The organism is Anatilimnocola aggregata (genome assembly GCF_007747655.1).
GTDB lineage: Bacteria > Planctomycetota > Planctomycetia > Pirellulales > Pirellulaceae > Anatilimnocola > Anatilimnocola aggregata.
Window position 1 is genome coordinate 1,902,384 of the sequence record NZ_CP036274.1, and the last position, 230,686, is coordinate 2,133,069.

The 230,686-nt window shown below is 59.7% G+C and carries 161 protein-coding genes, 1 tRNA gene and 1 riboswitch (1 of these 163 running past the window's edge); of the genes, 40 read left to right on the plus strand and 122 right to left on the minus strand.

Features of this window, described 5'->3' with window-relative positions; genetic code table 11:
• The first annotated feature begins 4 nt into the window (after positions 1-4).
• From ETAA8_RS07420 to ETAA8_RS07435, 4 genes are read left to right on the plus strand one after another with little or no spacing between them, the layout of a single operon-like run.
• Positions 5-1,498 carry a sulfatase family protein gene (locus ETAA8_RS07420; RefSeq protein ID WP_145087056.1) on the plus strand — a complete coding sequence of 498 codons (1,494 nt, stop codon included), beginning with the start codon at positions 5-7 and terminating at the stop codon, positions 1,496-1,498.
• A 9-nt stretch (positions 1,499-1,507) separates the two neighbouring features.
• Complete coding sequence (locus tag ETAA8_RS07425; RefSeq protein ID WP_145087059.1) at positions 1,508-3,340, plus strand: sulfatase family protein; 1,833 nt, start codon at positions 1,508-1,510, stop codon at positions 3,338-3,340.
• A 26-nt stretch (positions 3,341-3,366) separates the two neighbouring features.
• On the plus strand, positions 3,367-5,004 hold the full coding sequence (locus tag ETAA8_RS07430) for an arylsulfatase (RefSeq protein ID WP_238397701.1): 1,638 nt from the start codon (positions 3,367-3,369) through the stop codon (positions 5,002-5,004).
• Positions 5,005-5,009: 5 nt separating this feature from the next.
• A complete protein-coding gene (locus ETAA8_RS07435) occupies positions 5,010-6,572 on the plus strand; it encodes a sulfatase family protein (protein ID WP_145087062.1) in 1,563 nt (520 codons plus the stop codon).
• A 115-nt stretch (positions 6,573-6,687) separates the two neighbouring features.
• Here ETAA8_RS07435 and acpS read toward each other — a convergent pair whose 3' ends face one another.
• Both acpS and ETAA8_RS07445 read right to left on the minus strand, forming a co-directional pair.
• Positions 6,688-7,101, minus strand: coding sequence for a holo-ACP synthase (gene acpS, locus ETAA8_RS07440; protein ID WP_145087065.1), 414 nt, complete (start codon positions 7,099-7,101; stop codon positions 6,688-6,690).
• A gap of 127 nt (positions 7,102-7,228) precedes the next feature.
• Positions 7,229-7,579: a co-chaperone GroES gene (locus ETAA8_RS07445; protein WP_145087068.1), complete on the minus strand. Its 351-nt coding sequence runs from the start codon at positions 7,577-7,579 to the stop codon at positions 7,229-7,231.
• Positions 7,580-7,730: 151 nt separating this feature from the next.
• Here ETAA8_RS07445 and ETAA8_RS07450 point away from each other — a divergent pair, with 151 nt between their 5' ends.
• The 8 genes from ETAA8_RS07450 to ETAA8_RS07485 all read left to right on the plus strand — a co-directional run bounded on the left by ETAA8_RS07450 (position 7,731) and on the right by ETAA8_RS07485 (position 13,978).
• Positions 7,731-8,273, plus strand: coding sequence for a DUF4416 family protein (locus ETAA8_RS07450; protein WP_145087071.1), 543 nt, complete (start codon positions 7,731-7,733; stop codon positions 8,271-8,273).
• 184 nt (positions 8,274-8,457) lie between these two features.
• A complete protein-coding gene (locus tag ETAA8_RS07455; protein WP_145100281.1) occupies positions 8,458-9,399 on the plus strand; it encodes a DUF1559 domain-containing protein in 942 nt (313 codons plus the stop codon).
• Between the two features lie 34 nt (positions 9,400-9,433).
• Positions 9,434-9,919, plus strand: a complete 486-nt coding sequence (locus tag ETAA8_RS07460) for a DUF4198 domain-containing protein (protein WP_145087074.1) — start codon at positions 9,434-9,436, stop codon at positions 9,917-9,919.
• Positions 9,920-9,982: 63 nt separating this feature from the next.
• A complete protein-coding gene (locus ETAA8_RS07465) occupies positions 9,983-11,020 on the plus strand; it encodes an ABC transporter ATP-binding protein (RefSeq protein WP_145087076.1) in 1,038 nt (345 codons plus the stop codon).
• Entirely contained in the window at positions 11,017-12,042 is a 1,026-nt protein-coding gene (locus ETAA8_RS07470) for an ABC transporter ATP-binding protein (RefSeq protein WP_145087079.1), read from the plus strand. The genes ETAA8_RS07465 and ETAA8_RS07470 overlap by 4 nt, the downstream gene beginning before the upstream one ends.
• 166 nt (positions 12,043-12,208) lie before the next feature.
• Entirely contained in the window at positions 12,209-13,198 is a 990-nt protein-coding gene (locus ETAA8_RS07475) for a DUF1559 domain-containing protein (RefSeq protein WP_238397702.1), read from the plus strand.
• A 6-nt stretch (positions 13,199-13,204) separates the two neighbouring features.
• Positions 13,205-13,561, plus strand: coding sequence for a hypothetical protein (locus tag ETAA8_RS07480; RefSeq protein ID WP_145087082.1), 357 nt, complete (start codon positions 13,205-13,207; stop codon positions 13,559-13,561).
• A 63-nt stretch (positions 13,562-13,624) separates the two neighbouring features.
• Positions 13,625-13,978 carry a hypothetical protein gene (locus ETAA8_RS07485; protein WP_145087085.1) on the plus strand — a complete coding sequence of 118 codons (354 nt, stop codon included), beginning with the start codon at positions 13,625-13,627 and terminating at the stop codon, positions 13,976-13,978.
• A 1-nt stretch (position 13,979) separates the two neighbouring features.
• On the opposite strand, the gene ETAA8_RS07490 is transcribed toward ETAA8_RS07485, so the two are convergent.
• The 9 genes from ETAA8_RS07490 to ETAA8_RS07530 all read right to left on the minus strand — a co-directional run bounded on the left by ETAA8_RS07490 (position 13,980) and on the right by ETAA8_RS07530 (position 22,530).
• Positions 13,980-15,086, minus strand: a complete 1,107-nt coding sequence (locus ETAA8_RS07490) for a Gfo/Idh/MocA family oxidoreductase (RefSeq protein ID WP_145087088.1) — start codon at positions 15,084-15,086, stop codon at positions 13,980-13,982.
• Positions 15,083-15,889 (minus strand): acyl-ACP--UDP-N-acetylglucosamine O-acyltransferase, encoded by an 807-nt coding sequence (gene lpxA / locus ETAA8_RS07495; RefSeq protein WP_145087091.1) that lies wholly within the window; start codon positions 15,887-15,889, stop codon positions 15,083-15,085. Before lpxA ends, ETAA8_RS07490 begins: the two co-directional genes overlap by 4 nt.
• 179 nt (positions 15,890-16,068) lie before the next feature.
• On the minus strand, positions 16,069-16,944 hold the full coding sequence (gene lpxC / locus ETAA8_RS07500) for a UDP-3-O-acyl-N-acetylglucosamine deacetylase (RefSeq protein WP_145087094.1): 876 nt from the start codon (positions 16,942-16,944) through the stop codon (positions 16,069-16,071).
• Positions 16,945-17,059: 115 nt separating this feature from the next.
• Positions 17,060-17,773 (minus strand): OmpH family outer membrane protein, encoded by a 714-nt coding sequence (locus ETAA8_RS07505; RefSeq protein WP_145087097.1) that lies wholly within the window; start codon positions 17,771-17,773, stop codon positions 17,060-17,062.
• A gap of 386 nt (positions 17,774-18,159) precedes the next feature.
• Positions 18,160-19,251, minus strand: a complete 1,092-nt coding sequence (locus ETAA8_RS07510; protein WP_238397703.1) for a Gfo/Idh/MocA family protein — start codon at positions 19,249-19,251, stop codon at positions 18,160-18,162.
• An 87-nt stretch (positions 19,252-19,338) separates the two neighbouring features.
• Positions 19,339-19,794, minus strand: coding sequence for a peptidase associated/transthyretin-like domain-containing protein (locus ETAA8_RS07515; protein WP_145087100.1), 456 nt, complete (start codon positions 19,792-19,794; stop codon positions 19,339-19,341).
• Positions 19,791-20,828 carry a DUF1559 domain-containing protein gene (locus tag ETAA8_RS07520; protein ID WP_145087103.1) on the minus strand — a complete coding sequence of 346 codons (1,038 nt, stop codon included), beginning with the start codon at positions 20,826-20,828 and terminating at the stop codon, positions 19,791-19,793. Before ETAA8_RS07520 ends, ETAA8_RS07515 begins: the two co-directional genes overlap by 4 nt.
• A 185-nt stretch (positions 20,829-21,013) precedes the next feature.
• Positions 21,014-21,469, minus strand: a complete 456-nt coding sequence (locus tag ETAA8_RS07525; RefSeq protein ID WP_145087106.1) for a DUF4198 domain-containing protein — start codon at positions 21,467-21,469, stop codon at positions 21,014-21,016.
• Positions 21,466-22,530 carry a DUF1559 domain-containing protein gene (locus ETAA8_RS07530; RefSeq protein WP_145087109.1) on the minus strand — a complete coding sequence of 355 codons (1,065 nt, stop codon included), beginning with the start codon at positions 22,528-22,530 and terminating at the stop codon, positions 21,466-21,468. Before ETAA8_RS07530 ends, ETAA8_RS07525 begins: the two co-directional genes overlap by 4 nt.
• Before the next feature lie 283 nt (positions 22,531-22,813).
• Between ETAA8_RS07530 and fae the strand changes: the two genes are divergently transcribed.
• Positions 22,814-23,311 (plus strand): formaldehyde-activating enzyme, encoded by a 498-nt coding sequence (fae, locus tag ETAA8_RS07535; protein WP_145087112.1) that lies wholly within the window; start codon positions 22,814-22,816, stop codon positions 23,309-23,311.
• A 109-nt stretch (positions 23,312-23,420) separates the two neighbouring features.
• The gene (locus tag ETAA8_RS07540; protein WP_145087115.1) at positions 23,421-24,293 is read left to right on the plus strand and encodes an NAD(P)-dependent methylenetetrahydromethanopterin dehydrogenase; all 873 of its coding nucleotides are present in this window, start codon (positions 23,421-23,423) and stop codon (positions 24,291-24,293) included.
• A gap of 38 nt (positions 24,294-24,331) precedes the next feature.
• On the opposite strand, the gene ETAA8_RS07545 is transcribed toward ETAA8_RS07540, so the two are convergent.
• A complete protein-coding gene (locus ETAA8_RS07545) occupies positions 24,332-25,873 on the minus strand; it encodes an MmgE/PrpD family protein (protein ID WP_145087118.1) in 1,542 nt (513 codons plus the stop codon).
• Between the two features lie 112 nt (positions 25,874-25,985).
• Positions 25,986-26,324: a winged helix-turn-helix transcriptional regulator gene (locus ETAA8_RS07550; RefSeq protein ID WP_145087121.1), complete on the minus strand. Its 339-nt coding sequence runs from the start codon at positions 26,322-26,324 to the stop codon at positions 25,986-25,988.
• 131 nt (positions 26,325-26,455) lie between these two features.
• Between ETAA8_RS07550 and ETAA8_RS07555 the strand changes: the two genes are divergently transcribed.
• From ETAA8_RS07555 to ETAA8_RS07570, 4 genes are all read left to right on the plus strand, one after another.
• Complete coding sequence (locus ETAA8_RS07555) at positions 26,456-26,806, plus strand: nuclear transport factor 2 family protein (protein ID WP_145087124.1); 351 nt, start codon at positions 26,456-26,458, stop codon at positions 26,804-26,806.
• Positions 26,807-26,929: 123 nt separating this feature from the next.
• Positions 26,930-28,309: an efflux RND transporter periplasmic adaptor subunit gene (locus ETAA8_RS07560; protein ID WP_145087126.1), complete on the plus strand. Its 1,380-nt coding sequence runs from the start codon at positions 26,930-26,932 to the stop codon at positions 28,307-28,309.
• Between the two features lie 255 nt (positions 28,310-28,564).
• The gene (locus ETAA8_RS07565) at positions 28,565-29,173 is read left to right on the plus strand and encodes an RNA polymerase sigma factor (RefSeq protein ID WP_145087129.1); all 609 of its coding nucleotides are present in this window, start codon (positions 28,565-28,567) and stop codon (positions 29,171-29,173) included.
• On the plus strand, positions 29,163-31,406 hold the full coding sequence (locus tag ETAA8_RS07570) for a WD40 repeat domain-containing serine/threonine protein kinase (RefSeq protein ID WP_145087132.1): 2,244 nt from the start codon (positions 29,163-29,165) through the stop codon (positions 31,404-31,406). The genes ETAA8_RS07565 and ETAA8_RS07570 overlap by 11 nt, the downstream gene beginning before the upstream one ends.
• A gap of 26 nt (positions 31,407-31,432) precedes the next feature.
• Here ETAA8_RS07570 and ETAA8_RS07575 read toward each other — a convergent pair whose 3' ends face one another.
• The 8 genes from ETAA8_RS07575 to ETAA8_RS07610 form a co-directional block, all read right to left on the minus strand.
• A complete protein-coding gene (locus ETAA8_RS07575) occupies positions 31,433-32,386 on the minus strand; it encodes a glycoside hydrolase family 18 protein (RefSeq protein WP_145087135.1) in 954 nt (317 codons plus the stop codon).
• Between the two features lie 42 nt (positions 32,387-32,428).
• Positions 32,429-33,160: a ThuA domain-containing protein gene (locus ETAA8_RS07580; RefSeq protein ID WP_145087138.1), complete on the minus strand. Its 732-nt coding sequence runs from the start codon at positions 33,158-33,160 to the stop codon at positions 32,429-32,431.
• Positions 33,161-33,200: 40 nt separating this feature from the next.
• Positions 33,201-33,539: a transporter gene (locus ETAA8_RS07585; protein ID WP_145087141.1), complete on the minus strand. Its 339-nt coding sequence runs from the start codon at positions 33,537-33,539 to the stop codon at positions 33,201-33,203.
• Between the two features lie 817 nt (positions 33,540-34,356).
• Positions 34,357-34,896: a hypothetical protein gene (locus tag ETAA8_RS07590; RefSeq protein WP_145087144.1), complete on the minus strand. Its 540-nt coding sequence runs from the start codon at positions 34,894-34,896 to the stop codon at positions 34,357-34,359.
• 163 nt (positions 34,897-35,059) lie between these two features.
• Entirely contained in the window at positions 35,060-36,526 is a 1,467-nt protein-coding gene (locus tag ETAA8_RS07595; protein WP_145087147.1) for a DUF1501 domain-containing protein, read from the minus strand.
• Between the two features lie 37 nt (positions 36,527-36,563).
• Positions 36,564-36,830 carry a hypothetical protein gene (locus ETAA8_RS07600; RefSeq protein ID WP_145087150.1) on the minus strand — a complete coding sequence of 89 codons (267 nt, stop codon included), beginning with the start codon at positions 36,828-36,830 and terminating at the stop codon, positions 36,564-36,566.
• The gene (locus ETAA8_RS07605) at positions 36,827-37,063 is read right to left on the minus strand and encodes a hypothetical protein (protein ID WP_145087153.1); all 237 of its coding nucleotides are present in this window, start codon (positions 37,061-37,063) and stop codon (positions 36,827-36,829) included. Before ETAA8_RS07605 ends, ETAA8_RS07600 begins: the two co-directional genes overlap by 4 nt.
• A gap of 40 nt (positions 37,064-37,103) precedes the next feature.
• Complete coding sequence (locus tag ETAA8_RS07610; protein ID WP_145087155.1) at positions 37,104-40,232, minus strand: PSD1 and planctomycete cytochrome C domain-containing protein; 3,129 nt, start codon at positions 40,230-40,232, stop codon at positions 37,104-37,106.
• Between the two features lie 72 nt (positions 40,233-40,304).
• On the opposite strand from ETAA8_RS07610, the gene ETAA8_RS07615 reads away from it, so the two are divergent.
• The 4 genes from ETAA8_RS07615 to ETAA8_RS07630 are packed head-to-tail and all read left to right on the plus strand — an operon-like array spanning position 40,305 to position 43,927.
• Positions 40,305-41,291 carry an alpha/beta hydrolase gene (locus ETAA8_RS07615; RefSeq protein ID WP_202921643.1) on the plus strand — a complete coding sequence of 329 codons (987 nt, stop codon included), beginning with the start codon at positions 40,305-40,307 and terminating at the stop codon, positions 41,289-41,291.
• A gap of 21 nt (positions 41,292-41,312) precedes the next feature.
• Entirely contained in the window at positions 41,313-42,698 is a 1,386-nt protein-coding gene (locus ETAA8_RS07620) for an acyclic terpene utilization AtuA family protein (protein ID WP_145087157.1), read from the plus strand.
• A complete protein-coding gene (locus tag ETAA8_RS07625; protein WP_145087159.1) occupies positions 42,695-43,033 on the plus strand; it encodes an AtuA-related protein in 339 nt (112 codons plus the stop codon). The genes ETAA8_RS07620 and ETAA8_RS07625 overlap by 4 nt, the downstream gene beginning before the upstream one ends.
• Positions 43,034-43,054: 21 nt before the next feature.
• The gene (locus tag ETAA8_RS07630; protein ID WP_145087161.1) at positions 43,055-43,927 is read left to right on the plus strand and encodes a metallophosphoesterase family protein; all 873 of its coding nucleotides are present in this window, start codon (positions 43,055-43,057) and stop codon (positions 43,925-43,927) included.
• Positions 43,928-43,931: 4 nt separating this feature from the next.
• Here the strand turns inward: ETAA8_RS07630 and ETAA8_RS07635 are convergent, their stop codons facing one another.
• The 4 genes from ETAA8_RS07635 to ETAA8_RS07650 all read right to left on the minus strand — a co-directional run bounded on the left by ETAA8_RS07635 (position 43,932) and on the right by ETAA8_RS07650 (position 48,390).
• The gene (locus tag ETAA8_RS07635; protein WP_145087163.1) at positions 43,932-44,915 is read right to left on the minus strand and encodes a WD40/YVTN/BNR-like repeat-containing protein; all 984 of its coding nucleotides are present in this window, start codon (positions 44,913-44,915) and stop codon (positions 43,932-43,934) included.
• Between the two features lie 26 nt (positions 44,916-44,941).
• Positions 44,942-46,213, minus strand: a complete 1,272-nt coding sequence (locus ETAA8_RS07640) for a PQQ-binding-like beta-propeller repeat protein (protein ID WP_145087164.1) — start codon at positions 46,211-46,213, stop codon at positions 44,942-44,944.
• A 92-nt stretch (positions 46,214-46,305) separates the two neighbouring features.
• Positions 46,306-47,001, minus strand: coding sequence for an HAD family hydrolase (locus ETAA8_RS07645; RefSeq protein WP_145087166.1), 696 nt, complete (start codon positions 46,999-47,001; stop codon positions 46,306-46,308).
• 6 nt (positions 47,002-47,007) lie between these two features.
• A complete protein-coding gene (locus tag ETAA8_RS07650) occupies positions 47,008-48,390 on the minus strand; it encodes a hemolysin family protein (RefSeq protein ID WP_145087168.1) in 1,383 nt (460 codons plus the stop codon).
• A 290-nt stretch (positions 48,391-48,680) separates the two neighbouring features.
• Between ETAA8_RS07650 and ETAA8_RS07655 the strand changes: the two genes are divergently transcribed.
• Positions 48,681-50,330 carry a C25 family cysteine peptidase gene (locus ETAA8_RS07655; RefSeq protein WP_202921644.1) on the plus strand — a complete coding sequence of 550 codons (1,650 nt, stop codon included), beginning with the start codon at positions 48,681-48,683 and terminating at the stop codon, positions 50,328-50,330.
• Positions 50,331-50,712: 382 nt separating this feature from the next.
• Here ETAA8_RS07655 and ETAA8_RS07660 read toward each other — a convergent pair whose 3' ends face one another.
• Positions 50,713-51,264: an SUKH-4 family immunity protein gene (locus tag ETAA8_RS07660; protein WP_145087172.1), complete on the minus strand. Its 552-nt coding sequence runs from the start codon at positions 51,262-51,264 to the stop codon at positions 50,713-50,715.
• An 875-nt stretch (positions 51,265-52,139) separates the two neighbouring features.
• Positions 52,140-52,952 (minus strand): ThuA domain-containing protein, encoded by an 813-nt coding sequence (locus ETAA8_RS07665; protein ID WP_202921645.1) that lies wholly within the window; start codon positions 52,950-52,952, stop codon positions 52,140-52,142.
• 292 nt (positions 52,953-53,244) lie between these two features.
• Here ETAA8_RS07665 and ETAA8_RS07670 point away from each other — a divergent pair, with 292 nt between their 5' ends.
• Positions 53,245-54,930, plus strand: coding sequence for a SpoIIE family protein phosphatase (locus ETAA8_RS07670; protein WP_145087176.1), 1,686 nt, complete (start codon positions 53,245-53,247; stop codon positions 54,928-54,930).
• Between the two features lie 127 nt (positions 54,931-55,057).
• Here ETAA8_RS07670 and ETAA8_RS07675 read toward each other — a convergent pair whose 3' ends face one another.
• Positions 55,058-55,912 (minus strand): DMT family transporter, encoded by an 855-nt coding sequence (locus ETAA8_RS07675; protein ID WP_145087178.1) that lies wholly within the window; start codon positions 55,910-55,912, stop codon positions 55,058-55,060.
• Positions 55,913-56,014: 102 nt separating this feature from the next.
• On the opposite strand from ETAA8_RS07675, the gene ETAA8_RS07680 reads away from it, so the two are divergent.
• The 3 genes from ETAA8_RS07680 to ETAA8_RS07690 are packed head-to-tail and all read left to right on the plus strand — an operon-like array spanning position 56,015 to position 58,922.
• Positions 56,015-57,244 (plus strand): mechanosensitive ion channel family protein, encoded by a 1,230-nt coding sequence (locus ETAA8_RS07680; protein ID WP_202921646.1) that lies wholly within the window; start codon positions 56,015-56,017, stop codon positions 57,242-57,244.
• Positions 57,241-58,428, plus strand: a complete 1,188-nt coding sequence (corA, locus tag ETAA8_RS07685) for a magnesium/cobalt transporter CorA (protein ID WP_145087183.1) — start codon at positions 57,241-57,243, stop codon at positions 58,426-58,428. Before ETAA8_RS07680 ends, corA begins: the two co-directional genes overlap by 4 nt.
• Positions 58,425-58,922, plus strand: coding sequence for a 6-pyruvoyl trahydropterin synthase family protein (locus ETAA8_RS07690; RefSeq protein WP_145087185.1), 498 nt, complete (start codon positions 58,425-58,427; stop codon positions 58,920-58,922). Before corA ends, ETAA8_RS07690 begins: the two co-directional genes overlap by 4 nt.
• A 16-nt stretch (positions 58,923-58,938) precedes the next feature.
• On the opposite strand, the gene ETAA8_RS07695 is transcribed toward ETAA8_RS07690, so the two are convergent.
• Positions 58,939-60,750 carry an ABC-F family ATP-binding cassette domain-containing protein gene (locus ETAA8_RS07695; protein WP_145087186.1) on the minus strand — a complete coding sequence of 604 codons (1,812 nt, stop codon included), beginning with the start codon at positions 60,748-60,750 and terminating at the stop codon, positions 58,939-58,941.
• A gap of 251 nt (positions 60,751-61,001) precedes the next feature.
• Here ETAA8_RS07695 and ETAA8_RS07700 point away from each other — a divergent pair, with 251 nt between their 5' ends.
• Positions 61,002-61,469 carry a thiol-disulfide oxidoreductase DCC family protein gene (locus ETAA8_RS07700; protein ID WP_145087187.1) on the plus strand — a complete coding sequence of 156 codons (468 nt, stop codon included), beginning with the start codon at positions 61,002-61,004 and terminating at the stop codon, positions 61,467-61,469.
• Positions 61,470-61,866: 397 nt separating this feature from the next.
• On the plus strand, positions 61,867-65,487 hold the full coding sequence (locus tag ETAA8_RS07705) for a protein kinase domain-containing protein (protein WP_145087188.1): 3,621 nt from the start codon (positions 61,867-61,869) through the stop codon (positions 65,485-65,487).
• A gap of 201 nt (positions 65,488-65,688) precedes the next feature.
• Here the strand turns inward: ETAA8_RS07705 and ETAA8_RS07710 are convergent, their stop codons facing one another.
• Positions 65,689-66,957 carry a serine/threonine-protein kinase gene (locus tag ETAA8_RS07710; protein ID WP_145087189.1) on the minus strand — a complete coding sequence of 423 codons (1,269 nt, stop codon included), beginning with the start codon at positions 66,955-66,957 and terminating at the stop codon, positions 65,689-65,691.
• A gap of 160 nt (positions 66,958-67,117) precedes the next feature.
• Positions 67,118-68,113 carry a hypothetical protein gene (locus ETAA8_RS07715; RefSeq protein ID WP_145087190.1) on the minus strand — a complete coding sequence of 332 codons (996 nt, stop codon included), beginning with the start codon at positions 68,111-68,113 and terminating at the stop codon, positions 67,118-67,120.
• 145 nt (positions 68,114-68,258) lie between these two features.
• Positions 68,259-68,445: riboswitch (cobalamin riboswitch) on the plus strand.
• Positions 68,446-68,477: 32 nt separating this feature from the next.
• Between ETAA8_RS07715 and ETAA8_RS07720 the strand changes: the two genes are divergently transcribed.
• The 3 genes from ETAA8_RS07720 to ETAA8_RS07730 all read left to right on the plus strand — a co-directional run bounded on the left by ETAA8_RS07720 (position 68,478) and on the right by ETAA8_RS07730 (position 72,755).
• On the plus strand, positions 68,478-70,496 hold the full coding sequence (locus ETAA8_RS07720) for a TonB-dependent receptor plug domain-containing protein (RefSeq protein WP_145087191.1): 2,019 nt from the start codon (positions 68,478-68,480) through the stop codon (positions 70,494-70,496).
• Positions 70,497-70,811: 315 nt separating this feature from the next.
• On the plus strand, positions 70,812-71,219 hold the full coding sequence (locus ETAA8_RS07725) for a hypothetical protein (protein ID WP_145087192.1): 408 nt from the start codon (positions 70,812-70,814) through the stop codon (positions 71,217-71,219).
• An 876-nt stretch (positions 71,220-72,095) separates the two neighbouring features.
• Positions 72,096-72,755 carry a 3-keto-disaccharide hydrolase gene (locus ETAA8_RS07730; RefSeq protein ID WP_145087193.1) on the plus strand — a complete coding sequence of 220 codons (660 nt, stop codon included), beginning with the start codon at positions 72,096-72,098 and terminating at the stop codon, positions 72,753-72,755.
• Positions 72,756-73,594: 839 nt separating this feature from the next.
• Here the strand turns inward: ETAA8_RS07730 and ETAA8_RS07735 are convergent.
• Positions 73,595-75,187 carry a M20/M25/M40 family metallo-hydrolase gene (locus tag ETAA8_RS07735; protein WP_145087194.1) on the minus strand — a complete coding sequence of 531 codons (1,593 nt, stop codon included), beginning with the start codon at positions 75,185-75,187 and terminating at the stop codon, positions 73,595-73,597.
• 317 nt (positions 75,188-75,504) lie between these two features.
• On the opposite strand from ETAA8_RS07735, the gene ETAA8_RS07740 reads away from it, so the two are divergent.
• A tRNA-Ser gene (locus ETAA8_RS07740) sits at positions 75,505-75,593 on the plus strand.
• A 209-nt stretch (positions 75,594-75,802) separates the two neighbouring features.
• On the opposite strand, the gene ETAA8_RS07745 is transcribed toward ETAA8_RS07740, so the two are convergent.
• From ETAA8_RS07745 to ETAA8_RS07755, 3 genes are all read right to left on the minus strand, one after another.
• The gene (locus ETAA8_RS07745) at positions 75,803-77,017 is read right to left on the minus strand and encodes a tyrosine-type recombinase/integrase (RefSeq protein WP_145087195.1); all 1,215 of its coding nucleotides are present in this window, start codon (positions 77,015-77,017) and stop codon (positions 75,803-75,805) included.
• Between the two features lie 6 nt (positions 77,018-77,023).
• Entirely contained in the window at positions 77,024-77,314 is a 291-nt protein-coding gene (locus ETAA8_RS07750) for a helix-turn-helix domain-containing protein (protein ID WP_145087196.1), read from the minus strand.
• A gap of 118 nt (positions 77,315-77,432) precedes the next feature.
• On the minus strand, positions 77,433-78,599 hold the full coding sequence (locus tag ETAA8_RS07755) for a hypothetical protein (protein WP_145087197.1): 1,167 nt from the start codon (positions 78,597-78,599) through the stop codon (positions 77,433-77,435).
• 278 nt (positions 78,600-78,877) lie between these two features.
• Between ETAA8_RS07755 and ETAA8_RS07760 the strand changes: the two genes are divergently transcribed.
• The 4 genes from ETAA8_RS07760 to ETAA8_RS07775 all read left to right on the plus strand — a co-directional run bounded on the left by ETAA8_RS07760 (position 78,878) and on the right by ETAA8_RS07775 (position 86,829).
• Positions 78,878-79,900 carry an IS110 family RNA-guided transposase gene (locus tag ETAA8_RS07760; RefSeq protein ID WP_145087198.1) on the plus strand — a complete coding sequence of 341 codons (1,023 nt, stop codon included), beginning with the start codon at positions 78,878-78,880 and terminating at the stop codon, positions 79,898-79,900.
• Between the two features lie 715 nt (positions 79,901-80,615).
• Positions 80,616-82,154 carry a type I restriction-modification system subunit M gene (locus ETAA8_RS07765; RefSeq protein WP_145087199.1) on the plus strand — a complete coding sequence of 513 codons (1,539 nt, stop codon included), beginning with the start codon at positions 80,616-80,618 and terminating at the stop codon, positions 82,152-82,154.
• Complete coding sequence (locus tag ETAA8_RS07770; RefSeq protein ID WP_145087201.1) at positions 82,151-83,359, plus strand: restriction endonuclease subunit S; 1,209 nt, start codon at positions 82,151-82,153, stop codon at positions 83,357-83,359. Before ETAA8_RS07765 ends, ETAA8_RS07770 begins: the two co-directional genes overlap by 4 nt.
• A gap of 50 nt (positions 83,360-83,409) precedes the next feature.
• Positions 83,410-86,829, plus strand: a complete 3,420-nt coding sequence (locus ETAA8_RS07775; RefSeq protein ID WP_145087203.1) for a DEAD/DEAH box helicase family protein — start codon at positions 83,410-83,412, stop codon at positions 86,827-86,829.
• Positions 86,830-87,158: 329 nt separating this feature from the next.
• Here the strand turns inward: ETAA8_RS07775 and ETAA8_RS07780 are convergent, their stop codons facing one another.
• The 54 genes from ETAA8_RS07780 to ETAA8_RS08030 form a co-directional block, all read right to left on the minus strand.
• Positions 87,159-89,444: a nucleoside hydrolase gene (locus ETAA8_RS07780; protein WP_202921648.1), complete on the minus strand. Its 2,286-nt coding sequence runs from the start codon at positions 89,442-89,444 to the stop codon at positions 87,159-87,161.
• Positions 89,445-89,569: 125 nt separating this feature from the next.
• Complete coding sequence (locus ETAA8_RS07785) at positions 89,570-94,543, minus strand: outer membrane protein assembly factor BamB family protein (RefSeq protein WP_202921649.1); 4,974 nt, start codon at positions 94,541-94,543, stop codon at positions 89,570-89,572.
• Between the two features lie 56 nt (positions 94,544-94,599).
• Positions 94,600-96,705 carry an MGH1-like glycoside hydrolase domain-containing protein gene (locus tag ETAA8_RS07790; protein ID WP_202921650.1) on the minus strand — a complete coding sequence of 702 codons (2,106 nt, stop codon included), beginning with the start codon at positions 96,703-96,705 and terminating at the stop codon, positions 94,600-94,602.
• Entirely contained in the window at positions 96,660-97,172 is a 513-nt protein-coding gene (locus ETAA8_RS34450; protein WP_202921651.1) for a hypothetical protein, read from the minus strand. The genes ETAA8_RS07790 and ETAA8_RS34450 overlap by 46 nt, the downstream gene beginning before the upstream one ends.
• Positions 97,173-97,440: 268 nt before the next feature.
• A complete protein-coding gene (locus tag ETAA8_RS34455) occupies positions 97,441-97,581 on the minus strand; it encodes a hypothetical protein (RefSeq protein WP_202921652.1) in 141 nt (46 codons plus the stop codon).
• Positions 97,582-98,260: 679 nt separating this feature from the next.
• The gene (locus ETAA8_RS07795) at positions 98,261-99,703 is read right to left on the minus strand and encodes a DUF1501 domain-containing protein (RefSeq protein WP_145087211.1); all 1,443 of its coding nucleotides are present in this window, start codon (positions 99,701-99,703) and stop codon (positions 98,261-98,263) included.
• Positions 99,704-99,752: 49 nt separating this feature from the next.
• Positions 99,753-100,946 (minus strand): hypothetical protein, encoded by a 1,194-nt coding sequence (locus tag ETAA8_RS07800; protein WP_145087213.1) that lies wholly within the window; start codon positions 100,944-100,946, stop codon positions 99,753-99,755.
• Between the two features lie 18 nt (positions 100,947-100,964).
• A complete protein-coding gene (locus ETAA8_RS07805) occupies positions 100,965-102,557 on the minus strand; it encodes an outer membrane protein assembly factor BamB family protein (protein ID WP_202921653.1) in 1,593 nt (530 codons plus the stop codon).
• A 91-nt stretch (positions 102,558-102,648) separates the two neighbouring features.
• Positions 102,649-102,783 (minus strand): hypothetical protein, encoded by a 135-nt coding sequence (locus ETAA8_RS35560; RefSeq protein ID WP_261343623.1) that lies wholly within the window; start codon positions 102,781-102,783, stop codon positions 102,649-102,651.
• A gap of 72 nt (positions 102,784-102,855) precedes the next feature.
• Entirely contained in the window at positions 102,856-104,157 is a 1,302-nt protein-coding gene (locus ETAA8_RS07810) for a DUF1501 domain-containing protein (RefSeq protein ID WP_145087217.1), read from the minus strand.
• Between the two features lie 242 nt (positions 104,158-104,399).
• Complete coding sequence (locus ETAA8_RS07815) at positions 104,400-106,310, minus strand: PSD1 and planctomycete cytochrome C domain-containing protein (RefSeq protein ID WP_202921654.1); 1,911 nt, start codon at positions 106,308-106,310, stop codon at positions 104,400-104,402.
• A gap of 103 nt (positions 106,311-106,413) precedes the next feature.
• Positions 106,414-107,805, minus strand: a complete 1,392-nt coding sequence (locus ETAA8_RS07820; protein WP_145087221.1) for a DUF1552 domain-containing protein — start codon at positions 107,803-107,805, stop codon at positions 106,414-106,416.
• Between the two features lie 70 nt (positions 107,806-107,875).
• Positions 107,876-110,338, minus strand: a complete 2,463-nt coding sequence (locus ETAA8_RS07825) for a DUF1592 domain-containing protein (protein ID WP_202921655.1) — start codon at positions 110,336-110,338, stop codon at positions 107,876-107,878.
• Positions 110,339-110,397: 59 nt separating this feature from the next.
• On the minus strand, positions 110,398-111,348 hold the full coding sequence (locus ETAA8_RS07830) for a hypothetical protein (protein ID WP_145087225.1): 951 nt from the start codon (positions 111,346-111,348) through the stop codon (positions 110,398-110,400).
• Between the two features lie 106 nt (positions 111,349-111,454).
• Complete coding sequence (locus ETAA8_RS07835; protein WP_145087227.1) at positions 111,455-113,191, minus strand: hypothetical protein; 1,737 nt, start codon at positions 113,189-113,191, stop codon at positions 111,455-111,457.
• Positions 113,192-113,315: 124 nt separating this feature from the next.
• Complete coding sequence (locus ETAA8_RS07840) at positions 113,316-116,132, minus strand: hypothetical protein (protein WP_145087229.1); 2,817 nt, start codon at positions 116,130-116,132, stop codon at positions 113,316-113,318.
• Between the two features lie 61 nt (positions 116,133-116,193).
• Complete coding sequence (locus tag ETAA8_RS07845; protein WP_145087231.1) at positions 116,194-118,338, minus strand: DUF5060 domain-containing protein; 2,145 nt, start codon at positions 118,336-118,338, stop codon at positions 116,194-116,196.
• 15 nt (positions 118,339-118,353) lie between these two features.
• Entirely contained in the window at positions 118,354-119,700 is a 1,347-nt protein-coding gene (locus tag ETAA8_RS07850; protein WP_145087233.1) for a DUF1552 domain-containing protein, read from the minus strand.
• A 128-nt stretch (positions 119,701-119,828) separates the two neighbouring features.
• Positions 119,829-121,178 (minus strand): DUF1552 domain-containing protein, encoded by a 1,350-nt coding sequence (locus ETAA8_RS07855; protein WP_145087235.1) that lies wholly within the window; start codon positions 121,176-121,178, stop codon positions 119,829-119,831.
• 68 nt (positions 121,179-121,246) lie between these two features.
• Positions 121,247-122,584: a DUF1552 domain-containing protein gene (locus tag ETAA8_RS07860; protein WP_145087237.1), complete on the minus strand. Its 1,338-nt coding sequence runs from the start codon at positions 122,582-122,584 to the stop codon at positions 121,247-121,249.
• Between the two features lie 40 nt (positions 122,585-122,624).
• Positions 122,625-124,946: a DUF1592 domain-containing protein gene (locus ETAA8_RS07865; protein ID WP_145087238.1), complete on the minus strand. Its 2,322-nt coding sequence runs from the start codon at positions 124,944-124,946 to the stop codon at positions 122,625-122,627.
• A 51-nt stretch (positions 124,947-124,997) separates the two neighbouring features.
• On the minus strand, positions 124,998-125,918 hold the full coding sequence (locus ETAA8_RS07870; protein ID WP_145087240.1) for a hypothetical protein: 921 nt from the start codon (positions 125,916-125,918) through the stop codon (positions 124,998-125,000).
• 74 nt (positions 125,919-125,992) lie between these two features.
• Complete coding sequence (locus tag ETAA8_RS07875; RefSeq protein WP_202921656.1) at positions 125,993-128,569, minus strand: DUF1592 domain-containing protein; 2,577 nt, start codon at positions 128,567-128,569, stop codon at positions 125,993-125,995.
• A gap of 192 nt (positions 128,570-128,761) precedes the next feature.
• Positions 128,762-130,030, minus strand: a complete 1,269-nt coding sequence (locus tag ETAA8_RS07880) for a hypothetical protein (protein WP_145087244.1) — start codon at positions 130,028-130,030, stop codon at positions 128,762-128,764.
• A 1-nt stretch (position 130,031) separates the two neighbouring features.
• Positions 130,032-131,054 carry an amidohydrolase family protein gene (locus tag ETAA8_RS07885; protein WP_145087246.1) on the minus strand — a complete coding sequence of 341 codons (1,023 nt, stop codon included), beginning with the start codon at positions 131,052-131,054 and terminating at the stop codon, positions 130,032-130,034.
• 114 nt (positions 131,055-131,168) lie between these two features.
• Positions 131,169-132,104, minus strand: a complete 936-nt coding sequence (locus ETAA8_RS07890; protein ID WP_145055170.1) for a hypothetical protein — start codon at positions 132,102-132,104, stop codon at positions 131,169-131,171.
• 71 nt (positions 132,105-132,175) lie between these two features.
• Positions 132,176-132,622 carry a c-type cytochrome domain-containing protein gene (locus ETAA8_RS07895; RefSeq protein ID WP_145087248.1) on the minus strand — a complete coding sequence of 149 codons (447 nt, stop codon included), beginning with the start codon at positions 132,620-132,622 and terminating at the stop codon, positions 132,176-132,178.
• A 2-nt stretch (positions 132,623-132,624) separates the two neighbouring features.
• Positions 132,625-133,347, minus strand: coding sequence for a DUF1349 domain-containing protein (locus ETAA8_RS07900; RefSeq protein WP_202921657.1), 723 nt, complete (start codon positions 133,345-133,347; stop codon positions 132,625-132,627).
• A gap of 77 nt (positions 133,348-133,424) precedes the next feature.
• On the minus strand, positions 133,425-134,750 hold the full coding sequence (locus ETAA8_RS07905; RefSeq protein WP_145055173.1) for a DUF1552 domain-containing protein: 1,326 nt from the start codon (positions 134,748-134,750) through the stop codon (positions 133,425-133,427).
• Positions 134,751-134,762: 12 nt separating this feature from the next.
• A complete protein-coding gene (locus ETAA8_RS07910) occupies positions 134,763-137,387 on the minus strand; it encodes a DUF1592 domain-containing protein (RefSeq protein ID WP_145087252.1) in 2,625 nt (874 codons plus the stop codon).
• A 292-nt stretch (positions 137,388-137,679) separates the two neighbouring features.
• Positions 137,680-138,891 (minus strand): DUF1552 domain-containing protein, encoded by a 1,212-nt coding sequence (locus ETAA8_RS07915; protein WP_202921658.1) that lies wholly within the window; start codon positions 138,889-138,891, stop codon positions 137,680-137,682.
• A gap of 117 nt (positions 138,892-139,008) precedes the next feature.
• Complete coding sequence (locus ETAA8_RS07920; protein WP_145087256.1) at positions 139,009-140,142, minus strand: lactonase family protein; 1,134 nt, start codon at positions 140,140-140,142, stop codon at positions 139,009-139,011.
• 21 nt (positions 140,143-140,163) lie between these two features.
• A complete protein-coding gene (locus tag ETAA8_RS07925; protein WP_202921659.1) occupies positions 140,164-142,971 on the minus strand; it encodes a DUF1592 domain-containing protein in 2,808 nt (935 codons plus the stop codon).
• 205 nt (positions 142,972-143,176) lie between these two features.
• Positions 143,177-144,151 (minus strand): WD40 repeat domain-containing protein, encoded by a 975-nt coding sequence (locus tag ETAA8_RS07930; protein ID WP_145087260.1) that lies wholly within the window; start codon positions 144,149-144,151, stop codon positions 143,177-143,179.
• A gap of 34 nt (positions 144,152-144,185) precedes the next feature.
• Complete coding sequence (locus tag ETAA8_RS07935; RefSeq protein WP_145087262.1) at positions 144,186-145,520, minus strand: DUF1552 domain-containing protein; 1,335 nt, start codon at positions 145,518-145,520, stop codon at positions 144,186-144,188.
• A gap of 83 nt (positions 145,521-145,603) precedes the next feature.
• Complete coding sequence (locus ETAA8_RS07940) at positions 145,604-148,072, minus strand: DUF1592 domain-containing protein (protein ID WP_145087264.1); 2,469 nt, start codon at positions 148,070-148,072, stop codon at positions 145,604-145,606.
• Between the two features lie 16 nt (positions 148,073-148,088).
• Positions 148,089-149,759, minus strand: a complete 1,671-nt coding sequence (locus tag ETAA8_RS07945) for a DUF1549 domain-containing protein (RefSeq protein ID WP_202921660.1) — start codon at positions 149,757-149,759, stop codon at positions 148,089-148,091.
• On the minus strand, positions 149,749-150,804 hold the full coding sequence (locus ETAA8_RS07950) for a WD40 repeat domain-containing protein (RefSeq protein ID WP_145087268.1): 1,056 nt from the start codon (positions 150,802-150,804) through the stop codon (positions 149,749-149,751). The genes ETAA8_RS07945 and ETAA8_RS07950 overlap by 11 nt, the downstream gene beginning before the upstream one ends.
• A complete protein-coding gene (locus tag ETAA8_RS07955) occupies positions 150,804-152,117 on the minus strand; it encodes a DUF1501 domain-containing protein (RefSeq protein ID WP_145087270.1) in 1,314 nt (437 codons plus the stop codon). The genes ETAA8_RS07950 and ETAA8_RS07955 overlap by 1 nt, the downstream gene beginning before the upstream one ends.
• Before the next feature lie 34 nt (positions 152,118-152,151).
• Positions 152,152-153,537 (minus strand): DUF1552 domain-containing protein, encoded by a 1,386-nt coding sequence (locus ETAA8_RS07960; RefSeq protein WP_145087272.1) that lies wholly within the window; start codon positions 153,535-153,537, stop codon positions 152,152-152,154.
• A gap of 57 nt (positions 153,538-153,594) precedes the next feature.
• On the minus strand, positions 153,595-155,832 hold the full coding sequence (locus ETAA8_RS07965; RefSeq protein ID WP_238397790.1) for a DUF1588 domain-containing protein: 2,238 nt from the start codon (positions 155,830-155,832) through the stop codon (positions 153,595-153,597).
• Positions 155,833-156,224: 392 nt separating this feature from the next.
• Positions 156,225-157,643: a DUF1501 domain-containing protein gene (locus tag ETAA8_RS07970; RefSeq protein ID WP_145087276.1), complete on the minus strand. Its 1,419-nt coding sequence runs from the start codon at positions 157,641-157,643 to the stop codon at positions 156,225-156,227.
• 37 nt (positions 157,644-157,680) lie between these two features.
• On the minus strand, positions 157,681-160,002 hold the full coding sequence (locus tag ETAA8_RS07975) for a PSD1 and planctomycete cytochrome C domain-containing protein (protein WP_202921662.1): 2,322 nt from the start codon (positions 160,000-160,002) through the stop codon (positions 157,681-157,683).
• Positions 160,003-160,266: 264 nt separating this feature from the next.
• Positions 160,267-161,715, minus strand: a complete 1,449-nt coding sequence (locus ETAA8_RS07980; RefSeq protein ID WP_145087280.1) for a DUF1501 domain-containing protein — start codon at positions 161,713-161,715, stop codon at positions 160,267-160,269.
• 16 nt (positions 161,716-161,731) lie between these two features.
• Positions 161,732-164,434: a DUF1553 domain-containing protein gene (locus tag ETAA8_RS07985; protein WP_202921663.1), complete on the minus strand. Its 2,703-nt coding sequence runs from the start codon at positions 164,432-164,434 to the stop codon at positions 161,732-161,734.
• 131 nt (positions 164,435-164,565) lie between these two features.
• Positions 164,566-166,335 (minus strand): WD40 repeat domain-containing protein, encoded by a 1,770-nt coding sequence (locus ETAA8_RS07990; protein WP_145087284.1) that lies wholly within the window; start codon positions 166,333-166,335, stop codon positions 164,566-164,568.
• Positions 166,332-166,865: a sigma-70 family RNA polymerase sigma factor gene (locus ETAA8_RS07995; protein ID WP_145087286.1), complete on the minus strand. Its 534-nt coding sequence runs from the start codon at positions 166,863-166,865 to the stop codon at positions 166,332-166,334. Before ETAA8_RS07995 ends, ETAA8_RS07990 begins: the two co-directional genes overlap by 4 nt.
• Positions 166,866-167,130: 265 nt before the next feature.
• The gene (locus ETAA8_RS08000) at positions 167,131-168,468 is read right to left on the minus strand and encodes a DUF1501 domain-containing protein (protein ID WP_145087288.1); all 1,338 of its coding nucleotides are present in this window, start codon (positions 168,466-168,468) and stop codon (positions 167,131-167,133) included.
• A gap of 606 nt (positions 168,469-169,074) precedes the next feature.
• Entirely contained in the window at positions 169,075-170,016 is a 942-nt protein-coding gene (locus ETAA8_RS08005; protein ID WP_145087290.1) for an ATP-grasp domain-containing protein, read from the minus strand.
• 188 nt (positions 170,017-170,204) lie between these two features.
• The gene (locus ETAA8_RS08010; RefSeq protein WP_145087292.1) at positions 170,205-172,643 is read right to left on the minus strand and encodes an SUMF1/EgtB/PvdO family nonheme iron enzyme; all 2,439 of its coding nucleotides are present in this window, start codon (positions 172,641-172,643) and stop codon (positions 170,205-170,207) included.
• Between the two features lie 90 nt (positions 172,644-172,733).
• Positions 172,734-175,634 carry a sialate O-acetylesterase gene (locus ETAA8_RS08015; RefSeq protein ID WP_202921664.1) on the minus strand — a complete coding sequence of 967 codons (2,901 nt, stop codon included), beginning with the start codon at positions 175,632-175,634 and terminating at the stop codon, positions 172,734-172,736.
• 11 nt (positions 175,635-175,645) lie between these two features.
• Positions 175,646-176,398 carry a M90 metallopeptidase family protein gene (locus tag ETAA8_RS08020; protein WP_145087296.1) on the minus strand — a complete coding sequence of 251 codons (753 nt, stop codon included), beginning with the start codon at positions 176,396-176,398 and terminating at the stop codon, positions 175,646-175,648.
• A gap of 49 nt (positions 176,399-176,447) precedes the next feature.
• Positions 176,448-176,708 carry a hypothetical protein gene (locus ETAA8_RS08025; protein WP_145087298.1) on the minus strand — a complete coding sequence of 87 codons (261 nt, stop codon included), beginning with the start codon at positions 176,706-176,708 and terminating at the stop codon, positions 176,448-176,450.
• A 14-nt stretch (positions 176,709-176,722) separates the two neighbouring features.
• Positions 176,723-177,838 (minus strand): sialate O-acetylesterase, encoded by a 1,116-nt coding sequence (locus ETAA8_RS08030; RefSeq protein ID WP_202921665.1) that lies wholly within the window; start codon positions 177,836-177,838, stop codon positions 176,723-176,725.
• A 255-nt stretch (positions 177,839-178,093) separates the two neighbouring features.
• Between ETAA8_RS08030 and ETAA8_RS08035 the strand changes: the two genes are divergently transcribed.
• Positions 178,094-179,284, plus strand: coding sequence for a substrate-binding domain-containing protein (locus ETAA8_RS08035; RefSeq protein ID WP_202921666.1), 1,191 nt, complete (start codon positions 178,094-178,096; stop codon positions 179,282-179,284).
• Here ETAA8_RS08035 and ETAA8_RS08040 read toward each other — a convergent pair.
• From ETAA8_RS08040 to ETAA8_RS08105, 15 genes are all read right to left on the minus strand, one after another.
• Positions 179,273-180,283, minus strand: coding sequence for a hypothetical protein (locus ETAA8_RS08040; protein WP_145087302.1), 1,011 nt, complete (start codon positions 180,281-180,283; stop codon positions 179,273-179,275). The two genes, ETAA8_RS08035 and ETAA8_RS08040, sit on opposite strands and share 12 nt — an antisense overlap.
• A 99-nt stretch (positions 180,284-180,382) precedes the next feature.
• Positions 180,383-183,208 carry a formylglycine-generating enzyme family protein gene (locus tag ETAA8_RS08045; RefSeq protein WP_145087304.1) on the minus strand — a complete coding sequence of 942 codons (2,826 nt, stop codon included), beginning with the start codon at positions 183,206-183,208 and terminating at the stop codon, positions 180,383-180,385.
• A gap of 228 nt (positions 183,209-183,436) precedes the next feature.
• Positions 183,437-187,252 carry a DUF1588 domain-containing protein gene (locus ETAA8_RS08050; protein ID WP_145087306.1) on the minus strand — a complete coding sequence of 1,272 codons (3,816 nt, stop codon included), beginning with the start codon at positions 187,250-187,252 and terminating at the stop codon, positions 183,437-183,439.
• A gap of 68 nt (positions 187,253-187,320) precedes the next feature.
• Positions 187,321-188,424, minus strand: a complete 1,104-nt coding sequence (locus ETAA8_RS08055; RefSeq protein ID WP_145087308.1) for a WD40 repeat domain-containing protein — start codon at positions 188,422-188,424, stop codon at positions 187,321-187,323.
• 59 nt (positions 188,425-188,483) lie between these two features.
• Positions 188,484-189,773 (minus strand): DUF1501 domain-containing protein, encoded by a 1,290-nt coding sequence (locus tag ETAA8_RS08060; protein ID WP_202921667.1) that lies wholly within the window; start codon positions 189,771-189,773, stop codon positions 188,484-188,486.
• Positions 189,774-189,790: 17 nt separating this feature from the next.
• The gene (locus ETAA8_RS08065; RefSeq protein WP_202921668.1) at positions 189,791-191,449 is read right to left on the minus strand and encodes a DUF1549 and DUF1553 domain-containing protein; all 1,659 of its coding nucleotides are present in this window, start codon (positions 191,447-191,449) and stop codon (positions 189,791-189,793) included.
• Positions 191,446-192,837, minus strand: coding sequence for a DUF1552 domain-containing protein (locus ETAA8_RS08070; RefSeq protein WP_202921669.1), 1,392 nt, complete (start codon positions 192,835-192,837; stop codon positions 191,446-191,448). Before ETAA8_RS08070 ends, ETAA8_RS08065 begins: the two co-directional genes overlap by 4 nt.
• Positions 192,838-192,994: 157 nt before the next feature.
• Positions 192,995-194,335 (minus strand): DUF1501 domain-containing protein, encoded by a 1,341-nt coding sequence (locus ETAA8_RS08075; protein ID WP_145087314.1) that lies wholly within the window; start codon positions 194,333-194,335, stop codon positions 192,995-192,997.
• A 56-nt stretch (positions 194,336-194,391) separates the two neighbouring features.
• Positions 194,392-195,471: a DUF2961 domain-containing protein gene (locus ETAA8_RS08080; protein WP_145087316.1), complete on the minus strand. Its 1,080-nt coding sequence runs from the start codon at positions 195,469-195,471 to the stop codon at positions 194,392-194,394.
• Between the two features lie 75 nt (positions 195,472-195,546).
• Entirely contained in the window at positions 195,547-196,959 is a 1,413-nt protein-coding gene (locus tag ETAA8_RS08085; protein WP_145087319.1) for a DUF1501 domain-containing protein, read from the minus strand.
• Between the two features lie 111 nt (positions 196,960-197,070).
• Positions 197,071-198,372 carry a DUF1501 domain-containing protein gene (locus ETAA8_RS08090; protein WP_238397704.1) on the minus strand — a complete coding sequence of 434 codons (1,302 nt, stop codon included), beginning with the start codon at positions 198,370-198,372 and terminating at the stop codon, positions 197,071-197,073.
• Positions 198,373-198,505: 133 nt separating this feature from the next.
• The gene (locus ETAA8_RS08095) at positions 198,506-200,101 is read right to left on the minus strand and encodes a LamG-like jellyroll fold domain-containing protein (RefSeq protein ID WP_145087323.1); all 1,596 of its coding nucleotides are present in this window, start codon (positions 200,099-200,101) and stop codon (positions 198,506-198,508) included.
• Complete coding sequence (locus ETAA8_RS08100) at positions 200,098-200,652, minus strand: sigma-70 family RNA polymerase sigma factor (RefSeq protein WP_145087325.1); 555 nt, start codon at positions 200,650-200,652, stop codon at positions 200,098-200,100. The genes ETAA8_RS08095 and ETAA8_RS08100 overlap by 4 nt, the downstream gene beginning before the upstream one ends.
• Before the next feature lie 527 nt (positions 200,653-201,179).
• A complete protein-coding gene (locus ETAA8_RS34460) occupies positions 201,180-201,350 on the minus strand; it encodes a hypothetical protein (RefSeq protein WP_202921670.1) in 171 nt (56 codons plus the stop codon).
• A gap of 188 nt (positions 201,351-201,538) precedes the next feature.
• Positions 201,539-201,997 carry a hypothetical protein gene (locus ETAA8_RS08105; protein ID WP_145087327.1) on the minus strand — a complete coding sequence of 153 codons (459 nt, stop codon included), beginning with the start codon at positions 201,995-201,997 and terminating at the stop codon, positions 201,539-201,541.
• A 129-nt stretch (positions 201,998-202,126) separates the two neighbouring features.
• Here ETAA8_RS08105 and ETAA8_RS08110 point away from each other — a divergent pair, with 129 nt between their 5' ends.
• Positions 202,127-202,435: a helix-turn-helix domain-containing protein gene (locus ETAA8_RS08110; protein WP_145087329.1), complete on the plus strand. Its 309-nt coding sequence runs from the start codon at positions 202,127-202,129 to the stop codon at positions 202,433-202,435.
• Between the two features lie 603 nt (positions 202,436-203,038).
• On the opposite strand, the gene ETAA8_RS08115 is transcribed toward ETAA8_RS08110, so the two are convergent.
• The 18 genes from ETAA8_RS08115 to ETAA8_RS08200 all read right to left on the minus strand — a co-directional run bounded on the left by ETAA8_RS08115 (position 203,039) and on the right by ETAA8_RS08200 (position 229,779).
• Positions 203,039-203,683, minus strand: a complete 645-nt coding sequence (locus ETAA8_RS08115; protein ID WP_145087331.1) for a hypothetical protein — start codon at positions 203,681-203,683, stop codon at positions 203,039-203,041.
• Positions 203,684-203,952: 269 nt separating this feature from the next.
• Positions 203,953-204,774, minus strand: coding sequence for an IS21-like element helper ATPase IstB (istB, locus tag ETAA8_RS08120; protein WP_145086466.1), 822 nt, complete (start codon positions 204,772-204,774; stop codon positions 203,953-203,955).
• The gene (istA, locus tag ETAA8_RS08125; RefSeq protein WP_145086469.1) at positions 204,771-206,285 is read right to left on the minus strand and encodes an IS21 family transposase; all 1,515 of its coding nucleotides are present in this window, start codon (positions 206,283-206,285) and stop codon (positions 204,771-204,773) included. Before istA ends, istB begins: the two co-directional genes overlap by 4 nt.
• Before the next feature lie 562 nt (positions 206,286-206,847).
• A complete protein-coding gene (locus ETAA8_RS35860) occupies positions 206,848-207,321 on the minus strand; it encodes a thioredoxin family protein (RefSeq protein ID WP_145087333.1) in 474 nt (157 codons plus the stop codon).
• Complete coding sequence (locus tag ETAA8_RS08135; protein ID WP_145087335.1) at positions 207,322-208,788, minus strand: protein adenylyltransferase SelO; 1,467 nt, start codon at positions 208,786-208,788, stop codon at positions 207,322-207,324.
• A gap of 232 nt (positions 208,789-209,020) precedes the next feature.
• The gene (locus tag ETAA8_RS08140) at positions 209,021-211,090 is read right to left on the minus strand and encodes an FAD-dependent oxidoreductase (RefSeq protein ID WP_145087337.1); all 2,070 of its coding nucleotides are present in this window, start codon (positions 211,088-211,090) and stop codon (positions 209,021-209,023) included.
• Between the two features lie 320 nt (positions 211,091-211,410).
• Entirely contained in the window at positions 211,411-212,589 is a 1,179-nt protein-coding gene (locus ETAA8_RS08145; protein ID WP_202921671.1) for a sialidase family protein, read from the minus strand.
• A 167-nt stretch (positions 212,590-212,756) separates the two neighbouring features.
• Positions 212,757-215,723, minus strand: a complete 2,967-nt coding sequence (locus ETAA8_RS08150) for a hypothetical protein (RefSeq protein ID WP_145087339.1) — start codon at positions 215,721-215,723, stop codon at positions 212,757-212,759.
• 269 nt (positions 215,724-215,992) lie between these two features.
• Positions 215,993-217,333: a DUF1501 domain-containing protein gene (locus ETAA8_RS08155; RefSeq protein ID WP_145087341.1), complete on the minus strand. Its 1,341-nt coding sequence runs from the start codon at positions 217,331-217,333 to the stop codon at positions 215,993-215,995.
• Between the two features lie 89 nt (positions 217,334-217,422).
• Complete coding sequence (locus ETAA8_RS08160; RefSeq protein ID WP_145087343.1) at positions 217,423-218,745, minus strand: DUF1501 domain-containing protein; 1,323 nt, start codon at positions 218,743-218,745, stop codon at positions 217,423-217,425.
• Positions 218,746-219,019: 274 nt separating this feature from the next.
• The gene (locus tag ETAA8_RS08165; RefSeq protein ID WP_145087345.1) at positions 219,020-220,012 is read right to left on the minus strand and encodes a WD40 repeat domain-containing protein; all 993 of its coding nucleotides are present in this window, start codon (positions 220,010-220,012) and stop codon (positions 219,020-219,022) included.
• A gap of 24 nt (positions 220,013-220,036) precedes the next feature.
• Positions 220,037-221,305: a DUF1501 domain-containing protein gene (locus tag ETAA8_RS08170; protein ID WP_145087347.1), complete on the minus strand. Its 1,269-nt coding sequence runs from the start codon at positions 221,303-221,305 to the stop codon at positions 220,037-220,039.
• Between the two features lie 15 nt (positions 221,306-221,320).
• Complete coding sequence (locus ETAA8_RS08175) at positions 221,321-222,973, minus strand: DUF1549 domain-containing protein (protein WP_202921672.1); 1,653 nt, start codon at positions 222,971-222,973, stop codon at positions 221,321-221,323.
• Between the two features lie 148 nt (positions 222,974-223,121).
• Positions 223,122-224,492, minus strand: a complete 1,371-nt coding sequence (locus ETAA8_RS08180) for a DUF1501 domain-containing protein (RefSeq protein WP_202921673.1) — start codon at positions 224,490-224,492, stop codon at positions 223,122-223,124.
• A 315-nt stretch (positions 224,493-224,807) separates the two neighbouring features.
• The gene (locus tag ETAA8_RS08185) at positions 224,808-225,716 is read right to left on the minus strand and encodes an alpha/beta hydrolase (RefSeq protein ID WP_145087353.1); all 909 of its coding nucleotides are present in this window, start codon (positions 225,714-225,716) and stop codon (positions 224,808-224,810) included.
• Between the two features lie 88 nt (positions 225,717-225,804).
• The gene (locus ETAA8_RS08190) at positions 225,805-226,980 is read right to left on the minus strand and encodes a hypothetical protein (RefSeq protein WP_145087355.1); all 1,176 of its coding nucleotides are present in this window, start codon (positions 226,978-226,980) and stop codon (positions 225,805-225,807) included.
• A 1,282-nt stretch (positions 226,981-228,262) separates the two neighbouring features.
• Entirely contained in the window at positions 228,263-229,471 is a 1,209-nt protein-coding gene (locus ETAA8_RS08195) for an outer membrane protein assembly factor BamB family protein (RefSeq protein ID WP_202921674.1), read from the minus strand.
• A 119-nt stretch (positions 229,472-229,590) separates the two neighbouring features.
• Positions 229,591-229,779, minus strand: a complete 189-nt coding sequence (locus ETAA8_RS08200; protein ID WP_145087359.1) for a hypothetical protein — start codon at positions 229,777-229,779, stop codon at positions 229,591-229,593.
• 363 nt (positions 229,780-230,142) lie between these two features.
• Between ETAA8_RS08200 and ETAA8_RS08205 the strand changes: the two genes are divergently transcribed.
• Positions 230,143-230,686, plus strand: partial view of a DUF1592 domain-containing protein gene (locus ETAA8_RS08205; RefSeq protein ID WP_202921675.1) — the 5' portion only. 2,066 nt of this gene lie beyond the right edge of the window; 544 of the gene's 2,610 nt are visible here — the first part of the coding sequence; its start codon is at positions 230,143-230,145; the stop codon falls past the right edge of the window.

Consider the following 230,686-nt stretch of genomic DNA (forward strand, 5'->3'; position numbering starts at 1 on the left):
CACCATGAAAACCGTCCTCGCAGCATGTGTACTCTGTGTGTTGTCGAGTAGCGAAGCCTTCGCCGCTGAGCGCCCGAATATTGTGGTCTGCATTGCAGATGACATCAGTTGGGATGACTTCGGTTGCTACGGCAGCCGGACGGCTCGTACGCCGCGCATTGATGCGCTCGCAGCCAACGGGTTGCGATTCACCGAGGCGTACCTGACGGCCAGCAGTTGCAGCCCCAGCCGGTCGAGCATCATCACCGGACGCTATCCCCACAACTTGGGTCCGGCGGCCGAACTGCATCAGCCGATCGCCGCGAACATTCCGTGGCTCCCTACCGTGCTCCGCGAGCACGGCTATTACACAGCAGTTATCGGCAAGAACCACATGACTCGCGAGAATGCGAAGGTGGGCGCGGAGACGTGGGACCTGATCGACCCGGGCGTCACGCCGGACAATCACGGCGCGGAAGCAAAATGGGTTCAGACCATCGAACAGCGGCCCAAGGACAAACCGTTTTTCTTCTGGTTCGCAGCGGTCGATGCACATCGGGGCTGGGATGCGAATAAGGAATGGGTCGAATCGAAGTACGGTCCCCAGCATCGCCCGCAAGACATCACCGTACCATCCTTTCTCGCCGATGATGCTGCCACGCGCGAGGATCTCGCGTCGTATCACAACGAGGTCACGCGGTTCGATTACTTCGTCGGCCAGGTCGCCGATGCGCTCGCCGCGCAGGGAGTGCTCGACAACACGCTGCTGCTCGTGCTGGCCGACAACGGCCGTCCATTCCCGCGCGCGAAAACGCGCCTGCATGACTCCGGCATGAAGACCGCGCTCGTCGCCCATTGGCCCGCGGGCATTGCAAAACGGGGTAGCACCAGCGCGAGCCTCGTCAGCGTCATTGACATCGCGCCGACATTACTCGAACTGGCCGGAGTCAAATCGCCGCCGCCAAGCTTCCAGGGCTTGAGCTTCGCCCCAGTTCTGCGCGACCCGCAAAACATCACTCGTCGGCACGCCTTCTCGGAGCACAACTGGCACGACTATGAGGCTCACGGTCGCGCGGTGCGCAGCGACGGTTGGCTTTACATCCGCAACGCCCGTCCCGCGCTGGCCTGGCAAGGTCCCGCCGACTCCGTGCGCTCGCCAGCGCACGCAGCGCTTAAGGCACTCCGCGACGCGAACAAGCTCACGCCCGCGCAGGCCGACGTGTTCCTCGCGCCCCGACCGAACGAAGAGCTGTACCTCACCGCGAAGGACCCAGAGCAACTTCGCAACCTGGCGACTGACCCCGCCCATGCCGCAATCAAAACGCGACTCGCCGCGCTGTTGGATCAATGGATCGACGAAACTGGCGACGCCGTTCCCGACAAACTCACTGCCGACACCTTCGACCGCGAATCTGGAGACCCGCTAGATCGTAGCAAGACCAACGCGAAGGCCGAACGCGGCGAGTTCCCCGGCAAGCCGAAGAACGCCGCGCGCATCAATGCCCCCGGACCTCAATAGGAATTCACCATGAATCGACATCAAGCAATCTGGTCCAGGCCAATCGCCTTGTTCGTCACGATGTTCGTCTCCGGCTCCCTCGTCGCCGCAGAACGGCCGAACATCCTGTGGATCACCAGCGAGGACAACAGCCCGTATCTTGGCTGTTACGGCGATTCGCTTGCTCAGACCCCGCACCTCGACCGTCTCGCGAAAGACGGCGTTCGCTATCGCCACGCGTTCGCTAACGCCCCAGTCTGCTCGACCGCGCGCACGACGCTCATTACCGGCATGTATGCGTCGTCACTCGGTGCTCACCATCACCGCAGCAGCGTGGCCATCCCGGAGCAGTTCAAGCTCTATCCCGAACCTCTGCGCGCGGCGGGTTATTACTGCACCAACAACTCTAAAACTGATTACAACGTCGCGGTCAAACGCAAGATCTGGGACGACAGCAGCCCTAAATCGCATTACAAAAACCGCGCCGCTGGCCAGCCCTTCTTCGCGGTCTTCAATATCGGCACTAGCCACGAAAGCCAGGTCGCGCCGAAACAGAATAAGTCGAGCTTTCGAGTGCCGCCCGAGAAAGTCCCACTGCCGCCGTATCATCCCGACACGCCGGTCATCCGCCGCGACTGGGCGAATTATTACGATCAAATAACGCTGATGGACAAGCAGGTTGGGGCGCTGCTCGGGGAACTTGAGCAGGCTGGCCTCGCGGACAACACGATCATCTTCTACTACGGCGACCACGGAGGCGCGCTGCCGCGCGGCAAACGAAACATCCACGACACCGGCACCCGCGTGCCGTTGATCATCCGCTTCCCAACCAAGTGGGCGCAACTGGCACCAGTTGAACCGGGCCAATGGGTTGAGGAACTTGTAAGCTTTGTCGATTTTCCGGCGACGGTCTTCAGCCTGTGTGGCGTGCCGGTTCCCGCAAACTATGAGGGCCGTCCATTTCTAGGCGATAAGCGGGTCGCGCCGCGCGAGCAGGTTTTCCTCTTTCGTGGCCGTATGGACGAGCGCTACGACACCATCCGTAGCGTGCGCGAAGCGGAGTTCCGTTATGTGCGCAACTATTCACCGCACCGGCCCTGGGGCCAGCACTATTCGTATCCGTTTCGGGTGCTGCCCAGTATGAAATCATGGTTCGACGAGTTCACCGCAGGCCGCTGCAACGACGTACAAGCCGCCTACTGGCAACCCAAGCCTGGCGAGGAGTTTTATCAACTCGCGGGCGATCCGTTTGAAGTTCACAACCGCATCGCCGAACCGCAGCACGCCGCACGCATCGCGAAACTCAAGGCCGCGCTGCGTGCCGAAATCCTCAAGACTCGCGACACCGGCTTCATTCCGGAAGGTATGTTTGCCAAGCTTGCGGGAGACAGAACCATTTACGATTACGCGCAGAGCCAGGCCTATCCGCTGCAGCGCATTCTCGACCTCGCAGACAAAGCCAGCGACCGCGATGCCGCGAACTTGCCCGACTTCCTCAGCGCGCTGGGCGACAAGCATCCCGTCATCCGTTATTGGGCCGCAACGGGATGCCTGGTCCTTGGCGATAAGTCAATCGCTGCGAAGGAGAAGCTTCGCGATCTTCTCGACGACGAGTGGCTCGACGTGCGTGTGGTCGCTGCCGAAGCTATCGGTATGCTTGGCGAACGAGAGGTCGCTAGGCAAACCATCGCAGACGTGCTCAAGAACGGCAACAAGCAGGAGGCTCTTGCAGCGCAGAATGCGCTCGACTTCATGTGGAAAGCCGGTACCGTCACGCTTCCTCAGGCTCAATCACTCGTTCGCGATTTGCAGTTCTCCGAACCTGCCGACCGCATCCCTCGTTACCTCCTCTCTCAACCCTAGGCCTGTCGTCAGCGAAAAGCCAATTTATGATTCGACCCTTATTGTGCATCGTACTGATGTCAGCGCTCGCTGCTCTGACCGGTTTACTGCGTGACGCATCTGGTGCCGGTCGACCCAACATTGTCGTGATTCTGGTGGACGACATGGGCTGGTCGGATATTGGCTGCTACGGCAGCGAGATTCCCACACCAAACCTTGACGCGCTCGCGAAGAATGGGGTGCGGTTCACGCAGTTCTATAACACGGGGCGGTGCTCGCCGACGCGGGCGGCGCTTTTGACTGGCCATTATCCGCACCAGGCAGGAATGGGGCATCTCGACAATGTCGTCAAGCCGGGCCATCCAGGGTTTCAAGGAAAGATTGCAGACACCAGCGTGACGATGGCCGAAGTGCTGCGCGACTCGGGATACTTCACCGCCATGACTGGCAAGTGGCATCTGGGCCAGCAGCACGGCACACCGCCTTGGAAGCGAGGCTTCGACCGCAGTCTGAATCTGCAAGCCGGGGGCGTCTATTTTTACAATCAAACGGGCAGCAAGGGAGGCGCCAAGCTGTATCTCAACAGCGAGGAGAGGCCGCTGAACGATCCGCAGTTCGGCGAGTGGTACGGCTCCTTCCTGTGGTCGCAATGGGGACTTAAGTTCGTCGATGAAGCCATCTCAGCGAAGCAACCATTCTTTTTGTATCTGGCTCATTGCTCGCCTCACTTTCCGTTGATGGCACCCGAGGAAGATATTGCCCGGTATCGCGGCAAGTATCTAGCGGGTTGGGACACACTGCGCGAGGCGCGGCATCGCAAGCAGATTGAGTTGGGACTCGTCGATGCGAAATGGCCGCTCACGCCGCGGGCCCCCAATTCGCCCGCCTGGAAAGATGTCCCCGCCGATGAGCAGAAGCGGTTCGATCACATGATGGCGATTTACGCGGCGATGATCGACACGATGGACCGTAGCGTCGGGACACTCGTCGATGGACTGCGTGAACGGGGGCAACTCGACGACACGCTAATCCTGTTCGTCAGCGACAACGGCGGCAATGCCGAGTCGGGGCCGAACGGCCGCTATGAGGGGAAAAACCCCGGCGACGCGCACTCAAACGTTTTCCTTGGACAGAACTGGGCAACGCTCAACAACACGCCGTTCCGCAAGTGGAAACACTTTGTCCACGAAGGTGGCAACTCGACGCCGCTGATCGCCCACTGGCCAAGCGGGATCGACGCCTCCGTTCGTAACAAGCTGGTGCATCAGCCCGGGCATGTAATCGACCTGATGCCAACTGTCGTGGATGTGGCGGGTACCAAGTATCCCGCAAAGTTTCAGAGCCAAGCCATCGAGCCAATCGAAGGCGTGAGCCTGATCCCGTCACTATCCGGCAAAGTGCTCGCCCGGTCGCAGCCAATCTTCTTTAACCACGAAGACAACCGCGCGGTGCGCGAGGGCAAATGGAAGTTGGTTGCACTGGCCGGTCAACGCTGGGAGTTGTACGACATCGAGGCCGACCGCACAGAACTGCACAACCTGGCCGACGAGCATCCAGATCGAGTCAAAACGATGGCAGCCCAATACGACGCCTGGGCCAGGCGGACGCACGTCGTCACCGGCAACAACGATGCTTGGAACTCTGCCACGAAACAGAACAAGGGCACCAAAGGAAAGAAGAAATAAATTCTATGAAGACCGCCTCTCTCGGCCTGGTTCTGCTGGCCCTGTATCTGCTGACCCTATGTCCGTCGCTCGCCGTGGCGAAGAGCCCGAACATTCTGTTCATTTACACGGACGACCACTCGTACCGCACACTCTCATGCTACGAACATGCGGAGTCCTGGGCGCGGACGCCGAACATCGATCGACTGGCAAAACGGGGGGTGCGATTCACACATGCCTACATCGGCACCTGGTGCATGCCTTCGCGGGTCACCATGCTCACCGGCCGGCATCAGTACGGCGCTCTGACAATGCGGATGGAGGGGGAGTATCCGGGCAGCGAATACGATCCCGCACAGTGCCCCTTCTGGCCAGCTGTTTTTCGGCGGAATGGCTACCACACCGCGCACATCGGCAAGTGGCACTCGGGGCGCGATGCAGGTTTTGGCCGCGATTGGGATCATCAGATCGTCTGGAACCGACCGAAGCATCCCGCCAATGCGCCCAATTATTACCACGACCAACTCCTCTCGATCGACGGTGGAGAACCGAAGGTCGTCCCAGGGTATTCCACCGACAACTACACGCGCTGGGCAATCGATTACATTCAGGGTGAGCACCGCGACAAGTCAAAGCCCTGGTACCTGTGGCTCTGCTATGGCGGCGTTCATGCGCCTTATGCGCCGGCCGAGCGGCATTTGCAGGACTATCCCGGAGTCACCGTCGAGACCCCGGCCGACATCTATCCGCCGCGCGCGGGCAAGCCCAGCTACATGCAAATGATCGCCGCTTGGGAGAAGGGGCCCAAAGGTGAACCGGTCCTCAGCGACAAGGCGATCGGCAGTGAAGTCGGCGATGATTTCGCGCGCGATCGGGGCCGCAATCTCTCTGAGTGGTCGCGGCAATATCATCAGGCCGTCCGTGCGCTCGATGAAGGCATCGGCAATGTACTCGCCGCGCTGGAAGAATCGGGTCAACTAGAAAATACGCTTGTCGTGATGACCTCCGATCAAGGTTACGCCTGGGGGCAGCACGGCTTCCGCGCGAAACTTGCTCCTTATGATGCGAACATCCGCTCACCGCTGATCATCTCCATGCCCGGCACCATTCCCGAAGGCAAAGTCTGCCGCACGCCGGTCGGCGGCGCGGACCTGCCGCCAACGTTCTTTCGCTTCGCCGGTTTCGAATTGCCGTGGACCATGCACGGCCATGACCTCACTCCGCTGCTGAAGAATCCCGACGCCGCCTGGCCGCATACGACGATGATGCCCTTCACCGCGGATAAGTTTGGAGCCAACTGCGACACCGTCCCCACGCCGCCAGGCAACCGGCACAAGAGCGGCGTTCCCTGGTATGTGATGATTGTCCAGGGCCGCTACAAATACATCCGCACGCTGGAAGCCAATGAGCCAGAAGAACTTTACGATCTGCTGACTGATCCCAACGAACTGAAGAACCTTGCAGGTGAACCACAGCACGTCGCAACCATAGAAAAACTACGCGCAGCCGCCATTGCCGAGCTCCGCCGCACGGATGCAAAGATGCTCGATTCGCTGCCGCCGGTCGCCAATCTTTCCGCAGAACAGTGACTGTTTCGTCGCGATCAAGATTTTCGTATTTGCGCAAAGATGCGCATCTAACGAGGAGGAGTGAACTTGAACGTGATCTTAACGCCAGCTCGCAAGCCACATGATTCGCAACCGTCTAGTCGCGCAGGCCCATCACACCACTATCGCCGCTGCCGAGGGCGAGTGCATAGGCAGTGGCATGCGTCCGGCAATGGCTGATGCTGATCAGAATTTGGGCAATTCCTTGCTGCGCGCAAACCTCGCGGGCACCGCCGCCAAGCAATACACGGGGCTTGCCACCGAAGTCGTTGCGGATTTCCATATCCCCCCAGGCAATGCCGCGGGTCCAGCCCGTGCCCAGCGCTTTAAGAATCGCCTCTTTCGCGGCGAAGCGTCCGGCATAATGCTGCGTCGACGCTTTGCGGGCCGAGCAATACTCAATCTCGTGAGGCGTATAAACGCGATTCAAGAAGAGTTCGCCGTGGCGCTCGATCATCTGCGCAATCCGCAGGCACTCGATGATATCCGTACCTATGCCAACGACGTTCATGGCGAGAGTTTGAGGTTCAAAGTTCAATGTTTAAAGTTCGGGGAGTCGGAAGCCTCTGCATTTCCTCCCTCGCCTCGGTACTCCGGGAAGAGGGTCGGGGTGAGGGGCTGAAGCTCGAACGGCAGGTCTATTCGTCGTCGCCATTGTCCTTGGCAGAATTTTCTTTTGGCTCGCGTCGAAAGACTGCGACAACATCTTCGACCGGAATCACGAACAGTTGATTGTCCGATTCGAAGTCGACAGGAATAGCGTTCTTCGGGTGGAAGAGAATTTTGTCGTACTGCCGCAGGGGTACGTTCTCGTCGTTCTCGATCTGCGCTGAGATCGCCACGATGCGGCCGGTAATTGTTGGGATTTCGGAAGCATCGGGAAGTGCGATGCCTCCCTTGGTTTGCCGCTTGGGTTCGTCCTTGCGCACGAGCACGCGGGCCCCAATCGGTTCGACGTATTCCAATCCGCGAGACTTGGCTTTGACCATTGCAGCCGCTAATAGTAAGACAGCAGGAGGTTGTATGCCGCGGCAGAACTGCCGCGATCTCTCAACCTTACCCAGCGCACGATGCTGAGGGAAGGGGCAGCACCGGTGCTAGGAACGAGCGACTGGTCACCACGCAAAACCAGGAGTAGGAATGGGCGACACCGTCAAGCAAAGACCCGTGCTGTTGATTGCGGCCGTCTTCAGTCGGCATGCCGCCGCGCTGGAGTGGGCTCGCGCGCGATTTGCGGCAGCTTGGGGCGCCATCAAGTCGGAAAGTCCGTTGTTTGAACATCGCGAAACAACTTACTACGAAGCCTCGATGGGAGCTGACCTACAGAAGATGTTTCTCGTAAGCGAGCAGTTGATCGATCCTGGTCAGTTACCGGAATTAAAACTGACGGCCAATCGCTGGGAGGAAGAGTATCGCGCGCTTGGAAATCATGGCGAAGCGCGACCGCTGAACATCGATCCAGGTTACCTCACCGAAGCGAAACTGGTGCTGGCCTCAACGAAAGACCGCGATCATCGGATCTATCTCTCCCAAGGAATCTTTGCCGAAGTGACGCTACACTACGCGCGCGGTACCTGGCAAACTCGCCCCTGGACGTATCCCGACTATCAACGGGCCGACTATCACGCGTACTTCACAACCTGCCGCGAGTATCTCCGCCAACGGTACCGAGAGGGAGTTTAAATCGCTTCAGCACCCCGCACACCACCTAGTTGAGCGGCGTCAGTTTTGCAATCGCTCAAATTTGCCGCCATTTCCATTGCGTCAACCAAAAGTCGACAAATAATGGCAACGTGCCGGACGTCTTAACCGGCTCCAACCCCGCCCCTACCAGTCTCATCTGATTTTGCCGAGCGACCTCTCCCTCATGCACCGCTCATTCCGATCGGGCTTTACGCTCGTTGAACTCCTCGTTGTCATTGCCATTATCGGCGTGCTCATTGCCCTGCTGCTCCCCGCGGTGCAGGCCGCGCGCGAAGCTGCCCGCCGCATGCAGTGCTCGAACAATTTGAAGCAACTCGTGCTGGCGATCGCCAACTATGAAGATTCGCTGCGAATCTTGCCAACTGGCCGAATGGGTTGCGATTGTAATACCAACTTGCCCGCTCATGGCTGCGGTACCCGTCCTTCGTCGACTCGCCCGGGCACCAGTGGCTTCGTGATGCTCCTCCCACAACTCGAACAGCAGCCTTTGTACGACCAACTCGGCTTCGAAAAAGGTGCGGTCGCGCCAGCGACGGGTTGTGCCAGCGTCACCAACGATACCGCCGGTTGGAACACGGGAATCTCTCACCTTTTCTCGTTGCAGCCCAAGTTTATCGTCTGCCCGAGCAACTTTACGAAGAAGACATCCGCCGGCAACTGGGGCATCGGAAGCTATGCCCTCAATCACGGCACACTGGGGCCGACGAAAGGGACCGATCAAAACGCCAAGCACTTGAACACGGGTGTGTTCATGTACCGCAGCGAAATCAAGCTGAAAGATGTGACCGATGGCTTGAGCAACACGATGTTTGTCGGTGAAGTGGCTCAAGGGGATCATCCGCACAACCAGAATCAATGGATGGTCGCCCTGCGTCACGTCGACAGCTTGCGTTCAACCGAAAATGCGCTCAATACCCGGCCGCAAAAGGGACTCGTGCTGAACCTGTACGGTCTGCAAGTGAATGGCGCGTTCAGTAGCAGGCACCCCGGCGGAGCCTTGTTTGCCTATGGCGATGGTCACGTGCAATTCATTGGCGATAACATCAACATGACGGCCTACCAGGCGATGTCGACGCGCGCCGGCGGCGAAACCGATCAACCCTAGTTCCACTGTCCGAGCAACGCTCGGCATTTCGATCATGCTGCGACTTGCTGTTATTCCTGTCATCGCTCTAACGCTACTTTCCACCGGATGCGATAGTCGTTCTCGCCGAGTGCCGATCGCCGGAACGGTGCTCATTGATGGTAAACCTCTGGCGGGAGGCACGATTGCCGTGGTTCCCAGCAATGACCGTCCCGCCATTTCGATGATTGACCAGCAAGGTCGCTTTCAACTCACGACCTACGACGATTTCGATGGCGCAATTCTGGGCGAACATCCGGTAGAAATCTTTTCGCGGGTAGATGTTGGCGGTGATCGGCAACGCTGGCTGATTCCACCAAAGTACGCCAGCATTAAAACTTCCGGCCTGGTGCTGCAGGTGGACAAACCCAATCCGAACGTCGTCTTCGAGTTGACCTGGGGCAATCAAGAACCGGCAATCGAAGTGATTGAGGGAGGCGGCGACGTGGGCGCTGTGCCAGGTGCTACCGAGGAAGCTCTGCCGGTTCCCGGTTCTCCGTGAACAAGCGGTGCAGCCATCACTTTGGCAGTTGCGACCGCTGCGCGCGGGCCGTATAGTTCCTGCATGTCTTCCACATCTGGAACTAAGCCGCTTCTGACCGTTGATGATTTGCACGTGTCGTTTCGAACCGACGATGGTTCGATTCGCGCGGTGAATGGTGTGTCGTTCGAATTGCATCCGGGTGAAACGCTGGGCATTGTCGGCGAATCGGGTTCCGGCAAGAGCGTGACGAATCTCGCCCTCTTAGGACTGATTCCGCGGCCTCCCGGCGTGATTGAGCGCGGGCGGGCGATGTTCGCCGGGCAAGACCTGCTGAAGCTCGGCACGCGCGAGTTGTCATCGATTCGCGGCAAGCGGATTGCGATGATCTTTCAGGATCCGATGACGGCGCTCAATCCGTTTCTCTCGGTTGCCGAGCAATTGACCGAAGTCACCCAGTTGCATTTGAAGCATTCGTCGTCCCAGGCACGTAAGCATGCGATCGACATGCTCGAGCGGGTCGGCATACCGGCTGCTGCCGAGCGGATCGACGACTTTCCGCATCAGTTTTCGGGAGGAATGCGGCAGCGGGTGATGATTGCCATGGCGCTGGCCTGCCAGCCCGAGATTTTAATCGCCGACGAGCCGACAACGGCCCTCGATGTGACCATTCAAGCGCAGATGCTGGAACTGATTGCCGAGTTGCAGAAGACGCACGGCACCGCGGTGATTCTCATTACCCACGCCCTGGGGGTGATTGCCAGTGTGTGCCATCGCGTGCTGGTGATGTACGCGGGGAAAATCGTCGAGCAAGCGGGCGTTTACGAATTGTTTGCCCAGCCGCAGCATCCCTATACGCTGGGCCTGTTGAAATCGATCCCCCGCTGGGATGCCACGCGGCAAGATCAACTCGCTGCCATCGACGGCCAACCGCCCGATATGTTGCATCCGCCGACGGGTTGTGCGTTTCATCCCCGTTGCACATTTCGCTTAGAGCGCTGTTCGCAAGAGGAGCCGCCGCTAGAGCCAGCCATTCACGGTGGGCTGAAGGCTTGCTTCGCCGACTTGACAAAGATCCCATCACCGACTGAACAGGCTCGCGCCGCAGGAACTCATTCATGACGGCCGCTGCTGCTCCGGAAGTTGGTCGTCGCTTGCAAAAACAGAGCGACAAACCGCTACTCGTCGTGAAAGACCTGAAGGTTCACTTTCCGAAGCGAAAAGGTGGTTGGCTGTTCGGCCAACCGGGAGTGCTGCGGGCGGTTGACGGAGTCAGCTTTACGATTCGCGAAGGAGAAACGCTCGGGCTCGTGGGCGAATCGGGCTGCGGTAAGACAACTACCGCTCGCGCGGTGATTCACCTGCAGAAGCCGACGAGCGGCGAGATCTGGCTCGCTGGGGACCGGGTCGACCAACTGACGCCACGGCAAATGTTGCCTTACCGCCGCAACATTCAAATGATCTTTCAAGATCCATTTGCCTCGCTCAATCCACGCATGACCGTCGGGGCAATCATCCAAGAGCCGATGGAAATCTTCGGGCTCTACGGCAACAACCGCAAGCTCGAAGCGATGCGGCTAATGGACCTGGTCGGGCTCAATCCGCGGTTCCTGAATCGCTATCCCCACGAGTTCTCCGGTGGACAACGGCAGCGAATCGGCATTGCTCGCGCGCTCGCCGTACAACCGAAATTGATTGTCTGCGATGAGCCAGTTTCCGCGCTCGATGTTTCCATTCAAGCGCAGGTCATCAACCTGCTGATGGACTTGCAGCGGCAACTGGGTCTCGCGTATCTGTTCATCTCGCATGACCTGTCGGTGGTCCGGCATATTTCGCATCGCATCGGCGTGATGTACCTAGGGCGCATCGTCGAGATGGCGTCTGCGGACGCGATTCACGCAAACCCGCGGCATCCCTATACGCAGGCGCTGCTGTCGGCCGCGCCCATTCCCGATCCGGTGCTGCAGCGTGAGCGGCAGCGGATCATTCTTAAAGGTGAAGTCCCCTCGGCAGACCGGGTCTATCCGGGCTGTCCCTTTGCCGATCGCTGCCCGATTGCCGAGCAGTTCTGCCGAGAGAAAGTCCCGCTGCTCGAAGGTCGCGACCACCTCGTGGCCTGCCATAAAGCGTCGCCGGAAGTTTAGTCGCTTTCAGATTGCGTCTCAGACGCGCCACCAAGTTGTTTGGTGGAAACTACTTGCGACATATTCAAAGCAGCCCATTGACAACTTGCAGACCATTATTTCGAATAGCAAAACTTACAGATTTTGGATAATCAAAATTTCTTTGCTGCTGCTGGAAATGTACTATATGGCTGCTCCAATAAGCTGGCGGGCTCAACGGCCTGCCTTCACACTGGTTGAGTTGCTCGTGGTGATTGCCATGATCGGCATGCTCATGGCCCTGTTGTTGCCAGCCGTGCAGCAGGCGCGCGAAGCGGGACGCCGGTCGCAGTGCAGCAACAATCTCCGTCAGCTGGCGCTGGGACTGCAGAATTATCATTCCGCCTATAACTGCTTTCCGCCGTCGTACATCGCCAACACCAAACACGCCTCGCGCGACCCGCAGACTTTCGATGGCCCTTCGGGCTTTGCCTGGGGCGCGCTATTGCTGCCGTTCGTCGAGCAACAGGCGGTACACGATAAGTTCGATTTCAACCAGCCTTGCTGGAGTACCGCGAACGCCGCGACAGCCCAGACCAAGCTCAAAGTCTTTTACTGCCCCTCGGCCACCGGCAATCCGGATGCGTTTAACGTGAAGAGTTCTTCGGGAACGACGTTGGCGAAGTTTGGCCGCTCCGATTTTGTCGCGAGCGTCGGCATGGAAGAGCCCTGGGGGTTTACTCTGGAAGATTGGACGTCGGTCGCCGATGGCCCGCTCTATCGCAACTCGCCTACGCGGGCCGCGGATGTGACCGACGGGCTTTCGAACACCGTCTTTTTGGGTGAGCACAGCAGCCTGCTCAGCAGCAAGACCTGGGTCGGCGTGGTGCCGGGCGCGGCGGTGTGCGCCAATCGACCCGATAAATTTCCCATCACTGAATGCGATCTGGCGACAACACTCGTCAACGTGCATAGCGGCCCAGCCTCGGGCGAGATCGATCCCGTGACGGGCTTTGCTCCCATTCATCCGCCGAATAGCCCGCTCTGTCACGTCTGTCAGATGTATGCCGAGCATCCCACGGGGTGCAACGTGGCACTTGGCGATGGGAGTGTGCGGTTCATTTCTCAGTTCGTTCATCAACCCACTTGGGCGGGGCTATCGAGCCGTGCCGGTGGCGAAGTTTTGCAAGATTTTTAAGCGCCCATGAAGTACCTGCCTGGTTTTGTAGTGCTCTGCTGCATTCTGTCGCTGGTTGCCGGTTGTGCTCGTCCGCCAGCTGTCCAGTACGATCATTTGCCACTGATTTCCTCGCTGCGAACTGCCTGTTCGGCGCGCAATCCCGAATGGCTGGCGGGGGTGAAGCGGGCCGTCGACCAGCGACATACGGAGGGGAAAATGACCGCGGTCGAGCGAGACCATTTCGAGGTGCTCATCGCGCAGGCGGAGGGGGGCGAATGGGAAGCAGCGGAACGGGCCTGCCTGAAGTTCGAACAGGCCCAGCTAGGTCGCACCCGCGAACCGGCAGAAGGTGCCGGGCATTCGCATTCGCACGACCATTAATCACTCCGCTAGAATGAAGGCACGAGCACGAGTTGGTGCAGATGACCTTCAGGAGCTAGTCGCGTGGAAGATCGGGAAGCGTGTTTGATTTATTTTCGGCAGGCGATTGCCGAGCCACTGAGCGTGCAGCCTTGGTCGGAGTGGTGGGCCGAAAACGATGAACTGGTCGCACAGTCGTTTCCCCTGGTCGACTATGTGCGATTGAAGCACCGCAAATTGTGGGGTGCCCAGCAGATTCTGCAAATCAGCGGCGAGTTGCCCCCGGATTTTGCCCCCCGTAGCCCGCTCATCTCGGGCTCTTGTTGCCGCTGCGGCGAACGCTTTGTTAATCAACCGGAGGCTGAAGCCAGCGGCGACGTGCGCTGCAGCGCGTGCGGCATTAAGTATCTTTTCGTGTACGGGCCGGAGCAGGAATAGCTTAGCCAGCCTTGCGGCGGGCAGCAGCTAGTTTTGCCGCGTGTGACCAGTGAGGTCCGCGCAGGGCATGCTGGCTGGAACTGCGCGAACGTTCGCGCTGGCTCGCGGCAATGGCGGCGACAATCCGTTCGGCCGTCTCGAGTGCTCGCCAGCCGTCGATGCCGGTCACTTGCGGCTGTGAATGTTGCTTCACCGCCTGCACGAAGTCTTTTTGCTCTTCGAGAATTGCATTGTGGTCGGTGACGGCCAGATCTTCTTTGTGCAGATGTTTGTCGAAGAACTGATCTTTCAATTCGACTCGTTCGGTTGGGCTCAGCCGCGCGATATCGATCTGCCCCTGTCGAATTGTCAGGGAAGGTTCGAGAGTGCGGGCAGTCTTGCTACCGAAATCGATCGCCGCGAAACTTTGGCCATTACTGATCTCAAGCGAACGAACGACGACGGGACTCACGCGCGAGGCACTCAATTGCGCTACGCAGCCATTCGAGAAGGAAAGTCGAGCTTCGGCCCAATCTTCGTGTGGGCCAATGACCGCCGCGCCGCAGGCTTGAACCTGCGTCACTTCTTCGGGCACCAGGCTCAGGACGAGATCGAGGTCGTGAATCATCAGGTCGAGCACAACGCCAACGTCGGTCGAACGACAGGTATACGGAGCCAGTCGGCGCGCGGCGATGAAGGTGGCATCGGTCAAATGAGGCCGGATGCGAACCCAAGCCGGATTGAAGCGCTCGACGTGACCGACTTGCAGCACCAGATCACGCTCATCAGCGGCTGATACCATTTCTTCTGCTTCGGCCGAAGTGCTGGCGATCGGCTTTTCGACCAGGACATGTTTCCCGCGTTCGAGCAGTTCCATCACCACGGCATGGTGAAATTGAGTCGGCGTGGCAACGATTGCCGCATCAAACTGCGCGAGGAGCGGATGATAGTCGGCGTGCGTGGGAACTTGCAACTCGGTGGCAACGGCTGTTCGCGAGGCTTCGACCGGATCGACAACTGCCACGAGTTGAGTGTGTGGAAGCTGCTTGGCCAGCCGGGCATGAATTCGCCCCAAATGACCAGCTCCGATCACAGCAAGGCGAAGCGGTTCGGGCGAATTCTTGTTCATGCTGCTCGCCGGCGATCGCGTCCGCGACCGTGCCGGCCCTCGTATTGATTTTGCAGAAAGCTGAGCAAGTGATTGACGGCTGGCATCAATAGTTCACTGGAACGCAGAATTTCGCGGGCGTGATCGATGCCCACGCGGGCCCGAAAGATCAGGCGATGGGCTTCAGCCAGGGCGCGAATCGAATCGGCCGAGAAATTGTTTCGTTTGAGCGCCACCAGGTTGATGCAGCGCGGCCGCGAAGGATTTCCTTCGGCCAGCATGTAGGGAGGCACATCGTGCAGCACGCGGCTGAGTCCGCCAGTGAAGCTGAAGCTGCCAATCGTGGAAAAATGATGAACGGCGACGCCGCCGGAGATTGTGGCATCGTCGTGGACGTGAACGTGACCGCCGAGCAGCGTGGCGTTGGCCATGATGACGCGATTGCCGACTTTGCAATCGTGCGCGATGTGGCTACCGGCCATGATGAAGCAGCCGCTGCCGAGCGAAGTGGTGCCATCTTCTTTTTCGCTGCCGCGATTGATGGTGGCCCCTTCGCGAATGATGTTATCGTCGCCGATGATTACCTGCGTATCGGTGCCGCGATAACTCACGTCTTGAGGATCGCCACCCAACACAGCCGCAGGGAAAACGCGATTCCGCTGACCGAGCGTAACGCGTCCCATGACGGTGACGTTCGCGATGAGCTGCGTGCCGCTGCCAATGGTCACTAGCGGACCAACAATGCAATGAGGGCCCACCTCCACGTCATCGTGGATTTCAGCCCGCGGATCGATGACCGCGGTCGGATGGATGTTGGTGGGCATGGCAGTGTTGCGAGCTGGGAACTAGGAGCTCAAGACTCGGAAAAAGGTTTTGTGGGGAGAGGAGATGAAGTTGTCCTAAGTAGCCCGACGCGTAAGCGAGGGAGCTATTCTGATTTCGGGTTCGTGTGCAGTGAACGGTGGTTTTCGATTTCCCCTCGCTGACGCTTCGGGCTACCTAATTAGCCAGTGCGACGCAAGCCTCCTTCGACACGACCTTCCTGGAGGATGGTGCGGACGAGTTCGGCGTTCAGGCGATGGCCACTGCGGTGAGCGATGACGTGGCCGACCAGTTCGCAACCGGCCAGGGCGAGATCGCCGACCAGGTCGAGCGCTTTGTGACGGACGCATTCATTTTCGAAGCGGAGGGTGTTGTCGATCAGCCCCGTCTTGCCAAAGACGAGCAGGTCTTGATTCGTGACTCGCGTGCCCAGGCCGCGCGAGCGAAGCCAATCGGCCTCTTCTTCGAGCAGGAAGGTGCGGGCTGAAGCGAGCTCATTGCGGAATGATTTGGGTGTGACCTTAAGGTCGATCGTCTCGCGACCGATGGGGCACTCGGGACCGTAGTCGAGTCGATAGCGAACCGACAGTCCGCCATGCTTGTGAGGCCGGGCTTCGACCCAACTTTCATCGTCGCCGACGCGGACCACTTCCGAGATCACTAGGCGTTTCGCCGGAGCCTCTTGCTGGGCGATTCCCGCAGCTTCGATCGCCTCTACGATTGCCAGGCTAGAGCCGTCGCCGCCAGGCATTTCGGCCTGATCGACCCAGACCTCGCAGTTGTCGATCTGCAGGCCATAGAGCGCGGCCAGGATATGTTCGACCATCTCGACCTGGGCAGTGCCCGTGGCGAGGGTGGTGCGGCGTGGTGCTTCGAGGCGGTTGCGGGCATCGGCAGCAATGCGCACGTGCGGTGCGATATCGCTGCGGACGAACTGCAGGCCGCTATCGACCGGAGCAGGGCGGAGTTCGACGCGAACGTCCTTACCGCTCCAGTAACCAAAACCGGAGAATTCGGCCACTTGGGCCAACGTCTGTTGTTTACGCAGCTGGGCCATCAAAGAAGCATCGGCTCAAGGTGAGGAGGCGAAGTGAGCGGGTGCTCACAATCAGGCCGACCGCGAGAGAACGAATCTCGGGCCGGCAGATATCACGTTACGATCGGCAACTGGCTTAGCGGCGAGGGCCAACCGGAGGGATCTGCGGCCGATTCGCCGACGGAATCTGCCCGTTCGGGTTCGGCGTAGGAGCCGGTGGCGAGAAGCGATTCAGGTCCGCCAGGATGTGCGCGGTGACATCGAGCGTGGGATTGTAATACACCACAGCACGATTCACACCTTGCAGCACCGAGTTGCGGTCATCTTCCTTCATCTCGTCGCTGTTGAAGCGTAAGACCATGTGGATGCCGTTGACGTTTGAGAAGTTGGCAACGCTCTGCTCCAGTTCTCGGTAGACCTGGAAGTAGACGCGAGCTTCCTGTTCGAGGAGCTCCTTCTTCTTCAGGCCGACCTTGACTTGCAGATCGGAAGTGGCCCGAGCGGCCTCTTCTTCGCGCTGCTTGTATTCCAGCGAGCCAGCTTTGTATTGCTGGAGGGCTTCGCCCATCGCTTTGAGTTTGGTGGTTTCACCCTTCACGAAGGTATCGAAGTCTTCGATGTCCTTCTTGATGTCGCCCATCGATTGATTAAAGCGATTGTGGCCTTTGAAGACCTTCGCAATATCGATGACGACGATGGTGGGTGTGGTTCGCGGCCCAGCTGGAGCAGCCGCGGGGGCTACTGGTGGACGTGCAGCCGGAGCGGCTCCGGGAGCACCCACTTGGGCCATAGCAACTTGGGCACACAATACGACGCCTGCCACAATGGTGGCGGGAAGGCAGACTTTCACGCTCAGCACTCCTTGCTTGTTTGGTCATCCTGACCGGTGATGTTCGCTGGCGACCCTCTTGGTTCACCGCACGATCCATCACGCCTGGGTTCGGGCTTGAGGGGGACCAGCCCCGAATCGCTGGGTCCGGCAGATTGGCGGATTGTGCCGCATTCTGACGAACGGGTAAAGGTCAGAAGTTTACGCCTTCTGACCTACGCTCACAAAAGCCCCGTGGTTCACCATCTTTCCCGCCGATTTCGCAGCATGGTGAGGGTTTTCACCATCCGCTAGCGTACCACGACTTTCGCAGGCACCCCCTTTATCGTCAAACTTTGCGGGCTGGGTTGAGTTTTCTGGCAGAGAATTCAGTTCTTTGACGCGTGGGCTAAGGCCCACACTACGAATTAGACCAGCGACAGCGGATTCACGCGGGTGGCAAGGGGCATTTTCACCGGGCCACCGGTGCGATGCGATTCGAAGACGGCGCAGATCATTTCGATCGTGGTTCGCCCTTCGTACATGCTGCACTCGGGCTGGCGATCGTTCTCGATGGCTTCAATCAAATCCTGAACAGCGAGGACATTGCCGGCATCGAGTCCGCCGTCTTTCATCGTTTCAGGCTCGAGACCCGTCGACGAAATGGGTTGCCAGACAGCCTTGCTACGGCCGGGCGACCAGGCTGGATCGGGCAGAAATTGCGCGCTGGGCAAATGACCGGTGAGGATTTCGATGATCCCCTTGCTGCCGAAAATCTGCAGGCCAAACCGATTGCCCATAGTTTCACGCTTGCTGCCGAAGTAGGCAGTCGCGCCCCCATCGAGCCCATACATGGCAGAGATGGTGTCGCCAGCCAACGGGCCAATGCCTTCGTTGCCGGGCTTGATGTGTTCCTTGCCAATCGGTTGGCCACCTTCTTCGACACGAGCGAAGCACCAGTTGGGCTCGCCGCCGAAGTGGTGAATCAAATTCATGATGTGGCTGCCAAGCACCCACAGGTCTTCACCACCGCCCCGTTTGTCTTCTTTGCCTCGGCCGCGGAACTCGAGGATGGTGCCGATCTTGCCATCGTCGATCAATTCGCGAATGCCCTGCAACTTGGGGCTGTAACGCGTTTGATGAGCGAGCGCGAGTTTGATATCAGCCTTTTCGCAAGCCTTGATGATTTCGTCAGCTTCGGCGGGCGAACGGCAGAAGGGCTTCTCCATGTAGATGTGCGCGCCGTGGGCAGCAGCGGCGAGGCACATCTCGCGATGTTGATCGAGCCAGCGGGGACCGATGGCCACGATATCGGCCTTGGCTTCGTCGAGCATCTGGCGATAGTCGGCGTATCCCTTGGGAGCCTTCAACCGATTGACTACAGCTGCCCGGCCAGCTTCGTCGGCGTCGGCGACTGCGACGATTTCGCACGAAGGAATCTTGAGCCACACGGTATCGACACCGTGACCATAGTTCCCCTTGCCTGTGTGCCCAATGACCGCGACGCGATACTTCTTCATAATGCTCACCTGTAAGTTTCGAGCAGAGTTTGCCTGTCAGCGAGCAGCATAGGCTGCGTGCGGGGGAGAAGCAATTCGGCAACGATCTCAACGTCGAGCCGATTTGAGTTCGAAGACCAATTCTGACTTGGGAGCGACGACGTCGGCAGTGAGTGTCGTTTGTTGAAAGTCGCTATAGATCGGCGGCAACAGTTCTTTGGCATTGGAGTCGATCGGGGCAACATCTTCGGTGGGAATAAAGGGCTGGCCGTCGGGAGTGACCAGTTTGCTGATGAGGACTTTGTACTGTCCGGCCGGCAATCCAGGCGGGCCTTGTTCCGAACGGCCATCGTTCAGGTGAATCACAAACTTCCCCTGTTCGTCCGTCCTTCCCCAGCCGCCGTTGCCTGTTGTTTCTCCATGAGCAACCAAGTTGACGACCGCGCTTGCACAAGGCTGGCCGTCTAAAGTCACGACCCCTGTAACCGGAATTGCGGCAGGGCCCGTGGGCGCACAGCCGGCAACGAACGACAGAGCAAGGGTCACGATCGACGTGCGAATCATGGCAGGCTCACCGGATTTCCATCGGCAATCATCGCGATGCGATCACGAACCGTTTGGTCGGTTGTTTCAGCGATGAAGATCACTGCCCCGTCGGCCAGTCCAATCATGCAACCGCCGGGATGCAAACTTCCCGGCGAACCCCAACTGCCCAAGCGCCCGGTCTTGGGAATGATCGGTGGCGTAGCGCCGACATAAGTCCAATTGTTGATGCCACGGGTGCTGCCGATGTCGTTGCCCGTCATGACCCAGCCGCGAAAGCCCCAGGCGCTGCAGCGACCGTTGTAGACATCAAAAGTGGATTCCACGATGGCTGCGGTCGAACTGGTTCCGTCGGTGATGTCGGCAATGCGCGAATTGCTATTCTCGCCGAACAAGCGCCGCGTCGATGTATTCGCACTTCGATTCCATTGATCGCAGTCGTAGTTATTAATCGCGCTAAAGTCGTAGTTGGTCTTGGCTCCTTTGTAGAGCGGGTCGGTCGAAATGCCGTAATAGCTGCTGGGCGGCAGCCAAGGATCGCCGCTATCGCTGGGGCAGTTGAAAATCTTCAGCCGCTGCGAAACGATTTTCGCATTGCCGCTGGCGACCGCATCGCCGGCGAGCGTGCCGACGGTGGCTGTCGGTGAGCAACAGCCATCGTTCCCTACGGTGATGTTCGCCGCGCTGGCCTTCATGTCGTACTTGTTGTAATGAGCAATCTGTTCGAGAAAGGGCAACAGCAGAACCAGGCCGTTGAGATTGTGCACACTCTTAGGGCCCCAGTTGTTGGGTGCTCCCGGGTAGCGGCACCAACCATACGCGATGCCCCCCGAGGGAAACCGCTGGTGCGCATCGTGATAGTTGTGCAGGCCGATCAGCGTCTGCTTGATGTTGTTGGTGCAACTGGCCCGGCGAGCCGATTCGCGCGCGGCTTGAACTGCCGGCAAGAGCAACGCCACGAGGACGCCGATAATGGCGATCACAACCAGCAGTTCGACGAGCGTGAAGCCGCGGCGGTAAGCTCGAAACGCAGCAGCAGAACGAATTCCCGGCATAACGCATCACTCCTGGGCAGGTCTTGTTCGAAGGAGAGGCGAGAAAGGAAAGCTGAGCATGGAGAATAAAATCGCCGCTGGCAATCGAAATCGCCAAAATCAGTCCTCAAACGTGCTTGAACGGAGATGAGTTCAGCTACGTTTGAGAACTGGTTGGTCGTTCTTGGCCACCGAATGTCGGTTGCCTACGAACGTCTCGATCGAAGTTCGAACGTGAGAGGCTGAACCGCTTCGTTCACCTCCGCCGTCAACGTTGTCCGTTCGAAATCGCTGTAAGGAAGCGGGATCACTTCTCGGGCGTTCGCATCGATGGGCGCTTGCTCCTCCGTCGGCACAAACAGAGTACCGTCGGGTTTGACCAGCTTGTTGACGAGCACTTTGTATTGGCCCGGCACGAGGCCCGCGATGCCTTCAATGGTCTTGCCGTCTTGCGTGCGGGCAACGAACTTCCCCTCGTCGTCGGTCTGCGCCAGGCCACCTCGGCCGCTGGTATCGCCTTGCGGCACGAAAGTGATCATGGCACCTGAGAGCGGTTTACCATCGAACGTGACAACTCCCGAAACGGGAATGGTCGCGGGCCCCTGCGCACCGCAGCCCGCGAACGTCACACACAGCACCAAAGGAATGAGTAGGTTTCTCATGGCAGCGACACCACCTCTCCATCGCCCATGGCGGCCAGTGCGACGCGCACGGTCGAACTGGTGTTTTCAGCAACGAAAATGACGGCACCGTCGGCCAGGCCAACCATCACACCACCGGGATGCAGGCTCCCCGGTTCGCCCCAACTGCCATTGCGACCGATTTTCGGTGGAATCGTAGAGTAGTTCCAGTTGTTGATGCCGCGCGGGGCACCGATGTCGACACCGGTCATGACCCAGCCGCGATAGCCCCACGCTGGGCACCGACCGTTGTAAACGTTGAGGGTCGTTTCGACGATGGCGGCGGTATTGCTCGTGCCATCAATGACATCGGCAATGCGCGAGTTGCTATTTTCGCCGAATAATCTCCGCGCACTGTTGCTCGCATTGTTGAGCCAGTAATTGCAGTCGTAGCTTTGGCCGGAGGAAAAGTCATAGTTAGTCTTAGCCCCTTTCAGCGTCGTGCCGGTCGAGGCGATACCGTAATAGGCACCCACGGCCAGCCAGGGATCGCCGCTGTCGCTGGGACAATTGAAGATTTTCACTCGCTGCGAGACAACTGCGGCGTTTCCGCTGGCGATGGCATCGCCGGCCAGCATGGCATTCGTCGACGGAGTCGTATTGCCATAGGTAATGTTGGCAGCGCTGGCACTCATATCGAACTTGTTGTGCAGCGCTGTCTGCTCGACGAACGGCAGCAGCAACAACAGGCCATTGAGGTTGTGGACGGTGGGCGAGACCGGATTGCGACACCAACCGTACGAGATTCCGCCGGGCGCGAAACGCTCGAAGGTATCGTGATAATTGTGCAAGGCCAGCACGGTTTGCTTGAGGTTGTTCGTGCACGACGACCGGCGAGCCGCTTCTCGGGCAGCTTGAACTGCGGGCAGCAGCAAGGCAACTAGCACGCCGATGATCGCGATTACGACCAGCAGTTCGACGAGGGTAAACCCGCCTCGCCTGCGATCAGGTCGCAGGGGGAACAACCCGTAGAGATCGGGTCCAGAATGTCGAAATCGCCCAGGCCGGCGACGCGATCCAAGAGACCGAGACTTCTCCAACATGCATTACTCCTTGGAAGGATTGCGTTTGGAGAGGTCAGTGGTAAAGAACACCGTTGAATGTTCTTCCTTCAATCCTTACGAAATCCGAACGAACTGTCGAGTCTTAGGTTTTCGACTCTTTAAGGGGGCTCGGCGCGAGCTTGCGGGGACTGCGGGTGGTTGCAAATGGCCGCTGGTTTGGTAATTTCTGCGGTTCTGCGGGCACACGCATCATTCAAAGACGCAATTGCGAACCTCGCATTTTGCGCCTCACCGCATTTCGCACCAAACGGGAGAAGTATTCATGTCGATGTTCATTGGCGAAGGTCTGTCGGGAGATGGTAACGAGATCGCTCACATTGATTTGCTCATCGGCAGCAAGGATGGCCCGGTTGGCAACGCCTTCGCCAATGCCTTGGCTACCCAAAGCGCCGGCCACAACAACCTGCTCGCCGTGCTCACACCCAACCTGGCCGTTAAGCCGGCCACTGTGATGATCACCAAGGTGACCATCAAGGGCATGAAGCAAGCCGTGCAGATGTTCGGCCCCGCGCAAGCCGCTGTTGCCAAGGCCGTGGCCGACTCGGTGGGTAGTGGCGTCATTCCCAAGGGTAAAGCTGAAGACCTCGTGATCGTGTGCGGCGTGTTCATTCACCCCGCTGCCAACGACGACAAGAAGATCTATCAGTACAACTACGACGCCACCATGCTCGCCATTGCCAACGCGATGGGCAGCAAGCCCAGCGTCGACGAAATGCTCGCCGGCAAGGAACAGGCCGCTCACCCCTTCCGCGGCTTCTAAGTCGGACTTGGCCAGCTTTCATTGAATTTTCGGGAGGGCGAGGCTCCTGCCGAGCCGTTAGCGCGACGACAACCGCCGGCTCGGCAGGAGCCTCGCCCTCCCATTTTTTATGTCCAAGCCCAAGATTCTCATTCAGTTCGATAGCGACGCGCACGCGAGCGTATTCGACGCGGTCGTAGCCGTCGATTCTGGCATCGATCACTTGCTGCAATATGGTTCGATCGAGCCGGCGCAAGTACGCGATTTGGTCCACGGAGCAATGTTCACGCGCGGGCCGCAAGACCTGCACCAAACGGCCATCTTCATTGGCGGCAGCAATGTGTCGCAAGGTGAAGAACTGCTGCGGCACGTGAAGAAGTGCTTTTTCGGACCGATGCGAGTCTCGGTGTTGCTGGATGCCAACGGCGCGAACACCACCGCTGCTGCCGCCGTGATCGCAGCCAGTCGGCATTTGAAATTGAGTGAAACAACGGCGACGGTCCTGGCCGCCACTGGGCCTGTGGGGCAACGCGTGGCGCGCCTGTTGGCGGGACTAGGAGCCACGGTTAAGCTCGGCTCTCGCTCGCTCGAACGAGCTGAAGAGGCTGTCAAGACTTTGCAGGAGCGCTTACCAACAGCCAAGTTAGCGGCACTGCAAACCGCCAATGCGACCGAAATAGCCGAGGCGCTGGAAGGTTCGCAGTTGGTCATTGCCGCCGGCGCGGCAGGAATCGAACTCCTTCCCGCGGAGGTTCGCGCCACCGCTGGTGCTTTGCAGGTCGCCATCGATCTGAACGCCGTTCCTCCGGTGGGCATCGCGGGTATCGAAGCGGGCGATAAAGCTAAGGAACGAGGCGGGCAGATTTGTTACGGCGCACTGGGCGTTGGCGGCACCAAAATGAAGATCCACCGCGCTGCGCTGCAAAAGCTGTTCACTGCCAACAATTTCGCTCTCGATGCCGAAGAAGTGCTGCAAATCGGGCAGGAGCTCGAAACGGCCTAGTCAGCCAATCAGCGGTTTTTCGCGCAGTATCGACCTGCTTACGGCACTGTTGCCAACTGGAAATCGTAGAGCATCCGAATCTGCTCGGGGGTCTTCTCGAGGAGATTACTCAAGCGCGAGTAGAGCCCCTTCCCATCGGCAACGGCATTCTCAGTGAGGCGTTCGAACTTGTTGGCTAGGAGCGCGGCCAGGTGCGTCCGCTCGCAACGAGCGTGCCCCTGTGGATACATCACCAATCCGCTGCCGAGTGAACCTTGCTGCGCGTGAACAAGTTCAATCGTGGTGGGAATGCCGTCGGGATAGCGCTGGTCGTATTCGCTGCCGCCATGCACGAACTCGATCCGCTGCATCAGTTCGCGGGTAATCGGATGAACGAGCGCCGCGTCGTCATAATCTGCGGGCAGGAGCATCAGGTCTTGCCAGAGGGTGATTTCATCGTGCGGCCGCGCGGGCGAGGCGACGTGAGTTGCTCGTTCAATCGCCTTGCGCAGCAGCGTCGCGACGATGTAGACCATCGAGTGGTCGGCGCTTTGCCGCGTGCGCGGATCGCGCTTGTGCGGATCGCCAATAATGCTGAAGGCCGGTTCGTAAATGGTGATTCGAATTCGCTCGAGTCGCTGCCACTCCGTACAAAGCTGCGGATGTTGCGCGAGGAGTGCGATCAGTCCCCCGATCGCCCCAGCCGATTGATGCTCGTACAAGCCGAGCTTGAAGTGCATGCCCATGATCGCGAAGTCACTACCGGCGGTTCCCAGTTCCAAGTCGAAGGGACTTTCGTCCTTCTTGGTCGGCTCGAACAGGCAGAAAACAGCTTGCGGGTTGCGAAGGATATCGGCTGGTCCGACGAAGCCGCGCATGGCACGTCGCATCGAGGTGACAGCCACTTCGGCCGTGATTGCGGCGGATGCGCCTTTGCTATCGGACAGTTGATGGCCGTGGCGAATCGCGCGGAAGGGAACATAGTGCGCCACGACCATGCCGATGGCCGATTCAATCTGCTCGGACGTCGCGCCGAGGACCGCACCATAAACGGCTGCCGAGGCGATGCCGCCGTGCAACACGTGGTCGATCTTGTGATCCTTGAGTCCATAGCATTCGGCCAACCGGCCGCGGATTTCGTCCAGGCAGAGCATGGCCCACAATGTTTGCCGACCGTCAAGTCCTGCCAATTGGGCGGCAGCAATCGCCACGGGATAGAAGTCGTTGTGGCCGAACTCGCCGCGCGTGTAACCGGTGCGCGGGTTGTAGCCGAAGTTCGTGCCGTTGGAGTCGAGTTCGCGCACGGCGGCACTGTTGGCGAGGACTGCCTTCTCAGGCTGGACGAGCGCTGTGGAGCCGATCAAGGGGACACCTTGGGGCGTTAGATAGCTGAGAGCTTCATCGCGCAGGATTCGCGGTGCCGGTGCGCCACAGGCCAAGGCAGCCACTCCGCAGGCGATGCTATCGGTGTGGAACTGCTCGACGCGAGTCAGCACTTCGTCGGTCGGTTCGCCCCACCGGCTGGCCAAAAAGTCGATGGCGTACTGACCGATGCCCCGCGCCTGATTGGTGCTGCGCGGCAGAAGAAGGAAAGAATCCATGCTTGATTCGATCTTGATAGCGGAAGGAGAGAAGTCGCGAAAACGTGGGCATTCTAACGGATTCGGCACCCGATCGGGGCGCGGGGAGTCTGAGCGATTGCAGGCCGATTTTTTAGCCGCGGCCGTACCAGCGCTCGGCGATGCGATCGAGTTCGACCATCAGCGGATCGAGTTCCAGCACGCGCTCGGCCAAAGTGTAGGTGACTTGTGGCGGCACGGTCGGCTCGTAGTGTCGATGGACCCAACCCTCGGCTTCCAACATGCGCAGTCGCTCGGTCAGGGTCTTGGTCGAGATCGCGCCGAGTCGGCGTTTCAGTTCGCCAAATCGCTTGGGGCCCTCCATGTGCAATCGGTGCAGCAGCAGCATCGTCCACGGGCTGGAGAGGATCTTGAGGAGTTTAGCCAGGGGCTCGTGCGTGTTATCGGCGGGTTGGCTCTTGCTCTTGGCCATTGCTTTACTCCGGTGAAGTGGCTTTGCATTAGGACCCTACTTTACTTTGTAAACCATGCTTCGTAAAGTTTGCAGCAAGGGAATCAGCAGGTTCCTTAACGTCACTTCATCCTCAATACAAAGGTATTTCCATGACCATTCAACTTCCCCCACTGGCCGCTGCTTATGTTCAGGCCACGAACCAGCAAGATGCGGCAGCGTTCCTTCGCCTATTCGACGACAACGCTGTGGTGAATGATGCCGGGAGAGAATTTCGGGGGCGCGAGGCGATCAAAGAATGGAGCGAAAGCGATATCTTCGCCGCGAATGTGACGCTGGAAGTCACTGCCGCTAAGGAGGAGCCACAAGAAACAGTAGTCACTACAAAAGTCGATGGCACGTTCGACAAAACCGGGCTCCCCGATCCGCTGTTTATCGACCAACACCTGCAATTTCGGGATGGAAAAATTGCCGCACTGGCCTGCCGATTAGTCACCGCGTAGCCCGCTGTTTAGCAGGAATTTGCGGATCCAAAGATTCCTTTCCAGGGTTCGCGTGTAAGGCTTCGCACGCGGGCCGGTAATTCAGGGTAAGTCCGCAAGATAACCGCAGTCAGGAGCCCAGCCATGTCCCCCCAAACTTTGCCAGCCGCCAGCCCGACTCGTTCGCAACTTATTCGGCTCAGCCGCGAAGAATCGGCCCCGCGGTGGTCGTGGACGCGTCTCACCTGGCCTGCTGCGGCGGTGGCTGCCGGGGGAGCAGTGCTTGGCTTCTTGCAGCCCTGGGACTCGGTTCATTCCGAGCCGGCTCATTCGGTTCACGAACGAACCAATGCGGCCCGTGCGGTGAATGTCGAGCTGCCCTCGCCAGCCGAGACGTCGAACATCACGCTGCCGGCTACCATTCGCCCGTGGCAAACCACGACGTTGCACTCGCGGGTTACTGGTTATCTGACCGCCTGGCACGTCGATCTGGGTGCGAAGGTGAAGGCCGGCGATGTGCTGGCCGAACTCGAAACGCCGGAACTCGATCAGGAAGTTGCCGAAGGAGTGGCCCAAGCTGCGGAGGCCACGGCTGCCGCCGTTCAAGCCCAGGCAGAGCGAGCCGAAGCCGAAGCGGAATTGAGCGTGGCGCTGGCTCAACTGGCCCGCGTGCAATCCGAAGTGGAACTGGCTCGCACCCAACTGGCCCGCCGCGAGAAGCTGGTCTATCGCCACGCGATCGCCCAGGAAGAATTCGATACGTTTGAGAAGCAGTTCGAAGCTCGCACGGCGGATGTGGCCGCGGCTGAAGCGGATGTCGCTCGCCGGCGCACCAGTTTGCAAACTCGCGCGGCCGTAATTGCTGCTCGTCAGGCAACGGCTCAAAGCCGGCAGGCCAATGTCGAGCGGCTGAAGGAACTGCAAGGCTTCAAACGAATCGTCGCGCCATTCTCGGGTGTCGTGACGCGCCGCTCGGCCGAGGTGGGCATGCTCGTGACTGCTGGAACCGAGCCACTTTATGTGGTTGAAGATATGAGCCGCGTGCGTGTGCAAGTCAGTGTGCCGCAATCGAATGCCACGCGAATTCGCGTCGGTGTGCCAGCCACGGTCAGCTTGCCGGAGTCGACAGGCAAAGCCACGCCAGCGTCGGTCACGCGCATTTCGTCATCCATCGATTCGACGAACCGCACCATGTTGGCCGAGATTGAACTCGAAAACAGCAGCGTGGGTTTGCAGCCCGGCAGCTATGTCCAAGTGACCCTCAGCGCACCACAGCAAAACACGGGCTGGACTATTCCAGCCAATACGTTGCAGATGCGAATCGACGGCCCTCATGTCGCCGTTGTCGGTAGCAACGGACAGCTCGAACTTCGCAGCGTGAAACTGGGGCGCGATCTTGGTGGTCGCGTCCAAGTGCTTGACGGCATCCAAGGAGACGAGCAGTTGGTGGTGAATCCCACCGACGACCTCGTCAGTGGCTCGCAGGTGGAAGTAAAGAGTAAGCCAGAAGTTGCCCAACGTTGATGCTGGTGTAGTGTGGGCTTTAGCCCACATTGCCGGCAAGACGTGTGGGATTGAAGCCCACACTAAAAGTGGTATCAACCCAAAAATCTACTTCCGACGAAAAGAAAGGCCTGGCCATGAACGTCTACCGCAAACCGGCTGGCCTTGCCAGTGGCCATCGTCGACTGACGTCAAACCGCGTATCATATGCAAAGGTAGGGTATTTCATCGCGGCAAATGAACGAGTGAAGGCCTGCGGTCCCTACAGGTGCGACTATGCCCGTGGACGATTCCCCAGTAACCCGAGCCAGCCTGCTAGTGCAACTTCGCGACGGCGACAATCAAGTCGCGTGGCAGGAGTTCGCCCGGTTGTATGGCCCCGTGATCTACGGCTTTGCCCGCAAACGCGGGTTGCAAGACGCCGACGCAGCCGACCTGATGCAGGACGTCATGCGGTCCGTTTCGTCGGCCATCGGCCGGCTCGACTACGACCGCAAACAGGGGACGTTTCGCGGCTGGCTGTTCACCATCACGCGCAACAAGATCTTCAACTTTCTGTCCGCGCGCCGCATTCGCCCGCAAGGTTCGGGCGATACCACGACGAACAAAATGTTGGACTCCACACCGGCCGAAACCGACGGGCAGGATGCGTGGGAACTCGAGTATCAGCGCCGCATCGCCGCGCTGGCAATGGACAAAATCAAGAGCGAATTTCAAGAGAGCAGCTGGCAGGCATTTTGGCTGACCGCCGTCGAAGGGAAGTCAGCTGGCGAAGTGTCCAAGCAGATTGGCTTGTCGACCGGAGCCATTTACGTCGCCAAGAGTCGCGTCCTCGCCCGACTGAAAGAAGAAGTCGAAACGCTGCGGAGGCAAGATGATGAATAACAATAAAACCACCACCGCCTGCCCACCCACCGAAGAGCTGCGGCAACTGCTCGGGACCGGCCTCTCTAGCGATCAGCAGCAGGGGATGACTTCGCACCTCGACAACTGCGAATGCTGCCAGGCCAAGCTCGAAGAGCTGGCGACCGAAGGGACCAACCTATCGAGCGTTGTGCAGCATGTTACCGATAGCGAACCGATGGTTACGTCGGCCTATTGGCCCGCGTTGCGCGCGGTCGATGCCGCGGTTAAACAGGCGGTGCTCGCCAAGGCTCCCCCCGCAGCGCCGCCGAAACCGCGCTCGCGCGAGGCCAAGCTCGATTTTTTAGAACCGGCCAGCGATCCCTCGTATCTCGGCCGGCTCGCGCACTTCGATGTGATGCGCGTCCTCGGTCGCGGGGGCATGGGCGTCGTGCTCGAAGCGTTCGATTCGAAATTGCAGCGCAACGTCGCCATCAAAGTCCTCGATCAGGAATATGCCGAAGATGAAATCGGCAAGCAGCGGTTTTGCCGCGAAGCGCGCGCTGCGGCGTCAGTCACGCACGAGAACGTGGTCGCTGTTCATCAGGTGGAACGTTCGGGCGAGCATGGCATCGCGTTTCTCGTCATGCAGTTGATTTCGGGCGAGACGCTCGAACAAAAACTGGCTCGTGAGAAGAAACTGCCACCGAAAGAGATCGTCCGCATCGGCATGGAAGCAGCGCGGGGCTTAGCGGCCGCGCATGCACTGGGACTCATTCACCGCGATATCAAGCCGGGCAATATTCTGCTCGAACCGCCGCACGATCGCGTCAAACTCACCGACTTCGGTCTCGCCCGCATTGCCGAAGATGTGAAGCTCACCCGCACCGGCTTCGTCAGCGGCACTCCGTTGTACATGGCTCCCGAGCAAGCGCTCGGCGGCGAACCTGACCCGCGCAGCGACTTGTTCAGCTTGGGCGCGATCATGTACGAAATGGCGACCGGCCAGACGCCATTCACCGGCAGTTCGGCCCTTGCTATTTTGAAACAAATCACCGAAGTAAAACACAAGCCGGCGCGGGAAGTGAATCCTGAAGTTCCGCAGTGGTTGTCCGAAACCATCGACGAACTGCTCGCGAAGAAGCCGAGCGACCGCTTTCAAACTGCCAGCGATCTGGCCGAAGTGCTGGAATATCACTGGGCTCACCTCAAGACATCGTCCGACGAATTACCTGGCGTTTGCCAGATTGAATTGCGTCAGCGGCAGTTTCGCACCCGGCTGACGATTGCGACGGTCGGCATCACGCTCCTGGTCCTAGGTTTGTTCTCCGGTTCGTTCATCCGCGGCCTGTTCAGCGGCGCATCCGTTCCGGCAGTGGTCGCCCCCGTTTCGACCGCGGAACCAATTGCCGTCCTCAGTGCCAATGCGGGCTCGGTCTGGTCGGTCTCGTTCGATCCGACGAGTAAGACCGTGGCGATGTCCACGGAAGACGGCAGTGTGCGGTTGTGGGACTTGCCGACCAAGAGTGTGAATGCCACGCTCGAAGCGCATAGCGGGCTCGTGTGGAACGCTCAGTTCGCGCACGACGGTCAATACCTGGCGACAGCCGGCGACGACAGCCTGCTGAAGATCTGGAAAATCGGGCAGTCCGAACCGCTGCAAACGTTTAAGAATGCCAACGCGATTCGCGGTCTCGCGATCTCGCGCGATGGCAAGTCCCTCTACGCTGGTGGCCGCGATGGGAGCTTGAACAAATACTCGCCGGATGCGGCCGAACCATTGGGCACGACCCAGCAACAAAAGGCGATCTTCGCGGTCGCGCTCACTCCCGATGGTCACACCCTCGCTACCGCGGGGAGCGATAAAGCCATTCGCCTGTGGGATGCCGACACGCTCAAGCAAAAGCTGCCGCTCGAAGGTCACTCCGGGCCCGTTTATGGCCTGTCGTTCAATAGCGACGGTCACAAGCTGGCCTCGGCAGGCTGGGATAAGACCGTGCGCATTTGGGATGTGGGCACTGGCCTGCTCATCAAGTCGTGGGACGGCAACAGCGGTGACCTGTGGGGAATCGCTTACACACCCGATGGCACCAAGCTGGCGACCGCCGGACAAGACGGCTCCGTGAAACTGTGGAACGCTGAAGATGGCAAATTGCTCGCCACTTATCTGGGTCACAAGACCACGGTTCATACGGTGGCCTTCAATGGCGATGGCACACTCCTCGCCTCCGGCGGTCGCGATGGCTCTGCCCGTGTGTGGCCGGTGAAAAAGTAGGCGGCATTGGTGGGCCGGTCGTTGGCCTACTGAAGACGCGCTTGCTGAACCGCGGCATCGATCGCGCGGAGCAGCGAGCGGTCGGTGGGCACATCCTGACCGAGTTCCCAGGCCATCACTCCGCCGAGACGCGACTCGAGTGCATACTCGGTCTTGCGGCGAATCATACTCAGGCCGTTGAAGTAGACGCCGTCGATTTCGTCGACGTCCGGTTTTGGATCATGCCGGGCGACAATCTCGCGATACGCCAGCGATCGATTGCGACGGAGAATATCTCGGCCATAAAAGGGCATGCCAAGCACAATCTTCTCAGCCGGCACGCCGGCCTCCTTCAGCGTTTTGACATCGGCGACTGCACCCTCGAACGTCGAATGCTTGTCGTCGTGATCGTAGGCCATCACTTGCACCCAGTGCGCAGCCGTAAAAGCCTCTGGTGGCATCTTTTGCCAGGCGGCAATTGTCACCGACAGCAGCAACCCGTGGGGCTGAAAGCCGGCGCGAAGTTCGGTGAGCAACCGGCCGTAACCCTCCTGCTCGGCTTCGTCGCGCGGATGCTCCCAGTCGAGATCGATGCCGTCGAGGCGTTCTTCCAAGCAGAGTCGCACGGCCTCCTTCACGAACACTTGCCGCTTCTCGGGCGACGTAGCGACGGTGGCAAAGTGCTTCGACCGTTCCCAGCCACCAATGCACAAGATCAACCGCACGCGCTCCTTGGTCTTCCACTGGCGCAGTTCGTCCCACGGCACTTTTGCTAAGCGCGAACGGTTAATACCACCGAACTCCGTCGGCTCTGCCGAGAAGACGATGAGGTCGGTCAGGTAGCGCGCCAACCGCGGCTCGAACTCGGCCAGCCGGTATTCCGGCAAATAGGCAGCCACGCGAAAACCCGCAGGTTGAACGCGCGGAACATCCTGGGCCTGCAACGCAGGCAACACCAGCAACAAGCAGGCGGTGAACGAGAGAACCAAGCCAGGTTTCATAACGATCCGTGTGACGCGTTTGGCAAAAGAAAAAGGGATCGGTCATTTCTGCATTTGTGCGGGGTCGCGCTCGGCGGTCCAGAAGATGGCGTTGCTTAGCAGACGGCGAAAATTCTCATCCTGAAAATCTTCCGGCACGCCCAGCGAGGTATAGATCGTGCGGCCACCTTGGTAAGTATGAGCCCAGGTCACCGGCAGCGGCGTTTTTTTGTCCGACTCGACCACTTGCAGCACTTCGGCATCGTCGGCCAGCTTGTCGTTGCCGTAGTAACCTTTCGAAGTGATCGCCCCGACCCCTTTCAGCACCGGGTGCTCCGACTTGGCCGGCAGGGCAATTGCTTTGAACGGTGTGGTATAGCTGCCGGAGCCGCGATAGTTGCCCCCCAGTACCTGGCGGTCGAAGATCGCATTGTCGTCGGGTTGAAAGGCATGGCTGGCGGTTCGCATCGCGACGATCGGCTTTCCTTGCTCCCAGTGGTTGCGAATGATCGCCATTTGTTCTGCAGGCAAATTCATGCGGCGGAGAAACACCACCATCACATCGGCGGTCTTCAACTGCTCGAGATTGGGGAGCGATTTGCCGTCGTTGCCAAACGATGTTGTACACCGCACGCGAAACTTCTCTTCGAGATACTTCTGATATCCGGTCAACGATTCCACCGGTTTGTATTCACCCGCGCCGAGCAGGTGAATCTTTAAAACCGCGGGCTCTGCACCACGGGCAGGCAAAGTGAGATAGCCAAGGACGAGCAGACAGAGCAGGGAGGGTTTCATCGTCGACTCTGCACGATTGGGTTCAGGGGGCAAAAACTGTCTACGCAAATCGCATAAGCAATACGAGCGACGCCACGGCCAGCACGATGCCAGCCATTTCGGAATAATTGAGCGATTCCTTGAAGACCACCACGCCGATCGTCGTCAGCATGAGGACCATCGAGACCGAATAGAGCACGCTGATCGTCCCCAGCTTGAGGTGCCGCATGACGAACACCCAGCCGAACGCGGTCGAGGCATAAAAGGCAAACCCCAGATAAAACCAGCCACTCCGCAGCGGATACTCCCGCCCGCTGGCCAGCTTCAAAAAGTAATCTCCCACCACCCCCAGCAAGCTGAAGGCAACGGTAACCAGCACCGCCACGGCAGTCTTATCCATAATCGATCCGCATTCTTTGCTCGACTTGCAGCGAAAGGCCGGCGGGCATTTTAGCAAGTCGTTCGGCTGGCCGCGGCTTTCGCCTGCCAGCGGTCGTCGGCTAACTCCGCTCGCGGTGCCGCGCGATTTGGGTCAGGACGATATTCCGGGCCAACGCTGTGCGGCTGAAGGCTGGGGTGTGAGCTACCCGGAAATCGCCCCGACCCGGGTGAGGCCGACGGCGGCCGAAACTCTTTTGCGGAATACCTGCCAGCTCGTGACCAGAGGTGTCAAAGGGGTGCGTCTAATTGGTTGGCAATCGCTCTTTTTCAGCCTGGTCGATTTTTAAACTGCAAGCTGCCTGCTGCCAGAATTGGCTGAAGGTCGGCCTGTGGCGCGGGACCTTCGTTTCTTGGCGTCACCGACGGGCTCGCGTGAATTGGTTTGACGCGGGGCGTAAGTGAAGAAGGAATTGGAAATTGAGGAAAATGGAAATGCGGACTGCATTTCAGCAAGGGAGCATGGTTTTCCCTTGAGGCAGATGAGCCACGAATGAAGATGGAGATGCTGAGTAGTTAGCGATGTCTTGTCAGAGAGTTATTCAGTCACTTTTATCTGGAAATTGAATCCGGCAATTTCAGGGGAAGTTTCCTGGTTGAAAACAACGAAGCAGCTTGCAGTGTTTCGACTTACGCAGTTTTGCCGGAGTTCGTTTTATTTGCGAATAACGGAAATTTTTTAGCCGTGGCCAGAAGCCGTAAGACGATCGCTGGTGAAGCCTACGGAGAACTGCACTCCACGCTCAAGGGAGCCGGTTGCTCCCTTGCACGAGGTGTACTCAATTCGCCCGTTGAGGAAACTCAACTGTTTCGAGGTACTTCTTGATCATTGGAGGCAGTTCTTTCAATTCATCGGTAGTGCCAAACTTCAAATGCCACCACTGGCCTTCACGCTCCAAGTAAAGTTCGTAGGTCGACCACGCTGGATCATCGAACGTGTCGTGCCGGACAATTTCGGTCCGATCGAAGGCCGGCTGCCCTTGAAAATGCGTTTTGGCAAATCGATCAAGCGTTGGCTCGTCGCAGCCTTCAATCAAGAGGAGTGATTTCAATCGCCGGCCGGGTATGCCACGCGGTCCAATCGAGAGGAAGGGAGTATCCGGGCCGAAATCGGGCGCCAGGTCCCAATTCTTGGGAGCAACGATCGACAGCCCCGATGGATGTCTGACGCGGTTGGCTTCCACCGGCAGGTCGGACGGAATCCGCTGGCCGCCTGGGCCTTTTGGATTTCGGGTGAGTTGCACCGCCGGATAGAGAATCGCGAATAGACCTATGGGGATTGCGATCACGATCAGCCATTCCAACCAGCGCGGTAACATGGTGCGACCTCCAAAAGTGAAACCCCCTTCGTGTCAACATTAGGGTCCAACGGCATGAAGACATCTCAGCATCTATCGTCCTTAAGGCTTGCAAGCCGCTCGACCATATAGCCGGCACCGACCCTCAAATCGCTCGCGAGGAAATTCAACTTCAGTTCCGTTATTAGGCCAGCACTTCCTTCACTACGTGGCCGGCCACATCAGTCAGGCGGAAGTCACGGCCGCTCATGCGGAAGGTCAGTTTTTGGTGGTCGAGCCCGAGGAGGTGGAGGATGGTGGCATGCAGGTCGTTCACGTGAACGCGGTCTTCGACCGCTTTGTGGCCCAACTCGTCGGTGGCTCCGTGCTTCACGCCACCTTTCACGCCGCCGCCCGCCAGCCAATAGGTGAAGGCGTGCGGATTGTGGTCGCGGCCGGTCCCACCGGTTTGCACGATGGGGAGACGGCCGAATTCCCCGCCCCAGACGACAAGGGTATTCTCGAGCAGGCCCCGCTGCTTGAGGTCGGCGAGGAGCCCGGCGATGGGAGTGTCGGTCTCGCCGGCGAACTGTTCGTGGTTCCCTTTGATGTCTTTGTGCCCGTCCCAGCTGCGTTCGTTCTCCATGCCACCGCTGTAGATCTGGACGAAGCGGACACCGCGCTCGACCAGGCGGCGGGCCATGAGGCACTGCTTGGCGAAATGGTCGCAACGTTTTTCGCCGACGCCGTACAACTTGTGAATGTGCTCGGGCTCTTGCTGAATGTCGATCGCCTCGGGGGCGGCAAGTTGCATGCGATAGGCGAGTTCGAAGCTTTCGATGCGGGCGGCAAGTTCCGCTTCGTGCGGTCGCTCGGCCAGTTGCTTGCGATTGAGCCTGGCCAGCAGATCGAGGGCGGCCCGCTGTTGTTTATCGCCTTGGTCGGCGGGCCGATAAAGATTGTCGATGGCGTCGCCGCTGGGCTTGAGCCAGGTTCCTTGATACACGCTGGGGAGAAAGCCGGCTCCCCAGTTCTGCGAATATCCCTTGGGCAATCCGCGGCCCAGTGGATCGGTCATGGCGACGAAGGCAGGCAAGCTTTGGCTTTCACTGCCGAGGCCATAAGTGACCCAAGAGCCCACGCAAGGGTGCCCCATCTTGGCCATGCCGGTGTTGATCATGAAGAGCGCGGGACTGTGGTTGTTCGAGCCGGTGTAGCAAGAGTGGACGAAGGCCATATCGTCGACGTGCTGGGCCATGCCGGGAAAGATGTCGCTGACCCAGGCTCCACTTTTGCCATGCTGAGCGAACTTGAAGGGCGACTTCATTACCGGCCCCACCTGCCCCGTGAAAAAGCCAGTGTTCTTATCGAAGCCTTTCAGCTCTTGCCCGTCACGCTTCTCCAGTTCCGGCTTATAGTCCCAGGTATCAACCTGGCTCGGCCCACCATTCATGAACAGCCAGATGACGTTCTTCGCCTTTGCCGGAAAATGTCCCGCATGCGGAGCCAGTGGATTCAGCGGCGCTGTTCCCTTGCTGGTTGCGGACTCAGCTGCGAGCGAATTGCTAAGCAGGCCTTCGTCGGCGAGCAAGGCAGCCAACGCGAGCATGCCGGCCCCGCCACCAGCTTGGGTGAGGAGATGACGACGGGAGAGTTGGGTGGAAGTTTGCATCGTGGAGCCAATCGGTAATGTCGCTAACTTTGGAAATTTATCGCCGACGCTTTAGCGCTACCCTAACGTGGATCACCATTGCGGCTCGCGATTTCGGGAAGACTACAAGCCATACAATCAAAGGTAAGCAACACAGAACCCGCACGTCTTCCATGCGCGACTCGCCAGCTTCCGCGGCATTGATCTGCAACTGTTTTTCGATTTTTGCCGATGCCACGGTAATCGCCTCGCGCTCCGCAGCATTCAGCCAGATCGCGGCGAGTTCCGACTCAGCACGTGTTGACCAGTGGACCTGCCACTTCACTTTCGCGACTCCAAGTCCGCGATGATTTCGGACAGTTGTCTGCCGTGAAGTGGCTGGGCTGCCCGCCATCTCATCTCTTCTTCTGAAATCGCAGGCTCCAGGCTGATTTCATCGAGGGAATGCACCGCCTGAAACACTCCCCGGACGTTTCCCTGAGCATCACAGATCTCAATCACTTTGTCGGATTGGGGCAATAACGCCAAGACCGTATCGTCTAGCACAATGCGCGTCATCGATTACCTCCGCAAACTACTGGTGAACAAACTCACATCCTCATTCTACATACACAAACTCATTCAACCCAAAGAGGACCTGGCAGAAGTCAGCGAGCGCGAGTTCTTTGGCGTTTGGTTTCTTGTCAGCCTGGTAGAGCAACTCTTGTTCGGCAAGGAAGGCAGTTGCCTCGCGCAGTTCGGCCGCATCGGGCTCGCGCGCTATGGCTTGCAGATAGGCTTGGCGAGTGGCGGTGGCCATGTCTTTCTCGGCAGCCGGTAGGAGTTGCTTCGCGAACGAGTGAGCGTACAAGCGGACCTGCGGATTGTTAAGGAGCATGAGAGCTTGAGGGGCGATGGTGGTACTCGGCCGACCACCGACGCTGACGAGCGGTTCGGGCTGATCGAACAGTTGCATCATGGGGACGAGTTTGCTGCGTTTGATGGTGAAGTAGATGCTGCGGCGACGATGCGTTTCCTCCAGCGAACCCGCGCCGAACTGCGTGCGGTCGAGAGCGCCGCTGACGGCGAGCAGGTTATCCCGCACAATCTCAGCTTCGAGGCGGCGCGGCGAAAATCGCCAGAGGAGCTTGTTCTCGGGATCAAGCTTGGCGTCCGCAGGATCGAAGGTGCTGGCCTGCTGATAGGCGGCACTGGTCATGATCAGCTTGTGCATGGTCTTGAGTTTCCAACCTCGAGCCATCAGTTCGCTGGCCAGCCAATCGAGTAGTTCGGGGTGTGTTGGTCGCTCGCCCTGCACGCCAAAGTCGTTGGGCGTGGCGACCAAGCCGCGGCCGAAATGATGATGCCACAAGCGATTGGCCATGACACGCGCGAGCAAGTGGCCGGCACCATATTCGGTGTCGGTGATCCAAGCTGCGAGCGCAGTGCGACGGTGCGATGTCTTCGCACCTGCGGGGGGCGTCACTTGCCAGTGCTTCTCACCTTGCGGAGCACTAGTGAGGACTTGCAAGAAGCCGGGCGTGGCCTGCCCCATTTTTTGCTCGTTGTCGCCACGCTTGAGAAAGTAGGTCTCGGTGAAGAAGTCGGCACCTTGCGTGTGATGCCGAATCGGGGTCACGCCTTCGCTGCAGACCATGACTTTGACGGTTGTGGGTTGAGGAGCCTTGGCGAGATGATCTTGCTCCGCTTGATTAAGTCGTTTCCATTCGTCATCGTGTGCGCGATACCAAGCCAGAAGTTGTTCCTGCTGTTTCGCAGTTCGCTTGTCAGCGGGGATCGCCAGCGCAGCTGCAATGCCGGCGGCCAGTCCGCCAGTCTCGACGGCGAGTGGCGCGGGGCTGGAAGTGATGCTGATACGCGGGCGGCCGATGTTGTGCTGCTTGTTGTTGTTGAACTCGAGCGTGAACGTCAGCGTCGCCGGCTTGTCGATTGTCAGAGGCTCAGCCAGTTCGTAGACAGCCGCGTGATCTTTGCCAAACTGCGGATCGACGGCCCAGGCCGATTTCTGATCGCTGTCGATGGTGTGCTTTACGAGCAGGCTGGGTTTTTGTTCGAACGTGGCTTGGGGATTCTGCAGCGACAAGGTTTGGTCGGGCTTACCTGCTTGCTTTAGTACCACACGCAAATCGGTCAGGGCGAAATTGCCATTTGCCGCGCGACCGGGGCCGTTCTTCTTTAGCGATGGATCGGCCAAGGCTTCGAGCCGAATGCCGTGATAAGTGCCGGCGGGCAACTCGGCGGTAAGCGTATAAACATCGAAGTCTGGATTGGTTCCCGTCGCGAGCGCTGAACCATCGGACTGGAGTGTGAGCGTGGCTTTCCCCTTCGACTGCAGTTGCTTGAGCGAGAGAACTCGCCAGGCTGCGTTCTGCAGTTCCTGGGCGCCGGAGCTCTTTTCCCAACTCGCAAAACGGCCGGGAAGCTGTTCTTTCTCAAACTTCTCTCGCGCTGTAACAAAGGGAGCGTGCGCTTGATCGAAAGTGGCTTTCGCGGCGCGATATTCGGCAGGCTTGAGATTCAGGTCGACGTTGCTGCGCACCGTGGTGGCGAACGTGGCGATGAAGCGGTAATAGTCGGCAGCAGGAATCGGGTCGAACTTGTGGTCGTGGCAACGGGCACAGCCGATGGATAAACCGAGCAGTGCGCTGCCGGTGGTGGCCGCCATATCATCGAGCGCGTCGTAGCGCGACTTCTCGACCTCGTTCGCAGTGATCTGCGTGGGAAAGACTCCCGCGCCGAGAAAGCCGGTCGCCATGAGCGCCAGCGGCTCGTCAGGGGCCAATTCATCGCCAGCCAATTGCCAGCGGACAAACTGGTCGTAGGGCATGTCTTGATTGAGAGCCTTAATCACGAAGTCGCGAAAGTGAAAGGCGAACGGACGGTCGTAGTCCTGCTCAAAGCCGTGACTCTCGGCAAAGCGAGCGGTGTCGAGCCAATGCCGGCCCCAGCGCTCGCCGTAGTGCGGACTCTCCAGCAGTTGGTCGATCACTTTCTCGAAGGCTTGCGGGCTATCGTCGGCCAGGAACATGGCAATCTCGTCCGGCGTTGGCGGCAGGCCGATCAAATCGAAATAAGCCCTGCGCAGCAGGGTTTGCTTCGTCGCGACAGCATTCGGCGTTATACCCTTGGCTTCAGCAGCGACGAGTACAAAACGATCGATGGGAGTGCGAACCCAGGCTTCGTTTTTTACTGACGGGGGCTCTGTTCGGTGCAGTTGTTTCAGCGACCAGAAGTCGCGAGCTTTGTCGCCGACAACGGTCTTTGTCCAAAGATCGGGATCGCGCGGATTATCGACTAGCGGCTGATCGTAAGGAGCACCGAGATCGATCCACTTGGCGATCGCTGCGATGGCATCGTCGGGCAACTTGTCGCTGCCTTCGGGCATGAAGGGCTTTTCTCGCCGGCTGATAAAGCGCAGCAGGTTGCTGTCCAGCGATTTACCAATGCTGACCGCAGGCCCCTTCGAGCCGCCGCGGAGCAAGCCTTTGCGGGTGGCCAGGTCGAAGCCCGACTGCACTTCATCGCCGCCGTGGCAATCGGTGCACTGTTTAATGAGAACCGTGCGGACGGTCTGCTTGAAGAGGGTCAGCCCTTCTTGCATCTTCTCGGCATGGGCCGGATCAAACTCCGGCTGCGGTTGCTTATCGGCAGCAGTCACTGGGGGGAACGAGGTGCCCAGACAGCAGCTCGCGCCAATAAAAAGTGCGAACAGAAACGAACGATTCATCAGCAAGCCTCGGGCAGGAAGATCGAGAGAGGGGCCGGCGGGAATTGGATGCTGAAGCAACGGGAGCGGAAAATGAAGTACGATGCAGATAACGCCAGTTTACCTCTCCCGAGAACCGAGCAGCAACTTGCAATGGCTGGTACACCCGCGGTTTCATCTTCCAGCGACGCCAATGTCCTGGCGGTCGACACCAATCGCCCGTTGGTGAAAAAGCCGCCCCAACGAAAGATCTGGCACGGGCTGTGGCGGCTGGTGCGGTTGGCAGCTGTGACCTATCTGGCAGTGATTCTTATGCTCATGTGGATGGAAACCTCGCTCATCTATCCCGCGCCACAGTACCCGCGCGGCGATTGGCAGGCGGCCGAGACATATGGGTGGGAAGATGTCAACTTCGTTTCGGCCGATGGCACCAAGTTGCACGGTTGGTATCGCGACCTGACGCAGCACGGCCAGGAGCCGCAGGCCTATCTGCTGTATTGCCACGGCAACGGCGAGAATGTGGCTTACTTGGGTGAATATCTGGCAGACATGGCCGATAGGCAGCGATTGAGCATTTTCGCCTTCGACTATCGAGGTTATGGCCGCAGCGAAGGAAGTCCGCACGAAGCGGGAATTCTCGCCGATGGAGAAGCGGCCCAACAATGGCTGGCTAAACGGGCGAACATTCCAGCCAATCAGATTGTCTTGATGGGGCGATCACTGGGCGGAGGCGTAGCCGTCGATTTGGCCGCCCGCAATGGTGCCCGCGGCCTGATTGTGCAAAGCACGTTCACTTCGCTCCCCGATGCGGCAGCTCGCATGTATCCTTGGGCTCCGGTGCGATGGCTGATGCGGAACCGCTACAACTCGCTCGACAAGATCAAGGCGTACCACGGCCCGCTGCTGCAGAGTCACGGCAATCAAGATACGCTGGTGCCCATCGATCTGGGCCAGCAGTTGCACGCTGCAGCACCGGGAACAAAAGAGTTCTTCGTTTGCCCAGGTGGCGGGCACAACGATTTGGAGCCCCCAGCCTATCAGGCAGTGCTGGCCCGGTTTTTGGCGTCCCTGCCCAAGTAGTAATCAGCGAGAGTATCTGCGGTGAACAAAGTTGTGCGAATCGCCAATGGAGCGGGCTTTCTGGGTGACAGCATCACTGCGCCCAGGCGACTGGTCGAAGCCGCTGCCGTTGACTATCTCACCATCGAGCATCTGGCCGAATTGACGATGTCGATACTTGCTCGTCAACGAGAAAAGGACCCGCAGGCCGGCTACGCCGAAGACTTTATCGAGATTGTCGGCAGCCTGGCCGGTGCACTGCACACGCAGCCACAGTTGAAGATCATTGCAAATTCGGGTGGCATGAATCCCCTCGCATGCGCGGCAGCAGTGGCAAATGTGTTGGTGGCGGAACAGTTGGCTAGTGTGCCCATCGGTGTCGTCACCGGTGACGATCTGCTGCCAGAGCTTGAGGCAATTCAAGCCGCCGGCTGTGAACTGCGCAACATGGAGACCGACGATCCTCTCACGGTGCTTGGCCCAAGCTCGCGGATTGTCAGTGCGAACGCTTATCTTGGCGCGCAACCGATTGTCGCCGCGCTGGCCGAAGGTGCGCGAATCGTGATTACGGGACGAGTTGCCGATGCTTCGCTCACCGTTGCTCCTCTGGTGCATGAATTTGGTTGGGAGTGGAACGACCTCGACCGGATTGCCGCAGCCACCGTGGCAGGGCACTTGATCGAATGCGGCGCGCAGGTCACTGGGGGCTATTCAACCGAGTGGCAGCAGTATCAGTTGACGGATGTTGGCTACCCGATTGCTGAAGTGAATGCCACAGGCGAAACCGTCATCACCAAGCCACCGGGCACTGGAGGCAAGGTCACATTTCGCACGGTCGCCGAGCAATTGGTTTATGAAATTGGCGACCCGCAGCATTACCTCACTCCCGATATCGATTGCGACTTCACAACCGTCCGCTTGCAAGATCTTGGTAACGACCGCGTGCAAGTGACCGGCGCAAGTGGCCGAGCAGCAACGGAGACCTACAAAGTGTCACTTGCCTATCGCGATGGCTTTATGGCCAGCGGACAGTTGCTGGTTTATGGCCTCGATTGTCGGGAAAAAGCGCAGGCCTGCGGTGAGATGATTCTGCAGCGCGTGCAAGCTGCAGGATTCTCGTTGGCGAGGACGAACATTGAACTGATCGGTCAGGGAGCAGGCGTTCCTGGCACTTGGTTCTGGCGGAAGTATCAGCCTCCAGGCGAATTGATGCTGCGTGTCACAGTGCATGACGCCAATCGGGCTGCGGTCGAGCATTTCACTCGTGAGCTTGCACCGTTAATTACCAGCGGTCCCGCTGGGCTGGCCGGCTATGCGAGCGGCAGGCCGCAGGTGCGCCCAGTATTTGCTTACTGGCCCACACTGGTGCCAAAGTCGCTCGTTCGTGGTCAATCCACGGTTCGCACAGCGCAGGAGTGGCTCGCATGATTGCCGGACAACAACTCATCTCGATTCGCGATCTGGCCACTGCTCGCAGCGGCGACAAAGGGAATCATGCCAACATCGGCGTCGTAGCCAACAACGCCGCGAGTTATGAAATCCTTCGCAGTCGACTCACGGCCGTGCGGGTGCAGTCGCACTTTGCCGGGCTGGGCGTTTCGCGCGTCGAGCGATTCGAGTTGCCGCTGATCGGGGCCTTCAACTTTTTGCTGTATGACGCACTCGGCGGTGGAGCCAGTCGCAGCCTGCGGATCGACACGCAGGGTAAACTGCTGGCGACTTCTCTATTGGATTTGCAACTGCGACTGGAATCGGACGCTTGACGCGGCCGGGATAATTCTTACATGTTCAACATCATGCACATTTCCGACTTGCACTTCGGGCCCTTTTTCGTGCCCAAAGTGGCTGAGTCCGTATTGAAAAGTGCAGCGGCCCTCAAGCCCGATATCATTGTGGCCAGTGGCGACTTTTCTCAGCGTGCCAAGGCCGCGGAGTTCGCTGCCGCGCGAAAGTTTTTGGATAAACTTCCTCCCGTCCCACTGATTGTTTGCCCCGGCAATCACGATGTGCCGCTGTATCGCGTTTGGGAGCGAATCTTTACTCCGCACGCGCTCTACCAAGAGCACATCACCGCGAAGCTGAACGAGGTCTATCAGTTGCCGCACGCCACGATCGTATCTCTCGATTCGACTTCGCCGCTAAGAGCCATTACCAACGGCCGAATCGACCAGGCTCAACTCGACTTCGCGCGTGAGGCATTCGCGGCAGCTCCTGCGGATGCCGTGCGGATTGTCGTCGCCCACCATCATTTTGCCCCGGCACCCGACTATGAACGAAGCAGTGTGATGCCACGGGCTAAACGGGCCATCGATGTTTTTAACGACCTGAATGTGGAGTTAATTCTGGGCGGCCACTTGCACCGGGCGTACGTCGGGAACTCGCTTGATCTCTATCCCGGCAAGGACCGCAAGCACGGCATTGTGATCGTGCAAAGCGGGACGACAACGTCTCGTCGCGGCCGAGCGCGCGAGCGAGAAAAGAACTCGTTCAATTGGATTCGTGTGACCGAAGATTCCATTCGCATTACGCACTACATGTACTTTGACGATGCCGGGGGCTTTGCTCCCTTCAGCCGGCACATCTATCCGCGGGCAGATCGGCAGTATTTTTCGGAGCCCGTCGAAGCCGATATTAAGACCGATTTATTCTCGCGCTGAGAGACTACCGAACAAGTCTCAGGGTATCTTTGCCCATCGACGAAGCGTAGAGAATGTTGCCGACGGGATCCCAAGCGTAATTCGGTCCAACCAATCCCACGTCAAAGCTTGCGGGGAGTGGTGCTGCGGTTTTCCACGATTTACCGGCGTCGGTCGTTTCTTGAAAGCCCTCCTTGTTCACGACCATCAAGTGGTCTGCTGACTTGCCAAAGTAAGGCCCGAGCACGCACGAGACCGGCGTGCCCAGCACTTCCCAAGTGGCCCCTTCGTCCTTGCTTACCAGCACTCCGTCCGCACTTGGCCAATAGCAGGTCTTGTCACGGACGATCATCACGCGGGAAGCGGGCGTGCTCTTCGATACCTCTGTCCAAGTTTGGCCACCATCCACGCTGCGCAAAATGCCTTTCCCCTTGCTGGCCAGCAGGATCTTGTCGCTCACAACCCCCACATGCGAGAAGCCCTTTTGCAAATCCTGCCACGATTGACCAGCATCGGTCGAGAGCGCGAGCAGGCCGCCTGCTTCGTGCCGCAAGGCGAGCAGGCATTTGCCGGTGGCGTGCCAATCGACGGCTCCAAAATCGAGATGGCTGGTCTTCGAAACAGTCCAGGTTTCGCCGCCGTCGGTGGTTATCCCGCTGGAGCCGTAAATCATGAAGCACATCAGCCTCTTGCCAGCTGGATCGAAATTAAGCGCGAAGCCCGTTTCACAGCGGCCGCCGATCTTTTTGCCATCAACGCGGGCAAAATTCTTCCCTTGATCCGTGCTTCTCCAAAGTCCCTGATCGGGAATCACCATGAAGACATGGCCGTTCGTTGGATCGACGGTCACGCCCGCGGTCTTGCCCGGATAGCCGGGCATTACTTGCGCGAGAACCTCATTCGAGATCACTGTCCACTTGCCGGGTTCGGATTCTTGTCCGCTCACAAACGCCGTAGAGGTGAGCAATAACGTGCAAGCGATCTGGCAGCCGAAGGAGCAGCGTAACATGGGAGAGTTCCTGGCAGGATTGATTGTTATTTCTGGCCAACGCAGAACAAGTATTTCTTACCTTTAAAGATCAAACGTCCGTTGCTCGCTGCGGCAGACGACGAGGAAGCGTCACCCAGATCGTTGGTGGCCAGCAGTTCATACTTCGGTCCACTTTGCACGACGAAAGTCTTCCCCGCGCTGGCAAAGTAGAGTCGCCCATCAGGCGTGACGATGGGGCTCGATGAAACTGATACGCCATTCAGTCGCGTGGCGTACTGCTCGGTGCCCGTTGCCAGATTGACGCACTTAAGCACACCTGGATTGTGCAGCCGATAGAGATGGCCAGCCGCAATTGCTGGCGACGAGAGTCCTTCGGGAATCTGATCGAGCTTCCACTTCACGTGCGTGGCCGCGACATCTCCTTGACCATCGGCTGCGACGAGAATGCCTGGCCCGCCACGGCCACTATCGGTATAGATGAGGCCATCGGCGAACACGGGAGACGTGACATCGCCGGGCGTCTTGCACCACCAGAGCTTTTCGCCGTTGGCCGGATCGAGTCCTTGCAACTCGCTGGAAGCAGTAACCAGCAACTGTGCGCGGCCTGCTACTTCGACGATGACCGGCGTCGTGTGAGTGAAGCCGGTGGTGCGTTTCTGCTCCCACAGTTGTTTGCCGGTCGCCGGGTCGTAGGCAGTCAAACTCGACTTCTTTTGATTCCGATCGGCCAGCACTAGCAGCTGACCGCGGTGCAAGATGGGGCTGGAGGCGATGGCCACATCAAAGGCCTGCCAATCGGCCAGTTCTTGTTGCCAAACAATCTTGCCGGCGAAATCAACTGCCGCCAGCAACGACGAACCAAACAGCACATAGACTCGCTCCCCATCGGTCACGGGTGTCGGGGCTGCATAGCCGCCGCGCCGATCGGAAAGCGTCCAAGGCCCCGTGGGAATCGCGGTATCCCACAACTGCTCACCATCGATGAGTCGGTAACAGGTCAGTCGCTGTTCGGGTTGCTCTTCTTGCTTGCGATCGGCGGGCCAGTAAGCGGTCGTGACAAAGACTCGATCTTGCCAGACGATCGGGCTCGATTGATTGTGGTCGGGCTTACCATCCACCAGCGTGGCGGGGAGCGGCGATTTCCAGAGCACATTGCTGCCGTCAGCAGCGTTCCAGGTAAGCGGCAGTCCCTTTTCCTGACTGAGCCCCATTCCTGTGGGTCCGCGAAAGCTGGGCCAGTTTTCAGCATGCACGTGCGATGGCATCCATAAGAGGCCAACGACCAAGGCGAGCGCAAGACGACCGTGAAACGCCATAGCAGGAACTCGGGCACTAAGCGGGAAAGAATGAAGTGCCCGCAGTATGGCGGCGTGATTTGCGGGAAGCAAGAATTCACTTCCGCCTGTCTTCAGTCCACTTCGCTCAGCAGGTCTAGCAATGAGGTCAGCTGGCCCGGTTGCGAAGCAGCATCCCCGCGCACCAGCCAGCGAGCTCTCCAACCAAGTGATAGCGGCGCACGGACGTCGTTTTGCTCGTCATCTCCAATCATCAAGATTCGCGATGGAGAAACATTAAGTGTCTGCTCTATCGCGCGATAGTACTCGGGCGCAGGCTTCGACCAGCCAACTTGCGAGCTGATGAAGAAAGAATCAAATTGCCGGAGGATTGGCGAGCTTTGGCAGATGTTTAAGAGCCGCTCATCAAAATTGGAAGCAATGCCCACACGATAGCCACGCTGCCAGAGCACCTCGATGGTGGGCTGCACGTCGTCGAACACTCGCCAGTTTGTCGGTTCCGCAAAGTGTTGCCACAGCGCGGAGAAGAGTTCATTCCCATTTTCCACGGGTGCATCGAAGAAGACCGCACCGACAATCGCCTTCCAGCGGGCGAGTTCATTGGCTTCACTCGTTCGCGTTACCTGGCCGGAATTGCGCTGATCGTAGGCTAAGCGAAACGCAGCCCGAAATCGCTCGCCCACTTGTTCGACTGAAACCTCGGAGCCAAATCGCCGGCCGATCATTTCGTAAGCGACAGCCACGGGCGGATCGGGGAAGATCAGCGTGCCCACCGCATCGAACAGCACGACCTCGATCGTGGCTTTCATCGCCGATTATGCCGTCTTCTCGGTCAGGGGAATGGCCGCAGCCGAGCGCCGGGGGTCGAACGGGCTACCGAGCGGATCGATCAACGCTTCGGTAATACGCCGGCGGCGCACCTTGCGCACTTGAAACCAAAGCCCGTCGATTTCGACGACATCGCCGCCGCGAAGGTGGTCCTCGCGTCCCAGGTTCAACCAATCGTTGATTGCCGTCGCATCGGGCAGTTCACCGCCCAGTTCCACGCGTTTGAGCAAATTGCGAAGTTGCCCCAGCGTCACGCCGCCTCCCACCACCAGTTGTTGTCCTGCTGGACTGATGTGACGCGGCAAGCGATCGAACTCGTCCTGAATATCGCCGACGAGTTCTTCAAAGATATCTTCCTGCGTGATCATGCCGACCACGGTTCCACCCTCGCCGCGTACGAGCGCCAAGTGCTGATGCTCGGTTGTCATTCGCCGCAGGGATTCGCTCAGGGAGAGATCGACCGACACGCTGCTGATCTGGCGCACAATCTCACGAATCACCGGATTGCCCGGGTGTGTCTTCGCCAGCAGCACCATGTCTTTGAACGTTACATAGCCGATGATCGCCTGGGGATCGCCGCGCCGCACCGTGACGGGAAACCGGGTGTGCAAGTCCATGTGGGCGATGATCAGGTTCTCGCTCAGCGGGGCATCGGCCACTACCATCACAATGTCGTCTTCCGGCAGCATGATGTCGCTGACCTTCATCGACGACAAACGACTCGCTTGCAAGATGATGCGTTCTTCTTGCATCCCAATCGCCTGACTGGCCCGCAGCAAGTTGACCTGGGCCCGCAATTCGTGCAGTCCCACGGCGCGGTGATCGTCGGTCTGCTTCATGAAGGGCAAACGTTCGACCAGAGCCACAAACTGCATGGTGATGTTTTCGAATAACCACACAGCAGGAAACGCCACAATCGAAAAGACCCACATCAGCGGGCTGAGCAGCAGGCAGACGAGCTCGGCATTCTTGAGGGCAAAGACTTTGGGGATCAGCTCGCCCACAACAATCGTAAATGCCGAGATCGGCAGCACGACGCAGGCGATGGCGAAAAAGTTGGCCCAATTCTCCGAATGAATGCCAATCGTCTCGAGCCACGGTCTGATCAGCGGAGTCAGGCCCTCTTCGGCCGAGGCACCACCGACAGCGGCCGCAATGGCACCGACCAGAGTAATTCCCAACTGCACGACGGCCAGACTGGCCTCCATGCGCCCCTTCATCTTCAGGGCGGTCGCAGCTCCCCGCCGTTTTTGCTCCGTTAGCAATCGCAAGCGATCTACGCGCACTGACGCCAGGGCCAACTCATACGCTGCAAACAATCCGTTGAGCAGCAGCATGACGATAATGACCGCAATGACCGATAAACTCATTCCTCAAGTATTCCTGCGCGGGACGAAAACAGCGATTAGCGGCCTAGCACCCAGGTCGCATCGCTCTGGCAGCAGAATACTCTACTTCCGCCTTCCCGATAAGTCCGCGGTAGCTACCACGAAGCTTGCCAGCTGGTCGTGATCCGCATTTTTCTCGTGAAAATGAGTGGAAATGCCCCGTTTCGGGCGTAATGCCAGCTGGCACCTCGGCAGATTCATCTTTCCTGAAAATTACCCAGCGCGGTACATTCGAGCTTGCTAACCGCCTTGCCCCAGTTGAGGGATCGCCGATGACTGCTTGGATGTTGCTCTGTTTAACGCTGGCCGCCGAGACTGCGCCCACGCCACCTGCGCCCACCGACGATGCTCCCGATGCCGTCGTTGTTGCTCCCAAGTCGTTCATCCCGGCGCTCGATCCCCTCCTGGCTCATCGCTATGCCCAGGGGCATCGCTTCGTTTACATTCCCAACACCTGGACCCCAACCGAAATCCGCAATGGCATTCGCCAGGCGGCGAAAAAAGGGAACCTCAAATACATCCTCCTGGTCGGCGATGCGGAGCCGACGCTCGGCACCAGCGATCTCATTCGCCAGCGCTGCGTTCCCACGCACTATGCCACAGCTAAGGTCAATGTGAAGTTCGGCAGCGAACCCGAAATCGCCACCGACAACTGGTATGCCGACCTCGATGACGACGAACTCCCCGATGTTGCCATCGGCCGCATCCCTGCCGATACTCCGCAGCAACTCTCGGCGGTCATTGCCAAAATCCTCGCTTATGAAAAGTCGGTCGATCACGGTCTCTGGCGGCAACGCATCAACTTCGTCGCGGGCGTGGGTGGCTTCGGCGGCGTGGTCGATTCGATGATCGAAAGTACCACCCGCAAGTTTCTCACCGACGGCATCCCCGCCAGCTATACCACCAACATGACTTACGGCAGTTGGCGCAGCCCCTTCTGTCCCGACCCACGCCGCTTTCACGAAGTGTCGCTGCAACAACACAACGATGGCTGCCTCTTCTGGGTTTACATCGGGCACGGCCAGAACACGGCCCTCGATCGTGTCGCGGTTCCGGGGGCTCGCTTTCACATTCTCGATGTGAACGACGGTCCCAAGCTCAAGTGCGAGAACCGCGCCCCCATCGCCATCATGCTCGCCTGCTACACCGCCGCCTTCGATGGCGAACAAGACTGCTTGGCCGAGACGATGCTGCATTCGCCCGGCGGCCCCGTCGCCATCTATGGCGGCACCCGCGTCACCATGCCGTATGCCATGGCGGTCATGGGCTCGGCCATGATGGAGCAGTACTTCAAAGTGCAGCCCACCACGTTGGGCGAAGCAATCTTGAACGCCAAGTTGCAAATGGTCAAACCGATCGACGAAGCCAATCCGCTCAAGAACACCAACCGCCTGCTGCTCGATGCGATGGCGTCGGTCATGAGCCCCGCCCGCCAGCAGATGACCGACGAGCGGAAAGAGCACGTCCACCTGTTCAATCTCATTGGCGACCCAATGACCAAGCTCGCCCATCCGACCAAGGTCAAACTCACCGTGCCCCGCGATGCCGAGCCCGGGCAGACGATCACCGTCAGCGGCGAATCGACCATCGGCGGCAGCGCCGTCGTCGAACTCTGCTGCCGCCGCGACCGCTTCAAGACCGACCTGCCGCAACGCGACCACTTCAACCCATCCAACGCCGGCCTCGCCTCGCTCCACCCTGTCTACGAGCAAGCCAACGACCGCTGCTGGACCCGCCTGCAGCTACCGGTCACCGCGGGCCCATTCACCACCGACCTGACCATTCCCGCCGAGTGCCACGGTGCCTGCCACGTGCGCGTCTTCGTCCAAGGGGAACAGTCTCACTCCCTCGGCGCTGCCAACGTCTACGTCAAGCCAATCAAGCTCGTCGAGAACCGCGAGCCCATCAGCGCTGGGCGGTAGGGGCTGGGAACTGGTAGCTGGGAGCTGGGAGCTGGGAATTAGGGGACGATGTCTTTGTTCCTGCTCCCTCGCCTCGGTAGTCCGGAGAACGGGGCTGACGCGACATCTCGCGCGACCACGTCGCCTCGCCCCTAATCGCCGTAAGTCGCGATCATGTTGCTCTCGCTTCGGCGTAAACGTTCAACTTCCCCACCCCTAGCCAACCCAAAATTCGCGCAGCACCCGAGAAATTCGCCACTTTTCGTTCTCTGGCGAACGGCTTATTTGAACGCCCCTCGGTTTGGTGGGCTCGCAACTTACGTCGATTTTGCTTCGCGTCTTTCAAGGTTCCCTGCTTTGCACGTGCCAGCCAAGACGCCGGAGACCAATCGTCAATAGTTGGCTAAGCCATACCCATGCGCATCTGCTCCAAGATCGTCGACCACCAACTTTCTCTTACAACTATCGCCTGCAAATCGGTTTCTTCAAAATAGGTTTGAGTTCGTTGGACGAGCAATTGCGCACTGTCGTCGTCCACGCCGTCCACCTCTTTGCAGTAGCGGCTGTATGTGTGCAAGAAGCTAATGTACTGCCCAATGCTGCTATTTACGAACCGCGTTATGTAGCGGTGTTTTGGGTCGATGCTCACTACGTGTCCTGAACCTCTTTGGATGCAGAGTTGGGTTTCGCCGTCAGTTCCGACCCGATAGAATTCCTCAGCTTCCAAATCACGCGTCCATCCTCGGTCGTCACAGTATTGACCCAAGGTAGGAAACGTTCCGTTCCAACTTTCAAACCTTACATCAAGCAAAGCTGCGGCAGGCAATCCCTCTCGAGCTAAGAACGCCTTCGCGGACTCCGGAATATCCAGATTCGCAACACTACCGAAGTCGAAGCCAATTGAATTCACGATCGGATCACTCTTAAAGCGGCTACTATCAACAAACAGGCGCATAAGTAAGACACTACACTGAAACTATGGAACATCTTTTAAGCATGATTTCGGTGATTCGGTTGGCAAGCAACCATGAGACTGACGTATAAATTGCAAGTCAAAAATTCCGCTACTACGACTAGACCACGAGAACACATGCCTTCTATCACATTCAATCCGTAGATTAGTAGTATGTTCATGAATAGTTCAGATATATTCGGTTTTTCAAGCTCCTTTTTTCTGTTACGAGCAATATCGCGTTTGTTCACAGCAGTTTTGAGCCTACGATAGATTTTTGCATTAAGTGGTTAAGTGATTATGGTGCCTCAGTCTCCCCTGTTCGTGATAAATCAATTGACAAATGCGTTGCAGAATTGTTGCCTTGCAGCAGTTTGCGCTACTTGGTCGTGGAAGCCCACAATGGCTGGACAGGATTATTTCATGGCTCACAGGAGTCGCTGCTAGGGAGAGTTGGGCATATCACCAGGGGATTGAATTGCTGGGGGTGAGCTATGGAGTTGCGGAGCAATCCGTTAATCAACTGACTGATATTGAAAGGACTGGAACATGCTACCTATACGTGTCTGATCCGATCAATATCCGAGATTTTCCTTGTGTGGGAAGGTGTATTGCGGTTTTGAACGGAGAGGACGGTCCGGAGTTTTATTAGAGCGGCAAGCCACTTTCTTTTGAGAATCTAGCGTCTTATAATTCAGTGAGCATTCAGGATTGATTCACACGTGAAATGCTTGCGGACTATCTGAACGCGATGGGCATTCATGCCTTCACTTGGGACTTTTACAAGAGTCGATCGGTGCTATTTGATTGCCGTTGATAGTGTACGCATTCTCGCATCAACTTCACGACGCAGTTCTTTTACACACCCGCACCTTTGCTCACTTCCCCAACTCTAAATCCTCTACCGCGAGCGTTGCCGGGAACGACTTAGGTTGAGGTAGTTGCGTGGTCCAAAGGACGCCCTGGGCGAGAAAGCTTTGGTACTCGGGGCGCTGCCAGTTGTTGTGGTAGTGCAGACCGGAGAAGCCGAAGGAGCGGCCGCCGTCTGGGCGAGTCCAGGCCCACGAGACCATTTCGTCGTTGTCGTCGATGCGGGCCGTCAGGAGCGGGATCAGGTCTTTGTTGCCGGGGTCGCGCTTGAGGGCGTAGTAGAACTCTTCTTTGATGGTGAACGGCTTGGTCAGACCAGCCGTGGCCGGATGATCGGCGGCGGGAGTGACCGTCGTTTCGAGGAATTTGTACTTGCGATCGGGGCCGCCGTGGCAGGCCCCGAACAGCTGCACGAACGTATCGATGTGTGCGGCCTCGCGGGTGCCCATCCCCCAGTGAAAGACCGAGAGACCCCCTTTGCGTTCGGCCATCCGGCGGAAGGCATGGCGCCGCGCGGGGTCGTTATTCACCCACTTGGCTCCCTCGCTGACAAACAGCACGCAGTGGTCGGCCTTGTCGATGATTGCCGGGCCGTCGGTCCAGTCGCCATCGGCCCGCACCAGCGAAATCTCCAGCTGCGGCACATCGCGCAGCAACTTCGCCAGCACCTTTTGCCCCGGTTCGTACTCGTGCGTCGCCGCCGGGTGTCCATCGGGCTTTTGCGAAAGCAGGAGCAGCTGTTGCGGAGCTTTGTCCGCGGCAATGGCTGCAAAGCTGAAGAGGCAGAACGAGAGCGCGATCAGAGAATGACGAACGAACATCGGTAGCTCGCGGAAGAGGAGACAAATGAGGTGAGTGAGCTTGCGCCAATGTAGTGGATGGCTGTGCGAATTGCAGCGCATTGCCCGGAACGATGAAGTGCTGGCACAAACGCGTCCCGCGAAGATGAAAATGGCAAGGTTGACGCTTAGTGACCCGGAAACCTAAAATCGGCATGCGAGGTTTGGTGCCGCACGGTCGGCAAAACCTGGCCGAAGCAGTACTTCTCCGCGGCTTCGCTCCCCTATTGTCGTGATTTTACGGGTCGGCAGCTCGTCGCCGAGACTTTGCATCATGTATTACTTGACGGCGAACAATGGTCCCCAAGCCGGCAAGCGGTATGAACTGCGCACCGATCGCACGATCATGGGTCGGCATCCCGAGTGCCACGTGGTGATCGAGGTCGGGGCGGTGAGTCGGCAGCATGCGGCAGTCAATCGCAAGGGAAACGACTATTTCCTGGAAGATTTGAACAGCCGTAACGGCACATTTTTGAATGAAGAGCCCGCGAAGATCGACGGGCAGCGGCAACTGAAGCCCGGCGATGTCGTCCGCGTGTGCGAAGTTTCGTACACCTTTCACGCCGACGTCCCTTTCAAGGTGCAAAACAAGCTGGGCATCACCGATGGCGCCGGCCTGGGCACGCTGATGGTCGACGACGAGGCGGGGCATCCCAACTCGACCATCATGTCGAAGCTCGATGTGTCCACGTCGAGCCGCGGCGGCGTGCATGTGGCAGCCAGTGCCGAAGTCAAGCTGGCCGCGCTCGTCGAGATTACGCAGAACTTGGGTCGCGCGCTGAACCTGGACGAAGTGCTGCCGCAGATTCTCAAAAGCTTGTTCAAAATTTTCGTGCAGGCCGACCGTGGATTCATCGTGCTGGAAGAACCCAACGGGCTGTTGGTGCCGCGCTGGGTGCGTCTGCGGCGCGAGGACTCGAACGATTCGCTGCGCATCAGCCGGACAATTGTGCGGCACGTAATGGAATCGCGCCAGGCAATTCTCTCGGCCGATGCTGCGACCGATGAGCGGTTCGAATTGAGTCAGAGCATCGCCGACTTTCGCATCCGCTCGATGATGTGCGCCCCGCTGATCGACAACGAAGGGAAAGCCTTCGGCGCGCTGCAGATCGATACGCTCGATCAGCGCCAGCGCTTTCAGCCCGAAGATCTGGAACTGCTGGTGAGCGCCGCTTCGCAGGCAGCAGTGGCCATTAACAACGCGCAGTTGCACGAGTCGGCACTGCGGCAGCGGGAAGTCGATCACGACATGAAAGTGGCCCGCGACGTGCAACTCGCCTTCTTGCCCACCAGCAAGCCGGCACTCACGGGCTATTCGTTCTTCGACTATTACAATCCGGCCGAGCAAATTGGGGGCGACTATTTCGACTACATCCCGCTGCAAGATGGTCGCGAGGCCATCGTCGTGGCCGATGTCGTCGGTCACGGTGTCGCCGCCGCGCTTCTCATGGCCAAGCTCTCGGCTGAAACGCGTTCGAGCTTGCTCAGCGAACCGAATCCGGCCATTGCCATGACTCGGCTGAACGAGCGGCTGAGCCAGCTGAATATTCAACGCTTCGTGACGATGATTCTGGTCGTGATCGATCCTGCGACGAATCGCGTGCAGATGGTGAATGCCGGGCACATGTCGCCGTTGCATCGCAAGGCCGATGGCTCGATCGATGAACCGGCCGAAAAAATCGCCGGGCTGCCGTTGGGCATTATGGATACGGTCGAATACGAGCAGACCGAGATCGATCTGGGCCCCGGCGAATCGCTGACGCTGTATACCGACGGCATCAACGAATCGATCGACGCCGACGGCAAGTTCTTCACGATCGAACGGCTCCGCGATCACGTCCGCGAGAAGCCGCGGAGCATGGTGGAACTCGGGCAGTTGATCGTCGACGACGTGAAAAAGTTCCTCGGCCGCGCCCCGCAAAACGACGACATGTGCCTGGTCTGCGTCGGCAGGGCGTAGTAGTCCTCGGTTAACCGGGCCGCTTGCGGCCGTTGAACTGATGGTTCGCTTGTTTCGCAGTTCACCCGCGCAAGCGCGCGGGTTAACCGAATTCTCCCTCACTCACGCGTCGGGCTACTTAGGATGATTATCGTGCTCGCCGCAGAATCATCCAGGCAGTCGGGGCGACGACGAGACACATGCCGAAGAGGGTGAGGACGCTGAAGGAGCGCTGCCAGATCAAACCTTCGAGCAGCATGACGATCGCCACCTGCGAGAGTCCCACAACGGAAACGCGGGCCGCATTGGCCGACGTGAAGGCCTTGGTCAATAACAATTGCCCCACCGTGGCCGATGTCCCCACGCCGAGAAGTAGCAACACGATGCTGGGAGTGATTTTCGTCGGCAAGGTTTGGGGAAAGACAAAGCAGGCGACGAGGCTCAGCAGTAGCGCGACGCCGCTGAAGTGCGTGACGATGGCCCGAGGATCGAGGTCCTTTAACTTGTGCAGGCCAATGAGCGCGATGCCACTGGTGAACGCGCTGAGCAAGGCTGCTCCATAGGCCAGTTGGCCACCCAATTCTTGGGGCGGGTGCATTAAGCAGACGCCAGCAATGCTCAGCAGCATAGCCGCCCAGACTTCCAGCGACGGCATCTCCCCCAAGATTGGCCAGCTAAGTACGGCCACCCAGAGCGGATACATGTTGGTCATTACGATGACTTCGGACACGCTGCCGTGCGTCATGGCATAAAAGCCGCAGAGCAGGCTCACGCTCCCCGCCAGGCTGCGCATCCAGAGAGTTGGCGGACGAAAGACGGCGAACTTCGCCCCCGCACGATAAGCCAGCATGGCAGCGAACAGCATGGCCAGGCCGGTGCGAAAGATGGCGATGACTTGCCAATTGCACTGACCAGCGAGCGCGCGGGTGCAGATGGCCATCACCGAGAATGCTGTCGCGCTGAGCAGCATCCAGGTGTAGGGGAGAAAAGGCGGGGAGTTCATTGCTATCAGGATAGGGGGAGTTCTCTTGACCTGAAACCGCCTGCTCCGCTATTTCCCTACACAGAATTGTCTGCCCGCGCCTGCGCTTGAGTGGAAATGCCCATGAAGACCTGTAAGTGCTTACTAGCTATCGCTTTAGCTGTTGCTGCCTGGCCAACCCTAGCGGCCGCTCAGCTGCAACTGCTTCCCTTGCCCGGCCAACCCACAGCACCCCAATCGTCACCGCCGAGCCAGCCACCACCGGCTTTTTCACCCCCAGCACCCGGTTTTCGGCCCGTTCAAACGCAAGCAGTGGTGCCAGCCCAGGCCATGCTGCCCGCGGCCGCTGATAATCAGCCCCAAGCAGCAACTGGTCCCGCAACAGCTGTGGCCAGCACCGAGAAGGCAGATGATCTCCGGGAGAAGTTTCTCGGTCAGGCGGGCGAAGCGTGGGATCACGTGGCGTCGGTCTGGAACTTTGTGCTGGTGCGAGGTGCCGATACCAAGCCGCTGGTGACCGTCGGTACTCTGTTTGGCGGTCTGGTGCTGATGGGCTGCGGCTACATCGCGGCGGGAATGATCAGCCGCTGGATTGGGGCGAAGTTGCTCTCGCGGTTCGGATTAAATCAAACCGCCCGCGCGCCGCTGCAGTCGATCAGTTACTACGTGCTGCTGATTAGCTTCGGCATGCTGACTTTGAACATTCTCAACGTGCCGATCACGGTCTTTAGTTTTGCCGGCGGTGCTCTCGCGGTGGGCGTCGGTTTCGGCAGCCAGAATATCGTCAACAACTTCATCAGCGGGCTGATCTTGATTGCTGAGCGGCCGATTCGCGTCGGCGATGTGATTGAAATTGATGGCCGCATTGGGCGAGTTACCGAGATCGGTGCTCGCAGCACGCGACTGGCCACGGGTACCAATTTCGAGGTGATTGTTCCTAACAGCAAGTTTCTCGAAAATCAGGTTGTGAACTGGACTCTCAGCGACGACCGCATCTGCACCGATATCAAGGTCGGCGTCGCTTATGGATCCCCACTGCGCGAGGTGGAACGTCTTCTCTTTCAGGCAGCCAACGAACATCCCGGCGTCTTGAAAGATTGCGAAACAAGCGTCGTCTTTGAGGACTTCGCAGCCGACTCACTCGTTTTCTGTTTGCGAGTCTGGCTCAGGTTGTTGAGTACTTCGAAGCGCGAAGTCGAGAGCGACATTCGTTTCCGCATCGACGAGCTATTCTCGCAGGCCGGAATCGTGATAGCCTATCCGCAGCGTGATGTGCATTTGAACGTGATGCGGCCGCTGGAAGTTCGGCTGGCCGCCGATGCGACGCGCGAGTTCCGAAAGGTCGCCGCTTGAAGTTTCGTCGCACGCACAATTCCAAACGCCACGAACTGAAGGTCAAGCGGCGCACCAAGCCCGGTTCTTCGCCTGGTACGATCGCGCCCGATCCCTCGCAGCCCAAGCCGGTGCTGCATGCCTTGGCTTATAACGCCAACGGCACCGGTGTGATCGAGCGAGATATTCAAGACCTGAGCGAAATCCCGAAGTTACTCGCCACTCACGACGTGCTGTGGATCAATGTCGACGGTTTGGGTGATGTGACGACGCTCGAAAAGCTCGGCGAGATGTTCAAGCTCCATCGCCTGGCGCTCGAAGACGTCGTCAGTTTGCATCAGCGGGCAAAGATCGACGACTATAGCGATCACATGTTCATCGTCATGCGAATGGCGAGCATCGTCGAGCGCGCTCATACCGAGCAGCTCAGCCTGTTTCTCGGCAATAAATGGGTGCTTACCTTTCAAGGCGGCCCCCCAGGCGATTCGTTCGATCGCGTTCGCCAACGCATTCGCGACCGCGCGGGAAAAATCTGCCTGCGCGGGCCCGACTACTTGGCTTATGCCCTGATCGATGCGGCCATCGATGCTTACTATCCCGTCCTCGAAGTCTATTCCGAGCGCTTGGACGAACTGGAAGAAGACGTCCTCGAGCGCCCCGAAAAACGGCTGATGGACGCGCTGCACATGGTGAAGGCCGACTTGCTCATGTTGCGGCGGGCGATCTGGCCGATGCGCGAGGCAGTCGCTTCGCTCACGCGCGATGCCTCGGAATTGATCACCGACGATACGCGAGTCTACCTGCGCGACTGCTACGATCACATCGTGCAGATTGTCGACCTCGTCGAAACCTATCGCGAACTAACGGCGGACCTGCGCGACCTCTATATGTCGGCCCTCAGCAACCGCATCAACGAAACGATGCGCGTGCTCACCATCATCAGTACGCTGTTCATTCCCCTGACGTTCATTGCCGGCATCTATGGCATGAACTTCGACTATGCTGAAGGGGCAATGCCGCTGAACATGCCGGAACTGCATAGTCCCTATGGCTACGTCGCCTGCCTGGCGGTGATGGCCGTCCTGGTGGCCGGCATGCTCATTTACTTCTATCGGCAGGGTTGGATTTTCCCCAGCCTGCAATCGAAGTTGCACCAACACCACCACGATGCCAAGAACCAGGCGGCAAGTAAGCAAGCTCCATGAGCGAAACCTATCGCATCCGGCTCGACAAAGAACACCATGTGTTCGCCGCTGCGCACTTCATCACGTTTGCTGGTGATATCTGCGAGCGGTTGCATGGCCACAACTATCGCGTAGCAGTCGAAATTGCCGGTCCGCTCGATGAGAACTCGTACGTCATCGACTTCATCGCCGCCCGCGATGAACTGCACGCCATCACCGATCAACTCGACCATCGGATGCTCCTGCCCGACAGCCACCCGCTGATCAAAGTTGTGCCGGACGAGAAAGAAGTCCGGGTCACCTTCACGCCCGATGGCCGCCGCTGGATCTTTCCGCTTGGCGATTGCCTCATTCTGCCGGTTCCTAATACCACGGCCGAATTACTGGCCCGCTGGATCGGCGAACAATTGCGCACGCGTCTCGCTGCCCGCCTCGGCTGGCAGATCGACTGGTTGCAAGTCGCCGTCGACGAGAACCACGGCCAAATCGGCATCTGCGAACTTACTTCCAAGTAGGCTCCCGACCCCAGCGCTACGACAGCACATCTTCCAATTGCGTTTGCAACTCGAACCAGCGGAGCTCGGTATCGGCCAGTTGCATGGTCAGGGCGGTCACTTCGTTGTGCAGGCGCAGCGCTTCTTTGGGATCGGTCGAGACCTGCAGCTTCGCATTCGTTTCCTTCTTTTCGCCGTCGAGTTTGGCGATGGCTCGCTCGAGGATGGTCATTTCCTTGCGAATTTCGCGCTCGTTCCGCTTCGGCACTGCTGGAACTGCCTTGGCTTTTTCGGCGGACTTCGGAGCAGCTGCTGTCGAACCCGAAGCCAGCGACTTCGCTGCCTTCGCTTCCCGCTCGCCGGCTTCGATTTCTTTGTTCACATAGTACAGATAGGCTTCGTAATCGCCGCGATAGTTCACCACATGACCATCGCGAACTTCGATGATGCAGGTCGCAACGCGGCTCATGAAGTGGCGATCGTGGCTGGTGAAGATCACCGTCCCCTTATAGTCGATGAGCGCCTGCGCTAGCGCTTCGACCGTGTCGACGTCCAAGTGGTTGCCCGGTTCGTCGAGAATCAAAATGTTGTATTGGCTGAGCAACAGGCCAGCCATGCAGAGACGGGCCCGCTCGCCACCGGAGAGAACCGAAACCTTCTTCTTGACTGCTTCGCCGCGAAACAGAAGCGCGCCGGCCACATCCAAAATCTGTTGCGTCTTGGTCCCCGACGCGGCGTTGTATTCCAGATAGTCGAGCACCGTTTGCTTTTCATTCAAGCTGGTGTACACGTGTTGGGCATAAATGCCCACCTGGCAGTTGTGTCCCCACTTCACTTCGCCGGCCAGCGGTTCGAGCGAATCGACCAGCGAGCGGAGGAAGGTCGTCTTGCCTTGGCCGTTATCGCCGACGATTGCAGCCCGCGAACCGTGCTCGATTTCAACATCGATGTCCTTGGCAATCACACGGTCGGGATAACCGATCGACAACCCGCGGCAGCGAACGGCGGGCCCCTTCTTCGGCTCCACGATCGGCGCGCGAATGTTGGCCGTCGGCTCATCGCTGGCAATCTCCGTGACTTCCAGTTTTTCGAGTTGCTTGCTCTTCGATTTGGCCCGCGTGGCCGTGCTCGCGCGGGCTTTGTTCTTGGCGATGAATTCTTCCAGCTGCTTGCGCTTGGCGAGGACCGAGACATTCGTCCGCTTGTCGTGCTCCAGCTTCTCGGCCTGATAGGCCAGGAAGTCGTCGATCTTGCCGGGATAGACAGTCAACTTGCCGCGCGCCAGGTCGAGCGTGTGGCCGCAGGTCGCTTTCAAGAACGCGCGATCGTGCGAGACGATCAAACAGGCTTCGCGAAAATCGCGCAAGAAGTGTTCGAGCAAGATCTGCGTGCGCAAGTCGAGGAAGTTCGTCGGTTCGTCGAGCAGCAGCAAGTTCGGTTCGTGCAGCAGCAGGGCCGCCAGTTTCACGCGAGTCTGCCAACCGCCCGAAAGTTTCGCCACCGGCCCTTCCAGATACGAACCCTTCAGTTCGAACTGCCCGGCAACTTCGCCACATTTCCAATCGGGCTGGCCACTGTCGCGCATTAGGAACTGCAGTGCCGATTCGTTGGGTTCGAACGGATCATGTTGCCGCAAATAGCCGATGCGCAACCGCGGGTGACGAATGACCTCGCCCCGGTCGAGTTCTTCTTCGCCCAGGATGACGCGCAGCAGCGTACTCTTGCCGGCCCCGTTGCGGCCGACAAACCCGACCTTCTCGTCGTCGGTAATCGTCGCCTCGGCACCATCGAGCAGCACCTGGTCGCCGTAACTCTTAAACGCGTTACGAATCTGCAGCAGCACAGCCATCGTCAACAATCCCTCAATCGCCTCTTCGCAGCCAAAAACCCATCGTAGGCAGGGGGCGAAAAGTGGTAAAGGCGGTTAACGGCGATTGGCTCAGCTGCTGGCCGATGGCTATCTCTTTCCACAGTAACACTTTGCGATGTTCTGGTAGCTTGATTCAGGGGCAGTTGTCCGGACCCAAAGTTTGCGGTTCAAGTGGTAGAATAGAAGTGTGCTGCCCGACACCGCCTGGAATTGCTGAATCGGATTCCGCCATGACTGCCACCGTTACCGCCCCTGAACAAACCCGCCCGCTGCCAGCCGATCACCTGCCGACCCCCGCCGAGTTGCCCCACGCGGCCGTGGTCATTTACGACGGCCACTGCAAGTTCTGCTCGGGACAGGTGAAGAACCTGCGCCGCTGGGATGGCCGCAACCGGCTCGCATTCATTTCGCTGCACGACCCGGAAGTCGCTCGCCGCTGGCCCGATCTGACACACGACATGCTCATGGAGCAGATGTATCTCATCGATCCCCAAGGCAACCGCTATGCCGGGGCCGCTGCCTTTCGCTACCTCTCCCGTACCTTGCCTGTGCTCTACGCACTGGCCCCGCTAATGCACATTCCCTTTAGCGCGCCCGTCTGGCAGTTCTTCTATCGCCAGGTCGCCAAGCGCCGCTACCTGCTGGGTAAGACCACCGACAGCTGCGACGACGGCGCGTGCAAGGTTCATTTTAAGTAAGGCTCTCGCTGTAGGGTGGGCCGATTAGATTAGGAGACCCGCAGCGTCAGCGAGGAGCGCGTTGCATTGAGTAATGCAAATAGCCCGACGCGTCAGCGAGGGGAGCTCAAAAACAACCGTTCGTCGTAGCGGAACGCGATAACAGAATAGCTCCCTCGCTCACGCGTCGGGCTACCTAAAAGGGGAGCTCAAAAACAACCGTTCCTCGTCGCGGAACGCGATAACAGAATAGCTCCCTCGCTCACGCGTCGGGCTACCAAAAAAATCGCGAGATTTTTGTTACAACATGCGGTTTTATATTAGCTTGAATGGTCATCCTTAAAGTCTTTTCGGTCCCCGCCCACTTTCACTTGTTCGCCGTCCGCTGACGAATTAAAATCCCTCCAAAGGGGATACTATGCCTGTCAGCCTGGAGCAGTATTTGGGGCGGATTGCGGAAAGTGGCCTGATCGCCGAAACCGAGCTGCGCGAGTTCCTCTCCTCCCTCGCCGCAGCGAAACAACCGCAAGACGCCGAACAATTTGCGCGCGAACTAGTGCGCGCTAAAAAACTCACTCCCTATCAAGCCCAGCAATCCTATCAGGGCAAAGGGAAGTCGCTCGTGCTCGGCAACTATGTCGTGCTCGATAAACTGGGCCAAGGGGGCATGGGCATGGTCCTCAAGGCCGAGCATCGCCGCATGGAGCGCGTCGTGGCGCTCAAAATCCTTTCCCCCGCCGTCACCAAGACTCCGGAAGTCCTCAAGCGCTTTCAGCAGGAAGTGAAAGTCGCCGCCCGGCTGACGCATCCCAACATTGCGACAGCCTACGACGCCGACGTGGCCGGCAATACGCACTTTCTGGTGATGGAATATGTCGAAGGGAGCGACCTGGCCTCGCTCGTTGCCAAAGAGGGGCGACTCTCGGTACCCAGGGCGGTGAACTACATCCTGCAAGCGGCCCGCGGTCTCGCCTACGCGCATGGCGAAGGAGTGATTCACCGCGATATCAAACCGGCCAACCTGCTGCTCGATAAAAAAGGGACTTTGAAAATTCTCGATATGGGTTTGGCCCGCATCGAAGACCCCAGCCAGGCTGGCCTGACCCAATCGGGCGAAGTAATGGGCACGGTCGACTACATGGCCCCCGAGCAGGCGCTCGATACTCGCCGCGCCGATGCCCGCGCCGATATCTATAGCCTCGGCTGCACGCTCTATCGCCTGCTGACTGCCGAGAACATGTTCGAGGGCGAAACGATGGTGCAAAAGCTGATGGCCCATCAGCAGAAGCCCATCCCCAATCTCACCGCCATCCGCGCTGACGTCCCCGCCGCGCTCGCCAGCCTCTTCGCCCGCATGGTCGCCAAGAAGCCCGAAGACCGCTACCAAACGATGGCCGAGGTCGAAGCCGACCTGGCCGCGCTCGCCAGTTCGCCAGCCACGGCCAATAGCAACATTCTTTCGGACTCCGCGACCAGCGGCAGCTTAGGGAGTTTTTTGCAATCGATGGCCAGCGGCGGTAGCGGCAAGTCGATCGGTCCATCACCGGCGGCCACAACCAAGGGAAAACTACCGACCCCAGTCGCCCCTGTTGCGCTCGCTGGCACTGATTCCAGCAGCATCTTGAGTGAAGCGACCATCGCCATCTCGCCCGCTTCCGATAACAAACTCGCCGGGACCATCGCCCAAGGGCAGGTTGCCGTCGAGTTCGATACCATCGCTGGCCACACGGTGTCCATGATTGCCACTCCCACTCCAAAGCCTAAGCCAAAGCCGAAAGGGAAGAACAAGTCTGTCCAACTGCAGATTCGCGTACTCCTGATCGCTGCAGGTTTTGCCGCGCTGGCGCTCTCTGCTCTGGGTGTGTGGGTGATTGTCAAAAACAAGGACGGGCAAGAAATCGCTCGTCTCAAAGTGCCTGAGGGATCGACAGCAACGGTAACTAAGAAACCGTCGAAGAAGCCAGCGTCGACGAGCAAGGGCGCGAGCACAACGCCATCTTTCCTCCCTCCGACAACTTCTGACGCACCCATGTCGGCCGCCGATCAGCAGGAACGCGAAATTGCCGAATGGCTGATCAAGACAGGCAGCAGCGTTCAAATTAGGAACGCAGCCAACCTTGGCAGCACTATCAAAGTAGTTAGGGACCTGCCTCAAACGCCCTTTTATATTGACGTAATTAATCTCACGAAGCCCGACGGATTTTCTAAAGCAGATGCCGAAAAACTGGCAAAGGCCGCAAGGCTGACGACGATCTACGCGACCAACACAACTTTTCAAGCCGGATCGATTGCCGCTCTGAAAAATGCGCCCAAACTGAGAACCCTTTCGCTTGTCGCCAGCGGTTCGCAAGCGAGTCCTCAGCAGTTGCAGGAAGTGCTGGAAGTTAAGCAACTGAAGAGTCTGAGCCTCGTGGGCTCGGCGGCAACCGATGACGTCGTCTCTCGCCTCGGTCAACTGCCGAATCTGGAACGACTAGATCTACAAGGATCTAAAGTCTACCGCGACCAAGGTATTGAACTGCTCGCGAAGAGTCCGCCCCAGCGATTGGTGTATCTGAACCTAAAAGGCAGCAAAATCGGACGCGCCGGTGTCAAAGCGATAGCGACGCTTCCTGCCTTAGAAGAACTGGGGCTGGAAGAAACTGGCGTTGATGATGAATCGTTGCAGGAACTAATCGCCTCCCCGCTGATTGCAGTGGCGCTGAAGTACAGCAATGTTTCGCGGGAAGGGGCAACCAAATTAAACCAAGCAACTAACTGCCAGATCACGGGACTACCAAGTCAAATGCCCGATTTGTATCGCAGTCAAGCGTATCGTCAGGCTATTCGTCATTTGCAGCAGCGCGGATACCAACTCTCGCAGCGGTCGGGACTAAGCCCGTCGCGCCTTACGGCAACGCCGGTGCCCGACGATACGATCGTTGCCATCTGCGACGTTTCCATGGAGACGCTGCCGGCCGATATTGACGACGACCTGAAAGCTATCTCCCAATTCAGAGACTTATCACATTTTTGGTCTCGCAATTACGTGCCGCCTAGTGTCTTGAACGTGCTTGCGGAACTTCCGGCATTGAGGTTTATCAATCTGCAGGGTGCAAAGGATGCAGAAATTTGGAAATGGAAATCGCGTGACAAATTCAAGACGGTCGGAATCGCGATCTCAAATGATGATGTGCTCCGAGAACTGTTGAACTTGCCGAGTCTGCACTACCTGGCGTTACGCAATGACACCGTACTTAGCCAGGAGGCGTTTAATCTGCTTTCAGGTGCCAAGCACTTGAGAACGGTTGCTGGCCACACGCGTTACCGCGATCATCTGCAGAAGCTCGCGAACGAGCGGCCGGAAATGCAAGTCAGGGCGGAACCAGACACACTTTTGCCCCAAACCCCGGAGCAACAAGCGACCGCAACACCAATTCTCAAGCCTCTTCCCCTTAGAATCCTTCCTCCACCGCCCCTAAAACTTGAGCCTGGATTTGTCCCACTCTTCGATGGCGAGTCGCTCGCTGGCTGGCAGGGTTCACTCGAAGGCTTTCGCGCCAATCGCGGCAGCCTGGAGTGCAGTGAGACTCACGACCGGAAAATCTATACGACCAAGGAATACAGCGATTTCATCCTGAAGTTTGAATATCAGGGAACTCCGGGTGTCGATGGTGGTGTCGCAATCCGGATGCGACTCGATGGCGGGCCAGCCTTTGATGGCCTCGAGATGCAAATTCTTGATGAAACGGCCGAGGAATTTGCCGGCATTAATCCTCACCAGCGGTCAGGTGGAATTTGGGGAGTGGTGGGCCCATCCCAGGATCACCTGAAACCGCTGGGCGAATGGAACGCTTGCGAAATTACTGCCCAAGGGAGGCAAGTGAAGGTTGTCTCCAACGGCATTGAGATCGTAAACCTAAACTTGGACAAGGTCACCTATCCTACGCCCGACGGCAAAGATCACCCAGGTTTGAAGCGAACAATTGGTCACATTTGCATTTGGAATCACATTAACAATGTGACTTACCGCAACCTGCAAATCAAAGAGCTGAAGTAGAGTACGCCGGAACAGCGCGGAGCAAACGCTTATTTCCCTGCCTGCCAAGCGTGGCGCCCCTCAAGCAGAGGGTGTTGAATAAGTCGGTGACTTATTCAACAGCAGGTGTCGTAACTCTCGGGAATGGCACGCCCGAGTGTTGATAAAGTCGACCCATTTATCAACGAGTACGCTAAAAACGGATTCACTCCTACGTCAGAGCTAGCGCTGGGCGAGGGTGACAAGGACGATCAGGAACGCTAGGACCGCGACGGCGACGATGCCGGCGATGATGGCGGTGCGGTTGAACGTGGCTTCGGAGGTTTCGCTCAGGGCGCTCACGACTTCGGCGGCGCTGGCCGGTCGATCTGCCGGCTTCTTGGCCAGCAGCTTTTGAAAGAGCGTGTCGAGCCAGACGGGGATCTCGGAATTGCTTTGCCGCAGCGAGGGAATTGGGGACTGCTGGTGGGCCATGATCTTGGCCATGGCATTCTTTTCGTTGTAAGGCGGCCGCCCCGTGAGCAAGTAGTGGAGCGTGCAGCCGAAGGAGTAAAGATCGGCGCGGCCATCGACGTTGTGCGAATCGGCTGCCTGCTCGGGGGCGATGTAATCGGGAGTGCCGAGCGTTTCGCCCATGACGGTCAGGTTGCGATCGCGGCCGGCGAGGAACGCGCGGGCGTCGTCTTCGAGCGCCATCGTCAGGTTGGCGATCTTTAGATTCCCCTGCACGCTGACGAGGACGTTCTGCGGCTTGAGATTGCGGTGGACGATCCCCTTCGAGTGCAAATGCGCCAGGCCATCGGCAATGCGGCGGGCTGTTTCGATGGCGACAGGAACCGCCAGCGGGCCGTGCTCGTTGACGACGCGACCAAGGTCGGCACCACCGACGTATTCAAAGGCGAGAAACGAGCGACCCTGCACTTCGCCCAATTCATAACTGGCGACGACGTGCGGATGTTGGATGTTCTTGGTCAGTTCGAACTCGCGCTTCATCCGCTTCATAAAGTCGGGCAGTTTGGCGAGTTCTTTGGGAACGACCTTCAACGAGACGATCAGGCCATCGCTGCGGCGCTGGGCTTTATAAATGGCCCCAGTGCTGGCGTTGGAAATCATCGTCAGGATTTCGTAGTTGCCAAACTGGTTCCCCTTGCTGGCCGGCGCTTCTTCAGCTGGCGACAACTTGGCTTCGGCCTGCATGGCCTTCTCGCCGCTGACGGCCGCCTTGAGCATGGCGTCGTAGGCTTTTTTGCGCGGCGGATCGGAGAGCATGACCCGCGCCGACGACAACTCGTTGAGCACTCGCTGAGCGATCACGCCGTTCGGGCCACCGGCAAACGAGCGGACGTGCATCATCTGCCGATCGGCAGCCGAGTTGATGACGTCGACGTCCCCCTCCAGCTCTTTCAGCCCCAGCAGGCGATAAAAATTAGCGGGCTGCTCTTCCGGCGGAATGGAGAGCCATTTGTAGTACGGATCGAAGGTGGTGGTCACTCGGCAGGGCTCCAGCGAACTCGATTCAGCGCAGTAAGCGCAAGGCAGTCTTGAGAGGTAGCGTCAGGGTAATCATCACGCGGAAGCGCTGCAATCGTCCTGCGGCAGAAGGGGTGCGGTCACAGACAGGATGCCTATGCCACGAGGGAGAAAGGAACGGCTACGGCGCTTCCACCACTTCGAAGGCGGAGCCTTTGATCTTGCGCAGTTCGTCGTGCAGGACCGGAATCCGCTCATCGGGCGCACAGCTGAGGGCCCATTCGATGCCGTTATCGGCGACGAGCATGCCGTGCTTCTTCAGCCCTTTGAGAATGGCCTGCACCGGCGGGCTGAATTTGGAGATGTCGTAGTCGGCCTTCAGGCGCAGACGTTCGCCCATGCGCGGCAAGTTGGGATCGGTCTTGCGACTGGCATAGTGCGTGGCGGGCGAAACATAAGCCTTACGAGAATTGCGCACCGTCACGCGCATGGCATGATTGACCATGCCGGCCTGCAGTTCGTCATAGCGAATGATCGCAGGAAAAATCGGCAGCCCCGCGGCATCGCTGCTGGTCCAGCCGTCGGGACGGAGGTCGTTGGTCTTGAGGTTGAAGGTCGCTTCGCAGGCTGCTTGCCAGCCGCCATCGACCTTTTTCATTTGATAGAACTCGTACAGCATCATGGCTGCTGGATCGACGACGATGGCGTGCCGGTCGCCACCTTGATCGAGCTTGTCGCGCTGCACGTCGTCGAGCGAAAGCCGCTTCAGGTCGTCTTCGCGTTTGAAGTGCGCGGGCCAACCTTCAATCGGCACGTTCGCGGGAATTGGAAATGGTCCCTTGTCAGACTCATCGGGGTACGAGACTACTTTCAAATCGACGCGCGGCTGATTGGGCGGCACGAGGATGTAGGCCATGTCTGGGTTATAGCGCAGCGGTTTCTCGTTGCCGATCGAGGCGACAATGGCCGCGCTGTTCTTGTGCACCGGCCATTTCGAAACGTCGGCATTCCACGGATTGTCCTTGGGCATGATCTGTAGCTGCGAGACGATCGCGTCGGCCTCTTTCGTATCGAACATCACCGGCTTGGTGAGCGTTGGAGTTTGAGCGGAAACGCCAGCAACGCAGCTGAGTGCCGCGATGTAAGCAACAAGCGCAAAACCGAGTGGGCGTGACATCGAGCGAAGCTCCGCGGGCGAGGGAAGAAGCCGAGAGGCGGAAAACATCGTAGCAGGTCGCTAGCAGCAGGCAAAATTTGCGAAATCGGAATCATCCCTACGACCGGTGCCATCCGATTAATCGTTACAGGTTCTCAGCGAAACGTAACACGGGGGGTGGTACGTCGCTGGGAATTGCTGCCGGTGTCAGGGAAGCGGAGTGCAATGCTCCCGCCGCCCCGCGACTGTATGGGTGACGAACGCCAACGAAGCCACTGACTGCACACGCGGTTGGGAAGGCGGCTAGTAGGACGAACCCGAGCCAGGATATCTGACCCGCGCGGCCCGAAGTCACATCATTTTCCCGTGGGGGGAAGAGGACATCATGCTTTGGCCAATTCGGCCGCGCACGCGAGACGGCTCGCTGCGCATCAGCGCGCTTCCAACAGCGCCGCTGCCGTTCGTTTGTTTTGCTTGGCTCTTGTGCTGCGCGGCAGCTGTCGCCCAAGAGCAGTCCGGCGAGTTTCAACCGCCGTTGCCAGAAGTCCCAGTTTCTCAGCAGCCAGCGGAGCTTGCTCCGCAAGTCTTGCCAGAGACGCAGGTGCAAGGGGAACTAAGCAGCTTTCCGGCGGAGCCTTTGCCGGCCAGCGACGTCATCGCGCCAACACGCACGCCGCAGCCCATCTCGGAGAACGCGAGTTCGATCACCGTGATCACGCGCGAACAGATCGAACAGAGCGGTCAGGTCAACGTGGCTGAAGTGTTGCGCGGCACCCTCGGTGTCGACGTGGTGCGCCAAGGTGGCCCCGGCGGTTTGACGAGCGTTTTCATGCGCGGTGCAAACTCGCAACATACGAAGGTGCTGCTCGATGGCATTTCGCTGAACGACCCGAGCAATGCCTCGCGCTTGTTCGACTTCAGCACGCTCAGTACCGACAACATCGAACGGATCGAAGTCCTGCGCGGGCCGCAGAGCATGGCCTATGGCAGCGATGCGATCGGCGGCGTCATCAACATCATCAGTCGCCGCGGTCAGGGTCCGCTCAGCGTGCGGGCAGGTGCGCTCGGGGGGAGTTTCAAAACCGGTCAGACCAGCGTCAACGTGCAAGCCGGCGATGAGAATGCTTATTACTCGGTCACCGGTTCGTTTCTCTCGACCGGCGGCATCTCGGCCGCGAGTGCGCGGGTCGGCGGCGTCGAGCACGATCAGTTCAATCTCGGCACCATGACGGGACGCATGGGCTGGAACGTTACGCCCGATCTGAATATCGACTACGTCTTTCGCGCTGCGGAAGGAACCGCAGCCGTCGACGACTTCGACTTTCTGACGGGACTGCCGGTCGACAACCTGATTCGCAAGAACGCAACGAACACGTTCGCCAATCGGATTCAACTCAGCTGGACCGGGCCGGAAGATCAGTTTCAGCACAAGCTGGGGTTCAACGTCAACAACGTCGAACGCAAAGATAGCGACCCGGGGTTTTCGCCCGCGCGGTTTCACGGTCAAACTCGCGAAGTCGACTACCTGGCCAGTCTCGTCGTAGTGCCGACCAACACGATTAACGTCGGGGCCAACTACCTGGCCGAAGATGCCTTCACCAGCGACAACACCCTGCAGTCGCAATTTGTGAAGGGAGTGTTCATTCAAGATCAGTTTCAACTGTTCGATCGCTTTTTCGGCACCGCCGGTGCGAGGTGGGATGAAACGAGCCGCGCCGGCCCCGCGCAGACGTATCGCGTGACCGGTCTCTACCGCATCGACGAGACGAACACCGGCATTCACGGCACCATCGGCACCGGCTTTCGTCAGCCCGCGCTGGCCGAAAACTTGTTTCAGTTTGGCAATCCCAACCTGCGCCCCGAAAAGAGCAAGGGCTGGGATGTCGGCGTGCGGCAAGGGATTTGGGACGACGTGATTTGGGCCGATGCCACTTATTATCGCAACGACTTCGTCGACCTGATCGTGTTCGACTTCAACACGTTCAGCTTGGAGAATGTCGGGCTCGCCCGCAGCAGCGGCGTGGAGCTCAACATGTTCGCCATGCTGACCGATAACCTGGTCGCGAACGTCTCCTACACGCTCGACGATACGTTGAACCTGGAAACCGGTATGCAGCTCCTGCGCCGGCCGCGCGAGAAGTGGAATCTGTCCCTCACGCGCAGCTGGTATGAAGGTCGCGGCGCGGCGACGCTGTCGTTTCAGCACTACAGCAACCGCCTCGATACCGGCAATATTTTTCTGCCGAGCTACTCGCTGCTGAATCTGTCGGGCAATTGGCGGATGACCGACCGCCTGGAGTTCGTCGGGCGCTTCGACAACCTGGCCAACACCGAGTATGAAGAGGTCCGCGGCTACGGCACGCCCGGCTTCGGCGCGTACGGCGGGTTTAATGTGTATTGGTAGGGGGCTGGTGGCTGGGGGCTAGGAACTAGGAGCTGGGAACTGGGGCGGGGGGAGAGGAGTTGGCTGGGGCGCTAGTCGGCCACTGACCGCCCAGTAGCTGCCGACATACCTCGTCACGTTGAACGTCGCTCGAACAATTCTCGCCCCCGGGCCTGCCCCGGGGGTTCATTGGCTTGTGCACTACTTCGCGGCAGTGGCGGGGCTTTTTTGTGCGCGGGTAGAATTGGGAAATGCGAGCTACGTCGCAACAACTGGAATTCGTGGTGCTTGCCACTCTCGCGGAAGCTTTGAGCACGTGTGCGGGAGAGATACGAAATGTGGCTAGCTGAGATCGCATCGATGTTTCGGCACATTTTCAATTGGCCGCCATCGGTCAACGGGTTGGTTGATCGATACTTCCAGCCCGGGGATAGATCCACTGCCAAGGGCTTCTATCAAAACTGGCATGACTCGCGTTATCTGCATGTTCAGCTTGGCGATGGGCTACACGATTTCAGCAAAGATGGTTTCTATGCTGCCTGCTGGGTTGTCTTCCTGTGGCCGCCATTTGAGGCCGACGATTACCTGGTGCTGGCGACTGACGCAGAGAAAGACACCGGTTCGGTAGCAATGTGTATTGCCACAGGCCAAATCGTTTATGAATATTCAGGAAGCACCGTTGAACTTGCCGTTAGTTTTACGGACTTCATTCAGCAACTGAGGGCTGGCGGATGGAGCGGGTAGGTGTCAGGCGGGCCCTTTTTGCGAGCGGGTAGGATGGCGAGCATGAATGACAAAACGAGTGCCACCTTAGTCTTTATCGCCCTTCTGTTGCTCTACGTGGGGAGCTATTGCGCGCTGGTCGAGCCTGGATCGGCGGGAGTGATTGTGAGGAATGGAATCAGCCGACCAATTGAACACTACCGTCATTTCAACAACCTTGCAGCAATGGCATTTTGGCCCTTGGAGAAGCTTGACCGAAAGCTAAGGCCCGACTCTTGGCCCGTGTCACCTTTGAAGATAGAAATCAACACACGGCCCCCACGTCAGCCGCAACCTGCCACAGAACCTTCGACACTGTTACCTGGCTAGTCGTCGTCGAGTCCAACGTTCACTGTTCGCCCACGGCCTGCCCCGGGGGTTCACTGGCTTGTGAACTAGCTTCGCGGCAGGTAGCGCAAAAACCAATAAACCCCCGCCGCGGGGTCGGAGGCGATTGTTGCGTAAGGGTAGAATACCGCGATGGAAACGACGAACCCTTATGAATCGCCACAAGAACCGAGTGCGCCGATTTCATCACAACGTCGCTGGCTGCGGTGGTGGATGGTCGTTCCTGCGGTAATTGTGCTTTGGCTGGTGCTAGAGGTGATCTTAGTAGAATTCCTGCGATCACAAAGCCGCATCAAGGGCGATCCACCCGTCGACACATCCTCGCCGTCAGAACATTGACCTTTCAATCCCGACAGACTGATCAGTGCCGATGAACTTCGCTCGAACGAATCTCGCCCCCGGGGGCGGTTGTTGTGCGCGGGGCTACTCATCTTGTTTCTGGCGAGGCGGCTATCCAGAATGAGCGTTCCTCCCCGAACATCCCGCCCATCGAATGAAGGACTGAAGAACATGCGATTGCAATTGAATCGAACCTGGCTGAGTGGACTCGTGATCGTGGCTGCTGGTGCCTTGTGCAGTGTGGCCGCGGCCGCTGACGAAGGCTTTGTCAGCCTGTTCGATGGCAAAAGCCTCACGGGCTGGCAAGGCGCGGTAACGGGTTACGTGGTCGAAGACGGCGCGATCGTGTGCGATCCCAAGAAGGGTGGCTTCCTCTATACCGACAAAGAATACGGCGACTTCGTCCTGAAGCTCGAGTTCCAGCTGACGCCCGGCGCGAACAACGGCATCGGCATTCGCACGCCGATGAAGGGTGACCCCGCTTACGTCGGTATGGAACTGCAAGTGCTCGACGACACCTCGGACAAGTACAAAAACCTGCAGCCCTATCAATATCACGGCTCGATCTACGGCGTGGTGGCCGTCAAGCGTGGCCACCAGAAGCCCGTGGGCGAGTGGAACGCGCAGGAGATTACGGTGAAGGGGAAGCACGTCAAGATTGTGCTCAATGGCGAGACCATCGTCGATGCCGACATCGAAAAGGCAAGCACGCCCAAAACCCTCGACGGCAAGAATCACCCCGGCCTGCTCAACGAGAAGGGGTACATCTGCTTTTGCGGCCACGGCGCGAAAGTCGCCTTCCGCAATATTCAGCTGAAAGAGCTGAAGTAAACGAAGTGCCGGTATCGAAGACGAACTGATTCCGCGGCCCGTTTCTTCACGGGCCGGAATGTGCAGAGGTCCGCAGCGACGGTGCCTGGGTAGGGTGGGCCGAAACGCGCTATCGGCATCGCAATCTCGCTAGACTTAGCCGCGATGAGGCCCACCAAGAGGGAACGCAGCGTATCCAATCTCTCGGGCCGCGAAAGCGCTATCGATGACCTGGATTGCAGCTCATTCTCGCCTCCAATTTTGTTGGGCGCTTTCGCGGAACGCGAGACTGCCACCCTTCCAGACCTCCTTGGTGGGCCTCGTCGCTGGAAACTCAATTGCCATAGACAGGACCACTGGCGCGACGTCGGCCGCACCCTACGTGGAACAGCAAGATTGGTTACAAATTCTGCCCACTCGTGACCAGACGTGTCACGCCGCTTCGTAAAATAGTCTGGCGGAGTTCTTTGGAATCTTGGTGAAAAATAAACAAACAGCACAGTGCAAATGCGCATTGTGTGACAATCGAATTAGCAATTACTGATTCGTTTTTAATGCAAGAATGATCGCCGTTGGCCTTGTTTGCAGCGCTCTGCCCCGACGGTCGGATTCTGTCTTTTGGGCCTGTAAACAGGCGTTTTCCCCTGCGGAATTCCGGAAATTGAATTTGGAAACTTTCCGGACGTTTTCGACGTAAGCCGAATCGCGACAAGGCCTTTTATGTTTCGCTGTAAATGGAATTATGGAAATTTCCTCGGCCGTGTTGGCGGCTAAAAACCCATTTTTCACAGCCCGAAACGGAGCCGGCGAACGGGGAAATGCTCACCCTTCCGCCCACTGATGTTTTGCCCGGCGAGCAACTACTGCGGCTGGGGAGCGCGGCCGGAAGGGAGCGGTTCGATCCGCACGGTTTGCAACTTTCCAGTCCGCTCGACCAGGAAATTGAGAGGAGCTTCGGCCGTCGAGAGGAGGCCCGAGAATTCGGCTCCATTGGCGAACGATTGGCCGTTGAGGGCGTAGATGCGGTCCTTCAGTTTCAGGCCGCCGACATCGGCTGCTGAGCCGGGGACGATCTGGCTGAGGAGCATCACGCCGGGTTCGCCGTCATCTTCGCGCCACGTGATGCCGACGCGGATCGGGGCACCGGCGGGATTCACTTTCAGTTCGAGCGGCAGCTCTTCGCCGGCTCGCTTCACTTCGAAAATGCACTCGCCGGCCGAGGCCAGCAGTTGCAGGCGGAACAGCTGCTCGTCAGGCACTGGCTGGCCGTTGTAAGACAGGAGTTGGTCGCCGACCTTCATTCCTGCCTGGTCGGCGGGCGAGCCGGGAGTGATCGAGGTGATGATCGTGGGGGCGTCTTTGGCAATTCGCCAGCTAACGCCGAACCGCGGCTGGCTCGCGCGAGCGGGCTGTTCCTTTTGTAGTTGAACTTCTGGCGACTCGCGCTTTGAAAGTTCGCGGAAGGGAGTCGCGGAATCGGCATTGGCCAGTTCAATGAGCGTGAGCGTCATCAGGCGGCTGACTTCGCGAATGCCATCGACGTTGAGCAGGTGGGTGTCGTCGCTGGGGCGATGGTAGTTGTCGTGCAGGCCGGTGTGGAACATCAGCGTGGGAATGCTGCGGGCATAGAAGGGCCAATGGTCGCTGTCTTCCTTCATTTTCCAAGTGAAGTCGAGATTGAGCCCGACATGTTGATTCTGTTCGCTGACCAACCGGCGCAAGCCAGCTGCGGTGCGCGAGCCGTAGATCTCGACCCGTTCGTTGCGGAGGCGGCCGATCATATCGGCATTGATTTTGGCTTTGATGCGAGACAGTTCGACGGTGGGAGTCGAGAGCCAGTAGCGCGAGCCGATCAGCCCGGCTTCTTCGGCATCCCAGAGGGCGAACATGATGCTGCGACGTGGACGAACGGGCAATAGATTCAGCCCTTCGGCGACTTCGAGCAAACCGGCGACGCCGCTGGCGTTGTCGTCGGCCCCGTTGTGAATCAAGCCGAATGGACCGTAGCTGTTGCCGGGGCGGCCGTAGCCAACGTGGTCGTAATGGGCACCGATGATGATTACTTCGTGCTTGAGTTTTTCATCACTCCCTTCCATCATTCCCAAGATGTTTCGCGAAGAAACGCGAAAACCTTGAAAGAAGGTGTCTTTATCGCCAGCCGGCTGCAGCTTGAGTTCGGCGAACCGCTGGGCCAGGTAGTTGCCCGAGGCGTGTCCGCCGCGGCTGCCAGCCTCACGACCTTCGAAGGTGTCGTCTGCCAACACGTCGACGAGTTCTTTGAGTTCTTCCTTGGTAATGGAGTCAGCAGCCATAAGGGCGGCGGCTTTCGCCCGAGCGTCTTCGGCCTGAATTGGCGGCAAACCAGCGAACTCCAACCCCACCGTGGCCGCAGCTGCGAAAAATGCCCGCGCCGCGAACCTGTGCCAATTCCCCGGAGTCTTGCGGATGGTCATGCGTGATTTCCTTGGCGGAATTGTAGACGTGGGGTGCTGAAGGAGCGAGTTGGGGGGAAATGCCGCCGGTGAGCGATATACCGGTCCTAATCGAGATTTCGGAAAGTCCACGAACAGCCAATGACAAATTCCCCACCGGCAGACTAATCCGCACGGCTTGCAGGGAACGGGAAGTTCAGTAAAAATTACCCAGCAGGCAAACGCAACCCACTTTAAGCCCCACTGCTGAAAAGCCTTGGCGCTGCGTGGCCCGTGTGCCGATAGAGTTACGACGATCAACCGGTGCCATCATTCATCGGCCGGAATCGTTACCACCTGGAGAGGTGGCTGAGTGGTCGAAAGCGTCGGTTTGCTAAACCGATGTACGGGTTAAACCGTACCGCAGGTTCGAATCCTGTCCTCTCCGCTTGTCTTGAAAACGCTCGCCGTAAATCGCTTTAACAAAGGCACTTACGGCGAGCGTTTTGTCTTTGTCCCAGTCACTGGGACAAGAACTGGGACAAAATAAAGTCCAGCTGCCAAGGTTTGATACCTGCTGGCACCGTACTTTGTCCCACTCGTCAGGGAGGTTCTCCTTTCGTTGCCGAGGCTATTACCAACGCCGGGTTACCAAAACTAACTACCGGTCCGACTTTCGGCCCGGTCCAAAAACCGAATTTGGTTCATCTTTCGCTGGGCATCCTCACCACGCAGGTGACGGTAGTGCTCGACCATCTTCGAGTCCGCGTGCCCCAGCCATTCTTTGATCTCACCTTCCGACGCGCCGCCTAGGAAGCACTGACTGCAAAAATAATGGCGGAAGCTATGCAGCCTGCCATGCTCAAAGCCAATCTCTCCCTGCGGTGTCGGGAACTTGGTTTGCAATGGTTCGATGACGTGCTTGATGAACTGCTCCAAGACGTTGCGAGCGAGCACCCGGCCGCCGAGCGCAGCATGGAAGACAAATCCATCAGGCTTTCGAGCTAGACCGACCAGCAGGGTGCGGAGTTCGGGGTGGATTGGAATCGTTCTTGAACGCCGACCCTTCGTCGTGCGAGCAGAGCCTGCTTGGCGCTTGAAGCGGCTGGACCGCTCATCAGCGACGCGTATCATCCCCGCTTCAAAGTTAACGTCTGTCCAGCGTAGCCCGGCTAGTTCGCTGATCCGCATTCCCGTGTGTGCCAGGCCGGTCAGCAGGTTGGCAAACCAGACCAACTTGCGATCTGCGCGACAATGTTCAACCATCGCCGTTACTTCCAGCGAGCTATAGCAGTACGTATCCGTGCCTTGTGGCTTCTTGAGCGGGAGGATCAGTTTGGCCAACGCCGGCAGAAGCTTGTGGTTGATCAGCCAGTTGTTGATCGACTTCAGGAGGGTTAGTTCCAGATAAACTGTTCGATCTGCCCACTTCTGAGACAGTCGTTTGCCGTACGCCCGCAGCGCTGCCTCATTGAATTCCGCCCAGGTTTCAATCCCGTGCTTCCGGCAATCTTCAACATGCTTATCGCGCACTGCGCCGTAGCGCTTGATCGTTTCCGGCGTCGCCCCGCCCATGACGTGATTGCTGTCGATCTCGTCGAGATACTGGCGCCAACCGTCAGCAATCGTCGGTGCGGCGCAGCCGTCGAGCGCAGCCGCAGAGATCAGTCCATGTTCAACCGCTTGTTGTTGATCTAACTGCTTCAGTCGCGTCAGGGCCTCTTCTCGATCACGTGTTCCGAGGGAGTGTTTGCCAAGTTGGTGCTTGTTGGTTCTACCATCGGCGTAGAAGACACCGTCCCGGCGAAAGAGCCGCCAAGTGAAGTGCTTGCATGAGATCGAAGCTGCTTGTTTTTCGGGTTTCTTGCCCATGATTGCTTATCCTTGTTTGGGAGCCTGGGTCCACTTCGGTCGCGGACCGGACAAGCGCCCCCCGTCGCCACCACTGGCGGCAGCGGGAGCGCTTGGCCGGTCCAGTTGGGGAGTGGCCATCAGCTCGATGGCATTGATAGGGAAAAGAAGTTTGCCCCCTTTGCCAGCGGGCTGGATAAAAGGGATTTTGCCGGCATCTTTCAGCCGGTGGATCGTCGACGACGATAGCCGCGAGATTGCGATAAACTCTTGCAGCGTGAGGTGTTGCGGTGCCGCTGGCGTTGAGCCGTCGGACATGATGAATGCGCCTGCGCACTGGGAGCGAGTGTGATGTCCCCGACACACCGGGAACCCACTTCTTCCCGTTACCAAATAGCGTGGGCGCTAATTTTTGGCGCTCGTTGCAGAAAACGAGCTACAGAGATTCGTCGCGGCGCGAGCGGAGTGCTGCGATTAAGGCATGGGTGTCCTCAATTGATTGACCGCCATCAGAAAACAGCTCGCTGCAGATCTGCTCATCCGAATAGCCGCGTTCTAGGAGCGACTGAATGTCGAGCTGCAACTCAACCCAACTTAGGTCTGATTCGGTAATTCCGACGCCCGCCAAAAACTGCGGATCGTCAGGTTCGCGACGACCTGGCAGCAACACGCTCTCCGCAGCTGGCCGCAAATTGCGGCTTCGCCATGGTCGCCGCATCGCGAGGCGTGAAACCTGGTCCGCAGTCGCGAATTTGAGACCTCCGAATAGGCGAATCCAAAGCTCCGGTCGATACTCGTGTCCCGTCAGATGTCGGAATGCGGAACGATAACGATTAGCAATCGTGTTGATGGAGCCCGCCTGCAGTAGAGCAGCAATTTCCTGCAGCTTCATTTCGCGGTCCCCATGGTACTCGCCAGCGTGCCAACCTTCCCGCAAATCCCAGACCTCCAGATACTCTCTCAGTTTGTCGTCCCGCCGCCTGCTCTCGGTGATGCCGCGCTCATCCTTCCACTGCCGCACCAAGTTCTCGATCGCTTCGGTGATCGCTCGCTGGGGTGACTGAAGATTGATGCTGACGATGGGTGCCTCGGGAAATGAATTCCATTCTTCGCCGGGCAATTCCGATAAGCGTTCGTGAATCGCCGACATTCGCTCGCGATCCGTCGCTTCAAACTCGGCTGATTCGTTCAGCAAACGGCCAAATTGAGATCGTTGAGCCTTGGGTAATGCAATGAGCAACATGTGAGCCAGCGTCCGCAACATTGCTGGGGCCACTGCTCCCCCTACCCAACCTCCAGCAATCGAGCCATATCCGAGCGCTGTGATTTCATCCCGTGGATCTGGGGGCGGCACGTTTGGCGCGACATTGATCGCGTTCAGAACCAGCGTTGCGACCTGCTGACAAAATCGCTCTGCATCGTCATGACTCGGCGATTCTCGAAATGCGCGAGCGGCTCTCCAGCACAGCAGGTAGTACGGATGGCGACGCGTGAATTCCCAGCGGTATTCGACGGGAAGTTCCAAAAAAGCATCAACGGAACGGAACAGCAAATGGCTAATTGAGTGGGCATCATCCGCTGGTTCCGCAGTCTCCTCGTTCATCGCAAACTCCATTTTTCATCGACCGACAGTTCCGGACTTCGCGGGTCGCGTGTGCTAAAACTTCACTACTCTATATCCACTTCATTATGACACGATTCTGCGAAGAATTCAGGTGCTGGCCTGCGCGGGCGCGTTTCAACGCGGCGCACCAAGCAAGGGCCGATAGCTATATTCTCCTCATCTTATTATGCGTACCATAACCGCGAGGGGCGACCGTTTTTAGCTGTAAAATAGGAGCGCGGTAGCGATAGTCCACACATCCTCGCGGGAGAAATATCATGTGGCACATCGGTATTGATCTGCATCGGCAGAGCGTTGTCGTTGGGGCGGTCCAGGATTCGGGCGAGGTGCGACCGGTCAGACGTTTTGCCTGTTCCGAAGTGGAGAGCATCGTCAGCTTTTTCACAGAACTGCGCCCTTTCCGAGCCGTAATCGAAGCGACCGGAACCTATCGCTGGCTTTACTCCGTCCTATCGCCACTGGGAACTGTCCTGTTAGCGCACCCGCTGCGGTTGCGGGCCATGTTGCAGCGGCGCAGCAAGACGGACCGCTTGGATGCGATGCTGCTCGCGAACCTATTGCGGATCAACCAGATCCCGCTGGCTCACATTCCTGACGAGTCGTACCAACGGTTGCGCGACCTGACCCGGCATCGAAGTCGCCTCGTGCATGCGCAGGTCGAAGGCAAGAATCTCTTGCGCTGGCTGCTGGCGCGTCATAACGTCACAGCCCCTTACAAGTATCCTTTCGGGCCACGGGGCTTGTACTGGTTTAGTCGGCTTGATCTCGGCGGAGCGGACAACCAGGTGCGTGACGAATTGCTGGAGCGGCATGCGCACTACGAACGCCAACTCAAACTGATTGACGCCAGGCTGGAGACGATGCGCGATGAGTTTCCCGAATGCCAGGCCCTCTTGGAGTTGCACGGCATCGGCACCTTCACCGCGCTGGTGCTAATCGCCGAATGGGGCGACGTCACGCGTTTTCGCACGGCCAAGCAGGCTGCGGCGTACACGGGTTTGACGGCCCGGGTCGAACAATCAGGAACTCATTGCCATCACGGTCACATTACCAAGCAAGGCTCGCCCTGGATGCGTTGGGTGTTGATCGAGGCCGCCATGAAGATCGTGGGGCACGACGTGGCGCTGGCGAACTTCTATACCCGGATTCGGAAACGCGCGAGCGCCAAGATCGCTCGGGTGGCAGTCGCCCGCAAACTGGCAGAGATCTGCTGGAAGCGATTGCGGCGTTGGCAAGCCGACCACCAGGCAGCTGCGAAGGAGGTGGCCATGCCTGTATGAATCACTGCGGGCGCGCCGCAGAAGGCGAGATCGACCCGAAAATTTGCGTCTGGCGAGGCTCTGCCTGCGCCGAGTATATGAATGGGTGTCCCTCGCCGGTGAATGACTACACGGTGCGACGGTCTCCGACCGGCCGGCACGAATGGGTGACTACGATGGCGCGCTTCCCGCGCAGGCTGAGTCCGGAAAGCTAGCCGGACCCTCACTATATAATGACGCGAAATCGGCCGGAATTTAGCTCCCGGCCGCGGAACTCCCACAGTGGGATTGCGTGGAGGGGAGGATTTAGCGCTTTGATGCCAAGCCCGAATGATATAGTCGGGGGCGATCCCTCGCCCCCTTCGGTCCTGGCCCCTGGGACGGCGCTCGGGTCGGTTCCCACCGTTGCCCTATCCTCCGCCCAGGCCACTCATCATTTTAAGCGATGCGCAAGGCAAATAGCGCTGGCACCACCAAATGATCGTCGATGCCGAGCTGAAATCGCTACAGTCGCCCCGCTTGACTTCGCGGTTATGGGTGACGCGTTTTTGCCAAGAATTAAGCTACTCGGAGGCCTGCGGTAGAGGTGATCTCGCTACCGTCGGAGGGGAGCATCAGGAAGCGTGATCGGGCTTTGCGGCGCTGTGGCTACCGTTGAAAGCTGTACCTTGCTAGGCTGTTCGCAACCCGCAGGTAAGATGCCCGCGGGTGCACAGATCGAATGGGAACAGGCGCGATGATTACTGGCGAAATCAGAAGCAAGATCGATGCGATTTGGAATGCGTTCTGGGCGGGCGGCATCTCGAATCCGCTCGAAGTCATCGAGCAGATCACCTATTTGCTGTTCATGCGGCGGCTCGATGATCTGCATACCCTGGAAGAGAACAAGGCCAACCGGCTGAAGAAGCCGATAGAGAGGCGGGTCTTTCCGGAAGGGAAGGACAGCCGGCGTTGCCCCTACGACGACCTGCGCTGGTCGCGGTTTAAGCACAAGTCGCCGAGCGAGATGTATACCATCGTCGGTGAGCATGTCTTTCCGTTTCTCCGCACGCTCGGGGGTGATAACTCAACGTATGCCCATCACATGAAGGACGCTCGCTTCACCATCCCCACGCCAGCGCTCCTCGCTAAGGTGGTCGATCTGCTCGATGGCGTGCCGATGGAAGATCGCGATACCAAGGGTGACCTGTACGAATACATGCTGGGGAAGATCGCCTCCGCCGGCCAGAACGGGCAGTTCCGTACGCCACGACACATCATTCAGCTGATGGTCGAGCTCACCGCTCCGACGGCCAAGGATGTGATTTGCGATCCGGCCTGCGGCACCGCGGGCTTTCTGGTCGCTGCGGGCGAGTATCTCCGCACGAACCAGCCGGAAATTCTCCGCGATGCGAAGCTCAAGCAGCATTTTCATCAGCGGATGTTTCACGGATTCGATTTCGACAACACCATGCTCCGCATCGGCAGCATGAACATGCTGCTGCACGGCGTCGAAAATCCGGACATCACCTATCGCGACTCGCTCGCCCAGGATCACGCGGGAGAAGAGGAGAAGTACACGCTGGTCCTCGCCAATCCGCCGTTCGCGGGCTCGCTCGATTACGAGAACACGGCCAAGGATCTGCAGCAGATCGTCAAGACGAAGAAGACGGAGCTGTTGTTCCTCGCCCTCTTCCTCAGGCTGCTGAAACCAGGCGGCCGGGCGGCCGTCATTGTGCCAGATGGCGTGTTGTTTGGCTCGTCGAACGCGCACAAGAGCCTGCGACAGATGCTGGTCGAAGAACAGAAACTCGACGCCGTCATCTCGCTCCCCGGCGGCGTATTCAAACCCTACGCGGGCGTTTCGACGGCCATCCTCCTCTTCACCAAAACCAACTCCGGCGGCACCGACCACGTCTGGTTCTACGACGTGGAAGCGGACGGCCAATCGCTGGACGACAAACGGACGGAACTCCTGCCAACGGAAAAACTCGGTGCCGTCCCCGCGGTCGCACTGACCAAAGAAGAGCACAGCAAGAACAATCTCCCTGACATCCTCGCCCGCTGGTCGAAGCGCGACAAAGCCGAACGCAAGAACCCCCGCACGTCGCAAAGCTTCTGCGTCCCCAAGGCCGACATCGCCGCGCAAGGTTATGACCTCTCACTGAACCGCTACAAGGAAGTTGTGCACGAAGAAGTCGCCCATCGGTCGCCGGCCGAGATTTTGAAGACGCTCGGCGAATTAGAGAAGGAGATTCAGCAGGGGATGAAGGAATTGGCAGGGATGGTCAGATGAAAGTAACTTCCCGTTGGCCTAAAGCCTTGCTTGGCGAGGTGGTCGAGGAGACGCAATATGGCACGTCGCTCAAAGCTAACGAGCAGTGCGCTGGTGTTCCCGTTTTACGGATGAACAACATTACTTATAGCGGCGCACTGGATCTCACCGACATCAAGCATGTCGAACTGCCCGCCAAAGACATTGAGCAATATTCCGTCCGCCGAGGTGACCTGTTATTCAATCGCACGAACAGCCAGGAACTAGTCGGCAAAATGGGCGTTTGGAATCGAGATGAGAGCTTTGCGTTTGCCGGTTATCTCGTTCGCTTACGCCTCAAGATAGATCGGGCCGATCCTTCGTTTGTCGCAGCCTGGTTCAATACGACTGAGATGAAGACACTGCTTCGCACACGGGCGAAGCCTTCGATCAATATGTCGAACATCAACGCTACGGAGGTGCTCAAGTTTCCGATAGTCCTGCCGCCGCTGGCGGAGCAGCGGCGGATTGCGGAGGTGCTGGATCGGGCGGAGGCCTTGCGAGCCAAACGCCGCGCCGCCCTCGCCCAACTCGACTCCCTCACCCAATCCCTCTTCCTCGACCTCTTCGGCGATTTGCAGCGATCCAGTGTTTACACTGAGAGTAAACTAAGTGATTGTGCGGAGGTTGTTTCAGGTGTGGCAAAAGGGCGAAAGCTCAACGGAAGGCAAACAGTTGATGTTCCATATCTCCGTGTAGCCAACGTCCAAGCTGGCTTTCTCAATCTATCGGAAATCAAGACGATTGAAGCGCTTCCGGCGGAACTCGCTGAACTTGCCCTAAAACCAGGCGACGTCGTTCTAACGGAGGGTGGAGATCACGATAAGCTCGGACGAGGCGCAATGTGGAACGGCGAAGTCGATGGGTGTATTCACCAGAATCACGTGTTTCGCGTCCGCCCGAATAATACACTTCTCTTGCCACGCTATTTTCATGAGTACCTTCAGGCGCCAAGAGCACGTGCATACTTTCTCAGCTGCGCGAAAAAGACTACCAATCTTGCGAGCATCAACATGACGCAGTTGCGGGCATTGAGTGTTCCGCTTCCTCCGCTCGAACTCCAGCAAGAATTCGCCCGCCGCGTCACGGCCGTCGAACGGCTCAAGGCCACGCAGCGGGCCTCGCTGACGGAGCTGGACGCCCTGTTCGCCTCCCTCCAACACCGCGCCTTCCGCGGCGAGTTATAGTATTGCGAGCCGTTGCTTCGTATTAGGGCGACTTCGTTCCAGGACACCCCATGAGCCTCTTCGCCTTCCTGCAAGCCGAGTGGCCCGATGTTCATGAGGCTGCTGCCCGCGGCGCTTCAGCCGTTCACTCCGATCCGCGGACGGCCTGTTTCTATGCTCGTCGAGCACTGGAACTCGCCGTGCACTGGATGTTCAAGCACGACAGCACGCTGCGCCTGCCCTACCAAGACAACCTGAGCGCGCTGATCCACGAGCCAACATTCAAGGCGGCTGCTGGCGACGCGGTGTTCAACAAAGCCCGCGTCATCACCCAACTGGGCAATCGCGCGGTCCATAACAGCCGATCAATTCCCGAGACCGATGCGCTCGTCGCCTTGCGCGAACTGTTTCACGTTGCCTACTGGCTCGCCCACACCTACGCCCGCGGTGCCAAGCCCGCGCCCGGTCTCACCTTCGATCCCGCCGCCCTGCCCAAGCCGGCCGCCACCCCGCGGCAAAACCTGGAGCAGTTGCAAAAGCTACAGGCCAGCCTGGAGGAACGGGACGAAAAACTGGCGACGATCCTCGCCGACAAAAATGCCCTCGACGAGGAACTGAAGCGCCTGCGGGCCGAAGTGACTGCCGCGAAACAGGCAGCGGCCACCCAACCCGACACGCATGACTACTCCGAGTCGGAAACCCGCGATTACTTCATCGACCTGCTGCTGAAGGAGGCCGGTTGGCCCCTCGACCAGGCCCGCGACCGCGAATTTCCGGTCACCGGCATGCCCAATCAGCAAGGGAAAGGGTTTGTCGACTACGTGTTGTGGGGCGACGACGGCAAACCCCTGGCGCTCGTCGAAGCCAAACGGACCCGCCGCGATTCCCGCGTCGGCCAGCAACAGGCCAAGCTCTACGCCGATTGCCTGGAGCAGCAATGCGGTCAGCGGCCGGTGATTTTTTATTCGAACGGCTACGAGCATTGGACGTGGGACGATGCGAATTATCCGCCTCGTCAGGTTCAGGGTTTCTATAAGAAGCCCGAGTTGGAATTGCTGATTCAACGCCGCAGCAGCCGGAAGCAACTGACCCAGGCCGAGATCAATCCGGCGATTGTCGAGCGGTATTACCAGACCCGCGGCATCCGGCGGATTGCCGAAGCCTTTGAACAAGACCACGACCGGAAAGCCCTTGTTGTGATGGCGACCGGCGCTGGTAAGACTCGTACAGTCATCGCGTTGGCTGACCTGCTGATGCGCTGCAACTGGGCCAAGCGAGTGCTTTTCTTGGCAGACCGCACCGCGCTCGTGAATCAAGCCGTTGGTGCGTTCAAAAAATTCTTTCCCGATTCATCGCCGGTCAACCTCGTCACTGAAAAGGATACCGAAGGCCGCGTCTTTGTTTCGACCTATCCCACGATGATGGGCCTGATCGACGACACCCGCGATGGCCAGCGGCGGTTCGGCGTGGGACACTTCGACCTGCTGATCATCGACGAAGCACATCGCAGCGTCTTTCAAAAATATCGGGCCATCTTCGATTACTTCGATTCGCTCCTCGTCGGCCTGACGGCGACACCGAAAGATGAAGTCGATCACAACACGTATACGTTGTTCGACCTGGAGAACGGTGTCCCCACCGATGCCTATTCGCTAGAAGAAGCAGTGAAGGACAAGTTTCTGGTGCCTGCGAAAGCCGTCTCGGTGCCGCTCAAGTTCCAGCGGGCGGGGATCTCGTACGACGAGCTTTCCGACGAGGAAAAGGACCAGTGGGATGCGCTGGAGTGGGACGAAGAAGAGGGTGCCGTTCCCAACCGCGTTGAAGCGGAAGCTGTGAACAAGTGGCTGTTCAACATCGACACGGTCGATAAGGTGCTGGCCCACCTGATGACCCGCGGCCTGACCGTGGCGGGCGGCGACCGGTTGGGGAAGACGATCTTGTTCGCCAAAAATCAGGCACATGCCGAGTTCATTGCGGAACGGTTCAACGCCAACTATCCGCAGTACAAGGGCGAGTTTGCCCGCGTCATTACGTTCAAGACGGAATATGCCCAGAGCTTGATTGATAACTTCTCGATCAAGGACAAAATGCCGCACATTGCGATCTCGGTCGACATGCTCGACACGGGCATCGATGTGCCCGAAGTGGTGAACCTGGTGTTTTTCAAGTTAGTGCGGTCCAAGACGAAGTTCTGGCAAATGGTTGGCCGCGGCACGCGTTTGTGTCCAGATTTATTCGGACCAGGGCTGGACAAGCAGTTTTTCTATTTGTTCGACTATTGCCAAAACCTGGAATTCTTCAGCCAGAACCCCGACACGACCGATGGCTTGGCGGGGATGTCATTGGGCAAGCGGTTGTTCCTGTCGCGACTGGAGTTGATCCAGGTTCTAGATTCAAAGGCACCAGTGAATCCGGGCGTCGAGTTGGATAAGGAAATTGGCGCGCCACCGGGCGAACCTCGCACGGAGGTGGGACTGCGTCAGTTGACGAGTCATCTATTGCAGCGAGAAGTTGCGGCGATGAATCTTGATAACTTTGTCGTTCGCGCCCACCGTCGTGCCGTGGAAAAGTACGTCAGGCCAGAAGCGTGGACGTCTCTGCCTGGAGATGCGATCGGAGAACTCACTCAGGAAGTGGCGGGGTTGCCCTCGGAACTCGATACAGAGGCTGAGGAGGCCAAGCGGTTCGACTTACTGATCTTGAATCTTCAGTTGGCGATTTTGCGAGCCGAGCCAGCCTTCGCTCGCCTGCGGGATCAGGTCATGGCGATCGCCGGCTTATTAGAAGAGAAGTCGTCCATCCCGATGGTCAATGCGCAGATGCCACTTATTCAGGACCTGCAGACCGACAATTGGTGGCAAGACGTCACGACGCCAATGCTGGAAGTAGTGCGCCGCCGGCTACGCGACCTGGTCAAGCTGATCGAGAAGAGCCAGCGGAAACCGATCTACACGAATTTTGAGGACGAAATGGGCGCGGAAACCGGCGTGGAGTTGCCGGGGTTCACGAGCGGATCTAGCTTCGAGAAGTTCAGGGCGAAAGCGCAAGCGTTTTTGCGAGCGCACCAACAACACGTGACGATTCACAAGCTGCGGATGAACAAAGCCCTTTCCCAGACTGATCTGGATGAGTTGGAACGGATGTTGGCAGCGAGTGGAATCGGCAGGGCCGAGGATCTGGATCGCGCCAAGTCGGAGTCGCAGGGGCTGGGTTTGTTCGTGCGCTCGTTAGTTGGTCTGGATCGCGAAGCTGCCAAGGAGGCGCTCGCCAAGTTCCTGGGAGGCAAGACCCTCAGTGCCAACCAGATCGAGTTCGTCAACCTGATCGTGAACCACCTGACCGAGCACGGCGTGATGGACGCCTCGCTGCTCTACGAGTCTCCATTTACCGACGTGACACCCCAGGGGCCCGATGGGATCTTTAGCTCTGTTCAGCTCGACGAACTGCTTGCGGTGCTGGAACAGGTTCGGGCCACGGCGGTCGCGGCGTGAGCCTGCTGATTCGGCATCACCCCGCTGATTGAAGGGGTCGCAAACGCCTTTCGCCCGGTTCTCGCACCAAATCGCTGTGGACAGCTAATCTCGTAAGGCAAGGCGGCAGAGGAGTTTAGGGGCGAATTACGCGAACAAGGTTTGAGCGATGCTCTCTTCGGAGAACGTCGATCATTCGTTGATTGCGTTGTCAACACGTGTCAACACATGTGCGAGGATGGCGGTCGAATTCGTCCCCCCAAGCTCCGATCCCACAGCGTCAGCCGATGTGGCCGAAGCAAGCTTCCACTTTGCAATCTCCCGTGACAGCGATCGGCAAGCAGTTCGGCTTATTTACTCACGTGAACTTTATCGAAAACAGCTGTCGTCGTTGCGAAGGTATTGCCTGAGCAGGTAAAAATTCCAATCCGGCTTCGGTCGTCGAACGTTGCCGCATGCGTCATTTTGGGTTCGTCCCAGATCTTCCCATCGACCGAAGTGAAGACGTGAACGTGTCCGTCTGACTGAGTTAGTCGGAGGTACAGTGGGAGCGTGACCTTGCCCAACACCTCTTTTTGATTGTCGTCCTGGTCGCCGGTCTTGTTTCGCCACCGGCAGACAAGATTGCCTGAGGCCTCGACCTGTACCAGAAAGAATCGGCCACATTTTTCGGTCAGCGACTCCCGGATCATCAAGCCAGCAACGCTGGGTGGGCGATTGTCCCATTGGTACGTAGGGCCACCTACGTTTGGAGCCAATTTGTTCAACTGCGCCGCAATGGTGACATCACCCTTCACAGCTTGGCTCACAAACGCACCTTGATCGCGTACTCGCTCCCACCACGATGTCATCGCGTGCCCGCAACCCGTGAGCATAAATTTGTCTCCGGCTATTACGATCGATCCAGGTATTGGTGGGGAGTTCAGTTCGTCGAATCGCCAGCCCTTCGGCAGCGTCGAGGGACGGACGGTCACCGCGCAGGTTTGCTGCAGATTGTTGATGGTGGCGGTCAGCGTACAAACACCAGGCCGCTTGCCGACAACCATGGCAGTCTGTTCGCCAATCTGCTTGACCTCAGCGACGTTGGCATCACTGCTGACCCAAGTGATCTCGCGCTCGAAAGCGTGTAGCGGCGCAATCGTCGCATTGAGCGTCGCACGACCGTCTGCCGGCACGCTCAGCTGTTTCTGATCGAGGACTAAGGAAGCGACGGCAACGCCCGGCCGGCAATCAATTGCCTCCAGAAGTTCGATCGATTCAATCCGTATTCCTGCCTTGTCGTCTGCAGTTACTTGCAGGCGAAACGCATTCCATTTCGCTGGCTGGGCGATGGTGAACTCGCGGCGATGCGTCTCCGCGCTGAAGCCAGGCTTGGCTTGTAGATCCAGCCGGGTCCAACTTGCTCCGCCATCGTTGGAACCCAAAAGCTCCAACGCACGTGGCAGACGTTGCTGGTCGTTACACACCACGGCATACGAGGTGACTAACCGTTTTCTGCCATCGGCGTGTTGGTACTGAATCCAGCTTTCGGCCGCCTGGTCTTGCCACTGTCCCTGCTTGTCGCGTTGTCCCTGGAAAGTGATCTGGCACATCCCGGAGTCGGCGTAATAGTTGATATCAAACTTGAGGTTTTTGGGGCGCCCCTTCCCCCTCGTCTGCATGTCTTCGATGGCAGTTTCGATCTCAGGCTTGCGTGCTTTGAGCACTAGAAAAGAATGCTGTCGGTCTTCTTTCGACTGCCAGACGTTGATCCCCGTGACCGGATCGGTGACGTTAGTCCCGCCGCTCACGACCTTGTACCACGGCTCGGCACCGCGCAGCGCTACGAGGGCAGACACCGAATCCCAACTCAGTCGATCACCTGCAAAACCAACGCCAGGATAGAGTCGATAGGCCATCGTTAAGGGGTTATGCTCCGGCATCTCGTAAGTGACGCGCCGACCAGAGTTGGTGGAGCCACCTTCGCCGTTAAACACCACAGGCGTCGGCCAGGTGGAGCAGACGAGCCCGGCTGCTGCCGGATCTTGTTTGAAGTTCCACTCGCCCTCTTTCGTGTTGGCCATGGGCGGATAGGTTCCGCCCATAATTTCCAGTCGCTTGACCTTCTTGGCGATCAGGGCCGGACCATCGAGCGGGCTGGCCTCATCTGGGCGCGACTTGAGCAGATTGGCCAGATTGCGAAGTGGGCCCACGGCGAGCACCACGACGGTGGCATCAGGCTGCTTCGCTAGAGTCTGGCGATAGAGTGTCACGGCATCGGGGTAATCCTGGCCGCTGGCATGCTTGTGGGGATAGTGCCGAATGATTTCGTTGGCAAAGCCCTTGTGATCGAGAAAGCTCTCGTCTTTCAAAGTGCCGACGGGAATTTCAGGTCGTCCAAACCAGGTATTGATTGCATCGAGGCAGGGCGCAATAGCAACCGAGGAAGTGCAACCCATCGTAGCCAGCAGGTGCGCTTGTCCACGCTCGACAGCTCCATGCAACATGAACAGCGCACCGATATCGTCGCAATCGTGGTCCACATCGGTGTCGAAGATAATCTTTAGCGGCGGCTCGGCAGCTTGGCCTGCCTCTGGCAGGGCATGCCCAACAAGGACGATTGTTGACCAAAGTAACAGCCCGAAAAGTGATTTCATCAGCATGCAACCGGTGGGAGGCGAAGACGTCAGAGTAGTCGCACGCACACATCATGAACGTGCTACTCGACAAGCTTAATGGCCCTAGTCGGAGCCATCTACAAACCATCACGCACGGTAACTCTCTAACGGGCCTCGTCGCTGATAATTTCCAGCCCGCTGAGGATGGGGTCGCCGATTTTGGAATGGAACTCGATCTCCACATCGCGCTCAGTGTTGATTCGAAATTCCTTCACGAGCCCGCGGCGCGGACCGCCGGTCTCGCGAGCCACATCAACGGATCTGGCGACCGTTTCCCCCTGGAGCTTTATGTCGAATATCCTTTGGCCGGGCTGTTTGTCTTCGAGCTCCGCAAAATGGAGGCGGACGCTGTACTCCAATGGTTTCGGGCTCGGGCTCTTAATGTCAATGCGGACCGATCGTGATGCGAAGCTCTGATAAAGAAGGTCGAGGTTCGGTGGCAGCTTCCCGGGAGTCCGAAATTGAGCAAGCAGGCGGTCGCGGGACAGACCCGCGGATTCGACCAATCGCCAAGGAATCGCCAATTCCGCCCGAAACGATTGATCATCGGCGGCTACGGCGGCGTTCCAGCCCTCCACGGCAATTGGACGTTTGGCTGGAGCGAATACGATGGTGGTGCCGAACCACTCCCGCTTTTCCGCGAGTGCCGCTGCCGAGCCAACCTCCGGGGGCTTTTCCGTGAGGGACAGCGTCAGCAGGCTCCCGCTGCGGAACAAGGCGCGTCGGGCGCCGGAACCGCCAGCGATATTCTGATCCCGAGCTTCCGGATCGAACGTAGAGACTTGCAGGGCGAGCGTTGAGCCGGCCGCAGTTTTCAGACGCAAGCGATCCAGCGGCACGACCGTTTCCGTCACCAGTTCCTCTTCACTACTGGTCGTCGCAGACGACAATTCGAGATTGCGAGCGCGACGGAACTTCTCGAGTTCCTTCTTGGCCGGATCGGGGTCGTCCACGATGTCCGGCGGCTGGCCCGGTTTCTTGCCGCCGGATTCGGAGGTTTGTTCATTGTCGGATGGCTCGTCCAACATCGCTTCTTGAAACTTCACTTTCTTCCGTTGCGCATCGAGCACCGTTTCGACTAAAGCGGGAGACTCCAGGTTTGCGAGTTGTATCCGCCAGCTGGTAGCTGTTTTGTCTGGTGCCGAAGCAGCCAGCTGGTGCAGAATGATCAGCCCGCGTTCGTTCCAGCCGAGGCGAAGCGAGCCGCGTCCTTCGCCGAGGCTGATGTTCAACCCCTGCTGATCCCAATCAGCGGATCTGCCGTCGATCGCGATGTCCTTTACTGGCGGCACGTTGACAATGCTGTTCGTTTCACCGCTGCTCTTGCGGCCTTGGACGGTCACGCCGAACTGCGCGTAGGCCGACTTCGATTGGTCCTTTAACAGCACATCGAAGTACGCGTCCGTCCAGGGCGGAACGGCTCCTTTGCGGTCGAATTTGGGTTTTTGCTCGTAGGCAAAATACAGGTGCTCAGCGTCATAACGGACGCGAGTCCGGCCGCTCTCGACGACGCTCTTGGGATCTACAACGATGCCGATGCCGGCGTTTCCGGCCCAGGCTGGATCGTCGAATCGCGCGTCGATCTGGGGCGCAGCGGCGACAGCAGTCCCCAGTACCGTCGTCTTTGGCTCATGGTAGATCAGACCCAGGGAGATCTTTTTCACTCCGGTCAAGGCAGACGCCGAAACCCAGGGCATGGCGGTGCCGACGATGGGAACGCGGTCGGCGTTGACGCGCAACGACCGGCCACCATCGAACATTTCAACTGTCACTGGCAGCCCAAAGGCGTGAGCTCGCGGGCCGAGGGAACCGCCGGTCGCGAACATCATCGGCTGGCGGGGATAACCGAGCCACAGCTTGCCGGCGTCATCGCGCCGATCACCAGGCGCGCCAAGGTTTAGCGTCAGCGATTGCATTTGCGTGACGCGCGGCTTGTCGACGAACACGGCCCAGTCTTCATTCCGCCGCTCGCGCGCGGGGGCCAGCGCCATCGATGTCGAAAAGTTGTAAGGGCAGAAGCAATCGCCGACCCCTTCCACAGAGACGAGCACGCCCTGGGCGGGCACCACAGTGATCCGGCAACCGGGCCGCACGCCGGCGAAATTGCGCATCCCACTGTCATCGGCCAGGTCGTACATGCCGAAGGTGCCGGAGCGGAAGAAGTCCATCGTGGCCGAGCAAATCGTGCCGCTGCACCCATAGCCGCGCAGGTAGTCCCGAGGTTCGACCTCGCCGCTCAGTGGATTGAATCGCTGTCGCAAATCCGGAGTCGTCTCCGTTGCGAGCGGCGAACGAGGAATGTTGCCGTCATGCCGAATGAATCGTGGAACGCGGCCCCATTCCTTGGCATGTTGGGGCAACTCGCTAACGTTCGCCCTGGGCACTTTCGCCCAGGGCAAGTTATCCTCGCTGGCATGTGCCAGGCGGAACGCGGCTGTCCCATTGCGCCAGGGGTCGCGGCTGGCGGTAAGGGGCCGCTCGCGAAGTTGCACGTCGAAACCGTCATAGAGCGCGATCTCTGCCGAGAGATCGAACGTGGCCGGCCTTTTGCCGGTCAAGCGGCGAATCTCGTCGAGCGAGATTTTGAGCACGAGCCGCTCCCCAACGCGTTTCAGATCAAGGTTGGGAATCTCGGCTCCGACAAAGCCATCGAATTTTCTCAGCGTCCCCTCCGCTGTATTTACAATGACGGGAAAAGCACCGCGACCAGACGGTTCGAGTCGTTCCACGCCGTCGCGGAAGTCGAACCACAAGGTCCAGCAATCCTTTTCATCCGGGCGCGGCGTCTTCGTATCGAACATCAACGTGATTTCCGATTCCGATTGAGCGATCGTCAATTCGCCGCCGTACTGCCCTTTCCCCTTGGCGGAAAAAGTGGCGGGTCGATCCAGAGTGAAGACCAGTGGTTCAGCCAAACCGAAGATTTTTTCCAGCCGGCCAGACTGCGCAGCGCACTGCATCACACGTTGCCCGAGGCCGATATAGACATGCTCGTCGTCCGCCGACACATACTGATATTCAGGCACCACGCGCGACCAGAGCTCGAATCCGTTGTAGGCATCAATTGCCGTCACATGGCCATCGCCCGCGATAATGGTCCGGCCGCCCGCTGCGATGGGCGGCGGAAGGCCCTGGCGGTGACGGGCCATGGTCCGTTCGCGCCCGGGGCCGCCGAACCACAACAGTTCGAGCGGCCACTTGATGCGTTGATCGACGTCGGTCGTGGAGTTCCAATCGAACGCACCCTCCAATCGTCCGCGGCGAACAACGTTTTCTTGAACCTCACCGACGGGAATCTTGGCCTTGTCGACGAAAGCCGCAATCGAGTCAGCCGGCATGTTCAACAGCGTCAGTCGACCGGTGCAAGGATGGAGTACGCGATAAAGTTCTGCCGCCTGGATGCCTGGTGCGCCTCCGTCCACGATGATCTCGTTGGCAAAGAAGTCGGCAAATGGAAGCCGCCCATCCGCGGGCGCCTCTGCCACGACGATTCGCTGGCCGTATCCCCGTCCGAGCAACTTGCGTCGGGCAGCCGCCACAGCGCTCTTATCGGGCAGCAGACAAATCACATTCAAACGTGATTTCGCAGCCAGTTCTTCGGCACGAGCGATGTCTCGAACTCCCACCACCAGTGCAAAGCCAGTGGGAGGTTGCGGTTCGATGGCCGTCGCCGGCGGCACATTTACTTCTGCACCGCCGGCAGCCGCCTTCCCTCGGGCGAAGGCATAGATGGCTCCCTGATCGGTCGTCACAAACAGCATGCCTTGTGCGGCCGCGAGTCCACGGGCTTGCCCGACAATGGTTCCTCGCCACACTAGTTTACCGTCAGCGGCATCCAGTGCAGAGACAAAACCATCACTCCCAGCCAGCAGATGATCACCCGCGAGGATCAAACTGTAAACTCGTGGGTGCTCGATCTTCCATCGCCGTTGAAGTTTTTCCGAGCCAACGTCGAGCGCCTCGACTTTACCCATTCCAGACGCAAAGCAACGATCGCCATCGAGAACCACGCGGTCCCGTCCGCCGAGAGGAGTGATCTGCCCTCGCCAACGCGGAAGCTCGGAGCGCTCACTCCCGGGTAAGCTATCGTACCCACGCCACATCTTGTCGGCAGTCACATCGCCGGTCACCAGGTCATAGAAGGCCACTCCGTCACCGTGAAAGAGCGGCGCTTCTCCCTGCCGCACATCCTGATCGGGTTGCCAGCCGCGACCGGAGACCATCGCGAAACCGTCTCCAAGTCGAACCCAGGTCGACCCGGGCTTTTGCTGATGCCAATAGAGAAGCTGTCCCGTGCTCGCATCGAGGGCGGCCGGTGCGCTCTGTCCAGTGGGCACGAGTAGTGTCTTGCCGTCGGTGACGAGATAACCTTGCGGGGTCGGCCCCCCAAAGGAGACGCCGTCATGGGGATAAGAAAGGTACATCGCGTTGAGCGTGTCATTCGTCCATTTCGGCTTGCCGTTTCGCGCGTCGAGCGCGTAGAAAAAAGTTCCCTCGGCGGGCCACATGCCGGCCGTGACGAAGACGGTTTGATCATGCACCAGCACGCCGTTGCGGCAGGGCCAGCGCGAGATCATGCGGCCGTTCCCAGCGATCAGGCGATTCTCCGGGGCTGCCTGGAACTCCCAGATGGGCGCGCCAGTCTGGGCATCGAGGCAATACACAAACCCGTCATCGCTCGCGAAGCAGCACCGTCCTTCGGCAATCTGCGGGGCGAAACGGATCGGTCCGCCAGTCGTATAGGTCCAGCGAACAACACCGTCGGTGGCGCTGAGGGCATAGAGTGTGTCGTCCGCGCTAGAACCGAAGTAAACCATCCCTCCGGCCACGACAGGCTGAAACACCGTATCGAAGTCGAACATGTTTGCCGTCCGTCCCGGTTCGCTCCAAGCAGGCCGTGGACGTTGGGCCGCGCGGTGGATCCACACAGGATGCAATGGCAATGAAAGCTGCTCACGGCTCACTGCGGAGCGCCGGCTATCCTTATCGTAGGCGGGCCAGTCTTCGGCAAGCGCCACCGAAACGAGCCCAGCCATCATCAATGCCAAACGGATCGCCCGCATTCTAGGACCTGTCATACATCGACCTTCAGCCGCCAACATGAGTGCTTTCTCTTTGAACATCGGAAGCGATTCTAATCATTCCAGACCATGACTTCAGTAACGCCGCTGCGGGCTGCGCCGCGGTGGGTGAAGACAATGCGAACCCTAGTCGCAGTCACGGGATCGAAGCGGACCTCATTCCACTGTCCGCCGACTGGCCGTTCCGGCGACTTTCTGGCGTCTGGTACATCGCGCCATTCGGTTCCGGTCCACTGCTGGACGACATATGCCGACGGAGCCTGCACGCCGCCCCGGTCGTCGTAAAGTGCAAGTTCGATACGGCGGAACTCTACGTCGCGGCCGAAATCGATCTCGAGCCAATCGCTGGGCGACTTCGATTCATAACTCGTCCAACGATTCGCAGGCGTAGGCAGGAAGTTCGTGATGCCGTCGTTAGCCGTTGTTAGGCGATCGAATCGCGAAGTATGCGAAGCACTCACCTTGGGAAACTCCTTGGTCTTGGGATCACTGTTCAGAGCCAAATTACCCTCCGGCGGCGGAGCCTGAGCCAGCGGCAACTTGGCGTCGCCCCAGGCTTCGATCTCCGTCAGTCCAGACTTCGTGCCGGCGCGGTGCTGCAGCGTGACGCGGAACTTATTCGTTTCGATGGGATCGAAGCGAACTACATTGGCTCGGTGACCCAGCGGTTCTTGAAGGTGGCGATCTGTCGGGGCAATTGGGCGCCATGCCGCTTCGATCCAGGCATCCAGTTGCATCCGCTCCGGCGTTCGCACCAGCGACCCCGACTCGCCGCCGTCGTCCAGCACATAGAGCTTTACCGTATGGACGCGCCGCGGCGTGCCCAGGTCGACGATCACCCAGTCGCGCTCGTTCGGCGAACCTTCGCAGGTCCAACGATTCGGCGGATGTTGGTGATACCAATAGTTCCCATCGTGGAGTTTGCCCGTGGATGTCTTTGGTGCCGAATACGATGCAGTCAGCCGTGGGTAATACGTCCCATCGTTGTTCACCGCAAAATTCACGGCGGTTTCATGAGTCGGATCAGCCTTGGGCCGGGCCTGCGGCGGAAGTGATACCGATAACCGTTCCAGGTTCGGTGCCGACGCGACCTTCTGACCATCGACCAGGACGTGCATGCCCGCACCCTGGGCATAGCGCGTGCCCCGCCGATCCCAAACGATGCTAACTCGACGGCCGTGATAGCTGACGTCGTCGAGAGCAAACCAATCCCAAGTCGCAGGTGCCAGTGGCTGAACGTCGAATGCCATCGGACTGACTGGTTTCAGTCCGACCAGCCCTGTGATCACGAGGTCGCAATAGCCGGAATGGAAATAGTGCTCGCTGTGGTTATACCCGTCGTGGCCCTCGAAAGAACCCGTGTCGGGATGGCACGCTTCGGCCAAGTAGGGCCGGCCCTGCTTCCGGTGCGTGCGGGCGTAAACTTGCAAGAGCTTCACATAATCGTCGGCAGTGACGACGGTTCGCTCTCCGCCCTGCAACAGATTCGCCATCCCTTTGAGAGTTTGCGTCGTGGCATAAGGCCACGACTGTCCGCTCCACCAGCAACAAGAATTCTTCAGCAGAAAAAGCGGATCGTGACGCTCGACCGTCGACGGGCCAAAGTCGGCATAAAACGCATCGCGGTCCATGATCTTCTTCCAGGCGACCTCATAGCCCTTGTTCTCGTCTAGCATGTTGAATTGCCATGGGACAAAGCCGATCAACTCGCGGCCATGCGGATCCTCCGCGAACTGTCCAGATTCGTAAGTAAGGGTGCGAGCTTTGATCTTGTGTCCATCGCGCTCTTCCGCGTCGCGATACATCGGGAAGAAAAATTCCCGCTTGGGGTCCCACAGGAGTGCCTGTATTCGTTCCTTCAGTGCATCGGCCTTCGCCCGAAATCGTTTCGCTGTTTCAACGTCGCCAGTCCGCTCAGCCATCCGAGCGATGGCCTGCGCATCTGCCCACATGTAGGTGTTGAATGAGGGCCGGAAACTTGGAGCACCGCGGAGGATATCCTTCGTCTGCCGACTGTTGATGTTGTATTCCATGCCATCGTCATGCCCGGTCTGCCAAAAGAGGCCCACCTCGGCGACAAAATGGCGTTGCTCCCAGGCTTCGTAGTTCTTGATCAAGTGCGGCAGCAACGCCACCGTGAAGCCGTCATCGCCATGCACTGCCTGCACCGCCCAAACCGAATCGGCGAGCCAGGTACTGTGTTCCGCGGTTGTGCGCCAGGCGTCTGGAACCAGTAGCGAGCATAGTCTCGGGAAATTCGCGGCCGTCGGAGCCAGCGCGCCTCGTAAAGTTGATGGCCTGCGGGACAGCTAATCGCTCCATAAGCACCTGACCAGAAAGGCCTGTCGATGAATTCGGTGAAGCAATAACCGTTATTGGGCGAGCCATAGGTGAGATGCTTCGTCAGGAGTTCCCATCGGTAGTAGTAAGTAGTAGTGATGTCCGCGTCGGGACACTCAAAGAACGGGATCTGCTCGGCATACCAGTCCCAGTCGCGGTTGTCCCAAAAAATCTGACTCTCCAACTGCCGCTGTTTGTCGAGCACCTGGGCCGGCAACGACCGAGGCGCGAAGGCCATCGCTGTCAACGAAAGGAAGACAACCAACATGTACCGGGACCAACGCATGAAGAACGCTCCTCGGAGTTGGCTCAGACGCCAACATTGACGTCGTGCACAATTCTTAGCCACATACTACCTTATCGAGGTTTCGACGGCCCGAACTCGATCGCCAATAAATGGACCATTGTCTCGGTCGGGTCCCAAGCTCCCGCACTGCGCCGTTGGAGCATTGATATCCCGTCGCAAAGTGGGGCCAGCGCGTCAACTGGCAAACGCCGAGTATCTGTTTGACGTAGATTCTCCAACTCGACCTAAGCAACCGAAAGGTGAGCGGCTATTCTCGCGGCAAATCCGGTTCGAACATGAGCAGTTCCGGATGCGAACAGAACGGCGCTGCGGGTAGTCCGTCGCGGTTATTGAGGCGGCATTGCTGCGGATTGATTGCGTAGGGCGTAGTCGAGTGGAGCTTCGCCATAGCCACAGTTCGGGAGCCTGCGTGGGCATCAGCTCTACGCGGCTGGCTAATGCCGATCACCGACAGCATCCTTGCACAAGCAACCGGACGACGATCAAACTCGAAAAAGGAAACGCAATTACCTCCCAAAACTCCCTCGGAGCAGTTGTTCGACAAGGCCCATTGCTACAGCAGATCTGCATGTTTGCTGGCGGTTCGATCCGTTCGAAATCATAGACGCGTGATGATCGGCGTAACATTTGTCCGAAATTCGTTGAAATGACTTCCGCCGATTGTCCTAGTGCGGATACAAGTTGTGTGTAGCGGCAAACTGCTGGGTGCTAGCGGCGTTTTGTCGAACAAAATACAGCCAGCAGCGGGCCGCTAGCCACGCTACACCATCGTGTAACCGCACTAGAACGAACGACCCTGAAGCCCAAAACCTCGAGCTATTTTCCACGTCGGAACTGCAACCCTTCAACAAAAACCACGGATCCCCTATCTACGTTCACCGGCTATTGGCCTCGTTTTAACGATCTTGCCTTGCTTTTGAGGCTGAATGCTACAAATCAGCTAAAACCGCAGGCAGGATAGGTCGAGCATTTTGTTCCCGGCGAGCACTTAGCTGGGCGTCCGACCGCCGCGAATATGACCGTCCACTGACGACGGTGCGGGTGCCATTGGTTCTGGTCTCCTCGGGTCAGGTGAGGCCTGGAATTGGTGTCCCCTGTTCGATGCGACGAAGCATGTCCGCCCGGATGTTCGGGAACAGTCTCAACTTTGTGGGGTCGAGGAGCGTTTGCAACACGGTGGATATGAGGTCGGCGGTCATCACGGGGGAAGTCGTCGGTCGGCTCGCTTGGGCGTCTGACTTGCCGATCACTTGGCCCATCTTGTACCCGCCGCCTGCGAGCAGCAGCGGGGCCAGCGTCGGCCAGTGGTCGCGACCGCCTTTTGGGTTAATCTTGGGCGTCCGCCCCATCTCGCCACACACCACCAGCAGAATGCGGTCTTCCAGCCCGCGGTCCTTCACGTCGTCGAGAAAGGCGGACACGGCTCGATCAAGCTGAGGCCCGAAGCCCTCAAGCCCAGCCTGCATCCCTGGATTCAATCCTTCGTTGTGAAAGTCCCAGCCGCAGTTCTCGACCATCACCAGCCCGGCCCCGGCCTCGCACAGTCGCCGCGCCAGAAGCATCTGTCGGCCGAGCATCGACGGTCGGCGCGGGAAGTCCGCCAGATTCAGGAAGTTCGGGCAGGTGAGCGTGATGTCGCTGGTGTCGTAACGCTCGACCGTTTTGGCATCCTCGCGGTCGAGTTGGAAGGCCTCGGCCACACTCCCTTTGAGCACGCGATAAGCCTGCTCACGGTAAGCGTCGTGGGGAGCGTATGCCGGGTCTGTTTCCAGGCTGCGGGCGGCGGCGTCCAGCCCTTTGAGCAGTTCCCGCCGATCGGCCGCTCGGTCGGCCGGGAGCCGCAACTCCATGTTTCGCAGGAGCGGTGAGAAGGTGGCTTCGGATTCCGCCCTCCGTTGTGGGCCGGTTGACTTCGGCCGTGGGACGACGACACCGGCCGGGTTGAATGGTGCATAGGCCTCGGGCAGGTCGCCCGGCGTATTTCCGCGGAGGAAGTGCTCTTGGAGAAATTCCCCGTTATTGCCGCTGTCAAGGAGGACGTAGCTTGGCATCCCGGTCGTCGGATGGTTGGTCCCGCGAAGGAAGGAATAGACCGACCCAGCACTGGGTGGGGAGGGTTTCGCCTCCGTGCCCGTGAGCATCGTGCGTACCCAGTTCTCTTGATGGTCTTTGCAAGGAGTCTGGAAAGAGCGGACCACCACGAGCCGGTTGGCTCGCTCGGCCAACTTCGGGAAGTGGCTGCCGAAAGCGATGCCGGGCAGGGAGGTCTTGACCGTGCCGAACATCGTGCGGACGCCATCCGGAGCGTCGGGCTTGGGGTCCCACGTCTCGGCCTGCGGTGGCCCACCGCCGAGCCACAGCCAAACCACGGATTTACCCCGCACCCACGGTTTGTCGACAGATTGGTTGCCGTGTAGCAAACCCGATAGTCCAAGCGCGCCAAGACCGAACGCCCCAATCCGCAAGAACGCTCGCCGTGTGGGGATATTGTCCGGTCGAATGGAAAACATGGTCGGTCGCTCCTTATGGTCCACTTCACGGAGAGGATCGGCAGTGAGTTTACTCGTCGACGACGATGGTGTGGGGGCGCGAGGTGCGTCGCACCCCGCCTTCCACCGTCGCGTTTAGCGCGTGAATGCCGGGCTTCAGGGAAACCTGGAACGTCCACGGGCCTTCGGTCTTCTCGGCAAGGCGCTGGTCGGCGTCCCACAGTACCACCTTTGCCGGATTCACTCCGTCGCCGAGTGTGAGCTTCACCTTCACGGGCTTCTTGGCAGACTGGAAAAAGAACGGTTGTTTGTCGCCCAGCCCAGGCGGTTCGATGATGGTCACGTCCTTGCTCGCCCCGACAAACGATTGCCATACCGTCGCCGACCGCTGCGAGGGAAACCAACAGGCGGCGGCAGGGTCGCCCTTGAAGTCCTTCCACGCGGCTATCGTCGGAACCTTACCGTCCTTGCCCCAGGTGCCAAGATCGCCGAGCGAGCCGTCTGCGAGCGGAATGTCCGCGAGCGGAGTGGGCTTGTCCGCGACCGTCTGTTTGGGCAGTCGGCGGGTAATCACGTCGTCGAAGAACACAAACGACAGGTTGTTGGCCAAGGCGAACTCGTGCTTGCGATTCCACTGAACCGCGATCCCGTATCGGGCTTCGAGTTTTCGCTCCGCCGGGAGTTTGGTCAGCAATTTCTCCATCTGCGAGCCGTCCTTTTCCCCGAAGACCGTCATCACCGGGACACGGCGAGTGGCGTCGGAACCGGGCCCAACTTCCAAACACACCGGAGCGACCGCGATCGTGCGTTCGGGCATCAACTCGGCGAGTTGCATGCTCATCCCGCCGCCGCGCGACATGCCGGTGAAGCACATCGGCAGGTGCTCCAGCTCAGGATGCCCGGACTTCTTCGCTAGGTCGGTCAGACCGGTCGCGAGGAGGGTGAACTCTTCCTTCTTCACTGCGTCGAAATCGACTTGCACATAAGCGAACTGCCAGTGACGACACGCGGCCTGCCAGTGCTTGCCCACGTCGTCGCCCTTCGAGAAAGGGTTACAGATCCCGCCCCGGAGGGTTTTCACGCCGTCGGGAATCCAGACGCTGACCGACACCTTGTCGCGAGGACCGCCGAGGACGGGATCGCGGGTGCGGGCGGTTTTAAGCGTGTACTCGACGCGTGCAGTCAGATCCTCGTTCGGCGTCTGCTCGGCCCCAACGACCGCAGCGCTGGCCGTAAAGAGGATCGCAAGAAGGATGCGAGTCATCGTTGTGGTCTCCGTTAGTTAACGAGTGGGTTTGCGCAGGTCCCAGCAATAGATGCCGTCGGCCCCGCGTAGGTAAAGGAATCCCGCAACGACCGCGTGGCTGATCGGCATCTCGTATCCGGTCGCGTCATAGTGCGGGGTGTTCCAGGGTTTGCCCATCGGCTTGAAGGTATCGGCCGTGGTGCCGAGCATGAGCACGTCGTGGATGCTGCCGTGCTGGCTGTCTGGCTCGTGGAAGAAGCGGCCCTCCGCACAGTAGCCGTGGCTCTCCTGATCGGTCTTCGCGCCGTCGAATCGGGCCAGCACCTTCCCGCTGTTCACGTCAAGCATCGTCGTGCCAGACTTATTGCGGACGAACGCCCGGTCCTTCCACACGGGTAGCCCGCTCATTCCGCCGCTGACGAACCCGACCCTCTCATCACCGGTGTGTTCCCAGAGGTTTTTCGCGCCGCCGGAGGTGATCTTCCACCCGCTGGCGCGGCCAACAAGTTTCTCGTCGCCCGGCCCCATCGTCTCGTTGCTCGCGTTCAGGAGCAGCACGTCGCCCGCGATTGAAAGGGACGTCTCCTGCCGGCCGGTTTCGAGCGTCCAACGCTCTTTGCCAGTGAGCGGGTCGAGGCAGCGAACCTTACCCTCGACGTTGCCGCAGAGCACCGATTCGCCGCCGGCGTGAACCCAACGGGTCGGCGTGGCGTGGTGAGCGAGACACTTCGGCACCTGCCAGAGTTTCCTACCGGTCACGCCGTCGAGCCCGATCAGCCCGCCTTGGAAATCGGGACAGACCAGCACACCCGCTGCAAACGTGCAACCGTTGCAGTGCCCGCGGTTGATCCCGCCGAAAGCCTTCTTGCCAGCCAGGCCTTTGGCTTTGATCTGTTCGAGCTTCGTGTGTTCCGCGCCGAGGTCGCTCTCCCACACGAGTTTGCCGGTCGCGTCGTCAAGGCAGTAAACGCGGCAGGTCGAGCCGATCACGTACACGCGCCCACCGAACACGGCTCCGGTGTGGTTGGTGATGATGCTCTTGTGATCGGACCAGTTCAGTCCATTGTCCTTGAACACCTGCTTCCACAGCGTCTTACCCCTAGCAGCATCCACGCACACGACCACGTCGTCGGCCGCGACTCGCCAATAATCCGGAACCCACATTCCAGGCCCGATTTCCCGTTTCGCCCGCTCGGCCTCGTCCAACAAATCGCCGCTGGGAACGAAGTAACTCACGTACACGCGGCCGTCAGCGACAAGCAGGCTGCTCGCTCCGCCACCGGGTAGCGGGACACCTCCGCCGGACGTGACTTCGCCGCCATCGGCCAGCGGAATCTTGAGCGGGTTGAATTTTCCCAGCGAGATTCCATGCCATCCCGGATTGCCATACCGAGGGCTTTGTGCGGCGCCGGGCGGCGTCGGCTCCTGGCTCTTCCACAGCAACTTGGCATCCCGCAGGTCATCGACCAACGTCAAGCCGCACTCGGTGGCGCTGAAGTTCCCGTTCGGCCCGTGAAAGCACGGCCATGATGGAGCGGCCTGGGAAGGCGGCTGCTGTACGTCGGCACGAGTGTTGGTCGGCACAGTCAGCACTAGGCAGAGCATCAGGAGTACGGGGATGTTCTTCATGTTCCTGTTCTCCATTCTCCTGTCGTCGTAACAAGTCCGGTGTGTCATCGGATCGAGCGGCTTGCGGCGTGCTGCTAATAATCTTGACCGGTCACTTCTTCGGCTCCGCGATCTGCAGGGCCTTGTCCGCAGTGGGGAACTCCTCGGGGACGAGCTGTGTGACCTGGCCCGTCGCGGCCCATTCGATGCCGCGGCGCACAGTGGTGAGGAAGCCCACACATCGCATCGCGAACACGTCGTGCCCCGGCGGCGTCACCCCACTTCACCAATCGCCAATCATCACTCGCCATTCGGCTGTTCAACCGGTGATCTCCTTCACCGGCTTCCCGCCCGGTGCCGCGGCGCGGACGGGCCGGTTGCCGGCTTGCAGTTCCAAATGCGGGTCGATGCCGAGCAGCTTCAGGACGGTGGCCATGAAGTCGGGCCCGGAGACAGGGCGGTCGATTACCTCGGCGGCCTTGTCGTCGGTCCTGCCGATCACCGCGCCGCCGGGAGCGCCGCCGCCGAAGAAGGCGGTCGACCAGGCCTTGTCGTAGTGGTTCCGCGCGCCGCTGGCGTGGTGCGTCTTCGGCGTGCGGCCGAACTCACCCATCCAGATGATCAGCGTGTCGTCGAGTAGCCCGCGGTCTTTCAGGTCGGTGATCAAGGCATGCATCGCCTGATCGCTCGCCGGCAGTAGTTCGTTGCGGACCATGTCGGCCCGCCGCTGCTCGTGCGTGTCCCAGTCCTGTAAATAGACTTCGACGAACGGCACGCCCGCTTCCACCAGCCGCCGCGCAAGCAAGCAGCCTTGGCCGAATTCGTGCTTGCCGTAACGGTCATGAACTTCGGAGGGCTCCTGGGTCAAGTCGAACACTTTGCTCTTGGGCGACCGCATCAGCTCCACTGCGCTCTGATAGGCCGATCGCTGTGCCCCCACTGCGGGAATCGGCGCGGTCCGCTGAAAGCTAGCCGCCAGCTTTTCGGCCAGCGACAGTCGAGCGGCGAACTCCGTTTCGTCCACCGGCGGCGCGGCGTTCTCCAATCCCTTCGACAGATTGCGCAGAATCAGTCCATTGTGCTTGGGTCCGAGATAGCCGCCGCCAGCAATATGCGCAAAACCACCGTCGTTCATCGTCTTGCCGGTGACGACAAAGTTTGGCAGACCACTCTCGTTGGCACGCTGTGATGACACAATGGAACCGAAGGACGGGTAACTCAATCCCGCAAAATTCGGCCGGTAGCTGGTGTGCATGTAGATACGAGCTCGCCAATGCTCGGCGGCTTCGGTAGTGCTCATGCCACGAATCACGCAGGCGTGCTGCATGAGCTGCGAGACTTTGGAATAGCCCTCGGCGATTTGCAGTCCGGGGACGGAGGTCGCGATCGTCTTGAACGTGCCTCGGTATTCTTGCGGCGCGTCGGGCTTGGGGTCGAACGTGTCGGTCTGCGACGGCCCGCCGTCCATCCAGAGCAGGATGCACGACTTGTGCTTCCGCTTGGGCACCTCCGCCGCCTGCGCCGCGAGCGAACCGAGCCAGCCCGAACAAGAAATAGCCGAAACGCCCGCCGCTGCAAGTCGAAATGTTTCACGGCGGGTGAGGTTAAATTTAGGCATCATGGGTTTGTTCTCTGTATCAGTTATCGGCAAACGTCGCGCGGCCTCAATGGATGTCTCGATGTTTGTGGCTGGGGCTTTCAGCCGCAGCCGATTTGGATTCGTAAGGCTGCGGCAGGATGCCCCAGCCACTTGTCAAGCACGCGACCTCTATTCAGACCGCGCGAGGTAAAGTCAGGACCGTTCAACCAACATGTGTCGAAGCCGAAGTCGTGAGACTTCGGTTCGAACTCACACGATTTCCGCTACGGGATCACCGCGAATTCCGGCGAATTCACCAGCGCCCACCAGACCGCTTGGTAGGCTTCCATCATTCCCTTCCGCTCGGCAATGAACTCGCGAGCGACCTTCAATTCTTTTTCGCGCGGTCGTCGGCTGAGCACCGCGACGTACAGCCGCGTGACGATCTCATCGGGTTCTCCCTTTTCGCGCACGGCTTGCTCCACCAGCCGGTTCTGCTTGTGCATCGCCGAGTCGTTCAGCAGCGTCAGCACTTGAGGAACGCCTTGCGTGTAGTCGCTCGGTGCGCCGTCCATTTCGTCGGTGTCGAACAGATTCAAGAAACTGCTGCGGCTCCCCAATGTCGTCCCTGAGGCTCCGCTGATCGCCCCCTTGTCGGGATCGCCGCCGGTGGACAGCACGAGGCATTCCCAAAACGCTTCCGGCGCGAGGACCTTACACGTCGCGTGGCTGTAGAGTGTCTTGTCCTGTTCGTTTTCAACGAGCGCCACATGCGATCGCTGATACGCGCGGCTGAGCAGCATCCCACGCAGCAGATGCTTGATGTCGAACTTCGCCGCCACCAGTTCGCCCGCCAGTGAGTCAAGCAACTCGGGATGCGTCGCTGGATTCTCAAGATCTAGCGAGTCGACCGGCTCGACCAAGCCGCGACCGAAGAGTTGCCACCATAATCGGTTGATGGTGGCGCGAGCAAACATGGCGTTCTTGGGCGAGGTCATCCACTCCGCCAGCACGGGCCGAGGCGGCGCTTGCGGATCGAGATCAACTTTTTCCGCTCCCAGAAATTTCGCGGGGACGACTTTGCCAGCCGCTGGACCGGCATCCGTGGGAATCACGACCGCGCCGCCGTCCTTGAGTTCCAACGGCAAGAGGCCGAACCGCGTCTTGGGCGGACCGGCTTCGGTGTCGTGAATGCCTTTGCGGTTCTCGCCTTTCTTGGGATTGGGTTCCACTTTGGCCGTGCGGCTGAAGAACGCTGCCAACCCCCAGAACTCGTCCTGCGTCCAGGTCGCGAAGGGATGGTCGTGGCATTCGGCACATTGCAATTGAATGCCGAGAAATCGCTGCGCGGCCGAGGCCGCCAACTTGTTCGCGCGGGGCTGGCCATCGTCCATGCACTGGCGGATGAAGGCGATGGGCGGGTCTTCGCTCTCGGCCGTGATCATCGCTCGAACCAGTTCGTCCCAAGGCCGGTTCTTGTTGAACTCTTCAGCGAACCATTTTTGAAAGTTCGCGGTGTATTGGCCCTTCAGATCCTCGCCGGCGCCGATCGGCACGGCGACGCGATCGCGCCACAGCCGCGCCCAATATCCACCGTACTCTGGCCGGGCGAGCAGTTGATCGATCAGCGTCGCACGTTTGTCGGGCGACGAGTCCTCAAGAAACGCAGTCGCTTCAGCCCGCGTCGGAATCCGACCGATGACATCGAGCCGGACGCGCCGCAGAAACTCGCCGTCGTCGGCTTGCGACGATGCCGGAATCTTCCCTTCCGCCAATCGCCGATCGACTTCGTCGTCGATGAGCTTGGCGATCTCGTCCGCTGAACGCGGCTTATTCGGCACGACAAACTGACTAGCCTGCTGTACTGACTTCGTCCCTGCGGCAATCCAGCGGCGGATGATCTCTTTCTGCTCGGCCGAAACCTTGATCGGGTTCTTGGGCATCTCATCCGTTTTGATTTTCTTCCACAGCAGGCTGGCGTCCGGATCGCCCGGAGTCACAACCTTGCCGTTTTTGCCGCCAGCCAACGCGGCGGAAATCGTGCGCAAGTCCAGTTCCGCTTTGCGATGCAGCCCGCCATGACATTGCAGGCAGTGCGAATTCAGAATCGGCAGCACATCGCGCTCGAAGGTCGGCGGCTCCGCGGCGGTTGCCTCGCTAACAAAGCCGAGCAGCAACGCCGCGATCAAGGACATCCGAAATCCGAAGTTTGCATTCCGAAAACAATCCGAAATGCGAATTTCAAAGATTTGAAACGGTCGGGCAGAGCCTGTCTTTGTTTCGATCATTGAAGTTTCCTCATGCCAGCAGGTCCGTTATCACGCCGGTGCTGTCGGCGAAACCGGGAATGTCGATGCCGGCCTGCCGGGCCATGGTGACGAACAGGTTGGCGAACGGCGCCGAACCCTCTTCGAGCAACGCGTAGCTGCTCTTTTTGACTTCTTCTGATACTACGACGGCGGCCTCGAGCCGATTCTTGACGACGTAGGTGAGATACTGGCCGTGCTTCAAATGGAAGGCATTGCCTCCCGCGAGCACAAGAGGCAGATTGCGATGCAGATGGGTGCGGGAGTTCCCGCTGCCATACAAGAGCATGCATCGATCGAGCAATGTGCCTTCGCCCTCGCTGGTGGATTTCAGTCGGCCGACCAGATACGCGAATTGCTCGACGAGCCAGCGGTCGATTTGGGTCTGCCTCGTGGCAGACATTTCCGGTTCGGCATGCCGGTGGACAATTTGGTGCCAGTCCGTCGGCCCACCCCTGCCGCACAAATCCGACCAATCAGTGAAGCCGCCTTGCTTCTCGTCGGTGAGAGCGTAACTCGCGACGCGAGTCGTGTCGGCGACAAAACCGAGGTAGATGAGGTCGAACATGCAGCGGATGTACGCCCGCCGCTCTTCCATGTTGTTCGAAGGGCTGGCCTGGAGGGCCAGGGCGGCCGCGTCCCCGGCAGGCGGGCCGCGGCGGAGCTGCTCCTCGCGGATCTGGATGGTGTGTTCGACTTCGCGAACGCTGGTCAGATACTCGTTCATCTTGTCGCGGTCCGGCTGCCCGAGCGGCCGCATGAACGCCCGCGTCTCGTCGCGAAGGGCGTCGAGGATGCTGGTCCGCCGCAGCAGGCGTTTCCGCAGGGCATCGCGATCCGCTTGATCAGCGGGCGGAAAAAGCTTGTTGAAAACGGCCCGCGGGGATTTGTCCGCTGCCAAAGGTGCCCCGGCCTTGTTGAACGACAGAGTTTTGGACTCTCCCGGGGAACCGGTGCCGCCGGCCGTGGAGAGGACCATCGATTTCAAATAACTTTTTTTCCCGATCCTGTCGGCGAGCAACTGATCGAACGATTGCGTGTTGAAGCCCCTGGTCGGATTGGTTCCGGTCAGATGGCTGTCCATTGTCAGGTGGCCGGTGATTCCCGGTCGGTGGTGGTGCAGCCCGCCGAGAATCGTCAGATCGGACTTGAACTGACGCAGCGGCTCAAGCGCCGGCGAGAAATCGTGCTCAGCACCGGTCGCCACGGGAAACCAGGTCGTGGTGTTGACACCGAACGGCACGTAGAAGAACGCGAACCGCGGCGGGGGAACTGCCGCATCGCCCTTGCTCGCGTCGCTCGCCATCACTTCCAGGGAGGGCAAAGCGAGCACCGCCGACGCGCTCTTGAGCAAGGTGCGACGCGAGATCGGATTGCGTTTCATGGATCGGCTCCGGGCTGGGAAAGGGAACTGAACTCGGGGAACGGCGACGTTCGCAGGCTCCACATCAATATCAATGCAGGAACTCGGGACTCTCCACGATCGACAACAGCAGGGGACGCATACGATAGTCGGTCTGCCGCGCCCGGGCGACGAGACGCTCGACCCACTCACGTTCGCCGAGGCTCGGCTCGCGACCGCGGCCGTAGGCGATCAGTTTCGAGACCAGGGCGCGGATCACGTCGTCGCGGTGTCGTTCGAGCACGATGGCACGGAACTCGCGAACGTTCGCGTAGCGTTCGCCGTCCGGAAAGGTGCCGTCGGTTTCGATTTTCTTCGCCGCCAGATTTGGGACGACCCGGCCGAGCGGGTCGAACTCCTGGAAGGCGTAGCCGAGCGGGTCGAGGCGGTCATGGCAGACCGCGCACTTGGCGTGCTCCGTATGGAGCGCCAGCTGCTGCTTCAGTGACTTGCCCTTGAAGCGGGGGTCGTTGGGCATCAATTCGGGAACGTCCGTGGGGGGCGGAGGCAGGGGACGGTTGAACAGGTTCTTCTGCACCCAGGCGCCGCGATAGATCGGCCGAAACATGCCGTGGTCGGTGGTCGTCATCACGCTCGCCAGTGTGGCCATGCCCCCATACGGGGAATCCTTCGGCAGCGATACCGGGCGGAAATCGCCGCCGCGGACCAGCGGCAGCCCGTAGTGCGTCGACAGGCGATCGTTGACGACGACGAAGTCGGAATCGATGATCGCCAGGCCGCTGCGGTCGCTGCGGACCAGTTCCTGAAAAAACGCGCCTCCTTCACGCCGCAGGCTCGACCGGAGGTAGGCGTTCGGCGGACTGAGGTATCCAGGGTCGGTCGATTGGTGACGATCCTGCAGTTTCTCGGTGTCGAGCCACTGCTCGGCGAACCGCTGGAAAAACCGCTCGGCATTCGGGTGGTCGAGCAGCCGCGTGACCTGCCCCTCCAGGGTGCGGCCGGACCGCAACGTGCCGGCGCGGGCCAACGCATCGAGGGTGCCGTCAGGGGTCGTGCACCAGAGGAAATACGAGAGCCGCTCGGCCAGGTGATGGTCGGTCGCGGGCGTGGCGGGATGCGTGGACCGGAGGTAGAGAAACTTCGGCGAAGCCAGCACGTAGACCAAGACGCTTTCAATCGCCGCTTGCGGGGAGTCCTCGAGCGACAATTGTCGCTCGAGGAACTGCCCGACGTGCGATCGCTCGGATGGCTCGAGCGGCCGACGATAGGCGTGCGAGAGGAACGTTTCCAGGCCGCTCCGCCGGTCATCATTTGGCAAGTCAGCCAGACGCGTCAACGCCACGCCGTGCGCCGGGGGTGGATCGTCGGCATAGGAACCGGGTTCGAGAATCATCTTCTCGATGAAGACGACCGGATACTGGTCCAACAGTTCCTTGATCTGCTTCTGATCCTCCTCCCGCGACAATTTCTGGGCACGGATCGCGTTGAAGTCCCGGTTGACGCTCTCGGGGAAGTCGCCCATCTCGTAGCCATTCGCGACCTCGACGATGAAGGCGTCCTGCTTGAAGAGCTGGCTCTTGCGAAAATGACAGACGATGTCCTGGAAATCCACCTGTGGCTCTAGCGGCTTGTCGAGCACGGTTTCCCGGTTCACGTCGACGACCAGCCGCGGCAGCGAGCAGTTCGCCGGCGCCTCGCTCCGCACCCGGAGGGTCAGCTTGAATCGGTCGACCGAAGGGGGGAGCGTCTCGCAGAACTCGGGGGGAAATTCGAATGTGCCAGTGACGTTGTACAGGTTGCCGTTATGGGCGGCGAGGCTTCGCGGGCGCAGCCCGACGGCATCGCCCACCCGAAATCCGAGCGGGACGTCCTTGTATAACTGTGCGGTCAGCTTGAAGGTCGGCACGGGAGCAGGCTTTTTCGCCTTCTTCTTCGGTGGTTCTTGCACGGTAAGCTCGAACGGCGCGAAGCCGGGAGTAGCCGAGTCGAACCGCCAGGCGACGGCCGTGGCGATCGTATCGAAGTATGCCTCGAGTGCCTCGCCCGTCATGGTCAGCTTCTCGGCATTGGTGTCGAAGCCGTTGACCGAGATGTCCTCCGGCAGGCGGGCGGCGAAGTTCTCCTGCAACCCCAGGAGGTCGTTGAGGGTATTGCTGAACTCATAGCGATTGAGCCGCCGCGGCGCGGTGCGGATGGCCAGCTCCTTGCTCTTGGATTCGATCCAGGCAAGCACATGGCCGTGATCCTCGGCGGACAGCGGCGGCTCGCCGGCCGGCGGCATGATCCGCGATGCGACGACGCTGTGGATGCGGTTCCAGACTCGTGCCTCGGACGAGAAATCGCCCGCCAGGGAAGCCACGTCGATGCCCCCCTCTTTGCTGCCGGGTTCGTGGCACGATTTGCAATGCTTTCCAAACAGGGTTCGGACACGCGGGTCGAGCATGTCGGCCGCGTGTGCGCGCTCGATCCCCGACGATCCGATCAGAAGGATCGCTATAAAGCAACGTCGGAGAGTGAACCGGCAGTTGTCGGAAATTTTTTTGTCTCGATTCATATTCGCCCTTCTCCGGCCTGATCGCATGTGGCTGGGACGAGATCCCCCAGCCACGTGCGCTACGGCTTTGCCCGTCGCAAGATCCACAGGTTGATGTTGCCGTCCGAGTAAAATCCCTCCGGGTACTGGCGGGCTTCGGGCGGGTCGGTGCTTTTCCAGCCGCTTTCGCGGTAACACAACCGTAGCGTGTCGTCGTCCAGGAACTCGAGAATACCCGGCACCATTCCGTCCTTGGGCGTGGGCGTCGCGCCGCTACCCGGCGGCGGGAAAGTAATGTTGAACTTGATGCGCGTCGGCTGGTGGGAATTATCAAGCACGTAACCCCCTGTATAGCCTGATCCCTTTGCGGAGGGACTGCTTTTCCAGGCGGCGAAGGAGTCGGTCTCAAAAATCGCCACAGCAGACCTGCGTCCGGAACCTAACTTGTCGAATGAATCATCCAGGGCCGCAAGCATCTGCCACTGGCCAACCAAGCTTGCTTTACCCGATGGCTTTGCGGACGGATTGCGAGACAGCAGAAGGAATGTGTGTTCCTTGTTGCCGTTGAAGTTAGTTGCGCGACCCTTGTCCAGGTTGGTCCGTCGCCAGGAGATTTTCAGAATGTCCTTGTCGTACAGCACGGCAATGCCTGGGAGCGTCGTTTGCTCCTTGGTATCGCTGGTCGGCGTCAGGTCAACATCCCACGCCGGCTTGCCAACGTGCTTCCAGTTGCAGGCTGCCGAGAACAGCGTCTTGCCGTCGGCGGAACTCCAGTGGAGCTGCTTGTCGCTGAGGGTCACCGAAGAATTCTTGTACTCCGGCCGGTCGGTCAGATTCGCATCCGCCTCGTGGGCCAGGAGCACATGCCACTTTCCTTCGATCGACCGAAACTCCTCCTCCGGCGTCGGCGGCGCTGGCTTGGTCGGCTTCTGAGCCATCACGGGCAACACGCTGCTGTACGTCAGCCACAGAACGCAAACGAAGGGAAACGCGAGGTTTCTGATCATGGTCGATTCGGAAACGGTGAGCATGACAATGTCCTTGAATAGGGCCGGACTCAGTGACTATTGATTCGAAACCCTCGGAACTTAGCAAGAAAAAATCCGCCTTTTTGCATTCCAGCCACGTCAGAGGCGTTCAACGTTTGGCGAACACAATTCCTTTGCCGTCGAAGGTGATCGTCTGGCCGCCGATCACGAGTTTGTCCCCTTCCACCTTGGCAACCGGGTGAGTACCCTTCGTCAAGGTCATGATCGAGAGACTCTGTCCGCCAACCATTTGCTTGGTGAACTGCGCCACGCCATCCGATTTGCCTTCGCCCACGCCGATGCTGACGAGCAAGAGCGGGACCCCCGATGCTCCCGAGAAATCGACCGCGAGGTGCTTTTCCTCGGCCGCAATCACACCGGAGCCGTTGGCGTGGGTCGTAAACGTGGCCGGTTTCGTGGCGGTCAAGCTGCCAAACTCGTAACGCTGCCCGAGGCCCCAAACCACGATCGGGCCAAACTTCGGCTTGTAGGCATCCTTTGGACCATAACCCAAAAGTGCCGTCACGACGATGTCGTTGGCGTCCTTCCACTGGTTGCGAAAACAGTAGTAGCCATGGATGCGATCCTCCATGGCTTGCGGAATGATTCCTGCCGGATTCCTGGGTTCCGCGCCGATCGGCCAGTTCACAAACGCCACCACCGCCTTCCAAGGCGACCCCATGGCGTCGAAGCTTTTCTCGCCGGGAGGCAGGAAGCCTTTCTCGTTGATCCACGCATCCTTGGCCGTCAGCTTGTGCTCGGCCGGTTCGACAAAGTTTTGATACACCCACAACATCGCCGGCTTGTAGCGATCTTCGACGATGCCGAACCCCTGACTGAATTGTCCGCCATGCGACCAGTCGCCGCCGCGTGTGAACTCGTGCGTGCCGTAGCTCGGCCCGGCGGCCATGCGAAGCGGATACTGCGGCCGACCTTCCTGCGGGACGATCTCCATGACCCAACGCAAGGCGACGTACTGGGCGTTCGGCCGAGGCGTGATGAAGTCCTTGCCGCAGGCCACCTTCGCAGCCTTGAGCCACACCTGAAAACCGGTGTCGGACGAGACGTGGCTCGGCCCCTGACTCTCGGCATACCAGCCATGGTCGCCGAACCCTTCCGTCAGCATGCCCATCGTGTTCCGGTAGGCATCGGGCAGCCACTCTTCCCAGATTTTCGCGTCCTCGGCGCCGGGGTCGCCGGCCAACGCCGCTGCGGCCGCCGCCCCGCACAGGATGCCGCCGGTGTGATTCTTCGACGGACGATACTTCGGCTTACGGACGACCTTCTCCAAGTTGAAGCCTTGCCCATTCTTGACATTCAGAAACGACTTGGCGACCCGTTGGCGATCGGCTTCCGACCAGCCGTTGTAACACAGATCGTAACCGAGCCCGGCGATGGCCCACGACGAGCCCGCTCGCAGTTCGCCGTTCGCGTTGGTGAACGAATAGCGGCTATCGCGATCCGCCTCACCCTGGAGCATGCGATCGAAACTCTGTAGTCCGAGATCGGCGTACTTCTTGTCGCCAGTGAGTTGATAGAGCAGCCCGTAGCCCGCGGCATGACCGATGGTGAACCGACCGACACTCTGTTCTGGCTGCCCCGGCGGCAGCAGTGTGTCGCCGTTCTTACCGTCGAGCAGATAGCGGAGTCGCCGGAGGATGGCCTGTCCCTCCGTGGTCTCGGCTCGTTTCTTGAGGTCCGGAAGATCCGCGATACGAAAGAGCAGACGCGGGTGTTCGCCGGGCTTGGGCTTCTGCCAGCCCACCACCTCGGCCGGCCACGGACCGGTGGACGGCGTTTGAGCCGCGACGGGTGTGAGCCCGCCGAGGATGGTTACAAACAACATAGCAGCACCAAAACAGTGTGACACAGCGTTTACCATTGTCGATCCTTTCCTGGAGTGAGCGGCGCGGCGTAAGCCGCCGTACGTAGACACGGCGGGCTAATGCCGCGACGCTTGCCTGTGGCATTCAATACATCGCCGTCACGGTCACTGCGCCGGTAAATCCGTGGAGAGTTATCGTTTCCTTTTCCGGGTTGAAGTTCTTCCACTCCTTGCCGTTCACTGTGACGCCCTTGATCGGCGCGGACGTGGGATGGCGGAAACGGAGGACCACTTCCTTGGGCGCTTTGCGCGAGGGCATCTCGATGGTCGCGTTGATCTTGCCGTTATCCACGTCCGAGACGATCTCGTAGGCCACCGTGCCGTAGTAGGTCGGCGCGTTCTTCACGGTGATCTTCTTGCCCTGTTCCAGCCAGGCGCGCGGCGTGGCGCGGGCCAGCCACAGTGCGTCGTCCTGCTCCATCACCAGCAGGTTGCGGAAACTCTCGACGAACCACCCGGTACTGCCTAGGTCCGAACTCGGTTTGCCCGCCGGATTGCCGGTATAACGCTTTAACGAATCGGGCTCGGGAAAACCTCCTTCCACGGTCACCCAGGCCGCGTAGTTGTTCATCCAGTTGCGCAGGAAGCACGGCACGTCGTCGCGGCGGAGATGGGTCTTGTCCACGTACATGTACTTCACAAGTCCGGCAAAGCCGGTCCAGAAGTGTTCCTGGGAAGCGCCCAGGGCTTGCGGCGCGGTCTTCCTTTCATGGCGAAGCAATTCCTCGATCACATCGAGGTGTTCCCCGATCCGCGGATCGGCGGCATCAAGGATGCCAAAAGCGTCGGCCAGCGGCAGGGCGCCCATCTCAATATCCACCAGAGAGTACGTGCCGAAAACCTCGCGAACCATCGATCCCCGCGCATAGGGCGAAGCCGGAATGACGCGCCTGTAGGTGCCGTCGAGGACCTGCCGGACCGGGGCGATCGCCATCTCCCGCTCCACGGCGCCAAGCAGATCCTTGGCATAGGCGTCGGCCTCGACGCGATAACGCCGCGCGGCTCCGGGATCGAAATCCTCCAACGCGTCGGCGAATCGGCGCAGGCCCTGGAGCGAGAAGGCGTCGTGGATGAGGTACCATCGCCAGACACACTTGCCCAGGCCCATGTCGCCAAGAACCTGTGGCGGTTGAAGCCGCGCCACCGCCAGGTTCTGCCGATGGGGTATGTCTTGCAGATAGAGTTGACGCTGGCGAAGGATCCAGTCCGCGGCCGCTTGGATCCGCGTGCGATTCTTCTCAAACCACTGCTTGTCGCCCGTCAGCAAATAGTGTTCGGCCATCGCGAACAGGATGCGGCCGGTCTGCGGATGGGTGCCGTCGTGATACCACCCGATGTCGTATTTCATGGTGGTGGCGTACTCAAGGCCGCCGTCACCGTCCACGAAGTCGCCGTCGGGTTTTACGCCGGGTGCCTTGAGCCAATGTTCCAGGCGTTGTGTCGCCGTCTCGTGGTTGCCGGAGAGATCGGTCGCGCGGATCGGCACGGCGGCCTCCAACGCCAGATACCCGTAACCACCTTTCCCGCGACCCAAATCCCAAGACGCTCGCCGCCAAGCATCGGTCCAGCGTTCATCCGAAAGCGCCACCTGCATCGCTGTCGCGGGCGGCTCGTCGAAGGGCACGAGCGGCGGGATGACCGTGCCCGGCGGACAATGGGGCAATTTGACATTGCGAATGACTTCCTCCCACGAGGCGGCCTCGGGGTGTTCGCGCGTCATCTGCGGGATGGTCTTCAGCTTCTTGGCCGCCAGTTCGGCCGCGAACTGCCGCGCTGTCGTCTCGCCGCCGGATTTGGCGACGAACACGCCCAGGCCCGGAATCAGGACCGGCCCGGAGTTCACATCGTCGGGCAGGAAGGTCAGGTTGCCGGCCTTGGTCCAGAGCGTGATCCGCGTGTCCATGGGGGAGATTCTTGGCCGACCTGCATAGCGTCCGGGATGGAGCAGCGAGACGACGATGCCTCGCCGGCCGCCGCCGGCAGCGGGCGCTGATTTCCACACATCCGCGCCCGTCATCGTCGTGCCCTTGTCTTCCGGCAGCGGCTTGACCGACTTCACGTAGCCGCCATAGGCCTCGATCCGGCCATCGAAGACCGCCTGCTCGGCGCCTTCCTGAAAGCCCCACTCGATCTCCACGTCCAGCGCGATCCATTTCCGGTTCGGCGGGAACAGGTGAATCGTCGGGCAGCCGTACTTCGCGCCCGCCGCCGCCTTGTCCGGGTCGAAGAACACGGCGACCATGTCGGTGCCCTCGAAGATCGATTTCCCTTTGCGGCTTCCTTCTGGCTGCTGGTTGAGGTAGGTCAGCGTGCGCCCGTCCTCCGAGACGGCCGGGGCGGGCAGGACATCGTCGCGGACGGCCGCAAACCAGCCTTGCTTCGACGGATAGAAGCGGACCTCGATCGCGTCGACGGGCGGAACGGCACTGCCTTCGGGCCAGCGCAATTCAATCCGTTGCGCCGGCACCGGCGCCAGCCACAACAGTGCCGACAGCAGACGGCCCTTGGGCGCTGGGAGAAAATCCATGCCCTTGTACTCGGCAACTCGCTTCTTGTCCTGGTCCGTCTCTGTCGGTCGCGAGGCAATTGTGCGATAGACCTCGTCCAATCGCTTCAAACGCCGGGGGATGAAGTACGCCTCGGGCTGTTCCTGCACCTCGCGGTCGGCCCGCCAGGCATAGGCCCAGGGCGACAGATCCACCTGCTGGCCGACGAGTTTGTCGAGGTCAGTCGGCGCTGCAGGCTCCGCCGCGTGTACTCCCAGCGCAAGACCCAGGGCGACGAGCACTGCTACTGACATTGTCTTCGCGATTGCGTTCATTCTCTCCACCTTACGGCGCTCGCCGAAGCCTTTCGCGACAACGCCCATCTGTTCGGAAATCGTCCGGAGCAGGTCCGACATCGTGACGGCATCGGGGCCGAGTTTGGGGCCACCACATGACAGCCTCACCGATACCCAATGACTACTTGCTGACATTCAAGCGCAGGGTTACCGGCTTGCCTGCGATGCCGTTGCCGCCGCCTTGAGCGAAGGGAATCGCGGTCACCGTGTGCTGGCCAGGTTCAAACTTCCAGGGAAAGTATTGACCGTTCACATCTCGCGGCAACGCGAACGGAGCCGTCGCTCCGGCCTCGCCGATTTTCTTCCCGTCGTACGTGAACTGAACGCTGCCGACCTGGGCCGGCTTCGTGTTCGCCCGCAAGGCCAGCCGCTTCGGCAGTTTCGACAACGGGAGGGTTGCTCCTTCCGTGATGGGATTGAACTCCGGAACGGCCTCGTTCGTGTCACAGTCCATCAGTGTGAAATGCAGCACGCGTCCCGGCCCCGTGTAGGCCTCGGCAAAACTGACTTCACGCACCAACAGAACCCAATCTTTGGTCGGATCCGCGGGTGGCGGGCCGATCTTCTTCCAGCCCGGTCCTGCGATCGACTTTCCGGCCTGTAGATCGCCTCCTTCACGGGGGTTGAACCACTGGGTGGTGAACGATTCGTGGCTGCTTCCGAGGTCGAGTTCGGTTTCGCCTCCGCGCGGCAGATAGACCGCATACACCCGGCACGGATCGGCAAAGCAATAGTCCTCGTCGGACCGGGTCAATCCGTCGGCATGGGACATTTCGGTGAACGGCAGATGGTTCCGCATGAATTCGAGGGCGATCCTCGTCTGCTTCCACATATTGGCCCGGCTACGGTAGTCTTCCAGGGCGCGGTCGTGGTGCGGATGACCCCATCCAAAGTAGTATTCAACGCCACCGCCCCCCGCGAGCAGATTTCCCCAGAGCACGCGATGTCGCACGGCATCGTGCTTCGGATCAAGGGCGTCGGGGACCACACCGTCACGGGCCGGACCGATTTCATCGAGACACACGCACCATTGCCGACCGCGGGTGATGGAGCGATCCAGCCACTTGATCGTCTCGATATGCACATGCTGCATGTCCGCCAGTTGCAGCGACGGCCCCGTGAAGTGTTTGTTGCCGAGCAGCGGTGTGTAAACGCGATCATAGTGGCCGGGGAAACAGTGCATCACGATCGGATGCTGATAGGGATCGAGCCGGCGGATGTAGTCGAGGTACGCTCCATGCTGGGCGTGCGTGTTGGTCGTCTCCTCGCCGAGGTTCCAGGCGAGAGCAAGGTGATGGCCGAACCGGGCGATCATCTCCCGGTAGTAGAGTTTGCGTTCGGGACCGAGTTCGCCCTCGTTCAGGAGCTGGTCATTCTCCTGTTCGTTGAAGACGACGTGCTTGAGGATGCCCCGTGCATCCATGTGAGCAAAGACGATCTCCCACTGATCGAGCTTGCTGCAATCAAAGCGATCGCGGGCGTCGCGGCTGATCCACGGCCAAACGTCGTCGCCATCGCCGTTGACGTTCATCGTCAAGAAATACTGCACGTTCATGTCTTGTGCAGCAAGATAGTTGACAACACCGACGAGACCTTTGCCCTGGCTCTTTTTCCAGGTCGGATCGCCGTCGCACCAGTCCTGTTCGTGCGGTTTGTAGCGGTGCTTGACAGGAGTGGCGTCGAAGTCGGCGTAGGCCAGGAAATTCTCCGGACTGTTAGCGCCGCCCTTGAGGAAGGATTCGCCCGTTTCCACCCACTGAAGATAGCGTTTGCCCACGTCCTGGAGTCGGCCGCGTGCCCGGGCATCCGGCGCTTTTTTGTCCGTGTTGGCGATCTCGAACGTGCCTTCACTCGTCTTGAGCGGCACGGCCTGCCCCTGTTCGTCGAGTGCCACGGCAATGTCTTTTCCCGAGTGTAGCACGGCCTGCCAGGTCCACTCGCCGACCTCGTCGGGCGTGAAGTGGACGCGCCACTGGTCGCCTGCGTTGGCTCCGGTCTCGGCGGCGTTGCCGTCACTCGCAAAGTAGCCGGGTACCTGGTAAGTCTTCTTGCTGCCCAGATGACGAAACCGGACCGTGAGCCGATAGTCGCGAAACGGATTGGGGGTCGCGTTTTCGCTGGTTGTTGGTCCGGTGAGGGTGACGGTGACGCGATGCCATTTCTTCTGTTCGCCGGTGACCCGGGCCAGCTCGTCTGCCAAGGCGCAGCCAATGCTGATGCCAAGGCAGGCGAGCAGGCACAGAGTTGATCTGTAGATCGATCTCACGAAGTCACTCTCCTTTTACATCAACAATTCAACCAAGGTTCGCCGACTCTCGCCGAAGCCCTTCGCGACCACGCCCATCTGTTGGGAAATCGTCCGTAGCAAATCCGACATGCTGACGGAGTCGGGACCGAGTTTGGGGCTGTTGAGGTGCTCTCGTTTGTCATTCGGAATGACTTTCTGTTGGCCGTTGAAAGCGATGTGCCGCCCCTGCGCGAAGCCCAGTCCTTCGCCGCCGGCGAGCAAGAGCGGCAAGTTGTGGGCGCGGTGTGTGGCCGGCCAGGACATGCCGCTGCCGTAGAGGACCGCCGTGCCGCGGAGCATGTCGTGCTCGCCTTCGGCCGTGGATTGCAGCCGCTGGAGAAACGTCGCCAAGCGGGCCGTCCACCAGGCGTCGTACTCGCTGAGAATGCCGTATTCCTTCGGCTTGCGATCGGGCGGTTCGTCATTCGTGTTGTGCCCCACTCCGTGCCAGTTGCCGCAGGGCAGGTTCTTGATCGGGCCGCCCCCTTCGGATTCCGTGGTCGCAAACGAAACCACGCGCGTACTGTCGGTCCGCAGGGCCAGATAGATCAGCTCGAACATCGTGTCGATGTACTCCGCATAATCGGCGGGCACGTAGGGATCGGCCTGCAGCCGCAAGCGGTCTTCGTGGATCACCGCCGCATTGAAGGTGGCTTGCGAGGCGAGATCGGCCTGGACCCGCTTCTCGACCGCTCGGACCGCGTCGAGATACTCAGCGAGTTTGCGCTCGTCGCTCTGGCCCAGTTCGCGCCGCAGGTTGGCCGCCTGCGACGAAACGAGATCCAGAATGCTGGCTCGGCGCGGAAGTTTCTCCCGGCCTTTGACGCCGACAAGTTCCGCGAAGATCGCCGCCAGATCGTGGTCGGCCAGTATCGGCTCGCCCTGGCGGTCAAACGAGATCGTCCGCCGTCCGCCGGTCGCACCGACCACCATGCTCGGCCAGCGGGTCTGCCGGCCGACGACTTCGGCGATGTGTTGGTCGATCGAGATCGTGCTGCGAGTCACCGCGCCTTTGCCGGCCGTGTAGTTCGCGTTGGCCGTCAGCCACACGCCGAGTTCGCCGTGACCGGGACTGGCCTTGTGTTGCAGGCCGGAGAACACGGTGAAACGCCGCCGCACGTCGGCCAGGTTCTTCAGCGGCGGCGTCAGTTCGTAGTCTTTGCCGGTCGTCGCCGGATGCCACTCCCACATGTTCACGCCGTTGGGGACACAGATAAACACGGCGCGGCCGGGCGCGGCCGCAGCATCATTGGCAGCGGCGAAACGTTCGAGCCAGGGTAGTGCGAGGCAGACACCGCTGGCGGAGAGGAACTGTCGCCGTGTTGTTAGCAGATGATTCATTTCGATTTTTCGATTCTGTGGGTTAGTAGCGTAGCGGCGCAAGCCGCCCGGTTTTGCAGCGTTTTACTTCGCATTCACCGGACGGCTCGCGCCATACCGCTTTAACTCGTGATCATGATCCCGGTCTCTCAGGCAAGTAGTTCTGCCAAAACGCGGCGACTCTCGCCAAAGCCTTCCGCGGGTACTCCCATCCGTTCGGAGATGGTGCGCAGCAGGTCGGACATGCTCACGGCGTCAGGACCGAGTTTGGGGCCTTTAAGGTGCTCGTGTTTCTCGTTCGGAAGGTCCTTTTGCTGGCCGTTAAAGGCGATGTGGCGGCCGTGCGCAAAGCCAACTCCCTCGCCGCCGGCCAACAGAATCGGCAGGTTATGGTTGCGATGGGTCGACGGCCACGACATGCCGCTGCCGTACAGGACGGTGGTGTGCCGGAGCATGTCATGCTCGCCTTCGCGAGTCGTCCGCAGCCGATCGAGGAAGCGGGCCAGACGCGTGGTCCACCAGGCGTCCGCCTTGCTGAGGTTCGCAAACTGCTTCGGCTTATCCTCGGGCAGGGCGTCGCCGCTACCGTGGCCTTCGTCGTGGACGTCAAAACCGAGGTGCTTGAGCACACAGCATTGGCTCGAACGGTACGCCGAGAAAGCCACGACCCGCGTGCAGTCGATGCGGAGGGCCAGATAGATCAGTTCCAGCATCGTGTCGACAAAGTCGACGCCGTCGGGCGTGTTGTGCGGATCGGCCCGCAGGTTCAAGCGATCTTCCTGTATCGAATCCAGCCGAGGCGAAGACTTCCAGGCGATGTCCGCTTGCACGCGTCTTTCCACCGCGCGAATCGACTCGACGTATTCGTCGAGTTTCCGCTCGTCACTCTTGCCCAGATCGCGACGCAGGCTGGTGGCCTGATCCGCGACCAGGTCGAGGATGCTGCCCCGCTGCGGCAACCGACTTTTCGGATCGGCGCCGACCAATTCCGCAAAAATGGAAGCGAGATCGAAATCGGCCAGCACCGGTCGGCCTTCGGCATTGAACGAGCAGGTGTACTGGCCGCCATCGGCGCCGACGACCATGCTCGGCCAACGCGTTTGCCGGCCCATCGCGCGCGCGATGTGCTGATCGATGGAGATCGTGTTCGGCGTGACGTAAATCTCTTTCCTGCTGGCGTAGTTGGGATTCCCCGTCAGCCACAGTGCGGCTTCCTGGTGACCGCCTCCGGTCTTGATGTGCTGCAGACCGGAGAACGCCGTGAAGCGATCGCGTAGCCCGGCCAGATTCCGCAGCGGCGGCGTCAGCTCGTAGTCCTTCCCCGTGGTCGCGGGATGCCACTCCCACATGTTCACGCCATTGGGAACGAAGAGAAAAACGGCGCGGTTGGGTACGTTCGCGGCGTCATTCGCCGAAGCGAAACGTTCGAGCCACGGTAGTGCGAGGCAGACGCCGCTTGCGGCGAGGAACTGTCGCCGTGTTGTTGGTAGATGACTCATTTCAATTTTTCCCTTCGGTTGGCTGGCAAGTAGCGGAGCGGCGCGAGCCGCCCGGTGGCTTGTCTCGTTCAGGTTAATTGCCCAAGCGGCCCGGTGCTGTCGCCGAATCGCGGCATTTGGACGCCCGCCTGCTCGAGCATGGCGAGGTAGAGGTTGGCAATCGGGGTCTCGGTGGGGTACACGCGATGGAAGCCGAGACGCAACGAGCCATTTCCTCGTCCCGCGAGCAGCACCGGGAGATCATCGTAATTGTGATCGTTGCCACGACCGATGCTGCAGCCGAACATCACCTGCGACCGGTCGAACAGGCTGTGTTCGCCTTCGCGGGTGTTCTTGAGACGGTCGAGCAGGTAGGCGAAGAAGCTGACGTGGTAGGCGCCGATGGCCGTGTAATTGTCCTGCCGAGTCTTGTCGGGACCATAGTGGGAAACTTCGTGGTGCCCACCGCGCACGTTGATTTCCGGATAGGATCGTTGGCTGGCGTCGTTCCCCAGCATGAGGCTGCCAACGCGGATCGAATCCGTCGCCAGGGCCACGACAAGCAGGTCGATCATGAGACGGGTATGTTCGGCGAAATCGGCGGGAACGATGGGCAAGGGCCCGTTGGCCGTGAGCGACCTGTCCGGGACCGGCGGGTTGCGCTCGTAGGCTTGCACCCGGCGCTCGATTTCTCGGACGCTCTCGAGATACTGCTCGATCTTGAGGCGATCGGCCGCCCCCACCCGCTGGGTAAACTCGCGTGCCTCGGCGCGTACGAAATCGAGGATGCTGCGCCGCTGGCGGACTTCGTCCTCACGGGCAGCCCCTGCATCCGCAAACAGCCGCTCGAAGACGCTGCGCGGACTGATGTCGCGGCTGAGCGGCGTGGTCGGCGTCCGCCAGGAAATCGTCGTTGTGTAGGCGCAGTGATATCCGACATCACAGGTCCCGGTGCCGGTCGGCGTTTCGACGCTCAGTTCGAGCGACGGGAGCCGCGTCCGCGTGCCGAGTTCCCGGGCGAGGACCTGGTCGACGGAAATTCCCGACCGCACATCGCTGCCCAGGGTCACGCGGGGAGTGCTGCAGGTGAGGAAGCAACCCGAACCCGGTGCGTGCCCCGCACGCTTAGGCCCGCCGCGATACGCCTCCATGTTCGCCAGGTGCGTCAGCACGCTGAAATCGGCGCGGTGAGGCTCGAGCGAGCGAAGAATCTCGGGGAGCCTCTCCAGGCGGCCTTCGGCCGCGGGAGTCCAATGGGGCATGTACATGCCATTCGGCCCGTAGACGAAGAGCGTGCGCACCGGCGGCGGCCCGCTCTGGTCGGCACGTAGCGGCTGCATGGCCTCAAGCCACGGCAGAGCCAGCGACACGCCTGCCGCCCGCAGGAGCGCTCTCCGCGTGATCGGTCGATGGTGCAGGATGTTCATGATAAGCGTCTCCTAACTCGGATGGAAAAATCAGCGTGAACTATCGGTTATTGAAGGCCGGGCTGGCGATGATTCCGCGGATCAGTCCGCGCGATCGGTCCTGGTCCCGCGCCAGCGCGTCGATGGTCGCCTGAATCGTACGTACGTCCGCTGGGTCCGGCCCACGGCCCAAGGCGTAAATCATCATCTTCTCGGTCAAACAGCTCAGAAACTGCTCTTTGCGGGGGCCGACCAGGATTTTCTTGAGGCCCTCGACCCCCTGCACCTTCTCGCCCGAGGGAAGGACTGCCGTCGCATCGACGGGTTGCCCCGAATCGTCCACTCTCCGTACTTTGCCGATGATGTCGAAGCCTTCGAGCGCAAATCCCAGCGGATCGATGCGGTTGTGGCAGACCGCGCAACGAGCGTTGGACCGATGCTTTTCAAGCTGCTGGCGGAGGGACAGCTTGGACTTGCTCGCCGCCTCGTTCGAAGAGTCCAGGTTCGGCACGTCCGGCGGCGGTGGCGGTGGGGGAGCATTGAGCAGGTTTTCGAGGATCCACGCCCCACGCACGACGGGCGAAGTCCGCGTCGGAAACGAGGTCGCTGCCAGCACCGACGCCTGCGTCAGCAGGCCGCCCCGACCCTTAACCTCGACCCGCTGGAAACCGGCGTCAGCCTGGACTTTCGGCAGACCGTAGAACCGGGCGAGGGATTCATTCACCAGGGAAAATTCGGCGTCAATCAGCGTGGTCAACGGCAGGTCTTCGCGGAGCACCGTGGCAAAGAACAGCTCGGTTTCGCGCACCGCTGAATCGCGAACCTGCTCGAAGTCGGCGTAGCGCTTGTTCTTCGGATCGGGGCGAAACTCCTTGAGGCGGGCGAACTTCAACCACTGATGCGTGAAACTGCGGCAGAACTCTTCGAAGCGGGCATCGCCGATCATCCGGTCCACGTGCCGATCCAGTTCTTTGCGAAGCCGGCCCGCGCGAGCGGCATCGAACAGCTCGGTGTCAGGCATGGTGTTCCAGAGAAAAAACGAGAGCCGGTTCGCAAGCTCAAACTCATCGACGGGCCTGGGCCCGCCCGCGCCTCGTTCGGCTTCCGCGATGAACAGGAAGTTCGGCGAACAGAGCATCGCTTGCAGGGCCAATTGCACGCCCTGATCGAACGACTGCCCCCCGGAATGTGCCTGCTCGACGATGGCAACAAGGCGGGCGACCTGCTCGCGTGTGGGCGGTCGTCGGTAGGCGCGAGTCGCCAGCGGCTCGAAGATCGCCTCGGCAGCCTCGCGCACATTCCTGGTCTTGCTGGGCCGCGCGACAACCACCCGGCGATGCGGCTCGGGATAGGTGCTGTCGGAGGTCTGAGACGGCCGAGCAATGAGCACCCGTTCAAGCAGGATCGGCCCGCGCTTCGGCGCCTTTTCGCCCTTGGGCACCGGCTCCGGGATCGGCCGAAATGTGAAATCCGCCGTGCCCTTGGGCAACCGCAGGCGGACTTTCGTCCAGGTCAACGACGACGAGGCGACGGGAACCCGGAACGCCTCCGTTCCGCCGATGTCGACTGCCAACTGCAGGGGCTTGGGGCCGATGTTCTCGCCCAGCGCCTGCACCTTGATGACGTACTCGTCGTCGTCCGGAATTTCGAACGCATGGGCGAGGAACTTGCCCCCCGGCGGAGCCCAAGGGAGCTTTTTGCCGGTGAACTCAAGGCCGAAAGTATCGTCATTCGGACCTCTCACCCGGGCGGGCGGCCATTCGAGCCTGGCCACGACCGGCGCGGCATCATCCGGGTCGGTGGTGATCACTGCGGCGGCGATCTCCTTGGCCATCCGCAGGTACTGCTCCATCAGGATGGGCGAGATCATCAGGTGCTCGCCGATATTGTCGAAGCCGTAGCCGATTTCATCCGCAGGCAGATGGGTCGTGGGATCAGTGTCCACGCCGAAAAGGTCGCGGATGACGTTGCGATACTGCACGCGGTTGAGGCGGCGCAGCGGCGTCGGCGGGGGCACGCGCGTGGAGGCGAGGAGGCGTTGTTTCAGCGCCGGTTGAAGCCCCGTCAGGAACCGATCGACCTCGTCGGCCGCGGGTTGAGTTTTGTCGGCGGGAGGCATCGAGCGCGATTCAACCTGCTCGATGACTTTGGTCCAGGTTCCATACCGATCTGCCCAGTCGGACGCCAGCAGGTCGTCGAGCCGGGTCATGCCCTTGGCAGCCTTCCCCGAGTGGCACGAAAGACAGTGCTTCGTGAGAAACGCCGGGGCCGTTTCCTGCACAAACTGCTCGCTACGATCAGGTTCCTGGGCGAGCGCAGTCCCGCTGCAGATGCGCATGCCCAGCAGTAACAAGACCGCCATCCCGTACAAATTTTGGTTCATCGGTGGTCTCGGAGGAGGGTGGGTGAAATCTCGCAAGTTGCACGGTCAGTTCTATTTCTTTACAGGCTCGGCGGGTGTCGGCGAAGGATTCGTGATCCGTTCCAGGATGAACAGGTTGTGGTTGCCGTCGGAACGCAGCCGCTCGCAACGGGTTCGTTTGTCTTCAGGCCGTTTGTCAGTTTCGTTGTAGGCGATGTACAGCAGGTCATCGCCGTAGAAGGCCAGGAGGCTCGGCGTACGCCCCATCAGGCCCGCGCCGCCACCGGCCCAGCTCTCCAACTGGAGGTCGATCGCACCGAGCGCCCCGACAGGTTCGGCGATTTGGTAAGCCCCCCAGAAACCGACCGGCGGGCGAACGAACTGGCCTTTGGCGTCCAGTTCGTTGATTCGCTCCGCAGTGATTGAAAACGTTCGCTTCCCGGTGAGGCCCGGGTTTTTCAGGAAAGCGTCGTCGTAATGGGCGACCGCCGTCCACTCACCGAGAATCCGCTTGGCATCGGCCGCCTTATCGTGTTTTGATCGCGCTGGAACTGCTTGTCGGCGCAGCACCAAGTAAAGCGCTTCGGGGTCGCCTCCAAACTGGTTTGACAGATAGAACCCTCTGAAGCCCTTGGTTTTGGGTGGGTCCGACGTCAGGATCTTCACGTGCAAGTGCCCAGCGTCCGAGGTCGCCCAGAGGAGCCGCCGGTCGCCAGTTACTTTGCCCGCGAGCTTGGCTTCCGCTTCCTTGCCCGGTACAGGCCGATTCTTCTCGTCGACCCGTTGTTCCGTGAGCAGTTTGCAGTCAGCCGTGAGCACGGTCTCCGGCTGTTCTCCCGGCAAATCAAGAGTGAGCCGATCCGCCTCGAACTTCACCTTTCCGCCGATCAAGCCCGTATCCTCGTCCTGGATGCCGAGGTTGGTGGCGGGTACGCCCAGCAAGACGTGCCAGTCGCCCAGGAACTCCTTGGGGAACGTCGGCTCGGCGGCCACTATGGCCGAAGCCTGAATCCCGACGGCCAGTGTCAGGAAAACGAACGCACGAAACGAGGTCATGTTAAATCCTTCTACTTGTTCCGGAACGGTTCGGAGAGCACCATCGCGGTCAACAGGTCGCGCAGGCCGCCCTCGGTTTTTGTGGTGGTCGATTGAATGGAACTCAAATGCTTATCGTCGCCGTGATCGAGACTGCGGCCGAGCACATAGGCGTAGAGACGACGGTTGAAGGCATCGGCGAAACGAGGCGTGGTCGAGGACGGCTCGATCAGCCGTTTGCGGAACTCGTCGATGTCGGCGAACGGGGTCTTGTCGGGCAGTTTTCCGTTGGTCTTTGCCGCGACCAACTTGCCCTCCTTGTCGCGACGCAGCCGGCCGAAAAGGTCATACTGGTCCCAGACGAACCCCAGCGGATCAATCCGCTGGTGGCAGACCGCGCACGTGTTGACGCTGGAATGAGCTTCTACATGCTCGCGCGGCGACAACTTACGTAGGTTCTTGTCGATGTTCAGTTGCACATCAAGCGGCTGCACATTGCCCGGCGGCGTCGGAATGTCGATGCCGAGAATGCGTTCGATCAAATAGACGCCGCGGAGGATCTCCGCCCGCTCTCTACCATGCGACCCAGCCGCGATGCAGCCCGCTTGCGTCAGCAGTCCGCCGCGACGATCAGTCGGCGCCGGCACGGCGCGGAATTGGTGTCCCGACACACCATCGATGCCGTAGAACCGGGCGAGGCGGTCGTTAATGACCACGAATTCGCAATTGACGAGCGACTCCACGGGCCGGTTCTTTTGCAACAACTCCTCGAAAAGTCGCGGCGCTTCCTCCACCAAGTCCCGGCGCAGTACGTCCTCGTACCAGGGAACGTCTTCCTTCTGGTTGATCGTCAGGCGGTCCAGGACGGTTGCCTGGTCGAGATGGAGTACCGAGTCGAGATCCAGCCACTGCCGGGCAAACTCCCGACAAAGCGCATAGCTCCGCGGATCGTCGAGCAGGCGGGCAAGCTGACGCCGCAACTCGTCCTCCTGCAGCAGACTGCCATTCGCCGCGCGAGCGCGGAGTTCATCGTCCGGTGCTGTTCCCCACGCCAAATACGACAGGCGGGAGGCAAGCTCCCAAGCCGTCAAAGGACGTTGCTGCGTCTCCTTCGGCTCGATCAGATAAAACGTCTGCGGCGAAATCAGGGCAGCGGTCAGCGACGCTTTGTACGCGGCGAGGAACGATGTGCCACGCGCCCGCTCGGCATCAAAGAGGCCCAAGTACGCATCCACTTCGCTCGGGCTCGCCGGCCGGCGAAATGCTCGCGGCAGAGAGCTTTGGAGAGATCGTCGCGCTCGGTCTCGCTCCGTCTCGCCTTCCTTCGCGGATGCCAACAGGGCCGGTGACCTTGATGGCGTTTTCACCACTTCGACGCTCAGCGAACTCACAATCAACTCGTTGCGCGTTGGCAACGGAATCTCGCCTTCCTTGCGTTTGTCATCCGGTTCACGCAGCGTCGGCGTCATGAGGGCTGCGGCGTTATCGATCTGAAGCACGAGATGCCCGTCGCGATTGATCCCTTTCCAATCGGCGTCGACCAGCGCCAGCGGCGCTTCGAGCACATATTCCGCGGGATCGTCAGAGGGCGCTGTGACGACGATTTCACCGACGGGCACAATCGTAAACTCCCGCGCGATGCTCAACCGCAACACCGGCGCGGTTTCCCGCGCCGGAATGCGGGCTCCTGCCCTGGCGCGCAATCGCAGCAAGCCGCGGTCGGGAACCAGCGGAAACTTGAACGTCAAGCATTCCATCGGATTGCCGATGATGACCGGGTTAGGCGCCAGCAGGATTCCACGCTTCGCGTCCAGCCGCGTCGTCGCCTGCGGCCGGCGTCCGTTGTTGGGACCGCTCCAGCGGCCAACCAAACTCAGAGAAGCCGGTGGTTCGCCGTCGACCGCGGCGGGAACATCGTCGCGAAAGGCAGCGAAGATGCTCAGGGGCTTGGAGGGCTTCTCGGTGGCCTGGGCTACGAACTCGCGAAGATCCATCTCGTAGCGGATCGGGCTCGAATGCGGTTCTTCCGGCAACGCGACATCCACAAGCTGCTCCGCCAGATCGAGGCTCCGCCGTAACAACAGCGGTTGCGTCGTTTGCTGATTGCTGTCATTGGTGAAGCCGTCCGGCGCGGTATCAGTGGGAAGTCGTTTGCTCAGGTCCGTGGCAAAGTGAGGGAAAGTCAGGCCCAGTACATCCAGCGCCGTGCTCACATATTCGCGAGGCGTCAACCGGCGCAACGCCCGGCGGCCAATGCCGCCGCGCGTGACGGTCGCGGCCCGCGCCGCCACGGCGTCGATCCAGGCGAGCACGTTCGTCAGTTCGTCAGCAGTGGGGCGCGGCTTGCCCTCGGGCGGCATCTCGCCCTGCGCCATTAGCCGCTTCGCGGTGAGCCACTGCTCCGCCAGTTTCGCGTCGATCAGATCCGGCATCGGCCCGTCGAACCGCACCGTTCCTTCCTGCTTCGCAGCCCCGTGGCAGGAGATGCAGTGCTGCTTGAGGAACGGAACAACCTTGTCGGCATAGGCCGACTCAAGCGGTTGCTCCGCGGAGGCCGACCACGCCTGGCTTGTCATGATCAACGCGGCGATCGTCAGGAGATGTTTCATGGTCGTCTGAGGCTGGCTGTTCGCGGTCATCAATATCCATTGATCCAAACGACCGAAAACTTAGCAGCGATCCTTCAAATTCCTGTCAATCGCGGCAAGTAGCAGCGGCACGGCGTAAGCCATCCGGTTCCGCAGTGTCGCACCGGGCGGCTTACGCCACGCCGCTACACGTTATTCCTTCACCTGGCAGGTTTATTTCACCACCAGCAACGCCGGGCGGCTGCTGGTGCGGGTGCCGTCGGTCTTCACGCCCACCGCGATGAGGGCGTGCAATCCGCGGTCGAGCTTCACCCCGTCCAGCTTCCACGGCGTTTGAGCCGAGACGCCGAGCAGGCGGTCGCCGTCGCGGAACTCGACCTGCGCGAACTCGCCGGTACCCTCGGCCGCGAACGCCAGCGGCGTACCCGGCTTGACGGCAGGACTGAACCCGAACCCGCAGTCCTTCCGATCGCCCGACTTGCGATATTCCACGATCGGAGCAGTGAGGCGGATCTCCGGGCGATGCGTGTGGTACGCCCGCCACGCCCAGGCCGCGTACTCGTCCGGCAGCCACTGCGGATCGACCATTCCTTTCGCATCCTTCGCCAGAGCGATGGCGTTCCAGTTGCCGATCTCGTTGTAATCCCCGGCCCACCCGTCCTCCTTCACCCACCGCTTCAGGACGACCGGCTTGCCGGGCTCGGGGAGTTCCTTCGGCAGTCGTTGGGCGATGCACCGATCCAGAAAGAAGGCGAAGAAGTTGAACTTCGAGTACACCCCGTCCGGGAAGCCATATGTGTTGGCTCGGCACGACAGGTTCAGCGGCGGCGTGGGCTGGCTCTTCAGCAGGTCGAACTTCGCCTCCCGGAGCGTGTGGCGTTCCTTCTCCTCGGCCGGCGTGAATTCCCAGGCATAGGCGAATGGCACCTTCGCGGTCATCGCCGCGGCCTCGGCGACCGGCTTGGGGAAACCGTCGCTCCAGGCGAGCACGCGCTCGGGAGCACGCTGGAACAGATCGCCGCCGAGCCTCGGGCCGTTCTGCATCAACCATCCGACGATCGGCACGGTGGTCAGTTCCGGGTGATTCGTCTCCTTCGCAGCCGCTTCCAGGTATCGCAGGAAGATGCCCATGTCGCCCATCGGATGGCCGAGCTTGTACCGGCCATTTCGCTTGTCGTTATGGCCAAGGTCGTACTCGAAGGGCCACGGCACGGTGACCAGCGCGAACTCCCACAGGTCGGCCAGTTCTCGCGGATCCTGGCTGTGAAAGACGAAGCAGGCGAACACCCCGCGAACGGTCTTCACGTCCTGAGGCAGGTACAGGTGAATCTTGTCGTCGATCTTGCGGAAGTCGGACCACATGGGCTTCTCATCGAGCCGATTCACGGGAAGCCAACCCGGCGGGAAGTCCGCGGCGACGCCCGGCCCCGCGCCGAGTGCGAGGACGGCGATGGTGATGATCCAACGAAGCGAAGTTTGCATGTCATTGTCCTTTGAACGATGTAGGAAGCCTGAAGAGCCGACGGGCGTTGTCGGCGAAAATCGCCCGGCGTTCGGCTGCAGTCAGCGACATTTCCCCTAACAGTCGAATCCCCGCCCGTATGAAGCCAGGGCCTTCCTCGGGATCGAACGGCATGTCGCTCGCGAACAGCATCCGATCCACGCCGAAGAATTGCCGCGCGGCTTCCAAGGGAATTCGCGAGCCGAACGAAGCCGTGTCGGCGTAAAAGCGGCGCAGGCCGGAGATGGGCGGCTCGCGCGTCGTCATCGACATCGCCTCGGGCGGATTGCGACGGGCCGCGTAGTCGAGCCCGTGTTCGATCCGGCCCTCCATCAGCGGAATCAACCCGCCGCAGTGATGCGTGATGATCGCCAGATCGGGCCAGCGGTCGAACAGCCCCGCACAGACCAGCCGCATCATCGCGACACTCGTTTCGTAAGGCCAACCGAACGCCCACCACAAGTCCAGCTTCGACGCCGATTCCGTCACGTAATCGGCCATCGGCGGCGGCCGGATCGGATGCAGCCAGATCGGCCGGCCAAGCGACGCGAGGTGTTCGATGATCTCCAGGTTCGGGGCCGCGTCGAGCGGCGCACCCAACACGTTCGTATAAAGCTGGAACCCAGTCGCGTGCAGGTTGCGCACCACGCGGTCGGCTTCCTGTTGGGCTCCTTCCGGATGATTCATTGGCAGCGACGCGATAAAGCCCGGAAATCGCTCCGGCTCGTTGGCCACCATCTCGGCCATCGCATCGTTGCCGATCCGTGCCAGCTCGCGAGATTTCTCCGGCCCCGTATGCGCCTCGATCGTGGGCGAAACCAGGCTCAGTATTTGTTGGTAGCCAGGGAACGAATCCATCAGCCGGCGGCGTTCGTCGAGATCGACCGTGACGCGAATCGAGCACGCCCGTTGGTACATCGGCAGCGGCCGCTCGGCAAGCCGCTCCACGCCGCGACAAAACGCGGGCGGAAGGCAGTGGCAGAAAACGTCGAGGATGGTGTCCATAACTGTCAGGTAGTCGGCTTTCTCTCCGAGGCGTGATCTTTTCGTGGCTGGGCTTCGGGCCGCTGCAAATTTCCCTTGAAGGAGGCTGCGGCTGGAAGCCCCAGCCACATGTCCTCACTTCTTCGCCTCGGTCACTCGCCGCAGGATCCACATGTTGCGGCTGCCGTCGGAACCGAAGTGGGTCGGCGGTTGGCGAAGTTCCGGGTTCTTCAAAGCCTCTCCTTTCTCAGCTTCCGGGTAGACGATCATCAGCAGGTCGTCGCCGTGAAAGGTGTACAGGCTCGGCGAGCGCCCCTGGAACTCGATGCCGCTGCGGAATCCGAAGTCGATCCGACCGCGGTCGCCCTGGGCTGCGACCAGCTTCCAGGTCCCGTCCATGCCCGGCTTCGCGTCCGCCTTGTAGGTCCCGCGTTTGTAGAAGTCGGACGAGGTGAACTCGACGTTGCCCTGCGGGCGAGTGCGAGCGCTGTTGGCGTCGTCGAGTTCGCCCAGCACGGCCCAGGTGCTGACGAACCGCTTCGCATCGGCCACGGGGTCGGGCTTCGTGGCCGCGGGCAGCGGGTTTCTCTGGCAGATGAAAATCACGTCCGACGGAGCCGCCCCGCTGTACGTGCCGTTGCGGTTGCCTTTGTACTCGGCGACCTCGACGAGCAGGAGCAGCACGTCGTTGTCCGGAGTAATCCGCCAGCGAGCCGCAAGCTGTGCGTTTTGTTTTGGACACAAGCTGCCGACCACGGTGCTGACTAGCTCGTTGGGGTCGGACGGTTTCTTCGGATCGGTCGATACTGAGGCACGGACGCACTTCGCACTCACCAGCGGCGTATCCGCCTTCTCCGGATTGGGCCAGAGCACGCTGTCGGCCGTAATCGTGATCTTGGAAACGGTGCCTTTATCGACCGTGATGTTCTTGTTGTGCTGGTGCGCGGCGAGCACATACCAGTCGCCTTGCGCCTCTTTGGCGAAGGCCGGTTTGATCTCTTGGGCCGCGGCAAAAGCCGACAGCAGAAGATTAACGTAAAACAGAACGCCGAAAGCAAGACGAATTCGCATGGTTGCTCCCCTGGTAGGACGGGCACTCTTGCCCGTCCAAGGTGTCGAAGGGACGGGCAAGAGTGCCCGTCCTACGGAATTACTTGGCCAACGCATCGACCAATGCCTTGGCTGCTGCGCGCGCGATTTCCTGATCCTGCTCGCCGGTCGCGCCGCCCGACGCCGCCGCGAGTGACAACGGCGGCCCGCGCCGCGGCGTCCTCGATCCAGTTCATGGCGGCGAGCAGCTCATCGGCGGAGGGACGCGGCTTTCCCTCCGGCGGCATCTCCCCTTGCGCAAGCATCCGCCGCGCCATCCGCCACTTCTCGGACACCTTCGGGTCGGTCAAATCAGGAGCCGGCCCATCGAACCGCACGTCCCCTTTAGGTTTCTCGGCCCCGTGGCAGGAGATGCAATGCCGCTTGAGGAATGGAACAACCTTGTCGGCATAGGCCGACTCAAGCGGTTGCTCCGCGAAGGCCGACTCAACGGTCAGCAGCGTCACGCAGAGCAATCCCAGGGTGCGCCATCGTGCCATCACTATTTATTTCCCTCGGTTGTCACGACTCGCACATCCTCGAACACGACAACTCCGAACTTCCCATTGCCGTAGCGGTTCCAGGCGGTCATGCCGACGGAGACCTTTTGCTCCATCTCGATCTCGGCTTCCTTGAGCAACTTCCACGACTGGCCGTCGGGCGAGTAGAGACTGCTGAACTTCTTGCCCTGCCGTTCGACCTTGAGCCACACGGGCAGTTTGACCTGATCAGGGCGCACCACGCGAAAGCCCTCGTTGCTGACTTGGCGGCGCATACGGATCGACGCCGCGATCGGGTGCTCGTTTTCGGGAAGGTCTTTGGAATGCACCGTTTCGAGCATCGCGCACATGTAAAGCCCCAGCGGCTTGTTCTCGTCGCGGAGCATCAAGCCCGCCCCACCCCACTGGTGAAAGCCGTCGAAGCGTGTGAGCTTCGCCGTGATCGAGCCGTCCCCATCAAGCGGTTGATGCACAAAGCCCACGCCATCGGCTTCGTCGGAACGCTTGAAGAACAGCATTCCCGAATCAGCTTGCAAGGTAAACTTGCCGTCGGCGAAGGCCGCCTCCAGCGGCTTTTCCAAGCGACGCTGCTCGCCCTGGCCAAAGTGCGTCAGCGTCCAACCGGGCGTGACTTCACGCGAGACGAACGGATTCGCCGCAGGCAACGCCGCCCAAGCCTGGCTTGTCATCAGGGCGGCCAGAAGAACCAGTGCTGATGAAACCACAAACGCAATCTCGCATCGTCGCAACGAACACGATGGAAACGCGGTGGCACGGATTGGGATCGTTTCTCTCATGTTACTCATCCTGTCAGCAGTTCATTGACGACGCGCCGACTGTCGCCGAAACCAGCGGCGGAAACGCCGAGGCGTTCAGACATGGTCCGCAGCACATCGCACACGGTGGTTTGTTCGGGCTTCGCGCTCTTGTCGACCTGGCCCTTGAAATCCTTGTGCGGGTTGAACCGCAGGTGGCTGCCATGCTTTAGTCCCAGGCGGCTGCCGCCGGCCAGCAGCATCGGCAGGTTCGACGGATTGTGCGTCCAGCTCATGCCGCCGCCGTATAGCACCATCGTGTTGGCCAGCAGCGAGCCGTCGCCGTCCTGCGTCTCCTCCAAGCGCTGGAGGAACCGCGCCAAGTGGGCGATGAACCACTTGTCGACGCTTTCGAGGAAGGCGTAAGGCTGCGGCTTTTGCTCCTCGGCGTCGAAGTTCGTGGCGTGTGACGCGCTGTGATGCGTCCCCTTGCCGCACTCGGGCCAGTTGCCGAAGAACTCGTGCCCCGAACCGCAGGCCAGAATCGAAACGATCCGCGTTTGGTCGTTGCGAAGCGCCAGGGCCACCAGTTCCAGCATGGTCTTGAAATAGTCCTGCCGCTGCTGCTGCGGGTCGACATCGAGCGTCAGTTCGTCCGCCGCGATGGGCAGGGGCTGCGATGAAAAGTACCCGCGGTCGGCCTGCAACCGCGATTCCACGTCGCGGACGCTTTGCAGGTAATCGTCGAAGCGACGGCGGTCGTTGCTGCCAAGCTGCCGCGACAGCCCGCGCGCCTGCTCGCCGACCAGATCGAGGATGCTCGACCGGCGCTGGAGCCGCTGCATCACATCGGGCGAACCGACCAACTCGCCGAACAATCGCCGCAGGTTGTTTTCGGCGTTGAACGGCGCTCCCTTGGCGTCGAACGAGGTGGTGACGCTGCCGCCGGGGGCGCTGAGCACTAGGCTGCCGATGCGCGTCCGGCTGCCGATCGCCCCGGCGATGTGCTGGTCGATCGAGATGGTGTTGGGTTCGACCGGGCCGTCCTTGCTCTTGTACTTTTCGTTCCCTGTGAGCCACACGCCGACTTCGTAGTGGCCGCCGCCGGCACCCTTCGCGTGCTCGAGGCCGGAGAAAATCGTCAGTTCCTTGCGGAACGGCGAAAGTGTCGCGAGCGTGCTGCTCAGTTGGTAGTTGGGGCCGAACTCTTTCGGGTGCCAACGCCACATATTCACGCCGCTTGGAACCATGAAAAACACAGCGCGGCCCGGAGGCGAACCAGCGTTCTTCTCCGACGCGGCCGCGACGGTTTCGAGCCAGGGCAACGGCAGGCAAACTCCGGCCGCTTTCAGAAAGGTTCGACGAGTCAACATCGTGTTCGTCCTTTATCCATGTGTAAATGAGTCAGCCAAAACGATCGACTTGATGATCTCACGCACCCGCCAGCCGTTCCGCTGGGCGGATTGCACCAGGCTGCGGATCAGCTCCTCGTCCGACAAGTTGAGCGGGCGGCTCAAGGCGTAGCCGGTCAGTCGCCGCACCAACACTTCGCCGAACCGGTAACGCGACGGCTGCTGCTGGTCGCCGACCAGTTGTGCGAATTCGTCGAGGTCGGCGAACGCCCGGCCATCGGGCAGCTTGCCGGAACAGTCGATCGTCGAGTTAGCGGCACGGCGCGAGCCGTCCGGTTCCGCGTCGGTGCCGGACCGGAGGGCTTGCGTCCTGCCGCTACTTCTTTTCCCCAGATAATCGAAATCGGCCCAGGCGAAGCCCAGCGGATCGATCTTGCGGTGGCAGAGAGCACACGTGTTGATCGACGTGTGCAGCGCGATCTGCTCGCGGAGCGAGCGTTGCCCGCGTTTCTTATCCGACTTCGCCTGAACTTCGAGCGGTTCCACGTTGCCCGGCGGCGTGCCGGGATGTTCGCCGAGGAACCGATCGAGCAAATACACGCCGCGGAGGATCGTCGCTTCTTTGTTGCCGCGCGACGCCGCGACCACGACGCCGGCCATCGTGAGCCAGCCGCCTCGTCGATCTTCGGGGGCGGCCACTTCGCAGAACGCCGGGCCCTCCACGCCGGCCATGCCGTAATAGTGCGCCAGCCGATCATTGACGATCAGATAATCGCTGCCGATCAGTTCGTTGGCCGAACGATTGTTCCGCAGCAGATGCTCGAAGTAGCGCACCGGTTCGCGGGCCAGATCGTGCTTCAGCCGCTGCTCGCGCAGCTCGGCCACCTTGGCATTCGCGAAGCTCTTGAGCGTCAGGTTGAAATCGATCGGGTCATTCTCAACCCGCTCCAAGGCCAGCATCCGCGTCACAAAGTCGTCGGCGAATACTTGACTGCGGGCGTCATCGACCAAGCGATCGACTTGTGCCGCCAGCACCTGGCGATCGTGCAACTTGCCTGCGGTCGCCAGGTCCAACAGTTCGCGGTCCGGTCCGCTGCCCCAGAGAAAAATGGATAACCGGTTGGCCAGTTCCACCCCTGACAGCGGCGAGGGTTTTTCCGCTTTGCGCTCAACGAGGTACTGGGCATGGGGAGAAACGAGCACGGCCGTGAGCGGTTCCCGCAGGGCACCATCGCGACTCTGGCCGTCCGCGCGCCGCTGCTGGTAGATGTCCACAAAGGGAGCGATCTCCTCGGTGGCCACAGGCCGGCGCCACGCCCGGGCCGCGACGTCTTGCAGAATCGCGGCCGCTCGCTCGCGATCGTCGTTGAGTTTGTCACCGGCCACCGTCAACGCCGTATGACACCGCGGCGGCCATTCTCCTGCCCCCGGCCCGAACGCCTCGACCGAATCGATGACGATCTTCGATTCCTGGTAGGGCCATTCCACGGGCTTGCCCTTCGGCCCCGTCGGCTTCTCGCGATCCGCGAGCGGCGTGGCGTCATTGCTGATTCGGACGCCAATCATCTTCGAGCGTTCAAACAGAACATACGGAAAGTCGACGAGATCCAGCGGAATCTCGACGTCGTAATCCCGAAGCTGCTCCGCCGAATTCTCAATCGGAATCTCGGCGAGCTGACGGTTGTAAAGCTGATTGATCACATTGTTGTGGAACGCGACTCTCAGGACGGGAACGCCTTCTCCTTTCGGAACGTTTGAGCCGGCCCGAATCCGCAAACGCAACACGCCTTTCGGCTCGACGTAGGGCAATTCCAGATACCACGAACCGGCGCCCATTTTGTCGCGACCCAGATAGTCATCGGTGCGATAGATCGGCGGCAGCGTTGTCGAGCCGTCAGGATTCCGCTCCGCAACGCCGATGGAGATTTTCGCCGCCCGCTTGATCTCCTTCTCATTCGCGGGCACGGCGCCGCCCAAGCCCTGTTCCCCTTGCTTCATGCCGGCGACGTTCGCCTTTCCCAGGCCGCGAGCGTCGAAGCGATAGCTCCACGGCTCCGGACGCGGCTCATCCGCCAGCACCGCTTTCACAAGCTGTTCCACCAGGTCGATGCTGGCCTTCAGGTGCAGGCTTTGAAAGGTCAACCGGTCGCCATCGTTCAGCGGCAATTCCGACTGGGGATCGGTCGGCAGCTTTTCCTGCAGATTCAGCGGCACATTCGGATAACGCAGGCCGAGCACGTCTTCCAACAGCCGCGCATATTCGACTCGCGTCAGCCGCCGCATGGTCATCCGTCCGGAACCGCCGCGCTCGGCAATCACGGCCCGCTCGACCTCTCGGCGAATCCAGGAGGTCAGCGTGTCGAGATCATCGGTCGAGAGCCTCGGCTTTTCCTCTGGCGGCATGTCGCCGCGGACGAGCATCGCATAAGCCTTTTCCCACGTGGCCCGCACTTTGGCATCGGCCAAATCGGTTGCCGGCTGATCGAACCGCACTTCACCTGCCGGCTTTTCGCCGCCGTGACATCCGGCGCAGTGCCTGACCAGCAGCGATCGCACCGTGGTTTCGAGCGGTTTGGAATCATCGGCCGACAAAGAACTCACGCAGGTCGCTAACGCGACCAGCGCCAAACCGAGCCGTTGCACAAGCGGATTCGTCATCGCTTCTTCTCCGTTCGTAGTCCCGGCTTTAGCCGGCAGCTTCGCCAGTATTCCCGAAAACCGCCTGAAGGCGGGACTACGAACACTACCCAAGCAACTCTTCCAGCGGGCCGTGCTGGTTGAAATCCTTCAGCCCCGGATCGGCCATGCCGAAGCTGTCGCGCGACGAGCCGGCAAAGTTCGGACTTCGCGGTCATCAATAACATTGACCCCAACGACCGAAAACTTAGCAGCGATTATCTCGAATACCGGCCAGTCGTTGCGGCACGGCGCGAGCCGTGCCGCTACTTCTTTAACTCAATTCCGAGATCCCTTGTTCCTGGCCGTTGAATCTTGGCGCAGGTATTCCACCACACTTCAACATCTCGACAAACAAGCGGCTGAGGGTTGTCTTCTCGTCGGGGAAGAGCAGGTGTTGGCCCTGCTTGACGCCCAGCTTGCGACCGCCGACGAGCAGGATCGGCAGATTGCGGACCGAGTGCGAATCAAACGTGCTCTTGAACGGAAATCCCTGCGCCCAGCCCGTGCCGTTGTTCATGTGGCTGCCGAACAGGATGCACGTGTAGTCGAGCAGCGTGCCGTCCCCCACCGGCGTCGCCTGCATCGAGGCGACGAAACTCGCAAACAGCTTGACGGCTTTCAGATCGCGAGCGGCAACGACGTCCAGGTTGGACTGCTGTCCCTTGTGATGAGTCGCCCCATGCGCGCTTCCCAGCCCGGACGTGAACATCAAGGTGCCGACCCGAGACCGCTCCGTGAGCAGTGCCATTCGCATGAGCTCGTACATGGGAGGCTGGCGGCCTTGCTTTTCGGCCGCCGCGAACGCGGCCTTGTCAACGTCGGGCGGCGCCTTCTGCAACCACGAACGGTCGCGGGCGATCTGGCGTTCCATTTCCCGAACGGCATCCAGATATGCGTCAACCTGGCGGGCATCTTCCGCCGAAATCGACTTCCGCAGCGCTACGGTCTGTGCTTCCAGACCATCGAGAATGCTCTCGTTGCGACTGATCCGCGCCTCGGTCTCGCGAACGGCCGCGTCCGTCGGGGCGACAAACAGTTTTTGAAACAGGGCGCCGGCGTCGCTGATCGACGGGATCGGCCGGCCCTTGCGATCGTAGGAAAGGGTCGACGACCACTTAACCGTCCCCGTCCCACCCGGACCGAGCACCAGGGAAGGAAACTGCACGTCTTTCCCAAGATGTTCGGCTGCGACCTGGTCGACCGACACGGCGTTGCTCGTCGCCTTGGCGCCCGTCAGGAACGTGTCGGCCGCGAGATGCCCGTTGTCGTCGTAGGTCTGCCGCAGCCCCGACAGGACGGTCATGTGGTCGCGAAAAGGCTCCAGCGGACGCAGCGTCTCCGTGATTTCCCACTCGCGACCGAGTTTCGTCGGATACCAACGTACGTTGTCCACACCGTTGCCGATCTCGTCGATGAATAGCAGCCGCGGCCGCGGCACATTGGCCTTTGCCGTTTGGTCATTGGCGAGCAGACGGGGCAGCATCGCCTCAAGCAAGGGCAGACCGAGCAGGGCACACGTGCCTCGCAGGCAGGTTCGACGATTGATCTGATGCCTCATGGCGTTGGCTCACTTTCCTGAAAATGATGATTACTTCCAACCTCAGCGCTCCCGCGGGAAATTGACGATTTCGACCCAGTTCGGCCCCATGACCTCATAACGGTGCTTCATTGTCGTTTGGCCGGTCTTTTGATCGATGGCATGAACGACGACGTTGCCACCGGTGCCTCCGGCCACCAGAAATCGCCCGCTGGGGTCGATGGCGAAATCACGTGGCCCGCGTGCCGTCGGAACCTGTCCCAAGGCTGTGAGTTCGCCCGACGCTTGGTCGATCGAGAACCCGGCGACGGAGTCATGCTCTCGGGTGGACGCATAGACAAAACGGCCGTCCGGCGTGACGTGAATGTCCGCGCCGCTGCCTTTCAATACGCCATCTGGAACGGTCAACAAGGTTTGAATGGCGCGGAGCCCGCCGGTGTCGGGACCGACCTGATAGAACGTCAGCGACCGACTAGACTCGTTGACGACGTACAGCCAGTCCTTTTCGGGGTGAAACCAAAGGTGCCGCGGCCGGGAGTCCTTGGGGGCCTTGTGCTTGGCCACCGCCTGGGCCGCCAGCCCCTTGCCGTTCTCGTTCCACGCATACTGCCAGATATCGCCGGCGCAGGGAACATAGACGAACCTGTCGTGCCGGTCGCTGAGAATGGCGTGCGGCCGGAGGCCGGAATCGAGCACCTGCAATTGATCGATCTGCGGACGACCCTGGCTGTCAAGAAGGCACACGATGACCTGTTTCTGATGGTACATCGCGGCCAACAGATGCCGGCCGCGGCGATCGAGCGCGAGGTATTCCGGGCGTCCCGGCAACTGGACTTCCGCCAACGATTTCAAGGTCCCGGAGCCTGCATCGATGTCATAGGTATGAATTTTGTCGGGATAGCTGACCGCGTAGACCCGTCGCTTCTGGGTGTCCACGGCCAGGGGACCGGGGCTTTCCAGCGGCTGCTCGACGACCGGCGTTAGAGCACCGTCGTCGGAAGACAGGCGACAGACACTGATGCCCTGTATTTTGCCCCGCGAGAAATTGCTCCGCGAGAAATACGCGAACGTCACACTGTCGCCCTGTGCGGCAGGCTCAGTCCCCACGGCACGGCCGGGCACGCACTGCAAGGCGATGGCGAGCGCGAGGCCAACCCGCACCGCGTTGGCCCGACCACAAAAGCTGATTCCTCTCACCTCGCGACCTCCTGGCTTCCGTCAGTAGTTTCTGAAGCTGTCGCTGAGCACGATCAGCTCGATGATTTCCCGCAACCGATAGTCGTTTTTCGCCGCTTTGGCGACGATTTGGTCGATGACCGCCTGGTCCTGATGACGAAGACTGCGGCCCAGTCCGTAAACCATCAACTTGCTCACCAGACAACGCGCGAACACATCGTCCTTGGTCAGGAGCAACGCGCGCAGCTCCCGTGGACCATCGACCGGCACGCCCATGACGACGCCCTTCGTATCGACCGGATGACCCTTCCGGTCGAATTTCTTCGTCTTGACTTCGACTTTTCCGTCCGGCGATGTAACGACCTCTTCGACAAGGAGTGGCTTCATGCCATCCGTCTCGGTCGTTCGCCACTGCCCGATCGCACCGTAATTTTCCAAGGCGAACCCGAGGGGATCGATCTTCTCATGACAGACGTTGCAGGTCGCGCGGCGGCGATGGATCTCAAGTTGCTCGCGGATGCTTTTCTGGTCCAGGTCCGCCACGGCATTCGCGATCTCTCCCACGTTCTCCGGCGGCGGTGGCGGCGGATCGTCGAGGATGTTTTCCAGGATGAACATGCCCCGGCTGACGATCGAGGTGCGGATACTTCCCGAGGTCAACTTGAGGATGCTGGCCTGCCCGAGCAGCCCCCCTCGCACGCCGAAATTCGGGACATACTGTCCGGCGACCGGCATCTTGCGCCAGGAGGAAAAGGGCTTCCTGGTTTCCTTGCCGGTGAACTTGGCTTTGTAGAACTCTGCCAGCCGGCCGTTGACCATCACCCAATCGCTGTCGAGAAACAGCCTGATGCTGCCATCGGTTCGCAGTACCTCGTGGAAAAAGCGGAGTGGTTCATGAACCATCGCCCGCTGCAGAGACTCGTCGTAGTTGTACAGATCTTGGTCGGGCGCATTCAGACCGATGTTGTACAGGTGCAACCACTGGGACGTGAAATTGGCACTCAACTCCGAGGCGTACGTGTGATCGAGAAGCCGATTGACTTGCCGTTCGAGGACGACAGTGTCGCGCAGCTCGCCCCGATCCGCCGCAGCGATCAATTCGGAGTCTGGCGTCGAAGACCAGAGAAACAGGCTGAGACGAGTCGCCAAGTCGTGGGGCGACAGCGGCGTTCCCGGCTTCCGGGCGGTGGCTGCATTGGACGCGAACAAGTGCTTGGGGGAGAGAAAGGCAGCACAGATCGCGGACCGAAGCGAGCCGCGGAAGTCGTTCGTTCGCGTGAAGTTGCGATCGAAGACGCCCAACAGCAAGTCGAGATCACCGGGTGCGATTGGCCCACGATACAGGCGGGGAAGGAGCTTGGCCAGGCAAGCCTGGGCCGTCGCACGGGCATCCGATCCATCGGCGGGACGAGTCGGAATCAAGGCCGACGGCTGATCGACCAGCGAATAAGGGCCTTCGACTTCCAAGTAGTCCACGTCCACAAAGTACGGGTAGTGGGCCTCGACTTCCTCGCGTGGCGGCACGACCGCCGGCTTGCCGTTCCTCGCCGGCAGCTCCAGCGGGGGCTGTCGCGTCTTGGGTTTGGCCGCACTCTCGAAACGGAAATCGAACGTGAAACCGGCTTTCGCCGCGGCAGAGACGGCCTCCCCAGCCGAACGAAAGTCGTCGAACTCGAGAATCGTCCATTCGCCGGGCTTCAGCACCCTGGACCGATTGGGCCCCTCGAAACAAAGCCGCGGAGCATCTTCATCCCATTCGTACGATCGGTCGTCATCGAGATCCCGCGCGTCATAACGACCGACGAAAAAATGACTGCGGTTGAAATACCAGGCACGCACGAGTTCCGGCTCCACCCCGTCGGCGAATCGCAACCGGCAACGCATCCGCACCTTGTATCGCCCCGTGGCACCGACCATGAGCGGCGCATTGTCTCCCATCACCCTGCCGAGGCGATCCGCGATCGTCACGCTGTCCTCGTTGATGAGCGGCAGCCCTCCACGTCGGTCCAGCTCCAGCCGATCGCGCTTGTCCTTTTCCAAGACCTTGGGAAAGAACGAACGCACGGCTGCCGCGACCTCTGCCGGTGTTCGCCGCGGCGGTCCCGCGCGGCTTGCGAGCTGCCACGTCAGGTCGAAAGCCGCCACAGAATGATCTGCTTGCAGCGATTCATGGAGGAAGACACGTTCGCCAAGCCCCTCGTAGAATGACTGCTCCTTGTCGGCATAGCGGCGGCCGAACTTGATTCGCCAACGCTGCGGCGAATAGTCGTCCGTGATCAGCGCGAGATGGCGGTCGACGAATTGCTGGTATTGCTCGAGCAACAGCGCCGACTGACCGAGCCCGGCGCCGACGGTGTCGAAGCCATCGATTCGTCCTTCGTCCGGCAGCAATTCGACAAAGGGAGGCAGGTTATAGAGAGTGCGATCAACGCCCAGCGTGTCCAACAGATCGTTTTGGAGTTCTTCGCGATTCAATCGCCGGGCAAAGCTCCCAGCGAACCGGGTTCCTCGATCGTCGATCACCTTGTCGAGCAAAGTCTTGAGTTCCGCGAGAACGTGGCGGCGTTCGTCCGCCGACGGCTGGGCTGCCTCCTTGGGCGGCATCTTGCCCTTGGAGAGCTGACGATAGATTGCCTCGTACGCGCGGGCTTCAATCGCACCAGCGTTCTGCTTCGCTGGGTCCAAGAGCGATGCGATGCGAAAGCCCCCCTCCGCAGCATCACCGGCGTGACACTCACTGCAGTGTTTGTGGAGAAACCCGGACACGTTCTTCGGCAACGGCTCCGCCGCCGCAAGCGCGCTGGCCCACCACAGAGGCATGAACGCTGCGATCGTCAGGAGATGTTTCATGGCCGTCCGGGGTGGTTGTTCGAAGTCATCAGTATTCATTGATCCAGACGACCGAAAACTTAGCAGCAATCCTCCGAATGCCTGCCGATCGCTGGCAAGTCGTACCGGCACGGCGCGAACCAACCGGTGTCGCCTGGCGCAAGCCACCGGGCGGCTTGCGCCGCTCCGCTACTAGGCAACAGGCCGTTCTCAACTGGCGGCGGCATTATTTCAGTTTCCAGACTCGAATTTCCTCTTTACTGCCGGATGCGAGCGAGCGGCTGTTGGGGCTGACGGCTATGCACATCACGCAGTCGCGGTGGCCCTCGAGCGTCGTCAGTAGCTTAAAACGATGGGAATCCCAAATGCGAACCGTCTTGTCTTCGCCGGCCGACACGATGCGAGTGCCGTCGGGCGTGAACAGGACCGTCGTGACGTCCGCCATGTGGCCGCGCAGCGTTTGCAGTTCGTCGCCCGTGTCGGCGTTCCAGAGTTTCAGCGTGTCGTCCCAACTCGCGGAGACGATGAGTTTTCCGGACGGACTAAATCCCACGGCGGTTACGGTCTCGGCATGACCGCGTAATGTCCGAAGCTCTTCGCCGTTCTCCGTGCTCCAGATTTTCAGTTCGTTTTCGCCGTCGCCACTTACGATTTGGCGGCCGTTGGGACTGAATGCGAGCGCGGTAACGTCATACTCGTTACCTTGCTCGAATCGGAGCAACGCGGCGGCATCGTTCGTGTCCCACACGACCAGGGTGTCGTCGGCGCTGCCGGAGGCAAGGTATTTGCCAGTGGGATCGAATCGGATCGCGGTGACTGAATCCTTGTGGCCGTCGAACTTCCGTAGCAGCTTGCCGCTAGGCGCTGCGAGCAATTGCAACTCGCCCGCGTAGGTTCCCACCGCAATACACTTGCCGTCGGGATGGAAGTCGACCGCAGTCACGGCACTGCCAAAGCGTTGCAACGTGCGAGCAGCGTCGCCGGTCATGAGATTCCACAGCCGAAGCGTTTGATCGTCGGCCCCGGAAACAAGCCAGCGACCATCGGGACTGAATGCGACCGACAAGACCCAACGCTCGTGGCCGCGCAGCGTGTGGAGCAAGCGTGGTTGGTCCGCTGCGTCGTCGGCTCGCGCGGTCGCACAGGCCAGAGTGACGTAGAGTGCGAGCATCAGTCGCGCTATGAAAACTTGTCTCTGCATTGAGTTCACCGTTTGTGCCTCGTAGCTACGTCGATCAAACCAGCAGCTCGCTGAGCGGGCCTTTGCTTTCCTTGAACGACTTCACCGGGCAGCGCAATTGCTGCAGGATCGTCAGGTACAGGTCCGACGCCGAGCGTTCGTTTCCCTTCCACTTGAGATGCTGGCCATGGCGGAAACCGAGCTTGTTGCCGCCCGCCAACAGCAGCGGGAAACTGCCGCCGGAATGGCTACTGATCTGCGAACCGCCAAGCAGCAGAACCGTGTGGTCGAGCAACGTGCCGTCACTGGCTTCGATTGCGGCCAGCTTGTCCATCAGCCGCGATAGGCACTCGCAGTACATGCGGTCGCGGAGGCCGATCAGTTTCGTATCCGGGTTGTCCACTCCGCGGTTGCCGGAGCCTTTGTGGTGGTAGTCGTGAACGCCTCGGGTCGGCGCTCCGGTGGCCTTCGACCAGTCCTTGTATTCGTCGTACGTCGGGCCGGCCTCGCCGCCGAGAGTCTGCGTGACCACACGGGTCATGTCGGTCTGGAACGACAACGCGATGAGGTCCATCATCAAGTCGATATGCTCCCGCATACTCGTTTTGCTTTTCGGCTCGATCCGCACGCTCGCTTCGTCGAATTGCGGCCGCCCTTTCTTTAGGATCGCGTCGCGGTCGTCGAGCCGCTTTTCGACTTCGCGGATCGACGACAGGTACTGTTCCATCCGCTGCTGGTCGGTGTGGCCGAGCCGACGTTTCAGGTCGTTCACGTCGCTGACCGCCGTGTCGAGGATGCTGCGATTCAAGGCGATGCGGGCCTGGGCCTGTTTGAGGTGCGACGAGTCGGCGGGCGGGAAGAGGTTCTCGAACACGGACCTGTAGTCGCTGGTGGCCGGGATGTCGACGCCGAGGGCGTTGCGCGACAGCGTCGCAGCCCCGACGCCCGAAGTCCACGACAGAGCGAGCGACGGCAGGTAGGTCGGGCCGATGTACTGGGCAGCGACTTGGTCCATCGACACCGTATTGGTCATCACGCCGGGCGTGATGTTGATGTTATGCCCGGTGAGGAAGTTGTACGGGTGAGGATGCCCGCTGATCCGGCCTTCGATGTGCGAGAGGCTGCTGAGCACCGAGAACCGCTGGCGATGATGGGCCAGGGGTTGATGTGATGGCGAGATCGTGTAGTCGAATCCGGTGTCCTCCGGGAACCAGTTGTAGTGGTTGATGCAGCCGGGAATATAGAAGCACGCCAGTCGCCCCGGATCGCGTTGGCCCTGAGTGGCGGCCAGCGTCTTGCCGGACATGATTTCCAGCCAGGGCAAAGCGATACTCGCGCCCAGGCCACCGAGGACGGTGCGGCGGGTGATGTGGGTTGATTTGTAATTCACCTCTATCTCCTTATTGAGTGGCAGACGTCGTTTGGTTTAAGGATCTTGATGCTGGATCGGTTCGAAATGCGCGGGCGCCGTCCCTACCTTGAGGCGCTTTCCAAGAACACCCTGGATCGCACTAAAGCCTTCAGCAAATTCCGCATCGGGTATTCCTTGTCGGCTTGTTCTCTTACGATGGCCCGAATCGTCACCAGATCGAGCACGTCGGCCGGGCGGCCCGTGCCGTACAGCGTGAGTTTCTTAAGCAGGCCCCGCACGATGTCTTCAAGATAATTCCTGGCGAGCAACTCCTTGCATTCCTGAAAACTGGCGAACTTCTCGCCCCGCGGCAGATGGCCCGCCGTGTCCACCGGCCGCGCCTTGCCTTCGCCGCGCCACTCGATTTTGCCGTCCAGTTCCGCTCGGTGATATCGCTCGTGTTCGACGTTCCGCCAGCGGCCGCTCAGGTCGAAGTTCTGAAACGCGAAGCCCAGCGGGTCCATCTTCTTGTGACACACCGAACATTTGCTGTCCGCTTGATGCTGGACGAGTAGCTCTCGGAAGCTCTTGCCTTGATTCGCCTTGTCGAACGGCAGCAACTCGGGCACTTCCAGCGGTGGTGCGGGAGGCGGATCGTCGAGGATATGAGTCAGCGCCCACGAGCCGCGATAGATCATCCAGTTGTCCCCCATCCAACACAGCATCGACTGAATGCCTGCGTGCCCCAGCACTCCGCCACCGCGCGGGTCGTCCTCGCGGGGATGCAGCATGACCTTCCGCAGCTTGCCGCCGTCGATCGCCGGATAGCCATAGTGAACGGCCAGGATGTCGTTCATCATCGTCCAGTCGCTCGTGATCAACTCCCGCGCATGCCGATTGTCGTCAAACAGCCGGGCGACGTACTGAATCGATTCTTCTTTCATTGACTCCTTGAGGTGCCGGCCAAACCTGAAATCCTGCTTCTTCAAACTCGACATTGTCAGTGTGACTGGTTGATTCAAATTCAGCCACTGCGTCACGAAGGGACGAAAGAAAGCGTCGCTCCGCGGATCGGCCAACAGACGGTCAACTTGAGCGTCCAGTACTTTCGGATCGCGAAGCTTCCCGGCGGCGGCCAGTTCACGCAGCTCGCGATCCGGCGGCGAGCCGACGAGCATGAAGCTCAAGCGCGACGCGATGGCGTGCTGAGCCACGACTGAATTCGCGTCGGCCGGCGAAGCCAGGTAGCGGAAAGGCCCGCCCATCAACACCGATTGAAAGGCGGCTCGCAGAGCTTCGTCGAACGAGACCTCTTTCCCACGAAGCTGCCTGTAGAGGGCAAAGAATTTCGCCTGTTCGTCGACGGACGCCGGCCGTCGCCACGCATGTTCCAGCCAAAGCGCGATCAGCCGCCGAGCACTCGCCTCGTCGTCCTTAGTCTCCTCGCGGGACGACAGGGGCCAGACCGCGCGGTGATCGTAATCGACTTCGATCGATTCGATGACGATCGACGGCACCGGCTGCACGTCGGGCGTTCGGAGAACCTTGCGGTCAAAGGCCGGTCGATAGACGCCGATGCCGCCGGGGAGGTTGTCCTCGGGCTTCGTGCGGTCATCGTTCTCGAAACCTTCGACCGCGTAGGGAACTTCGACAAACGATTGCAGCATCACCTTGAGCGCGCTGCCTTCGATCAAACAGTCTTCCATCCGCACGGCGTAGACTAGCGTCTGCGGCTCCTCGCCGATCGGCCGGTAGTCGATGTAGCTGCCGCCGACTTTTACCCACAACATCGGCAGCGGCAGGCCGGCCATGGGCCGCCGAGCGAAAACACGCATCGTCATCTTCAACGCCGCTCGCTTATCCGCCGGCGCGGGGAACGCAAGAAACGAATTGCCGGAATCGCCCGTCCATTGCGTCGGCAAGTAAAGTCCGACTCCCTTCTTGCAAAACAACCCCTTCGATCGCGTGAAGATGCCCGAGTCTTTGAAACTCGTTTCGACGAATTTAAAGTAATCGGTGAACTCGTGCTCGCGGAAGTCGACGCTGATTCTGCGGTCGCGTGCCGGCTCCAAAAAGCGAATGCTGTCGACGGCCCGGCGCGTCACTTCCAGCCACTGGTTCACGGAATCCGCCGCATCTTGAAGCGCCGTCGCGCCGGTGTCGAAGCCGTCCACCTTCGCGTCTTCCGGCAACCCCGCCGCAAAGTCGATCGGCAAGCCGACCAAATCCTGTAGTGCCGTGGACAATTCACGACGATTCAACCGCCGTTGCGATCCGGCCATCACGGCCTTGTGACGAGCCGCTTGGTCGATGATCCACGACTGAATACGTTGTCTATCTTCAGCCGTCGGTTGCGTTTCGCCCTTGGGCGGCATCTCGCCGCCGATCAATACTTCATGAACCGAGGTCCACAGGTGTTCGGTGGAACTGTCAAACCCGGCGAGCCGATCGAAGCGAACCTGCGCCTGCTGCTCTTCCGCGCCGTGGCACCGCTGGCAATACTTGGCCAGCAGCGGCCGAACGGTATCGAGGTCGTCGGCCAACAACGCACTCGGCGCGACGAGTAAGATCAACACAAATCCACGGAGCATGATCGTCCTCTGTCACTCAATGCACGAAGCGGAATTCGGGGCTGTTCAATAGCGCCCACACAAGATCACTGACGGCGGACTTCAGATCGCCAGCGGACTCCATGTACATCGAGCTGTCGGCGATTTCCTCGGCGGTCGGGCGTCGGGCCAGGATAGCGAGATAAGCCAATTCGATTCGGCGTTTGGCGTCGGACTCCGCCAGCAGGCGGTCGGCAAGATTAGGCGCCAGCGGCTTGTTTGGGGCCGGCTGGAGGATTTTCACCACAGCCGGATTGAAGGTCAGGAACAGGGCTTGGGATACGTTTGCTTGAAACGAATCACCGGACGCGACGAATTTTTCCACGATCGCGTCGTATTCGGCTTCCTTCTCCCACCGCACGCGCAATGCCGGGTTGAGTGTCCCTTTCTCTGGAGCTGGTTTCAGTTCCTTGCCCCACTTCAGCAGAATCTGATCGATGAAGCCCGTTGAGGTGGCCAGTGACCAGGCGAGTTGATCGCCCGACAATGGCTTCAAGTTGGCGATCGCGTAAAGCTCGGCGGGCGGACGCGCGTCGTCGCCTGGCAGGCGGCTGGCTCTCTGATAGGTTTCGCTGTGCAGGATGCCCGCCAACAGCCGCCGCAGATCGAAGCGGTGCGCGGCAAAATCGTCGGCCAATCCGTCGAGCAATCGTGGATGCGAGGCCGGGTTCGCCGAGTGAATTTGATCGACCGGCTCGACGAGGCCGCGGCCGAGCAACTGCTTCCAAACACGGTTTACGAGGGACCGTTTGAAATATGGACTGTCGGGAGACAACGCGTGTTTAGTGAGCAACTCGCGACGATTGGCGGGCGGACCGTCGCGGGGCGGCTTCTTGCCGTCCTTTGCGGGCGAAGTGGCGTCGTCCAGCACCACGCTGTCAAAGAACATGGCGTCGGCGAGTCTTTCTTCCTTGCTCTTCGTGAGGTATTTGACCTCGCCGTCCGGCCGCTCGCTGAACGGAAGGCCCTGTTCGGGCTTCCGTTCGAGGCGAGTGAAAAACGCCGCGATCCCGTAATAGTGGGCCTGCTTCCACTCGTCCACAAACGGGTGGTCATGACATTTCGCACATTGCATTTGGACCCCGAACAGACCACTGGCGACGGAGGTCGCGAAGTGGTCGAGGTTTTCTTCCTTACTGCGGTTCAGGCGGTTGGCAATGAAGTACGTCGCTCCTTTCTGATCCGCGTCGGTAGGGTTGGGGAGCAACAACTGGCGAACGAGTTGATCCCAGGGCTTGTTGGCCGCCAGCGAACGCTCCAGAAAGTCGAGGTATTCCGGGTAGCCAACGCCACGGTTGTCACGCCCCAGATAGCCGTTTAGCCAGCCGTCAATAATCTTGCGCCAGTAGACCGGCATTTCGGGATGGACCAACAGCGTGTCGATCAGCCGCTGTGGTTTGTCTGGAGTCGAGTCCGCGAGGAAGGCTTCAGTTTCGGCAACGGTCGGCAACCGGCCGAGCGTATCGAGATACAGCCGGCGGAGCAGCGTGATGTCGTCGGCGCGGGGAGCAGGCGTGATTTTGTCCTGGACAAGCCGGGAGGAGATTTCGGCGTCGATCAATCGGCTGACGGTGTTCCTCTCGTCCGCAGCCAACTGGCTGCTGCCGAGCGAACAGAGGAACATGACGACAAGGGTTCTTGGCCCAAGGGAAATCAACTCACTCAACATTCCACACCTCCACGCTCCCGTTCGCCGAGCCCGTGGCGAGCCGCTTGTCATCGGACGAAAACGCCACGCCGAAGGCAAAATCCGAACGCTTGATCGGGGCGATCTCCCGGCCCGGAAATGGCGGCAGCGACGGCGGCGTGAGTTTTCCGTTGGGGTTCTTTTTCCACTCGGCCGACTGTGGCTTAAACTGACCCGAATCGTAGGTTTGTAACGTCATATTGTTCGAACTGCCGACCGCCAGCAGCGGACTTGTGTTGCCTGTGGCTACGTCCGCGCCGAATTGCTTGAACTCGCCGATCGCCATACCCGTCGCGAGTTCGTAGACATGGCTCAGGCGAGCAAACGCCAGCACCAGCCAACGATCGTCGTGCGACAACGCCAGCCGAATGATTCCGCCCAGGCTCGGGTGCTGCCCTTGCTGGTCGCTTGTCTGACCAGTTTCGATGCGGCGAACTTCCTCCAATGTCATGGCATTCCAAACGATCGCCACGCCATCTTCGCCGCCTGTCACGATCCACTTCCCATCGCGAGAAAACGAGAGATCGCGCGGAATGCCCGAGTGCGCTGACACCGCTTTGATCGGCGTCAATCGAGCCGCGTCCCAGAGCTTCAACTGCCGGTCCGCACCCACAGTGGCCAGCCGCGCTCCGTCGGGTGAGAAAGCGACGCCTTCCACCCAGCCGTCGTGAGCCGCGATATCGCCGACCGGCGACTCGGTCGGTCCTTCGCCGTCCCATTTCCACAGCCGCCACCGGCGATCGCTACCGCCGGTGGCGATCGCCTCCCCACGTGGATGCACATCGAACCCGCGAATCCAGCCGAGTTCGTGCGGGCAGACGAGTTTCCCCGGCACGCCCTCGCGGTTTTTCTCCTTGACCGGCTCGCCATCGAGGTCCCAAAGCGCCAGCCGACGATCGGCACAGGCCGCCAACACATGCCGCCCCGCCGGATGAAACCTGACGCGCGACATCGTCAGCGGACCGCGTTTCTCTCCGTCGGTAACGATGTATGACTTGTCACTTTTCGTGACTTTCCCGTCAGCCATCACAGCACCTCCGCGATCGGCTTGCCGAGTTTGTTCTCGACCAGCGGCACCGGGCGGCCTTCGAAGGTCAGCTCCTCGTGCGGGTCGAGCCCCAGGACTGTGAAGAAAGTGCAGAACAGATCGTGGATCGTGACTGGCCGGTCCGCGATCTCCGTGCCGAGTTTGTTCGTCGCCCCGACCACGACACCTTCCTTCACGCCGCAGCCGCCGAATGACAACGACCAGCTCTTCGACCAGTGATTCCGCCCCGGCGGACCTTGGCCGAGGATTTCCGGCGTGCGGCCGAATTCGCCCATCATCACGACCAGCGTTCGCTCCCACAGGCCGCGGTCGATCAGGTCGTCGATCAACGCCCCGGCCGCCGTATCGAATTCGGCCGTGATGTGCCGCTGGCTTTCGAACGCCTGCCGATGCTTGTCCCAGGCGAGCCCGTTTTGATGTTGCACGCGGACGAACGGTACGCCCTGCTCGACCAACTGCCGAGCGAGCAGGCAATCGCGGCCGAAGCGGCTCTGGCCGTAGCGATCCCGATCCGTCGGCGAGACATTCGCCAGATCGAAAATCTCCGTCGCGGCGAGTAGCTCGCCCATCTGCGAGTAGGCTGTGTCGTGTGCGTCGATCTTGTTCGCGTCGCGGGCCGAGCGGAACCGCTGACTCATACGGGTTCGCAGAGCTTCACGGCGTTGAAAGGCGTCAAGCGACACCGACCCCGCCGCGGGCAGATTCTCCGGCGGCTGCCCGTTCCCCGGACAAAACAGCCACTGATACTTCGCCCCGAGAAACCCCGGTCCGGGGCTGGTCAGAGCGTCGCCTTCTTTGTTGATGTTCACGAAATCCGGCAGATGGGGTTTCGCCGACGGCAGTTGGTGGGCCGCCATCGACAGCCAATGTGGCGGCGGAGCGATGACTCGGCTGGGCGGATGTCCGGTCTGGGCGAGGAACGAACCGGTCGAGTGATCGTTGTCGTTGGTCGACATGCTGCGAATGGTGGCCACGCGATTCGACAGCCGAGCCAGCTTCGGCATGAACTCATCGATGTGCAGTCCGAGCACTGACGTCGGAATCGACAAGTGTGGCCCGCCCGTGGGCATTCCGGGCTTGGGGTCCCAGGTCTCGAACTGACTCGGTCCGCCGCTCATCCAGAGCAGAATCACGTGTTTCTGCTGCTGAGCGGCGCGCTTCGCATTCTCGGCGGCAAACAGATTTCCGAATCCGCCAAACGCCATCCCGCCCGCGATGGCTCCCCGCAGCAGCGTCCGCCGAGAAACGAGGTGCTCAAGCCGATGTTGTTCGTCAATCAAATGGTCATCCATAAGTTTTCCAATGTTGGAGTCCCCGTTCTACCGACTACCCAAGCAGTTCCTCCAGTGGACCGTGCTGGTTAAAGTCCTTCAGCCCCGGATCGGCCATGCCGAAGCTGTCGCGCGACGAGCCGGCCAAGTGCAATAGCGTCACGTACATGTTGGCGATCGTGCGGTGGCCGGGCTGGCCGTAGCCGGGGTAGTCGACGTAGCGGCCGGTCTTCAGCTTGCCGCCCAGGTCGCCGAGCACCACCATCGGCCACTCCCAGCAGCGGCTGTGATGCGCCTCGGCCCCGTCGCTCAGGTAGACGATCAGCGTGTTGTCCAGCATCGTGCCGTCCCCTTCCTTCACCGCGTCGAGCTTTTTGCACAGGCCGGCGATCAGGTCGAAGTGGTAGCGCCGGATCATGTCGTACTGCTCTAGGTACGTCATGTTGTTCTGGCTTCCGCCGTGGCCCGTGTGGTGTTTCCCCTGTTTGAAGCCCAACCCGGTGAAGGTGATGTCGAAGTCTTGCTCACCGGCGGCGGACGAGATCGTCAGCACGTTGGTTAGTCCGCAAATCAACGCCGCGGCCCCGAGATCGAACTGGGCGTCAAGCCGATCGGTTTCGACCTTGCTACGGTACTTGTCGTTGGTGACCGGGCCTTTCTCCCGCAGCGTGTGCTGAATCTCGTTCAGCCGACTCTGGCGGTGACGGAGTGTCTCGAACGTTTCGAGATACGCTCCGAATTGCTCGCGTTCCGGTCCGGCCAGGTTGGCCGCGGCCGCCTTTACGTCGTCCTTGAGGAAGTCGAGCACGTTGTTCTTGGCGAGGAATTCTTGTTTCGCCGATCCTTCCGCAACGCTGCCGAACAGGGCGTTGTAAGCCTGCATCGGCTGGCACATGATTGGCAGCATCTTCCCAGCACCCCAGGCCGAGATGCTGTAAACGACGTTGTTTTCCAGCCGCTTGGAGATGCCCAGACCGATGTGCGGAAAGATGCCTGGGACCGCTTTAGCAAGTGCGGCGTCGATCGTCTCGTGACATTCCGCCGGTCCCTTGCGACCGCCGGGGACGGCACCGAGCGCCCCGTGATCGTTCGAGTGCCCGCCGCCGCAAATGCGGCCTGAAAGCCCGTTGACGATCGTTAGCTTGTCCTGCCACGCCGCGACCGGTTCGAGCGAGAACGCCAGCTTTTTCCCGGACAGCGGCACGTCGATAAATTCCGCCGGACCGTTGAGCGGCTTCTGTTCGCGTTCCTTGCGGACAACGCCTTCGGGCGGCATCTGCTGCGGCTTCACGCCGTTGCTCTCGACGACGAATACGAACCGCTTGGCCGTGATCGGCTGTCCGGCGGCGTGGGCCTTTAATTGCGTCAAGATCGGGTGCAGGAATGTGGCGCCCGCAGACAGGCCGAGGGTTTTCAGGGCATCGCGACGATTGAAAAACATGGCCAAATCTCCATCTAAAGGTTTGGGGGATTCGATATCTGTGAAATCAAAAGGGATTTAGGAACTAGACTTCTTCAATTCGGCTTTGGGCGCCGCGTTCGGTTCCGGGGAAGCAGGGACACGGTGCAAGAACGATTCACTGGTCAGTAGCGCGGTGATGAGCGCTTTCATACTGCCGTCGCTCTCCTGATATGCCTGGTGCGCCGCTTGCAGACTGGCCGCATCGCCGGGCGATTCGTTCCGCCCCAGCCAATAGCGGAACGCATGCCGCACGAATACCTGTTCGACGCGCTCGGACGACGCCAGCCGCTTCATGAGCTCGACCGGACCGTTCACCGGCCCTTCCAGGCTCGGGTCGCCGACATGAGCCACCAGTCCGCTGACGTTCAGCGGCGCACCCCGCATCATTTGGCCGAGACTCTTTCCCTTCTTGTCGACGTTCTTCTCCGTCGCATCGGGATCGAGCACCTGCTCCGCAGTACGGAAGCGGCCGAAGTGGTCGTACTGTTCGAACGGGTACGCCAGATCATTCATCAACTGGTGACACTTCCAGCAGTATTCCTGCTTCGTCACCGCCATCCGCTCGCGGAGCGTCTTTTCGGGAGCGATGGGGAGTTGCGCATCGACCGTGATCGGGATGTCGGGCACGACGTTCCCCAACAATCGTTCACGAATCCACTTGCCGCGGTGGATCGCGTGGTTGTCGAACGTCGTCGAATTCGCTACCAGCCACGACGGCTGCGTCAGAATCCCGGCCCGCTGATCGGCCGGCAGGTCCACCGGCTGCTCGACGGGAAAATCGGCCAGCCCGTACGACTCGTAAATCAATTTCTGTTGCGGTTTGAACACTTTCCCTGCGTTCTTCACAGGATCCTTCTTGAGGTCTGCTTCGAACTTGGCCCGTGCTTCGGCAACCTTCTTTTTCGCCTCAGCCGCCGACTTGTATGCCACGAAGGACTTGTTCGTGGTGAGTAGTTCGCGGAGCACGTCGCGGTCCTGATCGAGCACGTACTGCACCAGCCGGTCGGTGTCCTCGACGAGCACCTGCGGCTCGTGCCCCGGATGATCGACGGCCGTCCCGCCGCCATTCGCTTCTTTGAAGACGTCGGTCGCCTTGTCGTAGCCAAAATACTCGCGGAAGAACCGCAGGATGCGGGGTTTGTCGGTCTTGGCGTCGTCGAGCAACCGCTGCACCTGCTGGGCGACTCCCTCATCGGTATCGAGCCCGCCCGTCGCCGCGGCCGCCAGAAGCTGCGAATCCGGCCCCTTGTCGGTCAGCGCGTAGGCGATCGCATACGCGATTTCGCGCGGAGCCAGCCGCAAGCGGCCCTTTTCATCGGGCTGGCCGCTGCCCACCTCCATCCGAAACACGGCCTCGGGCAGCATCAGCACCGTCGCCAGGGCATAGCGAGCGCCGACCACATGGCCCGCCTCATACATGTTCTTCTTGAGCAGCGCCACGAACTTCTCCCGCTCGCGGTCGGTCGGCGGGCGTTTGAGAATCTGTTTGAATTGGAAAGTGATCGCCGTTTCGAGCTGCGCGTCGGTCGGCGCGACCTGCGGATCGAACAGCGGCTGGAGTTCCCTGGCTCCATTCCATTTGACGATCTTGCCATTCTCGACCGTGTGGATCGTCTGCCCCTCAACGATCAACAGCGCGTTCTGAAATAGCGTGGCGGTGACCGGTTCGTCGATCGTCGGATCGCCCATATCCTTGAACGTCGTGCCGCCCACGGGCGAAAACGGCTGATTGGCGCCGGGCCGCTTGGCGGCGTCCTTGAGGAACGCACCATAGATTTCCGGGCTGACGCGACGGACGCGGCTCGCGCCGTCGAACGGCGGGATATTCTTCGGATCGAACAGCACAGAGTTCGGGATGATGTTGCCGTTTTCGTACGCGGCGCGGCGGGTGAAGTTCCGGTTGGCGCGTTTCGACTCGGCGTGAGCCCAGCCGATCGTCGCTGCCAGGCCCACCGCATCCGGCCGCGGCTTCTCCTTCGGCGGCATCTCGCCCTTCGTGAGTTTCTCCACGATCGTCGCCCACCGCGCCCCGCTGGTGCTGGCCTTCATATCGGGGTCGAGCGTCGTCAGATCCAGTTCGCCCTCGGGATCTTTCGCACCGTGGCACTTGACGCAGTGCTTGACGAGGAACGGCTGGACCGACCGTTCGAACTCCGCCCGGCTCTCGTCGGCGTTGGTGAATTTCAGCTCGGCCGCGGATGCCAAGCGGAAGGGCAGTGCGAGCAGAAGCAGGCAGCCGGAAATTCGAAGCACGAAATCCGAGGCGGGTTGCATCAAGGATGTCCTCGCGGCAGGAAGGATGGTATCTGGCATGGCGGGCCTTGATCCGAAGTTGGCCTATTCGACGTGGCTGCGGCTGGAAGTCCCAGCCACGTGCGGGTGAGCATCAGGCGATCTCAATCTCCAACTGTTATTGACGCAGGGGCCGAGCAACTTAGCAGTATTTTCGCGAACACCTTTACTTTTACGTCCGTTGGCGCGGCAAATTGCCCTGGCAAATAGCGGCGCGAGCCGCCCGGTATCGCGTGGCGTAAGCCACGGGGCGGCTTGCGCCGCGCCGCTACTTCTTGGTTGCGGCTTCTCCGCGTTAATCATTTGGAGTTTCAGGGTGGTCTGGTCAAGTCGGAGGGACGGCATTCACAATCTCCCGAATCTCGTACGCAAGATCACGCCAGGATGTCGCGAACCACTTCGCCATCGACGTCGGTCAACGTGTAGTCTCGGCCGCCGTAGCGGTAGGTCAGCTTCTGGTGGTCCAGGCCGAGCAGGTGCAGCACCGTGGCGTGCAGCTCGTGGACCTTCACTTTATTCTCCGCTGCGAAATAGCCCAGTTCGTCGGTCGCCCCGTAACGCAGGCCGCCTTTCACGCCGCCGCCGGCCAGCCAGTAGGTGAAACCGGCCCCGTTGTGGTCGCGGCCGTGATTGTTGTTCGGCTTTTGCTCGAGCACCGGCGTGCGGCCGAATTCACCGCCCCACACGAGCAGCGTGTCGTTCCACAGACCTCGCTGCTTCAAGTCGGTAATCAGACCGGCGATCGGTTGATCGATGCCGCGGCACGCATTGGGGATGCCCGTAGCGATGCCGGCGTGATGATCCCAACCCCCTTGCGAGATCTCGATGAACCGTACTCCGGCCTCGGCCATCCGCCGCGCCAACAGGCACTGCACTGCGAAAGCGTTGCCGCTGCCATCGGATTTCAAGCCGTACAGTTCAAGGGTCTCCTTAGTCTCACTTCCTACTTCCAACAGCTCCGGCACGGCCGATTGCATGCGATAGGCCCGCTCGAACGACTCAATGACCGCGTCGATTTGGCTGTCGGACTGCTTCTGTTGCTGGTAGCGGACGTTGAGCCGCTGGACGAAGTCCAACTGCCGGCGCTGCTCGCTGGTGGAGAGAATCGGGTTGTTGACGTTGCGGATCGGCGGCGACTTCTGGACGCCGAGCTTCGACACGCCGCGCATGATCGTTGCGTGATGAACGGCGGGCAGGAAGGCGTTCGAGTAGCAGCCGCTCGACTCGTTGCGGTCGCGAGGATTGACCGAAACGTAGGCCGGCAGATTCTCCGATTCGCTCCCTAGACCGTAGGTGATCCACGAACCGATCGACGGCCGCGTGAAACGAAACTCGCCAGTGTGCATCATCACGCAGCCCGCCTCGTGCAGGCCCGTGTCGTGGAACATGCCGTTGATCAAGCACAGGTCGTCGGCATGCCGGGCCAGATGCGGCAGCACTTCGGAAATCCAGAGTCCGCTTTCCCCGTGCTGAGCGAACTTGAATGGCGGCTTCATCAACTTCGGCTCTTTGCCGACCGTGCCGGCCTTCGGCTGCTCGTAGGGGAGAGCCTTGCCGTCCGCCTTATAGAGTTCGGGCTTGTAGTCGAATGTATCGACGTGCGACGGTCCGCCTTCCATGAACATAAAGATCACCCGCTTCACCTTGGCGGGAAAGTGCGGCTGGCGCGCCGCGAGCGGACTGACGTAGCCGTCAGCGGCCTGGGCTTGCCGGCACAGAGCCGCCAGCGCGAGAGAACCGAAACCGGCGGCGCTGGTGCGCAGCGCGTCGCGGCGTGTCATGGAGGGGTTCATGGTGTATTTCCTGATTATCTTCTTCCCGTTTGACGTACTACCTCAAGAATCGAAACTCGGCCGAACAAAACAGTGCCTGACAGAACTCCGCCCAAACCTGCCGTTGAGCGAGTCGTCCATCTCCCGCCGCCGAGGTCTGGCCCAAAAATACCAGCCCTTCCTGTTGTTCGTCGGCCGTGGCTGAGCGGCCAAAGAACAGCGAGTATGCGAGCTGCACGCGCTCTTCGTCCGTCGCTGCCGAGTTCAACAGCCGCAGCGCCGCCCGGTTGGCATGCTCGAGCACCAGCGGGCTGTTCATCAGAAACAGCGATTGCGTCGGCACCGAGGGCGTTTCGCGCCGACCGATCACCAAGTCCGACGGCGGAAAGTTGAACGCCGCCAACAGGTCGATCCTCGCGCCCCGATGCACGGGCAGAAAGACGGTGCGAAAATCGAGCCGGTCGAGCGTCCGCGCGTCGGTCATGCGGAAAGCGTGCAGGTCATTTTCGAAGCGCGTGGGCGGTCGGCGGATCAGACTGCCGCTGACGCACAGAATGCTGTCGCGCAGGGCCTCGCCGTCGAGTCGACGCGGACTGTGCCGCCACAGCAGCGCGTTGTCCGAATCCACTTGCCGATAGCGATCGCTCGGCGGGTCGGCCGCCGTCAATTGATATGCCCGGCTGAGCACGATCCGCCGCACGGTTTGCTTGAGCGAATAACCGTCGGCCACAAAGCGGCCGGCCAACCACTCCAGCAATTCGGGATGGGTCGGCCGTTCGCCCATCGTGCCGAAATCGTCCACGGTCCGCACCAGGCCGCGGCCAAACAAGTGGTGCCACACACGATTGACCATCACGCGGGCAGCAAGCGGATGGTGCTCCAGCACTTCGGCCAGTTGCAGCCGGCCGCTCGACTTGGCCGGAATCTCCGGCGAGTCACCCGTGTACAGCACCTGCATGATCCCGCGCGGCACAACATCACCGAGATTGTCTTCGTTGCCGCGGATGCGAACTTGCAGGTCCTGCTTGTTGCCGGGCGCCAGACGATCGGTCGCCGACATCGTGTCGACGATCTCGGCGGGGGGCGATGCCAGCAGCTTCTCCAGTTCCGCTTCGGCCTTGGCCAGATCGGCCAACAGCGGCTCCAGCTTGGCCCGCTGGCCGGCATTCGGATAACGCTGCAGCGAGTCCTGCCACGATTCGTCGGGCAGCTTCATCAAGCCGGCTTCGGCCAGCGCGTCTTCGAGTTTCGTCGTCACGCTGTGCATCGTGGCGAATGCCGCGCCTTCGATGGCCAGCCGCTTTTTCCCCTCGGGGCTCCGCCCGCGCGTGGCTGGCACGATCGGCGCGTCGTCGTTGACGCCCGTGTTGTTGAAGATCCCCGCCATCGCGTAGAAGTCGTGGGTCGTCACCGGATCAAACTTGTGATCGTGGCAGCGGGCACAGCCGATGGCGATCCCCAGCAGCGAACGACCGACCGTGTCGAGCTGCTCCGCGAGCACATCCATCCGCACGTTGCCGTCGGGTTTGCTGCCCAATGCCAGGAACGCCGTGGCCATCAGTTGCTCGTCGCGCTGCGCGTCGTTGTCGTAGGGCAACAGGTCGCCGGCAATCTGTTCGCGCAGGAATTGGTCGTACGGCTTGTCGGCGTTGAACGAGGCGATGACGTAATCGCGATAACGCCAAGCGGCGAACCATTGATTGTTGTTCTTGGGCGCGCCGTTCGATTCGCCGTACCGGGCCACGTCGAGCCAGTGCCGGCCCCATCGTTCGCCGAAATGCGGCGACTTGAGCAACTCATCCACCAGCGCCGCGACGGCCCCCTCGCGGTCGCGCTGGGCGGCGGCGAGGAACCGGTCGATCTCCTCCAATGTCGGCGGCAGCCCGAGCAAGTCGAAATACAACCGCCGCACCAGGTCGCGCGGCTCGGCGACGGCCAGCGGCGCCAGCGAGTTCTCCTCCAGCTTGCTCAGCACAAACCGATCGATCTCGCCGCGCGGCCACTTCGCATCGCGCACCTGCGGGACGGCGACCTCGGCCAGCGGGCGGAACGACCAGAACTTGCGCCCGGCTTCGATGTCGATCTCGTACTTCTTCACAACCGACGTACCGTCTCGCGGATCGGCCGCTCCCATCTCGATCCACTTCACGAAGTCGGCGATCACCGCCTCGGGCAATTTGCCCTTGGGGGGCATCTCAAACGACTCGTGCCGGATCGCCGAAATCAGCACGCTCTCCTTGACCTTGCCGGGAACAACCGCCGGCCCGCTCTCGCCCCCTTTGCGGATCCCGTCCCGCGTGTCGAGCAGCAAGTCTCCCTTGAGCTTCTTCGCCCGGGCGGCATCGGCCGAATGGCAGGCGTAGCAATGCTCGACCAGCACCGGGCGAATCTTCGCCTCGAAGAAGTCGGTTCCCTCGTCGGCCGCGGCAAATGAAGACGGCAAGATCACCAGGGCCAAGATGCGAAGCACGAAATTCAAAGTCAGAAACAACTTCGATGTTCGAACGTCCATCGGCCGAATGGCGCTCGGGCCGCGTTGCTTCGTTTGGGGCATGGGGATTTTCGCCATTGGAATCTATTTTGGATGGATTTCGATCTGCGGGTTACGGATTTAATGCCGGCTGTTCATCGCCTGCGCTGCGGATTAAACGAGGATGTCGCGGATCACCTCGCCATGCACGTCGGTCAGGCGATAGTCGCGGCCGCTGTAGCGGTAGGTGAGCTTTTCGTGGTCGAGACCCATGAGGTGCAACATGGTGGCATGCAGATCGTGAACGTGGACTCGATTCTCCACCGCCTTGAAGCCGAACTCATCGGTGGCACCGTAGGCGAGCCCGCCACGTACCCCGCCTCCCGCCAGCCACATCGAGAAACCGTAGTGGTTGTGGTCGCGGCCATTACTTCCTTGCGTCGTCGGGGTGCGGCCGAATTCGCCGCCCCAGACAACCAGCGTGTCCTCGAGCAATCCACGCTGTTTGAGATCCGTGAGCAACCCCGCGATGGGTTGATCGACGTTCCCCGCAAGGCTTTGATGGGCCGAGGAGTTGTTGCCGTGCGTGTCCCAGGGCTGCTGATTGCCGTAGTAGATCTGGATGACGCGAACACCTCGCTCCGCAAGCCGACGTGCGAGCAGGCAGTTGCGGGCAAAGGTCGTTCGGCGAAGGTCGTTCTTGGCATTGGGGGGCGCGCCGGCGTTGAGCCCCGTCAAACCGTAGAGATCGAGAATCTGCTGGGATTCGCCGCGGCTGTCGAACGCCTCGGCCGCCGAAATCTGCATGCGATACGCCAATTCCATCGAATCCATGCGTGCCCCAAAGGCGTTCTCGGCGCCCACTCGCTCGCGATGTAGGTCGTTGAGCCGTTGCGTGAAGTCGAGTTCCCGACGCTGCCCTTGCAGGGATAGGCTTGCGTTGTGCAGATTCGCGAGCGCATTTTCCGGTCGATAATCGCCGGGAAGCACGACCTGGCAACCCTGATAAATTCCCGGCAGAAATCGGCTGCTCCAGTTGGACGGCCCGTTGACCGGCTGACCTTCGCCCAAAACGATGAAGCCGGGAAGGTTCTCGTTTTCCGTCCCCAGACCATACAGCAGCCAGGAACCATACGCAGGCCGAATCGGCTGTACGTTACCGGTGAACATCAACCAATTGGATGCCTCGTGAACCGGCGTGTTCGTGTGCATCGAGCGGATTACACACAGGTCGTCGGCATGGCGGGCGACGTGCGGAAAGAGTTCGCTGATTTCCAGGCCCGACTGTCCATGCCGGGTGAACCGAAACGGCGACGGCATCAGTCCGCCCGTCCCGTTCTGCGTGGTGAGCCCGATGGTGCTTTCGGGACGCTGGCCGGCGTATTTCTGGAGAGCCGGCTTGGGGTCGAACGTGTCGACCTGCGATGGGCCGCCGTTCATCCAGAGATGGATGATGCGTTTGGCTCGCGCGGGGAAGTGCGGCGGCCGAGCCGCCAACGGGGTCACGCTGGCCTCCGAGTGGCCGGCCAGTACCGACGCAAGGCCGATCATGCCGACTCCATAGGTCGTCTGGGCCAACAAATCGCGGCGAGAAAGGCGGAAACGATTTTCAAACGTCGACATTATCCACTCCCCAGTGTCATGGCACAAATGTGAACTCGTTCGTCGTCAGAAGCGAATGACAGAGACGTTCCCACGGCCCGAGTTTTTCCTCCGAGGCAGCGGCTTCGCGCAAGAATTCTTGGGCTACAACCGTCTCTCGCTCGGTCGTCAGCCGCCCGAACGCCAGTTGCCACGCCAAAAGCAAGCGACGCTCCTCCGATTGTTCCGACGCGTTGAGACGTTCCGCGAACGATCGGGCCATCGCCAAAACGAACGGGCTATTGATGGCAAACAACTGCTGTTGCGGGATCGTCGTTACCGTCCGTTGATCGCTTGTCACGTTCGGCTCGGGGAAATCGAAAAGCGTCAATGTCGGATTCGGCTTGAAGCGACTGATGAAGCCATAGATCGTCCGCCGCCGATTCTCGGGATCCTCGGGATGCAACTGCACTTTCCCTTGCGGATCGCGGTAAGGCTGTCCACCAATTTCGGGATCGAGCTTTCCAGCGACCGCCAGCATGGAGTCGCGCCAGGCTTCGAAATCGAGCCGCCGCGGCGACACGCGCCAGAGGTAATGGTTGTCGGCATCCTTGGCGAGATTCTTCGCCTCGGGGACGCTGCTGAGCCCATACGTGGCCGACAGCATGATCTCGCGATGGAGCCATTTGGTGGACCAGCCGTTTTCCATGAAGCGAACCGCGAGCGTGTCGAGCAATTCCGGGTGCGTGGGCCGATCCCCCAGTTGACCGAAGTTGCTGGTCGTGCCCACGATGCCCCGGCCAAAATGATAATGCCAGACGCGATTGACGAAGACGCGGGCCGTCAGCGGGTTGTTCCGATCCACGATGGCGTCGGCCAATTCGAGTCGCGACAACGATGTCGCGGAGGCGCTTGAATCGCGCCGCAAGATGGTGAGGAATCCAGGAGTCGCCACCGGGCCGAGCACGTCGGCATTTCCGCGAACATTGATCTGCAACGGTTGCCCTCCCCCGATCACCGCTGGCGCCCTCGCGACTGCGGCGGGGGCTGACGCCTGAAGCCGCTGCAACTTCGCGTCCCACTCGTCGTACTGGAGGCGGTCGGCGGCCGAGAGATATGCGATCGCATCCTTGCCGCGAAGCTGAAACGCGGCCCCGTCGTTCGACAAATGCGCCTTAATGAACGATTCGGCCGCGGGGGGCAGCTTCGACTTGGCCCCCTCGGATTCGGACAAGGCACGCAGCGCGTCGTCAGCTTTAGATTTCGCTTTCGCCGAAGCGTCGCGCAGTTCCTGAGGTGGTTCCACGGGGTCGTTCATCGCGGCCGTCTCGCTTGCTTTCAGCGCGGCGGCGTGCCACGCTTCGAGCAACGGTATGCCCTTTGGATTCGCCAGCGCCTTGGTCCAGCGAACGAGGAAGAAGGAATTGAGGTTCGACTCGCGGGCAACGGCCTCGGCGTCGGCGGGCTGTTTGCGCTCGGCACGCACGTGCAACTTCCAGGCCGCTAGTAAGTATTCATCCAGCCGGGCAAGTTCCTGTCGGCCTAGTCGACGACCTTCGTCGGCGGTGAGCTTGTCCATTTTTGCCTGTAATTCGGCGGCCTCCTTTTTCCGTTGCGCCTCAGCCGCCACCTGGGCCGGAGATGCCAGAGCAATTTCAGCGCTCAGATTGGCTCCGTTGTAAGCCGCCGCCAGCGAGTAGTAGTCGACGGTCGGAATCGGATCGAACTTGTGGTCGTGACAGCGGGCACACGACACCGTTAGCCCGAGCAGGGCCCGCGTGACCGTGTCGACGCGATCGTCGAGTTCGTCGGCCACCTTCTTTTTGACCATGCCAACAGCGTTGCCGCTGAAGCGTTGGCCGAGACCTTGAAAACCGAGCCCGCCGAGCCGTTCCGTAAAATCCTTGGCAGGCTCCCGAATCAGATTGCCTGCCAGTTGAAGGCGAACGAACTGATCGTACGGCATATCACGGTTGAACGCTTGGACGACCCAATCGCGATACCGAAATGCCGTCGGCGCAAGCACGGGCCCCACGGTTCCGCCGAGATCGTCCGTGTAGCGAGCGAGATCGAGCCAATAGCGTCCCCAGCGTTCTCCATAATGGGGCGATTCGAGCAAGCGATCTACCACCTTGGCGAGGACTTCGGGAGATTCGTCCTTTTCGAACGCGTCAACTTCTTCGGGCGTGGGCGGCAAACCGATCAGGTCAAAGGTTGCCCGGCGAATCCACTCATGCTTCGTGGCGGCCCGAACCGGCGTCAGTCCGCGTTTCTCCAGTTCCGCCAGAACGAAGTGATCCATCTCCTTCCTTGGCCACAGTGCGTTCTTGACCCGTGGAGGAGCGTGGGCCTTGGGCTTCTGAAACGCCCAGAATTCGCGTGCCTTTTGCCAGTCGATCTTCTCCGTTTGAACCACCGACGTGCCGTCACGCGGATCGGGAGCACCCAGTTCGATCCACTTCACAAAGTCGGCGATCACCGCCTCGGGCAATTTGCCCTTGGGCGGCATCTTGAACGACTCGTGCCGGATCGCGGCAATCAGCGCGCTCTCGTCGACCTTGTCGGGAACAACCGCCGGTCCGCTCTCGCCACCCTTGCGGATCCCCTCACGCGTGTCGAGAAGCAGTCCCCCCTTGAGCTTTTTCTGTAGAGCCGCATCGGCTGAATGGCACGCGTAGCAATGCTCGACCAGCACGGGGCGAATCTTCGCCTCGAAGAAGTCGGTTCCCTCGTCGGTGCTGGCCACCGATGCGAATGTCACAATCCAAAATCCGAACATCGAAATCCGAAATACGAATGTGCGAAACGCACTCGCACCGGGTGTCTTCGTTTTGGTTATTGGGATTTCCGACATTTGAATTTGTTTCGGATTTGGTGCTTCGGATTTCGGATTCACTCTTCCCGCTGCCAGAGCTTGACGAGCCCTTTGTCGGCGACCGTTGCCAGACTGCGCCCATCGTTAGAAACCGCCAACGATATGACTCGCGCGTCGCCCGTCGGCAACACGAAGGTCGCTTCGCCGGTCCCGGTCGACCAACCGCGAACCAGACCGTCCGCCATCGCGGCAATCAGCTCACGACCATCTCGCGAGAAACGCAGGCAGTTCACCCTCGCGCTGTCGCTGGGCCACAAGGTTCTTTGTTCGCCGGATTCCGTGTCCAGAATCAACAGGCCGGTTGCATTTCCGTAGCCGCACAACTGGCGGCCGTCGTCGGACAACGCCAGGACGTGCAATTCCGAGCGAAATCGGTAACGAGCCAGTTCGCTGCCCGTTTCGGCATCCCAGATGACCGTCGTGCCGTTCAAGTTGCTGGCGACGGCTCGCGGGCCCTGCGATGTCGCGGCGATCGCCACGCTGCCCATTTTCATGGGGATCGACCTGACCAGCGAAATCTCCCCCGCGTCATCCACTTGCCAGATCGGCAAATGGCCCACGTCAGCATCGGTTGTCTGAGCGAACCACCGTCCGTCGCTCGAAACGGCGCAGCGTCGCAGGTTCCCGGTGGTGGTCTTCAGTTCCCTGGGCTGCGGTTCCCTGTCCTGCGGCGACGCCGCGCCGAGCGGCCAATACAAGACCTTGCCACTGTCGCCGATCGCCACAAGCGTTTCGTTGGACGGAGCAAATGCGAGGCAGTCAAACCGCGTCATCTTGGCAGCCATCTGTTGCAATTCGCCCGTGGCGACGTTCCACAGCTTGATCCGATCGGCGTCGGCCGTTGCAATTTTCGCTCCGTCGTGCGAAAAAGCGACGCGCGCCCCTGCACGCTGCAGTGTCTGGCGTAACCGCCAATCGGAGACCAGCGGTTCGGCCGCCAGCGGCTTGGCCGGCGCGGCGTCGGCGACCGCGAATTGCCCTGCGGCGACCTCCACGGTCTGGCCGTCTGACTGCCGTTCGAATTGCACCTTGCCTTCTTCCAACTCAACGCGAGAATCCGAGTCGCTGGCGTACAGCCGAAACTCCGTCCCCAGCACCGTCAGCCGCGCTTGCTCCGTGGTGATGACCAGCGGTCGGTCGGGCGATTGCGGGGCGGCTGCCACCTCCATAGACCCGCGTTCAAGCCGCAAGGTCCGGTCGAGTTCATCAAATCGCTGAAATTGGAGCACCGAATCGGCGCTCAACACGATGCGTGTGCCATCGGCGAGCGTCACTTCCGCGGCGCTCACTTCCCCCACATGCACACGGTCTCCTGAATAGAACGATTGGGCGGAGGCCGCTTTGACCGACTTCTGCCGTGCATCGGTGAGCCACACTTCACCCATGAGCGAACTTAACGTCGCGGTCGGTTCTCCCATCGTCGCGGATTCTCGCAGCGAAGATGGCTTCTGGAGGAAGTTGCCGACCAGGAAAAAAACTAACGCCAGCAGGATGCCACCAGCCGGCAGCCAGAGACCGAGTGGCCAGGCCGCTTTCGACGTTGGGATGTCAGCCTGCCCCAGTGGCTGTCCAACCGATAGATCATTCGCGGCCATGCGGGCTAGGTCCCGACCGGCCGACTCGCACACGACGTCTTGCAGCAGCGCGTCCTGCTCGACGAGTTCCCAGTAGAGACGACGGGCCTCAGCCGACGTGCGGAGCCGGGCAGCCAGTTCTTCCTGGTCGGACGCCGAGAGCCGTTCGTCCAGCAATCCCTCGATCAGACTTTGCAGTCGTTCCTCGTTCATAACGCCTCACCGCTTGCCAGCACTTGTTGAGTACATTCGCGCAGAAAAGCCCGCGCCCGGGACAGCGCGACGTGGACCGCATTGGTCGTCCAGGCGAGCTGCTCGGCAATCTTCGGTGGGGTCAGCGCATGATCGCCGTAGCGCAAATCGACGATCTCCCGGGCTCGCGGCGCTAACCGCTCGAGGCACTTCGTCAACGCCTCCCGCCGCTGCTCCAGGATTTGGTCGGAATCTTCCGCAGAGTCCGCCAGCAAATTGAGCAACTCCTCGTCGAACGGCAGGGGCACCTTGCGTTGCCGCCGGTAATGCTCCAGCACCTTGTTGCGAGCGATGCCGCGGACCCAGGCAAGAAAGTTCCCCTCCCCCCGAAAATCCGCCCCTCGCCGCGTGACCGTCAGAAAGACCTCTTGCAAAACGTCATCCGCTGCCGCCCGATTTGGCACCAGTCCTCTCACAAACCCGCGCACCGCCGCCGCATGCTGCAGGAACAGCGTTTCTATGGTTGGCTGGGCTGGGTTGTTCGCAGTCATCACTAATCATTGACCCAAACGACCGAAAACTTAGCAGCAATCAATCCGAATACCTGCCGATGCGGCGTTGGCGATCGACGCGACACCGGGCAGCTTGCGCCGCGCTGCTACTCATTTGTTCGAACCGTCAGGTGGTCTCGGCGAAAGTCGTTACCAATTCCAGAGTTAAGACCAGCTGAGCATTAGGGCAGCGACGGAGTCGCTGCGGACAATCGCCGCGCCGAAGATGGCCAGCGAATGTTGGCTTCCGGCAGACCGGACGATGCTACACCAGTTCGCGAATCTTCTCCCGGTTGTCGAGTACATAGAGGGGACGGCCATTGTGGTTCAAATACGTTTGCGCCGGGGCGATGCCCAATACGTTGTCGTAAAGCGTCGCCAACAAGTTCGAGGGGACGTAGGGAGTGCCGACCGAACGCTCCCCATTTTGCGTCGTCTGTCCGATCACCTGGCCCATCTTCAATCCACCGCCGGAAACCAGTCCGAACCCCACCTCATTCCAGTGGTCGCGACCGCCGGCGCCGTTGATTCGTGGCGTGCGGCCCATCTCACCCCAGACCACCACGGCCACCTCCTGATCCATTCCACGTTGATGCAGATCGCTGATCAGGGCGAAAAGGCTTTGGTCGAGTTCCGGCAACAGACTCCGCATTTTTGTGAAATTGCCCCCGTGCGTGTCCCATGGGCCCGCCAGGTACCAAGTCTTCGACTCCTTGTTAGCGGTGAGGGTGACCGCTTGCACGCCTGCTTCCACCAAGCGGCGTGCCTGGAGAAACTGCGTCCCTCCCGTGCCGTACATGGAGCGGACGTGCTCGGGTTCCTGGCTAATGTCGAAGGCGTCCCGCGCTTTGGGCGACGTAATAATATCCAATGCGCGCTCCTGGAAAGAGTCCATCGCCGCCAGGCTGCCATGCGCGTCATTCGCGTGCTGTAACACGTCCAACGAACGCAAAAGTCCCTTGCGCTCGGTGGTGCGATCGAGCGTCATACCTCCCATGGGGCCAAGGGAATTCAGTTGAGCGTCCGGAACGAAAGGACGATGGGCCATGCCCAGATAGTCAACCGAACTGCCGCCGTTGTAGATACCGTCAAAGGCAACGTACGGGGGCATGCCACGGACGGCGTCGCCGCGAATCTTGCTGACCACGGAGCCAAACGTCGGACGGTGGTTCGGATTTGAATCGGTGTTGGGACCGATATCGCTGGTCGGGTAGCCGGTGTATACCAGTGGCGCGTTGTGGCCAACCAAATATTCACGGAAACTGATGTTGCGGATTACTGCCATCTTGTCCGCAACCGTGGCCAACTTCGGCATCAACTCGCAGATCTCCAGCCCCGGCACGTTCGTTCGAATGGGATTAAACTCACCCCGAAATTCCATGGGGGCGTCCGGCTTCATGTCGAACATATCCAAATGAGGCGGTCCGCCGTGCAGATAGACCATAATTACGGACTTCTGCGACTGACTCCGCTGCGACCCCTGCGCCCGCAATTGCAACAGATTGGCGAGCGTCAGCCCGCCGAGGCCGAGCGCCCCGACCTGCAAAAAACCTCGCCGGCCCAAGCGACGGCTCGAAGTGCTGGATTCGGAAACGGTGAACATGATCTTCTCCATGAAATGGGGATCAAGGACGATTAACTGTCATTGTCAGATGGTCTCGTTGTAGTGAGCAGGAAAGTTCCAGTGCCCGTTCCCGCGCCACCCCTTCCAACAAGAGCGCGCTGCCGCCACTTGAAAACACGCTCCGATGGTCGGTGGGCTGGCTGTTCGCAGTCATCAATGACCATTGATTCAAAAACCGAGAACTTAGCAGCGATAATTTCGAACGCCTTGCAGATCGCGACGCAACTTGAATTCCGAAAGAGACTTACGAATGCCATAAATCCAGCGACCGTAGGAGCCCGGCTCCATTTCGGATCATCCACCCGAAAACGGTCGCAACCCTCTTTGAATTTTTTACTCGGCAGCTATCCCGGCTCGTCGATGAACAGCCCCCAGTGACCTTGGGCCAACGCTCGGCAGAACGACACGCACGGAGGGTGATGAGGGGGCGGCGAGGGGCGATGGCATCACGCTCAACCTGCCACGAATAGGCTTGTCTGATTCGGTCGCTGCAGGGGCGAAGTGGCGAGAAGTCGCTCCGAAAAGTACAGAATATCGTGACACAGCCAGACAGTTCTTCACAGCGAAAGCTCGTGCACCTCATGGTTAGATCGACCTGTTTTCGATTAAGTCGGCGAATCGGGGAGCGCTCCCAAATCGGGCGCGAAAGAAGAGTTCGGGCTCAACCCCTTCGCACTCGGAAAGAAGTGCTCCTGCGGGAGTCTCGATAACGTCAATTCGCAGGTAAAGTGGCATGCGGCAGGAGCCAACTCCGGAATTCGCGAATGCACGCGGAACGGCGGCGGCGGACCGATCACCCAGCTCGCGCACGACCGCTGGCGGATCGGCGAAGCGGAGCGAACCTCCCCGCTCGGCATGTACCATGATCTGGCTGCGAGCGGGGAGCTTGTGAATGCCGTGACTGTACTCGCCGCCAAAATACACGAGCGACCATTCGCCATTCGTCTGAATCTCGGGCAGAAAGGGCTGCACCAATTGAGCCCCGCGCTGACAGCGATCCACGAACTCTTGCTGAAATGCCTGTGCCGCCTGACGATTAGGTAGGAATTCCAACCCCGCGCCGGCGGCCGAAACGGCGGGCTTGATGACGGCGGCGATGTGTTGCTCGACGAGGGCTTCGAGATCCAATGTCTCGCCAACCGGGATCAACTGCGTGGGAACGATCGGCACGCCAACCGCCGCAAAGTCGAGCAAGTAGCACTTATCCATCAGCCAAAGCATCACTGGCAGTTCGTTCTCAACGGCAATGCCCGTTGCGCCGAGCCCTTCGAGCCAGCGCAGAAAACCCTTGCGCTGCTCGTCACTATCCATGTAGTCCCACGGGGAGCGGACGATGAGTCGATCATACCGATCCATGAGTTGTGAGGTTTCCACTCCCCAGACAACCGCCGAGACGTGGTGCCCGCGTCGCCGGAGTTCATCGACCAGCAATTGGTCGTCGGGGGTAAACGGCGGCTCGGTTGGAACGAACGCCGGCTCAGCGGCAGTGGGAAAATAGTCGGCCAGCTTTTCGGCGCCGCTGGTCACGATACCGATACGCTGGGAAGGCGGTCTGATCATAAGGGTGAGCGATCTCAAAAAACCGGGGACAATCGTTGAAGATGCCTTCGTCGGCATCCTGGTTTGTCGCCCCTATCAGTTATCGCCGCAATCGTTGTTGCGGCGACGCGATCTTCCAATCCGTCGTACCGGTAAGTTCTTATCAGCCGCTCGCCTTAGCGCGCGGGGCTCAGTGTGAACGACTTGATCGCCACTCCGTATTGCGGCGGATTCGTCCGCGAGAAGCGCAGGACATTCTTGCCCTGCCGGAGCATGAGTGTCACCGGCTGGCAGTCCTGCCACTGGCCGCAGGTGTAAGGCATCTCCATCGCGATGTCCGACGCGGCGTCATTCACGGAAACATCGAGCCGCTGGTTGTAGTTGGCCGTAACCACTTGCGCCGTCAGCGCGTACTTGCCTGCTTGCGGTGCGTCGATCTCGTACTCGAAGCGCGACTTCTGGCCCAGGCTCGGCCCGGTCGGGTCTTCTTTGGGACTCTTGGCATAGTAGTCTTTTGCATATCGGTCCGACACGCGCTCGTAGACGTTGCCGTAGATGTCGTAGAGACCCCACGGATTGGGTTTCTTCTGGCCGACCGGATGCGACTTCCCGCCATCGTTGTCTCTGAACCAAGCGTAGTCACCAAACTTGGAGGGATCGTCGCCGAAGAACCACTCTGTCTTGGTCCCCGCGCGGCAGGCGTATTCCCATTCGGCCTCGGTGGGAAGCCGCACTTCTTGGCCGGTCTTCTCGACGACCTTCGCGCAGAATTCCGTCGCGTCGGTCTCGCCAATTGTGTCCACCGGACAGCTTGGGTCCTTGGTCGCCCCACTGGGGTTCGATCCCATGATCAGCTGGTACTGCGCCTGAGTCACTTCGTACTTACCCAGGTAGAACCCTTTGGTGAGCGTGACCTCGTGCTTCGGCATGTCAACGCACTCGAACCGCCCCTCCTTCGCGCTTTCGCCACCCATCACGAAGGTGCCGGGCTGGATGTAAACGAGTTCCAAGTTCACGCCCTCTCCAAGATCGAGTTTCAGAGTGGCGGGAGGATTGATGTCGGCAGGAGTCACAGCCACACGGAATCCCCAGTTGTTGTATTTGCCGTAGCCAGCACTTTGCATGCGACTCCCGGTCTTCGTGATGTCGGTCCTCCACGCCCCGCCCCGCAGGATCGTCAGCCCCTCGGTGGAGAAACGCGGTAGGAAAATCTGCATACCACCGCCAAAACTCTTCATCGCCACGACGTCGCCTGTGTTGCCGACCGGCTTGCTGTAGGCGGTTGCCGGGATCGCGATGACGCCGTTCTTGCCATAGCCGATTTTCTTATCCTCGGGCGAGACGGGCTCGGCCAGCACCTTCTTAGCCACGGTCGGACCATTGGCCTCGCCAAGCTCCGTGCCGAGCGCGGCGAGCGTCAGGACCTTGGATTGCTCGATGATCGCACGCTGCGTGCGGAGCGACACGCCGTTCCAGAACGCTGGTTTTTCGCCGTGCTCCCCATAGACCCGTTTCTCTTCGAGCACGTCGCCGATCCATTGTGCCCGCTTGACCTTCAGATAGGCGTCTCTGTTGCTGCGGGCCTGCGTGCTGGCGAGGAAGTCGAGGTCATTTTTGTAAACGGTCGCGGTCCAGCCGCTCCCCCAACCTCCGCCGAGACACGGCACCCAACCATTGGGCGTGCAATGCACTAGTGCGCCATGGCCGCTCTGCGGGCGGGCGGTAGTCGGGACGCCGAAGGCCCGCAGGATGAATCGCCCAAAGAACGCGCGACGGCCGCAGATGCCGCCATTCATGAGGATGTTCTGATAGTTCTGCAACTCCGGCCGGTCGTACTTGACGTCACCCGATCCGTACCGGACGTCGCTGCTAACAAGCCCCACATAACGCCAACCTGGGTCCGAGTTGTAGATGTGGTCAGGACGGTAGTTCCTCAGCATCTCGCGTCCCCAGACGAGGGTCCAATCCGGTTCGTCCCCATCGACGACAAAACGCAGGTTCCAGGTGTCCTGACGCTCGAAATCCTGATCCAACTCGCCGCCCAGGTACGCCTTCTCGAATTGCGCGTAACGCTTCACCGGATCAATGGTCTTGGGAGCGTCGATGTCGGCCTGGGGATTTCCCTGCGCCATCGGGACCGCGTGGACCAGACTGATCGCCAGCGCGAGCCGCTGCAGGACACCCTTGTCAGCCTTCTGGCTCGCCCTCCGGATGTCGCTATAGATCTTCATTGCTGGACCGTACTGGCCGTCTTTCGCGCCATCCGCGACCAGCATCTGTTGCATCAGTTCGGCATCCCCGAGCAATCGCTCGACCAGCGCTTCCTGCTCCTTGCCCTGCTGGGCGAATTCTGCCAGACCCTTCGGTGTGGCCTCGGTCAGAACCACGTATTTCGCGAGCTTAGCGTCCAGCGCATTGCTCGCCAGGAATTTGTTGACCTCTTGCTCGTTCTCGGACGTCGGCACCTTGGCGGCGAGGTCCGTCCGCAACTCATTCAGCATGCCGGTGTAGGGCGTGGGCAGTCCTCCGTCCGCCTCCGCACCCCAAGCCCGATTCAGCAGGAGCAACGCGATGGTGAGGATTAGGGGCAGGATGTGTGTCCGTTGTAATTTCACTGTCAGTTCCTCGGTGAGGATTAGGGTGAGGATGTGAGTTCGTTGTATTTGATTGTCAGTTCCGCGTCATCACGATGCCGATGAGTCTCTTCATTTTGTGTCTTTCGAATGAGCTGCACGGAAAGCAGTCCCAAGCCGGACCGCCAGCTCTCGCAACCCCCGCGGCCATTCGTCGAATTCCGCAGAGGTAGCATTCGCGATCTTCGGCTGGGCAACTCCCGGGACCAGCTTGGCAGAGGGCTGCGCGTAGAGGAACGGCACCTTCTCCTGCCCATAAGTAGCCGGCAGGCTGCGGGCGTAGATTTCCAGTTCGGCGGAGTAATCCGCAGGCATGTAGCCAAGATTGGCAGGACTGGGCACCCAGATCACGCCTGCAACAGCCATCGGCGTGAGCGGGCTGACGCACCAGTTGTAGGCCAAGGTCGGAACCGTATCGGGCTTGATCTCACCGTCGCGCCCGGGTTCGGGGAACGGCGGGAACTGCAACGGCGCATCGGACAGGTCTGCGCCCTTTCGAGCCAGTTCGATGATCTTCGCGACTTCCGTCTTCACGGCCTGCACATATTCGGAGGTTGCCTTCTTGGAGACGTCCGAACTGGGATCCTGGAGGAGCAACGCACTCAGGCGAGGCTGAAACGCAGGGTTTGTCGCGTCTTTGATCCCTTCGTAGGATGTCCACGACAACGGTGAAGCCATCTGTGCGCCTTGCCCGGACGACATGGTCACAAAGCCCTGGGGGATGCCGGGCCGGTGGAGCGTCTTGGCGAACTCATAGGCGAACATAGAAACGCAGTCTTCCGGAGCCGTGAAATCAGCGGTCTGCCAAAACGTTCGATATTTGCCGCCACCCACCTCGAAGCCGCGTTTTCTGGGAACGTGGTTCGTGCTCGCGGCCGTTCGTCGCCGGAACTCGTGGACCAGCGGCATAGCCTCTGGAGCGGCGGCTTGTTTGTCGCGCCGATCGTAGGCAGGTTCGGAGGTCAGGAGCGTACTGCCCGTCAGGAACCAAACATCGCCGACCAGAATATTGGTAATTGTTCTGTTGTGACCATGACTCGCCTTCACAGCCAGAGTGATCGGCTGGTTGGAAGCTTTCAGGGCCGGAAAGGAAACTGACCACTGCTGCTTGTCGTTGGCCACGGCGGACCGAGTCACACCGCCGAGCGTCACGGTCACTTCGACGCCCTTGTTGGCATGCCCCCAGACAGGAATCGGTTGGCCGCGCTGAATGATCGCGCCGTCGCGATAGTATTCCGCTACTTGGAGAATCGGGTAATCGGGATCGGTATAAGGGGCATACTTCGCCTTGATCGCCGCCACCTTCTGCGCGTCGTCTTCCTCAAAGACCAGCTCGCCATCGACGGCCGAAAAAGGCGTCGCCGGAAGCCCGGCCTTGTTGTAGAGGTTCGCGTTCTGCGGAGCCTCGCTGTAAGCGTATTGCACGCCGACCGGCTCAGGCACGTCCTTCGACGTCACCACCACCGTGTCCCCGACGATCACGGCTTCGGCGGCGTGCCATTTCCGATCTTTGCCACACAGCCGAAAGTGGTTGAGCTTTTCGCCGGGCGTCGGCCGAGCCGGTTCGACGAACTTGCCGGGGTCCTGCTGAAAATCTTTTTCGAGTCCCTTGCTGCCGATCATCAGTCCGTCGAAAAGGCTGTCCTTCTCGAACGAAACGATCGCCTTGTTCCCGTCGATTGTGTAACGCTCATAGATCGGACCGGTGTACGCGATAGTGCGTCCATAATCCTTGGCCAGGGCCCAACGCGCCAGCCGCATCCCGGGATGGAGCTTGTTCTGGTAGTGAATGTTGCCCGGAGCCGCCGGGTTTAGATCCGTCTGGACCACCATTCCGACATGGCTGCGGTTTTTCATGAAGAACAGTTGCTGGACCTGGCGGATGTCGGCGTAGCCGACGTCCGGGGAATCCGCCGTGCCGTAGTTTTGCATTTGGGTGAAGTAGAACGGCATATCGGGAAGGCCCCAGGCTTCGCGCCATCCCTGCACGAGCGCTTCCATCCGGGCGGCATAGATGCGACCATCGCCGGAATTGGATTCTCCCTGGCACCAGATCGAACCGCGAATGGCGAAGGGCACGACCGGTGCGATCTTGCCGTTGAAAAATTGCGAGGGCCCGCGCCATTCACCCGCGATCCCCGGCAGATTCGGTCGCTTCAGCGGTCGCTCCACGGGGAAACCCTGCTCAGCCGACGCCGTCTGCCAAGCTGCCAGATCTCGGTAGTACTTCTCGAAGGCGGCGTGCCCCTGTTCGGTGCTGACATCCCCGTCATGAATCAAGTCGGCATCCACCTTGAGCCCCGGGTGGGCCTCAATCGCCTTGCGCGCGGTGAACGCCTCAATGCGCGTGTTGCTGTGGGAAGTGAGCAAGATGCCGACCGGCACCTTCAACTCTTTGTGGAGTTCATAGGCAAAGGACAACGCGAGGGCCGAGAAATCGCCCGCCGTTCGGCTGGTTTTCCAGTTTTTTTCCGAGGCCACCCGTTGCTGTGGGTACAACGCCGACACGGTGTCGGTCCTGAATTCCCGGATCGGGACCTCGTCCTTCGCACGACTGATTTCCTGCGCCAAAGCGCTGCACATGCTGCGGTTGGCAAACCACTCCATGTTGGATTGGCCGGAAGCATGCCAGACCTCGCCAACCAGGATGTTCTTCAGGGCAACCTTCGCGCCTTCAATATTGCTGACAAGTAACTCGGCGGGTTCGGCGCTGCCCTTGAGTGGCTTGAGCTTGAGCAGCCACCGGCCGTCCGGGCCGGCCTTGGCGGTTTCCTTTTGGCCAGCGAACTCGACCGTGACCGAAGTGCCCGGCTTGCTCCAGCCCCAGACGGGAAGATGCGTGTCCCGTTGCAGGATCGCGTGATCGCAAAAAGGCGCGCCGAGTTCGATAGCCGGCGCGGGATTGTCGTCGGCTGCCAGTGCTGTCAGGACAGAAAACGACAGCGCTACGGCAAGGCATAATTTCAACTTCATGGTTGGTCTCTTCATTTCGCGGGAGCCATCCCCGGCAGCGGACCCCAGATGTCGGCGAGCAGTGCGAAGATATCCGGATCGGCCTGCTTCAGCTCACCCGCGACGAACGGATAAAAATCATTCGAACCGAAATAGCACTCGGTCATTTCGGCGAAGAACTCCTTCGCGTCGGTCACTCCATAGTGCTCGTGCATCTTGCCGGAGGCGGTGAGGACGGATTTGTACTTCCCGCAGTCGCGGAACTTTTTCCAGGCTGAGGCCACGCGGGGTTCGTCGAATCCGATGATCTGGTCATGGAAGCCGTGTGCGAGTTCGTGCAGTACAACCCACCTCTGGCTGTGGATTCCCTCGGGATCTAGGAAATCGTTGATCTCCGGAATATGAACGCACCTCGCAAGCTGTTCGCTATAGCCATGCTCCTTCAGCCAGCCGGCGTCGGGGTGATACTGCATCGCGAGCAGATCACCGTAGTCGAGATCCAGCTGAATGGTGATGGTGCGGAGCTTGGCAAGCGCCTTCTCCGGCACAACCACCGTGATGGCGACCAACCGCGCCTCAAGCAGTTTCAACGCGCGGGCCCCAACCGCCGCGTGTTCGCCTGTCAGTAGGCGATCATCCACGCGAACGGTCCAACCTTCGATGGCGCGCGTCGTATGAGCGGTGGGCAGCGTCTTTTTCTCCGCCGCAAGTGAGGATACGGACATCAAGGCTAGGATGATAAGTGCGTATTTCATACGAATCGGCCGATCAATGACGGAGCCCAAGGATTATCCACAGCGCCGGACTTCCACCCGAGTCCATTGGATCGCGATGTTAACCAGCCTGCGAAACGGCGGAGGACCGGAGTGATTCCTCCAGTTGATCAACGCGGGCTTGCAGAGCGCTGATCGCTTGCGAGGCACGCTTCTGCTCGGCCGCGATCATCCACAAGACCGCGGGAAGGAAACAATAAAACACAACGGCCATTGGATTCTGGCGACCGCCGGAAACAATGTCGCCGCCCAACATTAGCAGGCACAGTACCGCGGCGAAGGCGACTGGCTTGGCAGGCCTCCAGTCACTTGATCCGTACATGTTTCGTCCTTTAGCTACTTGTTCTTCAACAGCTCCACCATCGCTTGGCCCATCGCCTCGCCGACATCCATATAGACCTCGGCCTTGCCACCGTAGTGGCCATTGCCGCTGCCGCCTTGCGCCATCGGGTTGGTGTAGATGGTGGCGACGTTGCCCTTGAACTCGGGATACTTGCCCGTGGCACCGTCCACGGCCAGATGGGCGTTGAGAACATCAGCGCTAGGACCAGAGCTGCCTTTAACCGCTTCGCCCAGAGTGCCGCAGACGAACTTCGCCTGGGGGGAGTTGAATTCCTTCCGTAGCGCCTTGATGAAAGCCACGAGGTTTTTCTCGTAATGGGCGGCGTGACCGGCGTTGCCGGCGTCTCGCTCGCCCTGCCAAAAGAAGAAGCCAGCGACCTCGTAGCCCTTCGCTCCCGGATAGTGTTTTTCCAGATCGGTCAGGGCCTTTTTCGCATCGCCGATGTCGAAGTCCCATTGCTTGCCGGCATACCAGTCGATCGGCTTGCCATTCTTGTCCAACCAGGGCGCGGGTTCGGTTTTGAGGCCCTTGGCCGGGTCCATTTCCCAGAATTCGGGTTTGTCCTTGTAGCCGGCATAAACGAGCTTCTTTTCTACGCCCGCTTTATCCTTGGCCACAAACTCGGAACGCTCACTGCCCGGCGGCAGGAGATCCCAGCCCAGAGCCCGGTTGCCGATGCAGCACTTGAGGATCATCACGGGTGCGTCGATCGAGTTACCCAGTGGATGGCCGATCCCGAATTCCGGGCCGAGTGTGTTGCCGCTAACAGTCATCCATTCGTTGTTGAGCGGCCCCTTGCCAGACATGTACCGTACAAAACGTACGTCCTGCCGCACGGTCCAAGCTCCCGCATCATCCACAAGGTACTGGTATTTCTTCTTCTCCTTGACAGCATGCTCCAACGAGATGTCGCTTCCCTTCACTTTGCCGAGGCCGACCATGTTGGACTGGCCAAGCAGAATGAAGACCTGGACAGGCTTGGTCATGTCGGCCGGCTTGCCGTTGTGCCGGGGAATGGTCTTGGAGTTGTCCTGAGCCAGCGCGGTAATCGTCGCCATAGCGAGAACCGCAACAGCCGTCATTACGAATCGACTGATAAACACCTTCATGAAATCTCCTGAATGGTTAGTTTTGAACTCGACCTCACGTTGAATACTTGCCCGGCGAGCGGAGGGTGTACGGTGCTCGTAAGCATGCGGGGAGCGTCTCGACTGCGTCGCAGCGGCCAATGGGCCTGCAAGGGCTACTGGCTGGCGCAGAAGCCGAAACAATACACGGGGAGTTTCGTACGTTGGATGGTGATTATACTCATCTCATAGTTTGAAATGACGACAAAAAAGACCTGTTTGCCGACAGGCCCTTTCATGAATCAGCCACTCCGTGTCGCCCTGAAGCTCGACCTCCGCTGGCCGCTAAAGAGGCACGCTCATATCTTCGCGGGCACTCAGCGCTATGCCGACGAGCATGGCTGGGAGTCGATCATCGATGAGTATGCCGATGAGCATCTGTCCGATGCCTCGGTGAAGTCACCGCCATTCGACGGCGTGATCGCTCGCGTGAACGCGAAACTCGCGAACGGATGTCGGCGTTTGGCACTGCCGCTGGTGAATGTGTGGTTTAACTCGCCGGCGAAGGACGACTTTCCGGGAGTCTTTCCCGACATGACGGCCGTCGGTCGCTTGAGGGCCGAGCATCTCCTGTCACGCGGGTTGCGTCGCTTCGCCGTGCTGACAAGCGAAGACGATGCAGAGAAAGTCGCGGCAGAGTCATTCCGCACAACGATCGCAGCTGTCGACGGCAAATGCCTCCGCGAAAAGATCCCTCTCGATCCCAGCCGCACATTCGCTGCCTGGCAGCGCACCGAGCAACGGATCGAAGCCTGGATGGAGCGTTGGCAGTTACCGATCGGCGTCTCGATTGCCAGCGAAGAAGTGGGCCGCATGGTGATTCAGATTTGCCGACACCGCGGCTGGCGCGTGCCAGGAGACGTGGCAATCATCGCCGGCACCAATGAAGATGTGCTGTGCGATCATCCGCGTCCCTCACTCACCAGCGTGGAGATCGGCTATGAGCGGATCGGCTACCAAGCGGCTCGACTGCTCGACGAACAGATGCGGTCGCCAAACAAACGGCGCGGGGCTCGAAACCAACCGCCGCGCCATATGCTCGTGCCGCCGCACGGGCTGATCGTCCGCGAGTCAACCGACTTTTACGCCGTAGACGATGAAGTCGTCACGCAGGCTTTGCGCTTTATCGCCGCCAACAGCCACCGCCACATCAACGTTGATGACGTTGCGAGGGCGGCCGGCTTGCACCCCCGCACGCTGCAACGCCGCATTCGCCAGGTGGTCGATTGGCCAATTGCCGACGAAATTCGCCGTGTGCGAATTGAACGCGCGAAACGCGAACTCGCTGAATCCAAACGCAGCATGGCCGAGATCGCACGCGATGTTGGTTTCGGTGATCGTAAGCGGATGTATGATGTCTTTCGCCGCGAAGTTGGCATCACGCCCGCAGCTTACCGCAAGCAGCGACGACTGGAATCACCTTTTTGAGTCGAACTGCGGATGCGCCCAAATGTGTCCGCCGTTCATCACACGCAGCCCGGCAGGCATCTTATTGGCAGGTGTTGATTCCGGATCCTTGGCCCGCGGGAACCCCGCGTGACGATATGTCGACACCGTCTCCCAGGCGATGTTTTGCAGAATTGCCTGTTGTTCGTCAGTGATGCCTTCCATCGACTGAAGGCCCGGGCCTTTACCGCTGCCGCCGTAAGTGACCTTCGAGAAATCCGGCTTTAGCCCCACGGGCGTAATGCCGTACATTGTGGCCACGTTGCAATAGGCAGTGAGTGCCAGCACGTGACGGTTGGAATGCATATTGAACTCGGTCCACAGGTCGGCAGGGTCGGCGATACCGGGGAATTTATTGTCGGCGACCATTTTCACAAGCTTGATCGTGGCCTCGCCGACTGGCGAGATCAGCACGACCTGTTTTCCGTGTATCCTATTGATCGCGTCGGCCAGCTCTTCGAGTTCCTTCAGCGGTTCTTGGTCGGCCCGCTTCTTCGTGGCGGCCACGTCGAGCGTCTTCTTGCCGTCCTTCGGCGTCTGACCGACGGGCCAAACATACGTCTGCCACACGATGCGGAACTTCGGGTTGTTCTTCACGCCAAGAGCCGCGAAGCCCGCCAGCGTCGAGTCGTCGGGCCCGAGGTGATTCTTCCACGCTTCGGCGTTGGGATAGGACATGAGCGTGCCGATCATCATCAAGTCGATGTCGCCTCGCTCGACCGGATCGAGCCGACCGGGCTGAATCTGGTCCAACCCTTGGACGAACGAATGCCAAGTGCCGACATACGGCGGGTTCACGCTCTCGTGACCTTCGATGTTCGCCGCCTTAACGACGGCGTCGTGTACCGCGCCGTTCACGAGCAACATGTAGGTTACCCGCCCGCCGGTCGGCAGCTTCGTGTCCTGAGCGGCCACTTGTGAATGCCCGGCATGCATCCCAAGCAAGGCGAGACATGAAATAGCGAACGCAATGCGGCTCATCGCTTGAATCTTTCGGTTGAAGTTCGTGGGATAAGCTTCCAGCCTGTCAGAATTGTTCCGAATTGGCTTACCACTCCGACAGGCAAGTTGCCTGTCACACTACGGCATACAAAGTACGCGGAAACCGCCCGTGGCGTAGCGTCCGGTCGAGCCGACGATGAAGCGGTTGGCGCAACGGCAATCACTGCCCGTCAAATGCCACGCGCCGCCACGCATGACCGGGCGGATTTCGCCTTGGACGACCGTTTGCAGTGCGTTGCGTTCCTTGGGGAGAGCGGCGTACTTGCCGTAGTGATCCTCGCAAAACTCCCACACGTTGCCGTGCATGTCGTAGAGCCCGAAGGGATTGGGCTTGAGCCTGCCGACCGGCGCGGAGAAAGGAAAACCGTCGCGGCCGTTGAGCGTGACGGGAGCCAGATTCTTCTCACGGGCCGCTGCGTCTGCCACGTTCGCGAACTCGACGAGCTGTTCGTCGTTGTCGCCGAAATGGAAGCGAGTTTGGCTGCCGGCTCGGCAGGCGAACTCCCACTCGGCCTCGCCGGGCAACCGGACCTCGCGAATCTTCACGCGACCATCACAATTCTTGTGTAGCCACTTACAGAACTCGCGAGCGTCGTCGATCGCCACATTCACCACGGGATAGTCGTCGGTTTGAAAGTCGAGGCCCGTGTCGCGCCAGCTAAACCGCTTGACGGCTCCGATGAACTTCTTTTCTTTCGCGTCCCAGCCTTTGCCGCCGTCGGTGAGTTCCGGAATCGTCTGGTAACCCGTCTCCTCCACGAATCGTCGGAACTGCCCGCGGGTCACCTCGAACTGCCCCAGATAGAAATCATCGGTGAGCGTCACGGCGTGCTCGTCCTCCATCGCGAGCTTCCCCTGCTGCTTGCCGTTGAAGTACTTCGCGTTCACCGCCTCTTGTTCCTGCTTCGACGAGCCGATGCGAAACGTCTGCCCCTGGGCCTTCACTTTGACCAACCGCAACTCGACGCCCTTCCCAAGATCGAAGACGAGGTATTCGAACTCCTTGTCGAGCTTAGCTTCGCGAGACGTGCTGACTTGGGGATTGGCAGATGCAACACGAGCCACGCCGGCGGGCGGATACTTCGACACCGTCTCCCACGCGATTTTCTGCAACAGCGCGGCCTGTTCGTCGGAGATCGCTGGATCGAGCGTCACTTTCAGACCCTCGGGCGACCGGTGATACAGCGCGGCGAAGACACAGTAATCCTGCAGGAGAGAACCGAGCCGACCTTGATGCGGCATGTCGTCGTTGTATAAATCCGACTGCTTCTTCACGCCGGGAAACTGCCCGTCCACCACCATCGCTCGTAACTTCACGAACGCATCGCCGACGGGAACGAGGTAGACCACGGTCTTCCCGAGCTTCTTGTTGATCGCCTCCACGCGAGCTTCAACCGCCTGCCGATTCTTGTCGAGTGCCGCTTGCAGGTCGGCGATCTTGACGGCATCGCGAACCGGCCCGTTCTTGCTGATGCCGAGCCCGTCATGGACGTTCCAGCCGGCTTGCCACAGCAGCCTGAACTTCGGGTTGTGCTGCGAACCGAACTCGGCGATCTCATCGGCGATGTCGGTTTCGTGCCAGCCTGAATGCGTGTACGTGAAGACCTCGATCTGTTGCTCGACGAGCCGCGTCTTCAGCGTCGTCGTTTCGCGAGCCGGCTTTTTTCCGCCGTTGAGACAACCGGGGAAGTACACCGGACCGGGCTTGCCGTCGATGACTTCGGAGCTAGGGTAATACGTGCCTTCCGGAATGCCCGCCGCCTTTTCGATCGCGCGGAGGCGGGACACGTTGTAGCTCCAGCTATTGCCCTGCGTCTGGATTCGAAGCGACGATGCCGCGACGGCATCGCGACCAGTGCCCGCGGGTTGAGCGGCTCGCTCCGACCCTTTTTCCAGCACCACGCGGAACCCCTGGTAGCAACCGCGATAGGCCACCCAATCGCGGCCGATACGGGCCGCGGAACGCATCCGCCTGAAGTCGCTCGACCATCCGCCACCGCGTTGCACCTTCGCTTTACCTGTCGCCGGCCCAGTCGGATCAACCTGCTTCTCGTTCGAATAGCCGTTAGGCACGTACCAATCTTCGCACCATTCCCAGACATTGCCGTGCATGTCGTACAGGCCGAACGGGTTCGCTTTGAACTGACCGACCGGGGCGGTGAAGAGGTGGCCGTCCTGTCCCTTGATGCCGATCGACCAGGCGGGGAACTTGGCTCGCGCGGTGGCGTCGGCCCCGTTGCCGCCGGTCGCCAGGCCTTCGGGATCGTCGCTATACGCGTACGCCGTCGTCGTGCCGGCGCGACACGCGTACTCCCACTCGGCCTCCGTCGCCATCCGATAGGTCTTCTTCTCCTTTTCGCTCAGCCAATTGCAAAACGCCTTGGCATCGCTCCACGACACATCGACCACCGGATGATCGTCGGTCTGTTCGAACCCAGGGGTCTTCCAGTTGAACCGGGCGTGCATCTCTTCGATCTTGCCTGCCTCGTTGGCGCCGTAGGCCCCTTTGCCGTCGCGTTCGCCGTCCGTCTGATAATTCGTGTCGGCCACAAATTGTTTGAATTGACCGACGGTGACCTCATGAACGCCCATGTAATAACCATTGGTCAACTCCACCTCGTGCGGAGTTTCCTGCGCCTCGCGCCCCGCTTCAGTTTCCGGCGAACCCATCGTGAACTTGCCGGGTGGAATGTACACGAGCTTCATACCCAGGCTGTTGTTGATCTCCTTCGCGTCGAGCGCTTCGGCACCATGGCCTTCCAGGATCATCGCCAAGACGAAAGTAACAGCGGTGCAAATGGCACCAGCCCACTGCACAAGCAAGGGCAAATACTTCCCGCTCGCTGGCGCGTCGGGCTGGTGTACATCGAACTGTGAGTCGGTCATATGCGTCATGTTCATCATGTTGTGCGAGGATCTCCGTCAGCGGACGGGCGGTGTCGATGTCGTTGAGTGCCAAAAGCCGTTGGCCTCGACAACGAAGACGATTCGTGATGGCAGGGTCTCGCCCCGGGCCTCGGCGGCTAGGGCTTCCAGGATGGCTGGAGCGCCACCGCCACCGCGCCGAGCGAACCCCTTTGAGAACTGAGCGGCGGTCGAGACTTTTAGGTGTGATCATGCTTGTCGAGATTGTCAGTTCTTGGCTACCTCGGTGGGAACTGTTCGATATAGGAAGGACTCCGATGACAGCAGCGATACCAGCAACGCCTTGAAGCTGCCGCCGCTCTCCAAATACGCCTTTTCAGCTTCTTGCAGGCTGACGGCGTCGCCGGGGGTTTCATTCCGGCCGAGGAAATAACGGAACACATGACGAATAAAGACCTGCCGCACGCGGTCAGACTCGGCCAGGCGACGGAGCATCTCAGGCGCGTCGCGGACCGGGCCGTCGAGGGCCGGATCGCCGCTGTAAGCGATCGTGCCAGTGGTATCAAGCGGCACGTCGCGGTAGATCTTCTGGTCTTTGCTTTTTGCTTTTTCGTTTGCCACGGCCGTCGCTGCGAGATCGAGCACATTTTCGCCGCGACGACGCATCCCGTAATGGTCGAGATCTTCAAACGGTAGGCCGAGTTCATCCATCTTGACATGGCATTTCCAGCACTCCGAAGCGCGCGTGACCATCTGTCGCTGGCGCAACGTGTGGTGCGGATCATCGGGGACCATCGCTGCCGCGTTAATGGGTAGATCGGGGACGCGGCCACCCAGCAGATGCTCGCGCACCCAACGGCCGCGGCGGACAATGTCGTTATGGAAGTTGGTCGACCAGGCGACGTGCCAACTCGGTTGCATGAGGATGCCGATGCGTTCATTGTTGGAAAAAGTTGCAGTGCTGTCCCCCTTCGCCTCGGAGCGTGAACCACTTGGGGGCTGCCTTCCAAGATGGTCGAGTGCATATGGACCGAACGAGCGGAACAAGGCCTCACCGGTACGAAGACCGTCGAGCGTACCATTCGGGCCGAACAACTCGTGCGTGTTGAACGACTCGGTCGTCGTCAACAACTCCTTCAGCACGTCCTTGTCCTTCGACAAGATGCGGAGTACCAGCACATCCGTATTGTCGACGAGGCCCCGAGGGTTGTAGTGTTGGCCGCGGCGTGTCAAATAATCCGGCAGCGGATCTTTGAAGACTTCGGGAGCACGGTAGTAATCGAAGTATTCGCGGAAGAATCCGATCACCAGCGGCTTGCTGATTTTCGGGTCATCTAAGATACGACGGACACTCTCAGCGACATCCTCTCGCGTCGTAAGCTTGCCGGCGGCGGCGGCAGATAGCAGTCCGGGATCGCGCTTCGTGGACAAAGCCAGGCTGATTGCCAATGCCGTTTCGCGTGGCGAAAGCGAGCGAACCCCTGATCGAATCTCGGGACCCAAGCCAACTTCGAATCGTAGGATCGCCTCGGGGGTCATCAATGGCGCCATTAGGATGGTCTTACCGGCGATCGAATAATCTCCGTCGACAGCGATTGTCGCGTAGAGTGCGACAACGCTCGCCAATTCTTGCTCGCTGGGTGGTCGAGCCAAGGCGGACTGATACTGTTGACGAATCGCTCTTTCCAACTCCTCGCGGGTAGCCTTGACGTGCGGGTGCAGTACGGGGGCGAAAACACCATTGCCCTGCCGCACCCGTAAGCCCGATTTCAGCGCCGCTTGTTCGGCCGCAGAAGCCAACTTCGCTCGGGACTCGGTCGGCCAGAGGATCTCCTTACCGGCTTCTGGTTTTTCATTCACGTTTACGAGCGAATGGCCACGGGTTTGACCCTCTACGATCAGTTCGGCATTGGCCAGCAATAAACCTGTCGCCCCTTCGTCGGGCGTGTAGAGTGCTGCAAAATCTCTAATTCCCGTTTCCTGAATCACCCCGAATGGCTGTTGCAGACCGCTGGCTGAAGAATTGAATTCGCCGGTCCACTTGGTGTACGCAGCCGGCGACAACCGCCAGAGCCGCGGCGGCGGCGGGACACTCGGACCGCGTGGTCCGCCGAAGAGAATTGCGTTCGGCAGGCGATTGCCGTCAATTGGTTTCTCCTGCACGGCGTAATGCTCGGGCGGTGCAACGAGTGGCGAATTGAGTTTCGCTGAGATCCAGGCGGTCACATGGGCCACGTCATCTGGTTTTGGACGCGGTTCCGAGGTTGGCGGCATATCACCGGCGCGGAGCCGCTCAAGAACCAAAGCGAAATCGACTCGGCCAGCGACGTTGTCTTTCGCGAGTCGATCAAGCGTAAACTCGCCTTCTTTCGCTCCGCCATCGTGGCACTCGGCGCAGTGCGATGCGAGAAACGATCGGAAGAATGTCTCGTTTGTTGCAACCGGTTGACGAATTGCCAGCGTCCGGAATTTCGCCGGAATCGCTACTTTTGAGTTCACGCTTATTACTGTGGCGGCTTCGGGCGACAGTGATTTCACGCCGAGCAGCGTTACTACTCCCTTCCGCTGCGCAAACGCCTTCGCAGCCTCGCCATCCAGCGTTTCCACGCCGTCCAGAGTCAACCAGTCTCCCTTGTGCGTGGCGAGCGACTGGGCCGCGCCGCTGGAAAGCGCAGTCAGCCCGCCAAGCGAAAGCCGACCCTCATGCTTGGCGAGTGCCGCAGCCGATTTGTCCGTGAGACTTTTCAACCCATTGAGCGACAGTGTGCCGCCATGATGCTGCGCCAGCGCTACCGCGACGTCGTCGGCCAACACCGTCATGCCATCAAGTGAGAGGTTCCCTTCTCGCTGCCCAAGAGATGCCGCAGAATCGAGCGAAATTGTCTTCACTGCCGGAAGATTCCCATCCCACCTCCGTGATGCCGCCAGCGCCATGGCGACCTTCTTCGAGAGAGTCGATATTGCTGGGATTTCGCCGCTCCACTTAGGCCAAGCCGCCAGGATCGCGGCACCGTCATCCGAGAGCGTTGTCAAACCTTGCAGATGAACGATCGGCCGCGCAAATCCGGGGGCTTTGTGCTCGGTAAGGGCATAGAGCGTGTCGTCGGTGATCGTAGTGAGCCCGTTGAGATACAAATCTCCTTCGCGCTGGCAGATCGCCTTCGCCGCGACCGGCGTCAGTACGCTCAGTCCATCGAGGTGCAGGTTGCCACGGCTCTCCTTTCCGCCTATGGCCTGGGCAACGTCGTCGGGCAGGGACTTGAGGCCATCCAGATTGAGCGTGCGATGGAATTGACCTGGGACGGGGCCAGCGATCGCTTTCGCCGATTCCACATTTAGCGTAGTTAATCGCGGCAGATTTCCTCCGAGTTTTCCCGCCAGCGCCTTGGCCACGTCGTCCGAAATCGTGGTCAGCCCTGGCATCGACAGCCCTCCTGCACGTTTCGCCAGCGCCTGAGCTACGTCAACCGATATCGTTTTGAACCCCGGCAAATTGCCGTGCCAGTTGTGACCATGAGATTCCGCCATCGCCGCCGCGCCCTCGGGAGTCAACGAGGTCAGGCCATCCAGGAACACGGCTTGGTACGGGCCTCCCCCCTTGCGCGCCGCGAGCGCTTTGGCTGCGTCGGTAGACAACGTCGTCAGTCCCTTCAGCATCAACCGCCCGCCGGTGTGTTTGCCCAGCGACCGCGCCGATTCATCCGAGATCGCCGTCAGTCCATTCAGCGACAACTCGCCTCGATGCCCCGCCAGCGCAGCGGCGGTCGCCTCGGAAACCTTGGCGAGACCATTCAGTTGCAAATCGCCCTTGTGTTGCCCGAGCGCCGCGGCGGCGTCATCCGAAATCTCCTTCAATCCGTTGAGCGACAGCCACCCTTGGTGTTTTGCCAACTCCTTGGCTGCCTCGGGTGCGAGCGTCTTCAGCCCGTCGAGCGCCAGCCGCCCCGACTTGTCTTGCGCCAGTTTTTGGGACTCTTCAACCGTCAGTTGTTGAAGCTGCTGCGTGTCGTTCGCGTGAAGCGTCTCAATGCAGATCACACCCAGACCGAATAGACAGAACAAGTTGAGCAGCAGGTTTCGCATGATCGCGTGTCGTTATCTTTGGAAGACATCATCGGACTGGGGTCATAAGCGGTTCTACAAGAAACCTCTCATGCGGTTGCCAGCGAATAAATCAAAACCTGCCCGAGGCCGTCGGCGATGGCCAGCAACTTGCCGCCGGGGGCAATCGAAATCGCATGGTAATAGGGGGGAAACTGGTCCTTTTTGTCCGTCGGATTGAACTCCCGGACCAGCCCGCCATCGCTGAGCCGCCAGATCTTGAACGCTCGGTCGCGACCGCACGTGAAGAGGTGCTGGCCGTCCGGGTGGAAGGCCAAATCGGTGGAACCGCGTTGATGCGATGGGGTCAGCTCGCGGACTCTTTCCCCGGTGGCCGGGTCGAGGAGAAAAACCTTTCCCGACATCCCGTCGCGGTCGATGGGGCCGACACAGAACGCCAGGTGCTTCCCATCGTCCGAAAAACGCACCGTCGACACCGGACCAGACAGCCCTTTGCTGGCATCGAACTTCAGCTCGCCGGTTTGGGCGTTCCAGCCGCGCAGGCCTGCCTGAACATCTTTGTCATTCGTTTGGGGAAAATGCTCCGCCGTCACCACGAGCTTCCCGTCCGGGGAGATATCGAGCGAGCGAATCCACTGCTTCACGCTCCAGCGGCGTTGTTCGGCGCCCGTTTGTACGTCCGACAGGATCACCGATTTCGATTCGTCGCCGGTGACCAGCGTCTTTCCGTCGCGGGAAATGGAGAGTCCCCAGATCCACTCTTTGTGGCCCGTGAATTCGCGGAGCGGCTTCTGCTCGACGACGTTCGCGACCATCGGCGGCGGTGGGTCCGGCAGCTTCGCCACTTTTTCCGTGACCCCCACGAACCGGAAACCGTCGTTCAAGACGATCTTGCCGGGTTCGCCGTCGGTCTTGAGTGCGTCCCAGAATTTGACCGTTCGATCGTTACCCGCCGAGATCAGCGTCTTGCCGTCGGGACTCAGCAGAAGGCGATTGACCGCGCCGGTATGACCGACTAGCCGCCGAACCGGATCGGGGGTCTTGTCGCCGGACGCGGGGAGGTTCCAGATCAGGATGTCGCCGCGTCGGTTGGCGGCCGCGACCGAGTCATTGCCGACGAACGCGACGGCGGAGACGACATCGCTGTTCCAGGGGAGCGTGAACAGTAATTTGGCTTCGGCAAAGTCGTTCATGATTGTCAACCTCGTTGCTTCCTCGGCTATTGCTGGCAAACGAAAGTGGCGCTGTCCAACTACCGAATCAATTCCATAATCGGCTTGGAGTCTTCCGGGGTCGCCCAGATCGGACGGGCGCCGAGGAAGTGCTTGGCGCGATGGTCGACGCCCATGATCTTGTAGATGGTCGCCATATAGTCCGCTTCGCCTACTGGATTCTCCGCGACCTCGAAACCGTCGCGGTCGCTCGAACCGTAATACTGTCCCCCCTTGATGCCGCCGCCGGCCAGGACAACCGTCCACGCGCGGCCAAAATGGTCGCGGCCACCGCGGTTGTTGATTGCGGGCGTGCGGCCGAACTCGCTCGTCCAGACGACCAGCGTGTCCTGCAACAGGCCGCGCTGCGTCAGATCTTCCAGCAGCGATCCCCAGGCAGGATCCATGATGGAGTACAGCGCCTTAGAGATCGGGAAGTTGTCCATGTGTGTGTCGTGGCCGCCATGGGAAACCTCCACGAATGACACGCCAGCTTCGACGAGCTTCAGCGCGGTGAAACAACCGCGGCCGAACTTGCTGTCGCCGTAGCGGTCCTTGGCCTTTTCCCACTCGGCGCTGACGTCGAACGTCTGGCGGGCTCGCATCAGGCGGATCGCGCGTAGTTCCGCCGAGCGATGAGCGGCGAAAGGGTCGCCGGAACGACTCTCCGCGAATCGTTGCTCCATGAAGCTCAGCAGCTCACCGCGCCGGCCCTGAATCTCCGGCGATACGGACGGATTAGCGAACCCCGGGAGTTTACCGTCGTCGGCCACAACAAGCGGCTCGTACTGCGGGCCAAGATAACCCGCGCCGTAGATCCCGCTGCCGCTCCCGATCTTGACGAAGCTCGGCAGGTCGCTTTCCGGGTTTTCGCAATACTTGGCGATCATTGCGCCGGCTTCAGGATGCGGGAATCGCTCGCTCGGATGGTAACCGGTGTGCATGTAGTAACCGCCGGGTCCGTGATCGGGCGTTTTCGTTCGCATGCTGCGAATGATTCCGAGCCTGTCGGCATGGCGGGCAATGTTTGGCAGAAATTCGCAGACCTGAATGCCGGGCACCTTGGTCTGGACTGGGCGGAACTCGCCGGCAGTCGGCCGGCCTGGCTTCATATCGAAGGTGTCGATTTGGCTCACACCCCCTTCCATGTAGAGCATGATGCAGCGCTTTCCCGTTCGCTTCGCCTCGGCCGCGATCGTCTGCGAATGGGTCAGCGCGCCCCAGTTGGCGACGGCCAAACCGCCAGCCGTGGTTAGCAGCCCCTTCATCAGCGAGCGACGGTTCAAATGCTGAACCGCGTTGCACGTGCCCAGTTGGAAGTTCGTATTCATCTTTTTTTCCAACCTGACTAGCGGTTGAATCGAAACTCCGAACCCGACACCAACACCCACAGCGCGTCTTCCATGCGCTGAGCAGTCTGCTTTGGGTCTTTCGCGTCCACGCTCAGGTACTGAACGAATCGCTCGCGCTCCTCGCTGGTAGCGGGCCGGCTGAGTACTGACAGGAACATCCGCTCGACCTTCTCGTTCCAATCCTCGGCGCCCAGGACCAACTTCTCCGGCAGGTTGCCTTTATTGGGCCGGCACATCGCGCGGAAGCCTTCGCCGTTGTGCAGATACAAATGCTCTGACAGGCTCCCTTGGAATCGGCCCTGACCGTCCGTGGGCTCCCCCAGGTATTGCATCATTTGCTGGTTCGGTTCGGTCTTGAGAGCCGCTTCGACGCCCAGCCCCATTGCAATGTGCAGCGACGATGTCAACTCCTCGATGGTCAAGGGGCGAATCCGGGCACGCTCATAGAACCGCGGCAAGGCATCTGCCACCGCGCCTAAGTCGCTTGCCTGATAGGTCTCGCTGTTGACGATTTCGCGAACCAGCCATTTGACGTCGAATTTGTGAGCCACCAATTCGGTCTCGATTGCCTTGAGTAACTCCGGCAGGCTGGGATCGTTGCTCGAATTGAAATCGTCGACGGGATGCACGAAGCCGCGCCCCATGAATTGAGCCCAGACGCGATTGGCCACCGCCTTCGCGAAGAACGGATTGTCCTTCGCGATCATCCACTCGATGAACTTCTCGCGGCGGGAAAAGGCCGGCTTCGGCGGCAGTTCACCGGCCTTCAGTTTCGGCTCGACGTAATCTTGCGGCGGTTCGGGTTCCGCCAGTTCCTCGCCGCTGAGAAACTTCGGCTTGATGGGGACCGTCTTTTTCTTCTTGGTCTTCGCGTCGATTTCTTCCAGCGAAAACAACGCTTCGCCGACCATCTTCTCGCCGACCAGGTAAAGGTTGCCCGTTTGATTCGTGATCTCCGGCTTGCCCGGAACGTCCACGGCCATCGTGCGGACGAAGAAGCCCGACAGGCCGTGGTAATCCTTCTGCGTCCACGACTCATAGGGGTGATCGTGGCACTTGGCACATTGAATTTGCGTGGCGAGGAAGAACCGCGAGACCGCGTTGACCATTTCGTCCGGGTCGCGGTGCGCGGCGAAAAAGAGCTGCGAACCCTCTTCCTCGGCTTGGAGAATCTTGGCGGCGATGCGATCCAACGGCTCATTCGCCACGAACTGCTTGGCCAGCCAGACGCGGAACCGGCCTCGGTTTCGATAGCCCACCGTGCCATCCACGAGCTTGTTCTTCCGACCCAGCATGGCCAGGTCCCACACTTGGGCTTGCTGCCGAGCGTGTCGGGGGTCGGCCAACAGCTTGTCGATCAGTTTTTCGCGCTTCTGCGGATCGCTGTCGTTGAGAAACGTCGTCGCTTCTTCGTAACTCGGAATCATGCCGACAAGATCGAGATTCACTCGCCGCAAAAATACGGCGTCTGTCGATCTGGGAGGCGGCGTGAGCTTTTCCTTTTCCCACGCGGCTCTGACTTCGCGATCAATCGAATTGCGGAGACTGCCATCTTGGGCGCACACTAACGTCGGCCCCAGGCACATCGCAGCGACGAACAATCCGATTGCGATTCGATCCACGGGCACGTTTTGTTCTCCGGCGGAATTGATCATGCCAAGACCTCCGCTAGAGGGCCAGCTTGCGCGGCGGCTGGCATTTTCGAATCGAGTTCGCCGAAGTTCTCTCGCTTGTCTCCCACGGCGTGAAGCAGAGCCAGGTAGAAATTGCGGACAGTTCGATTCGCCGTTTCCTTCGCGTCCTCCTGATAGTCCGGGAATTGCAGGAAGCGGCCGGCTGTCTTCAATCGCCCGCCGAGGTTGCCGAGCGTCACCAGCGGCCATTCCGCACAGAAGCCGTGGTGCTCTTCGCCCGAGTCGCTCATCCAGACGATCAGCGTGTTGTCGAGCACCGTGCCGTTCCCTTCCTTCACTGCGTCGAGCCGGCGGGCGATGTCGGCGATCCGTTCCGCGTGGAACTTGCGAATCGGGATGCAGAGCTTGTCCCGCTCCGGATTGTCCGGATGCATGTGCCCAATGGCGTGGCCATCGGTCATCACACCGAGTTCCTTCCAGGTGTAATAGGCGAGTGGCGACGCATCGAGATTCACAACATTCGTCAGTCCCGACGCAATCGCCGCCGCCGTGATGGCACATTGAGCCTCGAACCGCTCGGTCACGAGTTTGCTGTTGAATTTGTCGATCGACGGCACGTTGGCCTTCAGCCGATCGCGCATCGTGGCGACTTGATCTTGCCGAGTCCGCATCTGCTCGAACGTGTCGAGATAGACATCGAGCTTCTCACGATCCATCGCCGGCAGTTCGCGTTGAACTCGCTTGACGTCCGAGCGGATCCAATCGAGCAGCTTGTTCCGCGCCTGGAATGTCTTGCCCGCGTTCCCTTCCGCGACGCTGCCGAAGAGCGACTGAAAGGCGATTTCCGGATTGCAGACCATCGGCTGTGGCCGTTTGGGGCCGCTGGCCGACACCGTATTTTCGACAACTGCCGCCGGCGAACCACTGACCCCCAGCCCAACCACCGGAATTACACTCGGCCGCGCCGACGCAATCGCGTGATCGATCGTCTGTCCCGCCACGTCGCGCCGCCAATTGAAACAGCCCAGCGCGCCATACTTCTTGCCGTGATCGCCGCCACCAGAAATCTTGTGCGACAGCTTCTGTATAATTCCTAACCGATTCTTGAACGGCTCCAGCGCCGCGATCGGCTCCGGCAATTCGAGTTCGCTCAGCGGCCGGTCGACGAGCTTATCGGACTTCTTCCGGTCCACCCCCTTGGGCTGAATGTGATGCGGCCACAGCCCGTTGCCATTCATCACGAAAACGACCCGCAACGGCGGCGCTTCGCCGCGAGCCTCGGCCGCGAGAGCATTCAGAAACGGCTGGAGCACAACCGCCCCCGCGCCCAACGTGACGCCTTTGAGGACCGTTCGGCGTTTGAGCTGGTCCGGTGTAATCAGCTTGAGCGCGTTGTTAGCGTTCTTCATTTGGACTCTTTGGTAATAGAGGGTACGGTTCGGTATAAGTCCGGCAACGGCCCGGCGAAATCGTCGATCAATTCGGCGGCCGACCATTTGTTCATCGGTCGCGATCGCTTCGCCGTAGCGTGAAGGTGAATCGTGGCATGAGTTATTTCTGGAAGCGTCAGACAACCAGCTCGCGAATCGTCTCCGTATGTTCCAGGAGATTCATCGTGCGGTCGAGGATTCGCATCGCAGGATCGAGGCCCAGGTGCCGATACAGAGTGGCGAACAACTGTTGATAGTGGATCGGACGATTCGACGGGTGCTCTCCGTAGCGGTTCGTGCTGCCGATCACCTGGCCGACCTTAAGCCCGCCGCCGAACAACAGTGCGGAGGCCGCCGGCGCATAGTGATCTCGTCCCGCGTCCTTGTTGATTCGCGGCGTGCGGCCAAACTCGCCCCACACCAGCACGAGCACATCTTCAAGCATCCCCCGCGTTTCGAGATCATCGAAGAACGCACTCAGGCCGATGTCGAACGACGGCAACAATTCGTATTTTAGGGCATTGAAGTTGTCGCGGTGCGTATCCCAACGCCGTTCGCCACCCTCTTCCCAGGTTAGGTTGACGCATCTCGCACCACATTCGATCAACCGCCGAGCCATCAAAAACCGGGCATTCTGCAACCCGAGTTTGATCTTCGACACCGGACTGTTGCCGAGGTCGGCGCAATAGCGGCTTCGCACTTCCGGCGGCTCGCGCGTGATGTCTAGGGCGTGGGCAAACTCGCGCGACGTCACGAACTGAAAGGCCCGTTCGGCGTAGGTATCCATCGCCGCCATGTTGCCGCGGGCGTCGACATCGCGACGCAGGGTGTCCAACTGCGACAGAAGAGACCGCCGCTCGGGCGTGATATTCCGCGTCAGCAGGTTGGCCCGTCCCTCTGCACTGTCGGGCATGTAGCAGTCGAACGCCGGGCCCAGAAACCCCGCGGAGCGAAAGTACGCCTGCTCACTGGGGTTGTAAGCCGAGAGCATCGCCACAGCGGTCGGGACATTGCCGTTGGTCGGGCCCTGAAACTTCGCCACGACCGATCCGATATTCGGCCGTCCGCCGAGGTTCTTCAAACTGCCCGGCGGATAGCCCGTCGCACACATGGCCCCGTCATGCGAGTCCACGGTTCCCATCAGCGAGCGGATGAGGACCATCCGATCCAATCGTTCAGCGAGACGCGGCAGATGCTCGCAGATTTGCACGCCGGGCGTCCGCGTGGCAATCGGCTGAAAGACTCCACGAATCTCCGCCGGAGCGTCCGGCTTCATATCGAAGGTGTCCAGGTGAGAAGCACCGCCCGCCAACCAGACGTTGACGATCGATCGCTTCCGATATGCGGGATCGAGCGTTGAGCGTTCGTCGGCGCGAAGGAAATCGGCGAGAGTCAGTCCGCTGAGAGCCGCGGCCCCAGTTTGAAGCAGCTCGCGCCGGTGCAGGCCGTTGCAACGACCGTGTTGATTGCTGGTCATGGTTAATCCGTTTGTGGGTGAAGTTTCGTCTTTGCGTCGCCGAGCGGGTTTGCTGTCTACGGAGGTGCCGCGCCCGCGTTGGACTTCGTCGTAAATCCCGCCGTGCGAATCTCGGCATCTTGAATGTCGGGCAGGCTGTTCGCCGGCTTGTCCAGGTAGAAGAACGCGGTGCAGCTCCAGTCGGACAGGCCGACGTCGAATCCCAACCCGGTCAGGCGGTACGAAACGTTCTCGTGAAACCAGACGGCATCTTTGACGTGGTAGCGGTACATCACGATGGATAGGCGATCGCCGGCCTCGTGAACATAGGGGCGTCCCGCGTGGCGATGCGAGTAGGGCAGATGCGACTCTTCCCGCGACCACCAACCGGAGAGCAGATAGTCGTCAATAGAATTGATTTTGAGCGTCGGGGCGTCGGTGTCGTTCATCTTGTCCGTGAAGATCAGGCTCCGCCTGTCGTACCATGTCCAATTCTTTCCGGGCCGATCTTGGTGGACCGCCCAGTGAGTTCCCAGGTATCGTCCCTTGCCGGCAACTTCCGGCAGCACGACGATCGAATCCTGTTTGCTGACGTTGCTCTGCCGTCTCCAGTGGGCGTGCAGATACAAGGCGTCTTCTCCCACCGGCTTGCAATCAACATGCACCAGATGAAAGAAATCGATCTTCCTGTCGGAGTCGTTCACCACTTCAATTCGAGCCGACTTGCGAAAGGGCATGGGAATCGAGCAGTCGAAGACGCAGAACCGGTTCGAGGACGCGAAGAATTCGTTTTCGATCGCTTGCAGTTCGAGCGGCTGGCAGAAGAAATCCGACAGCGGAGCGGACACCGCGGGTTTTCCGCTGCCGTCCCAATAGATGTTGATGACCAGGAGGCGGCAAAGACGATTGTCGAGGCCCAGCTGTTTGGAAGGACCAAAGGTTGCCCAGAACCGGGTGATCACGCCTGGGTCCTTGAGATCCACGATATCGGTCCTGCTTCCGGGGGCAAGAACCATGCCCGACCAGTCGACCTGAGTCTTCTGTCCGGACGGCATCTGATAAAGCGGCGCGGGATTTGGGGTTTCAGCCTGCACGCATCGGCAAAGGCCAAGAAGCCCAATCAGTCCCATTACGAAGCGAATGTCGAATCGTTTCATGTTGTTTACAAATCAATGGCAGTCACTTGTCAGCCAAAACGTTGCAAGTGCGAACGCTTGTTGTGTTTGTCGTATCTACAACGTGAGTCCGGTAATCGGCTCGGCGGCGGTGGCGATTCGGATCACCTCCTGAAATTGGGTTTGCAATCGCAACTGCCCGATGTCCAGCAGCGTGTGCAGCATGGTCGCGTGCAGGTTCTCGACCGTTACCGGCTCCGTCGCCGGCTGGCCCGCGTCGCGCGTCGATTGGCCGATCACCTGGCCCATCGGCAGGCCACCGCCGGCGAGCAGCAGCGGCGCGCTGTGGGGCCAGTGATTGCGTCCGCCGTCCGACTGAAGTTTTGGCGTCCGCCCCATCTCCCCCGTCGCGACCAGCAGCACCTTGTCTTCCAGCCCGCGTTCGCGCAGGTCGTCGAGAAAGACCGACACCGCGTGATCGAACACGGCCCCCGAAAAATTCATGCCTTCCTTCATGGCAGGATTATTGCCGTCGGCGTGGTGGTCCCAGGCAAAATTCGTCGTCACCGTGATGAACCCGCACCCCGCTTCCACCAGCCGACGGGCCAGCAGGAGTTCCTTGCCCAGCGTCTTGCCGTGGTCGACATAGCGGGGATAAAAGCCCTTTTGTTTCCCGTCTGGCCCCAGCCGGACCGATTCCGGATTGCAGAGACGGCTCGTGTCGTATCGATCGATCACCCTCTGGTCCTCCTGCGACAGATCAAACGCTTTTCCCACGCCGCCAATAATCGTCTCGAAAGCCTGCCGCCGATAGTCGTCGAACTCGGGAACTTGCAACTGCCGCTTCACGCCGTCGAGGCTGGCTAACAATTGCCGGCGGCCGTCCAGCCGATCGAGGGGCAGCGTCAGTTGCATGTCCTGCTGCAGGGAGCCGCCGCTGCTGACGGTACCGGGGATCAGCGGCGCGTAGGCCGCGCCGAACGGCCCGGTACTGTCGAATCGGCCCCACACGACGTTATTATTCGGGCCTGCCGTAGGATCGACCGACCGCGGGAACAGCACGACGTTGGTGGGCATGCCCGTGCCGGGCCGGATAGCACCGACGACTCGGGAATAACACGTACCGAGATTGGCGTCGAGCGATTCCCTGCCGGCGATCGGCCGGAGGTCGTGGTCGCTGCGGCCTCCGAACGTGAACGAGCGGACGATCGCCAGTCGGTCCGCTCGCTCAGCCAACTGCGGAAACGTGCCGCCGAACGTCACGCCGGGGAGCTTCGTTTGTACTTCGCCGGTGACGCTGCGGATCTCCGCCGGGGCCGACATTTTCGGATCGAAGGTTTCGATTTGGCTGGGGCCGCCGTGCATAAATAAGAAGACGACCGCTTTGTCGCGGAGCACCTTCGCATTAGCCGCCCCCGCCGCCTTGGCGGCCAGCAACTGCGGTAGAGCGAGCCCGCCCAAGGCCAGACTACCAACTTGCAAAAAGGACCGGCGCGAGAAGCCACGACGACTATCGATCAAGGTCAACATGAAGAAAACTCTGGTGGGGCTGGGTTGTACGTGGCTGGGTTGTACGTGGCTGGGTTGTACGTGGCTGGGTTGTACGTCTCTAGAAGGGCCGGCCGCCCTGTCCTACTTCTCCTACACCAGCTCCCGAATCGGCTCTCCAAACGGCAGCAAATGCTGCGGGCGGCCCGTGTAATCGAGGATCGCGTCGTGTTGGTTGATGCCAAGATGCTTGTAGACCGTTGCCCAGAGGTCGTTGGGCGTGAGCTCGCGCTCGTGTGGGTGCTCACCCTTGCTGTTGGTCGAGCCAATCACTTGCCCGTGCCGCATGCCGCCGCCGCTCACAAGAACCGACATCGCCTGCGGCCAATGCTCGCGGCCGTAACGCATTCCCTTCGCCCCACCGCTGGATTGGCTGATCCTTGGCGAGCGGCCAAATTCGCCCGTGACCACCAGCAGCACCTTCTTGTCCAGTCCGCGGGCGTACAGATCTTCGACGAGCGCCGTGACCACTTGGTCGTAGAGTGGCAAACGCTGTCGCATGTCGATGAAGTTGTCATGGTTCACGGCGTGCGTGTCCCAGTTGTAAAACGTGTTCGGCAGATTCGGATTCTCCAGCACGCAAGTAACGAAGCTGCACCCGGCCTCCACAAGCCGCCGCGAGAGCAGCGCCCGCTGCCCCCAGGAGTTTCGGCCGTAGCGATCCCGGAGTGCATCGGGTTCCTGCGAGAGATCGAACGCCTCGCGCGTCCGCGGGCTGGTCATGATGCTGATCGCCTTTTGATGGAAGCTGTCCATGGCCCCCATTGTGCCGCTGGCGTCGACCTGCCGCCGGAGGTGATCAAAGCTCTGCAGCAATTGCATGCGGTCATCGAGGCGCCCCTCGACATTTTTGTGCAGTGTGACGTTTTTGATCTCGAAGTTCGGCTGATTGGGATTGCCGCCGACTCCAAAAGCGTTGTATTTCGGCCCCAGGTAGGCCGGCCCCTGAGCATACGTATGCACACTCTCCCGTCCGCCATCAGCCGCGATCACACAATTCGGCAGGCCGAGATCGAGCTGCTCGCGCATCTTGGCGACGATCGAGATCACCGATGGGGCATCGTTGACCGTCTCGGTCGGCGTGGCCGGAATTCGCCCGGTCATGAACCGTTTGCTGCCGCCCCCGTGGTCGTTGAACGTGTGGGCGATGCTGCGGATGACGGTGTACTTGTCCGCGATCTTCGTATGCAGTGGCATCAGCTCGCACACCTCCAGCCCCGGCACCGTCGTCTCGATCGGCTGAAACGGACCGCGATACTCCTCGGGCGCGTTGGGCTTCATGTCGTACATGTCCAGGTGCGGCGGGCCACCGGCCAACCAGACGAACAGCACCGCCGTATCCGGCGCGTGGCTCGCCTGCCCCGCGGCCGCTCGCAACCGCAGCAGATCCGCCATGCAGATCCCGCTGACACCCAGCGTCCCCATTTGCAACAACGATCGCCGCGAAAATGGTCCGTTACAAGATTTCAAGTTCATTCGCACTACTCCTCAGTCTGTAAGTCTTGATTTGTCCGGGCACAAGATTCAGCTACTTGTCGCTTCCCAGCATTCCCGGACGTCCTACCTCGAACAGCTTCTTGATTTCATCCACCGACAAATTGCGGTTCCAGATCGCCAGTTCGTCCACCCGGCCGCGTAGCGCGCGGGTTGTCACCTGATCACCTTCAAGAGCAAGCCAATTCCCCAGCCGACACGAACCGGGATGTAGGACTTGGTCTGTTCTCCAGTGTCGCTCAAGTGCCAGAATGCCGTTCACGTACACGCGGTGCGAACGCGTTTCTCGCGACAGCACCGAGGCAACGTGAGTCCACTGACCTAGGGGAACTGGACTCCCAACGAGCCGGTCCTCATACTGCCCCGCGACCGCCACGCCGCCGCGAGGATGTCCTTGTCGCGTCAACTGCAAGTGAACGTGCCCCAGGTCGTATCCGTCGGAGTTAAGAATCGCATTGAACACGAAATCAAGCCGATCGAGTTTCAGCCAAACAGCGATCGTCAGTTCGTCATGTTCGCCGGGAATGTTTAGCTGCACGAAATCCGTGTCTCGATCAAAGAGCAACGCCTCTTTGCCCGGCCAACGTCCGGTCGTCCAGCGTGCGCCCTCGATCCGACCGGCGGGCATTTCAGTTTCGGTGCGCGAATTGACCAACGCACTCTCGTCCGAAGTGCGGCGAAACGGATAAAACGCCAACAGCCGATTATCCGCTCGCATCTCTTGTTCGTATTGCTGCCAACGCTGAAATCCAATCGCTCCAGGGGTCGGGAACGCCTGCTCGTCAATTTCTGGCACCGTCTCGGCTGCACCGTCCACATAACGCGACGACTCACCCTCCATGACTTCGGACAACACTTTTCCCGTCCGAGGATCCGCGACATTCACTTGCCCGTCGAACACATACAGGTCGCTCGCGCCATTCCGATGATCGACGCGCAGACCAAACTCCGTTCCCAGGTCCACGTAGTCTGCCGCGTCGGTTGCGATCGTGAAACCCCGCGCGGTTGACGGAGCCGTGACGCGCACGTTGCCATAGACCAGCCGAGTATGTTGTGCGTCGCGGACATCCAGTCGCGCCGGACTGGCGATGACGACGTCCGCTCCCTGGGCGAATCGTAAATGCACTATTCCTTTGAGCAACTCGTACTCGCCCGGACCAATGCGAATCCCATCGGGCGCTCGACCTTCCGCAAATTCAGCTCCTACTTGATCGACCAAGAGTGCCGCAATGACATCGGTCTTGGGCGCGGGATTCGTGGTTTCTCGCGGTTGGTGTGTCGCAACGATTTCATTCGGAGCACGATCAACATTCGTCCTCGGCCAGAAAATTGCAACGACGCTGGCAATGATTGTTCCGGCCGCGAAAGCCAGCATCCAGCCCATTGGCGATGCTGGAAACGAAACGGCAGGCGGCGACTTCAGCGAATTTTTGCCTGCGACTTCTGGCGATAACGCGGCCACAAAATCCCAATGAAGGGCTGCATGCAAACTCATGAATTCCCGATATGCGCGGCGAACTTCGGGGCGGGAGCGTAACAATTCGCCCAGCTGTTTCTCGTCCGCTTCCGAAGCAATGCCATCCACGAGTCGATTAAACAGGGCTTCGAGGTCTCCATCGATCGTATTCATGAGAAGGCCTCCTCGGCGATAGTCCTCTCGATACACTCCAGAAGTGCGTGTCGTATGCGCCTGAGCCGATCCGAAAATGCCTTAGCAGTCACTCCGCCGGCCGCGGCCAGTGCAGTCACCGTTGCCTCCGGTTCATAGCGCCGAGCAATGAGTTCGCGTTGCTCTGGCCTCAGCTTTTGCAGACATGACGCGAGCGCATTACGCCGGGCCTCAAACATCTGCTCATCCGCTGCCGCCTCGTCCGCCAGCAACTTCGCGAGATCGTCGTCGATCACCACCCGTTGCTGCTGCCGCCTGCGCGTCTTTAGCCACGCAAGGGCCTGCCATTGAGCAAACTGCATCGCCCAGGGGAGAAAAGGGCGAGTGGCGTCAAACTCCGCCGCCTTTCCCCAAAGCACCAGGTTTGTCTGCTGTAAGATGTCATCCGCTTCGGTGGCGTTCCAAACCATCGACAGGATGAAGGCGTGCAGCTGCCGTTGCACTCGGGTGATCTGTGCTACAAACTCAGCGGATGCCATCAGCGGCCAGCCTCGCCGATCAGAATCGGTCACGGGAGCGGGAAATCATTCGTTATTAGAACTTAGCCGAACACCGCAGAATCCCGCGGATATTTTTCATGGCCATGGATGTTAGCCAGCCTGCTATTCGCCATGAATGATCGCAAGTGCTGTCAAGGCAACATATTGCGTTAGCATGAGAGATCTCGGCGGGATCACTTGGCCCACGATGGCCGGACCCTCACTAAGTTGTACCGACGAGTTGCCAAGCAAAGCATGATGCCGCAGGAGGTAGCCTTTTAGAGACAGCACCCTGCTCGACATAGGTGTCGAACAACGCCGCCAAGGGAGCTAGATTGGCGTTGCGCTGGCTCGCACGCCATCACCATAACGCGGACAGAATTCGGAAACCCTTTGCGATGCGCATCGGGTTGTAATTGAACGGCTTACGGCGAGGGGCGATTTCAGGGGGAGTTGGCAAACCGGAGACTAGTTATTATCTGTGAAATAGTTCTGATAGTTAAAGAGAAAAGGCAGGAGGGCGGAGGCTTTCGCCCCCGCCCCCCTGGCTACGCTGCTAACTAAGCAGCATCAGATTGATCGTTGACTTGAGGATCGTGCTGAGTTGAATCGGTTTGATTCGCCTCAGTTTTCGCAAAATTTAGGGCTTTGCGAATCGTTGGCTCAGTCTTGCCGAAATGTGCAAATGCCATTTTCATGCTGACGTTTGGCTGGCCCATGAAGTCGGTCACGGCTTGAGCATTGGCGCGGGACCAGTTCGGCAAATTTGGACGGCTGACCGACTTTCCGAACGCCTCGATGCCGAATTTCTCCCTTGCATACCGGCGTGTTGATTTAGTCGAGTTTTGGAAAATAACGGAAGTTCATGATCCACTAACTCATTTATTGGAAAGATACTTTCCATTGTTTGCGAATTCGACTAAATCAACACGCCGATACCGGAGGGCTGCCCGGATTGTTGGCACCGTCTTGCCGAAGTGCTTTGCCGTGACTTCCATAGAGGCATGATGATTAAGCCGAAACTCCGCCACCGCCTGCAATTTGTCTTGGCCCAGGATAATGTCTCCGGCACGTCGAAATGGTCCTCGGCAAACCATTCCGGCCCTAGTCCAGCAAACCGGTCCGTATCCACGGCGAATTCATTCGCTTCGATTTCCGCTTCGTCGTCGTCAATGGCACCGTTGATGTCCAAGCGCGCCCGTCGGCGTGGCTTGGCGCAGAACTTTGCCGGCACCGCATCAGATGCGGAGCCTTGCGGGCGACTGGAATCGGTGATGAAGAGCGTCAGATCGCCAGCCAGCGCGCCGAGCTTGCAGGTACGAATGACCACATGGCCTGTATCGTCGCACCAGATCGTATCGATGTGGTGCGAGAGCATCAGGTTCGCCCATGGCACGCAGCAACTCGTGCCGCGAGCAAGCGGTTCAAGATCTCACGACCCGAAAAGTTGACCGGAATTCCCCTTGTCTTGTGACGAGCCCAACTCACAAGTCAAAGGAATGCACCGATGGCCGACGATTTCCTGCAACCGCGAGAGGCCGCGCGTCGCTTAGGGATCACGGTCACGACCCTTTATGACTGGCTCAGTCAATCAGACTATGGGTTGCTCAGAATCCGCGGCGAACGCGTCACCGTTGCTTACCTGCAAGCAGGTCCGTCAGGCCATGGGCGGATTCGTATCTCGGAGAGCGAAGTAGAGCGGCTGCTGGAGTTCATGCGAGTGAAACCGAAACGGATCGTCACGCGGCACCCTCCTACCCAGCGGACTGCTTTCCCTGGTATTACTGTTCCGTTAGGCCGACCGAATCAGACCTAACCATGAGTTCACCGCAGTGCACTCCTGCCGCCACCGGGGCCGCAACTCGGTGCGGAATACCTTTTTGGTGACGACAGGCAGTGCAAGGATTCCTCAGCCAGAATGTCCTTGGCCGCGCTTTCGATTCTGGTGACGCCGGTCCTCCTCAACTAGATCGCGCCTTTCCAAGGCGTTGAAGAACGACAGCAAGTAATACAAGGCAACGGCCGCACCCAGCGCTCCCCACCAGCCTGCCGCAGGTGCTGAGAGGAGAGTTGCAGCAACAATTACGATGGCCACATGTCCAAAATGACGGGCGCCGTCGAAGGGCATGTGGTCACCGTCGCCCCGGCACAAATGATCGGATGATCTGCGCCAAAGTCTTCAAAATCGCGTCGAGGCAGTCCTCCAGCCACTGGAGCTGCGGAACATTCTTCTTTTTCATTCGCCTGCAGTGCATAAACATCTCCTTTCAATCCTGAGAAACATGGCATTAGAGACTCGCCGCTTCTCCGGCTGAATTCCGGAGAGGGCGCAGAAAGGCTACCCGCGGCATAACATCCCCCCCTTACGGAGCACGCACTTGATGCGGGCAGCAATTATTCGATTGACCAGACGCGCCCGTTACGCCACGTGCTGCAACTGCTTGAGTGAGTCGAGGGCCAGCTTCAGGGACTTCTGGCTTCGCTTCTCGTTTTTGAGGGACCCAATCAACTCCTTGCTGCTGGCCAGAACTTCCCGCAACTGATCCCGTAGGGAAATGGCCTGTTCCAGCGCGCTGGTTGCCTTGCCAGGGACTCGTTGTTTGCGGCGGCGAACGACTTGCGCTCCCTCGGACGCTTCTTGCTGAGTCGCGAGCTGGGTTGCCGGCTGCGAGGGTGCCGCGGGCTGCGGCTGACTGATCGACGGTGTAATCCGGTTCACGGGGGTTTCCTTTCGGGGTCTTGGAGGTGGTGAAATACGATGGCCATAATCCAGAGGGGATTCAATCCGCAGACAATCGTCCGAGGGCTTGAGCGCCTCTTTTGGATCGAGCAGCATCCAGAGAAAGGTGCGATTCGCATCCTGGGCGACTGCAGGCGACACGTTGTCGGGCAGATGGATCTCCGAGAATCCCATCGCAGCGGCCCGAGCAAGGAAATTTCGGTCCGTACAAATGCGGATGTCGTCGCCCTGCTTGCTGGAGTTGCGCAGGATCATCTCCGCGGGGCGCGGCGTGCTGATCGACGTAGCTCGCAGGATGATGCTGCCGTTGAGGTCGATGGTCAATTCCCGGTGAGTATTGCCATTGGGGAGCCGGTGCAGATTATCAACCAGGAACTTGGCATCCGCAGGCGAAAGCTGCAGCGTCGATTTGCTGTAGCGGGTTGAGGGAATGATCTGATTGTAAACGACGGTCGAATAGTGCAGCGCGCGGCGGTTGAAAAGTGTGGCGCTGAGGTGGGGAAGGGTCTCAGTCTAAATCAGGGTGTTGGGGCATTCCAGTAAGAATCCTTCCTCCTCCGGAGGAGGAAGGATTGCGACGGTTGTAACGACGGCTAGGATTCTGCCGTTTCATCGGCGGGTGACAAGGATGAGGTCGCCGGTTTCGGGCGCGATCCTTTGCGGCGGCGCCGCGCGTCTTGCAAGCGATAACTTTCGCCGGTCGATTCGAGGATGTGGCAGCGGTGTGTCAGCCGATCGAGCACGGCGCCGGTCAGGCGCTCGCTGCCCAGGACTTCGGTCCATTGCTCGAACGGCAGATTGGTGGTCACGATCAACGATTGGCGTTCGTAAGCGCTACTGATGACCTCGAAGAGCAACTCCGCGCCCAGCTTACTGGCGGGGACGTAACCCAGTTCATCGAGGATCAGCAGATCGAACTTGGCTAGTGACGACTTCATCCGCAGCAGCGTCCGTTCTTCTCGGGCTTCCATAAGTTGCGTGATCAGTTCCGTCACGCGGCAGAAGCGGACCCGTTTGCCCCGCTGACAGGCGGCAATGCCAAGCGCGATGGCCAGGTGCGTCTTCCCCGTGCCCGGATGCCCGAGAAAGATCACCGACTCGCGGCGTTCCACGAACTCGCACCGCAGTAGTTCTGCCACCAGCACGCGATTGAGCGAGGGCTGGGCGGCGAAGTCGAAATCACCAGGCGATTTCAGGTTGGGAAAGCGCGCTGACTTGAGCCGCCGCTCGCTGGCACGCTTCTCACGGTTGAGTAACTCCAGCTCACACAGTTGCAGCAGAAAGCCCAGATGATCGACGTTCTCCGTCGCACACCGCTGGGCCGTTTTCTCGCAGCCCTCCAGGAACGACGGCAACCGTAGGGCCTTCAAGTGATGCTTGAGCAGCACCGTGCTTTTGGTTTCGAGAGATTTCATAACACACCTCCCGTCGTCAGCGCGCAGGTCAGTTCACGGTAAGACAGGAGATTGGGAGGAGGGATCGAGTGCGACTGCAGATGCGGATGATTGTCCAGCCGAAACCACCGCGTCGGCTCTTCCAGTCCCTGCTGCACGAGCAGCCGAATCGCATCGACGGCCAGAACGTCGATCTCCAGTGCCCGCTCAATCGCCGCAGTTAATGCAGCCAGCGAGATAGTCTCCAGCAGCCGCAAGGTTTTGATGAACTCCCGGCGGCCGTGTGCGCCGCCATCTGCTTCCAGACGCCGCCGGAGGAGATCGAAACAGTCCGGCAAGCCCCAGTTTTCCAGGGGTTTCGCGAAGTCCAAGCCCCCTGGCTTCCGCTCCAAGAGTGCCAGGTAATGCAGCGGGTTGTAATGGACCTGCTCCTTCGACCAGTCGCGTGGATGCTGGGCAACCAACTTGTCGTTAACGACCAGCCGAACTTCCTCCAGGCCGCCAATTGCGGTCACTTTCTGATGAGCATACTGCGTCGGCACCGAGTAATCGTTGCCGTCGAAGCGAACCAAGGAAAGAGAGTTGGCCTGGGCCGGTTCGACTCGCCGCGCTTCAAAGCCCGACTTCGGCAGCGGCAACAACGCAGCCTGCTCCTCTGCCAACAACGTGGCTTTGTTCGCCGGTTGTCCGCGTAACTGGCGTTCCAGATCTTCACAGCACTGCCGCTCGAGTTCGGCATTCAGCACTTCCAGGCTGCCGGTCCGTGGTACCGGCACCAGGAAGTTCCGCCGCGCGAAACCGATGAGGTTCTCCGTATGCCCCTTCTCCATCGGCCGTCGCACCAGGCAGAAGTGATGCTCAAACAGATAATGACTCTGCAGCCGTAGGAACTCACGCGTCGGCGTGTCACCCCGTTTCCCCACGAACCGGGCCACAGCAATCCGGCTGTTGTCGTAGCTGATCCGGCGGGGCACGCCGCCGAAGAACTCAAAGGCCCGCTGATGGCCCGCTTGAAACGTCTCGGTGCATTCGCGAGGAAAGACCTGCACGAAGAACGCGTCGCTGTACGGCAACGACATGACGCAGTACGCGACTTTCGTCGGCATGCCTTGCAGCACCACCTCCGCTTCGCCGAAGTCGAACTGGGCTTCGCCCGGTTGATGCGACAAGGGTAAGAACACCTCCGCCGTGGTCGTTCGCCACTCCCGCACGACCTCGCCGACCACCGTGATCCCGCCGGTGTAGCCATGCTCGGCACGCAGGCGGTCGAAGATCCGTTTAGTGGTGTGGCGCTGCTTGCGGGGCGCCGTTTTGTCCTGCTCCAGGATCTCGTGGATGATCGGCAGGAACGGATCGAGTTTGGGCCGCTCCCGGGGCAGACGTTGTCGATAACCGGGCGGCTCAGGGTGCTGCAGGATCTTTTCGAGGGTCTGCCAGTGAAGGGAAAATTCCCTGCAAACCGCTCGTTTGGATTTCTTCTCGGTCAGGACAAGACGACGGATTTCGGTCCAGTTATGCATATCTCGCAGCATGGGCTACGCTCGCGGATCGTAAGGCTTGAGACGCTGGGAAGCCTCAAATCTGCCTTACGGATTCTCACGAGCAGGGCTAGCGCTGCACTTTTCGACCGACCATCGGCTCCGCCGCGCGCTGCACTATTCGACCGTCGTTTACAGTAAGTGTCCGAACTGCGGAAGCGTATTGAACTCTGGTGCGAATAATACCTTTCGCCAGGGAGATTCTCGTGTCTGCCCAGTCTGCCACACTCAGTTCACGGTTTCCCTGCCTCTGCCGCCGTTGGACAATATTAAATTTGGGTGTTCACTGGCCGAGCGGGTAGCCAACTTCCTTCAGGCAGGCGGCGAGATCCCAAGTCGCCACCCATATTTTGACGAGGCTTGCCTCGCCCGAATCGGCAGTGAGTTTTTGTACGGTTACGCGAATGAGGCCCGAGCACCGCATTTTTTGACACGACGCCAGTCATCGATCGGTTCGCAAACCGAGCGCCATTGGTAGATTGGCTGGCGAATAATAGCGACCATAGTTTGAACCGGGGATCAAACACAGGCCTACGGTCCTCCGAGGAGATTGGAGTCACGCGGCAAGTGCCTGAAGCGGCAGTTGGTATTGAACCGGCGAGGACAGCTGAGAGCGGCAGGTAGGGTAGCAACGCCACTTTACTTTGCGCTCCCCAGTTAGTATCAGCGTTCCGACCATTACTTTTTTTGGTTGATGTTCCGCGTCAGGACGCGGAAGTGCCGCAATTGTACGTCGAACCTCCTCATCAGTCGGTCTGACTAATTCGGCGATTACATGCCCATCGTGCAGCACGATAAATGTTGGCCAAAGCTTGACCCGAAAGGATCGTCCGAGTGGCTTGCCTCGTCCGTCGGCGATTCGTATGTGCAGGACGTCACTGCGCTTCTCAAGTACTTCTCTGATGGCCGGTTCTAACGCCAGGCAGTGGCCGCACCAGCCAGCGCCAAATTCTAGGAGCACTAATCCGGTGCCTTCATCGAGTTGCTGGCGCGCGGGTTGGATCTCGCTGTAAGGGGAAGAGATGGGCATTTAAGTACCACAAAACGTTCGATAGTTGCATTCACTGGCGGGTGGTTCTCTGTACGATTGCCCCCCTGTGGCATCATAGGGTCGCTTCAGAACTTCCAGCAGCCGATGCAGCGGCGACAAATCGCCTGAATCCTCGGCGGCAGACAATGCTTCTTCAACGCGGTGATTACGAGGAATGAACGCCGGATTGACGATCCGCATGCCGGCGTAGATTGAGCTGTGCGGTTTTTGTTCACAGTTCAATCGTTCCTGCCACCGCGCGTACCAAGCTTGGAAGTCGGGCTGGTTGTAATAATGACCAGCAGGCATGGTACCCGCGGACAGATCACGCCAGACGTTGGTGTAATCTGCGCCAGCTTGCTGCATCCAGTCCAGAAGTGATCGAACGAGCTCAAGATCACCCGAATCTGGCGTCTGTAGTCCCAACTTTCGCCGCATGCCATCGAGCCAGTATCGATCGAAGAGGGCTGGGGACTCGCTAATGGTCTCCGTAGCGATGGCGATTGCTCGATTCGAGTCCGAATCTAACAGCGGCAAGAGAGTTTCGGCAAAGCGTGCTAGGTTCCACATTGCGATCGCCGGCTGATTGCGATAGGCATACCTGCCCGCATGATCAATTGAGCTAAACACAGTATCCGGGTCATAGGCGTTCATAAAGGCACAGGGGCCATAATCAATCGTCTCGCCCGAAATTGCCATGTTGTCAGTATTCATCACGCCATGGATGAAACCGACCGCCTGCCACTTGGCAATGAGTGCAGCCTGGCGATCAATCACCGCCCACAAGAAGTCCTGATACTTGTTTGGAGTATCTCCGATTTCTGGATAATGCCTTTCGATTGCATAGTCGGCCAGGGCTTTCAGACTCGTGTAGTCCCGCGTGGCGGCCAAATATTGAAAAGTCCCGACTCGAATGTGACTCGCGGCAACTCGGACCAGGATCGCTCCTTTACGGACGGATTCTCGATAGACCGGTTCTCCGGTGGTGATTACCGCCAAGCTTTGCGTAGTGGGAATTTCTAAAGCAAACATGGCTTCACTGATCAGATACTCGCGGAGCATCGGCCCGAGCGCTGCTCGACCGTCACCGCCTCGTGAGAACCTCGTTCGTCCTGCCCCCTTTAGTTGAATGTCGAGCAAATTGCCGGCCGGGGTGCGATGTTCGCCGAGCAATATGGCGCGACCGTCCCCCAACATGGTGAAGCCGCCGAACTGATGACCAGCGTAAGCCTGCGCGATCGGCTGAAAGTCACCTGGCAGTTGGTTCCCCGCAAATAGCGACGCCAGCGTTTCCGGTGTGGTTCTTGACAAATTGATTCCAAGCACACGGGCGAGCCGGTCGTTCAGGATAGAAACTTGTGGATCACGTACCGGAACCGGTAAAGCAGAGCTAAAGAGCGTTTCTGGCAGACGTGCATAAGTGTGCTCCATCCGCCAGCCAATATCGGTGTTCGCAACTGATGGCATCAATCGTCATTCCCTTGCTTTGCTTCTGAATCTAGGAATTATAGACGATTAAGCAATTCCGAAGGCAAAATTGCGGCAGATCGGCGGTCTGGTTCGTCGGACCTTCTAGCTGTTCCGCAACGAAATCAATCGCCCCGATTCGTTCCGCGTTCTCTAGTTAGTTTCTGTGTCCGAGCCGTCCCCGGGGCCGAACCTGACTTGAAGCAGTCAGTGATTTGGTCGCTTTGACGGATCATTCGGTCGGCAGTAGTTGGATCGCGTCGACGATGACGAAGCCGACGGTGTTGGCATTGGAAATCGAAATGGTGGTTTCTACCTCAGCTTGCAGATCGATCGTATCAATCGGGCGGAAGAGCTTCCCCGCAGGTAACGGCTTGGTCTGATCAACAGTCAGCGTCTTAGTGGCACTGCCAGAAGTAACCGTCACAGGAACATTGTTCGCTCGACTCTCGTGCGCCGAATAGGCAAGGAGAAGCTGATACCGACCGGTTTTCGGGGATTTGAAGCGAAACGTGGCGGATGTCGAGCCATCGCCTTTGGTGGTAGCATCTTTCTCGCCGCAATAAACGTAGCCGCGATCGATGTGCGGCTTGAAATTGGTCGAGTGAGTCCACTGACCTGCTAACTTCGCATTGCGATCGTCTAGCACGATGCCCGGCAGTTTGCCCGAGTCAATTGAATGAGCCGTGGACTCGGTCTCTGAGATCGTAGGTAATTCCAGCACCTGCTTTTGGGCGAGCAACCGCTCGCGCAGCTTCGGGTACGGCAGTTTTTGGACAGCCAATTCTTGCTTTGCAGCGAGTGCTGCTGCGATCCCTGCGCTTTGACCGAGGATCATCCACGTCGGTTCGACTCGAATCGAGGAGATACCGACATGCGTACAAGAGAGAGCGACTGGGACGAGCAGATTTTCGCATTCCTCGGGTTTCGGCAAGATCGAGCGATAAGGAACGTGGTATGCATATCCCTGAGCGGGGCTCTTGCGCCTCACAGGGAAGATCGTTCCCTCATTGATGACCCCGCCGTCTTTGATTGCAACTCGCTGGCAATCATGAGAATCGATCGGGAAAGATGAGACAACAATCGGGTCTTCCTTCTCAGGCTCTTCCAGGATGTCTTTCTGGCTCAGCACATACATGCCTTTCATGCGCCGCCCTTCACGCACATACAGCGATGGTGAAAAGTGTCCGTAGTCGGCAAACTCGTCCCTACACAAACCAAGGGCCGAGAATCGCCTGCGATCAGCTTCGGGAACTGCTGGGTCGGTCGTAAGAAAGTGATAGAACTCCAGGGTGTACTGCTTGTGAGCTTCCCAGATCGCCTTGCGGCCAGTCTCGCCGGCCGCGCACCAGTCATTACCGCCACCAACTAGGCCGATGGAGAATTGCCCGCCAATCGAATTATTGCCGTCGACTTTGCCACCAGGGAGAGGATAAAGATCAAAGCCGACCTTTCCTCCGTTCTGGACAAACCGCCGAATGACTTCGAAACGTGCGGGATCGTAGTTCACCGGTTTGGGAAACGGTACGCGAATCTTGGGATCAGCTGTCAGGCACAGTCGAAAGCTGTAAACCATCACATTCTGGTCGCCTTCGTCTTCAGGACCGGCATTCGTAGTGGTAATCAATGGCAACGGCTTGCCCTCGCTGTCAAAACCGTCGATGTTCATTTTCCCCTTGGGGTAGCGCTTGCCAGCCAGCGACTCTCCGAACGCGGCGCGTCCTTCACGTCCAATCGTCCAACTCACCCCTGCGGCCGGTAACAGGTCACCTTCGTAAGTAGCATCGACGAAGACTTTGGCGGTAAATGTTCCATCGTTAGTCACAACGGATGTGATTCGATTACCCTCCTTGATCACCGACTGTAGATAGCGATTGGTTAGCACGGTGACGCCAGCCTCGTCCAGCATCTGTCGAGTGACCCTGGCCGCAACGTGTGGTTCGTATGTCCACTTGGACTGATCTTTGATGCCGACCTTGTACGGCAAGACAACGCCGCGCTCGGTGTAGTCTCGTTCAATGCGCGAGTGCCATTCATCAAACAAGCCCATCACCGTGCTCCGCACGGTCTGGTTGGAATCACTAAAACTGAGGCCGCCGGTATTCAGACCACCAATATGATTCGTCGGTTCCAAGAGAATGACCGATGCACCTTCTCGAGCAGCGGCAATTGCCGCACAGACACCACCTGGCGTCGAGCCATAGACAACCACATCGGCCTTGCTGGCGTCGCTCGCCTGTACGGCTGTCATTCCGCAACACAGGAACACCACCGCGGCTAAAATTCGTTGACGATCAATCATGGGGAAATCCTTCGATAGCCTCGAACACTTGGTCGACCGAATTCAATTCTCCGCATCTGCGCTCTCGCTTAGTAGGAGGGTTCGTCTCGGCATCCCGAACCGAACGTACCGACCCATCAACCGAAATCGAGATACGTTTCAGATGGCCGATGGTCCCGTCGGGGTGATAAGTCTGAAATCAGTTTAGATTGACATATCCAGCTATCACTTAATGTTGGTGATCGGCACCTGCAGAAGAGGTTGAGCCCTTCGACTTTCAGTATAAGGTTTTCCGACGAACGTGAGACGGTAACCAATGTCGGAGAAATCAAACATCTCGATCAACGTGCATTCCATTCGCGGTTCGGCTGTTTCCACAAGATGCGTGCGGCGTAGATGCTATTGTCGGAACCGTAGGGGTTGCCCGGCCGGAGAATGCCCTTGGGGCCTTGCATCCATTCGGCTGTTGTCACCCAGCTTTCGTGCTCGTTCACTTCGGTAACACCAAAAGCGTTGCCCAAGCCTGCCCCGCGCTCAGGAATCAAGATTCGCTCGGTACTGCGGATCACGTGCAGTTTCTCGGGATCGACCTGCGCGATGAACAGCGGCGCTCGATGGCGGAACACATGGTCGTTGGTCGCCCCTTTGCGCGTGTAGCTCAGCAGCAAGCCGGCGCTGTGTGTAACCCAATGTTGCTGAGTGTTTGTGCTGCCGAGATCGCTGCCGTCGTCGAACCGCCAACGTTTGACCGGGCCGAAGTGGAGACCGTCATCGGACGTGGCCACGTAGGCCGTGCGATCGTTACGCATTGTCAGAAAATATCGGCCGCGATACACGGTCAGCGACGGTTCGAAGACGCCGGTCTGGCGACTACCGGGAAGTTTGTATTCGACGCCGGGCTCAGCAGGTCGGCTCAGTTCGTCGCCATGTTCGAGATACTTGAGCTTCCTACCGTCAAACGAACAACGCATCACGGCGGTGTGGTACGGACTTTCGCCGGCGGTCTTGAAGTGGAACGGCAGCAGAATGTCGCCACCAGGCAGATCGACCCGTTGGCTGGCACCGACGGTGGCGTAGAAGAACTTCGGATCGTCGGGCATGACGATCGTGTCCCAAACGGTCCAGGTGCGTTGTTCGGCGTTGTAGACCGAGTATGACGTGCGTGACGACGCTTCGTTTTGACTGATCTTCACTTCCGCGCCGGAGGCATTGCGTTTGTAGCGAACTGTGGGGCCCGTGGCGAGCAATTTGCCGGTCGCTGCGTGCCATTTGGGGACCATGTCGCCAGCGACAATCTCGATACCGCCCGGCTCTTGGCGGCGGCCCAAGGTTTGCGGATGTTCGAGCGGCGGCGACCAGGTTTTGCCCAAGTCGTCGGAACGAACTTCATTGACCGCAAAGAAAACGTCGCTACCAGTGAGCAGTAGCTTTTGCATCGTGAAGACGATACTTGGCTTGGGGCCGTGAACGACACCGGCCCGCGGCGCGACCCAACAGGTTTTGCCATCGAAGCCCGACATGACCGTGTCGAGCTTGATTGTATAGTCGAGCGGCTCCGCGGCGTTTGTCTGTTGTGATGCAGTACTTAGAAGTATTCCGTTAGCTAGGCACAAGATTAGAAACACTCTGCCAAGAATCATCACACTCTCGGTCATCGCCATCTCACACCAGAGTTTCGCTTGTCACACTATTGCGCCGGCACAAAATCATCAATCACACGCACCGTCGGCTGACCGCCATTGTCTGAGTCGCCGCCGAGCACCAGATCGTATGAGCCGTCGTGCTTGTTGAGGTCGGGCAAGAAGCAACGCACGATACGATTGAAATCCTTGACCTGGCCAACCTTGTCCCAGGTGACCGCGAGCTGCGGCGCAACCGTGATCTGACCGGCGTTCGTGACCTGCACGTTAAAGAAGTTCACGCTCTTCGACGCGTCGCCATCGAGCGCGGCATGAAAGAATATCTGGCCGTCCGGGGCGGTCCAAATCCAGGCACTTGGCTTCGAGTAATCGAGCAGATGAATCGGCTCGCCGGCCGAGTTGCGTAGCTGCAAGCCGTCGACGAACCGCCGCTGGGCGAGACTATACGTCAGCAGCGTGCCGCCACCTTGCATGACGACCAAGAACTGATGACACGGCGAGAACACCAGGTTGGCCGAGTTGTCGCCGTTGGGATTCAGCGGCAGCGAAAAACCATAGAGATCGCGGAGACCGGCTCCTGACGCACAATCGTACGCAAAAATCTTGGGGTCCTGGTTCTTGGGTCGTTGGGCCGGGTCAGTGATGTCCTCGACATACTCGCGCCGAATGTTCCCGCTGGCAGCGTAAATCTCTTGTCGGACCGGGCTACCCGATGGGGAGTAGATCAACCGACTGAGTGGAGTAAACAGTCCGTAGCAACGATTCATCTCGACAGCCGATTGGCTCTTGCCGAGCGTGCTGGGATCGAACAGTTCGAGTCCCGCCGAACGTGCGCCGCCGCCACGTCCCACTCGACCACGGCCGATGTTGATCAACCGGTTGTCGGTAGCGGGCAACACATACAAGAAGTCTTTGACGTTGTCACGCGTGACTACGTCGATCGGCTGCGGCAATAGCCGACCGTGAATGTGTTCGGCGGTGAAACCCGCGAGCGTCTTGCCCCCCTCGGCATACTTGATTCGCGAGATGCCCGTGTAGCCCGTGATGTAGAGCCAGAGGGCATTATCATGTTCGACCCATGTCGAGTTGTACGGCCCCAATCCGACCGACGCGGGCTGGCCGGTCACTTGACCGTTGCTCATCAGCGGCAGGTACGACTTGTAGACCTTTCGTTCGGCGACACGGCGCGAGAAATCGAGCTTCGAGTAAAAGTAGTTGTAGTCGCAGACCCCAATCACCCGGTCGGCCTCACCCGGGGCGTCGATCACTGCATAGTTGGGCCCCTGCGAGATTCCGATCATCGCCGCTGCCAATGTCGCAAATCGCTGAGGATCGCGCTTGATCTTCGCGGTGATATCGAAGCGAATTGTCAGTTCGCCACTGGGAGCGCCAGAGAACGTTGTGCGGTGGCGACCCGTCGAGTCGGCAATCAAATCGGCCGGCGCGTCAGGCATCGACAGCGCTATCGCCGCACGCGAGATCGAGCATTCGCCATAAGCTAAACGCACAAACTGACGCCCTGCAGCGCCGATATTGATGTAACGCTGGCGCTGCAGGCCCTTGATGGTCTCGAACTCGGTCGGAGGCAACGATCTACCTGCTGCGTCGCTTGGATCACGAATCGTTTTGATGACCGACAATCGCTCGGTATTGCCATTCGCGTCCAGGTCAAGTCGGTACGTGCCAAACGTGATGCCACGTTTGGTGGCGACAGGGGCACCTGCCTTGCGCGAGCTACCGACGATCAACTCATCGTTGTAGAGCGGTACCTTGGCTGTCGGCCAGCAAGCCGCGTGCAGGCGAATGTCCTTGCGAAACACCTCCGCATCGTGCCAGTTCTCCAGTGGCACCGACACCACACCGCTACACGTCTCGAACTCACCGTTGGGCGTACTCACACGGTAGTTGCGATCGAATACGATATACAATCGCCCGCGGGTGCATACGAGTTTGGCGTCATCGAGATCCCAATTGCGTTTGATGCCCGGTGTTTCTGGCACAAACTTGCGTGTCTCGGCCTGAAAACAGACCGGCGGTTGCTCAAACTTGCCAGTGTGCGGATTGAAGCGGACAATGCCCGCGCCGTCGGCGACGTTGCTGATATAGATGCGTCCCTGGTCGTCGACCTCGACCGATTGACCACCTTGGTATAAGCCGCTCGATGAGCCGCCGAGCATGTTGTATCCCAAGGGATCATTCCAGCGTGGATTGGCCAACTCACGTTCTTCGGTCGTGTGGATCGCGAAGCCATCGAGCGGCAACGTGATCGTCTCGTCACCCTGCTTGTTGAGCCACGCCCGATCGAGCGGCACCTCGATCAGCATCTTGCGCCACTCTTTGAGCTTCGTCGTCGAAGTGTCGTAGATCGCCTTGCGATACGAGAAATAGAGGCTCACCTTGGTCGGATCGTCCGGAGCGAAACTCTGGCGCGACAGGATTGTGCCATTGTTCGAGGCAATGCCCGGTAGATCGGCATCGGTGATGACCGGATACGTGATTGAGTCGGTCGTGACGGTGCGCGTGGCACCGGTGAGATCTTGCATACGGAGCTTTGTCAGATCGGGAAGCGCAATCCGAGGCGTGGCCGACGGATCGAGCTTCGACCCCGGCTCGATCGCCGCAAACGTGTTGTTCTGCAGCGGCAGGGTATTGAGAATGGTCACCGTCGGCACTGGGCTCACTTGCTGCGCATGTACCGACTTGCCTGTGGCGTCTTTCACTTCGAGCGACACCGCCGAGCACGCGCCAAAACCAACCACATCGATCACCATTGCTTCGGGCGTGAGGCGATCGCTGAGATTCACCTGCAATACTTTCTCGCCACTTGCGCCGGTCAATTTCAATGTCGCGTTCAGCTTTGGGTACTTGTATCGCCATTGACCGAGCTGCGGGAGCCGAACGATCAGCTCATCACCACAGCGAAAAATGGTGTCGTCGGCCCCGATGATCACTTCCATGCTGCATAAGAACGTGAGTAGAACCGTCGATACAAAACGCAAAGATGAGGCATTCATGGGATTGGTCTGAGCTTGATCTTGGGGCGAGACGCGGTGGTTCTCTGTAAGTTTCCAATCGTCTAACGATCACTCGTTTTTCGACGGGCTCTAGCGACCAGGCAACGTGCTTAACAATCGAAGACTCAAGTCCGGCTGGATTGCTCGTTACCGCAAACTTCAGAAGCGCGGTTGACCTCGCCCGACCATTCCCATTGCCGGTGCCGGCTTCAACGTCTGTGTCGTTTGATTGTCAACGGAAGGAGAACATTAGTAGCCAGGTGCAGTCGCTAGATCAATTCTCGCATGGGTTGATGGCGATCGACCAGATATTGCGGTCGACCGGCGAAGTCGCGGACGGTGGTTTTGTTGGGATTGATTCCCAGCTGGTGGTAAAGCGTTGCTAATACCTCGCCAAAATGCACCGGGCGGTCGACCGCCTCTCCGCCGAGACGGTCGGTGGCACCGATCACCTGTCCGGTCCGCAGCCCGCCACCAGCGAGTAGCGCGCCGCCGACCTGCGGCCAGTGGTCGCGGCCAGCGTCCTTATTGATGATTGGCGTGCGGCCGAATTCACCCCAGGCGACCACGGAAACTTCGTCGCTCAAGCCGCGCTCGTGCAGATCTTCCACGAGAGCGCTCAGTCCTTGATCGAACAACGGGCCATGCGTGTTCTTGAATTCGGAGAAGTTATTCGAATGGAAGTCCCAGCGGCCGAAGTTAAGTGTCACGCAACGCGCACCGGCCTCTACCAGACGCCGCGCCATGAGGAAATGTTCCAGGTTGCGAGGAGCGCCGTCGCCATAGTTCTTGGCGTCCCCCTTGCCATATCGTTCGCGTACGCGTGGATCTTCGCGGCTGACGTCGAGGGCTTCCGCAAGCCGGCTAGAAGTGAGCACGCCGAGGGCCTGCTGCGTAAAGGCGTCGTAGCCCGCGAGCTTGCCCGAGTTCTCTACGTTGCGGCGAATCGTATCAAAGCTCGACAATAGTTGCTTACGGTCTTGTAGGCGCTCGACTGGGATGCCGTTGAGCTTTAGATCAGCGCGACCTTCACCATTGGGGCGGAAGGCGCTATGCGACGCGCCGAGAAATCCCGGATGACCCGGCGAACCATAGGGCGGATGCCCCGTAACCGGTGCGAGCCCGACAAAGGGTGGCGTGCCGGGATCGCGGCTGCCCAATAACTTCGAAAGTGTTGCGCCAACTGATGGCCAACCACCCGGCGGTTGCTGCATGAAAGACCGGCCCGTGTAGCAGATAAATGAATCGTGACTGCCATTAGGTGAACCTACCACCGAGCGAATGGGCACGAGCTTGTCCATGATCCGTGCCAGGCGCGGCAAGTGTTCACAAATCCGAATTCCCGGCACGTTGCTCTCAATCGGCTGGAATTCTCCACGAATTTCGGCAGGCGCCTCCATTTTCAGATCGTACATGTCCTGATGCGGTGGAGCGCCGCACATGTAGATCATGATGATGGCCTTTTTCGTTGAATGGATTCCGCCAGTTGACTCGGCACGCAGCAAGTCAGGTAGGGCCAGTCCTCCCAAACCCAAAGCACCGATGGTCAGAACTTCGCGCCTACTCAATCCACTACACAGTCGTGGCGGCGAATCGAGAAGCGAAAGCATGAGGCAGCCCTTGTCAGGTGGGTATTAATTCAAGCGGGTGCATTACCGTTATCATTCCGCAGAAAGGCTCTTTCAAGCCATGCGAATGGTCAGATTAGCTCTTTCACGACCGTTCGGTTTTCCAGGATGTAGCGAGGCCGTCCGGAGAAATCGTTGAATGTTAACTGCGGATCGATCCCCAGGTGGCGATAGATCGTGGCGAGGATGTTTTCGGGACGATAGGGGAGATCTTGCGGCGTTTCACCCTTATCATTCGACGAGCCGATAATTTGCCCCATCTTCAATCCGCCCCCAGACATCACCACGCTCATCAGCGTTCCCCAGTGATCGCGACCGGCGCTGGCATTGATCCGCGGCGTGCGCCCAAATTCGCCCATCGAGACAACGAGGACATCGCGCGCGAGTCCCCGCTCGTGAATGTCTTCGACAAGAGCGGCCAACCCTTGGTCGTACGCTGGTCCCCTTTCCTTCATACGCTGTTCGATCTGAACGTGATCATCCCAGCCACCAACTCGAACCGTGACAAAGGTCACTCCGGCTTCGACCAGTCGCCGAGCGAGCAGCAAGCTTTGACCGGTTGTATGGCGGCCGTAACGGTCACGGGTGACGTCGCTTTCGGCCTCGATCTGAAATGCGCGGCGGGCACGATCGCCCGTGACCATCTCGAAGGCCTCGCGACTAAAGTGATCAATTGCCTCGGTCGTTCCTGTTGCAGCGGCCGCGCGGCGCTGGCCATCTAACGCGGCTAGCAACGAGCGACGGTCGGTGAGTCGTTCGAGATTCAAGGAAGTGTTGAGGCTCAGGTTATTTACTTCAAATTTGGCAGCAGCGGGATCGCCGCCGGTTTCGAATGGGCTAAAGCGCTTGCCGAAGTAGGCTGGGCCGCCGAAACGCATTACCTGAGGTACAGCCACATAGGCTGGAACCCCGACTTGGTTTGGTCCGCGTAATTGGGAGGTAATCGAACCAGCGCACGGCATGTCGTTTTCACGCCGCTGAGGGTCGCGGAGGTAATACCCGGTTTGTGTCAGATGGGCCGAGGTGCCGTGGCTGCTGGAAGAGTGAGTGACCGCGCGCAGAACAGCCAGTTTGTCCATGATCCGCGCTTGCTGAACCATCAGCTCACTGAACTGTACTCCGGGCAGGTTGGTAGCGATCGTTCCGAGTGGTCCGCGATATTCGGCCGGCGCGCGTGGCTTGGGATCGTAGGTTTCAATATGGGTCGGCCCGCCGGCCAGTTCCACAAAAATCACTGCCGTGCTCCGCCGCTCCGTACCCTTCGCTGCTGCAGCACGAGCCCGGAACAAGCCGGCAAGCGTAAGCCCGAATACACCGATTCCGCCGACCCGAATCAGGTCACGACGGGAGACTCGATCGCAGCACTCAAATGGTCTTCCCAACAGTGTCAGCATGGTTGACCTCGGCGGGTAAATTTGGCGGGATAACGAACCGGCGGGAAATATCAACATCCGTTGATGGTCGTAGTCTAGGTACTGCTTCAGCCGCGAACAAGACGATTTTTTAACGTGTAGATGCTACCTGGCAGGGTCTCGGCCACTTCGAACTGTGCGACAAACTCTTCCAGATGCGGTCACTTGGGGACGTGACGTCGCGGCACCCTTCGTACGTTTTGATAATCGCCGCAGTTTTCCTTCGTGTGTTAACAGCAAACGAGGGGCGACGGATTCACTCCGACCACTCATATAGAGTCAATGATCCGGAGTCTGGATAAGAACGCTGTCCGATCATTTGCGTTAAGATGCAGCGTTGGCCGTTCGGATGAATATCGACGCTGGTGCAAGGGCCGGGAGTGGCTACGGTGGCAAGCGATTCACCTTGGGTGGGATCCCACGCACGCAGTTCGCCTTTGCCAATATCGCCCCCAGCTGTGAGTAGAAAGCCTTGCGCGTGAAATTGAGCCGAATAATAAAAGCCCTTCAACTGTGAAGCAACTTTGAGTTTCAGTTCACCGGTCGCGATATCAACCAGCAACGCACATGCAGGGCCCGAGTATTCGTTACTGCCGCAGGCGACGAGCGTGCCGCCATCGGGCGAAATCGTAATGCCACGAATGCCGCCCCACTCGATATCTTCCACGCGGCGATATGCAGAGAGTTGAGGCACATCGATGCTGCGTTGCTCCTTGCCGGTTGCAAACTCCCAGACCTTAAGCCGCGGCTTCTTCGGCTGACGGTCGGCAGAGATCAGTCGTTGATCATCCGGATGAAACGCCAGCCCGTACACAGGATGGCCCTCAATCCGCAACTCGTGCATCCGCTTTCCATCACTGGCCTGCCAGACGTGTATGTTGCCATCGCGGTCACCGGTCGCGAACAGCTTGCCGTCTGGGCTGGCAGCCAGTGAGTAGATGGTGCTCGCATGAGCGGTGATCTTCCAGCGCTGCCGAGGTTTATCGCCTGTGCAGTCCCAAGCGAAAACCACACCCGCAAAGTCCGCCGTCAGAATCAGGTCCGTACCGGAACGTACGATGTTGCCGACCCAAGTCTCGTGGCCCGATAGCTCCGTGGTTGACTTAGCAGCCACATCGAGGCAAAGGATGTCGCGGTCTCGTCCTCCGGCCAGCACAAACCGGGCGGTCGGATCGAACGCGCAAGAAACCAGCGGTGAGTGGTGTTTGTATTCAGCCACTTCCTTGATTTTGGTGGGATCACTTTGCATGGCATTGCCGCCGGAAGGAATGGATCAGGCGAGTAGTTCGCCAATCGGTTTCGCCGCTGGGTCTGCCACCGGATTGGTTTGTCCGCCGATGCTGTAAGATGCCGATGAATCGATACCTACGGCTCGCAAATAAGTGTGAAACAGATCGCCGAGTTTGACGGGCTTGTCTTTGACTTCCGTACCGAGGTCATTGGTCGAACCATACACCACGCCCGGCTTCACACCACAACCGGCCATTGCCACACTCCAGGCGCGGCCCCAGTGATCGCGGCCGCCGAGCTTATTGATCTGCGGCGTGCGGCCCATCTCGCCCGAGATCACGACCAGCGTGTGCTCCAGCATGCCGCGCCGCTCGAGGTCGTCGAGCAAGGTGACCAGCGTGCGGTCGAACTCGGCACACCGGATTTGGTGCCAGTAGAAATTGTCCTGATGAGCATCCCAGTCGAAGTGAGTAACTTTCACGCAAGTGACGCCAGACTGCAGCAGCCGCCGGGCGAGCAAGCAATTCTGACCGAATTCGTGCTTGCCATATTGTTCGTGATCAGCACCAGATTCTTTCGTCAAATCAAATATCTCGCGCCGATCCATCAGTGCCTGCGCTTGTTCGAATGTCGTCCGATAGGCGTCAATTGGCGCTGCATCGCGGCCCCGCCGGAAGCGTTCATCGTTCGATTTCCGGATGCGATCGACGGTCTCGGCAAGGGTTGGTTTTACCGCAGCAGGCTGGACGAGATTCTCCGGAGGCCGATTGTTGACGACCCGCACACCTTCGTACTTCGCGCCCAAAAAGCCTGCATCGCCGACATCAGTGTACGCCTTCGGCCCATCGCGCCGGATCGAAACGTAACCGGGCAACACGTCCTCGGATCGTTCTAGCAGCTTTGCAACCGCGGAGCCGAGCACCGGATAACCGGGCGCGATGCGGCCCGATTGCATGGCGTAATGTCCTTGGAAGTGATCCGGGATGTTCGAATTCAGGCTGCGCACCACCGTCAGGCGATGCATGATCTTCGAAGTGTGGGGCAGAAGTTCGCCGATCTGCACGCCAGGGAGTGATGTCGAGATCGCCCGGAACGGGCCGCCGGTTTTGGTGCCCGGTTTAGGATCCCAAGTTTCGAACTGGCTCGCACCCCCGGACAGAAACAAGAGGAGCAGTTGTTTGCGAGATAACGTGGATACCTCGGCACGTAACGGTTGCTCAATTGCTCCCGCTCCGAGTGCAGCAGCAGTCCCTTGCAACCAGGCGCGGCGTGAGATCTCCGACGCTGCGGTACGTGATTGACGTCCTGCCATCTGCTGCTCCTGAAATCAGTGGTTCAAACGAAATTCAGACGACAACAGCAAACCCCACAGCAGAGCTTGCAACGGTTCACGCCGCTCCTTGGGAGTTTTGATCGACTGGAGCAGTTGCCGAACTTCGGCCATTTCATCCTCGGTTGGCAGGCGTGACAGCACGCTCAGATACAGTCCATCGGCTACCGACTGGATGTCGGACATCTGGTTGAGGCGCGCGAGCAGAGTGCCAGAGTCCTCTTGGAGAATCGGTAAAAGCTTAGTGCTGTTGCGCAAATACAGCGCCTGATCGACCACCGGTTGAAAGCCCTCTTCCGGTTGACCGGGAAGCCCCGTGAACGCGGCCACCAAGCTAACAGACTGACGTTCCAGGGCTTCGTTCCGCGTAATCTTCTCTTTCCAAGCCGGTGTGGGACTCGCTTCTGACAATGGCGAAGTTTTCTTCGTTTGAGCATCGAGCCGAGCGTAATGCAATTCAATCCGACCCGTGGCTTGCAGCACCGACCACCGCAATTGTTCAGCGCTCAGCCCACGCAAAGGCGCGACGGCAAATGACTTTTCCGACAAATCCTTTGAGTCAGCCGGCATCAAACTGGACCGCTGATAGGTATCGCTAATCGCGACTTCGCGGAGAAAGCCCTTGATGTCGTAATGGTTCTCAACCATCCAGCGTTCCAGCACGGCGAGCAATTCGGGATGTGAAGGTGGATTGGCAGCGTGATGAAGATCGAGGGGGTGTACCAATCCTCTTCCCAGCAAGATGGCCCACAAGCGATTGGCAATGTTTCGCGTAAACCCCAGCGTTCCCGCGCGGGGAAGCTGCTCAGCCAGTTTCAATCGCCGGCTATAAGTAGGGACGCCCCGAACTTTTGGCTCCGGTTTGACGAGGTACTCTTTATCCTTTTCGAGCGGCGGGTCGGCAATCATTTCGCCGCCGGGCAAGCGGGGACTAGTTTCCCCAGACCTGGTCGTGAAGACCGAAACAAACGTCGTTTTGCTCGCGGCGGTTTCTGCCAGTTGTGCTCCGCGGGGCGAGAGCGGGTGCATTTTGGACCGTTCCAGAAATGCGTATATGCCGAAGTAGTCAGACTGGCGATAATCTACAACGTGTGGGTCGTCATGACATTGGGCACACTGCAGATCGACTCCGAGAAACAGACGTCCCACATCGCGTGTCAGTTGATGCGGGGCGACATCCCGGACGAGGTAGAATTTGAGCGCGCTCGCGAGTTTTTCATCGGTGCCGTCACCGGCCAGCAACTCCCGAACAAGCTGGTCCCAGGGTTTATTGGAGGCAAACGACTCCGCCAAATACTCGCGCCAGTTCGGTGCGGGCACATCGTACAAGTTGCCCCCCGCCGCAATCCGTCGCTCGGTGAGCATGACATCAAACAACCGAGCCATGTGCAGAGCATAGTCGGGGCTGGCGAGCAAATCGTCAATCAGCTTTTGTCGCTTGTCGGTCGCAGAGTTCTCTAAAAAAGCTCGAGTTACTTCTGCTGATGGAATGACGCCGTTCAGATCTAGATGCACGCGACGGATAAACTCCGCGTCGCTGCAAATCGCAGTCGGGACGACCTTAAGTTCAGAGTGCCGCTGGGAGATGAGTGTGTCAATTTGCTGATGCAGCGACGGGGCATCGGCCGCGGTCGAGATGGCAGAAATCATGGTGCAGGCTGCGATGCATATCGGCCAAGCAGCAAACCGTGGCATATGACAAAATACGATCATGGTTCAACTAAAGTCTCGGCTTGGATCCAGGCAAGTTGGTTGCGGCAGTCGTCTGGCGTTCCTGCTCTGGGCAAGCAGCGACAAACTAGGCAAACAGGCCGTCGATCACTTGCCCGGCCGCGATTGGTGTAGGGCGGGGGAGTCTTGGGAAATAAGTGCGGTGTGGTTCGATGCCCAGGGCATGGTAGATCGATGCTGCAACGTCTTCCGGCGTCCAAGGTCGCGTAGCTGGGAATGCTCCTGAACGATCGGTCGCGCCAATCACAGCGCCACGACTAATACCGGCGCCCGCCATCAGCACGCAGCCCGCGTTGGGATAGTGATCTCGGCCGCCGTCCTTGTTGATGCGGGGTGTGCGTCCAAACTCGCCCATGACCACAACGAGTGTTGTGTCAAGTAAGCCACGTTCTTCCAGGTCATCGAGCAAGGCCGAGAGGGACATGTCCAATTGCGGCAGGTTTCCGGGCCCTCGATACGAATGCCACTTGTAGCCGCTGGGTGCGTTCGCAGGTGCCTCGGAGACCGACATCATCGATTCGAACAGCAACTGGTGATTATCCCAGGTGCCATCCGTCGTGCCATCGCCGAACAGCCCACCTTGGACGGCTTGGTTGATGGTCACGAACCTCGCCCCGGCTTCGATCAGCCGGCGTCCCATGAGGACGCGTTGCCCGTAGATGTTCTGGCCATAACGCTCACGCAGCGATGTCCGTTCCTCATCCAGGTTCATCGCCCGCGCCATCGCACCGCTGGTGAGCAGCGAAATCGCTTCTGCGCCGAACTTGTCGTGTGCTTCGAACGGCCCGGCGTTTTGGACGGAGAGTTTGTTGAGGTTCTCCATCTGAGCAAGCAACGACCGGCGATTCTCAAAGCGTGAGGCATCGACGCTCAGTTTGTTGAACTGCAAGGTCGGAGCACTCGGGTCACCCTTGATATTGAAAGCGTCGTACGCGGCGCCAAGATAGCCAGGCGGGTTTGTATAGCGAGCCGCGACTGGCAAACCGAGATGGGCGGGTATTCCCGGCACTCGGTTGCCCCGCAGTGCGGAGACAAGGCAACCAAAGTTGGGAAAGTACTGTTCGTTGCGCGCGGGAAGGAATCCGGATGCTACGTGCTGCGAACCGACATCGTGGCCGCCGTTTCTGCCTTGCCACGAGCGAATGATGGTGACCTTGTCCATCCGCTGCGCCATCAGCGGCAACTTCTCGCAGATGTGAGTTCCAGCCACATTCGTCGAGATTGGTTGCCAGAGCCCCCGAATTTCAACGGGCGCATCGGGCTTTGGATCGAAGGTTTCATATTGGCTTGGTCCGCCAGCCAGGAACAGAAAGATGCACGAAATGTCTGAGGACTTGCGACCAGCGTGGGGTGCAGCCTGCAACCATTGGGGAAGATTGAGCCCGAACAGCCCTGCACCGATTTGCAGTGCAGCACGTCGACTCGTTCGTACGTTCACCGTTTTTCCCGCCGTCATCATGTCAAACCACCGTCTAGCAAGCACCCAACCGCAAAGCATCAGAATCCACTTATATGTCTTAGGCGACGCGAGGTCAACGTAACAACATCAAATGCGCGCCGCAGCAGTGAAGTCCCTTCCCCAGCCGCTGCGGACTGCCGAAACGATTGAGAGTCCGCGTTTTGCCTGCCGACGAGATCAAGTTAACGCGCGCACGAGTACGGCGGTGTGAGATCTGAGCGTAACGTCGCTCGCTGCTGAGAGTACGTTTCGCACGCAAGAATGCACGCCTAGTGCGATCCGCAACAGTGCCTGTCACGGCACGCGCAATACGGCCTCAAGGAACGCTACGGCGTCTGCGTACTTCTCTGATTTATAAGTCGTTCCCTTTCCGACGAGTAAATGACACTCCATCCCAACGGAATCCGACTTTTCCTTGAGCTTCACGCCGAACACGGGATGGTGGATACCGTGGCTCGCATGCCGTGCGGGAACGGTCAGGTCAGCGTCGCACGACATGAACAGCGGAGGATCATCTCGGCTGACGTGATTAAAGGGAGAAAACTCGACATACGCATTGCGATGTACAGCGTAATTCTTCAATGCGTTGTCGATGGTGCGTTCACCGACTGCCATGGCGATCATCCGATGCTGGAGCACATTTGGCCCGAGCCACGGTTCGATTTGCCTAGGATCAATCGAGGTTTGCCCACGAAATACGGCAGCACCTGCTACGCGAGTCGACTCGCGTAGCACCGGATCCATGGACTTGGGATCGGCCAGATCATCATGGCAGAGCAGCCACATTGCTGTACACGCCCCGGCGCTCCCGCCGGTCAGACAGATCCGTTTCGTATCAATGTTCCACTCGTTCGCCTTCGTGCGCAGAAATTGAATGGCTCGAGCCGCATCGTGAACAGGGGCTGGCAAAGGAGCTTCAGTAGTCAGTCGGTAGTTGATCGCCGCATAAGAGACACCCTTTGCCAGCCAATGTCGCTGCGGATTTCCCTCCTGCAGCTTGTCACCACCGGTCCAGCCTCCACCGTGAATAAAAACCAACAACGGCCGAGGGTCATTTCCTTCCGCCCGCCAGAAATCGAGCACATTCCGCGCATGCGAGCCATAGGAAGCATCGGCATGGGTTGGTGGATCACGCGTCGGCAAATCGGCCGCGCGAAGACTGGTCACGATAAACAGCACACCGAGCAGGACCAATCCCTTCATGACGTCTTCCTGAGCAGGTGTACTAGTGACTGAATTGACGTGGTGTTGAATCTGCGACTGGTTATGAGGCAAGGCACATGGGCGCCCGTCACTTTATCAACCGCAATTCGAACAACTGCAGCGTGCCATCGCTAATGACGCCCGGCACGAGCAGTCCGTCACTCGTTCGGTTCCAGCGTGGTGCCGAATCAATCCGCACAACGCCACCTCCCACTTTTGTTGGAACTGGGGGAGAACGGATGTAATTTCCATCCCCGCGGTAATAGATGGTATAAATGCACTCCGTTGGTTTTTGCTTGTAGCTGCCGACATACAGCTTCGTATCGGGCGAAAGTGCATTGTCGTCATCGGTGTCAGGAAATACGCTGGGCCCGCCGAGTTGTCCGGCCCACTTCTCCGCCGCAACGTCATAAAGGTTGTAGGCACCGTGATCCTTGGAAGCCATTGCGAAAAGAGAGCCCTCGAGCCACTCTGGATGACCAGCAAACGGGATCTTTCTTAAGCCAGTGCCGTCGACCCGCACGGCGCAGCCAGCGCTCGGGCGCTTGTTGCCCTTGCCTCGCACGATAAACGTAATCCACTCGCTGTCTCGGTTCCAAAGAGTGTGATGCACATAAATCGGGTATTTATCGGGATCGCCCAGTCGAGCCCGCTCTTTAGGATTGTCAAGCAGCAAGTCGGACAGTTGCTTGTAAGAGACAAGCAACTTGCGCTCTCCGTTCTCAATATCGACGCGAAAGAGACCGTCAGTCGTCGGGTTCGCCGGACCATTGACCGTCCCATCCAATGCTCCAGGATAGGCAATGACTTCTCGCGAGCGGCTGATCTTGCCGTAGTTAATGCCGGCGAAGTACTTACCGTTCGGGGCCACGCCGCCGTTGGCGATCGATTCGTTGCCGAAGCGATACTCGCGTACTCGGCGGCGACTCTTGACGTCGTAAAGAACCGTGAAAACGAGCCCAGATTTCGGATCGACATCGTTGAAGAAAAACTGCGTTTCTGCTTCGCTGGGGTTCCAGTAGAGCATCGTTCCTTGCTGGACGTTCCAAGCCCGAGTCCGGTCGACGACTGTCACCTCATTTTGTTTCTGTGAATCGATTAGGACCACTTCGGCAATGTCGCCAACAGTCGGCATGCGGTCGTGAAAATCGGTTCGCAGCGCAACAATGAAGCGACCGCTAGCATTCCATGGAATCGTGAGACCGTGGCCGATATAGCCGAAAAAATGGTTCTTTGGACCGAACGTAATTTGTTCGATAGTCATCGAGGGTTCTGCAGAAGTCGCAATACCGGCCCAGTTGGCAAACGCCGCTAGAATTAGGACTATCTGCGAGCAAACGAACGCGAGTGGGATGCAAAGATTAGGCGAACGGCCTCTGGAAGAAAGCGGCCGGAATGCTTTGGCAAGCAAGGAACGCGACAACAAAGGGGTAGTCCTCCAGAGCGAAGCGGAACAAGTCCCGGTAGAGATCAGGGTCGAGCGATGCAATGTATCGAAGCGAAAGCAGCCGATCAAGAAATCATCGAGCAGCGAGGCAAAACTGCCGTCGCTCCCCAAATGTGGAAATCGTCACTGCCACAGCAAACTAAAATGCCCGCGATCTTCTCGGAAGACTCTGGATTTTAGACAATCACGTACCAGCCGGCTTCTTAAAGGCTGCGTGCTCGGAATCTCCTGTCGCCAGCAGGAACGTGAGAAGGTCACGGATTTATTCCTCGACGTGTTCAGTTGACCGGGTGGCATAATCGACAGTGCTGACGGCAGGCGGCCATCGGTCGAATCTTTGGCGATCTTGTGCTCCTTTGGCACGCGCATTGTGGATGGTTGTGCGGCCATGTAATGCTGAACCCCATGCCCTATGCCCTCGCGGTCGGATAAGCGACGAAACGGCCGTTCCCGCAAGCAGCCAGCAAACCTTCCACCCGAACGCAGTGTGGGTGAAGGAGCAAGTTGAGTCGTTTGTGACATGGGCAAATATCCAAGGCATGGAACCTGGCATCGTCCAACACGACCGCGACTCGAAGTTCACCAAGAACGTCAATCAAGCGCTGAGGCGAAAGCGAGTGAATGTGAAAGTGCCGGAGTTCCGGACACCGAACACCAACGCTTTCGTGGAGCGGTTCGTTCAATCGATCCAGCAAGAGTGACTGGATCGGTTCGTGAGCTTCGGCGAGACGCACATGGATCATGTGTGCGGGGAAAACCTGGAGCACTACGACAAAGAGCGACCGCATCAGGGCATCGAGAACGAATTCGTGAACGATCCAAGGCGGCGCAGCGTGACGCAACCAGTTGAATCGATTCCGATGTGCGAGATTCGTAGTTCAGCGCGGTTAGGTTGGCTACTGAAGTGCGATTGGAGGAAGTCGGCATAAAAAGCCAACTCGCCACACTGATCGTTCGCAAACGCCCCTCGATTCTGCACGTCAGGACGCACCGAAACATTTGCTCGGAACTGAACCGTGGATCTGCGAACTAATGCTACGACGTTTGCCGTTCTGGCATGAAGTTAGGTTCGAGAGTGACGCGTCGTTTAGCAGTGGCGTTATTCCTCTTTCCATTGCAGGACGGAAAGTGCGTTCAATTCACGCACGAAGAGTTGGCCATCGGCAACGGCCAAGTGAGCCCATGCCGATTCGTCACTTACCTTTCGACGGCTGAGGAGCTTGAATTCGCTGGGATTAGCTGCGATGAGCAACAGTTCCCCCTTTTCGTCTAAAGCCAGCAGTCGATCACCACGGGCGATGACGCTCCAATATTTGCCGAACGGCTCACTGGTCCAAGTACGCTTACCGCTCTCAAGATTGAAACACGCAAACCTTTGATTGCGGAGATGAACATACGCGTGGCCGGCGATCACGACCGGCGAACTCATGTAGCCTTGAGCTGGTTCCTCCCAAGCGGTTTCCACGCTGAAGTTCGGCGATTCGCCCATCGGTGCGCTGTTATGAATTCGATACGCGACTGTTTTGCCCCCATAGGTGCTGGTGAAGGCGAGGTCGCCAATGATGGTTGGGGTAATGATGTTCATGCCGCGAAAGGCGGGCACTTTCTGCGACCACAACACATTGCCGCTGTCGAGCGCGAGGCCAGCTAGTTTTTCCCGGGCCTGCACGACGAGTTGGCGGACGCCGTCGATGGTTGCGATAATTGGGGACGAGAAGGCGCTACCGTTCATACCGCCTTCGTCGTGAAACTCTCGCCAGACAACCTCGCCGGTACGTTTGTCGAGCTTAACGACTCCCGCAGCCGCCTGCACATACAGATGGTCGCCGTCGATCAGTGGCGAGGCCACAAATCCGAACGAGGGAACCGGCGTTTTGTATTCATCTACGAAGTTGACCCTCCAACGCTCTTTGCCGTTGGAAACATCAAGAGCCACCAGTACATCGCGGATGCCAGCAACATACAGGGTCTCACCATCACAAGCCGGTGTCGCGCGAATCCAGCTACCGTTGGCCCAGGCGAAGAAGGGAACGATTAGCGAACCTTTCCATTCGGTTTGCCACAATTCCTCGCCTGTGTCGCGATCGAACGCACGGACTCGCTCTTTATCGGCGTTAACGGTTTCCGTCGTAAAGACTCGCTTACCGCTGACGATCGGCCCTGAATAACTCTGTCCGAGTTCGACCCGCCAGGAGGTCCGCAAGTTCTTCTCATCGAGCGATTCAGGCCAGGATAGGCCGCGATAGAAACCATCCCGCGTCGGACCTCGCCACTGAAGCCAATCTTCTCCAGGGGCCGGAAGTGGCATGATCGCAACTGCAACTAGGATGCAAAGCCAACGCTTGTAAGCCATCATTTCCGCTTCCTCGTCACCTATTTCATTGCCAAAGCTGAGTCAAAGCTACTCCACGAACGACTTGCGGCCTGTCAGTCTAGCGCCTCGGCATCCGCCAGTTCCAAGGCGAAGCCCGAAGCCAACAGCAAACTTGGATCATTCCTGCAATCGTTCATGGGAAAAAAGCCCATGCCAGTCACCGGCGGAGTCGCGACTGCACAGCAGCCTCGCACGGCACAAAAATCAAGCGACGAACGATCCCCAACGGTCGCGGTGGCCATCACTCCATCATGACCATCACCACCGGCCGAGCAAGCGGGCTGATGGCAATTGCCGGCTCGGTTCGGCTAAAAACGGTGAGAACTCTCGCAAAAAAGTGTAGAGTGTCATGACAAACAGCACGGTTGGGAACTCACGTCCGCCTACTCCACGTCGAGCCGGCCCTCCTGACGCCGTTGAAGCAACGCGGCTCGGCAAAGTAGTGAATCGCCTTCTTTCAGCAACGATCGCAGGCCGCCGCCGCATCTAACCGGATGATCCTACTAAGGCCGAGGCCAAGTATCCTCGTCAGGACTAAGGTAGACTGGACACTTCGACTCAAAGTCTGCGACCAGATCGCTTTCAATAAATGTTGGGTTGGATTCATGATGTATGCTCGCCGGCCGTCGCCTCTCACTGCCGTATTAGCCTGGACCATGGCCATGTCAGGCATCGGCTCGGCCACCGAGTTGCCTCAACCGGTGCGGACCTTGCTCGACCGTCATTGCACGGCTTGCCACGATGCCGCGGAGAAATCGGGCGGCCTCGATCTTGCGACGCTCGGAACGGATCTCGATAACCCGGCGACCTTCGCGCGCTGGGTGCGCATTCACGACCGCATCGAGACCGGCGAAATGCCTCCCCCCGATGCGGGCGACGCACTCGCGGCGCAAGATCGCGCTGCCCTGATCAAATCGCTCGGCAGCCTACTGACGCAAGAAGACGCACGGCAGCAACGAAGCGAAGGCCGCGTCCCCTTGCGGCGGCTCAATCGTACGGAGTACGAAAACACGCTCCGCGATCTGTTCGCCATGCCGGGGCTCGCGGTCAAAGATCTGCTGCCGGAAGACGGTCGTGTCGACGGCTTCGATAAAGGGAGCGACGCGCTCGAAATCTCGGCCGTTCAACTGCGCAAGTACCTCGAAGCCG

Coding starts and splice junctions, on each gene's coding strand:
- ETAA8_RS07420 (WP_145087056.1), top strand. CDS start 5: ATGAAAACCGTCCTCGCAGCATGTGTACTCTGTGTGTTGTCGAGTAGC.
- ETAA8_RS07425 (WP_145087059.1), top strand. CDS start 1,508: ATGAATCGACATCAAGCAATCTGGTCCAGGCCAATCGCCTTGTTCGTC.
- ETAA8_RS07430 (WP_238397701.1), top strand. CDS start 3,367: ATGATTCGACCCTTATTGTGCATCGTACTGATGTCAGCGCTCGCTGCT.
- ETAA8_RS07435 (WP_145087062.1), top strand. CDS start 5,010: ATGAAGACCGCCTCTCTCGGCCTGGTTCTGCTGGCCCTGTATCTGCTG.
- acpS (WP_145087065.1), bottom strand. CDS start 7,101: ATGAACGTCGTTGGCATAGGTACGGATATCATCGAGTGCCTGCGGATT.
- ETAA8_RS07445 (WP_145087068.1), bottom strand. CDS start 7,579: ATGGTCAAAGCCAAGTCTCGCGGATTGGAATACGTCGAACCGATTGGG.
- ETAA8_RS07450 (WP_145087071.1), top strand. CDS start 7,731: ATGGGCGACACCGTCAAGCAAAGACCCGTGCTGTTGATTGCGGCCGTC.
- ETAA8_RS07455 (WP_145100281.1), top strand. CDS start 8,458: ATGCACCGCTCATTCCGATCGGGCTTTACGCTCGTTGAACTCCTCGTT.
- ETAA8_RS07460 (WP_145087074.1), top strand. CDS start 9,434: ATGCTGCGACTTGCTGTTATTCCTGTCATCGCTCTAACGCTACTTTCC.
- ETAA8_RS07465 (WP_145087076.1), top strand. CDS start 9,983: ATGTCTTCCACATCTGGAACTAAGCCGCTTCTGACCGTTGATGATTTG.
- ETAA8_RS07470 (WP_145087079.1), top strand. CDS start 11,017: ATGACGGCCGCTGCTGCTCCGGAAGTTGGTCGTCGCTTGCAAAAACAG.
- ETAA8_RS07475 (WP_238397702.1), top strand. CDS start 12,209: ATGGCTGCTCCAATAAGCTGGCGGGCTCAACGGCCTGCCTTCACACTG.
- ETAA8_RS07480 (WP_145087082.1), top strand. CDS start 13,205: ATGAAGTACCTGCCTGGTTTTGTAGTGCTCTGCTGCATTCTGTCGCTG.
- ETAA8_RS07490 (WP_145087088.1), bottom strand. CDS start 15,086: ATGAACAAGAATTCGCCCGAACCGCTTCGCCTTGCTGTGATCGGAGCT.
- lpxA (WP_145087091.1), bottom strand. CDS start 15,889: ATGCCCACCAACATCCATCCGACCGCGGTCATCGATCCGCGGGCTGAA.
- lpxC (WP_145087094.1), bottom strand. CDS start 16,944: ATGGCCCAGCTGCGTAAACAACAGACGTTGGCCCAAGTGGCCGAATTC.
- ETAA8_RS07510 (WP_238397703.1), bottom strand. CDS start 19,251: ATGAAGAAGTATCGCGTCGCGGTCATTGGGCACACAGGCAAGGGGAAC.
- ETAA8_RS07515 (WP_145087100.1), bottom strand. CDS start 19,794: ATGATTCGCACGTCGATCGTGACCCTTGCTCTGTCGTTCGTTGCCGGC.
- ETAA8_RS07520 (WP_145087103.1), bottom strand. CDS start 20,828: ATGCCGGGAATTCGTTCTGCTGCTGCGTTTCGAGCTTACCGCCGCGGC.
- ETAA8_RS07525 (WP_145087106.1), bottom strand. CDS start 21,469: ATGAGAAACCTACTCATTCCTTTGGTGCTGTGTGTGACGTTCGCGGGC.
- ETAA8_RS07530 (WP_145087109.1), bottom strand. CDS start 22,530: ATGTTGGAGAAGTCTCGGTCTCTTGGATCGCGTCGCCGGCCTGGGCGA.
- fae (WP_145087112.1), top strand. CDS start 22,814: ATGTCGATGTTCATTGGCGAAGGTCTGTCGGGAGATGGTAACGAGATC.
- ETAA8_RS07540 (WP_145087115.1), top strand. CDS start 23,421: ATGTCCAAGCCCAAGATTCTCATTCAGTTCGATAGCGACGCGCACGCG.
- ETAA8_RS07545 (WP_145087118.1), bottom strand. CDS start 25,873: ATGGATTCTTTCCTTCTTCTGCCGCGCAGCACCAATCAGGCGCGGGGC.
- ETAA8_RS07550 (WP_145087121.1), bottom strand. CDS start 26,324: ATGGCCAAGAGCAAGAGCCAACCCGCCGATAACACGCACGAGCCCCTG.
- ETAA8_RS07555 (WP_145087124.1), top strand. CDS start 26,456: ATGACCATTCAACTTCCCCCACTGGCCGCTGCTTATGTTCAGGCCACG.
- ETAA8_RS07560 (WP_145087126.1), top strand. CDS start 26,930: ATGTCCCCCCAAACTTTGCCAGCCGCCAGCCCGACTCGTTCGCAACTT.
- ETAA8_RS07565 (WP_145087129.1), top strand. CDS start 28,565: ATGCCCGTGGACGATTCCCCAGTAACCCGAGCCAGCCTGCTAGTGCAA.
- ETAA8_RS07570 (WP_145087132.1), top strand. CDS start 29,163: ATGATGAATAACAATAAAACCACCACCGCCTGCCCACCCACCGAAGAG.
- ETAA8_RS07575 (WP_145087135.1), bottom strand. CDS start 32,386: ATGAAACCTGGCTTGGTTCTCTCGTTCACCGCCTGCTTGTTGCTGGTG.
- ETAA8_RS07580 (WP_145087138.1), bottom strand. CDS start 33,160: ATGAAACCCTCCCTGCTCTGTCTGCTCGTCCTTGGCTATCTCACTTTG.
- ETAA8_RS07585 (WP_145087141.1), bottom strand. CDS start 33,539: ATGGATAAGACTGCCGTGGCGGTGCTGGTTACCGTTGCCTTCAGCTTG.
- ETAA8_RS07590 (WP_145087144.1), bottom strand. CDS start 34,896: ATGTTACCGCGCTGGTTGGAATGGCTGATCGTGATCGCAATCCCCATA.
- ETAA8_RS07595 (WP_145087147.1), bottom strand. CDS start 36,526: ATGCAAACTTCCACCCAACTCTCCCGTCGTCATCTCCTCACCCAAGCT.
- ETAA8_RS07605 (WP_145087153.1), bottom strand. CDS start 37,063: ATGACGCGCATTGTGCTAGACGATACGGTCTTGGCGTTATTGCCCCAA.
- ETAA8_RS07610 (WP_145087155.1), bottom strand. CDS start 40,232: ATGAATCGTTCGTTTCTGTTCGCACTTTTTATTGGCGCGAGCTGCTGT.
- ETAA8_RS07615 (WP_202921643.1), top strand. CDS start 40,305: ATGAAGTACGATGCAGATAACGCCAGTTTACCTCTCCCGAGAACCGAG.
- ETAA8_RS07625 (WP_145087159.1), top strand. CDS start 42,695: ATGATTGCCGGACAACAACTCATCTCGATTCGCGATCTGGCCACTGCT.
- ETAA8_RS07630 (WP_145087161.1), top strand. CDS start 43,055: ATGTTCAACATCATGCACATTTCCGACTTGCACTTCGGGCCCTTTTTC.
- ETAA8_RS07635 (WP_145087163.1), bottom strand. CDS start 44,915: ATGTTACGCTGCTCCTTCGGCTGCCAGATCGCTTGCACGTTATTGCTC.
- ETAA8_RS07640 (WP_145087164.1), bottom strand. CDS start 46,213: ATGGCGTTTCACGGTCGTCTTGCGCTCGCCTTGGTCGTTGGCCTCTTA.
- ETAA8_RS07645 (WP_145087166.1), bottom strand. CDS start 47,001: ATGAAAGCCACGATCGAGGTCGTGCTGTTCGATGCGGTGGGCACGCTG.
- ETAA8_RS07650 (WP_145087168.1), bottom strand. CDS start 48,390: ATGAGTTTATCGGTCATTGCGGTCATTATCGTCATGCTGCTGCTCAAC.
- ETAA8_RS07655 (WP_202921644.1), top strand. CDS start 48,681: ATGACTGCTTGGATGTTGCTCTGTTTAACGCTGGCCGCCGAGACTGCG.
- ETAA8_RS07660 (WP_145087172.1), bottom strand. CDS start 51,264: ATGCGCCTGTTTGTTGATAGTAGCCGCTTTAAGAGTGATCCGATCGTG.
- ETAA8_RS07665 (WP_202921645.1), bottom strand. CDS start 52,952: ATGTTCGTTCGTCATTCTCTGATCGCGCTCTCGTTCTGCCTCTTCAGC.
- ETAA8_RS07670 (WP_145087176.1), top strand. CDS start 53,245: ATGTATTACTTGACGGCGAACAATGGTCCCCAAGCCGGCAAGCGGTAT.
- ETAA8_RS07675 (WP_145087178.1), bottom strand. CDS start 55,912: ATGAACTCCCCGCCTTTTCTCCCCTACACCTGGATGCTGCTCAGCGCG.
- ETAA8_RS07680 (WP_202921646.1), top strand. CDS start 56,015: ATGAAGACCTGTAAGTGCTTACTAGCTATCGCTTTAGCTGTTGCTGCC.
- ETAA8_RS07690 (WP_145087185.1), top strand. CDS start 58,425: ATGAGCGAAACCTATCGCATCCGGCTCGACAAAGAACACCATGTGTTC.
- ETAA8_RS07695 (WP_145087186.1), bottom strand. CDS start 60,750: ATGGCTGTGCTGCTGCAGATTCGTAACGCGTTTAAGAGTTACGGCGAC.
- ETAA8_RS07700 (WP_145087187.1), top strand. CDS start 61,002: ATGACTGCCACCGTTACCGCCCCTGAACAAACCCGCCCGCTGCCAGCC.
- ETAA8_RS07705 (WP_145087188.1), top strand. CDS start 61,867: ATGCCTGTCAGCCTGGAGCAGTATTTGGGGCGGATTGCGGAAAGTGGC.
- ETAA8_RS07715 (WP_145087190.1), bottom strand. CDS start 68,113: ATGTCACGCCCACTCGGTTTTGCGCTTGTTGCTTACATCGCGGCACTC.
- ETAA8_RS07720 (WP_145087191.1), top strand. CDS start 68,478: ATGCTTTGGCCAATTCGGCCGCGCACGCGAGACGGCTCGCTGCGCATC.
- ETAA8_RS07725 (WP_145087192.1), top strand. CDS start 70,812: ATGTGGCTAGCTGAGATCGCATCGATGTTTCGGCACATTTTCAATTGG.
- ETAA8_RS07730 (WP_145087193.1), top strand. CDS start 72,096: ATGCGATTGCAATTGAATCGAACCTGGCTGAGTGGACTCGTGATCGTG.
- ETAA8_RS07735 (WP_145087194.1), bottom strand. CDS start 75,187: ATGACCATCCGCAAGACTCCGGGGAATTGGCACAGGTTCGCGGCGCGG.
- ETAA8_RS07745 (WP_145087195.1), bottom strand. CDS start 77,017: ATGGGCAAGAAACCCGAAAAACAAGCAGCTTCGATCTCATGCAAGCAC.
- ETAA8_RS07750 (WP_145087196.1), bottom strand. CDS start 77,314: ATGTCCGACGGCTCAACGCCAGCGGCACCGCAACACCTCACGCTGCAA.
- ETAA8_RS07755 (WP_145087197.1), bottom strand. CDS start 78,599: ATGAACGAGGAGACTGCGGAACCAGCGGATGATGCCCACTCAATTAGC.
- ETAA8_RS07760 (WP_145087198.1), top strand. CDS start 78,878: ATGTGGCACATCGGTATTGATCTGCATCGGCAGAGCGTTGTCGTTGGG.
- ETAA8_RS07765 (WP_145087199.1), top strand. CDS start 80,616: ATGATTACTGGCGAAATCAGAAGCAAGATCGATGCGATTTGGAATGCG.
- ETAA8_RS07770 (WP_145087201.1), top strand. CDS start 82,151: ATGAAAGTAACTTCCCGTTGGCCTAAAGCCTTGCTTGGCGAGGTGGTC.
- ETAA8_RS07775 (WP_145087203.1), top strand. CDS start 83,410: ATGAGCCTCTTCGCCTTCCTGCAAGCCGAGTGGCCCGATGTTCATGAG.
- ETAA8_RS07780 (WP_202921648.1), bottom strand. CDS start 89,444: ATGAAATCACTTTTCGGGCTGTTACTTTGGTCAACAATCGTCCTTGTT.
- ETAA8_RS07785 (WP_202921649.1), bottom strand. CDS start 94,543: ATGACAGGTCCTAGAATGCGGGCGATCCGTTTGGCATTGATGATGGCT.
- ETAA8_RS34450 (WP_202921651.1), bottom strand. CDS start 97,172: ATGCGTTGGTCCCGGTACATGTTGGTTGTCTTCCTTTCGTTGACAGCG.
- ETAA8_RS34455 (WP_202921652.1), bottom strand. CDS start 97,581: ATGGCGAAGCTCCACTCGACTACGCCCTACGCAATCAATCCGCAGCAA.
- ETAA8_RS07795 (WP_145087211.1), bottom strand. CDS start 99,703: ATGTTTTCCATTCGACCGGACAATATCCCCACACGGCGAGCGTTCTTG.
- ETAA8_RS07800 (WP_145087213.1), bottom strand. CDS start 100,946: ATGACTCGCATCCTTCTTGCGATCCTCTTTACGGCCAGCGCTGCGGTC.
- ETAA8_RS07805 (WP_202921653.1), bottom strand. CDS start 102,557: ATGAAGAACATCCCCGTACTCCTGATGCTCTGCCTAGTGCTGACTGTG.
- ETAA8_RS35560 (WP_261343623.1), bottom strand. CDS start 102,783: ATGCGATGTGTGGGCTTCCTCACCACTGTGCGCCGCGGCATCGAATGG.
- ETAA8_RS07810 (WP_145087217.1), bottom strand. CDS start 104,157: ATGATGCCTAAATTTAACCTCACCCGCCGTGAAACATTTCGACTTGCA.
- ETAA8_RS07815 (WP_202921654.1), bottom strand. CDS start 106,310: ATGTCCTTGATCGCGGCGTTGCTGCTCGGCTTTGTTAGCGAGGCAACC.
- ETAA8_RS07820 (WP_145087221.1), bottom strand. CDS start 107,805: ATGAAACGCAATCCGATCTCGCGTCGCACCTTGCTCAAGAGCGCGTCG.
- ETAA8_RS07825 (WP_202921655.1), bottom strand. CDS start 110,338: ATGAATCGAGACAAAAAAATTTCCGACAACTGCCGGTTCACTCTCCGA.
- ETAA8_RS07830 (WP_145087225.1), bottom strand. CDS start 111,348: ATGCTCACCGTTTCCGAATCGACCATGATCAGAAACCTCGCGTTTCCC.
- ETAA8_RS07835 (WP_145087227.1), bottom strand. CDS start 113,191: ATGTTGTTTGTAACCATCCTCGGCGGGCTCACACCCGTCGCGGCTCAA.
- ETAA8_RS07840 (WP_145087229.1), bottom strand. CDS start 116,132: ATGTCGGACCTGCTCCGGACGATTTCCGAACAGATGGGCGTTGTCGCG.
- ETAA8_RS07850 (WP_145087233.1), bottom strand. CDS start 119,700: ATGAATCATCTGCTAACAACACGGCGACAGTTCCTCTCCGCCAGCGGT.
- ETAA8_RS07855 (WP_145087235.1), bottom strand. CDS start 121,178: ATGAGTCATCTACCAACAACACGGCGACAGTTCCTCGCCGCAAGCGGC.
- ETAA8_RS07860 (WP_145087237.1), bottom strand. CDS start 122,584: ATGAACATCCTGCACCATCGACCGATCACGCGGAGAGCGCTCCTGCGG.
- ETAA8_RS07865 (WP_145087238.1), bottom strand. CDS start 124,946: ATGAACCAAAATTTGTACGGGATGGCGGTCTTGTTACTGCTGGGCATG.
- ETAA8_RS07875 (WP_202921656.1), bottom strand. CDS start 128,569: ATGAAACATCTCCTGACGATCGCCGCGTTGATCATGACAAGCCAGGCG.
- ETAA8_RS07880 (WP_145087244.1), bottom strand. CDS start 130,030: ATGCAAACTTCGCTTCGTTGGATCATCACCATCGCCGTCCTCGCACTC.
- ETAA8_RS07885 (WP_145087246.1), bottom strand. CDS start 131,054: ATGGACACCATCCTCGACGTTTTCTGCCACTGCCTTCCGCCCGCGTTT.
- ETAA8_RS07890 (WP_145055170.1), bottom strand. CDS start 132,104: ATGCGAATTCGTCTTGCTTTCGGCGTTCTGTTTTACGTTAATCTTCTG.
- ETAA8_RS07895 (WP_145087248.1), bottom strand. CDS start 132,622: ATGGCACGATGGCGCACCCTGGGATTGCTCTGCGTGACGCTGCTGACC.
- ETAA8_RS07905 (WP_145055173.1), bottom strand. CDS start 134,750: ATGTTGACTCGTCGAACCTTTCTGAAAGCGGCCGGAGTTTGCCTGCCG.
- ETAA8_RS07910 (WP_145087252.1), bottom strand. CDS start 137,387: ATGACGAATCCGCTTGTGCAACGGCTCGGTTTGGCGCTGGTCGCGTTA.
- ETAA8_RS07915 (WP_202921658.1), bottom strand. CDS start 138,891: ATGCTGCCCCGTCTGCTCGCCAATGACCAAACGGCAAAGGCCAATGTG.
- ETAA8_RS07925 (WP_202921659.1), bottom strand. CDS start 142,971: ATGAAACATCTCCTGACGATCGCAGCGTTCATGCCTCTGTGGTGGGCC.
- ETAA8_RS07930 (WP_145087260.1), bottom strand. CDS start 144,151: ATGCAGAGACAAGTTTTCATAGCGCGACTGATGCTCGCACTCTACGTC.
- ETAA8_RS07940 (WP_145087264.1), bottom strand. CDS start 148,072: ATGCTCCGTGGATTTGTGTTGATCTTACTCGTCGCGCCGAGTGCGTTG.
- ETAA8_RS07945 (WP_202921660.1), bottom strand. CDS start 149,759: ATGTTGAGTGAGTTGATTTCCCTTGGGCCAAGAACCCTTGTCGTCATG.
- ETAA8_RS07950 (WP_145087268.1), bottom strand. CDS start 150,804: ATGGCTGACGGGAAAGTCACGAAAAGTGACAAGTCATACATCGTTACC.
- ETAA8_RS07955 (WP_145087270.1), bottom strand. CDS start 152,117: ATGGATGACCATTTGATTGACGAACAACATCGGCTTGAGCACCTCGTT.
- ETAA8_RS07960 (WP_145087272.1), bottom strand. CDS start 153,537: ATGTTTTTCAATCGTCGCGATGCCCTGAAAACCCTCGGCCTGTCTGCG.
- ETAA8_RS07965 (WP_238397790.1), bottom strand. CDS start 155,832: ATGCAACCCGCCTCGGATTTCGTGCTTCGAATTTCCGGCTGCCTGCTT.
- ETAA8_RS07970 (WP_145087276.1), bottom strand. CDS start 157,643: ATGAACCCCTCCATGACACGCCGCGACGCGCTGCGCACCAGCGCCGCC.
- ETAA8_RS07980 (WP_145087280.1), bottom strand. CDS start 161,715: ATGTCGACGTTTGAAAATCGTTTCCGCCTTTCTCGCCGCGATTTGTTG.
- ETAA8_RS07990 (WP_145087284.1), bottom strand. CDS start 166,335: ATGAACGAGGAACGACTGCAAAGTCTGATCGAGGGATTGCTGGACGAA.
- ETAA8_RS07995 (WP_145087286.1), bottom strand. CDS start 166,865: ATGACTGCGAACAACCCAGCCCAGCCAACCATAGAAACGCTGTTCCTG.
- ETAA8_RS08000 (WP_145087288.1), bottom strand. CDS start 168,468: ATGTTCACCGTTTCCGAATCCAGCACTTCGAGCCGTCGCTTGGGCCGG.
- ETAA8_RS08015 (WP_202921664.1), bottom strand. CDS start 175,634: ATGAAGTTGAAATTATGCCTTGCCGTAGCGCTGTCGTTTTCTGTCCTG.
- ETAA8_RS08025 (WP_145087298.1), bottom strand. CDS start 176,708: ATGTACGGATCAAGTGACTGGAGGCCTGCCAAGCCAGTCGCCTTCGCC.
- ETAA8_RS08030 (WP_202921665.1), bottom strand. CDS start 177,838: ATGAAGGTGTTTATCAGTCGATTCGTAATGACGGCTGTTGCGGTTCTC.
- ETAA8_RS08035 (WP_202921666.1), top strand. CDS start 178,094: ATGAATCAGCCACTCCGTGTCGCCCTGAAGCTCGACCTCCGCTGGCCG.
- ETAA8_RS08040 (WP_145087302.1), bottom strand. CDS start 180,283: ATGAGCCGCATTGCGTTCGCTATTTCATGTCTCGCCTTGCTTGGGATG.
- ETAA8_RS08045 (WP_145087304.1), bottom strand. CDS start 183,208: ATGATGAACATGACGCATATGACCGACTCACAGTTCGATGTACACCAG.
- ETAA8_RS08050 (WP_145087306.1), bottom strand. CDS start 187,252: ATGCGAAACCTGCTGCTCAACTTGTTCTGTCTATTCGGTCTGGGTGTG.
- ETAA8_RS08055 (WP_145087308.1), bottom strand. CDS start 188,424: ATGAACGACTTTGCCGAAGCCAAATTACTGTTCACGCTCCCCTGGAAC.
- ETAA8_RS08060 (WP_202921667.1), bottom strand. CDS start 189,773: ATGAATACGAACTTCCAACTGGGCACGTGCAACGCGGTTCAGCATTTG.
- ETAA8_RS08065 (WP_202921668.1), bottom strand. CDS start 191,449: ATGATCAATTCCGCCGGAGAACAAAACGTGCCCGTGGATCGAATCGCA.
- ETAA8_RS08070 (WP_202921669.1), bottom strand. CDS start 192,837: ATGAAGAACGCTAACAACGCGCTCAAGCTGATTACACCGGACCAGCTC.
- ETAA8_RS08075 (WP_145087314.1), bottom strand. CDS start 194,335: ATGACCAGCAATCAACACGGTCGTTGCAACGGCCTGCACCGGCGCGAG.
- ETAA8_RS08080 (WP_145087316.1), bottom strand. CDS start 195,471: ATGAAACGATTCGACATTCGCTTCGTAATGGGACTGATTGGGCTTCTT.
- ETAA8_RS08085 (WP_145087319.1), bottom strand. CDS start 196,959: ATGTTGACCTTGATCGATAGTCGTCGTGGCTTCTCGCGCCGGTCCTTT.
- ETAA8_RS08090 (WP_238397704.1), bottom strand. CDS start 198,372: ATGGCGGATCTGCTGCGGTTGCGAGCGGCCGCGGGGCAGGCGAGCCAC.
- ETAA8_RS08095 (WP_145087323.1), bottom strand. CDS start 200,101: ATGAATACGATCGATGGAGACCTCGAAGCCCTGTTTAATCGACTCGTG.
- ETAA8_RS08105 (WP_145087327.1), bottom strand. CDS start 201,997: ATGCTCTCGCACCACATCGATACGATCTGGTGCGACGATACAGGCCAT.
- ETAA8_RS08110 (WP_145087329.1), top strand. CDS start 202,127: ATGGCCGACGATTTCCTGCAACCGCGAGAGGCCGCGCGTCGCTTAGGG.
- istB (WP_145086466.1), bottom strand. CDS start 204,774: ATGAAATCTCTCGAAACCAAAAGCACGGTGCTGCTCAAGCATCACTTG.
- istA (WP_145086469.1), bottom strand. CDS start 206,285: ATGCTGCGAGATATGCATAACTGGACCGAAATCCGTCGTCTTGTCCTG.
- ETAA8_RS35860 (WP_145087333.1), bottom strand. CDS start 207,321: ATGCCCATCTCTTCCCCTTACAGCGAGATCCAACCCGCGCGCCAGCAA.
- ETAA8_RS08135 (WP_145087335.1), bottom strand. CDS start 208,788: ATGCCATCAGTTGCGAACACCGATATTGGCTGGCGGATGGAGCACACT.
- ETAA8_RS08140 (WP_145087337.1), bottom strand. CDS start 211,090: ATGATTGATCGTCAACGAATTTTAGCCGCGGTGGTGTTCCTGTGTTGC.
- ETAA8_RS08145 (WP_202921671.1), bottom strand. CDS start 212,589: ATGTCGGGCTTCGATGGCAAAACCTGTTGGGTCGCGCCGCGGGCCGGT.
- ETAA8_RS08150 (WP_145087339.1), bottom strand. CDS start 215,723: ATGAATGCCTCATCTTTGCGTTTTGTATCGACGGTTCTACTCACGTTC.
- ETAA8_RS08155 (WP_145087341.1), bottom strand. CDS start 217,333: ATGCTTTCGCTTCTCGATTCGCCGCCACGACTGTGTAGTGGATTGAGT.
- ETAA8_RS08160 (WP_145087343.1), bottom strand. CDS start 218,745: ATGCTGACACTGTTGGGAAGACCATTTGAGTGCTGCGATCGAGTCTCC.
- ETAA8_RS08165 (WP_145087345.1), bottom strand. CDS start 220,012: ATGCAAAGTGATCCCACCAAAATCAAGGAAGTGGCTGAATACAAACAC.
- ETAA8_RS08170 (WP_145087347.1), bottom strand. CDS start 221,305: ATGGCAGGACGTCAATCACGTACCGCAGCGTCGGAGATCTCACGCCGC.
- ETAA8_RS08175 (WP_202921672.1), bottom strand. CDS start 222,973: ATGATTTCTGCCATCTCGACCGCGGCCGATGCCCCGTCGCTGCATCAG.
- ETAA8_RS08185 (WP_145087353.1), bottom strand. CDS start 225,716: ATGAAGGGATTGGTCCTGCTCGGTGTGCTGTTTATCGTGACCAGTCTT.
- ETAA8_RS08190 (WP_145087355.1), bottom strand. CDS start 226,980: ATGACTATCGAACAAATTACGTTCGGTCCAAAGAACCATTTTTTCGGC.
- ETAA8_RS08195 (WP_202921674.1), bottom strand. CDS start 229,471: ATGCCACTTCCGGCCCCTGGAGAAGATTGGCTTCAGTGGCGAGGTCCG.
- ETAA8_RS08200 (WP_145087359.1), bottom strand. CDS start 229,779: ATGGCCACCGCGACCGTTGGGGATCGTTCGTCGCTTGATTTTTGTGCC.